Source organism: Candidatus Lariskella endosymbiont of Epinotia ramella, from assembly GCF_964019805.1.
Taxonomy (GTDB): Bacteria; Pseudomonadota; Alphaproteobacteria; order Rickettsiales; family Midichloriaceae; genus Lariskella.
The window spans coordinates 980,416-1,211,101 of the sequence record NZ_OZ026472.1 but is presented as its reverse complement, the minus strand read 5'-3'; the positions used below and the strand labels follow the sequence as shown (position 1 = coordinate 1,211,101).

At 34.5% G+C, this 230,686-nt stretch carries 178 protein-coding genes, 2 tRNA genes, 5 pseudogenes and 1 riboswitch (2 of these 186 running past the window's edge); of the genes and pseudogenes, 81 read left to right on the top strand and 104 right to left on the bottom strand.

Going from position 1 to position 230,686, the window contains the following annotated elements:
* Both AACL20_RS05200 and AACL20_RS05195 read right to left on the bottom strand, forming a co-directional pair.
* Window positions 1–194, bottom strand: the start of a protein-coding gene (locus AACL20_RS05200) for a lytic transglycosylase domain-containing protein (protein ID WP_339051913.1). 1,831 nt of this gene lie to the left of the window's left edge; the window shows 194 of its 2,025 coding nt (coding positions 1–194); its start codon is at window positions 192–194; the stop codon falls past the left edge of the window.
* A 639-nt stretch (window positions 195–833) separates the two neighbouring features.
* On the bottom strand, window positions 834–2,360 hold the full coding sequence (locus AACL20_RS05195) for a leucyl aminopeptidase (protein ID WP_339051912.1): 1,527 nt from the start codon (window positions 2,358–2,360) through the stop codon (window positions 834–836).
* A 476-nt stretch (window positions 2,361–2,836) separates the two neighbouring features.
* On the opposite strand from AACL20_RS05195, the gene AACL20_RS05190 reads away from it, so the two are divergent.
* From AACL20_RS05190 to AACL20_RS05170, 5 genes are all read left to right on the top strand, one after another.
* Window positions 2,837–3,481, top strand: a complete 645-nt coding sequence (locus AACL20_RS05190; protein WP_339051911.1) for a hypothetical protein — start codon at window positions 2,837–2,839, stop codon at window positions 3,479–3,481.
* Between the two features lie 483 nt (window positions 3,482–3,964).
* Window positions 3,965–4,471, top strand: coding sequence for a dCMP deaminase family protein (locus tag AACL20_RS05185; RefSeq protein ID WP_339041766.1), 507 nt, complete (start codon window positions 3,965–3,967; stop codon window positions 4,469–4,471).
* A 441-nt stretch (window positions 4,472–4,912) separates the two neighbouring features.
* Complete coding sequence (locus tag AACL20_RS05180) at window positions 4,913–5,800, top strand: DsbA family protein (RefSeq protein ID WP_339051910.1); 888 nt, start codon at window positions 4,913–4,915, stop codon at window positions 5,798–5,800.
* A 455-nt stretch (window positions 5,801–6,255) separates the two neighbouring features.
* Complete coding sequence (locus tag AACL20_RS05175) at window positions 6,256–6,702, top strand: transposase (protein ID WP_339051717.1); 447 nt, start codon at window positions 6,256–6,258, stop codon at window positions 6,700–6,702.
* Between the two features lie 56 nt (window positions 6,703–6,758).
* Window positions 6,759–7,559: a transposase gene (locus AACL20_RS05170; protein WP_339051821.1), complete on the top strand. Its 801-nt coding sequence runs from the start codon at window positions 6,759–6,761 to the stop codon at window positions 7,557–7,559.
* Between the two features lie 547 nt (window positions 7,560–8,106).
* On the opposite strand, the gene AACL20_RS05165 is transcribed toward AACL20_RS05170, so the two are convergent.
* The gene (locus AACL20_RS05165) at window positions 8,107–12,399 is read right to left on the bottom strand and encodes a hypothetical protein (protein WP_339051909.1); all 4,293 of its coding nucleotides are present in this window, start codon (window positions 12,397–12,399) and stop codon (window positions 8,107–8,109) included.
* On the opposite strand from AACL20_RS05165, the gene AACL20_RS05160 reads away from it, so the two are divergent.
* Window positions 12,398–13,218 (top strand): IS5 family transposase gene (locus tag AACL20_RS05160; RefSeq protein ID WP_339051669.1). Its coding sequence is split into 2 segments (ribosomal slippage): window positions 12,398–12,785 and window positions 12,785–13,218, totalling 822 coding nucleotides; the frame shifts between segments, so codons are not numbered across the junction. The two genes, AACL20_RS05165 and AACL20_RS05160, sit on opposite strands and share 2 nt — an antisense overlap.
* On the opposite strand, the gene AACL20_RS05155 is transcribed toward AACL20_RS05160, so the two are convergent.
* Both AACL20_RS05155 and AACL20_RS05150 read right to left on the bottom strand, forming a co-directional pair.
* On the bottom strand, window positions 13,181–14,005 hold the full coding sequence (locus tag AACL20_RS05155; protein ID WP_339051908.1) for a hypothetical protein: 825 nt from the start codon (window positions 14,003–14,005) through the stop codon (window positions 13,181–13,183). The genes AACL20_RS05160 and AACL20_RS05155 overlap by 38 nt on opposite strands.
* A 95-nt stretch (window positions 14,006–14,100) precedes the next feature.
* Window positions 14,101–15,168: an IS256 family transposase gene (locus AACL20_RS05150; RefSeq protein ID WP_339051907.1), complete on the bottom strand. Its 1,068-nt coding sequence runs from the start codon at window positions 15,166–15,168 to the stop codon at window positions 14,101–14,103.
* 61 nt (window positions 15,169–15,229) lie between these two features.
* Here AACL20_RS05150 and AACL20_RS05145 point away from each other — a divergent pair, with 61 nt between their 5' ends.
* The 5 genes from AACL20_RS05145 to AACL20_RS05125 all read left to right on the top strand — a co-directional run bounded on the left by AACL20_RS05145 (window position 15,230) and on the right by AACL20_RS05125 (window position 18,848).
* Window positions 15,230–15,751 (top strand): transposase, encoded by a 522-nt coding sequence (locus AACL20_RS05145; RefSeq protein ID WP_339051906.1) that lies wholly within the window; start codon window positions 15,230–15,232, stop codon window positions 15,749–15,751.
* Between the two features lie 29 nt (window positions 15,752–15,780).
* Window positions 15,781–16,601 (top strand): IS5 family transposase gene (locus AACL20_RS05140; protein WP_339051669.1). Its coding sequence is split into 2 segments (ribosomal slippage): window positions 15,781–16,168 and window positions 16,168–16,601, totalling 822 coding nucleotides; the frame shifts between segments, so codons are not numbered across the junction.
* A 61-nt stretch (window positions 16,602–16,662) separates the two neighbouring features.
* On the top strand, window positions 16,663–17,061 hold the full coding sequence (locus AACL20_RS05135) for a TrbI/VirB10 family protein (RefSeq protein ID WP_339052685.1): 399 nt from the start codon (window positions 16,663–16,665) through the stop codon (window positions 17,059–17,061).
* 909 nt (window positions 17,062–17,970) lie between these two features.
* The gene (locus AACL20_RS05130) at window positions 17,971–18,384 is read left to right on the top strand and encodes an IS630 transposase-related protein (protein ID WP_339051860.1); all 414 of its coding nucleotides are present in this window, start codon (window positions 17,971–17,973) and stop codon (window positions 18,382–18,384) included.
* 8 nt (window positions 18,385–18,392) lie between these two features.
* Complete coding sequence (locus tag AACL20_RS05125) at window positions 18,393–18,848, top strand: transposase (protein ID WP_339051861.1); 456 nt, start codon at window positions 18,393–18,395, stop codon at window positions 18,846–18,848.
* A 205-nt stretch (window positions 18,849–19,053) separates the two neighbouring features.
* On the opposite strand, the gene AACL20_RS05120 is transcribed toward AACL20_RS05125, so the two are convergent.
* The 4 genes from AACL20_RS05120 to AACL20_RS05105 form a co-directional block, all read right to left on the bottom strand.
* Window positions 19,054–20,229 (bottom strand): acetyl-CoA C-acetyltransferase, encoded by a 1,176-nt coding sequence (locus tag AACL20_RS05120; RefSeq protein WP_339042510.1) that lies wholly within the window; start codon window positions 20,227–20,229, stop codon window positions 19,054–19,056.
* A gap of 276 nt (window positions 20,230–20,505) precedes the next feature.
* Complete coding sequence (trpS, locus tag AACL20_RS05115; RefSeq protein ID WP_339051905.1) at window positions 20,506–21,537, bottom strand: tryptophan--tRNA ligase; 1,032 nt, start codon at window positions 21,535–21,537, stop codon at window positions 20,506–20,508.
* Between the two features lie 32 nt (window positions 21,538–21,569).
* Window positions 21,570–23,000: a bifunctional N-acetylglucosamine-1-phosphate uridyltransferase/glucosamine-1-phosphate acetyltransferase gene (locus tag AACL20_RS05110; RefSeq protein WP_339051904.1), complete on the bottom strand. Its 1,431-nt coding sequence runs from the start codon at window positions 22,998–23,000 to the stop codon at window positions 21,570–21,572.
* A gap of 123 nt (window positions 23,001–23,123) precedes the next feature.
* Complete coding sequence (locus AACL20_RS05105; protein WP_339052684.1) at window positions 23,124–24,047, bottom strand: TerC/Alx family metal homeostasis membrane protein; 924 nt, start codon at window positions 24,045–24,047, stop codon at window positions 23,124–23,126.
* An 817-nt stretch (window positions 24,048–24,864) separates the two neighbouring features.
* Between AACL20_RS05105 and AACL20_RS05100 the strand changes: the two genes are divergently transcribed.
* From AACL20_RS05100 to AACL20_RS05090, 3 genes are all read left to right on the top strand, one after another.
* Window positions 24,865–25,011, top strand: coding sequence for a hypothetical protein (locus AACL20_RS05100; RefSeq protein ID WP_339051903.1), 147 nt, complete (start codon window positions 24,865–24,867; stop codon window positions 25,009–25,011).
* A gap of 29 nt (window positions 25,012–25,040) precedes the next feature.
* Window positions 25,041–25,861, top strand: a protein-coding gene (locus tag AACL20_RS05095) for an IS5 family transposase (RefSeq protein WP_339051669.1) whose coding sequence is annotated in 2 segments (ribosomal slippage) — window positions 25,041–25,428 and window positions 25,428–25,861 — 822 coding nt in all. Because the reading frame shifts where the segments join, the coding sequence is not laid out codon by codon here.
* Between the two features lie 21 nt (window positions 25,862–25,882).
* On the top strand, window positions 25,883–26,110 hold the full coding sequence (locus AACL20_RS05090) for a hypothetical protein (RefSeq protein WP_339051902.1): 228 nt from the start codon (window positions 25,883–25,885) through the stop codon (window positions 26,108–26,110).
* A 40-nt stretch (window positions 26,111–26,150) separates the two neighbouring features.
* Here AACL20_RS05090 and AACL20_RS05085 read toward each other — a convergent pair whose 3' ends face one another.
* Window positions 26,151–26,933, bottom strand: coding sequence for an IS256 family transposase (locus tag AACL20_RS05085; protein WP_339051901.1), 783 nt, complete (start codon window positions 26,931–26,933; stop codon window positions 26,151–26,153).
* Between AACL20_RS05085 and AACL20_RS05080 the strand changes: the two genes are divergently transcribed.
* A protein-coding gene (locus tag AACL20_RS05080; protein WP_339051669.1) for an IS5 family transposase occupies window positions 26,932–27,752 on the top strand; the annotation gives its coding sequence in 2 pieces (ribosomal slippage) (window positions 26,932–27,319 and window positions 27,319–27,752; 822 coding nt in all). The two genes, AACL20_RS05085 and AACL20_RS05080, sit on opposite strands and share 2 nt — an antisense overlap.
* Here AACL20_RS05080 and AACL20_RS05075 read toward each other — a convergent pair.
* Together AACL20_RS05075 and AACL20_RS05070 are read right to left on the bottom strand one after the other, a co-directional pair.
* A complete protein-coding gene (locus tag AACL20_RS05075) occupies window positions 27,715–28,266 on the bottom strand; it encodes a transposase (RefSeq protein WP_339051900.1) in 552 nt (183 codons plus the stop codon). The genes AACL20_RS05080 and AACL20_RS05075 overlap by 38 nt on opposite strands.
* A gap of 83 nt (window positions 28,267–28,349) precedes the next feature.
* A complete protein-coding gene (locus AACL20_RS05070) occupies window positions 28,350–29,321 on the bottom strand; it encodes an Rpn family recombination-promoting nuclease/putative transposase (RefSeq protein ID WP_339051899.1) in 972 nt (323 codons plus the stop codon).
* 980 nt (window positions 29,322–30,301) lie between these two features.
* On the opposite strand from AACL20_RS05070, the gene AACL20_RS05065 reads away from it, so the two are divergent.
* From AACL20_RS05065 to AACL20_RS05050, 4 genes are all read left to right on the top strand, one after another.
* Window positions 30,302–33,166, top strand: a complete 2,865-nt coding sequence (locus tag AACL20_RS05065; RefSeq protein WP_339051898.1) for a hypothetical protein — start codon at window positions 30,302–30,304, stop codon at window positions 33,164–33,166.
* 43 nt (window positions 33,167–33,209) lie between these two features.
* Complete coding sequence (locus tag AACL20_RS05060) at window positions 33,210–34,424, top strand: IS256 family transposase (protein WP_339051897.1); 1,215 nt, start codon at window positions 33,210–33,212, stop codon at window positions 34,422–34,424.
* A gap of 173 nt (window positions 34,425–34,597) precedes the next feature.
* Window positions 34,598–35,059 (top strand): hypothetical protein, encoded by a 462-nt coding sequence (locus AACL20_RS05055; protein ID WP_339051896.1) that lies wholly within the window; start codon window positions 34,598–34,600, stop codon window positions 35,057–35,059.
* Window positions 35,044–35,685, top strand: a complete 642-nt coding sequence (locus AACL20_RS05050) for a hypothetical protein (protein ID WP_339051895.1) — start codon at window positions 35,044–35,046, stop codon at window positions 35,683–35,685. Before AACL20_RS05055 ends, AACL20_RS05050 begins: the two co-directional genes overlap by 16 nt.
* Window positions 35,686–35,766: 81 nt before the next feature.
* On the opposite strand, the gene AACL20_RS05045 is transcribed toward AACL20_RS05050, so the two are convergent.
* A complete protein-coding gene (locus AACL20_RS05045) occupies window positions 35,767–36,699 on the bottom strand; it encodes an Rpn family recombination-promoting nuclease/putative transposase (RefSeq protein WP_339051894.1) in 933 nt (310 codons plus the stop codon).
* Window positions 36,700–37,308: 609 nt separating this feature from the next.
* Between AACL20_RS05045 and AACL20_RS05040 the strand changes: the two genes are divergently transcribed.
* The 3 genes from AACL20_RS05040 to AACL20_RS05030 all read left to right on the top strand — a co-directional run bounded on the left by AACL20_RS05040 (window position 37,309) and on the right by AACL20_RS05030 (window position 39,430).
* Complete coding sequence (locus AACL20_RS05040) at window positions 37,309–38,271, top strand: hypothetical protein (RefSeq protein ID WP_339051893.1); 963 nt, start codon at window positions 37,309–37,311, stop codon at window positions 38,269–38,271.
* A gap of 42 nt (window positions 38,272–38,313) precedes the next feature.
* Window positions 38,314–39,134 (top strand): IS5 family transposase gene (locus AACL20_RS05035; RefSeq protein WP_339051669.1). Its coding sequence is split into 2 segments (ribosomal slippage): window positions 38,314–38,701 and window positions 38,701–39,134, totalling 822 coding nucleotides; the frame shifts between segments, so codons are not numbered across the junction.
* A 41-nt stretch (window positions 39,135–39,175) separates the two neighbouring features.
* Window positions 39,176–39,430: a hypothetical protein gene (locus AACL20_RS05030; protein ID WP_339051892.1), complete on the top strand. Its 255-nt coding sequence runs from the start codon at window positions 39,176–39,178 to the stop codon at window positions 39,428–39,430.
* Between the two features lie 25 nt (window positions 39,431–39,455).
* Here AACL20_RS05030 and AACL20_RS05025 read toward each other — a convergent pair whose 3' ends face one another.
* Window positions 39,456–40,322 (bottom strand): IS982 family transposase, encoded by an 867-nt coding sequence (locus AACL20_RS05025; protein WP_339051891.1) that lies wholly within the window; start codon window positions 40,320–40,322, stop codon window positions 39,456–39,458.
* A 101-nt stretch (window positions 40,323–40,423) separates the two neighbouring features.
* On the opposite strand from AACL20_RS05025, the gene AACL20_RS05020 reads away from it, so the two are divergent.
* Window positions 40,424–44,485 (top strand): ankyrin repeat domain-containing protein, encoded by a 4,062-nt coding sequence (locus AACL20_RS05020; protein ID WP_339051890.1) that lies wholly within the window; start codon window positions 40,424–40,426, stop codon window positions 44,483–44,485.
* 35 nt (window positions 44,486–44,520) lie between these two features.
* Here the strand turns inward: AACL20_RS05020 and AACL20_RS05015 are convergent, their stop codons facing one another.
* Together AACL20_RS05015 and AACL20_RS05010 are read right to left on the bottom strand one after the other, a co-directional pair.
* A complete protein-coding gene (locus AACL20_RS05015; RefSeq protein ID WP_339051889.1) occupies window positions 44,521–45,606 on the bottom strand; it encodes an IS481 family transposase in 1,086 nt (361 codons plus the stop codon).
* Between the two features lie 65 nt (window positions 45,607–45,671).
* Window positions 45,672–46,492 (bottom strand): IS5 family transposase gene (locus AACL20_RS05010; protein WP_339051669.1). Its coding sequence is split into 2 segments (ribosomal slippage): window positions 45,672–46,105 and window positions 46,105–46,492, totalling 822 coding nucleotides; the frame shifts between segments, so codons are not numbered across the junction.
* On the opposite strand from AACL20_RS05010, the gene AACL20_RS05005 reads away from it, so the two are divergent.
* Window positions 46,491–46,796, top strand: a complete 306-nt coding sequence (locus AACL20_RS05005) for a hypothetical protein (RefSeq protein WP_339051888.1) — start codon at window positions 46,491–46,493, stop codon at window positions 46,794–46,796. The genes AACL20_RS05010 and AACL20_RS05005 overlap by 2 nt on opposite strands.
* Here AACL20_RS05005 and AACL20_RS05000 read toward each other — a convergent pair.
* Window positions 46,759–47,579 (bottom strand): IS5 family transposase gene (locus tag AACL20_RS05000; RefSeq protein WP_339051669.1). Its coding sequence is split into 2 segments (ribosomal slippage): window positions 46,759–47,192 and window positions 47,192–47,579, totalling 822 coding nucleotides; the frame shifts between segments, so codons are not numbered across the junction. The two genes, AACL20_RS05005 and AACL20_RS05000, sit on opposite strands and share 38 nt — an antisense overlap.
* On the opposite strand from AACL20_RS05000, the gene AACL20_RS04995 reads away from it, so the two are divergent.
* The 3 genes from AACL20_RS04995 to AACL20_RS04985 all read left to right on the top strand — a co-directional run bounded on the left by AACL20_RS04995 (window position 47,578) and on the right by AACL20_RS04985 (window position 48,769).
* Window positions 47,578–48,183 (top strand): hypothetical protein, encoded by a 606-nt coding sequence (locus AACL20_RS04995; RefSeq protein ID WP_339051887.1) that lies wholly within the window; start codon window positions 47,578–47,580, stop codon window positions 48,181–48,183. The two genes, AACL20_RS05000 and AACL20_RS04995, sit on opposite strands and share 2 nt — an antisense overlap.
* A complete protein-coding gene (locus AACL20_RS04990; RefSeq protein ID WP_339051886.1) occupies window positions 48,170–48,331 on the top strand; it encodes a hypothetical protein in 162 nt (53 codons plus the stop codon). The genes AACL20_RS04995 and AACL20_RS04990 overlap by 14 nt, the downstream gene beginning before the upstream one ends.
* Before the next feature lie 288 nt (window positions 48,332–48,619).
* A complete protein-coding gene (locus tag AACL20_RS04985) occupies window positions 48,620–48,769 on the top strand; it encodes a hypothetical protein (protein ID WP_339051885.1) in 150 nt (49 codons plus the stop codon).
* A 205-nt stretch (window positions 48,770–48,974) separates the two neighbouring features.
* Here the strand turns inward: AACL20_RS04985 and AACL20_RS04980 are convergent.
* The 5 genes and pseudogenes from AACL20_RS04980 to AACL20_RS07040 form a co-directional block, all read right to left on the bottom strand.
* A pseudogene (locus tag AACL20_RS04980) lies at window positions 48,975–49,547 on the bottom strand (ATP-binding cassette domain-containing protein); the annotation flags it as partial.
* A 32-nt stretch (window positions 49,548–49,579) separates the two neighbouring features.
* Window positions 49,580–50,400, bottom strand: a protein-coding gene (locus AACL20_RS04975; RefSeq protein WP_339051669.1) for an IS5 family transposase whose coding sequence is annotated in 2 segments (ribosomal slippage) — window positions 49,580–50,013 and window positions 50,013–50,400 — 822 coding nt in all. Because the reading frame shifts where the segments join, the coding sequence is not laid out codon by codon here.
* A 42-nt stretch (window positions 50,401–50,442) separates the two neighbouring features.
* On the bottom strand, window positions 50,443–51,474 hold the full coding sequence (locus tag AACL20_RS07045; RefSeq protein WP_410519938.1) for an ABC transporter transmembrane domain-containing protein: 1,032 nt from the start codon (window positions 51,472–51,474) through the stop codon (window positions 50,443–50,445).
* A gap of 511 nt (window positions 51,475–51,985) precedes the next feature.
* Window positions 51,986–52,180 (bottom strand): hypothetical protein, encoded by a 195-nt coding sequence (locus AACL20_RS04965; RefSeq protein ID WP_339051883.1) that lies wholly within the window; start codon window positions 52,178–52,180, stop codon window positions 51,986–51,988.
* 39 nt (window positions 52,181–52,219) lie between these two features.
* Window positions 52,220–52,321 (bottom strand): annotated as a pseudogene (locus AACL20_RS07040) (ATP-binding cassette domain-containing protein); the annotation flags it as partial.
* A 57-nt stretch (window positions 52,322–52,378) separates the two neighbouring features.
* Here AACL20_RS07040 and AACL20_RS04960 point away from each other — a divergent pair.
* Window positions 52,379–53,593, top strand: a complete 1,215-nt coding sequence (locus AACL20_RS04960) for an IS256 family transposase (RefSeq protein ID WP_339051754.1) — start codon at window positions 52,379–52,381, stop codon at window positions 53,591–53,593.
* Here the strand turns inward: AACL20_RS04960 and AACL20_RS04955 are convergent.
* Complete coding sequence (locus AACL20_RS04955; protein WP_339051882.1) at window positions 53,495–55,549, bottom strand: cysteine peptidase family C39 domain-containing protein; 2,055 nt, start codon at window positions 55,547–55,549, stop codon at window positions 53,495–53,497. The genes AACL20_RS04960 and AACL20_RS04955 overlap by 99 nt on opposite strands.
* 69 nt (window positions 55,550–55,618) lie before the next feature.
* Window positions 55,619–56,896, bottom strand: a complete 1,278-nt coding sequence (locus AACL20_RS04950) for an NHLP bacteriocin system secretion protein (protein ID WP_339051881.1) — start codon at window positions 56,894–56,896, stop codon at window positions 55,619–55,621.
* Between the two features lie 139 nt (window positions 56,897–57,035).
* On the opposite strand from AACL20_RS04950, the gene AACL20_RS04945 reads away from it, so the two are divergent.
* The 4 genes from AACL20_RS04945 to AACL20_RS04930 all read left to right on the top strand — a co-directional run bounded on the left by AACL20_RS04945 (window position 57,036) and on the right by AACL20_RS04930 (window position 58,600).
* On the top strand, window positions 57,036–57,311 hold the full coding sequence (locus AACL20_RS04945) for a hypothetical protein (protein WP_339051880.1): 276 nt from the start codon (window positions 57,036–57,038) through the stop codon (window positions 57,309–57,311).
* 33 nt (window positions 57,312–57,344) lie between these two features.
* A complete protein-coding gene (locus tag AACL20_RS04940; protein WP_339051879.1) occupies window positions 57,345–57,545 on the top strand; it encodes a hypothetical protein in 201 nt (66 codons plus the stop codon).
* Between the two features lie 125 nt (window positions 57,546–57,670).
* Entirely contained in the window at window positions 57,671–57,931 is a 261-nt protein-coding gene (locus tag AACL20_RS04935) for a hypothetical protein (RefSeq protein ID WP_339051878.1), read from the top strand.
* Between the two features lie 480 nt (window positions 57,932–58,411).
* Window positions 58,412–58,600, top strand: coding sequence for a hypothetical protein (locus AACL20_RS04930; protein ID WP_339051877.1), 189 nt, complete (start codon window positions 58,412–58,414; stop codon window positions 58,598–58,600).
* 12 nt (window positions 58,601–58,612) lie between these two features.
* Here AACL20_RS04930 and AACL20_RS04925 read toward each other — a convergent pair whose 3' ends face one another.
* On the bottom strand, window positions 58,613–58,825 hold the full coding sequence (locus AACL20_RS04925) for a transposase (RefSeq protein ID WP_339051876.1): 213 nt from the start codon (window positions 58,823–58,825) through the stop codon (window positions 58,613–58,615).
* A 470-nt stretch (window positions 58,826–59,295) separates the two neighbouring features.
* On the opposite strand from AACL20_RS04925, the gene AACL20_RS04920 reads away from it, so the two are divergent.
* From AACL20_RS04920 to xth, 6 genes are all read left to right on the top strand, one after another.
* Window positions 59,296–60,096: an outer membrane protein gene (locus AACL20_RS04920; RefSeq protein WP_339051875.1), complete on the top strand. Its 801-nt coding sequence runs from the start codon at window positions 59,296–59,298 to the stop codon at window positions 60,094–60,096.
* Window positions 60,097–61,112: 1,016 nt separating this feature from the next.
* A complete protein-coding gene (locus AACL20_RS04915; protein ID WP_339051874.1) occupies window positions 61,113–62,243 on the top strand; it encodes an efflux RND transporter periplasmic adaptor subunit in 1,131 nt (376 codons plus the stop codon).
* A 789-nt stretch (window positions 62,244–63,032) separates the two neighbouring features.
* On the top strand, window positions 63,033–64,409 hold the full coding sequence (gene ftsZ / locus AACL20_RS04910) for a cell division protein FtsZ (RefSeq protein ID WP_339051873.1): 1,377 nt from the start codon (window positions 63,033–63,035) through the stop codon (window positions 64,407–64,409).
* Window positions 64,410–64,955: 546 nt separating this feature from the next.
* Window positions 64,956–67,448: a valine--tRNA ligase gene (locus AACL20_RS04905; RefSeq protein WP_339051872.1), complete on the top strand. Its 2,493-nt coding sequence runs from the start codon at window positions 64,956–64,958 to the stop codon at window positions 67,446–67,448.
* Between the two features lie 558 nt (window positions 67,449–68,006).
* Window positions 68,007–69,533: a hypothetical protein gene (locus tag AACL20_RS04900; RefSeq protein ID WP_339051871.1), complete on the top strand. Its 1,527-nt coding sequence runs from the start codon at window positions 68,007–68,009 to the stop codon at window positions 69,531–69,533.
* A 314-nt stretch (window positions 69,534–69,847) separates the two neighbouring features.
* Window positions 69,848–70,633 (top strand): exodeoxyribonuclease III, encoded by a 786-nt coding sequence (gene xth, locus AACL20_RS04895; RefSeq protein ID WP_339051870.1) that lies wholly within the window; start codon window positions 69,848–69,850, stop codon window positions 70,631–70,633.
* A 173-nt stretch (window positions 70,634–70,806) separates the two neighbouring features.
* On the opposite strand, the gene AACL20_RS04890 is transcribed toward xth, so the two are convergent.
* From AACL20_RS04890 to AACL20_RS04880, 3 genes are all read right to left on the bottom strand, one after another.
* Window positions 70,807–71,574 (bottom strand): YihY/virulence factor BrkB family protein, encoded by a 768-nt coding sequence (locus AACL20_RS04890; RefSeq protein WP_410519902.1) that lies wholly within the window; start codon window positions 71,572–71,574, stop codon window positions 70,807–70,809.
* Between the two features lie 118 nt (window positions 71,575–71,692).
* Window positions 71,693–72,580, bottom strand: a complete 888-nt coding sequence (locus tag AACL20_RS04885; protein WP_339051868.1) for a bifunctional 5,10-methylenetetrahydrofolate dehydrogenase/5,10-methenyltetrahydrofolate cyclohydrolase — start codon at window positions 72,578–72,580, stop codon at window positions 71,693–71,695.
* 118 nt (window positions 72,581–72,698) lie between these two features.
* The gene (locus AACL20_RS04880) at window positions 72,699–73,709 is read right to left on the bottom strand and encodes an NAD(P)/FAD-dependent oxidoreductase (protein WP_339052683.1); all 1,011 of its coding nucleotides are present in this window, start codon (window positions 73,707–73,709) and stop codon (window positions 72,699–72,701) included.
* Window positions 73,710–74,281: 572 nt separating this feature from the next.
* Between AACL20_RS04880 and gyrA the strand changes: the two genes are divergently transcribed.
* From gyrA to AACL20_RS04850, 6 genes are all read left to right on the top strand, one after another.
* Window positions 74,282–77,002, top strand: coding sequence for a DNA gyrase subunit A (gene gyrA / locus AACL20_RS04875; protein ID WP_339051867.1), 2,721 nt, complete (start codon window positions 74,282–74,284; stop codon window positions 77,000–77,002).
* 97 nt (window positions 77,003–77,099) lie between these two features.
* Window positions 77,100–77,438, top strand: a complete 339-nt coding sequence (gene rpsF, locus AACL20_RS04870) for a 30S ribosomal protein S6 (RefSeq protein ID WP_339041818.1) — start codon at window positions 77,100–77,102, stop codon at window positions 77,436–77,438.
* Between the two features lie 33 nt (window positions 77,439–77,471).
* Window positions 77,472–77,732, top strand: a complete 261-nt coding sequence (rpsR, locus tag AACL20_RS04865) for a 30S ribosomal protein S18 (protein WP_339041820.1) — start codon at window positions 77,472–77,474, stop codon at window positions 77,730–77,732.
* A 35-nt stretch (window positions 77,733–77,767) separates the two neighbouring features.
* Window positions 77,768–78,223: a 50S ribosomal protein L9 gene (gene rplI, locus AACL20_RS04860; RefSeq protein ID WP_339051866.1), complete on the top strand. Its 456-nt coding sequence runs from the start codon at window positions 77,768–77,770 to the stop codon at window positions 78,221–78,223.
* A gap of 996 nt (window positions 78,224–79,219) precedes the next feature.
* Window positions 79,220–80,257: a recombinase RecA gene (gene recA, locus AACL20_RS04855; RefSeq protein ID WP_339041824.1), complete on the top strand. Its 1,038-nt coding sequence runs from the start codon at window positions 79,220–79,222 to the stop codon at window positions 80,255–80,257.
* A gap of 496 nt (window positions 80,258–80,753) precedes the next feature.
* Window positions 80,754–81,356, top strand: a complete 603-nt coding sequence (locus AACL20_RS04850) for an L-threonylcarbamoyladenylate synthase (RefSeq protein ID WP_339051865.1) — start codon at window positions 80,754–80,756, stop codon at window positions 81,354–81,356.
* A gap of 298 nt (window positions 81,357–81,654) precedes the next feature.
* Here the strand turns inward: AACL20_RS04850 and ubiE are convergent, their stop codons facing one another.
* Together ubiE and rpmE are read right to left on the bottom strand one after the other, a co-directional pair.
* Window positions 81,655–82,476: a bifunctional demethylmenaquinone methyltransferase/2-methoxy-6-polyprenyl-1,4-benzoquinol methylase UbiE gene (ubiE, locus tag AACL20_RS04845; protein ID WP_339051864.1), complete on the bottom strand. Its 822-nt coding sequence runs from the start codon at window positions 82,474–82,476 to the stop codon at window positions 81,655–81,657.
* A 43-nt stretch (window positions 82,477–82,519) separates the two neighbouring features.
* A complete protein-coding gene (gene rpmE, locus AACL20_RS04840) occupies window positions 82,520–82,924 on the bottom strand; it encodes a 50S ribosomal protein L31 (protein WP_339051863.1) in 405 nt (134 codons plus the stop codon).
* A 102-nt stretch (window positions 82,925–83,026) separates the two neighbouring features.
* On the opposite strand from rpmE, the gene AACL20_RS04835 reads away from it, so the two are divergent.
* Both AACL20_RS04835 and AACL20_RS04830 read left to right on the top strand, forming a co-directional pair.
* Window positions 83,027–83,103 (top strand) — tRNA-Pro (locus tag AACL20_RS04835).
* Between the two features lie 1,065 nt (window positions 83,104–84,168).
* Window positions 84,169–86,196, top strand: coding sequence for an MFS transporter (locus AACL20_RS04830; RefSeq protein ID WP_339051862.1), 2,028 nt, complete (start codon window positions 84,169–84,171; stop codon window positions 86,194–86,196).
* Between the two features lie 327 nt (window positions 86,197–86,523).
* Here AACL20_RS04830 and AACL20_RS04825 read toward each other — a convergent pair whose 3' ends face one another.
* Window positions 86,524–86,979, bottom strand: a complete 456-nt coding sequence (locus tag AACL20_RS04825) for a transposase (protein WP_339051861.1) — start codon at window positions 86,977–86,979, stop codon at window positions 86,524–86,526.
* An 8-nt stretch (window positions 86,980–86,987) separates the two neighbouring features.
* Window positions 86,988–87,401 carry an IS630 transposase-related protein gene (locus AACL20_RS04820; RefSeq protein WP_339051860.1) on the bottom strand — a complete coding sequence of 138 codons (414 nt, stop codon included), beginning with the start codon at window positions 87,399–87,401 and terminating at the stop codon, window positions 86,988–86,990.
* Between the two features lie 403 nt (window positions 87,402–87,804).
* Between AACL20_RS04820 and dapA the strand changes: the two genes are divergently transcribed.
* From dapA to lspA, 3 genes are read left to right on the top strand one after another with little or no spacing between them, the layout of a single operon-like run.
* Entirely contained in the window at window positions 87,805–88,698 is an 894-nt protein-coding gene (gene dapA, locus AACL20_RS04815) for a 4-hydroxy-tetrahydrodipicolinate synthase (protein WP_339051859.1), read from the top strand.
* The gene (locus AACL20_RS04810; RefSeq protein ID WP_339051858.1) at window positions 88,692–89,750 is read left to right on the top strand and encodes a hypothetical protein; all 1,059 of its coding nucleotides are present in this window, start codon (window positions 88,692–88,694) and stop codon (window positions 89,748–89,750) included. Before dapA ends, AACL20_RS04810 begins: the two co-directional genes overlap by 7 nt.
* A 56-nt stretch (window positions 89,751–89,806) precedes the next feature.
* On the top strand, window positions 89,807–90,409 hold the full coding sequence (lspA, locus tag AACL20_RS04805; RefSeq protein ID WP_339051857.1) for a signal peptidase II: 603 nt from the start codon (window positions 89,807–89,809) through the stop codon (window positions 90,407–90,409).
* A gap of 295 nt (window positions 90,410–90,704) precedes the next feature.
* Here lspA and AACL20_RS04800 read toward each other — a convergent pair whose 3' ends face one another.
* The 10 genes and pseudogenes from AACL20_RS04800 to AACL20_RS04755 form a co-directional block, all read right to left on the bottom strand.
* On the bottom strand, window positions 90,705–91,553 hold the full coding sequence (locus AACL20_RS04800) for an IS630 family transposase (RefSeq protein WP_339051856.1): 849 nt from the start codon (window positions 91,551–91,553) through the stop codon (window positions 90,705–90,707).
* A 76-nt stretch (window positions 91,554–91,629) separates the two neighbouring features.
* Complete coding sequence (locus AACL20_RS04795; protein ID WP_339041840.1) at window positions 91,630–92,022, bottom strand: hypothetical protein; 393 nt, start codon at window positions 92,020–92,022, stop codon at window positions 91,630–91,632.
* Between the two features lie 623 nt (window positions 92,023–92,645).
* Window positions 92,646–93,038 (bottom strand): annotated as a pseudogene (locus tag AACL20_RS04790) (transposase); the annotation flags it as partial.
* A gap of 29 nt (window positions 93,039–93,067) precedes the next feature.
* Window positions 93,068–93,888, bottom strand: a protein-coding gene (locus AACL20_RS04785) for an IS5 family transposase (RefSeq protein WP_339051669.1) whose coding sequence is annotated in 2 segments (ribosomal slippage) — window positions 93,068–93,501 and window positions 93,501–93,888 — 822 coding nt in all. Because the reading frame shifts where the segments join, the coding sequence is not laid out codon by codon here.
* A 42-nt stretch (window positions 93,889–93,930) separates the two neighbouring features.
* Window positions 93,931–94,413 carry a transposase gene (locus AACL20_RS04780; RefSeq protein WP_339051855.1) on the bottom strand — a complete coding sequence of 161 codons (483 nt, stop codon included), beginning with the start codon at window positions 94,411–94,413 and terminating at the stop codon, window positions 93,931–93,933.
* 74 nt (window positions 94,414–94,487) lie between these two features.
* A protein-coding gene (locus tag AACL20_RS04775) for an IS5 family transposase (protein WP_339051669.1) occupies window positions 94,488–95,308 on the bottom strand; the annotation gives its coding sequence in 2 pieces (ribosomal slippage) (window positions 94,488–94,921 and window positions 94,921–95,308; 822 coding nt in all).
* Between the two features lie 154 nt (window positions 95,309–95,462).
* Window positions 95,463–96,554: an LptF/LptG family permease gene (locus AACL20_RS04770; protein WP_339051854.1), complete on the bottom strand. Its 1,092-nt coding sequence runs from the start codon at window positions 96,552–96,554 to the stop codon at window positions 95,463–95,465.
* 481 nt (window positions 96,555–97,035) lie between these two features.
* The gene (locus tag AACL20_RS04765) at window positions 97,036–97,494 is read right to left on the bottom strand and encodes an NUDIX domain-containing protein (protein ID WP_339051853.1); all 459 of its coding nucleotides are present in this window, start codon (window positions 97,492–97,494) and stop codon (window positions 97,036–97,038) included.
* Window positions 97,495–97,514: 20 nt separating this feature from the next.
* A complete protein-coding gene (gene pdxS / locus AACL20_RS04760; protein ID WP_339051852.1) occupies window positions 97,515–98,327 on the bottom strand; it encodes a pyridoxal 5'-phosphate synthase lyase subunit PdxS in 813 nt (270 codons plus the stop codon).
* Between the two features lie 789 nt (window positions 98,328–99,116).
* Window positions 99,117–99,578 (bottom strand): DNA polymerase III subunit chi, encoded by a 462-nt coding sequence (locus AACL20_RS04755; RefSeq protein WP_339051851.1) that lies wholly within the window; start codon window positions 99,576–99,578, stop codon window positions 99,117–99,119.
* A 31-nt stretch (window positions 99,579–99,609) separates the two neighbouring features.
* Between AACL20_RS04755 and AACL20_RS04750 the strand changes: the two genes are divergently transcribed.
* On the top strand, window positions 99,610–100,320 hold the full coding sequence (locus tag AACL20_RS04750) for a prepilin peptidase (RefSeq protein ID WP_339051850.1): 711 nt from the start codon (window positions 99,610–99,612) through the stop codon (window positions 100,318–100,320).
* A gap of 284 nt (window positions 100,321–100,604) precedes the next feature.
* Here the strand turns inward: AACL20_RS04750 and recF are convergent, their stop codons facing one another.
* The 3 genes from recF to dxs all read right to left on the bottom strand — a co-directional run bounded on the left by recF (window position 100,605) and on the right by dxs (window position 104,193).
* On the bottom strand, window positions 100,605–101,744 hold the full coding sequence (gene recF, locus AACL20_RS04745) for a DNA replication/repair protein RecF (RefSeq protein WP_339051849.1): 1,140 nt from the start codon (window positions 101,742–101,744) through the stop codon (window positions 100,605–100,607).
* A gap of 25 nt (window positions 101,745–101,769) precedes the next feature.
* On the bottom strand, window positions 101,770–102,144 hold the full coding sequence (locus AACL20_RS04740) for a hypothetical protein (RefSeq protein ID WP_339051848.1): 375 nt from the start codon (window positions 102,142–102,144) through the stop codon (window positions 101,770–101,772).
* Between the two features lie 141 nt (window positions 102,145–102,285).
* The gene (gene dxs / locus AACL20_RS04735; RefSeq protein ID WP_339051847.1) at window positions 102,286–104,193 is read right to left on the bottom strand and encodes a 1-deoxy-D-xylulose-5-phosphate synthase; all 1,908 of its coding nucleotides are present in this window, start codon (window positions 104,191–104,193) and stop codon (window positions 102,286–102,288) included.
* Window positions 104,194–104,978: 785 nt separating this feature from the next.
* Here dxs and AACL20_RS04730 point away from each other — a divergent pair.
* The 4 genes from AACL20_RS04730 to AACL20_RS04715 all read left to right on the top strand — a co-directional run bounded on the left by AACL20_RS04730 (window position 104,979) and on the right by AACL20_RS04715 (window position 110,336).
* A complete protein-coding gene (locus tag AACL20_RS04730) occupies window positions 104,979–106,559 on the top strand; it encodes a lysine--tRNA ligase (protein ID WP_339052682.1) in 1,581 nt (526 codons plus the stop codon).
* Between the two features lie 8 nt (window positions 106,560–106,567).
* On the top strand, window positions 106,568–108,076 hold the full coding sequence (metG, locus tag AACL20_RS04725) for a methionine--tRNA ligase (protein ID WP_339051846.1): 1,509 nt from the start codon (window positions 106,568–106,570) through the stop codon (window positions 108,074–108,076).
* A complete protein-coding gene (gene bioA, locus AACL20_RS04720; RefSeq protein WP_339051845.1) occupies window positions 108,076–109,356 on the top strand; it encodes an adenosylmethionine--8-amino-7-oxononanoate transaminase in 1,281 nt (426 codons plus the stop codon). Before metG ends, bioA begins: the two co-directional genes overlap by 1 nt.
* 401 nt (window positions 109,357–109,757) lie before the next feature.
* On the top strand, window positions 109,758–110,336 hold the full coding sequence (locus AACL20_RS04715; protein WP_339051844.1) for an SH3 domain-containing protein: 579 nt from the start codon (window positions 109,758–109,760) through the stop codon (window positions 110,334–110,336).
* Window positions 110,337–110,741: 405 nt separating this feature from the next.
* On the opposite strand, the gene AACL20_RS04710 is transcribed toward AACL20_RS04715, so the two are convergent.
* The 3 genes from AACL20_RS04710 to fliD all read right to left on the bottom strand — a co-directional run bounded on the left by AACL20_RS04710 (window position 110,742) and on the right by fliD (window position 117,884).
* Window positions 110,742–112,814 (bottom strand): hypothetical protein, encoded by a 2,073-nt coding sequence (locus tag AACL20_RS04710; RefSeq protein WP_339051843.1) that lies wholly within the window; start codon window positions 112,812–112,814, stop codon window positions 110,742–110,744.
* A 283-nt stretch (window positions 112,815–113,097) separates the two neighbouring features.
* A complete protein-coding gene (locus AACL20_RS04705; protein WP_339051842.1) occupies window positions 113,098–113,640 on the bottom strand; it encodes a hypothetical protein in 543 nt (180 codons plus the stop codon).
* Between the two features lie 299 nt (window positions 113,641–113,939).
* Window positions 113,940–117,884: a flagellar filament capping protein FliD gene (fliD, locus tag AACL20_RS04700; protein ID WP_339051841.1), complete on the bottom strand. Its 3,945-nt coding sequence runs from the start codon at window positions 117,882–117,884 to the stop codon at window positions 113,940–113,942.
* A gap of 221 nt (window positions 117,885–118,105) precedes the next feature.
* On the opposite strand from fliD, the gene AACL20_RS04695 reads away from it, so the two are divergent.
* The 4 genes from AACL20_RS04695 (at window position 118,106) to AACL20_RS04680 (ending at window position 121,488) form a co-directional block, all read left to right on the top strand.
* Window positions 118,106–119,113 (top strand): hypothetical protein, encoded by a 1,008-nt coding sequence (locus AACL20_RS04695; RefSeq protein WP_339051840.1) that lies wholly within the window; start codon window positions 118,106–118,108, stop codon window positions 119,111–119,113.
* Between the two features lie 72 nt (window positions 119,114–119,185).
* On the top strand, window positions 119,186–119,383 hold the full coding sequence (locus AACL20_RS04690) for a hypothetical protein (protein ID WP_339051839.1): 198 nt from the start codon (window positions 119,186–119,188) through the stop codon (window positions 119,381–119,383).
* Between the two features lie 21 nt (window positions 119,384–119,404).
* Window positions 119,405–120,619 (top strand): IS256 family transposase, encoded by a 1,215-nt coding sequence (locus tag AACL20_RS04685; RefSeq protein ID WP_339051785.1) that lies wholly within the window; start codon window positions 119,405–119,407, stop codon window positions 120,617–120,619.
* A 167-nt stretch (window positions 120,620–120,786) separates the two neighbouring features.
* On the top strand, window positions 120,787–121,488 hold the full coding sequence (locus AACL20_RS04680) for a hypothetical protein (RefSeq protein WP_339051838.1): 702 nt from the start codon (window positions 120,787–120,789) through the stop codon (window positions 121,486–121,488).
* Between the two features lie 242 nt (window positions 121,489–121,730).
* On the opposite strand, the gene AACL20_RS04675 is transcribed toward AACL20_RS04680, so the two are convergent.
* Both AACL20_RS04675 and AACL20_RS04670 read right to left on the bottom strand, forming a co-directional pair.
* Window positions 121,731–122,975, bottom strand: coding sequence for an MFS transporter (locus AACL20_RS04675; RefSeq protein ID WP_339051837.1), 1,245 nt, complete (start codon window positions 122,973–122,975; stop codon window positions 121,731–121,733).
* A 193-nt stretch (window positions 122,976–123,168) separates the two neighbouring features.
* Entirely contained in the window at window positions 123,169–123,759 is a 591-nt protein-coding gene (locus AACL20_RS04670; protein WP_339051836.1) for an IS256 family transposase, read from the bottom strand.
* A 61-nt stretch (window positions 123,760–123,820) separates the two neighbouring features.
* Here AACL20_RS04670 and AACL20_RS04665 point away from each other — a divergent pair, with 61 nt between their 5' ends.
* Window positions 123,821–124,261, top strand: a complete 441-nt coding sequence (locus tag AACL20_RS04665; protein WP_339051835.1) for a transposase — start codon at window positions 123,821–123,823, stop codon at window positions 124,259–124,261.
* Between the two features lie 22 nt (window positions 124,262–124,283).
* Here AACL20_RS04665 and AACL20_RS04660 read toward each other — a convergent pair whose 3' ends face one another.
* On the bottom strand, window positions 124,284–125,498 hold the full coding sequence (locus AACL20_RS04660) for an IS256 family transposase (RefSeq protein ID WP_339051785.1): 1,215 nt from the start codon (window positions 125,496–125,498) through the stop codon (window positions 124,284–124,286).
* Window positions 125,499–125,581: 83 nt separating this feature from the next.
* On the opposite strand from AACL20_RS04660, the gene AACL20_RS04655 reads away from it, so the two are divergent.
* Window positions 125,582–126,370, top strand: coding sequence for an IS256 family transposase (locus AACL20_RS04655; protein WP_339052681.1), 789 nt, complete (start codon window positions 125,582–125,584; stop codon window positions 126,368–126,370).
* A 37-nt stretch (window positions 126,371–126,407) separates the two neighbouring features.
* Here the strand turns inward: AACL20_RS04655 and AACL20_RS04650 are convergent, their stop codons facing one another.
* The gene (locus tag AACL20_RS04650) at window positions 126,408–127,304 is read right to left on the bottom strand and encodes a sodium:solute symporter family transporter (RefSeq protein ID WP_339051834.1); all 897 of its coding nucleotides are present in this window, start codon (window positions 127,302–127,304) and stop codon (window positions 126,408–126,410) included.
* A 333-nt stretch (window positions 127,305–127,637) separates the two neighbouring features.
* Here AACL20_RS04650 and AACL20_RS04645 point away from each other — a divergent pair, with 333 nt between their 5' ends.
* On the top strand, window positions 127,638–129,242 hold the full coding sequence (locus tag AACL20_RS04645) for an AMP-binding protein (RefSeq protein ID WP_339051833.1): 1,605 nt from the start codon (window positions 127,638–127,640) through the stop codon (window positions 129,240–129,242).
* Window positions 129,243–129,502: 260 nt separating this feature from the next.
* On the opposite strand, the gene pnp is transcribed toward AACL20_RS04645, so the two are convergent.
* The 23 genes and pseudogenes from pnp to AACL20_RS04530 form a co-directional block, all read right to left on the bottom strand.
* Window positions 129,503–131,752 carry a polyribonucleotide nucleotidyltransferase gene (gene pnp / locus AACL20_RS04640; RefSeq protein WP_339051832.1) on the bottom strand — a complete coding sequence of 750 codons (2,250 nt, stop codon included), beginning with the start codon at window positions 131,750–131,752 and terminating at the stop codon, window positions 129,503–129,505.
* Between the two features lie 2,578 nt (window positions 131,753–134,330).
* Window positions 134,331–134,600: a 30S ribosomal protein S15 gene (gene rpsO, locus AACL20_RS04635; protein ID WP_339051831.1), complete on the bottom strand. Its 270-nt coding sequence runs from the start codon at window positions 134,598–134,600 to the stop codon at window positions 134,331–134,333.
* Window positions 134,601–134,876: 276 nt separating this feature from the next.
* Window positions 134,877–136,085, bottom strand: coding sequence for a pyridoxal phosphate-dependent aminotransferase (locus tag AACL20_RS04630; RefSeq protein ID WP_339051830.1), 1,209 nt, complete (start codon window positions 136,083–136,085; stop codon window positions 134,877–134,879).
* A gap of 17 nt (window positions 136,086–136,102) precedes the next feature.
* On the bottom strand, window positions 136,103–137,665 hold the full coding sequence (locus tag AACL20_RS04625) for an NADH-quinone oxidoreductase subunit N (RefSeq protein WP_339051829.1): 1,563 nt from the start codon (window positions 137,663–137,665) through the stop codon (window positions 136,103–136,105).
* Between the two features lie 185 nt (window positions 137,666–137,850).
* Window positions 137,851–139,398, bottom strand: coding sequence for an NADH-quinone oxidoreductase subunit M (locus AACL20_RS04620; RefSeq protein WP_339051828.1), 1,548 nt, complete (start codon window positions 139,396–139,398; stop codon window positions 137,851–137,853).
* A 31-nt stretch (window positions 139,399–139,429) separates the two neighbouring features.
* A complete protein-coding gene (nuoL, locus tag AACL20_RS04615) occupies window positions 139,430–141,373 on the bottom strand; it encodes an NADH-quinone oxidoreductase subunit L (protein WP_339051827.1) in 1,944 nt (647 codons plus the stop codon).
* A gap of 11 nt (window positions 141,374–141,384) precedes the next feature.
* Entirely contained in the window at window positions 141,385–141,714 is a 330-nt protein-coding gene (gene nuoK, locus AACL20_RS04610) for an NADH-quinone oxidoreductase subunit NuoK (RefSeq protein ID WP_339040686.1), read from the bottom strand.
* On the bottom strand, window positions 141,711–142,313 hold the full coding sequence (locus AACL20_RS04605; RefSeq protein WP_339051826.1) for an NADH-quinone oxidoreductase subunit J: 603 nt from the start codon (window positions 142,311–142,313) through the stop codon (window positions 141,711–141,713). Before AACL20_RS04605 ends, nuoK begins: the two co-directional genes overlap by 4 nt.
* 394 nt (window positions 142,314–142,707) lie before the next feature.
* A complete protein-coding gene (locus AACL20_RS04600) occupies window positions 142,708–143,040 on the bottom strand; it encodes an accessory factor UbiK family protein (RefSeq protein WP_339051825.1) in 333 nt (110 codons plus the stop codon).
* A gap of 324 nt (window positions 143,041–143,364) precedes the next feature.
* Window positions 143,365–143,553 carry a hypothetical protein gene (locus AACL20_RS04595; protein ID WP_339051824.1) on the bottom strand — a complete coding sequence of 63 codons (189 nt, stop codon included), beginning with the start codon at window positions 143,551–143,553 and terminating at the stop codon, window positions 143,365–143,367.
* 119 nt (window positions 143,554–143,672) lie between these two features.
* On the bottom strand, window positions 143,673–144,059 hold the full coding sequence (locus tag AACL20_RS04590; protein ID WP_339051823.1) for a hypothetical protein: 387 nt from the start codon (window positions 144,057–144,059) through the stop codon (window positions 143,673–143,675).
* Between the two features lie 1,504 nt (window positions 144,060–145,563).
* Window positions 145,564–146,034 (bottom strand): thioredoxin-dependent thiol peroxidase, encoded by a 471-nt coding sequence (gene bcp / locus AACL20_RS04585; protein ID WP_339051822.1) that lies wholly within the window; start codon window positions 146,032–146,034, stop codon window positions 145,564–145,566.
* 232 nt (window positions 146,035–146,266) lie between these two features.
* A riboswitch (TPP riboswitch) is annotated at window positions 146,267–146,368 on the top strand.
* 244 nt (window positions 146,369–146,612) lie between these two features.
* Window positions 146,613–147,413: a transposase gene (locus tag AACL20_RS04580; RefSeq protein WP_339051821.1), complete on the bottom strand. Its 801-nt coding sequence runs from the start codon at window positions 147,411–147,413 to the stop codon at window positions 146,613–146,615.
* Window positions 147,414–147,469: 56 nt separating this feature from the next.
* On the bottom strand, window positions 147,470–147,916 hold the full coding sequence (locus AACL20_RS04575; protein WP_339051717.1) for a transposase: 447 nt from the start codon (window positions 147,914–147,916) through the stop codon (window positions 147,470–147,472).
* A gap of 333 nt (window positions 147,917–148,249) precedes the next feature.
* Window positions 148,250–148,426 carry a hypothetical protein gene (locus AACL20_RS04570; protein WP_339051820.1) on the bottom strand — a complete coding sequence of 59 codons (177 nt, stop codon included), beginning with the start codon at window positions 148,424–148,426 and terminating at the stop codon, window positions 148,250–148,252.
* A gap of 67 nt (window positions 148,427–148,493) precedes the next feature.
* The gene (locus AACL20_RS04565) at window positions 148,494–149,387 is read right to left on the bottom strand and encodes a hypothetical protein (RefSeq protein ID WP_339051819.1); all 894 of its coding nucleotides are present in this window, start codon (window positions 149,385–149,387) and stop codon (window positions 148,494–148,496) included.
* A 138-nt stretch (window positions 149,388–149,525) separates the two neighbouring features.
* Window positions 149,526–151,391, bottom strand: coding sequence for a hypothetical protein (locus AACL20_RS04560; RefSeq protein ID WP_339051818.1), 1,866 nt, complete (start codon window positions 151,389–151,391; stop codon window positions 149,526–149,528).
* Window positions 151,392–152,042: 651 nt separating this feature from the next.
* The gene (flgH, locus tag AACL20_RS04555) at window positions 152,043–152,762 is read right to left on the bottom strand and encodes a flagellar basal body L-ring protein FlgH (protein ID WP_339051817.1); all 720 of its coding nucleotides are present in this window, start codon (window positions 152,760–152,762) and stop codon (window positions 152,043–152,045) included.
* A gap of 67 nt (window positions 152,763–152,829) precedes the next feature.
* On the bottom strand, window positions 152,830–153,570 hold the full coding sequence (gene flgA, locus AACL20_RS04550; RefSeq protein ID WP_339051816.1) for a flagellar basal body P-ring formation chaperone FlgA: 741 nt from the start codon (window positions 153,568–153,570) through the stop codon (window positions 152,830–152,832).
* 50 nt (window positions 153,571–153,620) lie between these two features.
* Window positions 153,621–154,403 (bottom strand): flagellar hook-basal body complex protein, encoded by a 783-nt coding sequence (locus AACL20_RS04545; protein ID WP_339051815.1) that lies wholly within the window; start codon window positions 154,401–154,403, stop codon window positions 153,621–153,623.
* A gap of 5 nt (window positions 154,404–154,408) precedes the next feature.
* Window positions 154,409–155,128: a flagellar hook-basal body complex protein gene (locus AACL20_RS04540; protein WP_339051814.1), complete on the bottom strand. Its 720-nt coding sequence runs from the start codon at window positions 155,126–155,128 to the stop codon at window positions 154,409–154,411.
* A 461-nt stretch (window positions 155,129–155,589) separates the two neighbouring features.
* Window positions 155,590–155,712: pseudogene (locus AACL20_RS04535) on the bottom strand (IS481 family transposase); the annotation flags it as partial.
* 81 nt (window positions 155,713–155,793) lie between these two features.
* Window positions 155,794–156,738, bottom strand: a complete 945-nt coding sequence (locus tag AACL20_RS04530; RefSeq protein WP_339051813.1) for a hypothetical protein — start codon at window positions 156,736–156,738, stop codon at window positions 155,794–155,796.
* A gap of 93 nt (window positions 156,739–156,831) precedes the next feature.
* Between AACL20_RS04530 and AACL20_RS04525 the strand changes: the two genes are divergently transcribed.
* A protein-coding gene (locus AACL20_RS04525) for an IS5 family transposase (RefSeq protein WP_339051669.1) occupies window positions 156,832–157,652 on the top strand; the annotation gives its coding sequence in 2 pieces (ribosomal slippage) (window positions 156,832–157,219 and window positions 157,219–157,652; 822 coding nt in all).
* A 5-nt stretch (window positions 157,653–157,657) separates the two neighbouring features.
* Here AACL20_RS04525 and AACL20_RS04520 read toward each other — a convergent pair.
* Complete coding sequence (locus AACL20_RS04520) at window positions 157,658–157,963, bottom strand: hypothetical protein (protein ID WP_339051812.1); 306 nt, start codon at window positions 157,961–157,963, stop codon at window positions 157,658–157,660.
* A gap of 1,152 nt (window positions 157,964–159,115) precedes the next feature.
* On the opposite strand from AACL20_RS04520, the gene AACL20_RS04515 reads away from it, so the two are divergent.
* Together AACL20_RS04515 and AACL20_RS04510 are read left to right on the top strand one after the other, a co-directional pair.
* Entirely contained in the window at window positions 159,116–159,829 is a 714-nt protein-coding gene (locus AACL20_RS04515) for a hypothetical protein (RefSeq protein WP_339051811.1), read from the top strand.
* A 348-nt stretch (window positions 159,830–160,177) separates the two neighbouring features.
* Window positions 160,178–160,345, top strand: a complete 168-nt coding sequence (locus AACL20_RS04510) for a hypothetical protein (RefSeq protein ID WP_339051810.1) — start codon at window positions 160,178–160,180, stop codon at window positions 160,343–160,345.
* A gap of 805 nt (window positions 160,346–161,150) precedes the next feature.
* On the opposite strand, the gene AACL20_RS04505 is transcribed toward AACL20_RS04510, so the two are convergent.
* The 10 genes from AACL20_RS04505 to AACL20_RS04460 all read right to left on the bottom strand — a co-directional run bounded on the left by AACL20_RS04505 (window position 161,151) and on the right by AACL20_RS04460 (window position 173,435).
* Complete coding sequence (locus tag AACL20_RS04505) at window positions 161,151–161,333, bottom strand: hypothetical protein (RefSeq protein WP_339051809.1); 183 nt, start codon at window positions 161,331–161,333, stop codon at window positions 161,151–161,153.
* A 332-nt stretch (window positions 161,334–161,665) separates the two neighbouring features.
* Window positions 161,666–162,739 carry a tRNA preQ1(34) S-adenosylmethionine ribosyltransferase-isomerase QueA gene (queA, locus tag AACL20_RS04500; protein ID WP_339051808.1) on the bottom strand — a complete coding sequence of 358 codons (1,074 nt, stop codon included), beginning with the start codon at window positions 162,737–162,739 and terminating at the stop codon, window positions 161,666–161,668.
* An 11-nt stretch (window positions 162,740–162,750) separates the two neighbouring features.
* Entirely contained in the window at window positions 162,751–163,359 is a 609-nt protein-coding gene (locus AACL20_RS04495) for a ribonuclease D (RefSeq protein WP_339042565.1), read from the bottom strand.
* Window positions 163,360–164,177: 818 nt separating this feature from the next.
* Complete coding sequence (locus tag AACL20_RS04490; protein ID WP_339052680.1) at window positions 164,178–164,879, bottom strand: class II aldolase/adducin family protein; 702 nt, start codon at window positions 164,877–164,879, stop codon at window positions 164,178–164,180.
* An 11-nt stretch (window positions 164,880–164,890) separates the two neighbouring features.
* Window positions 164,891–166,567 (bottom strand): DNA polymerase III subunit gamma/tau, encoded by a 1,677-nt coding sequence (locus AACL20_RS04485; protein WP_339051807.1) that lies wholly within the window; start codon window positions 166,565–166,567, stop codon window positions 164,891–164,893.
* A 404-nt stretch (window positions 166,568–166,971) separates the two neighbouring features.
* Window positions 166,972–167,634: a phosphatidate cytidylyltransferase gene (locus tag AACL20_RS04480; protein ID WP_339051806.1), complete on the bottom strand. Its 663-nt coding sequence runs from the start codon at window positions 167,632–167,634 to the stop codon at window positions 166,972–166,974.
* Window positions 167,635–167,657: 23 nt separating this feature from the next.
* Window positions 167,658–168,494, bottom strand: a complete 837-nt coding sequence (locus AACL20_RS04475; RefSeq protein ID WP_339051805.1) for a uracil-DNA glycosylase — start codon at window positions 168,492–168,494, stop codon at window positions 167,658–167,660.
* Window positions 168,495–169,643 (bottom strand): 1-deoxy-D-xylulose-5-phosphate reductoisomerase, encoded by a 1,149-nt coding sequence (gene dxr / locus AACL20_RS04470; RefSeq protein WP_339051804.1) that lies wholly within the window; start codon window positions 169,641–169,643, stop codon window positions 168,495–168,497. It abuts the gene before it with no gap.
* An 87-nt stretch (window positions 169,644–169,730) separates the two neighbouring features.
* Window positions 169,731–171,407 carry a DNA repair protein RecN gene (locus tag AACL20_RS04465; protein WP_339051803.1) on the bottom strand — a complete coding sequence of 559 codons (1,677 nt, stop codon included), beginning with the start codon at window positions 171,405–171,407 and terminating at the stop codon, window positions 169,731–169,733.
* Window positions 171,408–171,962: 555 nt separating this feature from the next.
* Window positions 171,963–173,435: a hypothetical protein gene (locus AACL20_RS04460; protein WP_339051802.1), complete on the bottom strand. Its 1,473-nt coding sequence runs from the start codon at window positions 173,433–173,435 to the stop codon at window positions 171,963–171,965.
* Between the two features lie 343 nt (window positions 173,436–173,778).
* Between AACL20_RS04460 and AACL20_RS04455 the strand changes: the two genes are divergently transcribed.
* Together AACL20_RS04455 and miaB are read left to right on the top strand one after the other, a co-directional pair.
* Complete coding sequence (locus AACL20_RS04455) at window positions 173,779–173,946, top strand: twin-arginine translocase TatA/TatE family subunit (RefSeq protein WP_339042561.1); 168 nt, start codon at window positions 173,779–173,781, stop codon at window positions 173,944–173,946.
* 23 nt (window positions 173,947–173,969) lie between these two features.
* On the top strand, window positions 173,970–175,319 hold the full coding sequence (miaB, locus tag AACL20_RS04450) for a tRNA (N6-isopentenyl adenosine(37)-C2)-methylthiotransferase MiaB (protein WP_339051801.1): 1,350 nt from the start codon (window positions 173,970–173,972) through the stop codon (window positions 175,317–175,319).
* 430 nt (window positions 175,320–175,749) lie between these two features.
* Here miaB and AACL20_RS04445 read toward each other — a convergent pair whose 3' ends face one another.
* From AACL20_RS04445 to secD, 4 genes are all read right to left on the bottom strand, one after another.
* Complete coding sequence (locus AACL20_RS04445; RefSeq protein ID WP_339051800.1) at window positions 175,750–177,936, bottom strand: hypothetical protein; 2,187 nt, start codon at window positions 177,934–177,936, stop codon at window positions 175,750–175,752.
* A 227-nt stretch (window positions 177,937–178,163) separates the two neighbouring features.
* Window positions 178,164–178,984, bottom strand: a protein-coding gene (locus AACL20_RS04440; protein ID WP_339051669.1) for an IS5 family transposase whose coding sequence is annotated in 2 segments (ribosomal slippage) — window positions 178,164–178,597 and window positions 178,597–178,984 — 822 coding nt in all. Because the reading frame shifts where the segments join, the coding sequence is not laid out codon by codon here.
* Window positions 178,985–179,426: 442 nt separating this feature from the next.
* The gene (locus AACL20_RS04435; protein WP_339051799.1) at window positions 179,427–180,164 is read right to left on the bottom strand and encodes an ABC transporter substrate-binding protein; all 738 of its coding nucleotides are present in this window, start codon (window positions 180,162–180,164) and stop codon (window positions 179,427–179,429) included.
* Window positions 180,165–180,396: 232 nt separating this feature from the next.
* On the bottom strand, window positions 180,397–181,911 hold the full coding sequence (gene secD, locus AACL20_RS04430) for a protein translocase subunit SecD (RefSeq protein ID WP_339051798.1): 1,515 nt from the start codon (window positions 181,909–181,911) through the stop codon (window positions 180,397–180,399).
* 310 nt (window positions 181,912–182,221) lie between these two features.
* Here secD and dnaE point away from each other — a divergent pair, with 310 nt between their 5' ends.
* Window positions 182,222–185,734: a DNA polymerase III subunit alpha gene (gene dnaE, locus AACL20_RS04425; protein ID WP_339051797.1), complete on the top strand. Its 3,513-nt coding sequence runs from the start codon at window positions 182,222–182,224 to the stop codon at window positions 185,732–185,734.
* 16,698 nt (window positions 185,735–202,432) lie between these two features.
* Here the strand turns inward: dnaE and AACL20_RS04345 are convergent.
* The 4 genes from AACL20_RS04345 to AACL20_RS04330 all read right to left on the bottom strand — a co-directional run bounded on the left by AACL20_RS04345 (window position 202,433) and on the right by AACL20_RS04330 (window position 204,947).
* Window positions 202,433–202,795 carry a hypothetical protein gene (locus tag AACL20_RS04345; protein ID WP_339051796.1) on the bottom strand — a complete coding sequence of 121 codons (363 nt, stop codon included), beginning with the start codon at window positions 202,793–202,795 and terminating at the stop codon, window positions 202,433–202,435.
* Window positions 202,796–203,020: 225 nt separating this feature from the next.
* A complete protein-coding gene (locus AACL20_RS04340) occupies window positions 203,021–203,536 on the bottom strand; it encodes a transposase (protein ID WP_339052679.1) in 516 nt (171 codons plus the stop codon).
* Window positions 203,537–203,560: 24 nt separating this feature from the next.
* Window positions 203,561–204,381, bottom strand: a protein-coding gene (locus tag AACL20_RS04335) for an IS5 family transposase (protein ID WP_339051669.1) whose coding sequence is annotated in 2 segments (ribosomal slippage) — window positions 203,561–203,994 and window positions 203,994–204,381 — 822 coding nt in all. Because the reading frame shifts where the segments join, the coding sequence is not laid out codon by codon here.
* Between the two features lie 29 nt (window positions 204,382–204,410).
* Window positions 204,411–204,947 (bottom strand): transposase, encoded by a 537-nt coding sequence (locus AACL20_RS04330; RefSeq protein WP_339051795.1) that lies wholly within the window; start codon window positions 204,945–204,947, stop codon window positions 204,411–204,413.
* Between the two features lie 61 nt (window positions 204,948–205,008).
* Between AACL20_RS04330 and AACL20_RS04325 the strand changes: the two genes are divergently transcribed.
* From AACL20_RS04325 to AACL20_RS04310, 4 genes and pseudogenes are all read left to right on the top strand, one after another.
* Complete coding sequence (locus AACL20_RS04325; RefSeq protein ID WP_339051794.1) at window positions 205,009–205,497, top strand: transposase; 489 nt, start codon at window positions 205,009–205,011, stop codon at window positions 205,495–205,497.
* Window positions 205,498–205,547: 50 nt separating this feature from the next.
* Complete coding sequence (locus AACL20_RS04320) at window positions 205,548–205,697, top strand: hypothetical protein (protein WP_339051793.1); 150 nt, start codon at window positions 205,548–205,550, stop codon at window positions 205,695–205,697.
* Window positions 205,690–206,186: pseudogene (locus AACL20_RS04315) on the top strand (IS5 family transposase); the annotation flags it as partial. The gene AACL20_RS04320 and the pseudogene AACL20_RS04315, both read left to right, overlap by 8 nt.
* 21 nt (window positions 206,187–206,207) lie before the next feature.
* Window positions 206,208–206,795, top strand: coding sequence for a hypothetical protein (locus tag AACL20_RS04310; RefSeq protein WP_339051792.1), 588 nt, complete (start codon window positions 206,208–206,210; stop codon window positions 206,793–206,795).
* A 947-nt stretch (window positions 206,796–207,742) separates the two neighbouring features.
* On the opposite strand, the gene AACL20_RS04305 is transcribed toward AACL20_RS04310, so the two are convergent.
* From AACL20_RS04305 to AACL20_RS04295, 3 genes are read right to left on the bottom strand one after another with little or no spacing between them, the layout of a single operon-like run.
* Window positions 207,743–208,165 (bottom strand): flagellar hook-basal body complex protein FliE, encoded by a 423-nt coding sequence (locus AACL20_RS04305; protein WP_339040303.1) that lies wholly within the window; start codon window positions 208,163–208,165, stop codon window positions 207,743–207,745.
* A gap of 11 nt (window positions 208,166–208,176) precedes the next feature.
* Window positions 208,177–208,656: a flagellar basal body rod protein FlgC gene (gene flgC / locus AACL20_RS04300; RefSeq protein ID WP_339051791.1), complete on the bottom strand. Its 480-nt coding sequence runs from the start codon at window positions 208,654–208,656 to the stop codon at window positions 208,177–208,179.
* 4 nt (window positions 208,657–208,660) lie between these two features.
* Window positions 208,661–208,999, bottom strand: a complete 339-nt coding sequence (locus tag AACL20_RS04295; RefSeq protein ID WP_339051790.1) for a hypothetical protein — start codon at window positions 208,997–208,999, stop codon at window positions 208,661–208,663.
* A gap of 604 nt (window positions 209,000–209,603) precedes the next feature.
* Between AACL20_RS04295 and dnaK the strand changes: the two genes are divergently transcribed.
* The 3 genes from dnaK (at window position 209,604) to AACL20_RS04280 (ending at window position 212,466) form a co-directional block, all read left to right on the top strand.
* The gene (gene dnaK / locus AACL20_RS04290) at window positions 209,604–211,520 is read left to right on the top strand and encodes a molecular chaperone DnaK (protein ID WP_339051789.1); all 1,917 of its coding nucleotides are present in this window, start codon (window positions 209,604–209,606) and stop codon (window positions 211,518–211,520) included.
* Window positions 211,521–211,747: 227 nt separating this feature from the next.
* Window positions 211,748–212,191, top strand: a complete 444-nt coding sequence (locus AACL20_RS04285; RefSeq protein ID WP_339052233.1) for a hypothetical protein — start codon at window positions 211,748–211,750, stop codon at window positions 212,189–212,191.
* On the top strand, window positions 212,095–212,466 hold the full coding sequence (locus tag AACL20_RS04280) for an IS1 family transposase (RefSeq protein WP_339052667.1): 372 nt from the start codon (window positions 212,095–212,097) through the stop codon (window positions 212,464–212,466). The genes AACL20_RS04285 and AACL20_RS04280 overlap by 97 nt, the downstream gene beginning before the upstream one ends.
* A gap of 465 nt (window positions 212,467–212,931) precedes the next feature.
* Here the strand turns inward: AACL20_RS04280 and nhaA are convergent, their stop codons facing one another.
* Window positions 212,932–214,131 carry a Na+/H+ antiporter NhaA gene (nhaA, locus tag AACL20_RS04275; RefSeq protein ID WP_410519901.1) on the bottom strand — a complete coding sequence of 400 codons (1,200 nt, stop codon included), beginning with the start codon at window positions 214,129–214,131 and terminating at the stop codon, window positions 212,932–212,934.
* 806 nt (window positions 214,132–214,937) lie between these two features.
* On the bottom strand, window positions 214,938–216,305 hold the full coding sequence (locus tag AACL20_RS04270) for a M23 family metallopeptidase (protein WP_339051788.1): 1,368 nt from the start codon (window positions 216,303–216,305) through the stop codon (window positions 214,938–214,940).
* Window positions 216,306–216,479: 174 nt separating this feature from the next.
* Between AACL20_RS04270 and fmt the strand changes: the two genes are divergently transcribed.
* Entirely contained in the window at window positions 216,480–217,400 is a 921-nt protein-coding gene (gene fmt, locus AACL20_RS04265; protein ID WP_339052677.1) for a methionyl-tRNA formyltransferase, read from the top strand.
* A gap of 588 nt (window positions 217,401–217,988) precedes the next feature.
* Here fmt and AACL20_RS04260 read toward each other — a convergent pair.
* A complete protein-coding gene (locus tag AACL20_RS04260) occupies window positions 217,989–219,431 on the bottom strand; it encodes an amino acid permease (protein ID WP_339051787.1) in 1,443 nt (480 codons plus the stop codon).
* Window positions 219,432–220,097: 666 nt separating this feature from the next.
* Here AACL20_RS04260 and rpsP point away from each other — a divergent pair.
* The 3 genes from rpsP to AACL20_RS04245 all read left to right on the top strand — a co-directional run bounded on the left by rpsP (window position 220,098) and on the right by AACL20_RS04245 (window position 221,689).
* The gene (gene rpsP / locus AACL20_RS04255) at window positions 220,098–220,349 is read left to right on the top strand and encodes a 30S ribosomal protein S16 (protein WP_410519900.1); all 252 of its coding nucleotides are present in this window, start codon (window positions 220,098–220,100) and stop codon (window positions 220,347–220,349) included.
* Window positions 220,350–220,594: 245 nt separating this feature from the next.
* A complete protein-coding gene (rimM, locus tag AACL20_RS04250) occupies window positions 220,595–221,101 on the top strand; it encodes a ribosome maturation factor RimM (protein WP_339051786.1) in 507 nt (168 codons plus the stop codon).
* A gap of 512 nt (window positions 221,102–221,613) precedes the next feature.
* Window positions 221,614–221,689, top strand: a tRNA-Lys gene (locus AACL20_RS04245).
* Between the two features lie 873 nt (window positions 221,690–222,562).
* Here the strand turns inward: AACL20_RS04245 and AACL20_RS04240 are convergent.
* From AACL20_RS04240 to AACL20_RS04230, 3 genes are all read right to left on the bottom strand, one after another.
* Window positions 222,563–223,906, bottom strand: coding sequence for a gamma-glutamyl-gamma-aminobutyrate hydrolase family protein (locus tag AACL20_RS04240; protein WP_339052676.1), 1,344 nt, complete (start codon window positions 223,904–223,906; stop codon window positions 222,563–222,565).
* A gap of 90 nt (window positions 223,907–223,996) precedes the next feature.
* Window positions 223,997–225,211 (bottom strand): IS256 family transposase, encoded by a 1,215-nt coding sequence (locus AACL20_RS04235; protein WP_339051785.1) that lies wholly within the window; start codon window positions 225,209–225,211, stop codon window positions 223,997–223,999.
* A 21-nt stretch (window positions 225,212–225,232) separates the two neighbouring features.
* Window positions 225,233–226,864, bottom strand: a complete 1,632-nt coding sequence (locus AACL20_RS04230; protein ID WP_339051784.1) for an ankyrin repeat domain-containing protein — start codon at window positions 226,862–226,864, stop codon at window positions 225,233–225,235.
* Between the two features lie 485 nt (window positions 226,865–227,349).
* On the opposite strand from AACL20_RS04230, the gene AACL20_RS04225 reads away from it, so the two are divergent.
* Both AACL20_RS04225 and AACL20_RS04220 read left to right on the top strand, forming a co-directional pair.
* On the top strand, window positions 227,350–227,613 hold the full coding sequence (locus AACL20_RS04225) for a type II toxin-antitoxin system Phd/YefM family antitoxin (protein WP_339051783.1): 264 nt from the start codon (window positions 227,350–227,352) through the stop codon (window positions 227,611–227,613).
* A complete protein-coding gene (locus tag AACL20_RS04220; protein ID WP_339051782.1) occupies window positions 227,585–227,857 on the top strand; it encodes a Txe/YoeB family addiction module toxin in 273 nt (90 codons plus the stop codon). The genes AACL20_RS04225 and AACL20_RS04220 overlap by 29 nt, the downstream gene beginning before the upstream one ends.
* Before the next feature lie 243 nt (window positions 227,858–228,100).
* On the opposite strand, the gene typA is transcribed toward AACL20_RS04220, so the two are convergent.
* A complete protein-coding gene (gene typA / locus AACL20_RS04215; protein ID WP_339051781.1) occupies window positions 228,101–229,915 on the bottom strand; it encodes a translational GTPase TypA in 1,815 nt (604 codons plus the stop codon).
* 182 nt (window positions 229,916–230,097) lie between these two features.
* Here typA and AACL20_RS04210 point away from each other — a divergent pair, with 182 nt between their 5' ends.
* Window positions 230,098–230,686: the 5' portion of a fused MFS/spermidine synthase gene (locus AACL20_RS04210; RefSeq protein WP_339051780.1), read on the top strand. Its footprint extends 191 nt past the window's final position; 589 of the gene's 780 nt are visible here — the first part of the coding sequence; it begins with the start codon at window positions 230,098–230,100; the stop codon falls past the right edge of the window.

Genomic DNA, 230,686 nt, shown 5'->3' with positions numbered 1-230,686 from the left:
TTATCAGCGATCTCGTAAGCTTTCTGTAAATCTCCAGCTTTCGCAGCTCGAATCGCCTCCTCTTGTGTTTTTTCGTATTCTATATTTGTGTTGAGAGTAACTTGAGTGCCTAATGATTTAACACTTGCTATTGCAATACATTGCAATTGAAAAAAGCAAAGAATAAACGCGATGAAATACCGATAGCTTCCCATAATCAGTACAAATTAAATAAATATGTTTCATCACTTGATTTTGTAAAAGGCTTATAAGTCAACAAAGACTGAGCGCGCAGTACGGCACTGCTGGCAATGCCACTTGCGCAAACTCCTTTAGCCTGATTTCCCATATAATACCAACTCCCCAAATAACATAACACTTTAGCTTCGTCTTTTCTTTAAAATTTAAATACGCTTCTAGTAGATGTACCTCTAGTACAGCTAAACTCGAATCTCATCTGAAATCTTCTAAAAAATACGCAGCTAATATATGCTGTTACTTGTGGGATTTGGTATTACTTCGTTAATTTCTTAGCAAATATAAAAGTATTTGATTAGGAAATTAACTGGTACTCTAAAAATCGCGCTTAAATCCTAATACAAGTACTGTTTCGGCAGTTTTCACATACGTTTGCATTCTTCCTAGCTTTTTGAAGTATAACTTCGTTTATACTAAATAAATACAAAGCATTCATTTACCTGCGGTATATACAAGCATCAATAGTATATGTACTCGGTCCATTAACGAACTTGCCGTGACAAAAGTCCAAACCTTTAAGGTTAAACAGGACGTATATGAATGATTATATTCTTAGCTCTTGAAAAGAAAAGAAAATCTTCAAATTACTTGTGCATCTAAAACAGCTGTTCGTTCTCATAATAATCTGAAATGAATCTGTCCAGTAGTCTGACTCCAAATCCTGTTGCGCCTTTTGGTGAGTGATCTGTTCCGTGTTTATTCCAAGTAACTCCTGCAATATCAAGATGTGCCCATGGATAATTGTTCACGAATCTATGTAAAAAATGAGCAGCGGTGATACTGCCAGCGCCACGACCTGAACCTGTATTTTTAACATCTGCAATATCAGAATTAATCTGTTTATCATAGTGTTCATGCATCGGTAACTGCCATACATGTTCTCCTGTCTTATTCCCAGATTCCATAAGCTGACGGGCAATTTCTTCATTATTTGAAAAGAGACCCCCATATAAATCTCCAAGTGCAATAGTAATCGCTCCAGTTAAGGTAGCAAGATCTATTATAAGCTTTGGTTTATATTCCTTTTGTGTATACCAAAGTGCATCTGCGAGTACTAATCTTCCTTCTGCATCTGTATTATCAACTTCTACAGTTTGGCCAGACATTGTGCGTATAACGTCGCTAGGTCTTTGTGCGGTTCCAGATGGCATATTCTCTACAAGGCCTAAAACTCCGACTGCGTTAACATTTGCCTTTCTCTTTGCAAGCGCCATCATGAGGCCTGTTACAACTCCAGCACCGCCCATATCGTATTTCATTTCTGAAATGCTTGAATGAGTCTTAATATTTATACCGCCAGTATCAAATGTTACACCTTTTCCAACAAAAGCGATTGGCGGAGTTTCTGGACTACTTAAATTGCCTTTCCATTCCATAATTGCCAAATATGGCTCCTTAACGCTGCCTTGAGCGACACCCAAAAGTGCTCCCATACCAAGCGATTGCATCTCAGATGCATTCAGAATTTTAATCTGTAATCCGAATTGTGAGAGACCTTTTACTATTTCGACAAAAGATTCTGGAAACAGGTCATTAGCAGGCTTTGATATTAAATCCCTAGAAAATAGAGCGCCATCAATTACAGCTTCTGTACTTTGGAACTTGGTTTGACACTGCACAAAGTCATCTAACATAACATTTACATGTTTAATATATGTCAGGTGCTCAGACTTTTTCGCTACATAATATTCATTAAATCCATAATTTTTCAGCTTAATTCCAGAAACAATTGCAAGCGCTGCAGCATTTGCATCTATCTCAACACCTTCTTCCAATTCTATAACAAGATCAGCTTTTGATATCTTAAGGCGATTTAAACGAGTAGCTATGCTGCCGCCAATATTTATCAATTTTAACTCTGTTAACGACTTTATATTTCCTATTCCAACAAGTAGTATTAGAGCTTTTCCTGTTTCTGCAGGGCTGTGTATTGACAATATTTCAGAGCTTTTTCCAGAGAAAAACTGTGTTTCTTGATTATAGTCGATTGCTTTACTAACTACATTTGTGCTGTCAAGATCAAGTAATGTTTGTGGTAGCAACAAACTCTCGGATACTAGAAAAATTGAGACTTTTGAAGCTGCAGATTTTAAATCACCAAAAGAGAATTCCATATTATTCATAAAAACTAATTCAATCTCCAAATCAAATTATCAAAATATTGCACACAAAAAACAATTTTAAGTTATGTGCTACATTTTGGCGTTGTAAATTAAAAATGTAAGCCTATATTTAACAGGCTTTAAATTCAAAACTTAAAGAGTTATAAAGATTATTATTGGATGTGTTGTAAATTTTCTACAAACCATAATTACCCAGTGATATAATACAAGCAACTGCTGAGAAAATATAGTAAAAACTTCTAATATATGAACTGCTGGTTTTTATGTAAAATTTTGATTCTTTTAGTTATAGATTATTTATAGAAGTAATGGTTTGGCATAAATTATTAATTATAATATAACTCTTAGTGGTTTATTTTGTTATAGTGATTATTGGATCGTACTTGAGCAATGCTGCGTGTACATAGTAAATCAGGTTGACGGCAAATTTGCATTAAGCTAGCATCGTACCTGTTATTAAATAGGTTAAGTGATAAATGTTTAGGAACATATTATATTGCGTGATATTTAGCGTCGTAACACAAGCATCTTGTTTCGCAGTGGATGTAGTGTGTGATGTAACGCCGCAAATTTGGGGATTGGAACCTCCTCCTTCTGATATTGGCAAAACTAACAATCTGCGGATAGAGACTGGTGGTGTGTATTTTTCAAGCGGTAGGTTCATTAATATTTATGGTCGTCTTCTAGATGCAAGATGCGTGCCTGTTGGCGGAGCGCGTCTGATAATTTGGCATGCTCCACCACCTAAAGGAGTCCTAAAAAGAGATGGGAGTTTTCTTGGATCTGGTACTGCTATTACTGATAATCTTGGATATTTTACGTTTCTAACTGTTATGCCAGGAGCATCTGCAGGCCCAGTTCCTTACATAAATTTCCGTATAGAACATAGGGATTTCCTCCCATTTGAGACGAAGATGTTTTTTCCACAGCGTAACAATAAATTAGATAATGATTTAAAAGCACTGAAGAATAACGCTGAGCGTAACCTGCTTATTGCTAAAAAAGTAGAAAGAAAGCTTGGTACGCTTAAAGACGGATGTGAAGATGAGGAGGAAGAGGAGTGGAATTACAACTTCGTTATTACTCTGGGACAGAGCGCTCTATATAAACGATATAATTAATGTATTGATTTCAGAGTCTATGCTTTAGAATAGTATATTAGTTTAAAATAATTTGCTGGGGCTCATTTTCAAATCTATATCCTGGCTGAATATTGTTGTCTTTTTATAAATTGTTATATTGCTCTTTTACTATAAAAGCGCTGTCTATTTTCGATTTACAAGCTTTTTACTTTTTGTGAAGCAATAAAATTGTTTAGCTTAGATTTGCCTAGGCTTAGATAATAACTTCAAATATAATCTATTTTTCATGGTGTGTTTATGTTAACAGGATAATTATTAAGGATAGCTTATAGTTGTATTTTTTATTAGAGAATCTCAGATAATATATCCGATTCAATACTCATAGATCTGTAAGGTTTTGCGCTGTTCACAGCGCATCATTGAACAAATAAACGTTAGTATAAACGATACCTAAAAGTAAAAATGTTTTTAAGAGAATTAGCTGTACATCAATTTCATACTTGAAAATTCATGGAGTAAAAAATGCAAAATACATATAGTTGGGATCAGTATTTCATGAGTATAGCTTATATGGTCTCTATGAAAAGCAAAGATATAAGTACAAGGGTTGGTGCTCTGATAGTTGGGAAGAATAATGAAATAAGAGCGACAGGGTATAATGGCTTTCCTAGAGGAATTACTGATACATATGAAAGGTATGCTGATAGAGAGCGTAAGTATATGTTGATAACACATGCGGAAGAAAATGCTATATTACAATGCGCTAGAAATGGAGTCGTTGCGGAAGATTGTAAGGTTTATGTACCGTGGATCCCATGTTGCAGATGTGCAACTTCTATTATACAAGCTGGAATCAAGGAAGTAATTTTTGATAAAAATTTTCCTGGCAATGATGATAAGCAACAAAGAAGTTGGCAACATAGCATTAGCATCGCTAAAGATTTAATGAATGAAGCAGGAGTTTTGATTAGACACTATGATGGCCCATTAATAACTATTCAAAAGCTTTACAATGGTGAAAAGTGTTAAACAAAGTCGCAGGATTAATAACACAAATGTATGGCACATGCCATACCACAGATAAATGAATAGTATGTATTTGTTATGTATACTCGTCATACTTTTCAAGTTTGCGCCTTGTGAGAATGATTCTTATGTACACATATGTACCCATTCTTCCTAGCTCTTTTTGAAGTCTAACTTCATATATGCATAAATTAAATATACACCCTTCATTTACCTGCAGTATACGATATGTAGTATTACTAGCTGCTAATTATAAAATAATTGGCAGCTAGCATAGTGGTAGTGTGCTTTTGGGAAGTTCAAAAGATATAATAGCTAAGTTGTACTAAAAGTACTGTAATCTTTGAAAAATGTTGTTAGTATAAACTTTATTGTTTCTGTAAATAAATTCTAATTGAAGTCATGAATTATAGAAAGATTATCCCTTATGTTTTATTAATACTTGTGGCTGCGCTCTTTTTTTCGTTCTATACTAAGCGTGATACGAAGACTGGTAATGCACAGCAAAACGCTAGAGTGACAGTTCCAGCTTCTCCAAATGTTACTGCGATGACACAAGAGCAAAGTCAATATGTTCAGCCAAAAATTGATAGATCTGAAATTGAAAGCATTATTGCTGATTTCATAAGCAGGAATCCTAAATTGATAGTGGAGAGCGTATCGCAATATGCAGCAGCGCAGCGTCCTAACATAGAGCAAGGTGTTGATGTCTCAGGTAAAGTAGAGATGCTAAAAGATAAGTTGTTTAGCAACCAGACGCCTAGAGTTGGAAATCCTGCTGGGAGAGTGAAGGTAGTTGAGTTTTTTGATTATGCATGCAAATTTTGTAGAAGTATGTTAGATACAAAGCTTAAGATTCTATCTAATAACCCGGATGTTGAAATATTTTTCAAAGAAGTGCCAGTCGTTAGTGAAGGAGGAAGCTTTGCAAGCACAGCTGCAATTGCTACATATATCACAGACAATAACATGTACTTTCCTTTGCACCAAGCTCTGCTAGAGTTTCAGGGTGTAATTACACAAGATATTGTCTTTGGAATTGCTAAAAAGCTAGGGATGGATACTACAAAATTGAAAGAATCAATGGAAAATAGTATAGTACTGGATGCATTAAATAGTAATAAGAACATTACTCAAGAACTTGCCATAGAAGCTGCTCCTACTTATATAATAGGTGGAAAAATGTATTTTGGTACTCTCACTTATGATGTAATGCAAGACCTTATAAATAAAGCTAGAGCTGCGGCGGACTCTCAAGTTCCAGCACCTCAAATTGCAAATGATAATGCTGCGACAGCTGGTAGTGTAAGTGTGCAGTCCCCGGAAATTTAGTCAAAATCATCTGCTAATGGTAGCATTACTTCTGCTCAAACTTTAGAGTCACAAGATTCATCTCAGAGTAACAATGAAGCAAAGTTGAGTTCTACTAATTCAGCTCCAGAAAAGGTTAAAGCAGTAACACAGGATTCAATTCCATCCGTTCCAGCTGCAAAATAAGATGATAACTGGCAAGTGATCTTGAAAAAGATGGATAGTCTTTCTATTATAAGGTCATAATCTTTTAGATTTAGAAGTAGCGGGAAGACTAGACATACATTCTAAGGTCGTTGTCCATAACTCTTGAAGTGGCAGGATTTTTGGTGCGCCATAATCTGTTTGTAGCTAAGATAGTACACGCACCAAAAGTCTTGGAAGAGGCATAAAATAATGTTTAGAGTATCAAAATAGTGTTTTTAATCCGTAAGAAAATGTTATAATATCCCAAAAAACTTACGGATTTGTATTATATGCCATCAGAAGAAGTGCAAATTAATAATACTCAAAGTAGAATATTTGAGGAGAGATTATCTAATAGTTTGAATCCCAAACACAAGTTATATAAATTAAGATCGATAGTTGATTGGTGTGGTCTTGATGAGCGAATTTTTGGTAAAGTTTCTGTGAAACGATATGGTAGAAGCCGTAAAGACCGTCGTGTTATGCTTGGTTTGTTTATGTTGCAAGCCATTTCAAGTGCCTCTGATTGTTATACTGAGGAGGAGCTTCAGGAAAATTCCTATTGGCAGTATTTTTGTGGATATGACTATTTCAAAAATGACATAATTGTATCTGAAAGTTGCATAAGAAGATTTCGTCAAGCTTTAGGAGAATCTGGGTGTCGTGAGATATTAAAGGAGCTTGTCAGAATAGGCTGTAAGATTGGCACAGTTAAAAAAAAGATTTGGCAGCCGTGATTATTGATACGACAGTTCAGCCAAAGCATATAAAACATCCACATGATTGTCATCTAATGGAAAAGGCGCGTTTTCAGATAGTTGAGCTTTGCAAGGATCAAGGTATATCGCTAAATGATACATATGCAAAGTACTACAAGCGTGGAATAATGAAGGTTTGGAAATATCGTGATGATAGCAAGTCCAAAAAGCGGATTAATCAGATGAAGAAGCTGAAAAGCAGGCTTGGCCGTCTAATAAGATTTTGCCATCGTGGTATTGCAAAACTGTCATTGACTATTTCACCAGAAGCCGCAGCAATTCTAGAAAAAGCTAATATGATCTATAATCAATCTGTACTTTGCAAACGTGCCAAAGAGGATTACAAAAAAGAAAATAAGGTACTATATAGTTTCCATGAACCTGCTGTTGAGTGCATAGGCAAAGGCAAATTGCACAAACCATACGAATTCGGCAACAAGGTTGGTATAGCGGTGAGTGGCAGAGGTAATTTCATAGTTGGAATAAAGTCATTTCATGGAAATCCATACGATGGACATACACTATCTGAGGTGGTTGATGAGGTGAAAAAGGTTGCAGAAGATCCCAAAAAGATATTTGTGGACCTTGGTTACCGAGGTAATAATTTAAAGTCCAAAAGCAAAGTATATACGCCATATACCAAGAAAAGCCTTAGTTTTGCTGATAAAAAGATGATGAAGCGAAGAAGTGCAATTGAGCCTATAATCGGACATTTGAAGCATTTTGGTCGTCTTGGACGTAATTATCTGCGAGGTATAATAGGAGATATAATAAATCCATTCATATCAGCCATAGGCATGAATCTGAAGGCGATAGAGCGCACCTTATCTGGCTAATCACCTGAATTTAAACATATCAAAATCAAATGCTACAAAGTGGCAATAGAGGACGCATGCTTAAAACGCAGCATTTTGAACGCCTTACAGACATTTTTCCCGTTCTGCCATAAAAAATCACAATAAATTGACACAGGTACCATTACATGAGCAGCAAAACACACAATATAAAGTTGTAACAAGGCATTTCAAAAGCTAAAATCCATACTTTTGGCGGATGGACTAGATAAATTCTATGCTTCTTAGAGTTATGACATAAAGACTGCAGCCAATAGCTGCAAGTAGGAGAAGCATAAAAGCATTCAGCAAGTGCTAAAATTAAGATATTTCAAACATTAAAGCAGATGCCAAAGCTAAAGCGTTACCAATTTCGGAAAAGTTTGAGTGATGACGGATGGACTAGAATCCTAATAATAGTCTATACCTTATAGAATTATCCAAGAACAGATCTTATATATCTTTATGTGAAAACTCTCTAAATTTATAGTTGTCTGTAATGTCAAATCTTGACTTCTACGAAACTTTCACTCCTTTTATACCGCTGCATCTATAGAAAGCCCATTATTTCTTCGACTCGCAATATTTCTGTATCATCAAAATACAGTTTTGTATCATTATTTATATTCTCAAGAATAATATCATTAATGACTAAACTGTTATTTTGTATTCCAAATACACTTTCTAATGCAGACTGCTTAAAACATACTCCTATCATTTGGTAATCTAGATCAGATGTAAGACTACTATACCTTATTAATTGTTGACCGTTTAGTACATCACCTTTTTCAGCTACTGCACAAATCTTCTGATCACTTACTAAATAATTAATATCATTGATCCTTATTTGATTGCTATGTGTAAAGCAATGATAAAATAAGTGATTCGCAAAATCTCTAAAAACTAATACTCCTGCATCTACATGATCATGGTATATACTATTAGAAATTTTCAAAGGAGATTCAAAATGATAAACATCAGAAATATTTGCTACCAAAGAATAGTGATCCGCTAATGCAGTATTGCCTTTGAACACTTTAATTAATACTAAATCATGTGTAATCGTTGCTCTGCCATCATAATGTATAATTTCTGTATGTACAGCTTGATTTTTAGCATCAAATATCTTTAAGGTATCAATACCATCTTCTATCTGTAGCAAAGCTGCTTTGCCATCTAACTTACCTGATATTCTAAGTGTATTGCTCTGTGATAATTTATCAATCCAATGAAATTTGAATTCTGGACTCATAAATGTAATATCAAGTGAATCAGAAGACTTGATACTTAATCTTAAGAATGTTCCAACTGTTTGACCCAGATCTTCTAATGCAATTTCATAAAGTGACATCACTTTATTACTGGCATTATTAGAATACACAGCTTTTGGCAGATCACATACCCCTTCTAGCTGAAGACAAGTGCTGTGATCACAGACAGTAATGTCTCCTCTCATGCTAATATTAAAGCTTAATACAGACGTCATCAGATCAATTTTGCTATTCCAGGATAATCCTTGAGCCGCAACAATCTCTACATGTTCTGCCGATAATCTTAGGTGACTGTCAATTTTTTGTCCATTAAACACCAATTGTAGATATCTTTGGTCACCAGCCATGGATATCATGATATCTATATCGTCGTGCTGGTCATGCACTATCTTGCTGTCGCATTCCCGTTTTGCTATATAGATAGTGCTTGGAGTACTACTACCAATCATACTACACCGAGAATCTTGTTTGGAGCCAGCAGTAAAATAAAGTTTAGTTATACTAGCAAAATTTTCAATATAACACGCTGTATCATCACTAATCATATATTGTGCGATGAGTGTATCACCAGCATCATTTACAAGCAATTTGCTTCTGTTTGCAAGGAAATAAATTGATTTCGGATATTTTTTATAACCTATTTGTATAGTCACAATATAAGGTTGTATAAATTTACCAGCAGCATTAGTGCCATTAATCAAAGATCTATTCATTTGATCGAGCGCTTGTAACCCTTCCTGCGTAAGCTCAAGATCCAGATTTCCTTCTCTTGGGTCAAAGTATACATAAAGATTATTGTTATTTACTTGATCATTGTAATAAACTTCTGCAAGTCCTATATTCTTGACATATTGTGTAGGCACTTTGTGCCAATTAGCATTGTGGTTTGAACCTTGATCAAGAAAAAAGTTCTTTTTATCTCCAGGAGCTGAGTGTTGATTCTCATATGATGGCAGAGCAACGTCAACAGCAAAACTAACACTTGCTTCATTATTAGACACTGCATCACGAACCTTGTGTTGCCAAAACACGTTCAGCAATAATTGCGCTTCCCTTTTATCATTTTTATCATTCAATACAAAAAATTTCAGACTAACTATTTTTTTAAATCTTCCAATTACACTGGTAAAATTATATATAGCACCATTCTGAATCTCCATTATAGTTTTGTTTACTGCATTTACTATCTCAGTTGCAGTTCTAGTTTTAATATCCTCAGTTACCTCATTCTCATTAATGTCCTGCCATCTACTTTCGCCTAATTTAGGTATCTTCACAACTGTCAAACCAAAAGGAATTTGCGCTTGAGCATTGATTTGATTTACTAATGTTAAGCTCATTTCTGCCAATTCTCTTTCTTCAAATATATTTTGCAGTTTCTCTGCCTCAAATCCTAAGCTCATTAAAAATGCTTCCCAAAATGGTACATCTAGATGATTCCGTTCTCTAAACGATGTTGCATCATATATCAACTGTTCAATAGCAAGAGCGGCCCATAAAGGCTCGGCTTCAAATCCGAAAATCTCAGCTACTATCAAACCTAATGTTGCATATTGCTCTCCCAAGTTATGCTTAATTTCTCTACTCTGCTCTGAGTCAGGTGGCAACTGTTGTAGTGTTTGATGTAAATCAACAATAGAATGTATTGTTAAAGCTTTAAATATTGGACTAGCGAATGGTAATTTCTCCAATAATTTGCGTTGACTAGGAGGTAAAAGAGGAACAATTTCCGCTTTAAAAGTACTATATGCTTTATTAATCACTGCATCACCTGCTAGAATCTCAGCAGTCTGGGCTACAGACTGGAATTCACCGCTATTATATGCACGCATCATATCAGGTAAAAAGAATAAACTCTGCGTTGCAATACCTTTGAGTATTGCTCCTTTAGATACAACGCCATGTATCTTCTGAGTACTTGCAACTATATCCTTGGCCAAATCCTCTGAAATATCATGATGCTGTGCAAGATCTTCATACAAAGATGACCAGGATAATGATGACAAATCATCGTTGCTGAGTATATGCTCAGCTTTTATTTTATCTATCACTTTGTTATAGTATAATTCTAACAATCGCTTCTCATCTGGTAATAAATTACCAAGAGATGTTCTATCATAATTAATATGATAATTCTTAATGACCAACACAAGACTCTTGATCTGATCACTGCTTAAAGATGGAAGTATCTTATGTAATGCCTCAATTCTCAAGCTAATATTGCCACGCTTAAAAAAATCCACATGTAAAGCTCGAATATCTGGAGTTTGACCATTTAACTTAAACAATTCTACGACTACTGATGCTGGTATAGACTCAATTAAACCTGCGTGTTCTTCCAGCAGTAACACAATATCTGGTACTACCTTTTTCGGATGTAAGAATCCTGAGTTCTTGATATAGTCAGTGAGTTTGTCATGGATATTGTCAGACAAAGTAAATACTTGATACTTCCCATCAACACTGTGTAATTTGAAAAAAGCCTTAATAAAGCCTTCTAATTCTTCAAACGTTAAACCTTCTCTAGTGTGACCCTGTTGCTTGTAATTCAAATCTTGACTATATATCACATAACGGTTGTCTTGTATAAATGCTAATATACATTTCTTACCATTATCAAACAACAAGGTTTGATCTTGATGATTAGGTAAAACTTGATAAGGCTTCCATAAGGTATTTTCTGGATAGATCTCTAAAAAATGCTTTGCTTGTAAGTAGTGAGCAGCAATTATCTGCTGCTCCCGTGGACTATGATTCAATGTTTCTTCTGATATAATATCACCGATATTCTTATTATATTTCAGAATACTATCAAATGTATTATGATCAGCATTTCTAAGAGCAACTGCTATAGCAACTTGTGTATAAATTCTAGCAGCCCTTACTTGTTCTACAAAGGCTTCTTCCTCCAATGGCGCATCTGAGAAATAATCATCATCTTTATTGCAATGACTTGCATCACGTTTTGTACGATGTTGTGTGCTGCATGATGCTTCTAAGCCAATTTCTTCTGCCTGCTGCTTGAAATTTAGCAAATGTTTTATTTTGTCATATAAGTCTGTCTTTTCGCCTAATTTATTCTCAAATTCTTTATCACGATGCTCGAAACCAGTAAGAGCAAATTTAATGATTTCCAACTCTTCTGCATTAAAGTGACCTAATCTGTTAGCAGCAGCTTTGGTCCATGTATCAATACGTGCCACATGACCTGAATCTATGTTTAGTTCAGCTAGAGCACTTGCGCATATTGCTAGATCTTCTGCTTTAAATTCATTTAATCTGTTAGTAGTAACTTCGACCCATGCATCGGTAAATGCTGTATTACCGGGCTCCAGGTTTAGCTTAGCTAAAGCACTTATGCTCATTGCTAGATCTGCTGCTTTAAATTCATTTAATTTGTTAGCAGCAGCTTCGACCCATGCATCCGTAAATGCTACATTACCCGGTTCCAGGTTTAGCTTAGCTAAAGCACTTATACTTATTGTCAACTCTTCTGGCGTAAATTCATTCAATAGACCTCTTGCATAACCATATAAATTGATTAAAATCCTTGATTTTATCAAGGATAACATGAAGTTTGAAAACATCAAAGATGAATACGCAGAAGAGTTTCGCAGGCTTACTGGCATTAAACGAGGAACGTTTGAAGTTATACTAAGTATATTAAAAGAAGCTGAAGCTATTTTAAAGTCTCAAGGTGGAAAACCCAATAAATTGGCTTTAGAAGATCGATTACTCATGACGCTTGAGTACTTGCGTGAATACAGGACATATTTTCATATTTCCCGCAGTTATGGAATAAGTGAAAGTGCCTGTTATCGTAATATACGTTGGATTGAAGATACTCTAATTAAAGATAAACGATTTTCACTACCTGGACGTAAAGCATTACTAAAAAGCGATTCTGAATACGAACTTGTGTTAATTGATGCTACTGAAACACCGATAGAACGACCTAAAAAAAACAGAAGCACTTTTATTCGGGAAAAAAGAGGCGACATACTCTAAAAACTCAGCTTATTGTGGATAAAAGGAAAAAAGAAATCATTTGCACTAATTTTTCTAATGGCAAGCGTCATGATTTCAGGTTATTTAAAGAATCCGGAGTTCACATCCACCCTGAGATTAAAGTTCTTACAGATACTGGTTATCAAGGCATTGATAAGTTGCATTATAATTCAGAGTTACCAAAGAAAAAGACAAAAAAGCGACCACTAAGCAGGAAAGATAAAAAGAAAAATCGTCAATTGTCTAGTGAACGTGTTTTAAATGAAAACGTCATAGGCATGATCAAACGATTTAAAATTATCGCTGATCGTTATAGGAACAGAAGAAAACGATTCGGTTTAAGGTTTAATTTACTTGCTGGTATCTATAACTTTGAGCTTTAAATAGGTTATGCAAGAGGTCTAATCTCTTAGTAGCTTTTTCGATCCATTCATCATTCATTTGTTGAGTATTCATCAAAGTATCTAAGCCAGATTTTCTTATCAACTTTTCCATGCTAACTTGTATTTTTTTCACACTCTCTTTGATAAGTGCATCAATATGTTTTATAGTATTATTCTTTTGCAGCTTTAGTTTAGCTAAAGCACTGATGCTCATTGCTAGCTCTTCTGGCTTGAATTCATTTAATTTCCGATTAGCAGCTTCGATCCATGCATTCTCAAATTCTGTATCATCAAGCTTCAATTCTAATTTTGTTAGAGTGCTTATGCTAGCTGTCAGATCTTCTGTATTAAGCTCGCTTAACTTATTGGCAGGTGACTTGATCCATTCCTTTGCCAATTGCATATTACTATGCTTTAAGTCAGCTAGAGCACTTATGATTATCGCTAGCTCTTTTGTCGTAAATTTATTTAATTGCTGAGTCGCAGCTCTTATAAATTTATCTATCAAGTTTATATCATCCAACCTCATGTTTAGTTTAGCTAAAGCACTGATGCTCATTGCTAGATCTGCTGCTTTAAAGTCACTTAATTTGTTAGCAGCAGCTTCGATCCACGCATGCTCAAATTCTTTACTATCAGAGTGCTTTAAGTTCCCTATGGTATGTATGATTATTGCTAGATCTTCTGCATTAAAGTTATTTAATTTTTCCATGGTAGTTGCCATCAATGCTAAGGCAGTAAACGATGCATCAGTATGGTTATCTGCAAAGCCCTCCAAGATATTCACTTTGCGAGTTACGGCTTTGATCCATTTATACTCAAATTCCTCATAATAATTAAAGGAGGGTCTTTCTCATTGATTGTGTAAATTTTTTAGAGCCATTAAAATCTCCCATCAAATTTGATTATAAAATGAGCCATAGCTTCATTCCAGTTAGAGATAGGCATGGTCCATTTTTTGGTAATATAATCAATCGTTAGGTATAAAACCTTGAATACCGAATCATCATTTGGGAAAACACGCTTATTTCTTGTAACTTTTCTCAACTGACTATTCAGCGATTCTATAGCATTTGTAGTGTAAATTATCTTACGGATACTCTCTGGATATTGCAGAAATATTACAAGATTCTCCCAATTATTATACCAGGATTTTGCTATATGTGGATATCGTTTACTCCATTTCTTATCAAAAGATTCTAGGGCAAGATGCGCTTCATCTTCAGTAGCAGAGCTATAAATAAGCTTTAAATCTGATGCCAATAATTTTCTGTCTTTATATGATACATACTTCAGGCTATTTCTAATTTGATGTACTATACAAAGCTGATGCTCAGTTTTGGGATAACTTGCGCATATAGCTTCAGACATACCAGTCAGGTTATCACTACAGGCAATTAATATATCTTTTAATCCTCGATTCTTCAATTCAGTAAAATTACTAAGCCAGAATTTAGATCCTTCATTCTCACTTATCCATAATCCTAAAATATCTTTCCGGCCCTGTAAATCTATACCCAGCGCAACATATACTGATTTATTAATTATCTGTTTATCTTGCCTTACCTTAACTATTAAACAATCAAAATATACTATAGGATATAATGGTTCAAGAGGTCTACTCTGCCAAATTCTAACCTCATCAATTACATCATCTGTAACCCTACTAATTAAACTCTCACTAACTTCTGCTCCATATAATTCTTGTAATTGGATCTTGATATCAGACAAACTCATCCCCTTGGCATACAGAGATATTATCTTTTGATCTAAACCATCTATTCTTGTTTGATTCTTGGAGACAATTACAGGTGCAAATTTACCTTCTCTATCTCGCGGAATATTTAACTCGATACTGCCATTCTCAGTAATCAAATTCTTATTATAATGACCATTCCTGCAATTCTCAGTTTCAGACCTATCATATTTGTTATAACGAGTCTTTATCAAAGATTGTGTAAATTATAGTAGAGCCTATATTTGGAATTAATAAAGAATATAGGTAATTAGAATGAAGACAGAAAAGAATAAGAAAATAAATGAAGCGATAGATTTACTGATAGAAGGAGGAGCGGATTTAAAGACAGTACTGAAGCAGGATGGATTGATTAAGGAATTAACGAAGAGTATTTTGGAGAGAGCCTTGCAGGCAGAAATGTCTGAACACTTAGGTTATAACAAATATGATAGGTCTGAAACTGAGAATTGCAGGAATGGTCATTATAATAAGAATTTGATTACTGAGAATGGCAGTATCGAGTTAAATATTCCGCGAGATAGAGAAGGTAAATTTGCACCTGTAATTGTCTCCAAGAATCAAACAAGAATAGATGGTTTAGATCAAAAGATAATATCTCTGTATGCCAAGGGGATGAGTTTGTCTGATATCAAGATCCAATTACAAGAATTATATGGAGCAGAAGTTAGTGAGAGTTTAATTAGTAGGGTTACAGATGATGTAATTGATGAGGTTAGAATTTGGCAGAGTAGACCTCTTGAACCATTAGACCTCTTGCATAACCATATAAATTGATTAAAATCCTTGATTTTATCAAGGATAACATGAAGTTTGAAAACATCAAAGATGAATACGCAGAAGAGTTTCGCAGGCTTACTGGCATTAAACGAGGAACGTTTGAAGTTATACTAAGTATATTAAAAGAAGCTGAAGCTATTTTAAAGTCTCAAGGTGGAAAACCCAATAAATTGGCTTTAGAAGATCGATTACTCATGACGCTTGAGTACTTGCGTGAATACAGGACATATTTTCATATTTCCCGCAGTTATGGAATAAGTGAAAGTGCCTGTTATCGTAATATACGTTGGATTGAAGATACTCTAATTAAAGATAAACGATTTTCACTACCTGGACGTAAAGCATTACTAAAAAGCGATTCTGAATACGAACTTGTGTTAATTGATGCTACTGAAACACCGATAGAACGACCTAAAAAAAACAGAAGCACTTTTATTCGGGAAAAAAGAGGCGACATACTCTAAAAACTCAGCTTATTGTGGATAAAAGGAAAAAAGAAATCATTTGCACTAATTTTTCTAATGGCAAGCGTCATGATTTCAGGTTATTTAAAGAATCCGGAGTTCACATCCACCCTGAGATTAAAGTTCTTACAGATACTGGTTATCAAGGCATTGATAAGTTGCATTATAATTCAGAGTTACCAAAGAAAAAGACAAAAAAGCGACCACTAAGCAGGAAAGATAAAAAGAAAAATCGTCAATTGTCTAGTGAACGTGTTTTAAATGAAAACGTCATAGGCATGATCAAACGATTTAAAATTATCGCTGATCGTTATAGGAACAGAAGAAAACGATTCGGTTTAAGGTTTAATTTACTTGCTGGTATCTATAACTTTGAGCTTTAAATAGGTTATGCAAGAGGTCTATTATATCCTATAGTATGAGTCTTTATCAAAGATTGTGTAAATTATAGTAGAGCCTATATTTGGAATTAATACAAAGAGAATTATTGAGACGGATGTTACAGGTTTTGTGGCTGGCGAGGATGGTTTGGAAGGAGTTAAGGGTCAAGTGATATCTCGCGAAGGTAAGCTACTTGGAAGTAGCATTATTTCTGGCACTTTAGGAGATTTTGCTAACAATTTTGATACAAATGCACTAGCTCGTCTTGCACAATATTACATTTCAAGGACGGAAAGCCTGCAGCCTGTTATAGAAATTGGTGCTGGTAGTAAGGTTGACATAGTTTTTACAGGTGGCGCATTTTTTGGAGCAGATGATACTAAGCAGGCGATTGAAAATAGCCGCTCTAGTAGATCTGACAATCATGAGCGACAAGATAATTTTGTACAATCTTTGAACTAACGGTTGATATGCAATTGAGTTTTTCAGCCTATCGTTTTGCTGCGATATTACTTTTGGGTTGCTGTACAATATAGTAAATTGAGCTGAGGTTTGCGTATTAAAGAATTGAACTAAAACATACATATGTTATTACTTTTTTCCGAAAATCTTCGCTGCATGAGGATGCCATTTTCCTTTGGGTGTAGCACATATCTATATATATACGCAAACTACAACTTAATTTACCATATATAAAGATAAGGCGGAATGTGAAATTGGAAAACGCGTTTCTTGCCAAAGAATATCTAAAGTTAATGAGCTTGTAGATAATAATGAACTGGAAGATTTTATTAATCATCAAAATTGCAAAAGTAGGAATTGCCAGAGGATAGAATCCTTATCTATAGAAGAGTATACTGCACCATTAATTCAAACCATTTGTTTTAAATGATCCGATTTTTTAGCAAAAAATTAGCTTAAATATATAAAAGCTGGTATTCTATATTTTAAAGCTTGATGTAACCTTTTGTTGTTACCAAGGTATAAATTCTTCTATCCTTCTTTCCAAGCTGCCTACATCATCAGGTCTATAATAATAGATCACTTCTTGCTTTAAAATCCTCCAAAGTCTTTCTATATATATTATCAAAACACCTACCAACATGATCCATACTGATGCTTACATTTTTTAGTTGTAATTTTGTATAAATTCACTGCTGGTATATTGTGAACCTTGATCAGTATTAAATATCTCTGGAACTCTTGTTTGCTAATGCCCTTTCTAATAATGCCATGCAAAATCCTGCTTCCAGAGAATATGATAAATCATAGCCTATAATATATCTACTGTGTAAATCGATCATAGCTGTAAAATACATGAACTTGCCATTAATTTTTATATATAGCAAAAGCGTTATAAAAGGAGTATGAGTGAAGGATTTGCTATGCTATGCTATCAAAGGTATAACTATAGAGAAAAAAATGACCTATCCGCTCTCATTCAGAAAAAAGATATTAAAGATCAAGGCAAAAGAAGAGTTATCATTTTCTGAGGTTGCGAAGAAATTTGGAATATCCAAAGCTGCAATATTTCGTTGGAGTCAAAATATTGAACCACAAAAGTATAGGCATAAGAAATGGAGCAAAATAGACGTTGTAGCACTCAAGAAGGATATAGAAGAGTATCCAGATAGCTATTGCTATGAAAGGGCAGCACGCCTGTGTGCTAGTACAACCGGGATAAGAGATGCGCAATATCGCTTAGGTGTTAGCTATAAAAAAAACTCTAAATCATCCAAAAGCGGATCCAGAAAAAAGATCTATGTTTTGCCAAAGGATTGCTGATTTGGAAAATGAAGGGAAGCAAATTGTTTATATTGATGAAAGCGGCTTTGCTCACGATATGCCTAGAACACATGGTTATTCGATTAAGGGACGGCGTTGCTATGGCAAGCATGATTGGGGTGCCAAAGACAAGAACGAATGCTATTGGGGCTTTGATGGGAAGCACTTTAGTTGCTATTGGGTTGCTAACAGGATCGGTTGATACATCAGTGTTTACATGTTGGGTGGAAAACATTTTATTACCCAATATTCCCCCAAATTGCGTGATTGTAATGGATAATGCAACTTTTCATAAAGGTGTTGATATGCAGCAATTGATTGGAAATTCTTGCCACACATTGCTTTATTTGCCTCCATATTCTCCAGATTTAAATCCTATTGAGAAAAAATGGGCCCAAGCTAAACAAATTCGACGTAATACCAACTGTACGCTTGATGAACTCTTTACAAACTATTTGTCATAATCTTTTTATGACGCTTTAGCTATATGCAATATCACTTGCCCATTTCCTTACGGATTTAAAGCGCTATTTTGACACTCGGGGCAGCATTTCATGCTTGTTTCGAGACTTTTGGCGCGCGTACTTTTCAGTCATTTAAGATTCTAGATGCAAAACCACTCATTGATCTTTAGCTAACTAGCAATAAACTTTTCTATGTGTTTAGTACTCATCTCTCAACGCAAATAGCGATACCCATTCCACCACCTATGCATAGAGTAGCAAGCCCACGTTTTGCATTTCTTCTTTCCATTTCATGTAAAAGAGTTACAAGTATTCTTGCACCTGATGCACCTATCGGATGGCCAAGAGCTATGGCACCACCATTAACATTTACTTTTGCTTCGTCCCATCCCATTGCTCTATTCACATATATTGCTTGCACTGCAAATGCTTCATTAGATTCTATCAAATCTAGATCTTCGACTTTCCAACCAGCAAGCAACAGTGCTTTCTGAGATGCAGCAACAGGTCCTGTACCCATTATATCAGGACTAACACCTGATTGAGCAAAAGATTTTATAGTGCCCATAATCTTAAGACCACGCATCTTAGCTTCAATGTTATCCATCAAAATTACTACAGCAGCTCCATCATTCACTCCGGAAGAATTTCCAGCAGTTACAGTTCCGTTTTGCTTAAAAGCAGGAGATAGCTTAGCAAGTCCTTCTATAGTCGTGCCACTTCTTACAAACTCATCTGCTGCAAAGATCACCTCTTGTTGACGCACATTAAAACTTATTGGCACTATCTCTTTAGTAAATCTACCACTTTTCTGAGCTTCTTCTGCTTTCATCTGAGAAAAAAGTGCGAATTGATCCTGTTCCTCTCTAAAAATCTTGAATTTTTCCGCTATGTTTTCAGCAGTGATGCCCATATGTACGTTTTCAAATGCATCTGTTAAGCCATCAACTATCATAGAATCTGCTAGTGTTGCGTTCCCAAGCTTTACACCTTTGCGCATATGTACAAAATGAGGTGAGCAAGTCATACTCTCTTGGCCGCCTGCAATTACAATATCAGCAGCACCGTTTGCGATAGAGTAAGCCCCAGTCATTATTGCTTTTAAACCAGAACCACATACCTGATTTACTACAAAAGCAGGTACCTCTTGTGGAATATTAGCGTGCATAGCCGCCTGTCTTGCCGGGTTTTGACCTGTTCCTGCAAGAAGAACTTGACCCAAGATGACTTCTGATATCTCATCTCTTTTGATATGAGTTACGTTTAAAAGATGATTTATAACGTGGGAAGAAAGCTGATAAGCAGGTATATGACCAACTGTACCATTTAAATTTCCTATGGCTGTTCTAAATGCACCTACAATTGCTATTTCTTGATTCATTTTTTTACTCATTGATTTGTTGTATAACAATATCAAAAAAATCTAAAATCATCCATAATAAAATCATGTGCTATGCAATATAAACCACTCAATATTAAAATAAAATGACGTGCTAGAAATTTTTTATATATAAAATCCAATGCTAATCCATGAAATTTTACTAAAAAATAAATGTTTATAGAATGTATACATTAAACTTATTAAAAAATCATGTTAACAGCAATCAATATATAGTCATAATTGCAAAACTTGGTTTTGCTCATTCAATGACCAAAATCAATTTGAGAAAAATCTAGTTCCGATAGCATCTTGTACCTCAAGCAATGTCTCTTTTGCTGTCAATCTTGCGACAGTACTGCCATGTTTCAATGCTTCGAGCGCATCTTTTCTATCTAAAGATGTTCTTATATCTCTAATTGGATCTAGAAACTCTTGCAAAATGCTATTTAATCTTTTCTTAAGTACAATATCACCAAGACCACCACGTTTGTAATGACTTTTTAATGCACTGAGCTCATCTTTATTACAATCAAAAATGTCAAGATAAGCAAACACTACATTGCCTTCAATTTTGCCAGGATCTGAAACTTTTATGTGTTCTGGATCTGTAAACATAGAAAATACTTTTTGTTTTACTATTTCTTCAGAATCTGAAAGAAAGATCGTGTTGCCAAGAGATTTACTAGCCTTAGACTTTCCATCAATCCCAATCAGCCTTGGAGCTTTACTAAGGTGTGCCTTTGCTTCTTTTAAACAAGAGGTGTTATAAATCCTATTAAAACGTCTCACTATTTCATTTGTCTGTTCGATCATAGGAAGTTGATCTTCTCCAACTGGCACCAAATCTGCCTTAAATGCTGTAATGTCAGCGGCTTGACTAATTGGATAACATAAAAATCCTACTGGCAGCTCATTATCATAGCCTTTTTGTTTAATTTCAGATTTTACAGTTGGGTTTCTTTCTAGTCTACCAAGGTTAACAAGGTTCATATAATACATGGTCAATTCTGCCAGTTCTGGCACTTGAGATTGTATAAAGATAGTGCTTTTTTGAGGATCTATTCCAACTGCTAGATAATCTAACATTACCTCAATTACACTATCTTTGACCTTTTTTGGATTTTCGAAATTATCTGTCAATGCTTGCATATCAGCAATCATTATGAATTGCTTGCATGTGTCTTGCATTGAGATTCTGCTTGATAAAGAACCAACATAATGTCCAAGATGGAGCGGACCACTTGGTCTATCGCCTGTCAAGACAACAGACTGATCATTACTTGCATTTTTATTTAAACAATCTTGCATCTTCTAAATACCAATTACTTCAATCTATAATTTTATTTTTGAAATCGAGTTTTTGTTAAGTTTTTCTGCGTAGCTCTTCCTACTGCAAGATTATTGTCTGGTACATCAGATGTTATTACGCTTCCCGCTCCAATAGTTGTGTTTTTTCCTATATCTCTTGGAGCTACTATGCTTGTGTTTGAACCGATAAATGACTCACTTCCCACTCTGCACTTAGACTTTGTTTTGCCATTATAATTGCAAAACACTACACCAGCCCCTATATTTACATTATCCTCTATTAAAGTATCTCCAATATATGCAAGGTGCATTACTTTAGTAATACTGCCAATTTCACTATTCTTAACCTCAACAAAATTCCCTACCTTTGCGCCAGTATGTAACCTTGTAGTTGGCCTAATTCTAGAAAACGGTCCAATAAAACATTCATTATCAACCTTTGCCCCCTCGATATGTGAAAAAGAGAATATTGTGACATTGCTGCCTATAGAAACATTTTGCCCAATGTATACATTAGGATGTATTGTAACGTCGCTGCCAAATATAGTGTCATAAGATAGAAATACACTTGCAGGATCAATCATTGTCACTCCTTGCATCATCCAAAATTCTCTCAGCGTATTTTGCATCAAAGCTTCCGCATGAGCTAGCTGTATTTTATCATTAATGCCAAGCACTTCCGCTTCATCTACCAATAAACCTTTCGCATTACCTCCATTTGAAGATGTAAAGGAAACTATATTAGTCATGTAATATTCACCAATAGCAGATGGTTTATTATTTTTTATAAAATCCAGAGCGATTTCTCTAGTAAATGCGATAGTTCCACCATTACATAATTTGATCTGTTTTTGTCTCTCTGTAGCATCACAGTCTTCAACTATATTTTCAATGTCCATCTCCATCTCTGTCACTTGAGTATAGTCTGCATTTTGCAGCTCAAACATATGACTCAAAGAAAGCTCTGTATTTTGTTTAGATCTTGCAATTATTCTACCATATCCGCTTGGATCTTTTGCATTAAACGTCAATAATGAAACTGCATATCTAGAAAGATTTGATAATAATTTCAGAACAGTTTCACCCTTCAAGAATGGAGCATCTGCATACATTACGAGTATAAACTTTTTTGGAGTAGAATGCTCAATAGCAGATCTTACAGCATCCCCTGTTCCAAGTTGCTTTTCTTGTATAATAACGCAAAAGTCATATTTGCTTGATAATTGTTCGATCTCAGGCATTGCACTGATTCTACTATTTAGAACGACACGAACATCACTGATCTTTAAAGATTTAGGAACCAAAAGTGCATATTCAAGAAGACACAGGCCAGCAACTTTGTGTAGCACTTTTGGAGTTTGTGAGCGCATTCTACTCCCTGTTCCAGCTGCTAATATTATTACAGTGGTTTCATTTAAAATTTCGTAGTGAGAAACCATAGGTTGGGCTTCATTATACTTCATAGATAAAAAACTGTTCTCCAACAAAAAGAGTAAATCCTAACGGCAAGCTACACTATTTTTCCATTATGCTCAAACATAATAACTCTGATAGATGATTGTTATATTATATACTTGAGACTTTGCTTACTTAATCAAAGAATTTTTAGAGTGTTTTGTTTTAAAAATAGAAAATAAAATGGCAATAGACAGAATTCCTACTATTACACACAATGACACTGCTGTTGGAATATGAATGCCTTGCACAAGCAAAATCATTTTACATCCTATATAAAAGAGCATTATAGCGAGTGCATGCCTCAAGTATATAAATTTATCTATGATGCTAGATAGCATAAAATACATGGATCTTAGACCAAGTATAGCAAAAATATTGGACGTGAAGACTATAAACACATCATCAGTAATTGCCAGTATTGCTGGAATAGAATCAAGCGCAAAAATTAAGTCCGATTGCTCTATTAAGACTAATACAACAAACAAACTAGTCATTGACCATTTGCCACCTTCTTTGATAAAAAACTTGTCTGTATTAGAATTTGTGCTAATTCTGAAATATTTTCGCAAAAAAATCAGCAGCTTTCCTTCTTTATCATTATCCTGTTTCGGTTTTATGGCATCTATCATAAAACGAACTCCACTGTAAATAAGGAATGCCCCAAATACATAAAAAATCCACGTAAACTGGTTTACTAAGTAGATCCCAAAAGTAATCATCAAAAGTCGCATTATAATCGCGCTCAAGATGCCTATAAACAAGACTTTATGTTGATATTGTTTCTTAATCTTGCAAATTTCAAATAGCAGTATGAATACAAATACATTGTCAAAACTGAGTGCAAGTTCTATGACATACCCTGTCAGAAACATTAGTGCGTCCTGCTGTCCTCGTTGTAGGTATACACCATAGCAAAAAGCTATAGCAAGCAAAACCCAGCCCAACGTCACTTTGCTTGAAACTTTAATATCATCCATTTTTAGAAATCGGCTAATAATAACCAAATCTAGCAGTATAAAAAACAAGACCATTACTGCAAAGATAATCCACATATAAAACGAATCAACCATCTTCAATCTCTCAAAAAGAAATAGCTAATTTATAAGCACGAAACACTAAACGCTTTTATACCATATTATTATACCAAATAACACACCGAACACTGCAACTTTTCGTGTAACTCATCTGGTAATGTAATGTTATTTTAACATAACGATGGCGTATATCATAATATTATTACCATAGCATGTAGAGCCTAGCTATATATAGTTGCTCTGATAGCTTTCATGACGCGACTAACTATTTATACCACCACATAATAACAACAGGTATTTAGAATAAATTTTTATTCATTTGGAATCTACAATATAATCGCCATTTTAGGCGAAACACTGACTTAAAATTTATCAAAAGACAAGGTTTAGCATGACTTTTTTATGCTACTTTAGCGATATATGTTAAATTAAATTCGGATATAAATATGGTTTGCATTTCTCAATTGATTAGAATGCAATGTCAATTTTGTAATTTTATAGTTGATTATAAAATCCTAGCAAAGTGAATTTCATACATCTTTAGAATAGTAAAAATAAAATAGTCAAAGCTTACAATATAACATGCTGTTACTGCAAATATAACTTGCGCATAAAACGAAGCAATTACCTATAATCTCTCAGAAAGAGATGAATTCTAGCATGAACATGCAAAACACTTTTAAATTTTATTATTTATAAGCGGCTATATACCGCTCTTCTGCAGAGCGCGTACTTTTGCAGGAATTAAATTAATAATATAGCGCAAATTTTAATAATATAATATAATTTTAATATTATGGTGTAATTTTAACATACAGTATGGAAGATGACGCATATGACAGATCTAAATTGTAAATCTCATCAAAATCAAGAAGATGCTATATGTGAGATAGAAAGTGACCAAGATACATCAAGGAATTCTACAGCTGTTAATTACCAAGATAAATTACTATTAGACCTCTTGCATAACCATATAAATTGATTAAAATCCTTGATTTTATCAAGGATAACATGAAGTTTGAAAACATCAAAGATGAATACGCAGAAGAGTTTCGCAGGCTTACTGGCATTAAACGAGGAACGTTTGAAGTTATACTAAGTATATTAAAAGAAGCTGAAGCTATTTTAAAGTCTCAAGGTGGAAAACCCAATAAATTGGCTTTAGAAGATCGATTACTCATGACGCTTGAGTACTTGCGTGAATACAGGACATATTTTCATATTTCCCGCAGTTATGGAATAAGTGAAAGTGCCTGTTATCGTAATATACGTTGGATTGAAGATACTCTAATTAAAGATAAACGATTTTCACTACCTGGACGTAAAGCATTACTAAAAAGCGATTCTGAATACGAACTTGTGTTAATTGATGCTACTGAAACACCGATAGAACGACCTAAAAAAAACAGAAGCACTTTTATTCGGGAAAAAAGAGGCGACATACTCTAAAAACTCAGCTTATTGTGGATAAAAGGAAAAAAGAAATCATTTGCACTAATTTTTCTAATGGCAAGCGTCATGATTTCAGGTTATTTAAAGAATCCGGAGTTCACATCCACCCTGAGATTAAAGTTCTTACAGATACTGGTTATCAAGGCATTGATAAGTTGCATTATAATTCAGAGTTACCAAAGAAAAAGACAAAAAAGCGACCACTAAGCAGGAAAGATAAAAAGAAAAATCGTCAATTGTCTAGTGAACGTGTTTTAAATGAAAACGTCATAGGCATGATCAAACGATTTAAAATTATCGCTGATCGTTATAGGAACAGAAGAAAACGATTCGGTTTAAGGTTTAATTTACTTGCTGGTATCTATAACTTTGAGCTTTAAATAGGTTATGCAAGAGGTCTATTGATTCAAAATTTGGCAATAACCAAAGCTGTCAGAATAAACAAAGCAGCGTCTCACAAAGAGCTTGCTACAAGCATGAAAAATGCTCTTGTAAGTATAGAGACAAAAATGGAAAAACAGGATGATGCTAAATTAAAACAATTACCATCGCTATTTCAAGAAGATACAATTACAATACCCAAATCTCTACACAATTCTAAGCGACATACCAAGGATATAATGGGATAAACGGGTTTATCCCATTGATTGTGTAAATTTTTTAGAGCCATTAAAATCTCCCATCAAATTTGATTATAAAATGAGCCATAGCTTCATTCCAGTTAGAGATAGGCATGGTCCATTTTTTGGTAATATAATCAATCGTTAGGTATAAAACCTTGAATACCGAATCATCATTTGGGAAAACACGCTTATTTCTTGTAACTTTTCTCAACTGACTATTCAGCGATTCTATAGCATTTGTAGTGTAAATTATCTTACGGATACTCTCTGGATATTGCAGAAATATTACAAGATTCTCCCAATTATTATACCAGGATTTTGCTATATGTGGATATCGTTTACTCCATTTCTTATCAAAAGATTCTAGGGCAAGATGCGCTTCATCTTCAGTAGCAGAGCTATAAATAAGCTTTAAATCTGATGCCAATAATTTTCTGTCTTTATATGATACATACTTCAGGCTATTTCTAATTTGATGTACTATACAAAGCTGATGCTCAGTTTTGGGATAACTTGCGCATATAGCTTCAGACATACCAGTCAGGTTATCACTACAGGCAATTAATATATCTTTTAATCCTCGATTCTTCAATTCAGTAAAATTACTAAGCCAGAATTTAGATCCTTCATTCTCACTTATCCATAATCCTAAAATATCTTTCCGGCCCTGTAAATCTATACCCAGCGCAACATATACTGATTTATTAATTATCTGTTTATCTTGCCTTACCTTAACTATTAAACAATCAAAATATACTATAGGATATAATAGACCTCTTGCATAACCATATAAATTGATTAAAATCCTTGATTTTATCAAGGATAACATGAAGTTTGAAAACATCAAAGATGAATACGCAGAAGAGTTTCGCAGGCTTACTGGCATTAAACGAGGAACGTTTGAAGTTATACTAAGTATATTAAAAGAAGCTGAAGCTATTTTAAAGTCTCAAGGTGGAAAACCCAATAAATTGGCTTTAGAAGATCGATTACTCATGACGCTTGAGTACTTGCGTGAATACAGGACATATTTTCATATTTCCCGCAGTTATGGAATAAGTGAAAGTGCCTGTTATCGTAATATACGTTGGATTGAAGATACTCTAATTAAAGATAAACGATTTTCACTACCTGGACGTAAAGCATTACTAAAAAGCGATTCTGAATACGAACTTGTGTTAATTGATGCTACTGAAACACCGATAGAACGACCTAAAAAAAACAGAAGCACTTTTATTCGGGAAAAAAGAGGCGACATACTCTAAAAACTCAGCTTATTGTGGATAAAAGGAAAAAAGAAATCATTTGCACTAATTTTTCTAATGGCAAGCGTCATGATTTCAGGTTATTTAAAGAATCCGGAGTTCACATCCACCCTGAGATTAAAGTTCTTACAGATACTGGTTATCAAGGCATTGATAAGTTGCATTATAATTCAGAGTTACCAAAGAAAAAGACAAAAAAGCGACCACTAAGCAGGAAAGATAAAAAGAAAAATCGTCAATTGTCTAGTGAACGTGTTTTAAATGAAAACGTCATAGGCATGATCAAACGATTTAAAATTATCGCTGATCGTTATAGGAACAGAAGAAAACGATTCGGTTTAAGGTTTAATTTACTTGCTGGTATCTATAACTTTGAGCTTTAAATAGGTTATGCAAGAGGTCTAATGGTTCAAGAGGTCTACTCTGCCAAATTCTAACCTCATCAATTACATCATCTGTAACCCTACTAATTAAACTCTCACTAACTTCTGCTCCATATAATTCTTGTAATTGGATCTTGATATCAGACAAACTCATCCCCTTGGCATACAGAGATATTATCTTTTGATCTAAACCATCTATTCTTGTTTGATTCTTGGAGACAATTACAGGTGCAAATTTACCTTCTCTATCTCGCGGAATATTTAACTCGATACTGCCATTCTCAGTAATCAAATTCTTATTATAATGACCATTCCTGCAATTCTCAGTTTCAGACCTATCATATTTGTTATAACCTAAGTGTTCAGACATTTCTGCCTGCAAGGCTCTCTCCAAAATACTCTTCGTTAATTCCTTAATCAATCCATCCTGCTTCAGTACTGTCTTTAAATCCGCTCCTCCTTCTATCAGTAAATCTATCGCTTCATTTATTTTCTTATTCTTTTCTGTCTTCATTCTAATTACCTATATTCTTTATTAATTCCAAATATAGGCTCTACTATAATTTACACAATCTTTGATAAAGACTCTTGCAAATATTAATGCGTGGTCTTCACCTCTTTTTGAAGCTTTGCTAAGTCAGATTTAGAAAGCCCTGTTGCATTTTCAATAATGCTAATATCTAATCCTTGCAATAAAAGATTCTTTGCAATTTCAATGCGTCCTTTCTCCATACCTTTCTCCATACCTTTCTCCATACCTTTCTCTATACCTTTCTCTATACCTTCAAGTCTACCTTTCTCCATCAATTGATCAGCTATTGTCATAATTTCCTCTTGCTTATCTACAAATGTTTCACTTAAAAACTTAATAATCTTTTCTGGATCTTTTGACTCTCCACGCTCTAGAATATACAAAATTATGCTTCTTGTATAAACAGAATTTTCTTTATTAATTCTTGAAAGAAGAGACGATATATTTTGTAAGAGCGGTAAAATATTAGGTAACCTGATATTCTTCAGCATAAGCTGCATTATTCCGCTAAACAACTCCTCCTTTAGATCTTCATCTGATATCTTGTTTAATTCTATTACTTCAAATTTACTACTCAGTAACCTTCTTGCAAACTCAGAATCATGAAATAAATCAAAAAAACTGTACGGCGCTTTGTAAGGTTCTTGCCCAGTATAAAGAACAAGCGGCATTACATACGGTAACTTCTTAGTTCTTGGGTGCTGCCTTAAGTGATGTTCCATGATTCTAAGCACATATTTCCAAAGCCTAAATGTCATAAAGTGCTCTTGGCGAGTTTGTTGCTCAGTCAATAAATAAAGATATCCTGGCTCACCATTTTTTAGTGCAACAGAAAATAAAACATCTACGATGCCATCATCTAAATCATTATCTATAAAACTTTCTTTTTTATGTTCTATAGATCCTAGATCTACTTTTTCTAGTATATCACGTGGCAAATATGTTTTCAAAAACTCTTGGGCTGTTCTTTTATGCGATATTGCGTCTTTGAAAAACCTATCATGATAGGCATTAGACTTAATCTTTTTATCTGGCATCTTTTGATATTGTCAATTCATCACATAATATAGTGTATGTAAATAATAATTTGTCTCTAAAATTGCTGTTTCACATATCAATTTAGCATACCTAAAGTAATATTAGCTATATACTACTCAATGTACCATAAAATCTAAACTAAAGCTAGCTTTATTAGCCGAAAATAGCGCAAAAACCCCTCAACAGCCATGCTTTATTTGGTATCTAAAACCATGCCTAATTTAATCCCATCAATGATTTGCTTTTATTCAAAAGTTTAGAAACGATATCAACTTTTGAGATAGCTGAAATGTCTGGTATATTTTGTATGAATCACTAAGAAACAGTCAAACCTATATTTGACTAAGCTAATGCAACAACAAGACTATTATTTTTAAAATCCTTTTATTAAAGGTACAAAGCTTACAACAAGGAAATTAGCACAAGATACCACTTTCATCGCTGTTGTAAGCATGCGCAAAAAACGCGACAGTTGATTTTAGCATTTGTGATAAAAAAGTATATCTATCTTTAGTTAGCAATTCCACCTTATGAGGAATAACATAACTTGACTAATTAACGCTCTATATCTATACTATGTAACACAGTATGATGTTTGAGTTCGTGGTGAGGTGTGCTCTCCTATGTTCTGTCTATTCTCTCTTAGCACATTCTTATTTGCCTAAAGCACACAGTGCTAAAAATCACGTAAAAAGTATCGAATAAATCTACAGTTTTTCTCATTCCATTTTTTGTCTTGGACCAGTAAAGCCGTATTATTTTGATCAAGAGAATATTATTTGTGAAACATGCAAGGGTTATAACAAATAGGTTCAATAAATTTTTTACTTTAGAGTATTAAGTCTAAAAAATTCTTTCAAATCTTTTTAATGTGTCGTATTTCTTTTTGATCACTATTTACTGCTTCCAAAGCAGTATGATGCTCTTGCGAACGTTTCACTGCAAATTTTCATAAATCTAGATTTATTATGAGGTTCATATGAAAATGCAGAGTGGTGTAATAAATTGGGGTAATCTATATACGGATGATGCTACAGAAATTAGAGTATTGGAATTACTAGAGAGTTTGAAGGAAGAGTTACAGTTTGAGCATAGTGTAGTGGATAAAGAAGTGTTTACGAAAGCGATGCACCAGATAATGGATAGCGTGGTCAGTAAGATGAATTTGTTTGATCACACTCAATTGGTTAAGTCTATCCAAGCCGTGGCCATTATTGTAATAAATAACTCTTGGTTATACTTCGTGCCTTCCGGATTTAATAATGCATGGCTCCAGGCCGCTACTAACCACTTAGATCAATTTACGCCGACAGAGCTAGCAGTAAGCATAGATGCTATAACTTACTTAGGTCTTGATGATAGTCAGGAGAGTCAAGCATTTGGTAATGCATGGATGGCAGCTGCTACTCAGCAATTAAAGAAGTTTACCTCAGAAGATCTAGCAATGATAATATATTCTATATATGACTTAAAGAATAATGAGAGTCAAGAATTTGAGCGTGAATTGATGAAAGTTGTTACCAAGAAATTAAATGAATTTAAGCCAAAAGAGCTAATGATAAGCATACGTGCTATGGGGGGCTTAGGATATGCTGAGAGTCAAGAATTTGAGCGTGAATGGACAAAAGTTGCTACTAACAAATTAAATGCATTTAATCTAGAAGAGCTGGCAACAATAATATACTTTATAGAGTACTTAGGGTATGCTGAGAGTCAAGAATTCGCGCGTGAATGGACAAAAGTTGCTACTAACAAATTAAATGCATTTAAGCCAGAAGAGCTAGCAATTAGCATACGTGCTATAGAGTACTTAGGATATGCTGAGAGTCAAGAATTCGCGCGTGAATGGACAAAAGTTGCTACTAACAAATTAAATGTATTTAAGCCAGAAGAGCTAGCAATTAGCATACGTGCTATAGAGTACTTAGGATATGCTGAGAGTAGAGAATTTGAGCATTCATGGATCCAAACTGTCATTGGCAGATTAGATGAATTTAAGCCAGAAGAGCTAGCAATGAGCATAGAGGCTATAGCTAGCTTAGTGCATTCTGAGAGTAGAGAATTTGAGCATTCATGGATCCAAACTGTCACTGGCAGACTAGATGAATTTAAGCCGGAAGAGCTAGTAATGAGCATACGTGCTATAGGGTACTTAGGATATGCTGAGAGTCAAGAATTTGAGCGTGAATGGATAAGAGTTGCTACTCAGAAATTCAATGAATTTAAGCCAGAAGAGCTAGCAATCAGCATAGAGGCTATAGCTAGCTTAGGATATTCTGAGAGTAGAGAATTTGAGCATTCATGGATCCAAACTGTCACTGGCAGACTAGATGAATTTAAGCCAGAAGAGCTAGTAATGAGCATACGTGCCATAGGAGACTTGGGAGATGATGAGAGTCAAGAATTTGAGCGTGAATGGATAAAAGTTGCTACTAACAAATTAAATGAATTTACGCCAGAGGAGCTAGCGATGATAGTACATGCCATAGATCACTTATGGTATGATGATAATGGAGAATTTGCGCGTGAATGGACAAAAGTTGCTACTAACAAATTAAATGAATTTAGGCCAGAAGAGCTAGCAATAATAGTACGTGCTATAGATGCATTATGGTATGATAGTGACAGAGAATTTGAGCGTGCATGGATAAAAGTTGCTACTTGGAAATTAAGTACATTTGAGCCAAAAGAGCTAGCAATAACCATAAATGCTATAGCTGAGTTAAAGTACAAGTATTATAGTAAAGATAATAGAGAATTTGAGAATGCATGGGTTGAAACAGCTACTCTCAAATTAGGCGAATTTAAACCAGAAGAGCTAGCGATAAGCATAGATGCTATAGCTAGATTAGGGCATCATGAGAGTCAAGAATTTGAGCGTGAATGGATGAAAGAAGCTGCTCTCAAATTAAACGAATTTAAGCCAAAAGAGCTAGCAATAAGCATACGTGCTATAGGGGACTTAAGGTACAAGTATCATAGTGAAAATAATAAAGCATTTGAGAATTCATGGATAGCAGCAGCTGCTCTCAAATTAAATGAATTTAAGCCACAAGATCTAACAATAAGCATAGATGCCATAGCTACATTAGGGCATCATGAGAATCGAGAATTTGAGCGTAAATGGATGAAAGAAGCTACTCTCAAATTAAACGAATTTAAACCAAAAGAGCTAGCAATAAGCATAAATGCTTTAGCTAAATTAGAGCATCATAAGAGTCAAGAATTTGAGCGTGGGATATTTGAGTATAATTGGATAAGAGTTGCTACTCAGAAATTAAATGAATTTAAGCCAAAAGATCTAGCAATAACCATAAATGCTATAGCTAACTTAAAGTATCATGGTCAAGAATTTGCCAATGAGTTTACCAATATCATGACAAATCAATTAGGTATTGACTCTCGCACAGAAGAGTTTCAAAACATCAAATATGCACTTGATGTGTTATTGTATAGTGGTACTACTAACGAATTTGGAAATGGATTGATCCAGATTGTGAGGAGTGAATTAGGTAATAACGCAAAAGAATTGGCAACAATCGAAAAGGCTCTGCATGCGTTATGGTATTATGATAGTAAAGAATTTGAGCATGAATGGATAAAAGCTGCTACTAAGAAGTTGAATGGCTTTCAGCCAGAAGATCTAGCGATGAGTATGTGTGCTTTAGCTAAGTTAGGACATGCTGATTCTAAAGAATTTGAGCGTGAATGGATAAAAGCTGCTACCAAGAAATTAAATGGCTTTCAGCCAAAAGATCTTGCAATGAGCGGATATGCTCTAGCTCAATTAAATAATCCATCTGTCTCCTTTAAGAGTCTTTATCAAAGATTGTGTAAATTATAGTAGAGCCTATATTTGGAATTAATAAAGAATATAGGTAATTAGAATGAAGACAGAAAAGAATAAGAAAATAAATGAAGCGATAGATTTACTGATAGAAGGAGGAGCGGATTTAAAGACAGTACTGAAGCAGGATGGATTGATTAAGGAATTAACGAAGAGTATTTTGGAGAGAGCCTTGCAGGCAGAAATGTCTGAACACTTAGGTTATAACAAATATGATAGGTCTGAAACTGAGAATTGCAGGAATGGTCATTATAATAAGAATTTGATTACTGAGAATGGCAGTATCGAGTTAAATATTCCGCGAGATAGAGAAGGTAAATTTGCACCTGTAATTGTCTCCAAGAATCAAACAAGAATAGATGGTTTAGATCAAAAGATAATATCTCTGTATGCCAAGGGGATGAGTTTGTCTGATATCAAGATCCAATTACAAGAATTATATGGAGCAGAAGTTAGTGAGAGTTTAATTAGTAGGGTTACAGATGATGTAATTGATGAGGTTAGAATTTGGCAGAGTAGACCTCTTGAACCATTATATCCTATAGTATATTTTGATTGTTTAATAGTTAAGGTAAGGCAAGATAAACAGATAATTAATAAATCAGTATATGTTGCGCTGGGTATAGATTTACAGGGCCGGAAAGATATTTTAGGATTATGGATAAGTGAGAATGAAGGATCTAAATTCTGGCTTAGTAATTTTACTGAATTGAAGAATCGAGGATTAAAAGATATATTAATTGCCTGTAGTGATAACCTGACTGGTATGTCTGAAGCTATATGCGCAAGTTATCCCAAAACTGAGCATCAGCTTTGTATAGTACATCAAATTAGAAATAGCCTGAAGTATGTATCATATAAAGACAGAAAATTATTGGCATCAGATTTAAAGCTTATTTATAGCTCTGCTACTGAAGATGAAGCGCATCTTGCCCTAGAATCTTTTGATAAGAAATGGAGTAAACGATATCCACATATAGCAAAATCCTGGTATAATAATTGGGAGAATCTTGTAATATTTCTGCAATATCCAGAGAGTATCCGTAAGATAATTTACACTACAAATGCTATAGAATCGCTGAATAGTCAGTTGAGAAAAGTTACAAGAAATAAGCGTGTTTTCCCAAATGATGATTCGGTATTCAAGGTTTTATACCTAACGATTGATTATATTACCAAAAAATGGACCATGCCTATCTCTAACTGGAATGAAGCTATGGCTCATTTTATAATCAAATTTGATGGTAGAATTTAATGGCTCTAAAAAATTTACACAATCAATGAGAAAGACCCCCGAAATCACTTCCTGTACATGGAAATCTACATGATAAATCAAATCAACCTGCTGCAATATCAGGCATTTATGCTATAAATGAGCTTAAATATGTTGCCGGCAACACATCAGGATATGACGATTTTAAATTTGCTGTGGTTGATTCAAAAGATTCTGAAAGTAGTGAATGTAGCGCAACGATCAAGTTGACACAGGCTCCTGTAAAGCCAGCATGTAGTAATTTTGGTGTACTTGCAAACGTGGGAGCGAAATACCTGCTAAATCTTCAATCATATACCAGCCCATCTCGCAGTGGTATGAGAATAAAGTTGCACAGCTTGCCTACTTGCAGCACTATAAGCGATGCAAGTATAAATGCAGCTACACTTGGTACTGCTTATGGTATAAATGAACTTGTATACACAACATGTAGATCTGTTGTCGCAGAAAGCGTTTCATATACGGCATTTGATTCACAAAGCTCACTAGAAAGTGAAAAGTGTACTATTGGAATAACAATGAGTGCCTATTCACCTACGGATTCTTCTGGAGCTGATACAATATTACCGATCCATCTGGCTCTGCTAGTGCGCCAAGCTGCATGGATTTTAGTATAACTGTTGATCAAAATAAAAAGTATCAACTAGAATTCCAGCCTTATATTGAACCTACTAGCGGTACTAGAGTAAAGCTTTATACACTCCCTGAGTGCGGTAATATCATTGACGAACATCTTGATAGGGCAATTGTAAAAGCAGCATATAGTGCAAGTAGTCTTGTATATTCTGCATGCGGTACAAATATGAGCGAAAATATCTCCTATGCATCGATCAACGAGCATGGTATGGAGAGTGAAGAATGTACACTTGGTATTGTTTATAACAGCTCATCTTGGACTGATACTTGGTGGGGTAAAGTGATCATATATGGAGTCCCTGCAATTGCAGCTGGTGCTGGTCTATGGCTAACGCTATATAAATTGAAACAAAAAGGAGCATGCTGTTGGAAAAAAGCTGTTGTTGAAACAGCAAAAGAGGTTGTGAAGCCTGTACAAATTGCTGCGACTGTTGCTAGCGCAGATGCAGTTATTAATTCTGAAAGTATTGGATTAAGTTTTGGTGTACAAGCAAAATCTATGATATCTTCTGCTCACTTCGCGGTGGATGAGCTTTTGTCAGGACAGGATATTCTAGAAATTTGTAATGTACCTAATTCTATAGATATTTTACTCAACGGTATATAAATATTTCTGTTGTCTTGCTGCCTGCCAATCTCAGGATTTACATGCAGCAGAGACGGCAAATTTGTTTTCGAGTCAAGTGGTCTAGTCCCTGTTCTTCTCATCTTTCTGCAGCTTTAATATAGCAGTTCTAGAGAGTCCGGTTGCATGCTCAATCATATCTATATCCAGTCCTTGCAACAAGAGATTTTTAGCAATTTTCATCTTTTCTGCTAACTGACCTTCTATTTTACCTTTCTCAAGACCTTCAGCTATGCCTTCTATCTTCCCTTCAGCGAAGCTATCTGCTTGTGCTTTTTTAAGTGTGTTTGCTTCGATCATAAGCCATTTTCTATGTGCTTCGTAAGCATCACGCTCCGCTTTAGAAAAATTCATCTCCTCTAAAACATCAATTGCCTTCTCTAGGCTTGGATCATCTAATTCTTTAGGCAATTTATCCTTTGCTAGCAGATCATAACGTGATAAAAACATTACCCACTTATCTAGTGAAGTTTTAATCTTCGGCAGAAATTCCTTAAGTTCTGCGTTCGTTATATCAAACTTATTTAGCTCGATTGTATGCAGCTCTATGTCGTCAAAATAATGAAAGCCATTTTCTTTCTCACGCAGATGAAATACATTGTGATATTTTTCAACTCCTGGAATGCTGAGAAAGTTTAAAATATGTATGCCAATTGCTTTATTGAGAGATGAATAATCGGCACCTTTTTGTAGCTGCTCAGTATAGAGTTTTGCCCAGTAATATAGGGCGCGTTTATCATAGTCTGCTTCATCACTGATTTGTATTTCAATATTATAACGTCTGCCAGTGTTGCCTCTGGCTTTTATATCAAGCACAGACAGCTTATCATTACGGAAGTTTCTTGGATTGTATGGATTTAAAAGCTCGATATCTGCAACCTGATCTTCCTTTGAGACAATAGCATTAATCAGCGACATCAGAAGATCTTTATTTTCCTCAACTCCGAACAATTTTTTGAATGCAATGTCGACTCTAGGATTAACATCGTTGCTCATTTTTTAACTCTTTTTAGCTTTTATTCAAGATGTATAAATATGCAAGTATTATATCATAAAACACATGCGATATATACTATAAACAGTAAGATGCGCATCTGTAAGCTAATTTCTTCAAAATACGTGCTTGTATATCAGTTATGGTGCTTCCGCTATATTTCATCTGGCATAAATCTAATTCTTGGCAATATTAAAAACAATTAAAATAACTAGCCGTTCATTTATTCTCAATCATTCATAAAATTCTCTATGTTTTTTAAGAAATATAAAAATTATATCTGGAAAAAATTATTAATAAAATAGAGTATAAGCTGAAGTGGGTATAATATGCAAAAAGAAATATGTTATTCATGTTAACACTATATAAATAGTATTTTAATCTTTGTTTATACTATAAAAAGTTGCGGCTTGGATAAATAAAGCTTAAAGTGCGCTATAGTCATATCTATATACCAGCTGCTTAGCTATTTTATGTTACTTTATTCCAATTTAAGGCTATGAAAGTGGTATATTGATAGGGCCAGCTGCCCATTTATAAAGCAACTTTCTTATATTTGATGAGAAGGCATCTCATAACGGATTATTACTCTTGAATCTACAGGTTTTACAATGAAAAATAGAATCAATAAAAATACTTCAGTAAATACAAAGTCATATTACAATGAACAACAAATTGTCAGAGTACTAGATTCTTATGTAATAAGTAAAAGTTTAAGGTATTTGATTGATGGAAACGAGCTAGTTACATCGTTATTTCAAAGCAAATCAAATCTAATGTCCATCAGCAAGGAAGCAGGGATATTGGTTAGAGCAGATGGAGAAATATATTTAAATAAATCTTCAAGTAGTATTTCTATTTGCGGTCTTGTTGATCATATGTCACTTGCGGGGTCACTCGGGGGATATAGCGCTATAACACATGATTTAAAAATAGCGCTTGAACAAGTTCTAGAGAATAAAGAGAAAATCACAAAACACACAGTAATTTTTCCATATCACATCACTGCTATTCATTGGGTTCTTGGAGAGATACAGCTAAATTTTGACAAAAATACGCATAATCTTATTACTGCGAATTTGAATATTTATAATTCATTGAAGAGCGAAAAAAATACCATCCAATGGAATGTAAAGAAGGAAATTAGTGACTTAATAAAAAATCTGTTTGCATGTCCAGAGTTAGAGCTGATCATCGACTTGATATTTACTGGTCAGCAAGATGATGTGTTTTCATGTGGTGCTATCGGCGCTGAAAATGGCAAAGGAATTATAGATGGAGATATTCAATCGAAACTAAAGATTAATTATCATTCTGATAACGCTACATTGCTAAGAATACGGCATATTCGGGAGGTGAATTGCGAGAGATTTGATGATATGCAACTTGCTGATGAGCAGTGGCAGAATCCAGAATTTCAGGCCGATCAATCATATTTAAAAAAAATAATATCAGCATTAGAAAAAAGCAAGTTAGATATAGTCGAGATTTTGCAGAAGCATGATGCTATATCGTTTGGAAAGTTTATTAAGTCGAGTAAAGCTAAGATAGGAGATAATAGACCTCTTGCATAACCATATAAATTGATTAAAATCCTTGATTTTATCAAGGATAACATGAAGTTTGAAAACATCAAAGATGAATACGCAGAAGAGTTTCGCAGGCTTACTGGCATTAAACGAGGAACGTTTGAAGTTATACTAAGTATATTAAAAGAAGCTGAAGCTATTTTAAAGTCTCAAGGTGGAAAACCCAATAAATTGGCTTTAGAAGATCGATTACTCATGACGCTTGAGTACTTGCGTGAATACAGGACATATTTTCATATTTCCCGCAGTTATGGAATAAGTGAAAGTGCCTGTTATCGTAATATACGTTGGATTGAAGATACTCTAATTAAAGATAAACGATTTTCACTACCTGGACGTAAAGCATTACTAAAAAGCGATTCTGAATACGAACTTGTGTTAATTGATGCTACTGAAACACCGATAGAACGACCTAAAAAAAACAGAAGCACTTTTATTCGGGAAAAAAGAGGCGACATACTCTAAAAACTCAGCTTATTGTGGATAAAAGGAAAAAAGAAATCATTTGCACTAATTTTTCTAATGGCAAGCGTCATGATTTCAGGTTATTTAAAGAATCCGGAGTTCACATCCACCCTGAGATTAAAGTTCTTACAGATACTGGTTATCAAGGCATTGATAAGTTGCATTATAATTCAGAGTTACCAAAGAAAAAGACAAAAAAGCGACCACTAAGCAGGAAAGATAAAAAGAAAAATCGTCAATTGTCTAGTGAACGTGTTTTAAATGAAAACGTCATAGGCATGATCAAACGATTTAAAATTATCGCTGATCGTTATAGGAACAGAAGAAAACGATTCGGTTTAAGGTTTAATTTACTTGCTGGTATCTATAACTTTGAGCTTTAAATAGGTTATGCAAGAGGTCTAATGAGGATATTCTCTTTAGTTTGTTATTTAAGAATGAAGCTGGGGAATGGCATGATGATGCACTGAATACCTTGTGGCTCGCTTGTCAGCACTTGGCAAAAAGAAATGAAGTCAATACGGAAAAGGATGATAGCATAGGCAGAGTTGGTGATAATAGATTGAAGGTGACCTCAATCACTTCAGATCACAATATTGATGGCAACAAGATTAAAAAAGTTGAGGTCTCTCTCCAAAATGTGAAAAAGCAAGATTTTATGGGATCTGAAATCCTATAACGCCAATTCTGGATAAGGCTATATTTTACAAGGGATGAAAGTTAAAATTTAAAGATGGTTTGTTTTTCTTGAAGGCATAAGCAACAAGAGCAGCAAGAATATTAACAAATGCGTTAATAGGAGATCTGTGCCTTGTATGCTCGATATTCATTTTATTTTTTAAATAATCGAATACAGTTTCTATTATAGTTTGTTTTCGGAGTAAAATTTTATCTCTGAGGGTCATTAATTTGTTTTGCATGTTTTTTCTTATGCTATGCACCATTTTAAGACCTCTTTCATACAAATTGAGAAACAGATTTTGCTTTATATAGCCTTTATCTACGTAAACTGTACCAAGCAAATCTTTTGTTAATTTGGGAACTGGGACTCTATCATCTACATTTCCTTTTGTGATCTGCAAAGCAACAAATTCGCCTTTTTCATTGATAATTAAATGTAATTTAAATCCATAAAAATAACCCATGGTGGACTTGCTATATTTGGCGATGCCTTTAAAAACTTTATTACTAGATTGTCTTTTTGCGTGACAAACTTTAATCGGCGTAGAATCCATAAAATACACACCTGTTTTCTCGCCGAATAATAAGTGCAGGAGTATATTTAATGGCATAAAAAGTCTTGTCATCAGCGCAATAAAGCGATTATAGCTTACAGCTTTTGGGAAATCATTCTTATGAAGATATTCCACATATGTTTTATAAAAATACTTAAAATTCTTTGAATGCGATGTGTGATACATTATCACAATTGTCAGCATTTCACTAAGGCTCATTGAGCATAAACGATTCCTCTGAGCAAAAGACGGCAATAACTTGCTCTTCTCATGCGCAGAATAAATTTTGCAAAAATCATCTACAAAACAATATAATTCTGTTATATCTTTCTTCATACCTGTGCCATGCTTCTTCTATAAAAAAATTATGTAGCACAGGTATTATCTATTGTATACCTACCTTATATAACTTCCAAAAAATATAGCCTTATCCAGAATTGGCTTTATATAAAAAGGGCTCAGTAGATGCTGTATTCTTAAAACAAGAGAATCTTGTAGAAGAGACAAAACCTAAATCTCAACATAAAGAGATTGAAAAAGAGAAACAAGAAATTAATCAAGGAGAACAAGCATTTAATGCAAAATTAAAATACTCTGATACGGCTCTAAAAGGGTTGCAGTCCAAAGAAACAGTCCGTTATATGTCTTCAAAAGAGTTACAGTCCATATATACAGATTTAAATATAAGTTATAAGATAGTTCCTGACACTATGTCTAAAATAGTGCGGAATATTGATGAGTATGCAAGCACTATACTTGAGAATGAGTCGTTTAAAGCATTAACTCAAAAAGAACAAGAGCAGTATAAATCACTTTTATTTAAGAAAAATTACTATGAAAATACAGTGCTTGGCAATACAGTGCTGCACTGGGCCGCGAGGTATAATCAAGACATATTTCAACTCTTAGTAGACAAATTCAAAGGAAACGTGCTTGAGGTGAAAAATCGTGATTGCCTCACAGCGCCGCACTTTGCTGCTAAGTATAATCCAGCGTCACTTAAAATCTTGATCGATGAGTTCAAAGAAAAAGTGCTTGAGGCGCGAGATAAATATGGCTGCACAGTGTTGCATTTTGCTGCTAAGTATAATCCAGACTCACTTAAAATCTTGATCGATGAATTCAAAGAAGAAATACTAAAAGTAAAAGATGTCTATAAGGTTACAGCGCCGCACTATGCTGCGATATATAATCCAGCGTCACTTAAAATCTTGATCGATGAGTTCAAAGAAAAAGTGCTTGAGGCGCGAGATAAATATGGCTGTACAGCGTTGCACTTTGCTGCTAAGTATAATCCAGCTTCACTTAAACTCTTACTAGATGAGTTCAGAGGAAACAAACTCTTCGCAGATAAGCTCGAAGACATAGTGCTTCAAGCGACAAATATATATGGCGACACAGCGTTGCGAATTACTATTAGTAATAATCCAGCATCGCTTAAAATCTTGATCGATGAATTCAAAGAAAAAGTGCTTGAGGCGCAAAATGAAAATGGCGGTACAGCGTTTCACCTGGCCGCTCATTATAATCCAGCCTCACTTAAAATCTTGATCGATGAATTCAAAGAGAAAGTACATGAGGTAAAAAATGAACATGGTGATACGGTGCTGCACTTTGCTGCGAAGCGTAATCCAGCCTCACTAGAAGTCTTGCTAGATGAATTGAAAGAGAAGGTGCTAGAGGAGAATGGCAAAACAGCTTTATACTCTGCTGCGCAGGATAATCCAGCCTCGCTTAAAATCTTGGCAAATGCGTTCAAAACGAAATTACAAGAAGTGCGCGATAGATATGGTGGCACACCACTGCCATGTGCTGCTGCTAATAGTCCTGACGTTTTGAAAATGTTACTCGAGAGCAAAGTATTTAAAGCATTAACTAAAGAAGAGCGAAAATTACTATTCTTTGAGAAAAATAAGGATGGTGATACAGCACTGCACTATGCTGCTGCTAATAGCTCCAAAAGTTTAAAAATATTACTTGAGAGCGAAGCACTGCAAGAATTAGGTAAAGAGGGACAGAAATTATTTTTCCTTGAGAAAAATAACCATGGTGGTACAGTGCTGCACCGTATTGCTTCTAATAGCACTGAGAGTTTGAAAATATTACTTGAGAGCAAGGTATTTAAGGAGTTAGGGAAAGAAGAGCAGACATTACTATTACTTGAGAAAGATCAAAGTGGCGATACAGCACTACACTACGCTGCTACTTATAGAGTTGAAAGTTTACAAATGTTACTGGAGAGCGATGTATTTAAGGAATTAGGGAAAGAAAAGCAAAAATTACTTTTCCTTGAGAAAAATAAGGATGGCGATACAATACTGCACTATGCTGCTGCCAGTAGTCCAGAAAGTTTTCAAATATTACTTGAGAGCGAAGTATTTAAGGCGTTATGGAAAGAAGAGCAAAAATTACTTTTCCTTGAAAAAAATAATAGCGGCAATATAGTCCTGCACTATGCTGCTGCCAGTAGTCCAGAAAGTTTTCAAATATTACTTGAAAGTGAGGTATTTAAGGCGTTAGAGAAAGAAGAGCAAAAATTACTTTTCTCTGAACAAAATAACTATGGCAATATAGTACTGCACCATGCTGCTACTTGTAGAGCAGAAAGTTTTCAAATATTATTTGAGAGCGAAGTATTTAAGGCGTTAGAGAAAGAAGAGCAGAAATTACTATTACTTAAGAAAAATAATGATGGTCACACAGTACTGCATGATGCGGCTAAGAATCCGAAATGTTTAGAAATATTACTTGAGAGTGAGGTATTTAAGGCGTTAGGGAAAGAAGAGCAAAAATTACTTTTCTCTGAACAAAATAACTATGGCAATATAGTACTGCACCATGCTGCTGCTAATAACCATGAAAGTTTTCAAATATTACTTGAGAGCGAAGCGTTTAAATCTTTTAGTAGAGAAGAGCAGAAATTACTATTACTTGAAAAAAATAAAGATGGCGATACAGTGCTGTGCTATGCTGCCGTTTATAACTCCAAAAGTTTCAAAGTATTACTCGAGAGCGAGGTATTTAAGGCATTATGGAAAGAAGGGCAGCAAAGATTACTTTTCATAGAGAAAGATAATGATGACAAAACAGTATTGCATAGAGCGGCCGCTGCGAATTCGAAAAGTTTAAAAGTATTACTTGAGAGTGAGGCGTTCAAAGTTTTAAGTAAAGAAGAGCGGTATAAATTACTTTTCTTTGAGAAAGATATCTATGGCAAAACAGTACTGTATAGAGCCGCTTCTGATGACTCTGGCAGTTTCAAAGTATTATTTGAGAGCGAAGTGTTTCAGGCTTTAGGTCAGTTTGTACAACAAAATTTACTATTCTTTGAGAAAGATATCTATGGCATAACAATACTGCGCAAGGCTATTTATAGCTCAGAAAATTTTAAAGTGTTACTTAATAGTAAACATTTTAAGGCTTTAACTGAAGGAGGGCAGCGCAAATTACTCTTCTTTGAGAAAGATAAAGATGGCCAAACAATACTGCGAATGACTGCCACCTATAGCTCAGAAAATTTAAAAGTGTTACTTGAGAGTGAGCCTTTTCATGCTTTCATTACAAAAGAACAGTACAAATTGCTTTTCCTTGAGAAAAATCACTATGGTAAAACACTACTGCACTTGGCTGCTTCTAATAACTCAGAAAATTTAAAAGTGTTACTTGAACATGATCTATTTAAGGTTTTAGGTAAAGAAGAACAACACAAATTGCTTTTCCTTGAGAAAGATCAAAGCGGCAGAACAGTGTGTGACAATGCAAGTGGTTTGTCAAAAGATCTGCTTCTAAAACATAAAGCAGTACTATCTGGTAAAGGTGTTGTTGCTTCTTCTATAAATACTTCTCCAGAAGGTATACATGAGTCGTTCCTTAAATATTATGAAGAAGGAATTGATCAGTTATTACTGATGCGATTAAATGATCTTGCCATAGATTCTAAAATAGCAATATTAAAAGCAAATTATCTCTTGGAAACAGATACAGGTAGGATAGATAATTTGCTAGATGATATCATTGCTGAGTTAAATAGACAGAATGACTCAGCAAATGCAGAGTTAGAAACACAAAAAATATTAATCCCAATTAATATAGATAGAAAGCATTGGGTTGGTCTTGTTGTGAGCGCGAGTGGTGATTCTGTTGCGCTTGATTATGTTGACCCTGCAAATCACAAGATCAATAGTGCTTTTAAGTCCGCTCTAACTAGTACTTTAGAAAATACAGGATATAAAGTTACCTACAACCATGTAAGCGTTGAGGGGCAGAGATATGGTAACTGCGGCCCTGAGGTAATAGAAAACTTTATTTACTATTTAACAGGTCAAAGAGCTACTCAAGAAAATGCTGTTTATCTACACTCTTTGCTGCTTGAGAATTCCATGCTTAATCAATCTACGTCTGTAGATCAAATAGAGAGCAATAAGCGTATTATTGAATCTTTATCCAGTCAGATTGTAAGTGATAAAATAGACCTCTTGCATAACCTATTTAAAGTGTAGAAGTCAATATTTGATCTTACAGACAGTTATAAATTTTATATCTGCTTGTCAGTTAAGTTTTGACTGTCAGATATGTAACTGAGATACAAGATTTCATTATTCTTTTCCACAGCAAACTTTTTACTATCCAAAAAAGTTTGCATAGGAGTTTTTCCATAACAATATTTACCAGAATGAGGTCTTGCATTGTTGAAATGTTCTAACCAAATATCAAGATCTAATTGCAAATCATCTAATGCTGTATAAATCTTTTTACGCATAGCTGTATCAAAGAATTCTTGTTTCATAGTTTTATTAAAACGTTCACACATACCATTAGTCTGAGGTGAATATGCTTTAGTTGTAGTATGCTCTATACCTTCTATACTGAGAAATAACTCAAAAGCATGGTGCTCTATATTCCCTTTATATTCTCCTCCACGATCTGTAAGAATACGAAGCATTGGTATCCCTTGACTCTCATACCATGGTAACACTCGATCATTTAGCATATCAGCTGCAGTAATTGCAGTTCTTTCAGTATACAGTTTAGCATCAGCAAATCTACTGTAGCTATCAATAAACACCTGAGCATAAACCTTTCCTATCCCTTTGAAATTTCCTACATAATATGTATCTTGGCAACCTAGATAACCTGGATGTTGTGTCTCAATTTCTCCATGTGCTTCTTTTTCATTACTACGTTTCTCTAGTACTTGCAGCTGTGCTTCAGTCAAAATAATACCATCTTGGGCCATCTTAGCTTCTAATGCTTTCAATCTTTTATTGATATTATTTAAATCATTACGTAACCAAATTGACCTGACTCCACCAGGTGAGACAAGTATACCACTCTTCTTCAGCTCATTTGATACTCTAAGTTGTCCATATGCTGGGTACTCTATCGCCATATCAATTACTGCTTTTTCTACATTAGGATCTACTCTATTAGCCATTATTGGCTTCTTACGACTTATTTCGTATAGCGCTTCTTCTCCTCCTGTTTCATATAGTTCTTTAAATCTGTAATAGCTATCTCTACTATAACCCATTGCCTTACATGCAGATGATATACTACCAAGGCTTTTGGCCAATTCAAGTAAACCAATTTTAGGTTTGATTATTTTTTGATTTAAGTTCATTGCTTATCTCCATTTAATAACTAATTTAGTTTACCAAATGTAAGATAAAATATCGACTAATACATTTAAAGCTCAAAGTTATAGATACCAGCAAGTAAATTAAACCTTAAACCGAATCGTTTTCTTCTGTTCCTATAACGATCAGCGATAATTTTAAATCGTTTGATCATGCCTATGACGTTTTCATTTAAAACACGTTCACTAGACAATTGACGATTTTTCTTTTTATCTTTCCTGCTTAGTGGTCGCTTTTTTGTCTTTTTCTTTGGTAACTCTGAATTATAATGCAACTTATCAATGCCTTGATAACCAGTATCTGTAAGAACTTTAATCTCAGGGTGGATGTGAACTCCGGATTCTTTAAATAACCTGAAATCATGACGCTTGCCATTAGAAAAATTAGTGCAAATGATTTCTTTTTTCCTTTTATCCACAATAAGCTGAGTTTTTAGAGTATGTCGCCTCTTTTTTCCCGAATAAAAGTGCTTCTGTTTTTTTTAGGTCGTTCTATCGGTGTTTCAGTAGCATCAATTAACACAAGTTCGTATTCAGAATCGCTTTTTAGTAATGCTTTACGTCCAGGTAGTGAAAATCGTTTATCTTTAATTAGAGTATCTTCAATCCAACGTATATTACGATAACAGGCACTTTCACTTATTCCATAACTGCGGGAAATATGAAAATATGTCCTGTATTCACGCAAGTACTCAAGCGTCATGAGTAATCGATCTTCTAAAGCCAATTTATTGGGTTTTCCACCTTGAGACTTTAAAATAGCTTCAGCTTCTTTTAATATACTTAGTATAACTTCAAACGTTCCTCGTTTAATGCCAGTAAGCCTGCGAAACTCTTCTGCGTATTCATCTTTGATGTTTTCAAACTTCATGTTATCCTTGATAAAATCAAGGATTTTAATCAATTTATATGGTTATGCAAGAGGTCTAATAGAAAATATAGTAGACAGTGCTAAGGCTCAAGTTCCTTTGCCTATACTGCTGCAAACAGAACATACTGCATTAGTTGCGATTAGAGATCGTGCAGAGCCTCATGTTCTTTTGACAAGTAATTCAATTGATAAAGCTGATTCTACTTTTGTATTGGAAGGATTCTGGAATCCAGCAAAATACTTATTAGACCTCTTGCATAACCTATTTAAAGCTCAAAGTTATAGATACCAGCAAGTAAATTAAACCTTAAACCGAATCGTTTTCTTCTGTTCCTATAACGATCAGCGATAATTTTAAATCGTTTGATCATGCCTATGACGTTTTCATTTAAAACACGTTCACTAGACAATTGACGATTTTTCTTTTTATCTTTCCTGCTTAGTGGTCGCTTTTTTGTCTTTTTCTTTGGTAACTCTGAATTATAATGCAACTTATCAATGCCTTGATAACCAGTATCTGTAAGAACTTTAATCTCAGGGTGGATGTGAACTCCGGATTCTTTAAATAACCTGAAATCATGACGCTTGCCATTAGAAAAATTAGTGCAAATGATTTCTTTTTTCCTTTTATCCACAATAAGCTGAGTTTTTAGAGTATGTCGCCTCTTTTTTCCCGAATAAAAGTGCTTCTGTTTTTTTTAGGTCGTTCTATCGGTGTTTCAGTAGCATCAATTAACACAAGTTCGTATTCAGAATCGCTTTTTAGTAATGCTTTACGTCCAGGTAGTGAAAATCGTTTATCTTTAATTAGAGTATCTTCAATCCAACGTATATTACGATAACAGGCACTTTCACTTATTCCATAACTGCGGGAAATATGAAAATATGTCCTGTATTCACGCAAGTACTCAAGCGTCATGAGTAATCGATCTTCTAAAGCCAATTTATTGGGTTTTCCACCTTGAGACTTTAAAATAGCTTCAGCTTCTTTTAATATACTTAGTATAACTTCAAACGTTCCTCGTTTAATGCCAGTAAGCCTGCGAAACTCTTCTGCGTATTCATCTTTGATGTTTTCAAACTTCATGTTATCCTTGATAAAATCAAGGATTTTAATCAATTTATATGGTTATGCAAGAGGTCTATTAGATAAATTAGATATTCAGTGGCAACTTAAGAAAATAATCTATCGCGCTGATGTTGCTCGCTTCAATGAGATTTTAAATAATAATAATGTTAAGTACTCTATTGATATTTTAAAAGATCATGGCGCCTTTAGAAGAGAACTACTGGGCCCACTGCATCCAGATAAAGTAGGCAATTCTAAGGATTTTCTATTTATCAATGCTTTAAGAGAGAAGTTTAAAGCTGATATCAATGTTCAGGAAGTTGCGCAGGAATTTTTATATAAGACAACTACAGGATTTAAAATATTGAATACAGTAGTAGACTCCGCAAGATTGATGCGCACGCCTACACAAGACAATATGAAGAAGGTTTTATTGGACTCAGCGCAGCTTTATGGTCTGTATTCTAGAGTCAATTTTTACTCTACTGCTATTAATGCGATAGATGCTGCGCACTACTTGTATCTTGGTCAATATGAGAAAGCTGCAGAGCATATTATGACAACAGTAGGTTTATATGGCGCTGCCTTATATTATAGGACTGTTTGGTATGCCACACATTAGCCTAGTATATAGTGCTGTTTCAAATGCGTACTTGTTTTATCTTGAAGTAAATAGTGAGGAAAGTTCAGTTGGTTATGTGAGTGATCTATCTGCACAATCGCTTTATATACAGGATTCGCATGATTTTTGGATTGATACAGAAGCGTAGGATGTAGTTTGATTGAGAATTACATCAGACGTTCATAAGAAGAATAAATATTAATTTAAGGACAGCTATAAGAAACGCTCTAGATATATTAGATAAACATAAATAGTTGATGTGATCTTGTTATGAAATTTACCTTTCTTTGCGTTATTTTTTGGTTGAGCTTAATATTGAATGCTTTTGTTCGTTATGCTCATCTGATTTTGCTAATATAGGATGTAATTACTTATTAATTACAGAAGCTTCGCATTGATATTGTAGAATATTATTAAAACATTTCAGTATGGAGTAATGACGCAGCAAATCACAAATGCAATTTCTGATTTATTGCTACAGATTCAACAAACTGGCGATACAGGTTCAGAGGAACAATCTATTGATATACATGAACAAGTTGATGCATTTGATATAGGTGAGGAGCTAATCATTTTGCACAGCTAGGTCGTCCACCCCCCAAAAATATGCATTGTAGCTTTTGAAATGCATTGATACAACTTTATATTCATTCTCTGGCTCCGGAAGTTGTGCTCTGATGCAAAACTAGCTATGAAGGCTTGGGTACTAAAGGAATCCCATCAGAAACCGTATTTTATAGCACATCCGCCAAAAATTTATTTGCGCAGCAAATCAATTTTTGTGGAGTAGACTACATATGCACTTGACCATTTTTAATAGTCAAAATTAGGTCCGCGTTTTGTATTGTGCTCAGTCTGTGTGCTATAATAATCTGTGTAATCCCTAGTTTTCTAATATTTTTAGAGATTAAATACTGCGAATGATTATCAAGCGCTGAAGTGGCCTCATCTAATAGCAATACTGTAGGATTGCATGCTATCGCTCTTGCTATCATCAACTTTTGTCTTTGTCCGCCTGATAAAGTAGATCCTCTTTCGCAAACTATAGTATCCATGCCCATGGGCATTTTTTTAATATCTTCCTCGAGGCATGCAATACTACTTATAATCCTTGCATCCTCAAGACTAATTTTGTTTGATGTTATAATATTTGTATATATGGTGCCTGGGATCAGTGTATGATTTTGTAGCACACTTCCAATCTGCGCTCGCAAGTTATAAATATCGAGGTTACTGAGATTGATGTTATCATAATAGATCTTTCCTGAATCAGCATTTTCAAATCCTAACAACAGCCTCAGGATTGTAGATTTGCCAGAACCGCTAGCTCCGATTATAGCAACCGTCTTACCACGCTTTACCTCAAATGAGACATTAGACCTCTTGCATAACCTATTTAAAGCTCAAAGTTATAGATACCAGCAAGTAAATTAAACCTTAAACCGAATCGTTTTCTTCTGTTCCTATAACGATCAGCGATAATTTTAAATCGTTTGATCATGCCTATGACGTTTTCATTTAAAACACGTTCACTAGACAATTGACGATTTTTCTTTTTATCTTTCCTGCTTAGTGGTCGCTTTTTTGTCTTTTTCTTTGGTAACTCTGAATTATAATGCAACTTATCAATGCCTTGATAACCAGTATCTGTAAGAACTTTAATCTCAGGGTGGATGTGAACTCCGGATTCTTTAAATAACCTGAAATCATGACGCTTGCCATTAGAAAAATTAGTGCAAATGATTTCTTTTTTCCTTTTATCCACAATAAGCTGAGTTTTTAGAGTATGTCGCCTCTTTTTTCCCGAATAAAAGTGCTTCTGTTTTTTTTAGGTCGTTCTATCGGTGTTTCAGTAGCATCAATTAACACAAGTTCGTATTCAGAATCGCTTTTTAGTAATGCTTTACGTCCAGGTAGTGAAAATCGTTTATCTTTAATTAGAGTATCTTCAATCCAACGTATATTACGATAACAGGCACTTTCACTTATTCCATAACTGCGGGAAATATGAAAATATGTCCTGTATTCACGCAAGTACTCAAGCGTCATGAGTAATCGATCTTCTAAAGCCAATTTATTGGGTTTTCCACCTTGAGACTTTAAAATAGCTTCAGCTTCTTTTAATATACTTAGTATAACTTCAAACGTTCCTCGTTTAATGCCAGTAAGCCTGCGAAACTCTTCTGCGTATTCATCTTTGATGTTTTCAAACTTCATGTTATCCTTGATAAAATCAAGGATTTTAATCAATTTATATGGTTATGCAAGAGGTCTATTATCTAAAACAACTTTACTTGAGCCTTTATATGAAAATGTAACATTGTGGAATTTTATACTACCTTTTAATTTATGCTGTAATTTTATATTAGTTGCCTCACGCTTTGATTCAATGATTGGTAGCGCTCTTTCCATAACAGGGCGCAGCTGCATAATATATATGACGCTATTGCTTAAGCGAAAAAAAAGAATGCTGAATTGGCTTGATGCTACAATGAATGAAAATATTACTCCTATAGCAAGCTCAAGATTACCTGAATGTATTGCAAAATACACAAGAGTAGTGGAAGCCGTATAAAACGCTCCGCTTATGACAAATCTTATATTATCAATCATGCATATACTACGAAGCACACTTTTATGTTTTAAAAGAATGCTCTTCCAGTTTGTAATGACACTCTCTTCTTTATTACTGCTTTTAATTTTGCAAATAGAAGTAATGCACTCTATGGATGTTGCAGCGAGTTTTGCAGCATATTCCAGCAAATGCCTTTTATATTGAATATAAATTTTCGCAAACAATATATCTATTATAACAATAGCAGTGCAACACAATATTGATATGATAGCCAAAGTGTTGCTGCAATATAGCATGAATAAGAGATTCACAATCATGCCTATTAGCTGCATTGGCAGGCCTAAAGTGCGGCGAAAAATTGATATAATCAGATCTTGTATAGAAATCATTCTATTCAAAAGGTCAGCACTAGAAAACTTCAGAAAAAAATTTGGATATAATCTTAGTATGTGATCCCAAAAAATTGGAAAAAGGTAAACTTTTACTTTCATTGACAATCTTGTGATAACGATCTGCTCTAACGCGCAGAATATATTGCTGACGACTAATCCTAAGAAAAAAATTATTCCAAGCAGCATTAATGGATAAATTTGTCCTATCGGAACTATATATTCTATAACATATGATGCGAATAAAATCGGCAATAAAGAGGAGAATCCAGCTATAGCTGAGAGAATAATAATCAACAATCCATCTTTTTTAATAAAACCTAGCATGGTATGTAGCAAGCCCTTGATTGCCAGCATTTCTTCTTTCATGCAAGGATATATTATCCAAACATCCTCTTGTAGCGTTTCAAATGATATATCACTAAACTTCTTCGTAAACTTGTTCCAGTTAGGCAAGTGCAAGGAGTATACGAAGCGCAAGAGCGCAGTGTACATGAAGTGCATTAGCATCTGAGCATTTGATGCGACAAAGCAATTGTTGAGTTTACTAAGAAGTCTACTATCACTTTCAGAATGTGATATACGCTCCTTAAAAACTCTATTGCCACTACAATAAAGAATAATTGGGATATTAGAGTTTTTCTCATAAGCGAGAACTGGTATAAAAAATTTCTTTGACTCTATATCTGCTAATTTGATTTTGCGTATTCTATAATTGCTACTGTAAGAAACACGCTCTAAATCTTCTATGCAAGTAGGTATTTCTAAGGCGCGTGACCAGTCAATGATAAAGCCAGAATACTTTGCTATTAAATTAGCGGCAGCTTGTAGTTCTGAATCAGCTTGAATATGCATTTTCTTCTTGAACAAGATTATAATATTTACCTTTTAACAGCATAAGTTCTTCATGATTTCCCTGTTCCAGTATTACTCCATCACTTAGTACTATTATTTGATCAAAAGTACGTATAGCGCTGAGCCTATGTGCAATTGAAATGATTGCACACCTTCGCTTGCGTATATTTTTCATCATTTTTTGTTCGGTTTCATAATCTAGAGCGGAGGTTGCTTCATCAAGTATAAGTAATTTGGGTTGATTAATTAGCGCTCTTGCGATCTCAAGGCGCTGACGTTCTCCTCCACTTAAATTAAGGCCAGAGTCTTTATCAAAGATTGTGTAAATTATAGTAGAGCCTATATTTGGAATTAATAAAGAATATAGGTAATTAGAATGAAGACAGAAAAGAATAAGAAAATAAATGAAGCGATAGATTTACTGATAGAAGGAGGAGCGGATTTAAAGACAGTACTGAAGCAGGATGGATTGATTAAGGAATTAACGAAGAGTATTTTGGAGAGAGCCTTGCAGGCAGAAATGTCTGAACACTTAGGTTATAACAAATATGATAGGTCTGAAACTGAGAATTGCAGGAATGGTCATTATAATAAGAATTTGATTACTGAGAATGGCAGTATCGAGTTAAATATTCCGCGAGATAGAGAAGGTAAATTTGCACCTGTAATTGTCTCCAAGAATCAAACAAGAATAGATGGTTTAGATCAAAAGATAATATCTCTGTATGCCAAGGGGATGAGTTTGTCTGATATCAAGATCCAATTACAAGAATTATATGGAGCAGAAGTTAGTGAGAGTTTAATTAGTAGGGTTACAGATGATGTAATTGATGAGGTTAGAATTTGGCAGAGTAGACCTCTTGAACCATTATATCCTATAGTATATTTTGATTGTTTAATAGTTAAGGTAAGGCAAGATAAACAGATAATTAATAAATCAGTATATGTTGCGCTGGGTATAGATTTACAGGGCCGAAAAGATATTTTAGGATTATGGATAAGTGAGAATGAAGGATCTAAATTCTGGCTTAGTAATTTTACTGAATTGAAGAATCGAGGATTAAAAGATATATTAATTGCCTGTAGTGATAACCTGACTGGTATGTCTGAAGCTATATGCGCAAGTTATCCCAAAACTGAGCATCAGCTTTGTATAGTACATCAAATTAGAAATAGCCTGAAGTATGTATCATATAAAGACAGAAAATTATTGGCATCAGATTTAAAGCTTATTTATAGCTCTGCTACTGAAGATGAAGCGCGTCTTGCTCTAGAATCTTTTGATAAGAAATGGAGTAAACGATATCCACATATATCAAAATCCTGGTATAATAATTGGGAGAATCTGGTAATATTTTTGCAATATCCAGAGAGTATCCGTAAGATAATTTACACTACAAATGCTATAGAATCGCTGAATAGTCAGTTGAGAAAAGTTACAAGAAATAAGCGTGTTTTCCCAAATGATGATTCGGTATTCAAGGTTTTATACCTAACGATTGATTATATTACCAAAAAATGGACCATGCCTATCTCTAACTGGAATGAAGCTATGGCTCATTTTATAATCAAATTTGATGGGAGATTTTAATGGCTCTAAAAAATTTACACAATCAATGAGAAAGACCCTAAGGCCATTTTCCTGCAGCTGGAAAGCAAGACCTTTTTCGCTAATGACTTTTTCCAAACAAGCATCAGAAATAGCTTGAAATACCATATCGTTTGAAACTGTCTCATCCCACATAGTAAGATTCTCAAAGATACTGCCTGAAAAAAGCGTTATATCTTGATCTACATACGAGATAGCATCGTACAATTCACTTTGTGAGATACTTTGCATCTCTCGTCTTTTAAACAGAATAAGTCCTTCAGTTGGGTGGTTGAGTCCCGCAAGTAGTTTTGCAATAGTAGACTTTCCACCACCTGTTTTTCCCACGATTGCTATTAGTTCCGCCTCTTTTACTTTGAGATTGAATTTATGCGCTATTGGTGCGCTCAATTTACTATAGCCAAAGCTGATATCTCTGCACTCCATCAATAAGCTTTGATTACTATCTATAAGAAAACAATCTTCTTGCTTTGAGTTTATACGTATTTTATTTGGTGCTATTTTTCGATTTTTATTACTTTTTGTCTGAGTAATAACATTTTTGTCTACATATATACTATCAGAACATAAGCTATACCGTACATCTTCTGGATATAGCTGAATGTCATGCAGTCTCAGTAAATCTGCATATGCAGCCTGCAAATTATTAAATGAGCTAATAATCTTCAAGATATAGTTATTTAGCAAAAATGCTATTGCTTTAAATGCTAGCAACCCACCTATAGAAAGATATCCTAGGATTATTTCATATGCACCGAATACAAAAGTTGTAACAAATATCAATGAATTGCATAAGCTTCCAGTGCTACTAAGTATTAAATCAACTTGCGCTAATTTGCTTTGCGTATTTAATGCATTCATGTGATAGGCAGCAAGACGGCAAAATATAATATTTTCTGAATTAGAAGATTTAACAGTTTCTATACTTTTTATAGAATTCAGTGAAAATGCATAGAGGTGCCCTTTTTCTTGTGCTAATTTGCGGTTTAATGTCAATCTTTCCGATGATTTTTGGTAAGTGATAAAAGCATTAAGAGATATGAAACAAAGCACAAAAGCTGCCATTAGACTATTAATAGAAAATATTGCTGCAATAGAGAGTAAAATTATGAATAAATTCATAAAATTTGCACCTATATCATGAATCATATATCTTGCAAAACCATTTGTTGAATTCATCCTAGAGGCTATATCACCTGAATATCTTTGAGTGAAAAATATCAGTGGAAGGCGCATTATATGCTTGAATATATCAATTGTATATTTTGTACTAATGTTGAGTTCCAATTTAAGAAGATGTCTGCTTTTAATAAGTGATAGAATTATTTCTAAAATCTTAGCAAGGATTAGTGAAGTGATGATTGCAGGAAACCACTCATTTTGTTTTGCAATTAAATAATAATCGAAGAATATTTTGGAGATAGCAGAAAATATAATTGGAAAAAAAGAAATAAAGAATCCACAAAGCAATAAAAAAATGATCCTTAGGTAGTTTCCCTTGATCGTGCTGTGAATTATATTTGAAAGTTTTTTTCTTGTATCAACTTTCTGGAATTTGTCTGTAGGTTTTATGCATATACATACGCCAGTAAAAGACTTGGAAAACTCTTCTAAGTTCACTGTTCTTGGGCCGGTTGCTGGATCATTGATATAAAAAATTTCACGATTTATACTATCAAGTACGACGAAATGATTAAAATTCCAAAATAATATGGCGGGAAGTTGTATTTTGTGTATTTCATTCATATCGATAGCATAGCCATCTGCGGTGCAGCCATACTTTCTTGCAGCTGTCACTATATTGCTAGCTTTGCTTCCATCTCTGGTTACATCACATTCTTGGCGCATCTCCTCTAATGGCACAATGCAACCATAATATGCAAGTACAATAGCAAGTGCCGCAGCGCCACATTCCGTTGCTTCCATTTGCAAAATCACCGGCGTTTTTATTTTTTTCTTGCGCAACTTTTGAAGCTGGTGTGTAATCGAGAATAACATCTTTTCGCCTTAAAATTCACTTGTTTTCCTGATTTTTGCTAGATATTTCTCTAGCATTGGAATAAATAATGCTATTGGTGATATTTCATTTACTATTATAAAGGCATGGACCATTGTACCTTGCGTCACTTCAAACGGTGGGCCATTTTCTGTGCTCCACTTTAAACCACTTATATTTTTGTCATTTTTCAACAAATCTACTGTTACTGCGATTGATGGGCCGCTAGCTGAAAATTCTTCTGCAAGCTTTGAGTTGCCAAGTGTAGCAAGTATAGCTGCATCAGAAGTAGGGAATGCAGCAGTCTCTGCTACATTTCCTCTAATAAATCCGAATTCTTCAGCAACTACTGTGGATGGTATTATTCTAACACTGTTTCCAATCTTAACTTTTTTCCCGTTAAGTGCTTGAACATAGAGTTTTGCTTGTAATGCATTTTTATCATGATGAGTTGCTATTGCTATGAGAGGGGATGATCTTTCCAAATATTTACCTTCCGCGGCTCTAATTTCTATAACAGTTCCGGAAATCGGACTTGTTATATTTGTGCTCAGCATATACTGCAGCTCTTGTTCTTTTAGTTTGTGTTCAGTATTCAAAATCTCAGCATCATTGTTTTGTTTGCGCTGCTCTAATCCATCTATAATACGTTGTTTCTCAACTTTTAATCCTTCAAGCTCAGCTTGAGTTTTGGATATAGTTTGAAGGGCGTTATAATATTCCTGGCGCTGATTTTCTAAAGTAATTTCTGTTATGATGCCACGTTTGAACAAGTTTTTATATGAATTAAGAAGTTTATGGTGATATTTTAACCTTTTTTGGCTAATTTGCATGAGTTCTTGCATGGTATTGCCCTGCTTCTCAATAAAAAGTAAATTTGAAGCAACATGCTCTTGCGCGAATTTTTCTAAGCGGCTTTTTTCATCATTTAATTTCTCTCTCAGCAGTTGCAAGTTTTGTATTTTTTCATAAAATATCCGATCTTCTACAGATGCTATCACATCTCCTTTTGTAATAATATCTCCATTTTTGACATGTATTTTTTTAAGTGTGCCGGCACTAATCGTGTTGATTTCTAGTATGCTGCTATCTTTATATATTAATATGCCGCTTCCCTTAACTTCTTTGTAAATAACGCCAAAGATGCTCCATATCACGCTAATTATAATTAAAAATATTATTGCTAATAATAGAAGCCATGATTTTATAGATACAACTTCTAAAACCTCTTCTATTTGATCTGGAAATTGTGATTTTTTTAGCGCTTCATCGCGAAATATCTTTTTCATATAGCATTTATTGAGCAACTTCTTAAAAATATATTGCAATATTTAGTGGTGTAGCATATTATTTCTGCAATAGTCTACTTATTTTTAATAAAGGCAAATGGATTATTGATAGTAAAAAGTAGTAATAAAGGTATTGCATATGAAGAAAAGCAGTGATTTTCTATCGTTGGATGAGTTGGATGCTATTTCTGGAGGAGAAAGCTATGTTGCTTGTGGCTCGATAAGTTCTTCTGGTGAGGTGAGTGGCTCTGTAAACAGTGGAGATAGAGCAGAGAATAGTGCTTCTGGCTCAGTTGCAGGGTGCGTTTCTGCTGGTGGTGGAAGTGTTAGTGGCTCTGTAGCAGGTGGCGATAACGCAAGAGCAGAAGGTAGTGCGGATAGCAACGGCGCCTCAAGCAGTGCATCTGCAGAGTAGTTTTAAATAACTTAAAATTTAGAGAAAATATATATGTTACATGAAAAATTAGATCTTACCATTTTAGAATTTGTATCTGGTGGAGCTTGGAGCGTAAGCGCTGGCGCTTCTACATCTTCTGATTCTACGTCAGGATCTGCTAGTGCCTCTTCCGGCAGTAGCAGTGCAAGTTCGGATTCAAGCAACAGCAACGGCTCTTCAAATAGCAACGCCAGCGCTAAAGATGAGCATTAGAAAAATATATACTTCTTAGTCATACTTTGTAAAATTGGCATCTCTTCATTTTTCGGATGTATATCAAGTAAGTATTACCAAATAAGAATTTAAAATTTTACAACAATTGTTTATAGGTGCAAGCTATGGAACTAAAAATATTATCTGACGAAATTTTAAATAGCATTAGTGGTGGGGCATGGTCATTTTCTTGGGGCAGTAGTGGGCAGTCCAGTCAAGCTTCAACCGATGGAGATGCAGCTCAGTCTTCTGCAAAATGTGATGGGGTAGAGGTTATACAAACAGATAGCAACGGAGAAACTCAAGCGTCTTGTGTAACAAGCAATGGAGGTTCGGCTTCTGCTGAAACCAGTGATGGCAGTGCTTCCAGCGGTGTGTCAAATTAGTGCAGATAGTGCCAGAAAGTGTTCTGAAGTATCATGTTTTGTCATTTGTATATCAATCATTAGCATTCTTTCTGGGCGTTGCCTTCATGTTTCTCCAAGTCGCTGTTTAGTTTGCGAAGAGGGCTCACTGAGCTAGTTGTGATGCATATAATTCTCAAATAACGGCTGTAATGTTTAATTATGCAGATAAGCAATATTGGCAAGTGCACCGCCAAGTGAATGAGCTGTAATATATATTTTCCTGACAAAAGAATAAGCTTTAAGCTTTTTAAGTAGTACGCGCACCAAAAGTCTTGGAACAGGTATGAAATAATGCTTGGAGTATCAAAATGGCGCTTTAAATCTTTAAAAAAATGTTGTAAGTCAGCGCAAAAAAACCTTACGGATTTTGTGAAAGTAGTGTTTTTAGGCACAGGAGCAATTAATATATCCAAAAATTAGCGCATGGCCGAATCCTGTGCTAATTTATTTTTGTACATTATGCTGGACACAGCTCTTTATAAAGGAATGAGTATAGATCTAAAGCGAGGTATAGCTGAGGGTAAAATAGAGGGTAAGAGAGAAGGTCAGTTAGAAGAAAAGATGAAAATTGCTACAAATCTCTTGTTGCAAGGATTTGATATCAATGTAATTGAACGTGTAACTGAGCTATCTAAAGAAGATATATGATAGTTATTTGAGTTAGATTAGCACGCTTGAGAAGAAGCCATCTAATATGTGTTCTAATGATGTGAATAGCGCAATTTGATTTCTAATCCATCGTTTCATATTTGCCCAAAACTTCTCAATAGGATTTAAATCTGGAGAGTAAGGTGGCAGAAAAAGCATCTTACAACCAACAGATTCTATCAATTCTTGAGTCCTTCGAGATTTGTCAAATGTTGAGTCGTCCATGACAACAATTACTAGAAAGAACTTGATGGCATGGTAAAATCAATACATAACGAGTTGTTTTTAAAGAACGCAAATTTTTTGAAATATAGCAAATATTTGTTCGCATATGCTAATAAGCTTCGGCTGTGCAAAGCTATGCGTGGCTTATATGAAATTATATTATAGTTTATATGCTGCTACTGCAGTTGCAAAAAAGTCACACAGCTAAAGAAATTTGTAATAAAAATGCTCAAAATGAAAAATATTATTTTACAACCGTTTATCGCATGCGTTATAAACTAGCTATGTGATCCGAGTTCTTCTTTGGTGACGTATGTCTTGGTAAAGCGATAAAATTCTGTCGCTCCTCCTGTATAACAGATTTTGAGCATTTTTGTGTTCTTCCCTGTAGAGCCAAGTTGCGTATATCATCTCAATGAGTATGTCGGAACAAGATGAAACAACAAAAGCTTATCTATTTTAGAGGAAACATGAAAAAATTTCTTACGTTGTTAAGTGTGAGTGCAGCAGTTGCATCTGCTAGCATTGCAAGTGCTGGAGAAGCTGGCAAAATGTATTTCAAAGCAGATGCTGGTTATGGAATGGGCAAAGACAAATTTAGCTTAAGTAGCAGTGCTGCTTTGACAGTTGGCACCAAGTATAAAATTGCTGCTGATACAAAGGAATTATCACCTACAGACAATGTCTTTAGCAAAGGTTTTATTGGTGATGTAACTTTCGGTTATTATATTTCTGATGAAGTAAGAACAGATCTTATGCTGAGCTATGCTTCTAAAAGCGCGACACATGAGCTTGCTCTTAAAGATAATGCAGATAAAGATATTAAGCAGCAGTTCAAAAATAGCTCTAAAAACTTTGCTGTAATGGCAAATGCTTACTACGATTTCAACACAGGTTCTGCATTTACTCCTTTCGTTATGGCTGGTTTAGGCGCAGCTTATGGAAGTGCGACGCTTGATGATAGCGATTTAGTAAAAGCTCTTGCAGGTTATGGAGAAGTTGGCAAATCAGGAACCACAGGAAACATCACTGATATTAAAACATCTAATAAGTTCGGATTTGCTTACAGACTTGGTGTTGGTGTTGCGTTTGAAGTTTCTAGAGGTGCTTACATCGATTTAGCTTATGCTATGAATGGCCGTACTGGCGCAAACACGCTTGCGTTAGAAAAAGCTGGTGCAACTACTGCTGATCCTAAGTCAACATTTAAATATGAGTTGAAACCTGCGCTTACTCACAGTGTAACAGTTGGTTTTAGAATGACATTCTAATAACGTTATTAGAAGCTGTTATTTGATAGAAGAGGCGAGTGCTTGTTTTTCAAGGACTCGCTTTTTTATTTTTTATAATATGACCTTTCTAAAAAACTATTAGATACAAAACAAAGATTTTTATATCCAATGATAAATCAACTCTTTAACTCATCTCTTTAACCGACATCACACTCATAATACTTTTCAAAATTAGCGCCTTATGGGGCTGTTCATTATGTATTGATTATACAGCATTCCTCACTTAGTTCTTACTAACTCTTTTTGCTCCATCCGCCAAAAATTTATATACGCAAACAAATCAATTTTTGTATATGATTATTACTCATATGCCCCGAGCAAACACTGCTTTCACAAAATCCGTAAGGTTTTTGCGTTTATTATAATATTTTTTTGCGGATTTAAGACGCTATTTTGACACTCGTGGCACTTGTTCTGAGATTTTTGCGCGCGTACCTTTTGAAGTCTAATCTAATACCAAATTCCCTAAATAACAGAACACTAGACCTCTTTCAAAACTAGCTTCTGGCAGAGAAATGGCAGGAGATTTAGGCGCAAGGAAGGACAAGAGTGTATTTTATAACATTTGAGGATCCGAGCCGCGAAATCAACGCACCAGTTCTCAAAAAGGAAGTAGAGTTTCGAAATAGCTCTACTTTAGCTTTGTCTTTTTTTAATTTAAGCGTGCTACTGGCCGCTGTACTTTTAGTACAGCTAAACTCTCAAATCTTTCTAGAATTTTCTAAAAATATTTGCTAATATGCGCTATTATTCGTTGAATTTGCTATAACTTAGTATATGCATAATAAATACCAATTCTTCACTTATCAGAGATATATTCGCTAAAATCTGCTTTTTTTGAACATCAAGACTATACAGTAATATAGCTAAAATACGCTATATAATAAAACAGTTGGTGCTGTAATGATTTTAAAGCATCACTAGCTTTTTCTCATACACATTTATAGAATTTACATTATAATATGACTAAGGGTTTGATGTTATAACAGCAATTTATGGGCAAAATGCTAAATATGCAGCAACTATTTTCATCTTTAAAGTTGAGAATAATATCCATACACAATTGGTATTGTTCTAAGAATAAAGCATCAAGGTATGCGATACTAGCTGTAGTATTATTAGGACTCTGGATGTTATCTGGTGCGGTTTTTAGTGATCGCGGTGATAAGAAAGCAGCCGTACCACATCCTGCTTATAGCATAGAACATTCAACAGCTCAGGAAAAACATTCTGTAGTCAAAGTAAGTGGCATTGCAGGAGCAAAAGATGCCGTTTCGTTAATGGCTCAGGATAGCGGCATTGTATCTGAAATTCTTGTGCAAGATGGGCAGTTTGTAAAAGAAGGAACGTTATTAATGACAATTGATTCAAAGAACTATGCAGAACTTTTGGAAAAAGCAAATGCTGCTTATAAAGCTGCTGAGATAGATTACAGAGCATCTGAGATATTGTTTAAAAAGAAGTTATTATCCGAAGCAAACCTCGTGAAGAGTCAAGCAGACCTACATTCAGCAAAAGCAACGCTGGTAAAAGCTGAGCTAGATCTAAAGAATTCGTCAGTTGTCGCTCCATTTGATGGTTATGTTGATTATATATCTGCGCATGTTGGTGATTATATATCTGGCCCAGCTAGCATGAATACTCCTGTTGTTGGGTCTTTTTTTGCTGGCAAGTCTAATATAGTAAAAGTAGAATTTTCTGAATATGATAGAAAACAAATTAACTTAAATGATGAAGCATTAGTATATTTTGATAACATTAAGCTTAATGGCAATGTAACACTGCTTAGCAGTGTAAAAGATACATCTAATAATAGTTTTAGAGCTGAGATAACCATTGATGGCTCAATTCCGAAAAATATTAATGGTCAAGACGTAGATGTTGTTATCTTAGGTAGCACAGTTGAAGCTCATAAAATCCCGCAGTCTGCACTTTCTCTCGATATCGATGGAAAAATAGGTGTCAAAATTGTTGATTCTAATAAGATTGTACAATTTTGTGAAATTACACTACTTGACGAAGAAGATGATGGAGTATGGGTACGTGGACTTCCAAAGGAAGCTGATATTATAATGCTGGGGCATGCATACATAAAGCCGTTAACGAAACTTGATTGGAAAAACTAAAATTTCTGCGTCTTCTTAAAATGGCTCAAAAAGGACTTTTTCGCATAAACCAACATTTTTGCTTGCTCATCTGATATTTCTTGTAGTCGCCTGCGCATGATTCTTGAAATGCAGAATTTATGTTAGGCAATACCACTGCTAAGCTAATTCTTGTACATTTCACTTTCGGTCAAAATTTATTTGCATAACAAATCGATTTTTGACAGATATGCTCCATAAAGCGCATTCTTAAGTGCGCCAATTTTGAAAAATATGATGAGTATAGACCTCTTTATATTGTCAAAAAATCTGCTATACACTCGTGTTATATATCTGAGGTGTTATGCTAAGTATAATAAGATTTCTTGCATTTTCTTGGTATTATAATTATATGTATAAATGTTATAGGTTGCTCACTACGGCATACATGTGTTATTGATTATGTTAAATTTTTTACAGCATTAAGTGTTTTCTTTCTGACAAGCCTATTGCTGCTAATTACATATTTCAACTAAAAACTTACTACATAAATATTATTTTATTTTCGCTCCAAATCACTTTTAGTGCAATGACCTAATGCTTACCAAATAATTTTTAAAAGTGAGCGTATAAATTATGTGTATTATATATAAAAAATCCGTTATATAGCAATCCTTAGAAGAGCAGTAATGCTAAATTTTTAAGTGCAATTGAATTTGAATTGATGCACTTTCTAGCTTTTGAAACTGACTCTTGCTATGTATTTTTCATATTTTGTGTTAAAATTTCAAGACTTATACATTCACTATTTTATTTTTTATAAAGAATCTGATGACTTTAAAAATTAGCTTGCCAACTCATACCGAATTAAAGCCTAAACTAATAGTGTTTGGAGTAGGTGGTGCAGGCGGTAACGCAGTAAATAATATGATAGATTCACAGCTGATGGGTGTTGAATTCTGGGTTGCTAATACAGATGCTCAAGCTCTCGCAGCATCAAAAGCTGAAAATAAAATACAGCTTGGCATAAGCTCAACAAAAGGCCTTGGTGCTGGTTCTTACCCTGAAGTTGGAAAAATAGCAGCTGAAGAGTCTTTAACAGATATCGAAGCATCTCTTGAAGGTTGTCATATGCTATTTATTGCAGCTGGTATGGGTGGAGGAACTGGAACTGGCGCAGCTCCTGTAATAGCTGAAATTGCAAAAAGAATGGGGATAATAGTAGTTGGTGTAGTAACAAAACCCTTTCACTTTGAAGGAAGTAAGAGAATGAAAGTTGCAGAGCTTGGACTTGAAGAGCTTAGTCGATACGTTGATACACTTATAGTTATTCCAAATCAAAATCTCTTTCGTGTTGCAAACGAAAAAACCACATTTGGAGAAGCTTTCCAAATGGCAGATGATGTTTTAAAGTCAGGTGTACGTGGCGTAACAGATCTAATTACAATGCCAGGTCTCATCAATCTCGATTTTGCAGATATCAAAGCAGTAATGCAAGAAATGGGTAAAGCTATGATGGGGACAGGTGAAGCGGAAGGACAGGATCGTGCAATCAAGGCAGCAGAAGCAGCAATCTCTAATCCGCTTTTAGATAATTCTTCTATGAATGGAGCGCAAGGTGTATTGATAAATATAACGGGTAGCACAGATATGACGCTTTTTGAGGTTGATGAGGCTGCAAACCGTATTAAAGAAGAGGTAGATGCTTCTGCAAATATAATATTTGGTTCCGCTTTTGATGAATCTTTGAAGGGAAGAATTAGAGTATCAGTAGTTGCAACTGGTATAGATAGTAAGGGCAGCGTTAGTGCTACGTCGCCTGTTCAACTACAAAATAGAGTAGATGGACAAGATGTAAAGTACGCGAAAACGCAGCAGCCAAGCCTCCTTGATTCTGCAAATACACAAAAGCATGACTTTGAAAAAATATCACTGAACAGTGTGGCAAATACTACCATTTCTGAAAAAAGTGTCTTTATCCCTCCAAAAGCGATAGATCCAGAAGAGTTTGATAACCATGAATCTGTTTCTCAAACAAAATCTGCAGCGCCAAGTGATGTTAAAATTTCTGGGACATTCGGCAGAATATTTGGTGGAAGTGAGCAGGTCATATCTGGCAAAAATGATTCAGAACAAACGCATAATAAAGAAGAGTATAAAGAGGATTTGTTTGAAATTCCTGCGTTTTTGCGAAAAAAGAATAAATAAAAGCGCATAAAACCCCATATTGCATCATTGTTGATGTTTTTAGATTTTTTCAACAATACATTTTTTGCTGTTTTGAAGCTATATTTCTTGATTTACATGATTTGGATGTCTATACTCGTTGAGTGACCGTGATAGTTGTAAGTTATTTGCTTGATTTGATTGGTTTCTATGAGATAATAGACTGTTTTGCATTTTTTAGTGTCTAAAAGTACTATAACTTTGTTGTTTTATTTAGAGGTTGCATAGAGAAATATAAAGTTATATTTGTTTTGAAATTTTCTCACAAATACTCTGATTGCGTGGTTTCTTGTCAGATTTTTCTTGATTGCCAGACTGGGAATTCGTTCTTAAAGCATATATAAACAAAGATTTTGTCTTCGCTCACTAAAGCAATGCGCTTTACTTGCACCTTGAATTGCTTGTGCTTAGCACTACTTTGATTGATGCACTAAACTAAAATTTGATTTATGACAGAAGAACTTGCAATTATACAAAGGCCTTATAATAAGGATTGGCTCGTTTTTAATGATCGAATAAGTGTAACATATGTTAAGTGAAAACTATAAACCACAAATTAGTGAAAAGAAATGGCAAGAAAATTGGCAGAAGTCTGAGATATATAAGTGGGATAGCACGCTAGATAGAAGCGAGACGTTTGTGATAGATACACCGCCGCCCACTGTCTCTGGGATGCTACATATGGGGCATGTTTTTAGTTATACGCAGGCAGACTTCATTGCAAGATTTCAAAGAATGATCGGTAAGACTGTGTTTTATCCGATAGGTTTTGATGATAACGGGCTGCCCACTGAGCGCTTAGTTGAGAAGATAAATGGAGTTAAAGCTTCATCTCTCACTAAAGAGCAATTTAATCAGATGTGTCAGGTGGTAATTAGAGATGCTGAATTAGAATTTAGGACTCTGTTTGAAGCACTTGCACTAAGTTTTGATTGGAATGAGACATATCAAACTGTTAGTGATTCTACTGCAAAACTTTCGCAAATGTCATTTTTAGACCTATATAATAAAGGTCTTCTGATCAAGAAATATGCCCCTACATTCTGGGACCCGGTAGATAAAACTGCTATTGCACAAACGGAAATAGAAGATAAAGAAAAAAGTGCCTTATTTTCTGAGATCGTGTTCAGTAAAGAAAGTGGTGGTGAAATATTGATTGCAACGACTAGGCCAGAGCTGCTACCAGCTTGTGTTGCAGTATTTTACCATCCAGAAGATTCTAGGTTTCAAAATCTAGAAGGTGCGAATGCAATAGTTCCAATATTCGATTTTAAAGTCCCTTTCATTGCCGACAGTGAAGTTGATATGGAAAAGGGCAGTGGCCTTGTTATGTGCTGCACTTTTGGTGATATACAGGATGTAAGGTGGTATCAGCGTTATAATCTTGAGGTTAAGACTTGCATCTCTAAAACAGGTTATATGCAAAACGCTGGTATTTTAGATGAAATGACAGTTTCTGCAGCGCGTGCTAAAATTTTAGAGTTGCTAGCAGAAAGAAATTTGATTAGGTCACAAGTTGAAATAAAGCATTCAGTAAAATGTGCAGAAAGGTCCGGTGCCGCCCTTGAAATCATTCTGACGAACCAGTGGTATATCTCAATACTTGATTATAAAAAGGAGCTGCTTGATAAAACAAATCTGTGTAATTGGCATCCTTCTTATATGAGAGTGCGCCTTGAAAATTGGATTAATGGACTAAATCAAGATTGGTGCATATCAAGACAGCGGTATTTTGGGATTAATTTCCCAGTTTGGTATTCAAAGAGGAGTGGAGAAGAAGGGAAAGTATTATTTCCGGATATAGAACAACTGCCTGTAGATCCTTCTATTGATCTGCCAGTTGGTTACAGAAGGGATGAGGTGATTGCGGAAACTGACATTATGGATACGTGGGCAACCAGTGCGCTCACTCCACAAATTTCAAGCAAAGCTATCACAAAAGATTATGCTGTAGATTACAAGCGTCACAAAAAACTTTATCCAGCAGATCTTAGAATACAGGCACATGAGATCATTAGAACATGGGCATTTTGTACGATTGTAAAGTCTCATCATCATGAAAATTCCATTCCATGGAAAAATGTAATGATAAGTGGCTGGTGTCTTGCCAAAGACGGTCAGAAGATGAGTAAATCAAAGGGGAATATAGTGACTCCACAAGAATTAATAGTGGAAAAGAGCGCTGATGCGGTGCGTTACTGGGCTTCTTGTTCTAAACTTGGCGCTGATATTACTTATTCGGAAGAAGCCTTTAAAATAGGCAAAAAGTTGATCACTAAGCTTTGGAATGCATCCAAATTTTTTGCGCTGCATTTTTCATCTTTGAGTAATTTTGATAAAAAAGTTACTGCAACTACTGCATTGCAATCTGAAATCATTAATTGTGACCTTGATCTTTGGATCTTATCAAAACTTCAACGAGTTGTTCATGAGGCAACTAAGGCATTTGAGAATTTTGAATATTCTGAGGCAAGGCAAGTAGCTGAAGAGTTTTTTTGGAAAGATTTTTGTGATAACTATGTTGAACTTGTAAAAGTTCGTATCTATGATTCTGCTAATAAAGATGAGGTTGGAAAGAGGAGTGCAGTTTATACTATGTATTTTTGCATATATACCATGCTGCGGCTTTTTGCACCGTTTATTCCACACATTACAGAAGAATTAAACGCACAGCTCTTTCCGTATTCTGGCTCTGTGCACGCTCAAAAATCTTGGCCAATGCTTGATGATTACGTATTTTTTAGTGATAAATTAGATGATGGAGAAAAAGTATTGAAGTTGCTTGAGCTTGTTAGAAAGGCAAAGTCTCTTGCAAACCTTGCACTGAATCATAAAGTTTCTGTATTGAAAATTTTTGGACCAAAGATTTCAGATTCTCTATTGCAGGATCTAAAAAATGCTACGCACGCTGGAGTGGTTGAGATGTTGCAAGTTGCTCGTTCTGATATGATTATGTCAGATTGCGCTAATTTCGGTGTTAGTATTAGCACTTATACTGAGGAGGTAGCAGCTTACGCATAGCAAGTATACCGCAGGGTTAAATATACAAAGAGCATTTTAAAGGCATCAATTTTGAAAGTATTATGCAGTCTGTCCGTCAAAAATTGATTTGCGCAAGCAAATCAATTTTTGTGAAAAGTTAAATGTACAAAAATTAGCTTTTAGAACTGCCATGCGCTAATTTGCGAATATATAATTTGTCCTGTACTTAGCAATTTTTAGGCACTGCTGGCCAAGCCACTTGCGCAGACTCATTTAGCCTAATTTGCAAGTATTACTTCGTTAATTTCCGAGTTAAATATATATATTTTTTTAACTCAGAAACTAACGTTTTTGGTAATTTTGCCACTTTTTCTGCTGGACTTTCGGTGTAAATAATTGCTTATCACCAAGATAAATCCTGCCTTTTGAGAATTCAGGCGCAACAACTATGAAGTAATAAGAAGAATCTTAATGATAGCTCTTTTCTTCTTTAAACAAGTTTTAGAAACAGTACAAAGCAATCATATAAAGCATATGGAGTGACAAAAATTGACAATGAGCTTTAAATTTATATGTTATACTTTTTAATCTTTTTTAATGCATAGGAACATCTTTAGAAAATACGATATTAGAGGAGTATTTAAGAAAGACTTTGGTGAATCTGATATAACAGCAATTGCAAGAACAATTTCTCATTTTACTCTGGATGATGGAATAGCTCATAAAAATATATGCATAGGTTATGATGGCAGATTAAGTTCTCCTATCATTAGAGAAGCATTGCTTTATGGACTTATGGAATGTGGATATTCAAGGAATAGTCAAAGAGGAAATATTGTTGATATTGGAATATGCTCAACTCCTATGCTTTATTGGGCAGCATATAATATTGATAATATAGGCGTTGCCATCATGATTACAGGCTCACATAATCCAAAAGAATATAACGGGCTCAAGATTATATACAATATGTCATATGCTGCAGAAGATTTCTTAGATAGAATAAAAGATTTTTTGCTGGGCAATATTTGGAGTGAAGGGAAAGATAGTAAGATAAAATTGCACGAGCAAGAAGCTATAACCTGCAGTTTGCATGCAGATCTTTCAAGCGTACATTTGAATAAGTTAAATTTTAAATCTAGTGATTTGGCAGAGTCGTTCGGCAATTCTTCAGGGCAACTTGAGATTGGCAAAGCATATTTAAACAGTGTGTTTACAGCTAAAATTCCAGCTGTAAAACGTAAATTATCGATAGCTTGGGATCTGTCAAATGGTGCTATGTGTCGCATAGTGCCAGAATTCATTAAAAGATTGCAAGGAGAGCATTTTTTATTGAATTCCAAAATAGATGGTAATTTTCCAAATCATCTTCCAGACCCCACATGTGCAAAGAATTTAGAACAATTATCTGCATTTATACGCGAAAAAAACTGTGATTTTGGAATATGTTTTGATGGTGATGGAGATAGGATAGGGATAGTCCTAAAAAACGGACGTATATTATACGGCGATCACATCCTTTTGTTAATTGCTCATGATATGATACTAAACAGCACAGGGAACAAAGTTTTAGTTGACGTACGTATGAACCAATTTGTAATTGATCAAATAAGAAACTTGGGATGTGACGTTGTGATATGGCAACCAGGGCACTCTAAAATCAAAAATAAAATGAAGGAAGATGGTATCACAATAGCTGCAGAAATGAGTGGACATATATTTTTTAATTTAAAACGTTATATATGTGATGATGCGCTCATTGCTGCATATAAAATATATGAGCTTTTTTTACTGGGGTATGATTTCGAGCGTATATTAGAGCCAATCTCTCATATTATAAAGACAGAGGAAATTCGTATACCTATTGATGAAAAATTAAGGCTGCTTATGTTATTTAACATCAAAAGTTATTTAACAATTCTCGGAATAGAATTCGAATATTTTGATGGAATTAGAGTTGCGAATAAAAACTTAAGTTGGAATATAAGAAGCGCAGTTACTGAAGAAGTGATATCTTTTAATATCAGTGCTGTGAGCCAAGAGCATCTTGACAGCATTTTAGCATTAATCTCAAGTGCAATTCTTGCGCTTGAATCGGCTATGTTTTTAAAAGTGCTAAACTGAAGTATTTATTACATTAGAAAGATGTGTATTTTGCATCAAAAAGTAATACTAAATGTGTTAGTATGCTACATTTCTTAACTAGCTTATTATATTAGACCTCTTTCGAAACTAGCTTCTAGCAGAGAAATGGCAGGAGATTTAGGCGCAAGGAAGGACCGGAGTGTATTTGATAACATTGAGGATCCGAGCACGAAATCAACGCACCAGTTCTCACAAGGAAGTAGAGTTTCGAAAGAGGTCTATTGCGATATCGATACTTTCTAAATAACGCACAACCAATTTGAATTTTTTAACTATTGTATAATTTTAGACAGATGACCAAAATAATAGCATGGAATGTTAATTCTGTAACATCGCGCTTATCACATTTGATATTACTAATCGAAAAACATAATCCTGATATAATCTTGCTTCAAGAATTGAAATGTATAACAGAGAAGTTTCCTTATGATCAGTTAGACCACCTTGGATATAATATACAGGTCTTTGGTCAAAAGTCATATAATGGTGTTGCTATACTTAGTAAGTGTAGGATTGAAGATGTAAAGCGTGGTATGAAAAGTTATCAGAAGAATGGTGATGCTAGATATATCGAGTGTTTTGTCCCGGTGAATAACCGCGGTACTGTCATATCGTCTGTTTATGTACCGAACGGTGGTGAACTGGAGTCTGAGCAATTTGCTTATAAATTAGAATTTCTTGAAGCACTGAAGCATCATATTCAAGACATGAGAAAACAAGGTATGGAGGTTATTATGGGTGGTGATTTTAATGTCGCAGTAGAAGATATAGACGTTTATAACCCTGGTGCCTTAGATGGAAAAGTGTGTTTTCATCCTGAGGAGAGGAGAAGATTTCGTGCTATTTTGAATAATGGTATGGTGGATGCATTCAGAGCAGCTCGTCCAGATCAACAATCGTTTAGTTGGTGGGATTATAGAGCAGGATCCTGGAAACAGAATAAAGGAATGAGGATAGATTATTTGCTAGTGTCTCCTGGCATTGCAGATTTGATAAATAGTGTTGACATAGATAGCTCGTTTAGAAATCTAGAAAGACCTTCAGACCATGCACCAGTGCTGCTATCTATTTCAAGCTAGAACTTAGGTAGTCTGTCTATCAAAAATCGATTTGCTGCGCAAATCAATTTTTGCGGAAAGTTAAAAATCCATAAGGGTTTTGGCAATTTTGCCACTTTTTTTGCTGGACTTTTGTGCCTCATAATTGCTTGCAGGCCAATATAAATCCTCCATTTTAAGAATTCAGAGCAAGCTTAGCTGCGCCTGTGCTCTATATTATAGTTCAATTCAGCGCCATATATCAGTATGAGACTACAAGCATAGAAATAAAGAAGTGCTATTATAACGCCTGCTATACTTCCATATATCAAGCTAATCTGTGGAAAACTTTTTACGTAATATTTAAATATCATAGTAAAGCCTGACCAAGCAATCATAACAGCGAAAGTGCCTGGAAAAGTATATATCAATTTGTGTTTTCTGTTAGGAAGAAAGTAGTATATATAAGATATAAAAACAAAGCTTGATACTGCAACTACTACATATCTCATCTTAGGCGCTTCTATCCTAATTAACTTGATTATTTTATAATTTTCGATTTCTGGAAAATATTCTAGTAAAAAACTCGAAGTCGCGCTCCATATGGATGGCATTACTACCAAAATTATTAGTACAAATATTGTAGTGCTTATTAGCACCATGAATTCTATTATGCTGAGTAATCTTCTGAAAATATATGCGGGCGGTTGCTTGACTCTATAAGCTTTATTAAGTATAGTTCTCAGGCCCTCAAAGATAGAAGATGCAGTCCATATTGCGCTCAGTATAGCAAGTGTAATAAGACTCTGTGGAGGTGCTGACGTTATCTCTATTATTCTCGGTCTTAGTATGTCTATAAACTGCGCCCATGAGCTTTCAAGTATCATATTTAGCAGTACATCAACGATCTCATGATTAATACTTGACCCTGCATTTCCAAGCAACGCGACAAAAAAGACAAGAAATGGACAGATAGCTAACATCATTAAAAACGCTAGATACCCAGCATGTTCAATACCATCGTGTTTTATGGTATCATTAAACGATTTTGCCAAACTCTTTGTTATTAAATGTAAAAAACTGCAAATTTTTTTTACAATATTAAATATCTGCATTAGCTTCAAGAGTAATATTGTGTTGTTTACATGTAGCTTTGATTGTATTTTTCATAAGGCATGCTATTGTCATTGGTCCAACACCACCTGGCACTGGAGTCAGAAAACCTGCAACTTTTTGTACGTCTTCAAAGTTTACATCCCCATAAAGTTTATCTTTTACCTTTTGTATACCAACATCCACTACGTAAGCTCCAACCTTTACCCACTCTCTTGTTATCATGTGAGGTTTTCCAACAGCAGATATTAATATGTCAGCAACCCTACATTCCATTTTTTGGTTGTGAGAATGTGAATTCATGACTGTAACTGTGCAACCCTCCATTATTAACATAGATGACATAGGCCTTCCAACTATTTGTGATCTTCCAAGTACTACAGCTCTCTTCCCAGAAAGATCAGGTCCAAGTTTCTGTTTCAATAAGTGTAACACACCTTGTGGAGTACATGGTTCTAAACAATTTTGCCATGAATTTAAAAGTCCTACATTATTAGTACTAAATCCATCCACGTCTTTTAGATGATTGATAACATTAAAAATCTTATGTGTATCAATATGTTTTGGCAACGGAAGTTGTACAAGTATACCATGAACAAATGGGTCTTCATTAAGTTTACGCAGTAGATTCAGCACTTCCTCTTCTGAAATGCTACTATCAAACTGATGTATATAAGAAGCAATTCCTATAGCACGCGCATTTTTAACTTTGTTATTTGTATATATAACGCTAGCTGGATCATTCCCAACTAAAACGACAGCAAGACCTGAAACGATATTATATCTTTCTTTAATAAAAGCTATATTGCCTTTTAATTTTTCCAGTATGCTAGCGGCAAACGCTTTTCCATCAACTGTGCTACATGTAAATTTCATATCTCATATCCATACGCAAGTACTAACACTTTTAGTTTATCCAACTTTTTTCGTATTCCAAGCAATATTCCTGATTTTCCTACAAAAAATCTTGAAAATCAGCGTAGATATCGCGATATCATAGCTTCGGGTTCACACCTTTTGTTGTGGAATGCTCGAAATGTATATACTTTTCAGGATATATAAACCTATATACACTATGAGCAGCAATAGCCGCTTCTGCAAATCCTGTCAATATAAGCTTTAGCTTCCCTACATAATCAACGACATCGCCAATGGCAAATATGCCATCTACACTGGTTTGCATTGTTGATTGCATAACTTTAATATGTTTATTTTGCATCTCTATGTTCCAAGATAATATAGGGCCTAAATTCATAGAGAGCCCGAAAAACGCCAGCAAGAAGTCTGAGTGTATTTTTTTTGTATTGTTATCCAGATCTACTATACTGATCTCATTTAAGAAGCCATCATTTCCTATAAGTGAATCGAGTTGATATGGCACAAGCAGCTCTATATTCCCTGATTTTATTAGATGTTCTAGCTTGTTAATACTCTCTTGCATGGCTTTAAATTTATTTCTACGGTGAATCAAGTAGACCTTGCTTGCTATCTCTGCAAGTGAAATTGCCCAATCTACTGCAGAATCTCCCCCTCCTGCAATTGTCACAGTCTTGTCTTTAAAGATCTTCCTATCTCTTACCGAATAGAATACACTTTTCCCCTCAAAATCTTCTATATTAGACATAGGTGGTTTATTATGGCCAAAAGCTCCTGAGCCTGCAGCTATTATGATAGCTTTTGTTTGAATCTCATCGCCTAGATCTGTCTTAAGTACGAAAAATTCTCCAGATTTTTCATACGAAACAACCGATTGTCCTAGGATAAATCTTGGAGAGAATGGCATAGATTGTTCATAGAGCTTTTGAATTAGCTCTTCTGCTAGAATATTAGGATATCCAGGGATATCATAAATTGGTTTTTCTGGATATAGAGCAGAGCATTGCCCACCTACATGAGGAAGTGAATCCACAACCAAAGATCTCATGCCAAGCATTCCGGCTTGGAATATCGCAAAAAGACCAACAGGTCCTGCGCCTATTATCACAATATCTGAGTTATAAGTCATGCTATTCACCAATGATATTTGCTAATGCTTATATACCTAAAGCGCTATAACATAGGCAGCTAAACTTTGTCTTTTTGACAAGTTTTATCAGCTTCTCGCATGAGCCATATTACAAGCTCTGAACGAATAAACATTTTATTTTATGAAGCTTTTCTGAAATTACTACGTTACATGTGCATTAACGCTATTTTATACACTGGTTATAAATCAGTGTCACATGTGGGCTTTATAACAGCTTCATAAAAATTTTGCAATTTCTGCTTAAAAAAATATTTAACGTTAAAGACATTTGCATAATTGTTTGTTCATCCTTCAACTCGTCAAATTTTGATTGATGTACTAAAATTTGCTTGATTCCCACGTATGGAGCAGCAATTATTCAGATGTCTTCTTTACTCAAACAGAGCACTTGAAGATGTCACAGCAATTTACCCGCTTTTGTAAGCAGTGCCATATAAAAAATTTGAGTTTGTGTAAAGCAAACGTATATAAGTAAGCTAATGATTGATTTTGTTTGAACATTTGATTAGAATCCCCCTCGTCTAAGCAAAATCAAGAAATAGGAAATAAGAATGAATTATTCTGTAACGCCCGTGGCAATAGAAGAGGAGATGCAGCGCTCCTATTTGGATTATGCAATGAGCGTAATAGTGAGCCGCGCACTTCCAGATTGTAGAGATGGATTAAAGCCAGTGCACAGAAGAATATTATACGCTATGTATGACACTGGCAATACATGCGATAAGCCATATAGAAAGTCCGCAAGAATAGTTGGTGAAGTGATGAGTAAATATCACCCACATGGTGATGCGCCAATTTATTCTTCTATGGTAAGAATGGCCCAAGATTTTTCGCTTAGGGATTTGCTTATAGATGGGCAGGGAAATTTTGGTTCTATAGATGGTGATTCTCCTGCGCAGATGCGTTATACCGAGGTTAGGTTAACGAAGCTCGCTGAAATGCTTATGACAGATATTGGATGCGACACTGTAGATTTTCAAGATAACTACGATGGTGCAGAAACCGAGCCTAGAGTGCTGCCTGCTAGATTTCCTAATCTCCTTGTAAATGGCGCAAATGGTATCGCAGTTGGTATGGCAACCAATATTCCTCCACACAACATGGGAGAGGTTCTAGACGCTTGTATTGCTTATGTGCAGGATAACACTATAGACATAAATACTGTACTTTCTTATATAAAAGGGCCGGATTTCCCAACTGGTGGTGAGATTTTGGGTAGCCCAAAAATTAGACAAGCTCTAAGTACCGGAAAAGGGGGCATACTTCTCAGAGGAGAGACTAAATTTGAAGATATTTCAGGGCGAAAGGCTATTATTATAACGTCCATTCCATATCAAGTTAATAAAGCTGAGCTGATTAAAGCAATAGAGAAGCTATGTAAAGAGAAGACTATTGATGGAATTTCAGAAATTAGAGATGAAACAAACAAGCTAGGAATTCGTGTTGTAATAGAGCTAAAGCGCGAAGCAGTGCCAGATGTTATATTAAATCAGCTTTATCGAAATACACAGCTGCAGAGCAGCTTCAGTGTCAATACGCTTGCGCTTGTGCACGGCAGGCCTATGGTAATGAACGTGCTTGATATAGTGCGTGAGTTTGTTACATTCAGAGAAACTGTTGTTACAAGAAGGATTAAATTCTTGTTAAACAGAGCTAGAGATAAAGCTCATATATTGATAGGTCTTGCTATTGCAGTTGATAATATTGATGAAGTTATCGCGATGATAAAGGCGGCAAATGATCCTCAAGAAGCAAAGGTGAGTTTGATGAAAAGGTCTTGGCCTGCATCAGGTGTGATAGGTCTTTTAAAACTCGTAGATGATTTTAGAAATAGAGTTGAGGGGCAGAACTGCTATCTTACTGCTGAGCAGGCTCAAGCTATATTGGACATGAAGCTACAGAGATTAACTGGTCTTGAGAAGAATAAAATAGAAAATGACTTGAGCACTTTATCGGTAGAAATTACAGATTACTTAGAAATATTAGGTTCAAGAGAGAGATTATTACAGATAATTGAATCTGAATTCGTAGAGGTTAGAGAGAAATTTGCGACACCGCGTAGGACCACAATACTGGAGAATGAAGCTGATGTTGATGATGAAGATCTAATTCAGCTGGAAGAGATGGTTGTTACCATTACACAGAGCGGTTATATAAAACGCGTTCCACTGAATACCTATAGAGCACAAAGAAGAGGAGGGAAGGGGCGTTCTGGTGTGATGATGCAAGAAGATGATATGATCTCTGAAGTTATTGCAACGACTACTCATACGGTTCTTTTATTCTTCTCTAATTTTGGTAAAGTATATCAGCTTAAGGTGTATAAGTTGCCAATAGGCACTCCTCAATCCAAAGGGAGGGCGCTGATTAATATTCTACAGCTTGCATCAGATGAAAAGATAACAAATGTTATGCCGATGCCTGAGGATAAAGAGGTATGGAGTGATTTATACATAATATTTGCGACTAAAGGAGGAAATGCTAGGCGCAATTTGCTATCTGATTTTGCACATGTTAATGCTGGTGGAAAGATAGCGATTCGGATGGACGAAGGTGATAGCTTAGTTGGTGTTGTGTCTTGTATGAAGGATGACCATATAATAATAGCAACGAGTTTTGGTAAGGCTATTAGATTTCCAGTGACTGAGATTCGTGTATTTAAAAGTCGCACTTCCGACGGAGTTAGAGCTGTGAAACTTGCGAAACAAAATGATTATGTAATTTCCATTGCTGTGTTAAAAGGAATAGAAATCGAGCAAGCTAAGCGAGATGAATACCTGAAGATCCCACTTGATATCCGCAGAGAGTTTGCATCAGTAGAATCTACAATGCTAGTGCAACATAAACTTTCAGAATATAACGTTGAACAATTGAGTGTAGAGGAATTTAAATATTTTGCCGTTAACGAGGAGTTTTTATGTACTGTGACAGAAAATGGTTATGGAAGACGTACTTCTGCATATGAATATAGGGTAACAAGGCGCGGTGGCAGTGGAATTGCAAATGCGCCAAACAGTCTAATCAAGGGCGGGAAGGTGGTTTCTACATTTCCTGTTGGAGATACAGATGAAATGATAATAATGGCAGAGTCTGGCACATTAATAAGAATTGCAAGTAGTACCATAAGAGTAGGGGGGCGTGCAGGGCTCGGTGTAAAAATTATTTCTGTTGCAAGCAAAGAGAAAGTAATATCTGTAACAAAGGTTGTTGATAAAGATTCTCTTAAAGACGATTCTGAAGAGCAAAATGTCGGGGCTCAGCTGCAGCTTTAATAAACTTTATGGGTGCAGTGGTAATTTAGTGCTTGCCTTATCATGAAAAAGTATATAAAAGTACTTATTGTTTTTATCGAGTCAATAAGAGGAGAAGATGCCTTTTTACGAGTGTGTTTTTATAATGCGTCAGGATATTTCAGCTGCTGATGTCGCAAAAGCAGGCGATAATTTTGTTAGTATGGTCGAAAATCTTGGTGGTAAGCTGTTGAAGAGAGAGTATTGGGGCTTAAGAACTTTGGCTTATATAATTAAGAAAAATAAAAAAGCACATTATACAATGCTTAATTTTGAGGCTGATTCCTCTGCTATACAGGAGTTGGAGAGGAATTTTAAGATTAACGAAAGTGTGCTAAAATATCTTTCTATTAAGATGAAAAAGTTTGATGATCAACCCTCTATTATTTTATCGCAACAAGAAGCTGTAAGCCAATAGTTGTAATAAATGAAAGTTTAATGAGTTTGTAGTATGACAGAAGAGACTATTTCAAATGCGGTGCTCTTTAATAAGACGCATCATGGTAACAAAAGACAAAGATGCCCATTGTCTGTCAGTGGTGCTCCTGCAATCAGTTATAAGAACATAGAGCTTCTCACTAAATATATTTCTGAAAAAGGTAGGATTTTACCTAGTAGAATCAGTGGTGTTTCAGCAAAGAAACAGAGAGAGCTTAAAGTTGCTATAAAGCGTGCTCGTGCGATAGCCTTATTGCCATTTACCGCGACTTAATTTTTTAAAATATCAAGTTTATAGAAGCTATAAAAATGCAAGTTATATTACTCGAAAAGATGTATCGCCTTGGAGATATTGGTGATGTTGTAGATGTTGCAGCGGGGTATGCGAGAAACTATCTATTCCCAAGGAAGAAAGTTATACGTGCTACGCAAAAAAATAAAGATTTTTTCGAGCAACAACGTGCCATGCTTGAGCAGCAAAATAATGAACTAAGAGAGCAAGCTGAGCAAATTGCTGCTTCCATGAGTACTAATACTGCTATCAAGATAGCAAGACAAGCTGGAGAAGATGGTAGGCTTTATGGTTCTGTTAACGTGCGTGACATAGTTGATGCTGTTTTTACTGCTACGGGTTCAAAGGTGAGCTCAGAAAGCGTAATGCTAGACCAAAGAATAAAAAGCTTGGGTGTTTTTGATGTGAAAATAATGCTACATCCAGATGTTGTTGTTGTATTTTCTATGAGTGTAGTACGTAGTGAACATTAATATTTTTATGTACTAAGATATGGTTACTAACTAAGACAAGCTATTTGTACTAAGTTATGATCACTAAAGTTTACACAGCATATGTGTATTTTAATGAGTCGCCTGCTTTATAACTCTAAGAAGCATAGGGTTTTATGTTGATTTCAAGGCAATTATAGTGCACTGAAAGTCCAGCAGAAAAAATGGCAAAATTGTCAAAAACCTTATGGATTTTGTTAAGTAGTGTTTGCTAGGTATAGGACAAATTATATATCCGAAAATTAGCCTAGGGCCTCTTCCAAGCTAATTTTAGTATATTGCACTTTCCGAAAAGTTTATTTGCGTAGCAAATCGATTTTTGACAAACAGGCTACATAGCATACGTGTATTTTAATGAATTGATCTCAACCAAGATTTATTTCTCATTTTATACCATGCTGATTGAGTTATATGATGCAAATGATATGTTGCTTTGACTCTAGTGCTTTGTATGGATATCACATTCATAGTATTGCTTTTATTCATCAAATCATCATATCAATAAGTGTTTTAGATATAGAGTAATTTGTTATTTCCACTTCAAATGTTTTGATTCTATTGTTGCATTAGTTTTATATGTGACAGATAAAATTCGTTATATATAGAAAAGTATTTGCATAAGTCAGTTCATTGATCTTGGATGGATGCTATTTACAAGTCGTTGCACCATAACTTTTGAAGCGTAGGATTTATCTTGGCCTGCAAGCAATTATGATGCACCGAAAGTCCAGCAGAAAAAGTGGCAAAATTGTCAAACACTTTATGGATTTTGTTAAGTGGTGTTTGCTAGGTATAGGACAAATTATATATCCGAAAATTAGCCTAGGGCTTCTTCTAAGCTAATTTTAGTATATTTAACTTTCCGAAAATATATCTGCTACGCAAATATATTTTGGATGAGCAGACTTACAAGTCTATTAATAGCGTTCATGTTTTTAATATGCATTAATTTATAACATAAAGAGCTGAAAGAAGAAAATGACTGAAAAGCAGAAGGCGATCGAAGCTGCTCTAGCACAGATAGAGAAAGCATATGGCAAAGGTTCCATTATGAAGCTTGGGAGTAGCGAAACACTTGATATACCGTCTATCTCAACTGGTTCTCTAGGTCTAGATATAGCTCTTGGTATAGGTGGTCTACCCAAAGGAAGAATAGTGGAAATTTATGGTCCTGAAAGCTCAGGAAAAACTACCTTAGTTTTGCATGTGATAGCAGAGGCTCAAAAAAAAGGTGGCAGCTGCGCATTTATTGATGCAGAACATGCGCTTGATCCTGGATATGCAAAAAAACTCGGAGTAGTTATAGAAGATTTGCTTGTTTCGCAGCCAGATACTGGTGAGCAAGCTTTAGAGATTGCAGATACGTTGGTTAGGTCTGCAGCATTTGATGTGATTGTCATAGATAGTGTTGCTGCGCTCGTTCCAAGAGCAGAGATAGAAGGAGACATGGGTGATAATCACATGGGACTTCAGGCAAGGCTAATGAGTCAAGCATTAAGAAAGCTTACATCAAGCGTTGCAAAGTCAAATACTATCCTGATATTTATCAATCAAATTAGAATGAAAATAGGTGTGATGTTTGGCACACCAGAAACTACAACTGGAGGAAACGCTCTAAAATTCTATGCATCTGTTAGAATAGATATTAGAAGAATAGGTAGTATAAAGGAAAAAGATGAGGTTGTAGGAAATCAGACAAGAGCTAAAGTTGTGAAGAACAAAGTCGCTCCTCCATTTAAGGTTGTTGAATTTGATATAATGTATGGCGCAGGGATTTCAAAATTGGGTGAGATTCTTGATCTTGGAGCAAATGCTGGTGTTATAGAAAAGTCTGGTGCTTGGTACTCATATGGTGGACATCGTATAGGTCAAGGGCGTGAGAACGCAAAAAAATATCTAAAGGATAATCCTAATATTGCAGATGAAATAGAGCAAAAGATTAGAAGCGCAGCTGACATAGTAGGTAATGCTATGTCAGGCACAGCAGCAAATGAGGAAGATAATAACGTATTCTAGCCATTTGTATCATGTTTATTACTCTATATATACAAAATAATTAAAGTTATTTAACATTTCCACTTGTGAATGATGCAATATTTGTAACATATGCATTATAGCTAAAGCGTTATAGCAAACGAGTATTTAAAATAAATTTTCATTCGCTTGAATTTAGCAATATAACTACATTTTAGGAGAAGATATCTCTCTATAAATGAAGAGTTGTATTTAATCGCCTATGTCATAACTCTGAGAAGCTGAGGATTTATCTTGGCTTGCAAGCAATGATGATGCGCCGAAGGTCCAGCAGAAAAAGTGGCAACCTTATGGATTTTGTTAAGTAATTTTTGACGGATAGACTATTTAACTTGTGTACATACGAAGTGAGACTGTTTTGACGACAGCAATTTTGAAAAGTATGGCAAGAAGTATAAATAATATTGTATATAATGCAGTATACGGTCGCAATAGCGTTAACAAACTATAAGTTAAATGGATAAATCCAGTAGTACTTATGCAATATTCTATACAAAAAGCGGTAGATCTACTGAAATCTGGCAGTATTATAGTCATTGAGACAGATACTATTCATGCACTCACATGTGATGCTTACAATCAAAAGGCAGTTTTAAATGTATATAAACTAAAAAATAGACCTTTTAATAAAGCGTTACCAATCTTTGTAAAAGATATAGAACAAGCTACTTGCTACGCAATATTTAATGAAGCAGCTCTTAAGATGGCCAAAAGGTTTTGGCCAGGCGCTTTAACACTTATTTTACCTATAGCAAACAATACATCACTTGCTCCAGCTTTGTATCAAGGTATGACATCTATTGCGATACGTATACCTAATAACCAATTTTCATTGAAGCTGATAGAAAATATGAATCGTCCTATTGTTGGAACTAGTGCAAATTTATCTGGTGAAACAACGCAATTATATGAAGAAGATATAAGGAAAGTATTGGGAAATGAAATAGATATCTTTATATCAAATAAAGAACCGCTATATGAAAGCAAGCCATCTACTATAGTATGTTTTCAGGCTGGCAAGCCAAAAATTATCAGAGAAGGTGCCATAAGCTCAAGCAAGATTATAAATTCGTTAGAGTGATATATACTATAGTAAATTAAGTTGAAGTTTGCGCATATATATAGATGTGTGTTACACTCAAAGGAAAATGCCATCCTCATACAGCGAAGATTTTCGGAAAAAGTAATAACATATGTATGCTTTGGTTCAATTCTTTAATGCGTAAACCTCAACTTAATTTACCATAGTATACCCATCTTAATAAATTAGAAAGAGTAAAAATTTTTCTTTTATCGAAGCAATCTGGCTTGAGTGTGAGCCAGATTGCTTGCAGTCCAACCTCAATCCTTCAATTCAAGAATGATGAAACAACGACTATCTATATCTTATAACCGTAGTGAATTGCTACAACTCCAAAGCAGAGTTTTTTATAGTTGACTGACGTAAAGCCAGCGGATTCAACCATCCTAGCAAACCTATTGGCTTTTGGAAATTTTCTTATGCTTTCAACAAGGTATTTGTAATGTTCAGAGTGCCCTGTAATTACTTTGCCTATTTTAGGAATAACTTTAAACGAATAAAAGTTATAGATATCATTTAACACTTCATTTTTTATATGTGAAAACTCCAGGCATAGAAACATGCCACACGGTTTCAAGACTCTATGCACTTCTAAGAGGGCAGCATTTATATCAGTGAAATTTCTAATGCCAAAAGATATGGTGCAGCAGTCAAATGTGTTATCATTAAACGGTAAGGATTCACCAGAACCATGGGCCCAATTGATAGATTTATAGTGCAAGCCTGAGTCTATACATCTTCTTCTTCCTACTTGCAACATATCAAGGTTGCTATCGCATACAACAGCTCTTGCTCCACCTTTATCCAAGAATCTACAAGCTATATCTCCAGTGCCACCTGCAAGATCCAATAGTACTTTTCCACGTTTTGCAGGGATCAAGGAGATAAACTCATTCTTCCAGGCTCTGTGCAGCCCAAAACTCATTATGTCATTCATCAAATCATACTGAGTTGCAACATCAGAAAAAACTTTCTGCACTTTAGATGCTTTCGTGTTGCTATCTACTTGTTCAAAGCCAAAATAGACACCATCTGTGACATTGCGTTTTTGCAAATCATCATCGCAATTTTTTGAGATGTGATCATCATCTCGGCTGCTATTTTTCAAGCTATGAGCCATATGTCGCTCATTCTCGAGTTATATTGTTATAAAATTCAATGGCCTACTTTTTTGAAATAAAGCTTACGCCGCTAAACCTACTGTTAAATTTCGCTACAGCGCTAGCTCTGGTGTTTACGTAATTTGCATCCTTAGTCCAAGCTGGATGCGTTTTTACATCAACATCTAATTTCAAAAAGTCATTATGGTAAGTAGAGTATGTCTTAAAAATGACGCCATCAGTCATCTCAACGCTTATTTCTCTGTAATTAGGATGTATAGTGGATTTCTTATGAGCGCTCACCTGCTCACTGGTGATCGAAACTTTTTTTACAACCTTTTTACTTGCAACACTTTTATTTTGCGTTGCAGCGCTAGTTTGCTTTGAACTAGCCGCTTTTGATTTTTGTTTTGTTGTTGGCATGCGTGTTTGAACTATACTTTGAGTTTCCACTTTATTTTCTGGCACTGAGCATATAAAAAAAAACTAAACTATACAAGGAGTTTTTTGTATTTTACACTTGAAAAAGGTGCGCTGATGTTATAAAAGGTAATAGCTCATTTAGAAAGTCGGGGCATAGCGCAGCCTGGTAGCGCATCTGGTTTGGGACCAGAGGGTCGGGAGTTCAAATCTCTCTGCCCCGACCACGTATTCTTCTTTGGATCTAGCAGTTGTCTTTAAGTCATTAAAACAATCTCATTTCTATTCTGTTTCTGCGTTGAACAAATTGTCTATTATTTTTGTAACATGCTTTTGGTATTGCCATTTCAGTAGAGCATTTAATGAGTTTGAAGTTGTGTGACAGTGCTGGCTGCTTGTCGTTTTTCGTTAACAAGCGCGCGTGATGTGATTTTTATTTGATTCAGTAAGATACTAATTAGAGTAATGATATCCCGCAGGTAAATGAAGAGTTGATGTTTGTTATGTAATCAGAGTGTATGGCAGATTTTTCGGCAATACAAAGAAAGGTATATATACTATTTGCCACTTTAGTAGTGGCTTGCAACATGTCTACTCTGCAAACATCGTTGAATTTTATATTTTGAAAACTTTAGGCATGTTGTTTCTAACTCAATTTGTGTACGTGGTACTGCACTAAAAGTAAAGTGCATGTGCAAGGATTTGAAAGCATGATTTTTTAGGGTGCAAGTTAATTTCTGTTTCTAATATTTTTATATTATTTACAAAGAAATTAACGAAGTGATGTGGAACATTATGTCAAAAAGGCCAGCGCAGGTGACTTTGCTGGCACTGCCTAAGTAGTATTTGCGAGTATCGGAAGTCATAGTATCGGAAATCAATATACACACAAATTAGCACAGGGCCGCAGCTTTGGGCTAATTTTTGTACATTTAACTTTCTGCAAAGATTTTATTTGCCCAGCAAATCTATTTTTGACGGATAGAATAGATAACTCGTTTGATAAAAACTCTGCTGCTATAAGCAACTGCTTAATTGCTTAAGTTGTTCAATTATGTGAGATATACTATTCATGAAAATGTATCTTGATAGATGATGTCGTTGTATTCCGGATAAATCTTTCGATTTTTAACTATTTGCAATGTAAAGTTGCATTAATTGCTGTTTGATTGATTTTATTCAAATACAAAATTAGATTTGCATTTGATATAAAGGCTAAAGAGGAAAACAATTGCTTATTTTTTGTTTGCTCAATAGACTTATGCGCATTAAATGGAGTAGTGTAATTAAATATGTTAAATAATGCCACAGGACTTACTGCTCAGCAACGAGAAGCTGTAAGTGTGCTATCAATAGGGACTCTTTTAGAGTATTTTGACTTAATGTTGACTGTACACATGTCAATTTTTTTAAATGAGTTATTTTTTCCACAAAGTGATCCTATAGTTGTAAAACTATTTGCAGCTTTTACTTTCTCTGCAACATTTATTTTGAGGCCTATTGGCGGGTTTGTAATAGGATGGATTGGTGATAGAGTAGGTCGCAAGTCTACAATTATTATAACAACTAGTATCATGGCTGTCACATGCGTACTAATTGCAAATATTGGTACATATGAAGAAATTGGAATTACCGCAACTATTACAATGGTAATATGTAGGATGTTGCAAGGATTTTCTTCTTTAGGAGAGATTGTTGGAGCGCAGCTTTATTTAGCAGAAACTATAAAGCAGCCATATAGATATGTATGTAATGGTATCATTAGTATAGCTTCAAAAGCTGGAGGGTTATTTGCTTTAACTGTTGCTTCGTTTGCTATTTCCATGGATTTTAACTGGAGAATGGCTTTTTGGATAGGAGCTATAATAGCTGTTGTTGGTTTCGTTGCTAGAATGAGGCTTAGAGAGACTCCTGAGTTTGTAGACTTCAGACTCAGGATGAAGATAAAAGCAGAAATAAGCAAGCAAAATCCAAATATAGCAGAGAATTTATATGTATATAAGAAAAAAGCGGATAAAAAGATTATTTTAGCATATTGCTTTGCAGTATCAATGTCATCTGTTTGTTTTTATATGACATTTATCTACATGGGCAATTTTATGAAAGAAGTTTTGGGAATGAGCTATGAACAGGTTATTAATCAAAACTTGAGAGTTCATATAATGATAATACTTATAGTGTCATTTGCAGTATTCTTTCTTAAAAAATATCATCCTGTAAAAATGGCGAATATATTTACTTCGTTATTTTGTGTTTTATTGCCATTCCTGCCATATTGTCTTGATCATGCTTCGAGTGTTATTTCATTAACGTGTTTACAGCTTATAATGCTTCTCCCTGCTGCATTATCATTTGGAGTAGAAATTGCCTGTTTTAAGCATATACCTATTGCTAGGCGCTTTGTAATGATAGCAACAACATTTGGAGTATCTGTTGCTTTCTCAATATTAATAGTTTCGTTTAGTGTTATTCTTCTAACTGAGTACATAGGACATTATGCTGTTTTGATCATATATACTCCATCAGTGATTAGTTTCTTATGGGCAATAAAGTATATCAAAAAACTAGAAAAAAAGAGTGGTAAATATTTTAATTATCCAGATGAAAAAAATCTGAGATATCGAGATTCTGCATCATCTGATTATGAACAAAAGTATGATTTTGATGAAAAAGAAATTTATAGTGCTTATGATGCAAATTGTCAGCATTCACTGGATTTATTACGTATTGTGTCAGATCAAGCAAAATTGCAAGGTAGTAAGTTAAATCTGAAGCTAATAGAGAAGGCTATTATTTTTGCTAAGAAATGGCATGATGGTCAATTTAGAGATACAGGTGAGCCATTTTATTCTCATCCACTAGCGGTAGCAGGTATTATTGCAGAATATTACTGTAAAACTGACATTATTATAGCAGCAATACTCCATGATGTTATTGAAGATAGTGATTGCCCTGTTACATTGCTAGAAAAGGAATTTAATAAGAGAATTGCTACAATGGTTTATAAGCTCACAAAATTTAGAGTGATTGATGGCAGTATAGTAATGCTCACTCTGGAAGATATTATTAGGGAATTAAGAGAGGATCCTGAAGCTTTATTGATTAAGCAGATTGATAGATTGCATAACTTGCATACTATAAGTAGTAGACCACAAGAAAAGCAGATTAAAAATGCGGTAGAGAGCAATCGTTATTTAATGACAAGTAGTGCTTATACTGCGGATATCCTGAATATTAACAATAAATTTATGCTTGAAGATAGAATATTTAACTATTGTATGGATATTTTGATTAAATGTAGATCAAATCATAAGCTTTAATTATATAGCTGAAGTGCTATAAAATAGGCATAGCAAACGAGTATTTAGAATAAATTTTTGTTCGCTTGAAATCGGCAATGTCACTCTATTTTAAACGAAAAGCTGACTGAAAATTTATCAAAAAGACAAAGCTTGGCATGACTTTGTTATGCTGCCTTAGCTATATATCTCTGATAAATAGACTTCTTCTTCAAACGTTTGTTTCCAGGGCTCAATTGATTTGTCGCATTCTTTGGCCTTTAGTGGATGCTAATATAATGCGTATACACTTGTGCTTCCTTGTTGTGCTTCGTATGTTCCTTATATAGCTAAAGCGTCATAAAAAGATTATGACAAATAGTTTGTAAAGAGTTCATCAAGCGTACAGTTGGTATTACGTCGAATTTGTTTAGCTTGGGCCCATTTTTTCTCAATAGGATTTAAATCTGGAGAATATGGAGGCAAATAAAGCAATGTGTGGCAAGAATTTCCAATCAATTGCTGCATATCAACACCTTTATGAAAAGTTGCATTATCCATTACAATCACGCAATTTGGGGGAATATTGGGTAATAAAATGTTTTCCACCCAACATGTAAACACTGATGTATCAACCGATCCTGTTAGCAACCCAATAGCAACTAAAGTGCTTCCCATCAAAGCCCCAATAGCATTCGTTCTTGTCTTTGGCACCCCAATCATGCTTGCCATAGCAACGCCGTCCCTTAATCGAATAACCATGTGTTCTAGGCATATCGTGAGCAAAGCCGCTTTCATCAATATAAACAATTTGCTTCCCTTCATTTTCCAAATCAGCAATCCTTTGGCAAAACATAGATCTTTTTTCTGGATCCGCTTTTGGATGATTTAGAGTTTTTTTTATAGCTAACACCTAAGCGATATTGCGCATCTCTTATCCCGGTTGTACTAGCACACAGGCGTGCTGCCCTTTCATAGCAATAGCTATCTGGATACTCTTCTATATCCTTCTTGAGTGCTACAACGTCTATTTTGCTCCATTTCTTATGCCTATACTTTTGTGGTTCAATATTTTGACTCCAACGAAATATTGCAGCTTTGGATATTCCAAATTTCTTCGCAACCTCAGAAAATGATAACTCTTCTTTTGCCTTGATCTTTAATATCTTTTTTCTGAATGAGAGCGGATAGGTCATTTTTTTCTCTATAGTTATACCTTTGATAGCATAGCATAGCAAATCCTTCACTCATACTCCTTTTATAACGCTTTTGCTATAATTGCCTCACTGAAGCAGGCGTTTGAAGAAGTTTCATTGAGAAGTGGTATTGATTATAAGCATGCTCTTTGTTGAAAGTGTCATATACGAAGTTAGACTTCAAAAAGAGCTAGGAAAAATTGAGTGGTATGTGTATACAAAATAGAAGGCGCCAATTTTGAAAAGTATGACAAGCATACATATAACATGAAATAGTCTGAAGTATTAAAATATTAGGCAGTACTAGCATGTGTAGTCTGCAGTACTGATGTTACCGCTTGAATGGAATATTATAGAAGCTTGATTGTTAGTACTTAAAAGTGTTAAGGATTGAGTGTCCTGCTGCTTTCTATTATTTCTTTTTGTCTAAACATTTTCTTAGTACTCTTAACTTATGTTTAATGGACTTTGTACTGCTCTGGTTACGCCATTTTGTTCTAGTGCTGTTGATATAGATAGTCTAAAGAAGCTGCTGGATTATCAAATTTCTGCTGGTGTAGATAGTTTTTTAGTTCTTGGAACAACGGGTGAAGCGCCTACGATAAGTGACAGTGAACGAGATATTATCATTAAATATGTTGTGAAGCATGTTGCTGGAAGCGCAAAAGTGATGGTTGGTGCCAGTAGCAATTCAACTGCTCAGGTTGTTAAGTACGCAAAGCAAGCAAAAAGCTTGGGCGCAGATTGTATTTTGGTTTCAGCTCCTTATTACAATAAGCCGACACAAAGTGGCATCCTTGCACATTATCAGACTATTTGTCAGAGTACTGATATTCCTATTATAATATATAATATTCCTGGTAGAGCGGCTGTTAATATTAGTGATGAGACTATAGCCCAAATTGCGTCTTTGAAAAATGTAATTGGCATTAAGGATGCAACCGGTGATATAAGTCGTCCATTGGCTCTTGCGACTCTGTTAGAAAAGTCAGGAAATAGTAATTTTATACAACTGACTGGGAATGATGATAATGCTGTTGCGTTTAATGTACATGGAGGGCAAGGTTGTATCTCAGTGACAGCAAATATAGCGCCAAAATTATGCAAACGAGTGCAAGAGCTGACAGCATCTGGTAAATATGTGGAAGCGCTGTTATTACAGAGGAAACTTTTAGAATTACATAATGCAATGTTTTGTGAAACAAATCCAGCGCCTGTTAAGTATGCTGCATATTCGCTAGATTTAATAGAATCGTCAGAGCTTAGGCTGCCACTTGTTCAAATTTCTGAGCAGAGTCAACGTACAATACTAAATGCAATACATTCAATTGGAGATGATTTGTGTTAGATCCTATAAAAAATAATGATCTGTATGGACATGATAAAATCTCTGAGTTTTTTTTAGATTCTGTACTTTCAGATAGGTTGCCGCACGCACTTTTATTTTTAGGGCAAAGTAGTATAGGAAAAGCAACATTTGCATATCAACTAGTAAAGTTTTTATTTTTATATGATACATATGGGAAGGAGATTCTGGAACGTGACAATACGCTCTCTTTTAGACAAGCGAGCATGTTTGGAACATGTGAAAACCAAGGAGATGAGGCTAATTTTTCTATACAAGGAACTTTAAAATCATTTTCTCAAGATCCAATATTAAAGCGTATTGAGCATTATTCACATACAGATTTTATGGTGTTACGTGATGAGTTTACCAGCTCACTTGAGTCTAAGAAAAATAGAGGTATTTTAATTGATGAAGTTAGAGTTGCAATACAATTTTTACAATCTACTCCTGCTTTTGGAAACTATCGAGTTGTCATAATAGATTCAGCTGACTATATGAATAGCTATGCTGCAAATGCTTTGTTAAAGACTTTAGAGGAGCCAGGGAAAAATACTATGCTTATACTTATAGCAAGTGGCATGCGGAATATTCCTGCTACATTGCTATCAAGATGCAGAGTGATAAAATTTTCTCAAATATCATATAGTGATTTTTGCAGAATTTGTGGTGAGAAATCTAAGAATTTGCCTATTGAAATTTATAATCTTATTGGTGGGAACGTACAGTTATTACAAAGTATTTTAGATATGGAATTTAGCGGATTGGAGAAGATATCAAAAATTCATAACTTTCAAGATATTAATGATATAATAGAATGGGCTAAAACTGATTCATCTGTTGTGTTAGTATTGAAAATAGCTATTCTCCGCTTAGTTGTGCGCAAGGTGAAAATAGAGGTTGCTGGAAGGAATTTCGGGAAAAAAGAAGCAGAAGAGAGTGTAATGCTATTCGATAAATTGTATAAATTGCTGTATGACACTGATGGTTTATATATGAATCAGGAGAATGTACTAGCATCTGCCTTGTTTTTACTAAATAAAGCAAAATGGTAGTTTGAGTTATGATGAGATTTTTTCAAGCGTTCGGATTTATAATTATCATATCTACTGTGATTTTAATAGATCAATTCTCTAAGCAAAGTGTTATTGAATATTTTCATAAAAATGGTGAGTTGGAGAATGAACTCCACGAAGATCATATAGTAGTGACACTTGATTGTTTAAGTATATTTAAATCTGGTAATTTAAAGCATGAATTTGACGGTATAATTACAGAATCAAGTTCAGAGTCAGACTCGAACAATATATGTGATAATATATCTGAAATGCATTTGATATATAGGCCAATTGTCATTACAAGCTTTTTCAATTTGTCATATGTGTGGAATCATGGAATTACATTTGGGATGTTTAATACGCATGATAGAAGTCAGTTGTTTATAATATGTGTTTCTGTAGTTATAATATTGTATTTCCTTTATTTAGTTAGATATTTAATTTATGAGAATATAGGTGTGATGCTTGGATGTGGGATGATAATAGGTGGTGCAATTGCAAATATCATTGATAGGATAAAATTTGGAGCTGTATTTGATTTTCTAGATTTTCATGTTGTTGGTTATCATTATCCTTCATTTAACATTGCAGATGCAGCAATAGTAATTGGTGTAGCTTTAGTCTGCTTTATTTTATGTAAATCAAAAAAGATTTAGCGTCAGAAGCTTTGCTTTACGCATAATATACTTCTGTTATTTCTTGTTATCATATTTGATAGTCTGTCCGTCAAAAATCGATTTGCTTGCACAAATAAATTTTTGTATAAGTTAAATGTATAAAAATTAGCTTAGAAGCGGTAGTGCCTAACAAAATCCATAAGGTTTTTGGCAACTTCACCACTTTTTCTGTTGGATTTTCGGTGCATAATAATTGTTTATAACCAACATAAATTCCACGCTTTTTAGAGTTATGACGCAAGCGACTTGATATTATAGTAAATTAAGTTGAGGTTTACGTATTAAAGAATTGAACCAAAGCATTATATAATTTATCCACTGTGTTAGTTTTAAGTTTGATCCATCGTTTCATATTAGCCCAAAATTTCTCTATAGGATTCAAATCAGGAGAGTAAGGTGGCAGAAAAATTACTCTGCAACCAACAGATTCAATTAGATCCTTAGTTTTTTGTGAACGATGGAATGTAGCGTTATCCATTACTACAACTTGTCCAGGTTTTAGTTCTTTTATCAAAAACTCTTCAACCCAAGCTTCAAATAATTTTGTATTACAAGAGCCATTAAATATTCCAGGCGCTATCGGTCTATTATTGACCAATCCAGATATAATATTAGTTCTTTCGTAATATTTACCACTCTTCTTACAAACAAGCTTTTCTCCTTTCTTGCACCATCCTCTGTCTTGGCAAATATTCATATCAATGCCACTTTCATCTATATATACAAGACTTTGAGGACGCATCCTTTTTATGACTTCTTGGTAGGACTTGCGCTTTTCTTCACTTGCTTCCACATACGTGTAGTTTTTTTTATAACTGTAGCCTAGCTTACGAAGCCAATATAACGCACCTGATGCACTCATACCAAAATGTGCTCCCATTTCGGATAAAATAAAATCAGCCTTGCTATTTACGTATATTGCAACTTCTTCCGCATTTATTCTTCCTTTTTTACCACCTACCTTTCTTGACGAATAGCTTCCTTCTAAAGTATATCTTTTATACCAATTCCTTACCGTGTTTGATGCTATTTCAAATTTTATCGAGGCGCTTTCGCAGCTATTACCTCTTTCTACATATGTGATTACTTTTTTCCGAAAATCTTCGCTGTATGAGGATGGCATTTTCTTTTAAGAATAACACACATATGCGCAAACTTCAACTTGATTTACTATATATCAATTTTTAAACTTTGGTTGGCTATGATGCTGATTTACGTTGTTGTTTTATTTTAGTTATATTGTGTGTTTCGTGATTATGAATATTTAAAAATTGTCTCAAGATTTCCATATCTTCATCGGATAATTTTGAATCAATTTCATGATTGTTAGAGTTATTTTTGGAAGTTTGAAATTCTCGATCTTTAAAGGATTGATATATATCTAGTAGCTTTATTATTACAGTATTTATAGCGATAAATGCTGTAAGTACACTACTTTTGCTTTTGTTATTGCTTGAAATTATCTGATTTATGTCATTTGTTTGTTTGATATAAATAGAGATGAGATTTAGTAAGTCTTGCACTACTGCGCTAGTTTTTTTTAGTAAACGATCTCTATCTTTTTTGTGTTTTTTACTGTTTTCGTATTTCATAGTTGAAGCTTAACTTATATGATTTTGCTTAAAGCATTGAGGAGGTGAGCAAAGGTTTTAAGTTATTAATGATATGGCAAATACCATAGGTAAATGAAGAATTGGTATAACTTGAGTTACTGATTAATAATCAGAAATATATTTGTATGAAGATTTTAAGAGCATAATTTTTCATAGTATTGTTAATTTCTATGCATAACACTTTTGCATATTTGCAAAGAAATGGACAAGGTAATATGAAAAATTAGGCAAAAAAGCTTATATAGTCCGTCCACCAAAAATTGATTTGCGTGCGCAAATATAAATTTTTGTGGAGAAGTGAAATGTGCACAAATTAGTCCAGTACTTAGCACTGCGCTAATTTTTGGGTATATTATTACTTATGTGCCCCGCGCAAACACTGCTTTCGCAACATCCGTAAGTTTTTTGCGTTTATTATAACATTTTTTTACGGATTTAAAGCGCTATTTTGACACTCATGGCAGCATTTCATGCTTGTTCCGAGACTTTTTGGCGCGCGTACTATATAATCACTTTGTTAATAGTACTGACAACTATGATTATAAAAACTCAGAATTTGGCAAAGATAATATTATAACGCCAACTCTGGATAAGGCTATATTTTACAAGGGATGAAAGTTAAAATTTAAAGATGGTTTGTTTTTCTTGAAGGCATAAGCAACAAGAGCAGCAAGAATATTAACAAATGCGTTAATAGGAGATCTGTGCCTTGTATGCTCGATATTCATTTTATTTTTTAAATAATCGAATACAGTTTCTATTATAGTTTGTTTTCGGAGTAAAATTTTATCTCTGAGGGTCATTAATTTGTTTTGCATGTTTTTTCTTATGCTATGCACCATTTTAAGACCTCTTTCATACAAATTGAGAAACAGATTTTGCTTTATATAGCCTTTATCTACGTAAACTGTACCAAGCAAATCTTTTGTTAATTTGGGAACTGGGACTCTATCATCTACATTTCCTTTTGTGATCTGCAAAGCAACAAATTCGCCTTTTTCATTAGACCTCTTGCATAACCTATTTAAAGCTCAAAGTTATAGATACCAGCAAGTAAATTAAACCTTAAACCGAATCGTTTTCTTCTGTTCCTATAACGATCAGCGATAATTTTAAATCGTTTGATCATGCCTATGACGTTTTCATTTAAAACACGTTCACTAGACAATTGACGATTTTTCTTTTTATCTTTCCTGCTTAGTGGTCGCTTTTTTGTCTTTTTCTTTGGTAACTCTGAATTATAATGCAACTTATCAATGCCTTGATAACCAGTATCTGTAAGAACTTTAATCTCAGGGTGGATGTGAACTCCGGATTCTTTAAATAACCTGAAATCATGACGCTTGCCATTAGAAAAATTAGTGCAAATGATTTCTTTTTTCCTTTTATCCACAATAAGCTGAGTTTTTAGAGTATGTCGCCTCTTTTTTCCCGAATAAAAGTGCTTCTGTTTTTTTTAGGTCGTTCTATCGGTGTTTCAGTAGCATCAATTAACACAAGTTCGTATTCAGAATCGCTTTTTAGTAATGCTTTACGTCCAGGTAGTGAAAATCGTTTATCTTTAATTAGAGTATCTTCAATCCAACGTATATTACGATAACAGGCACTTTCACTTATTCCATAACTGCGGGAAATATGAAAATATGTCCTGTATTCACGCAAGTACTCAAGCGTCATGAGTAATCGATCTTCTAAAGCCAATTTATTGGGTTTTCCACCTTGAGACTTTAAAATAGCTTCAGCTTCTTTTAATATACTTAGTATAACTTCAAACGTTCCTCGTTTAATGCCAGTAAGCCTGCGAAACTCTTCTGCGTATTCATCTTTGATGTTTTCAAACTTCATGTTATCCTTGATAAAATCAAGGATTTTAATCAATTTATATGGTTATGCAAGAGGTCTATTGATAATTAAATGTAATTTAAATCCATAAAAATAACCCATGGTGGACTTGCTATATTTGGCGATGCCTTTAAAAACTTTATTACTAGATTGTCTTTTTGCGTGACAAACTTTAATCGGCGTAGAATCCATAAAATACACACCTGTTTTCTCGCCGAATAATAAGTGCAGGAGTATATTTAATGGCATAAAAAGTCTTGTCATCAGCGCAATAAAGCGATTATAGCTTACAGCTTTTGGGAAATCATTCTTATGAAGATATTCCACATATGTTTTATAAAAATACTTAAAATTCTTTGAATGCGATGTGTGATACATTATCACAATTGTCAGCATTTCACTAAGGCTCATTGAGCATAAACGATTCCTCTGAGCAAAAGACGGCAATAACTTGCTCTTCTCATGCGCAGAATAAATTTTGCAAAAATCATCTACAAAACAATATAATTCTGTTATATCTTTCTTCATACCTGTGCCATGCTTCTTCTATAAAAAAATTATGTAGCACAGGTATTATCTATTAGACCTCTTGCATAACCTATTTAAAGCTCAAAGTTATAGATACCAGCAAGTAAATTAAACCTTAAACCGAATCGTTTTCTTCTGTTCCTATAACGATCAGCGATAATTTTAAATCGTTTGATCATGCCTATGACGTTTTCATTTAAAACACGTTCACTAGACAATTGACGATTTTTCTTTTTATCTTTCCTGCTTAGTGGTCGCTTTTTTGTCTTTTTCTTTGGTAACTCTGAATTATAATGCAACTTATCAATGCCTTGATAACCAGTATCTGTAAGAACTTTAATCTCAGGGTGGATGTGAACTCCGGATTCTTTAAATAACCTGAAATCATGACGCTTGCCATTAGAAAAATTAGTGCAAATGATTTCTTTTTTCCTTTTATCCACAATAAGCTGAGTTTTTAGAGTATGTCGCCTCTTTTTTCCCGAATAAAAGTGCTTCTGTTTTTTTTAGGTCGTTCTATCGGTGTTTCAGTAGCATCAATTAACACAAGTTCGTATTCAGAATCGCTTTTTAGTAATGCTTTACGTCCAGGTAGTGAAAATCGTTTATCTTTAATTAGAGTATCTTCAATCCAACGTATATTACGATAACAGGCACTTTCACTTATTCCATAACTGCGGGAAATATGAAAATATGTCCTGTATTCACGCAAGTACTCAAGCGTCATGAGTAATCGATCTTCTAAAGCCAATTTATTGGGTTTTCCACCTTGAGACTTTAAAATAGCTTCAGCTTCTTTTAATATACTTAGTATAACTTCAAACGTTCCTCGTTTAATGCCAGTAAGCCTGCGAAACTCTTCTGCGTATTCATCTTTGATGTTTTCAAACTTCATGTTATCCTTGATAAAATCAAGGATTTTAATCAATTTATATGGTTATGCAAGAGGTCTATTGTATACCTACCTTATATAACTTCCAAAAAATATAGCCTTATCCAGAATTGGCTTTATAAGAATTTTCACACATCAAACTTGTGTTATGTTGATTTTAGCGTGAAGCATTGAAAGCTTGGAAGCTTTCTTTTATGAAAAGTAAAGCGCATATAGAGATTGGAGCTATAACATTTAAATAGACAAGCCAAAATAGACTTGGATGTGTGAGTGTGATGTTATTAAAAAGTATAGCGCATCCGACAAGTATAATAGAGTATATGATGATAAAAACTGTTCTTCTCCAATAATGTTCTCTATTGCAATGTCTATATAAAGAGATTATGCAGCTTAGTATTGGGAAAACTATGCAAAATAGTGGCCATGTAATTCTTTGGTGTGCATGAGCCTTTAGCATAGAAGAATCTACTCCTAAATCGTTAGATTTAATAATATCTTGTACAAAGAATTCTGAAGGCTCTTGCGATTTATGTAGTTTTTGCTTGCTAAGTTCAATCTCCATGGAGTATAGATCGAATGATATCATCGAAATTTTGTTGTTAGTGCTATTTTTATGCTGACTTGTTCCATCTTTGACTGACAAATTTATAACATTTCCATCTATATTAAACTCTCCATATCTTGCTGTAATGGTTGCAGCATTTTGCTTTTCTCTGGCGTCGTATATCATAATATTAGAGAATGCATTAGTTCCAATTTTATTCCCTACATATATTGTAATTCCTGGAATCTGGCTGGAAAATGAATTCTCTATTAAAAATGCTGATATATAGTTATTCTGCAGTAAAAAATAGAGATCCTTAAATTTTTTATATGATTTTGGCATAATATAAAATGAGCTACAATATGCAATTATAGTCATAAAGATGCCAAATAGCATGAAGGGTAGGGCAATTCTTATCTTCCCAATGCCAGAAGTTTGAAGTACCAACAATTCATTATTTGCATATAATCTGCTTAGTGCAATTGTTGACGCTGCTAGCGTTCCAAGTGGTAATATTGTGAAATTTAGGTAGGGTAACAAATACATGGCTAGTTTAAAGAAATCATAGATAGTAATACCTTTATTGACGATAAGTTGCATGAGTTGTGAGGTATGCACTACCCAAACTATAGCGGTAAATACTGTGCAGAGCACAAGGCAGTATTTCAGAAGCTGTTTTAGTAAATAGTTCGTGTAGATTTTCATCTTGATAAATTTTGGCGTATTTAAAATATCATTCTAGCGTTTGCTTGAGATTGAAAAAATGCATATTATACCAACTTCCACAAATAACAGAACATCTGATCTTCGTCTTTTGTAAAAATTTAAGCACGCGCATGGCCGCTGTACTTATAGTACAGCTTGCTTAAATCTCATCTTAAATTTTTTAAAAAATATGCAGCAAATATATGCTGTTATTTGTGGGAGTTGGTATTAGTTATTAGTTATCTCTCTCTAGGTTGGTGAAAATATATTTAGACGATTTGCCAATTATAAAATAATTGGTAAATCGCGTGATAGACACTGCAGGCAAAGCCAGTTGTGCGGACCTTTTTGGCTTGATTTTTAAGTATTACCTAGTTAATTTCTTCGCGAATATATACAATATATGACTCAGAAATTCAATTGTACTATAAAAAATCATGCAGTTAAAATTCACGCGCGTAGTTATGACGCAGGCGATTTTCTATATATTGTAAAATTCGCCATAACTCTCTTTACGCAAGAAGCTGTCAAATCCAAATTTCACAACAGGAATTATTGGTTCTGGTAGGTTGGTGATAGAGAACCAATCAATGGCATCTTGTTTAGTAGGTTCTCTATTTTTCGGGATTTGTCCATTTGGTAGTTCAGCCAGGAAAAACATTTCAATTGATCGAAAAATGGATCCAGGTTCGATAAAATTATTACTATCTGCTAGTGAAACCACAACTACTAATTTGGGTGGAACATCTAAGTGTATACCAATTTCTTCAATAGTTTCCCGCATTATAGCTTGTTGTGGAGTTTCACCATCTTCGATTGTTCCAGTAACGCAATGCCAGCGTCCTGGCCAAAATCTCTGAGTTTGACTGCGCCTGGATAAAAATACCTTATCACCATTTCTTAAAATTAGATGTGGAACTACAATCGTTAAATGTAACATATTTATTTCAATTTAAGCATTTACCTCATAGGAACGCCTAAGTTTGCAGAAATTTTTGCAAGTAGTTTAGGATTATTCCAGTCGTTTACAGCTTGTACTATGGCGTTTGCCCGCTTTTCTGGATTTTCACTAAGGAAAATTCCGCTTCCAACAAAAACTGCTTCTGCACCGAGAGCCATGCAAAGTGCGGCATCTGCTGGAGTTGCAATCCCACCAGCTGCGAAAAATGGCACTGGCAATTTTTTAGCATTTTTAGTAGCCATCAAAAGGTCAAGTGGTACTCTTTTGTGAGAAGCTAAATCTCTAACTTCTGCGTCTGTGATATATTGCAATGTATTGATTGCTGATGTTACTTCTTTCAAGTGTTTTACAGCCTCTGCAATATTTCCGGTGCCTGCTTGTCCTTTGCAACGAATTAATGATGCTCCTTCGTCTATTCTTCTTAGTGCATCCCAAAGGCTTGTGCATCCGCACACAAATGGCGTAATGAATTTTTTCTTATTGATGTATGCACTCTCGTCTGTCTTTGTTAATACTTCACTCTCATCTATACAATCAACATCAAGTGCCTCTAATATTTGTGCCTCAACAAAGTGTCCTATTCTACATTTCGCCATTACAGGAATTGAGACGGCACTCTGTATCTCTTGAATCATTGCAGTGTCACTTGCTCTTGCAATTCCGCCTTCTTTTATGATGAGTGCAGGAACTCTTTCAAGAGCCATTACTGCACTTGCTCCGGCTTTCTCAGCTATAACTGCTTGTTCTTTTGTCATTACATCCATAATGACACCGTTTCTCAACATTTCTATAAAATGAACATTTGTATTCATTGTATAACCTCATTTATTATTTCGCTGCGCAAGATTTTAGAAAATAGTCACTGAAATATGTATTAAAAAGGTATGAATGACCAAAACGATTATATATTAATTATGATCTAGAGTTCTAATGATCGATTTTCAGTACTACTACATAGCTTGGGCATTATAACATCAAACTTTCAAGAAATCACCCAAAATCCAAAAGCTGAATTGCGTAATAGGCTTATATTTATGATTAAATATTACAAATAGAATTCATTCAATGTTTATAGTATGGAATTATATGTATTGCGTTGTTACGAATGATTTTTAAAAGAAATTTAGGATCTTGTGCTTTGATCGCTATTTTATTGCTCTGGTATTATTTGGCAAATAAATAATATAATGTTTAATTTGTGTATCTTACAACAGATATGCTTTTTAGAGTGGAAACAGATACTAATCGAATTTAGTGTGATACTAAAGGATATTTTATTCATTAGTCGCTAAATATCATTTTGGTATACCGCAGGTAAATGAAGAGTTGGTATTGAATTTATAGGCGCATGTATAAAACAAATATATAAGGAGCGTTCTAAAAAAGGTGCTAATAGACTTCTTCTTCAAACGTTTGTTCCAGTGGCCAATTGCTTGATCATATCATTTGCCTTCAGATGTTCGTGTACTTCTGATGCATTTTATGTTCCAAGCGCGCGCTGTATTTTCCTGCACTTGCCTAAACTTGGCAGTAAGTTTTAAAAAGAAGTCTAATTTTGAAAAGTATAACGAGTATACTTCTGCCATACATAAATTGTGGAGTTAGCTGGTCTTCCACGATCCATTTTTTTCTTGTATCAACACAGTATTGATGCCACACGCCATTAATTTATTTTGTATTGCACTAGCTTTTTCTGCGAGCGTAACGCTGTTTTCATACATCCACATTATTCTTTCTCGATCTTGAATATTTTGTAGAACAGAGTCATTGATTTCCATATCAAAATCAAAAAAGAACGTAAATCTTGACATTAGTGGATTATCATTCACATCTAACGTAATATATGCAGACTGCTCTTTTATATATTTATCTTTGTATGTACTGTGCGGAATGAAAGAAAGTTGTGAATATGTCCAAATAAGCATATCATAATATTCAACTTCAGCATCATTTGTGCAAACAATTTGTACTGTTTTTTCTTTTGTAAAAAGATTTTCTAACAGCTTTGGAAACGCTGATTTAATTGGAGCTGTTTGTAATTGGTAAAAATTTGCCTGTAGCATTTGATGATTTAAATAAAATCTAGTTTAAAAAATGTTTGAATTTTTTGTTGCTCTGCTTTTTGGTTTGATGCTAGGTAATTTTGGAACAAGCTTGTTGTTTAGGATTCCTAGGCAAATTCCAGTAGATGCATTTTTATTAGATAGCAGCGAGGGTAACCCATTTTGTTCAATTTGTCACCATAAGCTGAAGTTTTATGAATATCTGCCAGTAATTGGGTGGTTTTATACAATGGGCAGGTGCAGTTATTGTAGAGAAAAGATTAACAAGGTCTATTGGATATTAGAAAGCGGGAGTGCTGTTTGGTCTTTATTTTGCTATGTTAAGTATGGATTTATCGATGAATATTTCATCATAACAACTATTGGAGCAATTCTCTTAACTCAAGGGTTGATATATTCTACATCTGGTGTCATTAGCACTCATTTAAATATCATAACTTTTATGTTGGGAGTTCTTTATGCAATGGTAGAGCAGCAAAGTGCAATAGATATTTTTATAAAAATATCTATTGCACTCATGATTTATATTTCTATCATGCGAATCCTTAATTCATTTAAGCTACTTGGTGCTTTGCAAGAATGGTTTTTTCATGCAAGGTTGAACTTTAGAGTAGATATGCCGATTGTTATATTTTCACTTGTTGTGTGGCTTGCATATTTTGATCTCTCGATCATAGCCTGCTTTTTTTTCTTTGCTGTATTCTTTATATGTTCAAGGGCGGTTAGGCGTGTTAAATTATAAAGTAGCATCTTGAGTAATAACTCTAAGAAGTATAGGATTTATATTGGTTGCAAGCAATGATGATGCACCTAAAGTCTAGCGGAAAAAGAAGCGAAATTGCCAAAAATCTTATGGATTTTGCTAGTAATGCAACAAGTTTTAAGAAGAAGTCTATTGGACAAATTATATATCTGAAAAATAGCATGTTGCCTTCCTAAGCTAATTTTTGTACGTTGAACTTCCCGCAAAAATTTATTTACGAGAGGCAAAATCGATTTTTGACGAACAGACTATAAAATGAGAGATCATCTTAGTAATATCCTATCTGTATCTACAAAATTGTTTGTATGTATTGCAAGGTCGGTTTCCGTTGTGGTGACAAATATTTGAGAATTTATACCGAGCAGCTCAAGTAGCAGTATTTCCTGCTTTTTGTTGTCAAGATGTGCTAAAACTTCATCTAATAATATTAGCGGGGAAATTTTACTGATCTTATATATTGATTTTGCGTGTGCGAGTGTCATAGCAGCAAGCATTAATTTTTGCTCCCCTGTTGAGCAATATTTAATGTTAAGGTTGTTAATATTGCTTAGTATTATAAGGTCTGTCTTATGTGGTCCAAAATTCGACCTGTTACTTTTTCTATCAATGTCTCTATAGTATTTTAATTTTTCTGATACATATACTTTCTTCTCATCATCATATGAATCAACAAGTTCTTTGTCTAAGAACTCAGTTAATTCTATTGAAGGATTTAGATGACGTATAAACCCAATATCATGCAAACTAGATCTGAAAATTTCTAGGCATTTAAGACGTGTTGAGCGAATTCTAATTGCGTAGTCTGCGATCTCTGATTCTATATTTTTGAGCCAAACATCATCAAATTTCTGCATATATAAAATCTTCATCCTAGATTTTATATAATATTCATAAGCAATGAAATTCGCAGCATGTTCGGGATATAGATTATAACATATCCTATCCCAGAATTTTCTTCGTATGTTTGGCGCATCTAAGATTATTCTTTCCATCTGTGGAGTAAGCCAAACAATTCTAATGAGTTCTAGTAGCTCTGATTGTTTGCTGACTGTTTTATCATCAATCTTGACGATACGTTTTGAATTCTTGCTGAAATTACAACCTGTGCTGATATTCAGTGTGTTTTCACGTGAATTATAGCGTCCAAAAACACACCACTCATGTATATTTTTAGCAGAGTTTGTGTTTGATATACAAGTTCCAGGTTCGTTGCGTAGTATCTCATCTGGCTTTGCATTCCTTATTCCTCTTCCTGGTGAAAATAGAGAGATTGCTTCAAGGACACTTGTTTTTCCCACTCCATTTTGTCCTTCAAGAATTAACAACCTTGCGCTGCTTGATAGTTGAAAGTTATGATGATTACGAAAATTTATCAAGTGTAGAGAATTGATAGAGCTACTCATTTTAACACCTAGAGCTTATTAATTTTCACTTTGGTTTTATGATATCAGAATCAATAAGGCATCTTAGTATTCTAGCACGTAGCATACCACCTGCTTCCTTTATTATTCTCTCTGTTAAAAATTCTTGCGATATAAGGTTTGTGTATGGTGAGTTTGCAACATCTAAACTTCCCCTATTTTTTAGCGTTCCTGCGCAAATTTTTTTATTTTCATTGATATCTGTTAGTTGATACTTCATTATCAGGAGAATTTTTGTTCTGATCGTCACATCATCACTATTTGTCACGAGAGGCATTGGTTTAATTTGTATAGTAATAGAAACATCATAATTGCCAAATGTTTTATCTTGAATATCGCTGTAGTGATCAAAAATGCTGCGTAGTTCTCTAGCAGATTTCATGCAAACAAATTTTTTATCATTTAAGCATTCAACTGTGCCAATATTTATAGCTGGAAAAGAATCGAACCTATTTAAGTTGTGAGTACAACTTGCAAATACTAATGATAACAAAAGAAATATAACTCGCATTGTTGAAGTAAATTAATGTTTTATTAAATCTCTAATTCTGTTCGATATTGATACGAAATCAAGACCAGCTTCTCTATACATTGAAGCTACATCTGCTTGTTCCAAAAATCTGTCCGGGAAGCACATACTATGAAATTTAGCAGTGTATGAGATCTTCTTCTCATATGCATGTTCCAATAAGTGATGGAATAAATATGCTCCAAATCCTCCTGAAGTGCTTTCCTCTATTGTAAGTAGGACTTCATGCGTTATCACAAGCTCTTTTAATAACTCAATGTCAAGAGGCTTTGCGAACCTTGCATCAACAACTGTGATTTGGATTCCAAATTCTTCTTTAATAATTTTTGCTGCAGCTAAAACTTCTTGTAATCTTGTTCCAAGTGAAACAACTGCAACTTTTTCGCCTTCAATAACGATTTTGCTTTTCCCAATTGCAAGTGGTTTGTAATCATTTGGTAATTTATCGCCTAAAATCTCAGCGCGTGGGTAACGTATAGCCGAAGGTCTGTCAGAAATAGATGCTGCAGTTTGAATCATACTTGCAAGTTCATCTTCATTACTTGGAGCCATAATTACAAAATTTGGCAAATTTATTAGGCATGCTATATCAAATGCTCCTGCGTGAGTTGGGCCATCAGGACCGACAAGACCGGCTCTATCTATAGCAAACCTTACTGGAAGGTTCTGTATTGCCACATCATGAACAATTTGGTCATAAGCGCGTTGCAAAAATGTTGAATATATTGCGACAAATGGTTTGAACCCAGCCGCTGCAAGTCCTGATGCAAATGTGACAGCATGTTGTTCTGCAATGCCAACATCAAACATTCTTGTTGGATATTTTGCTAAAAATTTATCCATTCCAGTGCCGGAAGGCATGGCAGCTGTGATGCCAATGATTTTTTCGTCATGCGCTGCAAGTTCTATAAGTGTATTTGCAAAAACATCAGTATATGTATATTTAGAAATTTCTGCTTTTTTCTGGGCTTTAGTTGTTATATCAAATGGTTTTACTGCATGATAGCTTTCCAAAGATGAATCTGGTGAGTTAAATCCCTTGCCCTTTTCTGTCATTACATGCACTAAAATCGGTGAGGTAATATTTTTGTTATTTTTGATATTGTTGAACACTTCAACAAGCTGAGACATATCATGTCCATCCACTGGGCCTATATAATAAAAACCCATTTCTGAGAAAAAATTTCCACCTGTTGCGAAGTCTTTCGCATATCTTTCTGCTTTTTTGGCGAATTCTTCCATTTTTGCTGGAAAGTATTGCAATACATTTTTTGCAAAATTTCTTACATTTGAATATGGCTTTGAAGATATTAGATTCGTTAGATATTTACTCATTGCTCCAACGGCTGGTGCTATAGACATCTTATTATCATTTAGAACAACTATAATACGATTTTTCATGCTAGCTGCGTTGTTCATAGCTTCATATGCCATACCTGCGCTCATAGCACCGTCACCGATTACTGCTATCACTTCATGATTTTCATTGTTGAAGTCTCTAGCAGCTGCAAAGCCAATTGCTGCAGAAATGGATGTGGAACTATGACCTGCACCAAAGACATCATAAATGCTTTCACTGCGTTTTAAAAAGCCGGAAAGTCCACCAGATTTTCTAATTGTGTTCATCAAGTGCCTGCGTCCTGTGAGTATTTTATGAGTATATGCTTGATGCCCTATATCCCATATCAAAAGATCTTCAGGAGTATTGAATACATAGTGCAGTGCAATAGTCAACTCAACAACGCCAAGGCTTGCACCAAGATGTCCGCCTATTTTTGATACAATGTTTAGTATTTCTTCTCTAACTTCATCTGCAAGTAAAGTAAGAGTTTCGTTATCAAAGTCTCTAAAGTCAGATGGCTTTGAAATCAAATCTAATAACTTTGATTTGTTGTTGGACATAGAAAATATGACAAAGGTAAGAATTTAAAGAACATTTAGTACAAATAACTTATAACATATTAGAGAAGATAACTCATGCTTGTCATCAATCAACTTTTCTACAACATCTATGCATGTTTTTGGACATTACTAAGAAAGTCTCGGTATATTTATATATAGTTAAAGCAGTATAAAATAGGAATGTTGCACTTTGTCTTTTTGATAAATTTTAAATCAGTTTATCGTCTGAAATATATTATGTTCCAGACTCTAAACAAATAAAAATTTATTTCAAACTACTCGTTTATCACGCTCATTTTTACTGCTTTAGTTATAATATTGATTCCTGCGCTATTAACTGATTTTTAAAAATGGCAATCAGTTTGCGGGTAAATTAGCTCAGATTGCTTTTTAAGTACACAATTAATAATCTAAGTGATTCAAAATGTTAAGGAGTATTTAGCTTGAGAGATGTAGAAGCTTGGATTGGTATGTGACATCAATGTATGATAGAAGCTAATATTGTATTATAATATACCCATTCTGTTTTCATGCAATGTATGAGAAGAGAAACGCTTAATTTATTTTGAGAAAGGTTTGAATTGGCAACTTATGTTGCATAAGGAGTCTTTTTTTAAAGGTACAAATTTTGAAAAGTATGATGAGTATTGCATTTTGTTGACAGTGTCATAAATAATCAAAAGAAAATAGCGCATTTACAAATTAGTGTTATCAAAGTAAAGTTGCACGAAAGATAGTTCAAACTTAATGCTTAAGAAGTGTCCCCTGATATGTTAAATGAAAATATCCGTGAGATTATTGATGTGGCTTTAAAATCAAAAGCTTGGCCTTTTGTGTGTGCAGAGGGAATTTTAAAGAGGATTGATTATAAATTACCAGAAAAGGGCTACGTATTATTTGAAACTGGTTATGGTCCATCTGGCATTCCGCATATTGGAACTTTTGGTGAGGTTGTAAGAACAACAATTGTTAGAAAGGCATTTGAACTTATCTCGGGTATGCCGACAAGGCTTTTTTGCGTTTCTGATGATATGGATGGCATGAGGAAGATTCCAGATACCATTCCAAACCCTGGAGAATATAAGAAATACATGGATTTGCCGCTTACAAGTATTCCAGATCCATTTGGTGTTGCAAGTAGCTTTGGTCATAATATGAATGCAAGACTCAGGAGTTTCTTAGACCATTTTGGTTTTGAATATGAGTTTTTTAGTGCAACAGAATGTTATAAGACTGGCGTTTTTAATAAGATGCTATTGAAGGCTTTGGAATGTTATGATGAGATTATGGATATCATGCTTCCAACTTTGGGTGCTGAAAGGCAAAGTACATATAGTCCATTTTTACCAGTTTGCCAAAAAACAGGTAAGGTACTTCAGGTGCCTATTACTAGCCGTGATGTAAAAGCTGGTACGGTGACATATAAAAATTTGGATGGTGAAACTTGTGTAAACCCTGTTACAGATGGGCATTGTAAGCTTCAATGGAAGCCAGATTTTGGAATGCGGTGGGCATCTTTCGATGTGGATTTTGAGATGTATGGTAAAGATCATCTGGTGAATGGACCTATATACAGCAAAATTTGTGCTGTGCTTGGTGGAAAACCACCTTACCAGATGTTTTATGAACTATTTTTAGATGAGCAGGGGCAAAAGATCTCTAAGTCCAAGGGTAACGGACTCACAATAGATACGTGGCTTAGATATGCGCCGCAAGAAAGTCTTGCTCTATTCATGTATATGTCACCACAAAAAGCGAAGAAGTTATATTTTAATGTCATACCAAAACATGTAGATGAATATCTAATATATCTTAATAAATATCATCAAGAACAAGATTTGAGCAAAAAAATAGAGAATCCAGTCTATCATATACATAGTGGAAATCCTCCGCTTATTGAAGTGAAAATCAGTTATTCACTAATATTGAATCTTGTTAGTGCTTGTAATACAAACAGCAAAGAGGCGATACTTGGCTATGTTGAGAAATTATATCCTGGTTGTGATATTGACAAGTTGTCTGATGAATATCTGATGATTTTGAAGATGGTTGAGGGTGCAATAAATTATTACGAAGATCATATCAAATCTAGAAAATCATTTAAAATCCCAAGTGAAAATGAGAGAGTGGCGCTGAGTGCTCTTGCTGTCGCACTATCTCAAATCGATGATAAAAGTGATGGTGATACGATTCAGAATCATATTTATCGTATAGGAAAGGAAAATGGGTTTGATATGAAGGAATGGTTCTCCGCACTTTATGGAATGTTGCTAGGTGCAAGTGACGGTCCAAGAATTGGTCCATTTATAGCGCTTTATGGCACAAAAGCTACAATAGAATTAATAAATAATGCGCTTGCGAGGTAGTGTTATACATGTCATCCAAATTCTATATAACGACTCCAATATATTATGTTAACGATGTTCCACATATAGGGCATGCTTATACGAGTCTTGCGTGCGATTTTATAGCAAGGTTTAAGCGTTTAGATGGAGATGATGCTTTTTTTCTCACTGGAACAGATGAGCATGGGCAGAAAATTGAGAAGACTGCGGTTGCAAAGGGTATAGAGCCAAAGGAATTTGTGGATAAAATGTATATTCCTTTTAAAGAGCTTTGTTCTAAAATGAATTTTTCCAATTCAGATTTTATACGTACGACAGAGGAGAGGCATGTTCGCTACGTTCAAGATATTTGGAAACAATTGGTTGCAAGCGGTGATGTTTACATGGGGAAATATAGTGGCTGGTATGCAACACGTGATGAAGCTTTTTATTCGGAAGATGAAATTCAAGATGGAAAAGCTCCAACTGGTGCTCCTGTTGAATGGGTAGAAGAAGATAGTTATTTTTTTAGACTATCAGCATGGCAAGATAAGTTATTAGATTTTTATGAGCAACATCCGGAGTTCATTGGACCTGAATCAAGGCGCAATGAGGTGATCTCATTTGTCAAAAGTGGTCTTGTTGATTTATCTGTTTCTAGAACCAGCTTTTCTTGGGGAATTCCGGTGCCAGGTGATGAGCGCCATGTAATATACGTTTGGCTAGATGCTTTATTCAACTATATCTCTGCTGTTGCAAGTGGTCAGTCTTCCTTATGGCCTTGTGATTTACATGTAGTTGGTAAAGATATACTGAGATTTCATGCAGTCTATTGGCCTGCTTTTTTAATGGCTCTCTCAATGCCACTTCCAAAGCGGATATTTGCACATGGTTGGTGGACAAATGAAGGGCAAAAAATTTCAAAGTCACTTGGTAATGTAATAGATCCGGTTGCGCTGGTTGATCAATATGGTCTTGACTATATAAGATATTTTTTGATGAGAGAGATAAATTTTGGCAGCGACGGTAATTACTCGCATCAGTTATTTGTACAAAGAGTAAATAGCGAGCTTGCGAATAATATAGGAAATTTAGTTCATCGTGTAATGACTTTTATATATAACAATCTTGATGGAGTCATTCCAGAGAAGGTAGTAATTAGTCAAGAAGATGAAGTGATAATGTCTCTTGCATACTCTGCCATTGATAAAGTGAGATTGCACGTAGATAAGCAGGAAATTAGTGCAGCGCTTGCCATTATAATCGAGCTTGGAAGCGCATGCAATATATATATGGAGAAGAATGCGCCTTGGAGATTGCGAAAAGAGGATATAGACCGTATGAACGCAGTGCTAGTCACTTTGTCTGAGTGTATAAGAGTGATAGGTATACTGCTGCAACCTGTAGTCCCAGGTTCTGCGGCGAAAATTTTAGGGATATTTAATATCACTGAAGAGCAGCAATTTGAAAAAATACATGAGATGAAGGTTAGGTTACAAGGTGTTTCTGGTATCAATATACAAAAACCCTCGGTGATTTTCAGTAGGCTGGAGGTTTGATGCAAGGCGACCTTTTATGGCATCCATTTACGCAGGAAAAAACTAAAGGCAAGCAAATACACATAGAGAGAGGAGAGGGGACAAAAATCTTTGATGCTAGTGGAAAGAGCTATCTTGATATGATATCCAGTTGGTGGGTTAATTTGCATGGACATGCGAATCTTGAGATTGCAGATGCAATCTATAAGCAAGCAAAAAAGTTAGAGCATGTTATATTCGCTGGTTTTACACATACTCCTGCAGTGGAACTTTGCACAGAGCTGAATAAATTCCTGCCAGAATCTCTCGTGAAGTTCTTCTTTTCTGACAATGGCTCAACATCAGTTGAAGTCGCTCTAAAAATGGCGTATCAGTTTTGGTTTAATGGAGGAGAGCGTAATCGCACCATATTTTTTTGTTTTGAAGGTGCATATCATGGTGACACATTTGGTGCTATGAGCGTCTCAGCAATTCCTAAATTTCATGGCGTTTTTAAAGAGTTATTTTTTAAAAGTGTTGCAATTCCATTCCCAAATACTTGGGACAATGATAATGAAGTGGAAGAAAAAGAACAAAATGCATTGAGAGTGCTAGAAGAATGTCTTGAAAGTTATGGGAACCAGGTTGCTGCCTTCATTATGGAGCCTATAATTCAAGGTGCAAGTGGCATGAGGTATGCTAGGCCATCTTTTGTTCAAAAAGTTTGTGAGCTTCTTAGAAGCTACGGTATTTTACTGATATTTGATGAGGTAATGACTGGTTTTTATAGGACTGGTAAAATGTTTGCTTTAGAGCATGTTGGTGTGGTGCCTGACATTATATGTCTTTCTAAAGGGTTAACAGGTGGTTTCTTGCCGCTTGCCCTGACTGTTACCACAAAGAGAATTTATGATGCATTTCTTGGAGATGGTTTTGATAAAGCACTTGCGCATGGGCATTCTTATACTGCAAATCCAATAGCATGTGCAGCAGCAATAGCCTCTGCCTGTCTATTATCTAGAGATGAAACGGTAAAAAGTGTTAACAAAATAGTATCAATACAAAAGGCAAGTCTTGAGAAGTTGTATTCTATTTTTTCAAGTGTTATCATGCGCCCTAGGTGTTTTGGAACAATAGCTGCTTTTGATTTAGATGATAAGTCATATAATATCAAAGATGTATCGTTAAAGCTTTTGGATATGGGGGTTTTTATACGTCCTCTTGGCAGTACGATTTATTTATTGCCGCCGTATTGTATTTCACAAGATGAGTTAGCTTATTCCTATAGAGCTATAGAAGATTGTCTTAAAATTGCGCTATAGGAAATTAGTATCAGTTCTTCATTTATAAGATGAAAGAAAGAGTTGAGGTATCAATCCACTCCTATGATTATGCTCGATTATAATTGGAAATTAGTGCTGTATATTTTATACACTAATCATTTTGCTCTATATGAAGAAATAGTATAAATTTTTACGCTGTATTATCAGAGACCTCTGCGTAATTATGGGTTGAAATAACTCAATCTTTGGGCTTGCCATGCTCTGAACAAATTCTAAAAAGACATCGCTTTAGAGTGCTATGCTCTCTCAAAAGGCTTTGCATTTGCTCCTCTATTTTGCCTTGAGCTCTTTGCTTGCATGGTATGGAAGATATAGCTTAATGTGATTTTGATTAATGCACTCAAATAAAATTTGTTAATTTAACGGATGGACTAACAATTATGCATAGGTCTTTATCGATAAAACTAATAAACCTTCAAGTACTGTTATTTTATATTTTTACATATGCACTTATTTGTCACACTCATAGCGTTGCATTCTGTGCTGTAGATCTTGGTGTAAAAACAGGTCAAGTTACAGGCCTGCCTATTCCAAGATATGTTTCGCTTAAATCAAATGAGATAAATCTTAGGGCAGGTCCTGGGATGCAATATCCAATACGTTATATCTATAGATGTACTGGATATCCAATGAAGGTCGTTGCTGAATTTGAGCATTGGAGATTGCTGAGAGATTTGAATGATGTTGAAGGTTGGGTGCACAAAAGCTTGATATCTGGTCGGTCTAATGTGGTTATAAAAGGTAATGATATCAAGAAAATATTGCCATATAGTGTTCCAAAAAATGAAGCGATTATATTTAATTTTCCGAATGAAGATTCATACCCTGTAGTACGTGTTGAATTTGGAGTGGTTGCTATGCTAAAAAAGTGTCAAGATGAATGGTGTTATATCGAAGTAGAAAGAATCTATAGAGGATGGATTAGAAAAGAGAATCTTTATGGTGCATTTTTGAATTGAAGTAGTCTATCCGTCTAAATATAAAATTTATAATTAATTCTACAATTTTTGTAACTAGTACGTGCACCAGAAAGTCTCAGAAGTGGTGTAAATGCTGGTTAGAGTTTCAAAATAGTGTTTAAATCCGTAAGAAAATGTTATAATAAGCGCAAAAACTTACGGATTTTGTGAAAGCAGTGTTTGCGGCACATCCTTACAGACATTTTTTACATTCTGCCATAAAAATCACAATAAATTGACACAGATACCATCAGCTGAGCAACAAAACACACAATATAAAGTTATACCAAGGCATTTCAAAAGCTACAGCATACTTTTGGCGGATGGACTGGCAAATAGATTTTTGACGTACATACTTGCTAAGAGACATACCTGTTGTAATCCTTAAAAAGTAGAACAAGTATTTTATAGTTTCATTGCTTCCAAAATTACCATAAGTAATGAGATTATGAAAGCTATGTAACCAATTCGCATTACTATATCTATGCCATACAAATATGCTCCAGAGTTATTTTGATGTTGCGCTTTATATGCTTCATATTTACTCTTCAACTGCTCATAATTCGATAAGGCATTGCGATATTCTCTAGCATCTTTCTTAAAATATTGTGTTCTGGTTATAATACGTAGTAAGTATTCACATATGCCATACTTGCTACTATTTTTTACGGCGTTAGATAATTTATATTGTGCTGTTGAGCCTTTAAGTAGGTTGGGTGTAATATCTTGTATATACATTGCAAATTGTTGACAAAGCATTGGCAATTTTTTTATATCATGCTTCTTTTGGGCTTTTGCACAGAGTGCAAGAAACATTACTTCACTACTTGAACTTAAAATTGGAAAGTCACTGAATTCTTCGAAAGATATCTTTTTTTTAATTCCTAGTTTTGCACTCATAAATGCTATAACATCCTCATTTACTGATGCTTTTGATATACTAATATTTGAATTTTCAAATTTATTCATTAAAGATGCTACGTTCCATATTACATCTCCACGATCTAAAAAGAATTTGCATGGCATGTAAGGACTCATTTCATATAAGCACCTAGTATGGCCAAAGCCAATCGTATCCATTAATAAATATTGTGTCCAGTTGCTTATTGAATCAAAGTCTGTAGATGTATATATGCTTCCTGGCACACTATATATCACATCAAGAACTTTAAAGAAATCTGTAAGCATTATGCAATACAATATCTTCATATATCTTTGATCACTGTTGTACGATATTGCTATAAGGTTTGGCATCTCACGCAAGTAGAATGCAAGTTCTTTAAGCCTTATTGGTCCAGTTGGATCTAATATACAAAGCACAAGCGTAAGCTTGAGATTATATGGAAAACAGCAATCTTCGTTAAGAGTTGAATGTTGTATTCTTGCATTATCAATCACTGCAAATAGGTTTGATATATCTACACCATTTGACAATAACCACTCGTTTATCTGACCACTCTTTATTAATTTAAGTGCTGCATTCCAGTTCTGATACATAGCAAATGCTAGAGATGCTCTTGAGTAATATTCTTCTTCATTAAATTTGATTGGTTTTTGGAATAATAGCCCATCATTTAGCCTTTCTATATCATACTGCTTCGAATCTATTGCCTCTTTTAGTTGTTCATATTGCCAGCGTAGCATAGGTTCGTCATGCACAAGCCCTTGTATTAGATAGCTTAGTTTGCCTGTAATTATGCAAAGTTGATTTAGGAAATTATACGTTCCGCCGTGTAGCTTGGATTGTATTATATAACTTGATTCATATGAAGAGTTTATCTCCTTTGCATATGTTGCAAAGATTGTCATGCCTAGTGCATAGTAGTCCGCTTGGAAATCGTCTAAGCTTTTTGCACTTTTATTGCATATTGCTCTACTAGGTGTCTCATAAAATGCTTCTTGATAGAAGCCACATATAGAAGATATACACTCTGAAATTGTAATGTTTTGGTTTTCATCAACAAGAATATTGTTGATATTAATGTTGCCATGCATTATCCCAAGCTTGTGTAGTTCAGATAGTGTTACTGATGTTTCCTTAGCAATCTTATTAATAATGAAATTATCACTAAAGATAGTGCCAGTTTTTAATAATTTGCTTAGTGGTGTTCCAGATGGAACTCGAAATATGACGACAAGTTTTTTTGCTTTATCTGTACTAATTTCTGTAAGCCCAATTGCTTCTGGTAATAGAAGGTTAGGAATCTTGTGTTGCTTTAATAGAAAAATTTCAGCGATACGAATTGGTACATTGAGATCTTTAAAAACTATTGCGTAATAATTTGGAGATTGATCTCCATGTTTTTGAGCAGAATATGCATCGATAAAATGATTATTGATTGCTTTCATCGGTTGATTGATGTTGATTATGAAATCAGCTATCTGGTCCACAACTTTGCTAGTTGGTATATCTTGATTTGTAAACTGCTCAGCAAAGTAAGCTTTTGCAGCAACTCGCCGTTGCTTACGCAATTTCATATATTGCTTTTGCAATAAATCTTCCATAAACTCTCCAAAGAAATAATGCTGCGTTTCATTATATACATCAAAACCTTTACTTGAGATTATCCGCTTCCGAGAGAATCTCCACTCTAAGTAGAGATTGTGAATTGAAAATGAAATTAAATCAACATAAGCTTTAATATTCTGCTTGAGTTGATGTATACGTGCAGATGCATAAGCAAGAAATATAGCAGAATTTCGTGCTATTCACTATTATTTCTATTTTATTACTTCGGTATTTTTTTTAAGATTTCGATACTTATGCCATTATATTATCGAAGTTGAGAATTTGCTCCTTGATTTTGGGTAAATTGGCGTTTTTGTGTTGAGTTAGGGCGAGCAGAGCGGCTTTTGCTATTGATTCTATTTTTTCTTTGCATTTTATATCTTTATCTATTAAAAAGACGCTTGATAGATGTCTTATTGCCCAAAACCAGCGATAGAATTGTTGTAATGCCGCACGGCTCTTCTCTGATTCTATCTTTTCAAGTTCAAGTATCAAAAGATTTAGTACCTTATTCAACTCCGTTAGGTGCGTCGTAAATTCTATTGTTTGTTCTAATCCAGAGACAACGCCACTGATGGATTTGGCTAGTGATTCTTCTGCGCGTTTTATTCTTCTGATTATATATTCGAAAGCTTGTATATAGAAATCTAATGCCTCTTCTTTACTTGCACCGAATGAAAGGTATTGGTTTGTTAAGTTGCTATTGTCATGTTTTATTTTGTTAGTCTGCTCATTATTTGTATGTCTTATATCATTTAGTAAATAAAGAGCATGATGATCATATTCATGTTGCATCTGATTTCTCCTACATGACTTTGTATTTTTATAGCGATAAGGAATGTAGTGCTTAGTTAAAATTTATTAAGTGCATAAAATTCTGCAAATTTCGTATTATATCTTGTTAACCAAGTTACTTATGCAAGTCTTTTTTGCCTGATTTTTAAGTATTACTTCGTTCATTATCTTTATAAATTATATACACAAGTATTAGGCGTGGCAATTAACTTGTACGCTGAAAAATCATGTACTCAAAGTCATCACATAAGCACTTTGTGACCAATGCCTAATACAGTGTTTTGATCCTCTATTTAGCTTTATAATTCATCTTTGGAATTTCCCCAAAGCTTTTTATTCATCTTCTTATTCATTTCATATGTTGTTTCTTGTTGTTTGATATAAACCATCACCTCTTTGCATTTTTTATCAGCTTCTTTTTCTAATTTTTGTTGTTTTGTTTCTGATTCGGAGATCTTTTTCTGAAGCTGTTGCATTTTATTTGATATTATATTGTCTTTTGCTATAAATTGCAAATTGGAATAATCTTTAATTTTTACTGCGATTTTATCTATAATTCCCTGCTGTATCTTTACATTAGCGTGATCTTTTATTTTTCTATAGGACTTTGCATCGTTAGCACTATGCAATTGCTCGGCAAAATTGATGTAAGAGACTTGGCATTGTATGTAATTTTGAGGTTGGTTAGCTGGGTTAAAAATGTCGATCGTAGCTAGTTGCTTATCTGGCCTTGACTGTAGGCGTGTTATTTTAAAAAGAGTATTTTTTTGAATTACATCTGCAGCGGTATTTACTTTTGCTGTTGCGACTCTTGTTGTGTCAAAAAAAAGCTTTGCTTTATCGTCGTTCATATTTTCTACTGGAGTGATTGCACCTTTAATCACTTCATCATTATCTTGTATCTCAAGCTTTGTATTGGGCTTGTCTTTCTGTATTTGTAGCTTGTATTGAGAAGTTTCTGGTACAATTTCGATCGTGATGCCATCGATCTTAAGGTTATTTATTTTTTCCACTATATTTTGCCATGTATCACCTTGTGAGACTTGAATATCATTGTTGTTTATTTGAAATATTCCTTCTTTCAATAGCTTTAAATTATTTTCTCCTGGCTTGTTAACTGCAACTGCATCTTTATAGAATGATATGCTTTCAAATAATGTTAACTGGTCCTTAAAACCTTGAGTGATTATACCTTTAGTAATTTTATCATGATCTTGGATCCAGAGCATTGTATTAGGATTATCTTGCTTGATTTGTAGCTTATATCTATTAGTGTTTGGTATAATTTCGGCAGTGATACCATTGAGATTAAGATTATTTATTTTTTGCGCTATATCTTGCCATGTATCACCTTGTGAGACTCGAATATCCTTGTTGTTTATTTTAAATGTTCCTTCTTTTAATAGATCAGGATAATTTTCTTTTGGCTTGTTAACTGCAATTGCATCCTTATGGAATGACTTGCTTTCATATGACGGGAACTTAGTCTTAAGATTTGTATTTGCGGCATGGATTACACCTTTAGTAACTTCATGAAAATCATGTATACGAAGCTTTGTATCAAGATTGTCAAGTTGCTGGATCTTTAGTTGATATCTATGAGCGTTTGGTACAATTTCTGCAGTTATGCCATCGATATTGAGGTCGTTTATTTTTTGTACTATATCTTTCCACGTGTCACCTGGTGAGACTTGAATTTGCTGGTCGTTTATTTTAAATGTTCCTTCTTTTAATAGGTTTAAGTTATTTTCTTCTGGCTTGTTAACTGCTGCTGCGTTTTCATCATCGAATAATATGCTTTCAAATGATGGTAACTCAGCTTTAAAAAGGTCTCCAAGTATGTTGTCATAGTCTACAATTTCAAGATCTTGGTGCTGATTTAGCTCGAGTAAAATTGCGTTATAACCATCTGATCCTATAATTTTTGCTTCAATTTCTGCTTGAGCTTCATTATTTTTACCTATTGGGTTTTTACTTTTGGGAAACACTTTGTTAATTTTCTCGGCAAGTGTAGCAAGAGAATCTCCTTCAGAGAGCTTTATATTGCGATTGTTAATTATTATGTTTCCGTCTTTTTTCACAACCGCGATATCTTTGCTTGCGACGAATTTGCTCTGTGACGATATGACTTCCAATTTGTTGAAGTCTACTTCATAGTCGATTGAATCAACTATTAATCTGCCAAAATCTACATTTTTTCTTTCGTATGACAATGGCGTATGAAAATTCTCTGAAGTTGACCTTAGTGTGAAAGCAAATAGTTCTTCTATTTTTGTGATATCATCATTTATTGCCTTTTGAAAAATTTCCTTGTATATACCAAGAACTTGACATTGTGGTTCAAATTCACCTTTGTCATTTGTTTGTTCAGGTTCTGTTACAAAAGATATCCCTATGCTATCTAGTATTGATCTTGTGTGTTGTGATATTGCAAGATTGTTTGATATTTGTTTAAGTATGTCGTCTCTTGCTAGTGCTCCAAGACCTTCTTTTGGAGAGTCATCATATCCGTATTTACAGATTTGACGCAATAAAGTGCTGTATTTTGTTACAAAATCTAGTGTAGCATCCCATATTTTCTCTTGATCTGGAATGATTTGGACGTGAATGGGAGATTCAGTGGTATTTTTTAACTTTATTTTTAATGCACCCCTGCTAAAAACATCTGTGATAGTGTTATGAGAGCGTTGAATGATCTGCCCATTTAGTTCTATAATAGCATTTGTTGGATGGTTTATGGTTGCTTCGTTTGTGATATATTTGGCGCTACTTGCTGAATCAATTGACGGAAACACGCTGTTTAACGACATATAATGATCTTTGATCTTTATGACTTTTTCTGGTGCTGTTCCGGTGTATGTGAGAGATATTCGGAACTTATTATCACCGCCTTGATTTTCAGTGATTTCAGCTGTCACGTTTGTTGATCCGCGTACGTTATTTATCTTATCTTGCACGGTAGTTAGCGTATCACCTTTTTCTAGTAAAATTTTCTCTCCATTTATTGTGATGTAACCTGCTGTGAATACATCAGGTTTTTGGTGATATTCGTATACTACAGGTGAGTCTTTTGACTCAAACCCAACACTGCTGGTGATGCTGCCATTGAATTCAAAGTTTCTAGAAAATGTATCTCCAAGACAACCACTTTCATCCAAAAGATCCACTATAGTTCCTGCGCCTGTATAGTCATTTTTCAGAAAAATTTTGTATTCATCATCGTTAACACGCATATAGCTTGCAGATACGCCAGTTACCTTGCTGTGGTAATTAATACTTTCCAATATTGTTATTACGTTGTTACCTTCTTCTAGTTTTACTAATGCATAGCTTTTGTATCCATTTACAGGATCTTCGCTTTTAAATTGGTCGTTTAGTATATTCTTTTTATCAATGATTTCGTATGCATTGAGAGGTCCTGGCTGTTTAGATTGTATTAATAATCTAAATTCTCCATTTTCTGAAATTATACTCGCTTTAACATTAGAGTGCGATTGATTTATTTTATTCTTCAATTTCTCTAGTATGTCATCTGCTTTGATAATAATCTCAATGTTATTTCCTGATTCTTTTTCATAAATATAAAACACTCCAGCTTTGATATGTTGTGCAAGTGAAGTATCTGTAATATTTGTATCTTTGCTTTTGAATGTTGCGCTTAGATGTGGAAAGTTAGGTATGCCAATTTTGAATGTACCAGGAGTGAAAATCGCTGAATCTCCTGGGTCTTTATTTTCTTTGACTAAGGGTGTTTTAGTGTTTCTGAAAGAAGATGTGCTGCTTATCTGGTGTGCAGAGGCTAGTTGATTAATTTGAAGTTTTAGATCTGGGATTGTAGCGCTATGTACAGATATATCTGCATATTTTTCTATATCTTTACCGTATATAGTTCTGGATGCAAATACATTATCCTCTTTTGAGTTTGCGGACTCTCTTAATTGCTGCGTTACTTTATAAAGACTCGCAGTACTATCGCCGAGTTTCTGTAAGTTATCAAACTGTTCTTTATATTTTGATATGTCCTCTTGGTTTTTATCTAACTCCTGATACGTGCTTTTGGTCTTTTGTAAGACGGTAGTCGTAATCTTGTTCTTGTCAAAGAATTTTGAATCAACATTTTCTGCAATTGAATCTATACAATCTTGAATTGTTGGATATTCAGCTTTTTGTTTATTTCCTAGTGGTGTTTTATACCTATTATCACCCATGCTAGCCGAAGCTAGGTTGTTGGATATTCCTTTCATTTTCACTTCTCCATTTTATTCTTACGCTTAGATATAATCAGGCTATTTCATATAGATTAAAAGTTCAACTCTTAATAGAAGGATATATATGTTGTTCATATCCCTATGATTATGCTCAATATAATCTTAATCTTTTTTTAACAATTCCTCTTTTCTTCAAAAAAATATTAACATATGATGAACATCATAGATCTTGTTTAAAATGATTACAGGTACGTTATATGAGTAAAGAACGGGATAACTACAAGGCTTTAAAGATGAAAAAAGCTGAGGAGAAAGAAATGGCTAGAAAAAAAGAAATGGAAAATAGGATCGAGAAAGGGATCGAAGCGCTTAAATATATCATAAAAAATTACGAACAACGCTTTCAAGGAATTCTGCAGTTCTATGTCGGTGCTTATAGTCATGATTCGAATTTTTTTGTATCAGCTTTGTATAAAGCAGCGCTATTTATAGAGTATATATGGATTTGCTTCAGCAATTATAAGCTTTTAGATTTGAAGAATTTGATACTAAATGGTGAGCCTGGTGTTATAGAAAGAGTGGTGGCGGAGAGAGAAGTTCAAGACTTTATAGGGTCAAACAAAGAACTTGTGGCAGGCCTTGTGAAGACTACAAATGGATTAAGTAAGCAGCAAAGAGATTCGATTGTAGATTTGACAAATGCCATGCTAAAAGCCCTCCAGAATAGAGTGGAATATAACGAATTTGCTAAAATTGTCGCTGATGGTATGGAAAGAGATGGAAATCGTCTAGTGATGGTAGAGAGGTTAATGAAGTTTGCGTTGAATAAACCTGATCTCAAATCTGCAGTTATAAAAATAGCGCAAACGGCTCAAGGGGATATACGTAAAGCATTGTGGGCAAATGGTATTCTGAAGGATGCTGTGAAGTTTATGAGGGAGCACAAAGATAATGAGGTGCAAGCTTTTATTAGTCAGGTTGAGTTCATTGTGAGGGGAGATAAAAATATTCCTAATGACCAAAAAGCAGAGATGATTGCTTATAGAGCTTTTCGTGCGATATGTAGCGATGAGGATGTGCAGCAAAGGTTTTTCGCAGCATTAGAAAAAGAGAAAGGCATTTCACTAACACGAGAAGATCTGCTGGAGATAAATAAAGCACTGAAAGAGTTTTATCCACGCAATAGTACCTTATTTTTTCAAGGACTAGCTGCACAGATATTCTATTTTGATTTTAATGAGCAGAATTTTGAAATGATTCACTGAGTCTTTATCAAAGATTGTGTAAATTATAGTAGAGCCTATATTTGGAATTAATAAAGAATATAGGTAATTAGAATGAAGACAGAAAAGAATAAGAAAATAAATGAAGCGATAGACTTACTGATAGAAGGAGGAGCGGATTTAAAGACAGTACTGAAGCAGGATGGATTGATTAAGGAATTAACGAAGAGTATTTTGGAGAGAGCCTTGCAGGCAGAGAGAGTCTTTATCAAAGATTGTGTAAATTATAGTAGAGCCTATATTTGGAATTAATAAAGAATATAGGTAATTAGAATGAAGACAGAAAAGAATAAGAAAATAAATGAAGCGATAGATTTACTGATAGAAGGAGGAGCGGATTTAAAGACAGTACTGAAGCAGGATGGATTGATTAAGGAATTAACGAAGAGTATTTTGGAGAGAGCCTTGCAGGCAGAAATGTCTGAACACTTAGGTTATAACAAATATGATAGGTCTGAAACTGAGAATTGCAGGAATGGTCATTATAATAAGAATTTGATTACTGAGAATGGCAGTATCGAGTTAAATATTCCGCGAGATAGAGAAGGTAAATTTGCACCTGTAATTGTCTCCAAGAATCAAACAAGAATAGATGGTTTAGATCAAAAGATAATATCTCTGTATGCCAAGGGGATGAGTTTGTCTGATATCAAGATCCAATTACAAGAATTATATGGAGCAGAAGTTAGTGAGAGTTTAATTAGTAGGGTTACAGATGATGTAATTGATGAGGTTAGAATTTGGCAGAGTAGACCTCTTGAACCATTATATCCTATAGTATATTTTGATTGTTTAATAGTTAAGGTAAGGCAAGATAAACAGATAATTAATAAATCAGTATATGTTGCGCTGGGTATAGATTTACAGGGCCGGAAAGATATTTTAGGATTATGGATAAGTGAGAATGAAGGATCTAAATTCTGGCTTAGTAATTTTACTGAATTGAAGAATCGAGGATTAAAAGATATATTAATTGCCTGTAGTGATAACCTGACTGGTATGTCTGAAGCTATATGCGCAAGTTATCCCAAAACTGAGCATCAGCTTTGTATAGTACATCAAATTAGAAATAGCCTGAAGTATGTATCATATAAAGACAGAAAATTATTGGCATCAGATTTAAAGCTTATTTATAGCTCTGCTACTGAAGATGAAGCGCATCTTGCCCTAGAATCTTTTGATAAGAAATGGAGTAAACGATATCCACATATAGCAAAATCCTGGTATAATAATTGGGAGAATCTTGTAATATTTCTGCAATATCCAGAGAGTATCCGTAAGATAATTTACACTACAAATGCTATAGAATCGCTGAATAGTCAGTTGAGAAAAGTTACAAGAAATAAGCGTGTTTTCCCAAATGATGATTCGGTATTCAAGGTTTTATACCTAACGATTGATTATATTACCAAAAAATGGACCATGCCTATCTCTAACTGGAATGAAGCTATGGCTCATTTTATAATCAAATTTGATGGGAGATTTTAATGGCTCTAAAAAATTTACACAATCAATGAGAAAGACCCATAATAAAAATAGCAGAGCAGCTAAATCACTTCTATAATCCATCTGAAAAAGAAGCGTATAAGGGTGCAAAGTTCAATACTATATATAGCAAGTTGCTTGAAGGCTTCATTAAAGCCAAAGCAAGAGGTATGACAGATTCTTTGGATTTAGAGAATAAACAAGGTTTGAGTGATATACATGATTATATCAGATATGCAATAATGGCACAAAATCCTAAGAAGATGCCTAATGATTTTGCTGATTATTTTAGAGGTGATAATCTAGAATTTGTTAGAAATAGCGTGTCTTATGAAGAAGGAAGGGGTGGAATAGAAGTTCTAGCAAATGTTATAAGAAAAATGTTGCTGCCTCGAGAGAAGCCTTTAGAGGAAATTTCTATGTTTGAGAATGTTATACGAGGACATCTTATAAAAATTCTTTATGACTTAAGTATAAGTAAAGATAAAAACACTCAAGAAGTTCTGAAACTTCTTGGAAAAGAAAGTTTAGTGGGGTTTTTAACAAAAGATATTAGTTTCGCGGATGAGGTTGGAAAAATATCACATATTACTCGTGATATTATAGCAATATACGAAAAATACGATATGACAAACAGATATAAAGAGCGTGAGTTTGGAGAAAAATTAGAGAATGATATAAAAGATGCTGTGCTATTGCACGTAAGATTATATAGCCAATCTAAAGAAGAAGTTAGAGAAGTGGAGGATATTCAAGAGCGGCAGAGTGCTCAAAGTCATAGTGTGACTGAAAATGTAAGAAGAAGTTCTGTACGCAATATACTGATTGGAGAGCCTGAGCCGGATGACAATAGCAACTCACGAATTCGTTGATTATAGTATTTCTCCTGTCAGTTAATAAAAGATAATGTGATATTATCTGTAAAATAAATAAGAGTATGTTATTGAGTTATATGGGCCGCTATTATTCACTTGAGCTAAGAGAAAAGGTTATTTCATATATTGAGCGAGGAGGTAGTAAGTCAGTCCCTTGCATTCTAAAACGAAGTGCAAGGGACTGACGAAGTCATAACCATGTGTTTTATACGTCATTATTTGCTGGATTCAGAGTTTTGTTACTTAGTAAATTCTAATTTATGAAAATACAATACTCCCGTTATACAAGAAATAACAATTGGTACGATCAAGAATAAGGGGCCGAGTTTTCCATACTTCTCTATGAGATATATAAAACCAAATGATGTTACTACTGTAATAACAGCCTTTGAAATAGAGTATAAAAAAGCGCTATAGGTAAAGCGTTTCAATGTTGGTATATGTTTTAGTATTATTGGTGTTGCTGTTACTAAATCTATTGGCACAAATGTAATTAATATTTGCAATGCTAAAATATGTGATGCGCTGCTAGCAGTAGAAACTATATAAGGATAGAATATTACAAGCGCAGAAAATATAAAAATTCTGAATTTTAGCATTTTGAGTGGGTGAAATTTATAACTTAGGCATGTAATGACTATGTGATTGAAAAGAAGAGTTATGCCTATTGTTAAGTTGTGATTAATAATTTGTTCTGCTGAATAGCCAAACTTACTTTTAAGGATGTTGTTACAGTATGCATACAGCAGATAAAACCCCAGCGGCCATCCGCAATCCATAGCAAAAATAGCTAAAGCAGTTTTGTTGCTAAAATTAAAGTTTGATGTAGTGGTATTGTGCACTGCTTTCGTCTTTGCTTTTGAGATAGCGTATAAAAACTCAGGTGTCTCATGTAGCGTTTTTCTTGCAAGTGCAGTTAACAGTGTGACTGTTGCTCCTGTTATAAATGCAAATCGCCAATTGAAGTTTGTTGATACTGCAAATGAAGCAAAAGCAAGTGCTGCAAATCCACCAAGTGAGGCAGCAATCGTAGTTAGACCGCTAATTGGATATTGAGCTGGTGGTTTGATTGTTTCCATAAGATATATATCTGCTCCTATAACTTCTCCCATTGCAGCAAGTCCCTGTGTAATTCTACAAAAGACGAAGAGTATAGTAGCGAAGATTCCTATCTGCGAATATGTTGGCAGAACTGCAATTAATATACAAGATGTGGAGGCAAGTAACACTGTAAAGATTACAGTAGATTTTCTTCCTATAGTATCTCCTATTCTGCCTATAATAAGAGCCCATATTGGTCTTAAAGCGAATGTTGCAGTGTACCCTATTGCGTCGGAAAATTTTAAACCTGATGATGAGAAAAATAGCTCATTTAATACGACCGCCATATGTATATATAGCATTACGTCAAAATATTCAAGAAATGTGCTAGTGGATAGTAAAAGTACAGCTTTTCTTTGAGATAATGTTAAGCTATTGAACATTTTAAGTAGCGAAGGTAGCATATAGGCTGCGTAATTTAAAATAGATTTAATGAAATATATTTATAGCTTTAAATTGTTTTGCAAATATTAAAGTCGCGGTGTTTTCGAAGTTGTTGCTATTAATCATATAAATTTTAATCAATGCACGCAGAAATGGGTCTATCCAATTGATTGTGTAAATTTTTTAGAGCCATTAAAATCTCCCATCAAATTTGATTATAAAATGAGCCATAGCTTCATTCCATTTAGAGATAGGCATGGTCCATTTTTTGGTAATATAATCAATCGTTAGGTATAAAGCCTTGAATACCGAATCATCATTTGGGAAAACACGCTTATTTCTTGTAACTTTTCTCAACTGACTATTCAGCGATTCTATAGCATTTGTAGTGTAAATTATCTTACGGATACTCTCTGGATATTGCAAAAATATTACCAGATTCTCCCAATTATTATACCAGGATTTTGCTATATGTGGATATCGTTTACTCCATTTCTTATCAAAAGATTCTAGAGCAAGACGCGCTTCATCTTCAGTAGCAGAGCTATAAATAAGCTTTAAATCTGATGCCAATAATTTTCTGTCTTTATATGATACATACTTCAGGCTATTTCTAATTTGATGTACTATACAAAGCTGATGCTCAGTTTTGGGATAACTTGCGCATATAGCTTCAGACATACCAGTCAGGTTATCACTACAGGCAATTAATATATCTTTTAATCCTCGATTCTTCAATTCAGTAAAATTACTAAGCCAGAATTTAGATCGAGTCTTTATCAAAGATTGTGTAAATTATAGTAGAGCCTATATTTGGAATTAATAAAGAATATAGGTAATTAGAATGAAGACAGAAAAGAATAAGAAAATAAATGAAGCGATAGATTTACTGATAGAAGGAGGAGCGGATTTAAAGACAGTACTGAAGCAGGATGGATTGATTAAGGAATTAACGAAGAGTATTTTGGAGAGAGCCTTGCAGGCAGAAATGTCTGAACACTTAGGTTATAACAAATATGATAGGTCTGAAACTGAGAATTGCAGGAATGGTCATTATAATAAGAATTTGATTACTGAGAATGGCAGTATCGAGTTAAATATTCCGCGAGATAGAGAAGGTAAATTTGCACCTGTAATTGTCTCCAAGAATCAAACAAGAATAGATGGTTTAGATCAAAAGATAATATCTCTGTATGCCAAGGGGATGAGTTTGTCTGATATCAAGATCCAATTACAAGAATTATATGGAGCAGAAGTTAGTGAGAGTTTGGGTTTATCCCATTGATTGTGTAAATTTTTTAGAGCCATTAAAATCTCCCATCAAATTTGATTATAAAATGAGCCATAGCTTCATTCCAGTTAGAGATAGGCATGGTCCATTTTTTGGTAATATAATCAATCGTTAGGTATAAAACCTTGAATACCGAATCATCATTTGGGAAAACACGCTTATTTCTTGTAACTTTTCTCAACTGACTATTCAGCGATTCTATAGCATTTGTAGTGTAAATTATCTTACGGATACTCTCTGGATATTGCAGAAATATTACAAGATTCTCCCAATTATTATACCAGGATTTTGCTATATGTGGATATCGTTTACTCCATTTCTTATCAAAAGATTCTAGGGCAAGATGCGCTTCATCTTCAGTAGCAGAGCTATAAATAAGCTTTAAATCTGATGCCAATAATTTTCTGTCTTTATATGATACATACTTCAGGCTATTTCTAATTTGATGTACTATACAAAGCTGATGCTCAGTTTTGGGATAACTTGCGCATATAGCTTCAGACATACCAGTCAGGTTATCACTACAGGCAATTAATATATCTTTTAATCCTCGATTCTTCAATTCAGTAAAATTACTAAGCCAGAATTTAGATCCTTCATTCTCACTTATCCATAATCCTAAAATATCTTTCCGGCCCTGTAAATCTATACCCAGCGCAACATATACTGATTTATTAATTATCTGTTTATCTTGCCTTACCTTAACTATTAAACAATCAAAATATACTATAGGATATAATGGTTCAAGAGGTCTACTCTGCCAAATTCTAACCTCATCAATTACATCATCTGTAACCCTACTAATTAAACTCTCACTAACTTCTGCTCCATATAATTCTTGTAATTGGATCTTGATATCAGACAAACTCATCCCCTTGGCATACAGAGATATTATCTTTTGATCTAAACCATCTATTCTTGTTTGATTCTTGGAGACAATTACAGGTGCAAATTTACCTTCTCTATCTCGCGGAATATTTAACTCGATACTGCCATTCTCAGTAATCAAATTCTTATTATAATGACCATTCCTGCAATTCTCAGTTTCAGACCTATCATATTTGTTATAACCTAAGTGTTCAGACATTTCTGCCTGCAAGGCTCTCTCCAAAATACTCTTCGTTAATTCCTTAATCAATCCATCCTGCTTCAGTACTGTCTTTAAATCCGCTCCTCCTTCTATCAGTAAATCTATCGCTTCATTTATTTTCTTATTCTTTTCTGTCTTCATTCTAATTACCTATATTCTTTATTAATTCCAAATATAGGCTCTACTATAATTTACACAATCTTTGATAAAGACCCGAGAGTTTAATTAGTAGGGTTACAGATGATGTAATTGATGAGGTTAGAATTTGGCAGAGTAGACCTCTTGAACCATTATATCCTATAGTATATTTTGATTGTTTAATAGTTAAGGTAAGGCAAGATAAACAGATAATTAATAAATCAGTATATGTTGCGCTGGGTATAGATTTACAGGGCCGGAAAGATATTTTAGGATTATGGATAAGTGAGAATGAAGGATCTAAATTCTGGCTTAGTAATTTTACTGAATTGAAGAATCGAGGATTAAAAGATATATTAATTGCCTGTAGTGATAACCTGACTGGTATGTCTGAAGCTATATGCGCAAGTTATCCCAAAACTGAGCATCAGCTTTGTATAGTACATCAAATTAGAAATAGCCTGAAGTATGTATCATATAAAGACAGAAAATTATTGGCATCAGATTTAAAGCTTATTTATAGCTCTGCTACTGAAGATGAAGCGCGTCTTGCTCTAGAATCTTTTGATAAGAAATGGAGTAAACGATATCCACATATATCAAAATCCTGGTATAATAATTGGGAGAATCTGGTAATATTTTTGCAATATCCAGAGAGTATCCGTAAGATAATTTACACTACAAATGCTATAGAATCGCTGAATAGTCAGTTGAGAAAAGTTACAAGAAATAAGCGTGTTTTCCCAAATGATGATTCGGTATTCAAGGCTTTATACCTAACGATTGATTATATTACCAAAAAATGGACCATGCCTATCTCTAACTGGAATGAAGCTATGGCTCATTTTATAATCAAATTTGATGGGAGATTTTAATGGCTCTAAAAAATTTACACAATCAATGAGAAAGACCCTAATATAATGCATTGTTAGGATCAATACTTGGCGCTAAACCTTTAATAATAAAACCTATCATGCAGATAATAAAAACGAACGCAAAGTGAATAACAGGAATGAATTTTATCACATGTGTTAATTGTTTAGAGGATGAAACCATTAAAAATCTCTGTATGTAAGGCCCACTATTAATTGGCAATATTGCATAGAATATTAGACTACAAAATAGAAATATGTTTTCTTTGTTTAAATCTAACACAACTAGATCTTGCGGAACAGACCTCATTATACCACTATAACCGCCTATGTCACGATATGCAAACGAACAAGCAATAGGTATAGCAATTATCAATATTACAAACTGAAAAACATCAGTAATTGCAACAGCTCTTATACCACCAAATGTAGAATAAAAAATCAGTATGGACATACCAACGCACATCCCAAGCACTTTTGGTACTTGTAAGAAATACTCTATAGCATATCCAAGCGCTAGAGCTTGCACTGATATCAGTCCTATAGATATCAATATAGAGGCAATATTAGTAACCCAACGACCTATACTGCCATATAATAGCGCCATAACATCGCCTATAGAAATACAACCAGAAAATCGATTTATATTTTTCGCAAAAACTATTAAAGTAATAAACCAAAGCAAAGGAGCTGTTAATTCAGTTATAGCAAAAAATAAACCAAGCTCATATACCTTACCTACAGCACCTACAACCTGTGGCGCCCCAATGAATGTCATGAAAATGGTAGACAATACGACAGTATCTGGAAAATAACCCGACCCTATAGTATACTCAGTGATTGTTTTAATTTTCTTTGATCTATATAACGCTAAAACTACACATAACACAAAATAGGTGAATATAATCAAAACATCTACAATATTAAGACTTCCCATATGAGACCGCTAATTCTATTATAAGTAGCAATTATCTTATAATAAAATATTAATATGTACATAGTATTTTTATATATTATCTAATTGATTACTAAGAGTGTACATTTATTGCATACAATACAAAATTAGATTTTAAAAAAGCTAGGAAGAATGCGGTAGCATGTCAATATGACGAATATACATAATGAAGACAAATCATTACTTGCGCTTACAATATATATTACAAAGGTTTCTTGGCTTTATTTATAGAAATTACCAAATTCCCTCTATTAAGTTACTAATAATTGCGCAATTGCCTTATAAACTTACAAATACTAGTCTTATAGGTATTAAATGTCAAATAATCAAAACCTAATCAATCTCTTTGAAAGACAAGCGACACTTTCACCATCTAAGATTGCTATCACATATCAAGATCAACAACTGACATACTTTGAAATTAACTCCAGGATTAACAGACTAGCACAGCATTTACAGTCATTACATATAGGGTATCATGACCGTGTTTGCATATATTTAGATAATTCACCAGAGTTGATCATTGCAATTCTCGCAGCCATTAAGATTCTTGCTACATATGTCATCATTAGCCCAGAGCTATCCAGCAAAAAGCAATGTTTCATAGTCAAAGATTCTAATTGCAAACTTATTATTTCAGAATCTCATTTAATCGAAAATTTTCACACATATGACTTGAAAGCAAAAGTTGTGCTTCTTGATGAAATACACAATGCTCTCATGCTGTATAGCAGCGAAAATCTATACTTCACTTATGATGAAAAAGAACACGATATTAATAGTCAGATACTAGCAATCTATTACACATCTGGTTCTACAGGTGATCCAAAAGGCGTGATGGTACGCCATATTAGTGTAGCAAGCAGAATTTTATGGCATTACAGAGAATACCCAAAGATAGAAGATGAAACAATACTGGCAAGGCACTTTATCAGCACAATATCACTTTTAGAAACTATCGGAGCTTTAATTTTCGGAATTAAAATTATTATAATGACACGCAATATCTGTAGGCATTTACCTACCATTAGATCAATTGTAGCAAATCAGAACAGTAATGTTAAAAGACTATGTTTTACACCTAATCTATTAGGAGTTTTATTAAGCTATGAACCGGAATTTATTGCAGGGTTCAGAAATATCAAACTATGGCGTATAGTTGGAGAAGCAATACATTATAGTTTGCTAGAAAAGTTCTTCATTCACTTTGATTCTGTTATCGTCAATCACTATGGACTGACAGAATTTGCAACACAAATAACAAAAAAATTAACAATTAACAACGAAAAAACAATCGCTTTTGCCAATACTGCATCAAACAGCGACACAAAAGTTTATGTGTTGAATAGTGACAATAACATAGCAAAAAATCATGAAGTAGGAGAAATATGTTTAAGCGGCAACGGCATCGCAGCAGGATACTTAAACTTACCAGAACTGACAAAACAAAAATTTGTTGATAACCCTTTTGCAATAGAAGGAATGACGGAATTCAATCAAATATTGAAAACCGGCGATTTAGGAAAGATACTCTCAAATGGTGATATTATATATGTTGGAAGATCCGACGATCAGATTAAGATCTGTGGGTATGCTGTCAATATAGCGGAAATAGAGAATGCATTAAAATTAAGTACAATCGTGAAAAATGCAGCTGTTGTTCTTGCAGACACAGGAGATAAGTATAACGAATTGGCAGCATATATAGTATGCTACCAAAAAATAGAACACGAAAAAGAGGAAGAAACTATAATCAAAGACATCAAATTACATTTAACAAAATATCTACCATATTATATGATTCCAAACTATTACATATTGTTAGACGAGCTTCCTGTGCTTACTAACAATAAGATTGATCGCAAGGCGCTGCCAACACTAGCCAGAACGCAGCAAGCTATCACTTCTAAACAATCATAAAATCAAGCTATATACCGCAGGCAAATGAAGAGTTGGTATTTAACTTGCGTATATACAAAGTTAGACTTCAAAAAGAGCTAGGAAGGATAGGAGACGCATGTGTACGCACTACTCGCAAAGCCACTTGCGCAGACCTTTTTTGCTTCATTTTTCATATTACTTCGTCCGTCCACCAAAAATTGATTTGCATAGCAAATAAATTTTTGACGGATAGACTATAAACAATTACTTAATACAACAGAACCTAAAGTGCACAAGCTTTAAAAAAACCTACGGCGCCTAGTTTGCGGCTGTGGCTTATTATTAGAAGGACGACTAGGAGCTTGATTCCCTTGAGAAAACTTTTCAATCACAACTGCCTCCTCATCGCCACTTTCAACACCACTATCAGGCTCTCTAGCGAGTCTTTCAGCAACTTCAGGAGCAAGATAAATTTGATTCAAATTACGCATTGTGAGCTTTATCCTTCCATTTTTTTCAAATGCTACTATGCGTACTACAACTTTATCGCCTTCCTGAAGCACATCCTCAACTTCAGCAATATAATGATTACATATCTCACTAATATGAACCATACCTTCAGAATTCCCTAAAAACCTAACAAAAAGACCAAAATTTGTAATCTTTACAACAGCGCCATCATATATTCCACCAACCTCAGGCGATGTCACTATATCTTTAATAATTTTTGTAGCAATCTCGATAGAATCTTTATTAGGCCCAAATATAGTTAACGTCCCATCAGGTGCCACATCTATCTTCGCACCACTTTTTTCGCAAATCTCTCTTATTACTTTGCCACCAGCTCCAATCACCTCTCTAATCTTTTCTTTATCTATCATTATATTAAGAATTCTTGGAGCAGAAGGACTAAGCGTAGCTCTAGTTGTCTCGAGAACTTCACTCATTTTTGAGAGTATATGATTAATGCCAACAACAGCTTGAGATATTGCTTTTTCCATAATGTCTCTATTAATGCCGCAAATTTTAATATCCATTTGTAGAGCAGTAATACCATCTTTTGTTCCAGCAACTTTAAAATCCATATCTCCTAAAAAATCTTCATCACCCATAATGTCAGAGAGAATTGCAAACTTCTCACCTTCTTTAACAAGACCCATTGCGATACCAGCTACTGGCAATTTCACTGGGATTCCAGCAGCCATCATCGCAAGAGATGATGCGCAAACCGTCGCCATTGACGAAGATCCATTAGATTCTGTAACTTCAGATACAAGCCTTATTGTATAAGCAAAATCTTCTTTTTGTGGAATTACAGATTGAAATGATTTATACGCCAGACGACCATGACCTATTTCCCTCCTACCAGGAGCTCTTAAAGCACCGACCTCTCCAACAGAATAGGCAGGGAAATTGTAGTGCAACATAAAGTTTTCGAATCTATTCCCTGTTAAATCATCAGTCATCTGCTCATCATCAGCTGTACCAAGCGTCACAACAGCTAAAGCTTGCGTCTCTCCTCTAGTAAACAAACTAGAGCCATGAGCTCTTGGCAGAATATCAATATCTATTGAGATATCGCGTATCTCACCATGTCCTCTTCCATCTATACGGGTAGCATCATCCAAGATTTTTTTACGTACTATCGCACGCTCTAACAACCCAAAAGCTGTCATATATGGCAGTGGAGCAAAATCTTCTTGCTCCGCACATTTTTCGCGAACATAAGATTTTAGTTCTTCAATTTTTTGACGACGACTCTGCTTTTCTGGAATTAAATATGCTTCAGCAAGCTTCTTACCTACAAGACCCTTCACTTGCTTAAGGATGCTAGAATAATTCTGCTCAATATGTTCAGATTTTTTTATACCTATTTCCTTAGCAAATTCCTTGATAAGATCTACAACGACTTTGAGTTCGCTATGCCCAAACTCTATTGCCCCTAACATCTTATCTTGTGGTAATTCTGCAGCTTCTGACTCAATCATGAAAATAGCTTCATCAGTTCCAGCAACAACAAGATCTAATTCCTTACGATTTTTCTGTGCCGCAGCAAATTGTATGAAATAATCACCATTCGTATATCCAACTCTTGATGCAGCTATCACGTCTTTGCAAGGTATATCTGATATCGCTATAGCAGCTGATGCACCAATCACTGATAAAATATCTGGGTTATACTCAGGGTCATATGATAGAACAGTACAAATAACCTGAACTTCATTGTGATAATTTTTTGGGAAAAGAGGACGCAGCGATCTATCGATCAGCCTTGATGTTAAAACTTCACGCTCGCTATTTTTCCCTTCCCTCTTTATAAAACCACCAGGAAATCTGCCATCTGCATAAAATTTCTCTTGATAATTTACAGTTAAAGGAAGGAAATCTATCCCTTCCTTTGGTGTTTTCTCCGCCACTACAGTTGCCAGAATCATTGTGTCACCCATTTGCACAATCACAGCACCACTAGCCTGCCTTGCTATTTTTCCAGTCTCCAACTTTAAAGTCGCATTACCCCAAATTGTCTCTTTTGTCACAATATTGAACATCTAAATCCTTACCAATACATCTAAAAAATTATAAATTAACCTTAATAACTTGACACCTATAGCATGTTTCAATATTTAATACGATACGACGCAATCGGTTAATTTTACAAGAAAACAAGGCAAAAAATATAGCCTATATCAAATAAGCCGATTTTTTATCGTTGTCAATTTATAAAATTGCTCACAGCTTAATGTGTCACATAAAAAATAAAGTTTTATTTCTATAACACTGTTGAGATAACAAAATCTCTATAATAATAAATCATTTTAGCTGTATGCACCGCATTCGAAATATGACAAGCATATGAAATTGAATACCTCAGTTTAATCTTCCACTATTACCTAGCTTATAAAATAAAAACGCAGCAAAGATCGAAGTAGCAGTAATTTTTATACTTACGCGATTTCGATTTAGAAGATTTTCGAATTCATACTCAAACGATATCAAAACATCCTAGATATGAACTATCAATAAGCATAACTAAATTTCGCACCTTTAAAATGCAATACGCAGGACACAAAATTCAAAATATTCATACAGAGCCAGCACCTTAAAAATATTAAACCTAAATCTGGGTAAAACTCTTACACACTCTATACAACAAGCAGCAAAACCCAAATTTTATAGATAAATTTTTTAAAACAAAAACAGCAATAACACAAGACATAACCAGTACACCGGATTTCACTAGCACATATTGCGCAAGCTAGATTATGTGATCTAGCACTTTTAGAAAGTTAAAAGCACAACAAATACAAGACAACCTCCACAAAACTCGTTTCATACTTCTATAACAAACTCCGATATTTTGACATACCATGTCAAAAATCTACACTTTTTTGAAGCAACTTTCAAAGTAAGAATTTATAACCACTCTGGCAAAATACCAACCTTTATTTGCAAGCAGTATACAAGTTTATTTTTAGATTGTCGAACGCGAAATTCGATTCACTTATACATATAAAACATATTAAAGCTGCTTAAATTTCCTGTTCTACATTTTTTTTTAAGATCAGTCTTAGTATATACATTAAGTAATACAATTAATTAAACTTATTAAACGCTTTGTATAAGACAAATATCTATTTACAAAATATATGAACAACTCATGAAGCCCTTAGTATAAATAAATTATATTATGCCAAAAGCTTACATTATCGCAACTCATACATCTTCAAAAAATATTCTCGAAAACTTCTACTCATATAGAGGAATATAAGCATTCTGCATATAGATCATATACTATGTGAATTTCATAATATAATTTCAAAGCAACAATACTCTAAAACTCAAGTCAAAATAATAAAGCATCTAAACAAGCTCTAAAACATATCAACTACTATATATGCCAACACGTGTTGAACACCGTTGTTATATATAATATCACTCGCCTAATCAGTGAAGAAAAAAAGGCAATATAAAAAAGCAAAATGTACAGATAAGAATATAAGCTTAAAATAGATAAAAAGATTCAATACATCTTTAATCATCAGCTTTATATCTAAGTGTAAACAATACTTTCACAGGTATCTGTTAAAAATACCTGCTTTTCAGCTAAGCATTCCTACACTTATGACGCTAAGACAGCCAACTGAAGCTAAAATAGAAAAACATTCAAACAACTCGCAAAAAATCTTATATAATAAGCACTGCACGCGAGCACAACAGTGTCATATACTAGTCATACTTTTCAAAATTAGCGTTGTTAAAATGCTACTGATGTAATCTTGTATACACATGTGTCACCATTCTTCCTAGCTCTTTTCGAAAATTAACTCCATATATAATATAATCAATATCAACTCTTCATTTACTTGAGGCATACCACAGGTTTAGTCTCACAGAAAAAAGAGATAATCAACTTGCACCTTAAAAAATTTAGTGCTCATAATGACCAGTCACACACTTATATCACTAAAAACCTTCAGGATTTACACTAAAGTGCAAAGAAAGCATCATTTATACGTTTAAGTAAAGATTTTATTATGCTTTACTTTTTATAATCCCAAAAGCTTTAAACAAGTTGTGCTCCACTCAATTTTTCACTTCTTAACAAAACTTAGTTCTTCTAAAGTCACTCAATCATTAACATATTATGCACACTACATCCCTTGAAATTTTTGCTATTCTTTCAATATATCTCAAAGGTAAAATATATTAGTGAGTGTAACAACTTGATATTATTAACTTCACCAAATTTAATTAGTCTGCCCGTCACAAATCGATTTGCTATGCAAATAAATTTTTGCGGAAAGTCGAATGTACAAAAATTAGCTTTGGAAGCGGCCATTCACTAATTTTCGGATATATCATTTCTTATACTTGCAAATACTACTTAACAAAATCCATAAGGGTTTTGACAACTTTGCCACTTTTTCTGTTGGACTTTCAGTGCATCATAATTGCTTGCAAGCCAATATCAATCCTATGCTTAGAAAGTTATGGCGCAAGCGACTAATTAAAGCTATAAGCAACTCAACTGCAGAATCATTATCACGTCTCTGAACAAAAGCACAACTACACAAGGCAGAGATACTACACTCAAACTCAAGCACCTTTTCCTCTAGATCAGTAAGCTTATTTACGCAACCCAAGTCTTGTTATAAGCGCTTTATGTCTTGCTGGATTTTTACTTTTAACATATGCAAGTAATCTCTTACGCTTATTTACAATAACAAGCAACCCTCTGCGTGCCTGAAAATCCTTAGGATTCGCATTAAAGTGCCCAGTAAGTGCCTTTATTTGTGCAGTAAAAACAGCACATTGAACCTCAGGCGACCCAGTATCTGTGGAAGAACTCCCATACTCCTTAATCAAAGAAGCTTTATCTTCTTTTTTTATCGACATCTAAATAAACCCCTACAAAACTGTTATAAATTAATGTAATCAGCAAAACACACGCTTGCTTGATAAATACTTGTCATTTATTCTACACATAAACTGCAAAAATAAGCGCAAAATAGGCGGAACTAAGATGTCGTCCAGCAACCGCTATTAAATCATGTGTATAAGGAACTGACGCAGCACGTATTATGCAACACTTCTACTATATAATCCAGTAAAAATCCTGCGACACTACAATAATTTTCATGCAAAACAATATGACTTAAAATGTAAGTAGGACTAAACAATTGAAGCGCAATAATCTAAAATCCTACTGCAAGCAACTCTTAAATTCTCGTTACTTGTTGCAAATGAGATTCTAAAGTAACTTGGCATCCCAAAAGCACTTCCAGGAACTACAGCAACAAGACCTTCTTCCAGAAGTCCAGAAGCAAAATCTATGTCATTAGCTATCTTCCTACCGCTACTTGATTTTTTCCCAATCGCAAACGTACAACTTATAAATAAATAAAATGCTCCATCTGGTATAACATAACTGAGAGCAGGAAAATCCTTTAATAATTTATTTACTAAAGTAAGGCGCTCTTCAAAAAGAGCAGCTCCTTGCTTAACGCAATCCTGAGGCCCCAAAAGTGCAGCAACCGCAGCAGCCTGACTAATAGAGCATGGATTAGAAGTGCTCTGCGATTGTATCATAGACATTGCTTTTATTAACTTCTTATTACCTGCACCGTAACCTATCCTCCAACCAGTCATAGCATAAGACTTAGAAACACCGTTAACAGTGAGAATTCTATCTTTTAAGTGAGGCACAACCTCAGCTGGAGTTGAGAATTTGAAATTGTTAAATACTACATGCTCATATATATCATCTGAAAGAACATTCATATTTTCATGTTTAGATACAACGTCCATCAAATCTCTTAACTCCGATTCAGTATATGCAGAACCAACAGGATTACTTGGAGAGTTTAATAACAACCACTTAGTTCTAGAAGTAATCGCTTTCTCCAGCTGAGATGGTAATAATTTAAAATTATTTTCAATGCCACACTGCACAACCTTAGGCACACCTTGAGCAAGCAATACCATGTCTGGATATGAAACCCAAAAAGGTGCTGGAATTATCACCTCATCACCTGGATCTAAAGTAGCAACAAAAGCATTATATATAACCTGCTTAGCACCAGTACATACTATAATTTCATTATTACTATAGCTTATATTATTCTCTTTAGAAAATTTATGCGATATAGCGCTTTTTAACTCTGCAGTGCCATCTACAGCAGTATACTTTGTCTTCCCAGCTCTAATTGCAGTAACTGCAGCCTCTTTTACATGTTCTGGAGTATCAAAATCTGGCTCTCCAGTACTCAAGCTTATAACATGCAGTCCTGAAGACTTCATGTTTGCAGCTTTTTCTGCAACAGCTAAAGTCGGAGATTCCTTTATTTTTTTCAAATGCTCTGCAATCAACATATTATTCATATAAAAACGAAAAAAAATTATTCCCAAAGCTTCAAAGCGCCTACTTCTACGAATTTTGATATAACCTCAGGAACCATTATATAAAGCATATTGAACAATACGCCAAGCAAAATCATAAATTTTAACAACAAACTCTTTAACTCCAGATTATCTGAATCACCGTCATCAAAATACATGACTTTAACAACTCTTAAGTAATAAAAACTACTAACGGCTGCACAAACAACAGCAAACACAGCAGCTGGATATAGTTCCTGCTTCACAACACTCAACAAAACAAAGAATTTTGCAAAAAAGCCTGCAAACGGTGGTACCCCAGCCATAGAAAACATAATAACAGATATAGAGAAAGCAAGCACAGGATTATTCTTGCCGAGTCCAGCAAGCTGTTTGATATTTTCCTTTTCTTCTCCGTTTTTAAAACGCAGTGCAAAAAGTATTGCAAAGATTGTCGCAGTCATTACAAGATATATAATGGTGTAAGTAACTGCGCTGTGTATACCAGCAAAATCGCTTGATGCAATCGCAAGAATAATAAATCCTATGTGTGCTATGCTGCTATATGCTATAAGCCTTTTTATGTTTTGCTGCATAATAGCACCAAATGATCCTATAGCAAGCGAAGCGATGGAAGTAAATATTGCTATTCTCTGCCACTCTTCAACCAAGTCAAACATTACTCCATACAACAATTTTATAAAAAATAACACAACGGCTGCTTTAGAAGCAGTTGCTATAAAAGTCGTAACTATTGTAGGAGAACCTTGGTAAACATCAGGTGTCCACATATGAAAAGGAGCAGCCGACATTTTAAAACAAAATGCGACTAATATTAACACCATCCCAACTATAAAACCAATTGGCACACTGCTCAAAGCACCATCCTGTGCGCTTAAACTTGCACTTGCCGCGCTAGAACTTAGATAATATTCTCCTATACTATCAAAATTGATACTTCCAGCAAAACCATATATCATGGAGCAGCCGAATAGATAGATACCAGAAGCTAGCGCACCTAATATGAAATATTTGAGCGCAGCCTCAGAAGCTGTAGGACTATCTCGTAGGTAAGCAACTATAACATAAGTAGCAAGACTCATTAGCTCAAGAGCAAGGTAAAGCACAAGTAAATCATTAGAGCTAATAACTAGCATCATTCCAACAGTAGAAAATAACATCAGTACAAAAACTTCAAATGGCATTTTCTTTATATTATCGGAAGAAACAGCTATCAACATACTACCTATCACAGATAGCAATATAATATACTTCGCACTTACAACAAAAGAATTGCTTTCTATGCTATTTTCCAATGCTGTCTTCTCAACTCCTGAGATTAAATGTAGAAAAAACAGTGTCACAAATAACATTGCTATAGAGAGATACCCTACATGCCTAGAAAATACAACATTTCTCTCGCTAAAATTGGAAAATCCGCTACAGAGTGCAGAATTCTGCGAATTAGACGTGGATATATTACTTCCTCTACAAAATATTCCGTAGAGCAGCGTCATGATAGTACCTAGTACTAGAATCGCTTCCGGGATCAATATATCTATATCACGTAAAATATAACTCATCGTTTTTAATAAATATTTGTATTTCTAAAATACTACTCCTTAAAACAAGGTAGAAAAAGCCTTATTTATAGCAATCATAACGGTCGAATCTCTGACTACTTCTTTTGTGATTTTATATCACCATTGCAAAGTAAATAATTACTTCAGATAACATATAAACCCATGTAAACAGCCAAAATCATAATTTACTTTTTATTTGATTTTATCTGCAACACAGAAATCAACTCATCGGAGATCCCTGAATTTTGCATCGAAACTGCAAATGGCTCAACGATTTTCCAGGTCGACTGTTGTATGCCACTTGTTATAATGCTTGGATATATGCCAATAGCCACAACAACAATAGCAAGAGAAGAAAGCACAAATTTTTCAAGCGATACACAATCTTTGATCGCATTCACATTTGAGTTTAAATTACCAAATACAACACGAGCAACCAGCCATAACATATATGCAGCACCAAGCACCATACCAAGAGCCATCAATGCACCATATATATGACTATAATCAAATGTAGATGCAAGAATCGCAAATTCACCTATAAAACCTGAAGTGCCAGGAAGACCACACGATGCAAAAGATAATAACACTAAAAACAATGCAAAACTCGGCATCCTCTCAGCCAAACCGCTATAAAACTTAATTTCCTTAGTATGAGCACGTTCATAAAGCACACCAACGCACACAAATAAACCTGAAGAAATTAGTCCATGGCTAATCATTTGGAAAACAGCACCACATACTCCTTCAGGCTGCAGAGTAAAGATTCCAGCAGTAACATAACCCATATGCGCAACTGAAGAATAAGCGATTAACTTCTTCATGTCAGATTGTACCAATGCAACAAAAGACGTATATATTACAGCAATGATGCTTAGAACAAAAACCAAGTCGGCAAAGTATTGTGAAGCCATCGGAAGCATAGGAACAGAAAATCTCAAGAAACCATATCCACCCATCTTAAGCAAAATCCCAGCTAGCATAACAGAACCTGCAGTTGGCGCTTGAACATGCGCATCAGGAAGCCAAGTATGAACAGGCCACATAGGAATCTTTATTGCAAACGATATGAAAAATGCTATCCAAAGCCACTTTTGAGTATCAAGAGTATACTGTGGCAATATATGCACAATCTCTTGCATATCGCTAATTTCCGTTGTGAAATATATGTAGAGCACACCGATGAGCATTAAAACAGAGCCAAAAAACGTATACAAGAAAAATTTATACGCTGCATAGACTCTATTCTCTCCTCCCCAAACTCCTATAATTAAAAACATAGGAATCAGCACTGCTTCAAAAAATAAGTAGAATAAAATAAGATCTTGAGCAACAAAAACACCTATAACCAGAGCTTCCAGCAATAAGAATAAAGCAAAGTATTTTTTTACACCTTTTTTTATAGAATTCCAACTAATCACAATGCATAGTAAAGTCAAAAATGTCGTGAGTGGAATAAAATATAGAGATACGCCATCAATACCTAGTTGATAGTATATATTATAAGACGGCATCCATTCATACTTCTCGATAAATTGCATGGAGTCCGCTGAGTAATCAAAGACAAGTAAAAGATATACAGATAACAAGAAGCTTGCAATAGCAAATACTGATGCGAAGCACTTAATTATATAAGCATTATCACTCGATTCTTTGATGAGTAGTAGCAGCAAAAAGCCACACAATGGCACAATCAATAGTAATGATAAGATTGGAAGCTGTTCTATCTGCATACCGCGTTTCTATGAATTTTAAAAAATTAAATTACCAAGGTAGATATAAGTATATAACAACGACAACACCAAGTATCATAGCAACCGCATAATGATACAAATAGCCGGTTTGTATGCTACTCACACACTTTGCAAACATACGAGATAACCTTGCAGCGCTGTTTGGAATAGCATCAATAGCCAGCACTTCAACCACAAGCGAAATAAAATTTGCTATCAAAAATGACGATTTTACGAATAACAAATTATATAATTCGTCAAAGTACCATTTATTAAGCAAGAAGTTATGTATGATTTTGGTGTGATTGTAAATAAAAGTGAGAAAACCTTTAGCCGCAATATATAATGCATAAGCAAGTAATATGCCTAAAATAGCTAATAAAATAGGATAATATAGAGCCATCCCCTCTATAGAGTGGATCTTATGCAACACGTTATTTTGTGGCAATACAAAGATAGATTTACCCCAAAAAATCATCTCAGGATTCAAAATATCGAAACAATAAACTCCAATTGCACCAGCCAGCAGCGCACCAACACTCAAAAAGATTAACGGAATAAGCATATAAGGACCTGACTCATGTACCTTAGCAAATTGGTTAGTTGAGAGCTTAGATTTTCCGTGAAATACCAATATAATCAACCGCCAAGAATAAAGAGCTGTCAATGCTGCTGCTGCAATACCCAGTAGATATGCAAAGCCGCCGAAATGATTGTCACTTATGTAAGCAGCTTCCAGTATTGCATCTTTAGAATAAAATCCAGCAAACGGTGGAATTCCAGCAAGCGCGAGAGAACCTATCCACATGAAAGCATAAGTGACAGGGATCTTTTTCCAAATGCCGCCCATTTTCTTTATGTCCTGCGCACCAGACAAGGCATGTATTACACTGCCTGCACCTAAGAACAAAAGTGCCTTAAAGAATGCATGCGTGAAAAGGTGGAAAATTCCAGCTGAATAAGCTGAAACTCCACAAGCAAAAAACATGTAACCAAGTTGACTACATGTGGAATACGCAATTATCTTCTTGATATCATCCTGAACAAGCGCAACAGTCGCCGCAAAAATACACGTTATACCGCCCACAAAAACAACTACATTCAAAGCTGTTTCTGAATATTCGAATATAGGTGAACATCTAGCAAGCAAAAATACGCCAGCTGTTACCATGGTAGCCGCATGTATAAGAGCAGAAACAGGCGTTGGCCCTTCCATTGCATCTGGCAGCCACGTATGCAACCCTAGCTGAGCAGATTTTCCCATACAGCCTATAAATAACAATATACAGATTAGTGTAATGGTATCACACTCCATGCCAAAAAAATGCGTTACATCACCAACAAGTGGCTTAACCTCTGAAAAAACAGACTGATAATCAAAAGTATAAAATTTTGAGAATATTAAGAATATACCTAAAGCAAGACCAATGTCACCAACTCTATTTATTAAGAAGGCCTTAATCGCTGCGGCATTTGCTTCACGCTTCTTAAACCAAAAACCTATCAATAAATATGAGCTAAGGCCAACACCTTCCCAGCCAAAGAACAACTGAATAAAGTTGTCTGAGACAACAAGCATAAGCATGCAAAATGTAAACAAAGAGAGATATGCCATAAACCTAGGTTGATGAGGATCATCTGACATATATCCTATTGAATAAACGTGTACTAGTACAGAAACAGTAGTCACAACAACTAGCATTACAGCCGTTAACATATCAATGTATATAGACCAATCTGCTTTAAAATCTTCAATGTCAAACCAAGTAAATAACTTTAGATGTATTACAGAACCTGAATCATACACCTTATAAAATATTATATATGAAAGTACTGCTGATAAGAATACAGACGCTGTAGTTACACTCTGCGCTATCATTGCACAGGTAGCTCGCGTAGAAAGCCCTATAAAAGCCGCAGCAAGTAGCGGCAATGCAACAATCATAATCGCGAGCAAATCAAAATTTATACTCATATAGCAAGCACTTAGCCTCGCATTTGATTCATGTTATTAACGTCAATATTCCCAAGATTTCTGAAAAATGCAACCAAAATTGCAAGACCTATAGCAGCTTCTGCAGCAGCAACAGTCAAAATAAAGATCACAAATACTTGACCAACCAAGTCTTGCAGATAAACCGAGAATGCAACAAAATTTATATTGACAGCAAGCAACATCAACTCAATCGACATGAGAATAGAGATGATACTTTTTCTATTTATCATGATTCCACATACTGCAATGACAAACAATGCAGAAGAGACAACTATATAGTGCATCAAAGAAACGTCATTAATGATTTGTATAGAATTCATATAGAAACACCTTTAGAAATCTCAGCATCAACTAGCTCAACGCTATTTTCTTTATTTCTTAACATCTGTGCATACACGCTCTGCTTTTTCGCATTCTTACTGTGACGAACTGTAATAGTTATCGCACCCACTATTGCAACAAGTAGCACAAGGCCAGCCATTTGAAACGGCAGGAAATATCTGGTATATAGCTGCCTTCCTATTGCTTCGGCATTTGTTATAGTATCAATCTCTACAACTCCTGGGAGTTTTGTAAAATAACTCCTAGATTCTACAAATGCCCATAATAACTCAATTAGAATAATGCAACTTAAGAAAAGTATCAACGGCACATAAAGCTTCACGCCATGCTTTGTCTTTTTGTTCTTGATGTCTAGCAACATTATTACAAAAAGAAATAGCACCATCACAGCACCGACATAAACGACTATCATTGTCATAGCTATATATTCAGCACCAATGAGTAAAAAAAGTGCGGAAGCGTTTAAAAAACAGAAAATAAGACTTAATGCAGAATAAACTGGATTTGAAGAACTGACAACACAGATCGCAGAAACAAGCAGCAATAAGGAAAATGTACAAAAAACCAACTCAGTCATTAGCATTACCAAGCAAACAAGTTATCATAAGCAAACTCCAATGCGCCACCTTAACTGTCAAAAGATCCAGACAAAAGAGCTCGTTTAGAACTGTATACCGCGTTCCAAGCAATTTTGCAATTTTTGCTTTATAAATCTGTTTAAATTTAAGAACTAACAGAAGTCATAACAAAAACTAGACAATATAGAAAGCTCATACTCTTAACTATTTCTCTTACCAGATAATAATATGTTATCAATATATCGAGATTATAATCAAAAACCAATATATTTTGGACACACTTGCATAAAATCTGTATTGATCTAAAGCTTAAGCTAACAATTGAATACGGATATACCATATAAGAAAAATAACTTAAGACCTCAAGTGAGAGATCCAGCAAACTATTTGAAGTTATTTCTTAATATCTTCAATGCTCTTATTTTTCTCTGTTTTCTTAGACTTTGCTTTGATTGGTTTTTTTGCACCAGATACATCCTGTTTTTTCGAGGATTTTGATTTGTTTAATAGCTCATCTATAGCAGCTTTATTCTCTATAGCAAGCTTCTTCACAACTTCAAATTCTTCGTGTTTAACGAAATTCATCCCATGTATCAATGACTCGCAATATTCTTTTATATATTTCATTAAATCATTTTTAGCGCCATTCGCCGTTTCAAGTACAGAAGCTGCAATTTTTGAAAGCTTGGAGAATGTATCGCTATTGTTATTTTTCTTGTTACTCACCATAACCAATTTATTGATTTGAACTGCTAAACTGTATTAAATTTATCAGATATATTAGTAAGACAACTAATAAATGTCACAAACAAGACATCTGAAGCGAAGTCAGCAACTTTGACTACAGCATATATGATAGTTTCTGTCGAAAAAATAGGCAATTCATTTCTACACATAAGATAGTAATCTAAAGAAGAAGCTAAGCACCGCACAGCAATGCAAAATGCATAATTCAGCAAAAAAGCATAATAAACAACAGCCATTTTCAGCAGATTGAGTATACACTCAGTATCTTTTCTATTTATCAAAAATGTATGTACATATGATTTTTTACTGGAAATAAATTTTGAATAGTGTTAAAGCTAGATATGCTATTTCTGCCTGCAAGGCTCTCTCCAAAATACTCTTCGTTAATTCCTTAATCAATCCATCCTGCTTCAGTACTGTCTTTAAATCCGCTCCTCCTTCTATCAGTAAATCTATCGCTTCATTTATTTTCTTATTCTTTTCTGTCTTCATTCTAATTACCTATATTCTTTATTAATTCCAAATATAGGCTCTACTATAATTTACACAATCTTTGATAAAGACTCACTGTACTTAGTACATCCCATTTTCGCGCAAACAGCAGTTCAACTTCAAGACCCAAAGATCTCATCAAAGATATCGCCAATAACACATAGCGGAAGTTCAGCAACGCTTAAAGCCATTTTTCCAACACCTCTAGCGACTTTTCCAACACTCTTAACTGTGCCTACCACAACTTCCTCCGCTAATTCACCAACTGCTAAGCCAACCTCTCCAACGCCCCTAGCAACATCTACTGCCAATTCACCAGCCATTTTCGCGGTTTCTAGATCTGCATCCACATGAACCTTCATCTCGGCGGCATCTATATGTTTGCCATTAGTCTCAACATGACTGTGCTGATCAACACAATGATTATTCGCCTGCGTGCATTGATCGTCATAACCTTGCAAACCATAAATATCATTATCTTGAAGCGTATATGATTCGTACAACATATTTATTACCCTTTTATAATTGAGATTATATATTTGCTCTACAACTTACTGCGTTTTTATTCCTTAATGGCAGCTATAAACGCATTAATAATTAATTATATTGTATTTTTCTTTTAGTTTATGCGATTTATCAAAATTTCATTGTAAATGCGGCTATATATATGATTTTTCCAACACTTTTTATTTCGTCGTCACTAGTAACTTGCACAAATTTCATAAATAATTAGTTATATGACTTGAGTGTTTTTAGAAATTTAATATAAACTTAAAAGCCTTATGTAGTCTATCAGTCAAAAGTAAAAATTTTTTAAATTGAGACAGAATATTGACCTGTAAAAAGATCTTTTTTTGCAGCTCAAGGCTTCAACATTAGCAAGTAAACCTTGTGAATTTTCTTCGCACCTAAGGTTTCAAGGAGCACATTTTTACAGAGGTAATTTTTAAAAATCCATAAGGGTTTTTGCAATTTTGGTATTTTTTCTGCGGAATTTCTATGTTGTATAGTTGCTTACAACCAATATAAATTACTTATTTCAAGAATTATGATGCAACGACTAAATCATTTCACACAGGTCGTTGTAAGGAAATTGCATTGATAAATACTGATATATAAATAGGCAGTTGCAACATCCTCAAGAGTGCGGGTCTATCTAAAGCAGAATAATTTTATCTATTAGCTACATAAAAAAACAGAATACCAAAGCTTTATAACCTTTATCAATTTATTGCGACAAAACCCTGTTTGCGCCCCTTTAAGTAATGCTTTTGATTGATTATAAAATATTTAGGATTATTTATCCACTGTTTTAATATAAATTGTCAAGGAGTATTAGTTTTAAGTCGCTTTACAAAATTATAAGCTATTAGATAAGCATTCAAAGCGTATTTGAAGCTGGTCATGGAATAGAATAAGCGCTGCCGGCAAAGCCATTTGCACAGACTCCTTTGGCCTGATTTTCAAGTATTACTTCGTGAATTCCTTTGTAAATATATAACATTTGATTCAGAAATTAACTGGCATTCTCAAAAATCATGCTATTAAAATCTTCATGCATGCATTGATGAAGACAGTGTCTAGAGTAATTCTATATCTTAAATGCAATGCACAAATTACTTATGTCAAACTTTGGTTAACTTAACAAATTATGAGATAATACTAACATTCCTAAGGAGTATGTGTACCACAATATAACTATTTAGTTACACAGCTTTTGATCGAGATTTATTTGCGGAAGAAGGGTTGCAACATTGTCATGATTCATGTACTGAACAAAATATCTAAGTCACTCAATTATGTTTTGTTGACTGTTTCTGCTAAATACAACGTTGTTATTATCTATAACGCCATAAATAAATATATTCTATCTTATTCATCTATTGGCAGCTTTGCCAAAACATTTGATATAGAGCTAAAAACAAAAAGAGATGGACTATTTAAGTGATTAATTGAAGCTCAAGAAAATACATCCAAAAAAATTCAATTCCTCCAGAGTTTTTCAGTACGTTATATTAACGATTTAACAGATTGTAATACTATATGGGCATGACCTAAAGGATTTACTTTATACCATGCTTTGACTATATTTTGATTTTTTCCAATTAAGAAAGTGCTTCGCTGTATTCCATAATATTTTTTGCCAAACATATTTTTTATGTGCCATACTCCGTACTTTTTACAAACTTCACCTTCTGGATCGGATAATAAAGGAAATGCTAAGCATTGTGCAGCGATGAATTTCTTGTGGCTGGCAATATTATCCCTTGAAACCCCCAGTACTACACAATCAAATTTCCGAAACTCATCAAGATGTTTATTAAAATCGTTAGCTTCTATTGTGCATCCTGGTGTTGCATCTTTTGGATAAAAATATAATACAATATTTTTACCTGTAAAATCGCTAAGCGAAACTTCTTTGTAATCAGTTGATTCCAATTTAAAATCAGGAGCAATATCATTTTCTTTTAGCGTTGTCATTATTTTTGAAAATTTGTTTTATGATTGAACTATAAGCTATATTATAATGTTTAATTTTAGCTTACCATAGAAAATTTATTTATAGAATTCACTTATGTTAAATGCAATTAAAACACTCTATGTATAAATCAAAGCTGTTAAGTCATGAATTCTACATATGACAAGATTATGATTTAAGAGTCATACGATATAATCTTGTGGACAAAACAACATAAATTATTAATGATGTGTAGCATAACACTAGGGGTGCTTACTTAGCTGAGAATGTTTTATCATAACCCTTTGAACCTGATATTTGTTAGTACAAACGGAGGAAATGTGTTTTATATAGAAAGTTTCTTTGGTATGTTAGCTCGTCCATCCGCCAAAAGTATGGATTTTAGCTTTTGAAATGCCTTGTTACAACTTTATATTGTGTGTTTTGCTGCTCATGTAATGGTACCTGTGTCAATTTATTGTGATTTTTTATGGCAGAACGGGAAAAATGTCTGTAAGGCGTTCAAAATGCTGCGTTTTAAGCATGCGTCCTCTATTGCCACTTTGTAGCATTTGATTTTGATATGTTTAAATTCAGGTGATTAGCCAGATAAGGTGCGCTCTATCGCCTTCAGATTCATGCCTATGGCTGATATGAATGGATTTATTATATCTCCTATTATACCTCGCAGATAATTACGTCCAAGACGACCAAAATGCTTCAAATGTCCGATTATAGGCTCAATTGCACTTCTTCGCTTCATCATCTTTTTATCAGCAAAACTAAGGCTTTTCTTGGTATATGGCGTATATACTTTGCTTTTGGACTTTAAATTATTACCTCGGTAACCAAGGTCCACAAATATCTTTTTGGGATCTTCTGCAACCTTTTTCACCTCATCAACCACCTCAGATAGTGTATGTCCATCGTATGGATTTCCATGAAATGACTTTATTCCAACTATGAAATTACCTCTGCCACTCACCGCTATACCAACCTTGTTGCCGAATTCGTATGGTTTGTGCAATTTGCCTTTGCCTATGCACTCAACAGCAGGTTCATGGAAACTATATAGTACCTTATTTTCTTTTTTGTAATCCTCTTTGGCACGTTTGCAAAGTACAGATTGATTATAGATCATATTAGCTTTTTCTAGAATTGCTGCGGCTTCTGGTGAAATAGTCAATGACAGTTTTGCAATACCACGATGGCAAAATCTTATTAGACGGCCAAGCCTGCTTTTCAGCTTCTTCATCTGATTAATCCGCTTTTTGGACTTGCTATCATCACGATATTTCCAAACCTTCATTATTCCACGCTTGTAGTACTTTGCATATGTATCATTTAGCGATATACCTTGATCCTTGCAAAGCTCAACTATCTGAAAACGCGCCTTTTCCATTAGATGACAATCATGTGGATGTTTTATATGCTTTGGCTGAACTGTCGTATCAATAATCACGGCTGCCAAATCTTTTTTTTAACTGTGCCAATCTTACAGCCTATTCTGACAAGCTCCTTTAATATCTCACGACACCCAGATTCTCCTAAAGCTTGACGAAATCTTCTTATGCAACTTTCAGATACAATTATGTCATTTTTGAAATAGTCATATCCACAAAAATACTGCCAATAGGAATTTTCCTGAAGCTCCTCCTCAGTATAACAATCAGAGGCACTTGAAATGGCTTGCAACATAAACAAACCAAGCATAACACGACGGTCTTTACGGCTTCTACCATATCGTTTCACAGAAACTTTACCAAAAATTCGCTCATCAAGACCACACCAATCAACTATCGATCTTAATTTATATAACTTGTGTTTGGGATTCAAACTATTAGATAATCTCTCCTCAAATATTCTACTTTGAGTATTATTAATTTGCACTTCTTCTGATGGCATATAATACAAATCCGTAAGTTTTTTGGGATATTATAACATTTTCTTACGGATTAAAAACACTATTTTGATACTCTAAACATTATTTTATGCCTCTTCCAAGACTTTTGGTGCGTGTACTATATAGTAAATTGAGCTGAGGTTTGCGTATTAAAGAATTGAACTAAAACATACATATGTTATTACTTTTTTCCGAAAATCTTCGCTGCATAAGGATGCCATTTTCCTTTGGGTGTAGCACATATCTATATATATACGCAAACTACAACTTAATTTACCATAGTGTGTGAAGCAGAGCATAAGCCAAGAAAATACTTGGCTTATGTTTTTAACTGATTAAAGTTCAACATGCAGATCATTGTCAGATTGATACAAATCATTTTGCCAATCATTCTCTGCATATGCAGCAAGTTCAACATACAGATCATCGTCAGATTGATCTAGAAGATTATGCCAAAACCAACCAAGGTCTGCGTATGCAGCGTATGACTTTAAAGACCAATCATCTTGCATGTATTCTTTGTATAGTGAATACGAGTTAGAGAGTGCATTGTATGCGCTGCAGCCTGCAGTCAAGAGGCTATACCCAAGAGCTAGTTGCGGCGCTCCATACGGCTACAGCATAAGGAAGAGCCATATATGCTGTTGTTATAACGGCATTCTGAAGCACTTTGCCATATTCGCCGATGCTGCCCAAATATATAATTTCAGCTGCGCTGATGACAGCAGAATATAAATTAAAGCCAGCAAGCATGCTATAAATGTGAGCTGAATCAACTATAACTTTTGTAGCATTATTTGCTGTTGGTTCATGTATAAATCTTGCAGAATCTACAGCAGAATCCAGCATCTTAAACCCGATAGAAGCATTATAAAGTGCTTTCTGTATTGAACTTGGAACATAAGCAGTATTTTGCTCTGCAAATTCTGCTTCAGAATTTATAGCAGAAATGTTTTGCTCTTGATGAGCATCAGATAAAGCAACTATTTTTGGCTTGAGGCCATTGCTTACTTCCATTACGCTGAGTTCTTTATTAAGAAGATATTTATTAAGTTCTGGAGCTGGAGGTGCAGCTGGTGGTTCTTTGTCTTGTTTAGTAGCAGCTTTCTCATAAAATTGCTTCCGTAGCAATGCTAGTGGCTCGTTATATATCTCGCTTTGCTCTTCATGCATTTTCAGCATTGTAACTTCTTCAGATGCGAGGTTATTTGAAGTATTTGTTATAATAACTTCTTTACGTAGCAATGCTAGTGGTTTGTTATATGTTCCAGCTTTTATTTCCTGTTCTTCAAGCGCTTTATGCAGCGGCTGTCTCAGGACTGTAAGTATCGCACTTATGGATTCTGGTTTTTTTGTTGAGAAATCTTCATAGAATGACAACACTGTTGCTTTGAGGTTTTTGCTCAGACTACTAAACGTGGTGACTTTGTTGGTGCCATCAAGCGAATTATCGTTCTTTTCTTTGATTGGCACATATTTCATCAGATCTCTTGTAACTAAGCTAAGCTTTGTCAACTCGCCACTTTTTAGCCATTTATTATCAAAATTCCCTTCTTTGGAGAACAGAGAATCACCAACTTCCTGTCTCAGAACAGAAATTTTATATGCTGATTATATAATTGCATTCTTTACAGAGTCATCTTCTATTTTCATGCTGCGTGTAACAAGCGCCTTGTTTGCAAATATATAGCTGCCATCTCCTATTGGAATGCTGCGTGAAACAAACACCTCATCGCGCACTGTAAACTGATCGCTTTCCAATATATCAGTACTGCATTTTATAAAAGATTCTTTATTCTCTGCTTTGATATATGATAATGCAAGCGCTAGCTTTTCTTTTGTGTGTGAGGAAGATAGAGGTTTATCTATTATAGTGCTAATTGCTTCCTTGCCATTTTCAAGCTCTACTATCGTCGTTTCGTTTATGTGTGAGGAAGATAGAAGTTTAGATAGATGTTTATGTATTAGAGTGCTAATTGCTTCATTTCCATTTTCAAGCTCTGCCAGCGTTTTTAGCAATAAATCTAACATTTTACTGTTAGGACTTTTGAGTATATTGTGTAAAATAATGGCACGCTGTTTGCTTTCCGGTGATGTAATGGTATTATCTTCGCTTTCCAGTAATTGTCTAACATCTATGTTGAGATTTTTTGCATGATCAAGTAAGCACTTTACTATCTCAATATTCTCAAGTACTATTGCAAGGCTGAGAGATAGATGATATATATGATTTACTGCTTGTGTTGTCTTTATTCCAAGTGCTGTTTTATTATCAAATAATTGCTTAATCACCTCTGGATTCTTATTTCTTGTTGCATATCTGAAGACTGAGGAATAGTCCTCGTGTGCATTTGTTCCGTTTGTGTTTGCTTGAGAATCATTGAGATACTCAAGTAATAACTTGATCATATTAATATTCTCATTTCGAGCTGCCTGTCGTAATATATTATTATCTTTGCTTGTCAGTATTGCTCTGATATTTATTCCTCGAATATATCCCTCTTGAAGCAATAATTTTAGTACATCAGGACTCTGATCTATCATTGCTGGGTAGAATGATAAATGCTCACTCTGTCTATTGAGAATATTTTGTATGCCTGTCTTTTTTTGATCTAAATGCTCAAGTAGTAATTTCATCATCTTAGAATCATTATTGGCCGCTACTTGTTGTAAGACTGTGTCGCTGTCCTCAAGCTCATTTTTTAAGCTTACTCCTGCATTCTTGAAATGCTTGAGTAATAACTCCAGCATATGATGATTGGAATTTTTTACTGTGCTGAGAAGGACTGAGTCATACTTTTTAAGCAGCGCTTCTCTGAGATCTATTTTCAGATTATGCGTGTCATTATACTCAAGTAATAGCCTCATCACTTCATGATTATCATTTTCTGATGCACGAGAAAAGGCAAGATAATTCAAATACTTTAGTGCATTTTTCACATTTGTTTGTGTGCAATATTTGTGCTCAAGTAATGACTGCATTACCTCGTGGTTCGTATTTGTAGCTGCTGACATGAAGGTTGCATAATTTTTCTTCGTAAATACTTTTTCTATACTTTCTATGGTATGATTTGGGTATTCGAGTAATAATTGCATTACCTTATGATTCGTATTTTTTGCTGCATGCTGAAAAATTGCGTAATGTGACTTCTCAAATACTCTTATGATGTCTACTACTTCTTCTTTTGCATATTCTAATAATAACTTTATCACCTCGTGATCGTTATTTTGCGCTGCATACTCGAATGCTTTATGACCGTCTTGACTCTCTATAATTTTTTTAATACTTACTTCATTTTTCGAAGCAGCATCAAAGAAAGTGATTAGAATTTCAGCATCTCCTAGCTTTAAAATATGGAAGAAAAATTGCTCATCATTTAATAGCTCTGGAGATATAACATAATTATTATTTTTGATTTTAGCCATGATTTCATCATAACTTTGTCTCAAATCTATGGTCTCTTCTATGCGTTTCATAAGTAAATTCCTGAAAATACATTAATATGCGATGAATGTAGTGGTCGTTGCGCGTATTAGTTTTAAATATCTCTATTTTAGCTGGCAACTCTTGATAATAAAGAGAAAGCCACATATTTTTGCCGCTTTATTGAAGTGATTGGCATTTTATATGGGATGCATATTATAAACAAATTGATCTACTCTAGTCAATTAGATATTTTAAGATTTTTATGGAGAATTTATGAATTATTTCGCTAAGTTGTGATTTATTCTTCCTTTAAAGGATGGTAAAATTGCTAAGAAAGCTTATATGCATGGAGCGGCTTTGAGAATATTCGCACGAAGTCCTTGTAAAACTCCTGGCTTTTAGGACTTGCATGTGGATATATAGTCTGTTAGTCAAAAATCGATTTACTGCGCAAATAAATTGTTGCCGAAAATGAAGCTTATTACATAAGATCGTTATATCGCGCTGCATATCATAATAGACCTCTTGCAGAACCTATTTGTGAGGAGTGAATGGTATGGGGGGCCTTTGAGACGCGCAAAGGAGGCATGTATTCTAATATACTAACGCAACCTTTAGCATTGAAGCGACGCACCGGGCGCCATCAGAAATTGAGTTATGCAACGCTTCTTTTGCAATAAAGCCAGCGCAGTGCCATAAAATTAGAAAGGAGATATTATATCAAGCACCTGTTTGCCGTATCTGTCTTGCTGATAATCCGAAATTTGGCCTCTGCCACCATAAGATAACCTTGCTTCTGCAATTTGATCTAGATTTATTGCATTATCACTACTAATATCTTCTGGGCGTACTATACCATTAATAGTCACTTCTCTTAGCTCAAGATTTACACGGATCTCTTGAGATCCTTGTATAAGTAAATTTCCACTTGGTAGTATGCGTACAACAGTTGCTGCAATTGTAGTTGTCATGTCTTCTTTCCTGTCTATCTTACCGTGACCAGAACTTGTATCTGAAGAGCTGGTACCAATTAGTTTTTTCGAATTTATACTCTTTTCAAGCCCAAAGAAGTTTGGAATTCCCATATCAGAATCCGCAGCTCTGCTCTTATCTGTTTTGTTATCGAGCTTGGCTCTATCTTGAATATTTATTTTAACCTTTACAATATCTCCAACAGCTCTTGCGCGCTGATCTCTAAAAAATGTTCTTGACCCTGGTCTCCAAAGAGAATTAACACTTCTAACATCTGAATCTACTACTAGAACTTGTGGATGAGCTATAAGTTGAGCCTTTGCAGCGTTATTGTTTTTCTCTTGATCTTTAACATTGACTTCATGAAATGTAGGTGCATTGCCAACATTCTTTAGTTTATCAATCATAGAGCTACATCCAGCAATAAGCTGTGAAGCCACAAAAATCACACTCACAAAAGCGATGCGCCTAACTTTCAATTTAACTAATTGCTTCATAACCACAACATATAAAAATCTATTCCACCAATACAACCTTACTTTTCAGCACTCTACCGTTTAATGTTTTATTTGTATCATCATTCCTTACTCTTATTACTTCATTTTTCCCACCATCCTCAAGCGCCACGCCAGTAGCTTCTATTGTAAGAGCTCCCTTGTGATATAATATATTCACATTTTCTCCGCTCTTAACTACTGGAATACTTTTCACATCACTCATCCGAATAGGCTTATTTGCTGCTAATACCTTTTTGGTCTTTCTACCAAGTAGCAAATCTTTGGATGAAGCATATTCTCCTCTGTAACGTGACACTGGAAACTTAGCAAGCGCCAGATCAGATTCTGTAATTATAGCACCGTGGTGTATAGTAGAAAGAGGCACAACCAGGTGTCTTGCGTTTTCAAATGTTGCAAATACCTTGTAGTGCATACCACCAACATCCAAAATTACTTCTGCAGTCTTTCCACTGTTCATGTCAAAAGAAACTAACTCAAAATCCGCATTTTTCGGTAACGCTCTAATATCTTTAAACTTTACTATTAATGGTCCTCTAATTCCTGACTCTTCCAGCTTAATCTCAAGAAGCGATTCTATATCAGTAATCGAACTTCCAAAACATGTAGTATATGCAAAAGAAATATAACAAAAAAACAGCAAAAACACGCGTAGTGTGATGAACTTCACAGTATATAAAACACAACTATCACCACACAACTGCTCCTCATTCTTTTGAGTATTCAAACAAAACAGATTCATACCGCAATCGTATAAAAATATTCAAACATATTCTATGCAAGAGAGAAGGATTATACCTTTATCTCTATCAATCCTTTCTCAGCTTGGTAACCCCCATTTAAGCAATTAAGCACCATACTGTGAACTTGTTGTAAATCCAACATATCAAGAAGAGCTTTTATACTATTCACATTTGATCCTTCCAAGAAATATTGTCTTATCTCCCCGTAATTATCTTGGGTTGCAGTTCCCTCTTGAGGGTCTCCTGAAGCATCAGTTGGCAGATAAAGATTATCACCAATAGCTTCCAGCCCTGCAGGATTGATAAACCTTGTTAGTAAGATGCGCCCTATAGGCTGAGGTTCTTGCTGATTAGGTAATTTGACCGATACCTCCCCATCTTGTGCAATTGTAAAGTCTTCAATTTCCAGTGGAACCTCTATCTGTGCTTCTAATTCATACTTATCGCAAGCAACAATACGGCCCAAGTTATTACGACTCAGAGCGCCATTTCTAGTATATGCTATTCTTCCATCTGGCAATATCACTGAAATAAATCCAATACCATTTATTGCTATGCTATATGGATTCTCTGATTTATTGAGTGGACCCTGAACAAAATTCTTCGTTATGCTAGAAACTGTTACACCTCTTCCAAGCTGTATCATATTTGGTACGCCATCTGTTGCTGTAATTCCAAGTCTTTGAGAACTCTGATAGGTTAAATCAGCAAATTCAAGCTCACTGCTCTTATAAGCAGTAGTGTTATAATTTGCTAAGTTATTCGTAACATTTCGCATAGCATCACTAATTGCCATTAATGCTGTTGCTGCAACTGGTGAATTTTGTGGCATAAGCTTTAACCTCCTTGTTTACTCATAGCTTTATAAACTCCTTGTGAGAGTCTATAGTTATTGTTAATCATATTATTTGCAGCCTGCATTTGATTATTCAGTTCAAGCATTCTTGCCATTTCAGTGACGGGCACTGTGTTGGACTGTTCCAATGTTCCTTGAATCACTCTAAAATTTTCTGCAGGAAAAGCAGGCATATCTGAGAAAAACATATTATTTCCACTTTTTCTGACAAAATGTAGATCTGGAAAATCTACTACAGCTATATTTCCCTTTTCTTGGTCATTTGCCATCACTCTACCGTTTTCCATTATAGAAGGCGGATTATCTGTTACATCAAAAGCTATTGTGTCACCCTCAGAAGTGAGCACAGGATGACCATCTTTATTTACGAGAGTACCCTCAGAATTTATGGTAAAACTACCATTTCTTGTATAACGCACACCCTCAGGAGTTTGCAGAGCAAAGAAACCTCTGCCAGCTATAGCCAGATCAAATGGCTGCTTTGTAGGCTTAAAAACACCTTCTTGAAATAGTACAATCGTACTTGCATCATTTGGGAAAGTTGTTTTATCGAGTACGTCGTTAGTTAAAAATTGCTTGAATAACATTTTGTCTTGCTTAAAGCCAACAGTCCCTGCATTTGCCATATTGTTGGTTGTTAACTGTATATTATTCAATATCCCTACTTGGTTTGTAAGTGTACTGTAAACCGTATTGTCCATAGGCAAAAATAGCAAATTTACAAGTTATGGCTTAGCAAAAAGCATCAATAATTAGAGACACGCATAAACAAGGTTGTTTAGTGTATAAACACATCAAACACAAATAAGATTAAATAGTAATTCTATCATATCCACACAAACACACCCTAAGATAGCAGGTTACACTAAAGGGATGCAATATCAATACAAATTTGATAGTTAGTTATGCTTTTTAATTTGTGTTCTAAACTCGATTTGCGATCATGCGCGGTTCACACTTAACCAATTCTTATCAAATAATTATGTTATATGATCCAATATTTTAAGATGGATTTTAAAAAACGGTCGTGTATTCAATGCGTTGATTAGTCTTTAAACATAATATTCTCGTTCAATAAATGTTACGATAATTCTGTCATTTTTACTTCTACTGTTGCCATAAATGATCTTTTGAAAAATCCTTACACTACACAACAATCAATATATTGAATACATGACCCTCTACTATAACCCATGGCCTTACATGCAGATGATATACTACCAAGGCTTTTGGCCAATTTAAGTAAACCTAGCTTTGGTTTGAGTATTTTTTGATTTAAGTTCATTTCCAATCTAACTAATACAGTTTATACTGCTTTAGCTATATGTCGCACTTGATTTTCCAATTTATACCACTTCTAAATGCTTTAGTGTATATCATGTCCAAGTATATAGTCATGTAGTGTTGTATAAAAATAGCTGCAGTAATGCCATATATTGCCATATACAACCTCTCTTGCTTCTCCAACATCTTTTTCCACCATTTTGATGAAATGATAAGTTGTAGTAGTTTTTATATATTCTATTGTCCACATCTCTTCTAATACTGGTTCAGGTTGATTGAAACCATTTTCACATGCAGTAGCAAGTAATTTTATGTAATTGTGATCTTTTTCTTCTCTCATGGTGATCATTTCTTCAGTTTTCTGATGTAATGCTGTGATACATGAGAATTCCTTAGTTATTGGTTCTCCCCACAGCTTATGACTTATCACTTTCATATAATAAGGAGAGGCAGGATATAAATCTTGAGCTGAAATAAGATATATTTTTGTAAGATTTGTGATGCTGATGTCATGTATTTTATTGTTCATAATATAATCAAATATGTCGATGATATTTTGTTGATTCAAATACACAATATATTGATTGTCTTTTATATAGTGATCTTCGCCAAGGATCAATATCTCAGATCCTTCTGGTAATGCGTATTTTGCATGAGATGCTGCAATTTGCCCGTGAGCAGATGCTAAAAGCACATTCATCTTCTTTCCAGCTGGGAAAAAAATCCATGGCATGGACTGTATTAAAAAGATACTCATTTCAGCACTGTATCCACTAGCTGCATAAGATAGCCCCTTTATAAAGCTTGCTGTGTTTATGTGATCTACGATATATTTACTTGGTAATCTGCCATCAAGATATTGAAATAACTTCCATATGCTATCTATAGGTTGTGTGATTTCTTCCTTATGCCCCAGTATAGAAATTGCATGCATATTGTTTATCAAAGTGCCAGGAGCTATTATAAAAAATAGCTTGATATCTTTAGTAGAATATCTATAAACCACATTGAAAACGTCAGATAGCATTATGTTTTCCTTCCTTGCATCTACCGAGATAACATTAGACCTCTTGCATAACCATATAAATTGATTAAAATCCTTGATTTTATCAAGGATAACATGAAGTTTGAAAACATCAAAGATGAATACGCAGAAGAGTTTCGCAGGCTTACTGGCATTAAACGAGGAACGTTTGAAGTTATACTAAGTATATTAAAAGAAGCTGAAGCTATTTTAAAGTCTCAAGGTGGAAAACCCAATAAATTGGCTTTAGAAGATCGATTACTCATGACGCTTGAGTACTTGCGTGAATACAGGACATATTTTCATATTTCCCGCAGTTATGGAATAAGTGAAAGTGCCTGTTATCGTAATATACGTTGGATTGAAGATACTCTAATTAAAGATAAACGATTTTCACTACCTGGACGTAAAGCATTACTAAAAAGCGATTCTGAATACGAACTTGTGTTAATTGATGCTACTGAAACACCGATAGAACGACCTAAAAAAAACAGAAGCACTTTTATTCGGGAAAAAAGAGGCGACATACTCTAAAAACTCAGCTTATTGTGGATAAAAGGAAAAAAGAAATCATTTGCACTAATTTTTCTAATGGCAAGCGTCATGATTTCAGGTTATTTAAAGAATCCGGAGTTCACATCCACCCTGAGATTAAAGTTCTTACAGATACTGGTTATCAAGGCATTGATAAGTTGCATTATAATTCAGAGTTACCAAAGAAAAAGACAAAAAAGCGACCACTAAGCAGGAAAGATAAAAAGAAAAATCGTCAATTGTCTAGTGAACGTGTTTTAAATGAAAACGTCATAGGCATGATCAAACGATTTAAAATTATCGCTGATCGTTATAGGAACAGAAGAAAACGATTCGGTTTAAGGTTTAATTTACTTGCTGGTATCTATAACTTTGAGCTTTAAATAGGTTATGCAAGAGGTCTATTAAATCCGCTCATAAAAAGTTTATGCACTGTATCGGTATCTAGAGCTCCTTTATCATCATCATCTCCTAAAAATACAAAGACTATTTCTGCTCTGTCAATGCTATGAGAGTAATAGGAGTGATCTTTCAGATGATATATTTTGTAAGTATTTGGATATAACTCCTTAAATCCTAATGTTTCTAAAGCAGATTTCTTGCTTATCTCTATAGGTTTCAGCTTCCAGTAATACAGTGCAGAAAAACCGAAAGAATCTACATTGTCTTTGTATGCAGAAGGGTTGCTTCTCATATGATTGTACATACAATCAAGAAACTTATAAGGAGTATATAAAATGTTAGTTATCAAATCGATATCTGTACCGCCTCGCTGATAGAAAGAGCTCAATATTTCAGAAAACGTATGGTATATTTCAGTATTAAAATCATCGCATTTGGAATTTTTCATTTTTATATAGTATTTTTTGTTTTATACGAATTTTGATGGATAATTAGACGTAAATATATTTATATTTTTGTAAATTTTAGCAATATAGCAGAGGCGCTATAATAAGATTATTTATATAAAATGAGAATTTATAGCTTGATATCTATCTTAGGTTGCTAAAAAATATATATTAGCCTGAGTTATGGTGGATTCTATTGCAGATTGATTGTTTATGCAACGATATTTTTCCATTTTCTTGTTTTTTAGCTTTTATATTTGTGTGTTTGTTTCATTTGTATGATATTATTAGTTAATTCTCCATATTTAATAAGGGTGTTATTGTTTTATAACAAAAATTTTAAGTTACTCTAATAAAAGAGATCATAAATGATGATCATTAGAGATTTATCAAATGAGGTTTATCTGTGATAAAATAATACATAGCGTTTTAATTATATACCGCACCTCAATGAAGAGTTGGTATTTAATTTAAGTACATACCGAAGTTAGACTTTAAGAAGAGCTAGGAAGAATGGTCTCGGTGATAACAACGTAATGAGCATTCTGACGATGCCAATTTTTGTGGAAAATTAAATATACAAAAATTAGCCCTTAGAACTGCCATGCGCTAATTTTCGGATATATAATTTGTCCCGTATCTAGCAAAACACTACTTAACAAAATCCATCAGGTTGCTATGCAGTGCCATAGCTAAAGCGCCATAAAATAAGTGGGCTTTTAATAAATTTTAAATTGTCGAAATTGTGAATTTTTGATTTAACTTTAGCTCTTGGGCTTGCAAGAACGCCTCTATTTTAGTTTCAATCTTATTATTTGCAGGAGTTGGTATAATTCATACTTGCAACATAAGTTATTACGCGTTTGTATGCCCTACACTAAAAATTGTACAACCTTTTTTCTTTAAGGTTGATCTTAAATTTTACTACTGTAATGTTGAATAGTTAGGATTAGTGCATCAAATAGATGTGTTGTTAAAATAACTGGAGGTATTATTAAATGTCGAGTAGAGATGATTTAAATTTTCATATTAAGAATATGAGTGAAGCAATTGAAAAGTATTCAATATGGTATCATAAAGGTAATATACACGCTTTCATAAATAATATGTTTTATTATGCAAGTAACTGCTTCAATTGTTGGTTTAGAGCAAATAATCCTCTTGATTTCTCAAGAGTTGATAGTATTGAACATATTATCTTAACAGCAGCAGTGAGGTTTTACCTTGGGCATTATAATATTGATACAGTTAATGCTGTTTTAGGTAATAATATTTACACTATCGGAATAAGAGGCATTACTTCAGAAGAGGTAGAAACGGCGCCAGTAGTTCATAACTCGATACAGGAATCTGACTTAATATATGGAGTTATAACTGGTGCACTTACTTTACCTGCATTACCTAGTGCTACTTACATATCGGATTATCTAAGAGATGATAATATCTCTTTTGCTAACAGGGAGCTCATAGCACGAGTTGTCTTGGAGGCAGATAATATAATTAATGACATGACTATAATGTATCCATTAGAGGGTGAGGATAGAGAAGTTACACGTCTCCAAGTAACGGATGATGACAGAGGATCAGCAGCAACATTTTTAGATAATAATAGAGTATATACAGCAAATATGATTGGTGATACTTCTGACAATATGAATGATGAGATGATTGGGAATATACTAGTATCTGAGATGTTCATGTGTTATTCATAAATAACTATTTTCTTGAGAAAGAATTTAAGATCAATCTACCAGTACCAGCAATTTAGAGAATAGCCTGCAGGCAAAATATTAATTAATTTTTGATGCAGACGCTGTTCTCTAAAAATAAATGCACATTCTAATTTGCCTTTAATTCAAGATTCATACTTCTGGAAGGCTCCATTCTCACTTATCAAATATATAGCTAGTACGCCGCGCCAAAAGTCTCGAAACAAGCATGAAATGATGTTTAAGGTGTCAAAATAGCGTTTGAGGCATTGCTACCCAAGAATAGATTTTGCTTTTAAATTCACGTAATGTATACAGCCTCGATAGTAAGTTATATTGGAAGCATTATATATGTTAAGTTGTAAGCATTGTGGCAGCATAGAAAATACAAAGAATGGCTATATTAAAGTGCGTCAGATGTATAAGTGCCGAGGGTGTCAAAAGACCTATAAATCTGGAGATATGAGAGTAAAGTATAGCCTTGATAAAAAGATGAAGGTTGCAGGCATGTATCTGTAGGGAGTTGGAATTAGATCAATAGAGAGATTAGAAAAGGTCTGGAGTCCACTTATAATAAAGTGGATTAGAAGGTTTTTGCAGATTCTCAAACAAAAACTAAATGAAGTATCTATACCGTAAGATGTCAAGTAAATCTCAATTATTGAGCTTGATGAGCTTTTTAGTTACCATCAAAAAAACTAACAAAGTCTACGTATGGCTTGCTGTTGATAGGGACGGAAATAAAGTTGTTGATTTTGAAGTGAGCATTGTCAGGGATTTTGCATCCTATCTTCCGATTGCCATGCGATTACAAAGTAGCTACGAGATAGAGATATCAATGCAAGTGACCATTACGACGTTTATGAAAAATTTAGGATTGCTAAAAAGCACTATTCTACTAAGGCAGAAACGTCTTTAGTGGAATTATTCAACTCATTAATACGGCACTATTTAGCCAGGTTTCATCGTAAAACCAAACGTTACAGTAAGGCCATAGATATGATCTACAACTCTACCCTAATGCTTTTTAATAAGAAGTTATTGATAGATATCTTTAGTTAGCAATGCATCAAATGCGACATTAAAAGGCAAATTGAAATGATTATTAAGGTAAACACTCTAAATCTCTTGAAAAAAGACTTCATTCTTATATCTTTTAAAGCTTCTCGAAGTGAGAAGCTTTAGGATTTTATATGTAATTATGCAACAAAGCCCGCAGTAGCGTCTGTAATTTGTGAACTAAAGATCTAATTTTAGATTTTAAATTTCAAGCTATATCCACTCTATAACACTTTCAACTTCATTGACTAAATACAACAAATGCTCAGAATATAGAGCTATTAACTTGTTTCATTAAATACTGTATATTTGCTTTGCCGGGCTTCAACAAACTCGCTAGATTCTTTGCTTTATTCACGCTTATAACACCACCATTTTCGTTGATCACACCATTTGATAGCCTTCTGTGACTCTTACTCACCGTCACTTTATCCTTAATCTGTGACATGATGCCCTCCATTAACAATTAGCCTAATTTTCATATCTTAAATATATACCTGTAGAAAATTACAAAATTATGAATAGCGAATTCTATAGGCCTATATATCTTAAATACAGCAGTCAGCAGGACTTGTATTATAGCTAAGACTGTCTTTAAGACTAGAATATCTGTTTCACTCTGACAAAAATTTTTATTAATTAACTGCTCGCGGATATTAATTATTGCGTATGTTTTCGTAGTAAAAACTTGAGATACACTCAAGCAACTACCGCTATAATCAAATTGATTTTAATATTAACGACTAAAAAACAAATGATCAAGAAGTATTTATTTAAATGCTATGAACAAAATCTTTCTATATAACATGCATCTCCATACGAAAAAAATCTATAACTATTTGATATTGCTTCACTGTAAAGAATGCCCATAAATTCTAAACTAGTAAACGCAGAAACCAATACAAACAATGTAGATTTAGGGAGATGAAAATTTGTAACTAATGAATCTACAACACGAAATTCATAACCAGGTTTAATAAATATATCAGTTTCACTAGAGTGAGTTGGCATTACCATACCAATAGCATCTGCTGAACTTTCCAGTGCTCTTAATGTTGTTGTCCCTATACAAATAACCTTTGAACCCCTTTTTTTTGCCATATTTATAGCACTTGCAGTATCATCACTGATAGAAAAGCTTTCAGTATGCATGCGATGTGTGTTTATGTCATCTGTTTTAATTGGCAAAAAAGTGCCAAGGCCAACATGAAGAGTCACAAATACTATTTCAACCCCAATATCTCTTATCTCTTGAAGCAACTTTGTAGTAAAATGTAACCCAGCTGTTGGAGCTGCAAAAGATCCTAGCTCTCTTGCATATTCCGTTTGATATGCCTCATTATCAGTAGCTTTGCTGCTTAATATGTTGCGTTTAATATATTGAGGCAGAGGCATCATCCCATATCGTTCAAGATTATGAAATATCTGCGCCTCACTAACCATTAAAAATTTAATATATATTTCATTGTTAGCACTTTCTTTATATACTACCTCAGCTTTAAATTCGCCACCTTCATCAAAATATAATATATCCCCAAGCGCTAATTTCTTAGCAGGCTTAGCTAAAATTTGCCATAATAAATCGCTATTCTGTATTTTTTTTACGAGATTTATAGTAATACTATTCCCTTCACAATTCTGTTTGCGCGCGTGAAGCAAAGCTGGAATAACCTTGGTATCATTTAATACCAAAACATCACCTTTTTTGAATACTTTTTTTATATCAGAGAATATACCGTGTTCAATCTTCCTATCTTTGGTGCCAAAAATTAACCTAGAAGTATCTCTAGGAAATACTGGCGCTTGAGCTATTAACTCACTTGGCAAGTCAAAGTCAAAGTCTGACAAATGCATTTGAAAAACCTTTAGTGAACAAATATATCGTCTGCCCAACCTAAAATATCTAGCCTCGCTCTATGTGGCAGGAACTCAAAACACTTCTTAGCAAGATCGACTCGCTTTTCACGCACAAGCATATCATCTAATATGACTCTTATACTATGTAAATGCAGCACATCATTCGCTGCATAATTTTGCTGTTCCTTGGTTAAAGCTTGCGCCCCCCAGTTACTACTCTGCTGCTGTTTTGAAATTCTTATCCCAAGCAACTCGTTACATAGCTCCTTTAAACTATGATGCTCAGTGTATGTTCTTGCAATTCTAGACGCAATTTTTGTACAGTATATATTTGAAAAATCAATATTTAAGTAATATTGCATTATTGCAATATCAAACCTTCCAAAATGGAATATCTTAGTACGCTCAACGTCACTTAACAATGCTTTCAGATTCTTACAATCATATTTATCTGATGGAAAATGTACTATATGCACCCTGCCATGTTCGTCTGCAATCTGCACGACACAAAGCCTATCACGCCCTATTCTAAGACCCATTGCCTCTGTATCTACAGCTATATCACCAGATATATCAAGACCATCTGGAAGATCATAAACATGATATTGTATGTTCATAAAATCTCTACTCCGCCAAAATTTTCTTTCAAGCATACCGTTTGATTTACCTTCAAAAGACATACCATTTATATATAAAACCATGACTTTTCAATAACGCATGGTTTTCATAGCTAAACTAAAACTCTTCCACACTTCTATTATTTTTAGCATTTAAAAGATAACAAGCAGAAACCATGCCCATAACAATAGCAAATATAGTAGAAATTTCTCTTTAATTAATCTCCAATCCTTCTTCCAAACTCTTTTCTAATATCACACAAATCATAAAATACACTATAAATAAGCAACAAACCTAGTCTATACGTCAAAAATCGATTTGCGTGCGCAAATAAATTTTTGTGGAAAGTTAAATGTACAAAAATTAGCCCTGAGGCATGACCATGAACTAATTTTTGAATATATAATTTGTCCTGTATCTAGCAAATACTACTTAGAAACTGCAGGCAAAGCCGCTTGCACAGACCTTTTTAGCCTAATTTTCAAGCATCACTTCGTTAATTTCTTTGCAAATATACATAATATTTGACTCAAAAATTAACTGGCACTCTAAAAAAATCCTCGCGCGTATATTTATGAAGGCAGTGTCTAGAGAATGCTTAATGAACAACTTCAGAATTATCAGCACATCATACTATTTTTTTATTGCAAACAAAATCTACATGCTAAATATAAGAACATGCTAAATATAAGATTTTTCACTGTATACTAATCATACTTTTCAAAATTTGCACCTAAATTCTTCCTAACTCTTTTTGAAGTCTAACTTCTTGTATGCATAAGTTAAATACCAACTCTTCATTTACATGAGGTATATATCACAAATTTCTGATCCATGCATCAAAATCTCTTCTACCAAGATCTTTTTCAAACGTCAGAAGATCTGATACTGAATTAACGCATAATTCATGAGAAGGCATGACCAATTCCTGCCCACTACCAAGCGCAAGACACTGTGTTTTACAAGCTTTTTCCAAATGATAAAGAAAAAACATTGCTTCATGTATGCTCTTTGTGCAAATAACGACACCGTGATTGCGTAGCATCAGTATATTTGAGTCACACAAAGCACTGGCAAGTAACGTTCCTTGGTCATTGGTTAACAAAAGCGAATCATAGTCATAATATTTAACATTTTCATAAAAATGCAAAGCCCATTGACTAATTGGTAAAATACCACATTTCATAGCAGAAACTGCTATTATACTTGGTGTATGAACGTGAAACACTGCTTTCACATCTTGACGTTGCTTGTAAATAGAACCATGCAGTATATAGCCTGTTGTATTAATATGCTCCTCTATGCCACTTGTTACTTCGCCACTAAATGTGATACCTAATAAATTCTCCTCTCTAATTTCAGAAAATCTTAGCCCAAACTTATTCATAAACATTATACCAGACTCATCTTCTGATCTTGCAGAAAGATGCGTATATGTATGATCATCAAGCTCAAGCTTAGCTATAATTTGGTATGCGTATGCTAAATCCCTTTTGATAATATTATCACTCTGCACTATACACCGTTCATTTATTTAAATTCTATATGAGAAACTTTAGAGCCTGGAAATTTTTGCAATATATGCTGCACCAATGAACTTTGTATCACATTGCTGCGCATTTTCTCATTCTGTAAATTTTCCAGTTCTGTTAGAGAACGAGCAAAATCATCACTTTCAATTTCTACTCTCCACTTTTGTTTTGTAATATCACATATTTTTTTTTCAAGTAAAGAAGCAATATTGTTATTTGCACCATTCAAAAGCGTTACTCTGATTACATGTTCTGTGATTGAGTTTACAGATATCTCATTTTGCAATGCATAACAAAGTACCATTTCATTATGATCATATAAAATACTTATTAGATCATTTGCATTTGTTGGATCAAAACTGGCGTATTTCGCTGAATTATCACTTAAAATATCAACATCCTGCGCATTATTTTTATATTCAACAACTGCGCTCTGCGTGCTGCATGCAGAATCAAAATCGCGATCATTCCGTTTCATATTCTGCTCTAACGAACGTTGCTGATTTTGCTGGCTACTGCTAGTTTTAAGTCCGTTTAATATATCCTCTGGTGTTTCCAAAGTATTTGCATAAGCAATTCTGATTATCACCATTTCAAGAGATTCAAATGGAAGCATAGAAATGCTGATCTCTTCCATACCTTTCATTAACATCTGCCAGATTCTTGAGAGAAAAATTATATCTAGTGATCTGGCAAAACTTTCCATATATCTCTTATGCGTCTCAGAGTTGCTTCTTTCACAAATCTTACCATTAGTTTTCGAAAGTGTTATATCATGCACAAGCTCAAGAAGAGCACGAATGATATGGACAGGATCAACTCCTCTTTCATATAAAGACGATGCAAAACTCAAAGCAACAACCACATCACCACGTATAACTGAGTCAAAAAGCTCATAGACTGCATCTAGTCCACCAAGACCTAACATCTCCTCAACTATTTCTTTTGTGACGTTTGTACAGCTGCTAAGTGCAATTGCTTGATCTAAAATAGAAAGACCATCACGCACAGAACCATCTGCAGCTTTTGCCACCATGTAAACAGCTTCTTTATCTATAGAAACTCCTTCTTTTAAAGCAATTTCCTCATAATGCTTTACTAAATGCTCAACAGAAATTCTTTTTAAGTAAAATTTCTGACACCTAGATAGTATAGTAAGTGGTATCTTATCCATTTCGGTTGTTGCAAAGATAAACTTTGTGTGTGCTGGTGGCTCTTCTAGTGTTTTAAGCAATGCATTGAAAGCACTGCTAGATAGCATATGCACCTCATCTATGATGTAAATTTTATCTCTAGCTGAAATTGGTTTATATGCAACATTCTCTATAATAGCACGAACATCGTTTACACTTGTATTGCTAGCTGCATCCATTTCTACAACATCTGGATGTCTTGATTCTGAAATCGCAACACAGTTGTTACACACACCGCAAGGTTCTTTACTTGGTATATTCAAATCACCAGATGGACCTATGCAATTCAGAGCGCGTGCTATTATCCTTGCTGTAGTTGTTTTACCAACACCACGAATTCCAGTAAGCAACATCGCATGTGGAATTTTGGAGTGGTTTATCGCATTTGTGATGATACGTACAAGTACATCTTGACCTATCAGGTCAGAAAATAGCTGCGGACGATACTTACGCGCTAAAGCTTTGTAGTAATGACTTTCCATAAATTTAACACTGTATTATATACTTTATACTTATTTTGTTTCGTGCCAATCATTTGCACTTTAATCTCTTGACATTGTATTTCCATTTTTCTTTACATATTTCTTAAGCAAATAGAGATGGCGGTGCAAGTAGCACCAAAGCTATATGTTCTCTCCATCATAACTCTTAAAATGGAAGATTGATATTGGTTGCAAGCAATTATGACGCATCTAAATCCAGCAAAAAAAGTGGCAAAATTGCCAAAAACCTTATGGATTTTATTATGCACTACCTTCATAAGTGCCTAAAGTAGTATTTGCGAAGTACAGGACAAATTATATATCCGAAAATTAGTGCAGGACTAGGAGTTTAAGCTAATTTTTGTAAATTGATTTACGAAGCAAATCAATTTTTGACGGATAGACTACATGACAGAAAGAACAAGACAAACAAATATCGCAGCGAGCATAAGCCCGTCCATCCTATCTAGCATACCACCATGCCCAGGAAGAATATTGCCACTATCTTTCACCTTTACAATTCTCTTTACAAACGATTCCAACAGATCTCCGCACTGCGCAACAAAGGCTGTAACACCGCTCAAAAATATATATCTTGGTGTAATAGACGGCATTATCGCTGTCATACACGCACCAACCAAGACTGCAAACGCACATCCACCTATAAGACCCGACCAAGTCTTTGTTGGACTAACAACAGGTAGAAGTTTTGGCCCACCTATTATATTACCAAAAACATATGCTCCAACATCAACTGACCATACAGTTAAAAAAAGCCAATAGGAAAGTTCCATACCAAATGGCTCTACATCACGAATGGCTATGATACAAACTGAAGCTATAACTATATAAGTTACTCCAAACGCACTAAATATTACACTCTTTATCCTTGAAAATTTTGCTCCTGCGTGAAACGATATATTCACCATCTCGATCATCATTACAGCGCATATTCCAAGAATCAAAGACTTGAAGAATATACCACCACTCCATATTGTAAATAATACAACAGGCGCAAGAACAAGTGTTGTGATTGTTCTCTTTATTAAATTCGCTGCATTTTGCATAAGCTCTTTTTAATTTTTATATGTTATATTTTTGAGATCAGCTCATTCTTTATCTTTAGCACATCAAACCACATAGCTTTCTTTTCACTTGGTTGTCTTAGCAGATATGATGGATGTAATATAAGTGCTGTTTTGATATTTTTTTCCAAATAGCAGTTTGTATAATCAAAATACTGTGATTTTAAAGATTTCATCGACTGTTTAAGGTTTAACAGCGATTCAACTGCTGTACTTCCAACTAGGATTATCAATTTTGGATTGATAAATGCTATATGCCTCTCTACGAATGGACGGCATATGGCGATTTCCTCAGGAGTTGGCCTTCTATTTCCTGGCGGCCTCCAAAATACAGTATTTGTTATATAGCAATTCTTACGCCTAGAAAGACCTATAGATTTTAATATATTATCCAGCAGCTTCCCACTCTGACCGCAGAACGGTATTCCATATAAATCCTCCTGAGCACCAGGCGCTTCACCAACGAGTAAAATATCAGAAATAGTACCATCTCCAAGAACTGTATTCTTTGCAGCTCTTTTCAAATCACAACCTTCAAATTTCTTAATAGCATCATAAAGCTCATCTATATTTGATACTTTATCTGCAATTCTTCTACTTTCTGATGTTATCCTATTTTCACTTATAGTACCCACTTCTAGCACTTTATTAACAATTTTCTGCTGTGCCTTTTCATATTCCTGCATACTGTTTGATTCCTTATTAAGCTCCTCTGCTGATTTCAACACGCTTGAGTAAGCAGCACTTGAATCTTGAATATGCTGACTTTTTGTCTGATCCTGCGGAGTCTTGTTATAAAATAGGTCAGCACCGATATCATTAAACCATTCTAATTTTCTCATCTAAAACATATCTCTTATATGTTGATCAAGCCCGATAATATCTTCTATTAAAGATACAGAATTTGGTCTCTTTGCTACTTCCAAAACCTTTCTAATAAAACCTATAATTTCTAGAAATGAAATTTTGCCACTTAAAAACATATTTACTGCTATTTCATTTGCTGCATTTAAAATAATGCATGCCGCAGGCCCTTCATTTAATGCAGAAATTGCCAAATTAAGTAGTGGAAATTTTTGAAAATCAGGCTGCAAGAAACTGAGTTTTTCTATCTCTATCAAGTTTAATGGTTTTGGATGCCATTCTAGCCTTTCTGGATATAAGAATGCAAGCGAAATTGCTGTCTTCATATCTGGCACGCTCATATGCGCAATTGTAGAGCCATCCTTATAATGTACCATACCATGCAAAATAGATTCAGGATGCACAAGTACTTCAATTTTACTTGATGGGAGATCAAATAGAAGTGCAGCTTCTATCACCTCAAGTCCTTTATTCATGAGTGTTGCAGAATCCACAGAAATTTTCGCCCCCATGCTCCAGTTTGGATGTTTAACAGCTTCTTTTGGAGTCACCTTAGCTAATTCTTCCATACTCTTATTTAAAAAAGGACCTCCCGACGCTGTGAGCGTAATTTTCTCCATCTGTTTAGATTGATTAGAAGCTCCAGAATTTAAAATCTGAAATATTGCACTATGCTCTGAATCAATTGGTATAATCTTTGTACTATGCTTCTCAGCAAGACTCAATATTATGCTGCCTGCACAAACTATACTCTCTTTGTTTGCTATTGCTATTTTTCTAGTATTTGGAATACATCTATAAATCGGTTCAAGTCCTGCAATTCCTGAAATAGCGGCTATAGTAAGATCGTGCTGATTCTTTACAACATCAAGCAAAGCATTCCTGCCTGCTAGCACTTCAATTCCAGAGCCAAAGAGCAGGTCTTTTAACTCACCGTATTTACTTTCATCATAAATTACCGAATATTTCGGTTTATGCTTCAGGCTCTGCTCTGCAAGTTTCTGTGTATTACTACCGCCTACTAATGTTTCTACTTGAAAGAGCTCTTTAAATTCCTGCATTTCTAAAAGCTCAAGTGTGCTGGAACCAACAGAACCGGTCGCACCTAATATCATTATTTTTTGCATTTATCTCTTGGTATAGTATATCTAGTCAACATATTGAATCCGAATTGCTAATAAATAACACAAGTGTATGATGCATTATATTATGCATCAAGCTGAAATGAATAATTTCTGCGCAGCAGCAATTGCTTCTTCTGTAATACTACTGCCTGAAAGCATTCTTGCGACTTCTGATACACTGTCAAGCTTGCTAAGCTTATTTACTGTTACTTTTGCTGCCTCGTTTGTTTGCTCTTTCTCCACTAAATAATGATTATTTGCATACACAACGACTTGTGGCTGGTGCGTTACCACTATAACCTGCTTTTCTTCAGAAAGTTTTAAAAGTTTCTTTCCTACGTTACTTGCAACCTTTCCCCCTATTCCTGAGTCTATCTCATCAAAAATTATTGAAGTAACACCTTTATTTCCAGAAAGTGCAACCTTATATGCAAGCATAAATCTTGATAATTCTCCACCAGATGCTATCTTACTAAGCGCACCAAATTCACTATTTGAATTAGTTTTTATTAAAAAGGTGACATTATTAATTCCGTTCTTCTTTGCCTCTTGAATATCTAGTTCATCAACCTGCACTAAAATATCTGCTTTTTCAAGATTAATATGCTGAAATTCTGCTAGAATCTTGCTTCTTAACTCAAAAGCTGCAGTTTTTCTTCTTTCAGATAAAAGCTTTGCTTCACGCAAATAATTACCTTGTGCATCTTGAAGCTCTTTGCTTAAGCGTTCAATGATTGAGCCTATGTCACATATCATTTCATATTGCTTTTTAGCATACTCCAAAAATTTATTCAGGTCATTGTCTGTGACTCTGTATTTCCTAATTAAATTTCTAAGCTCAAAAAGTCTATTCTCTATGAAATCAAGATCTTCATTAATAATGAGTTCTGATCTTTTGTGCTCAACTGTATTACTAAGCTCTTGAAGATCAATTCTGATAGCTTCAAATTTTAAATTAACATCAGAAAAATAATCAGGAAACCTAGACAAAGCCTTTTCTATAGCACATAACTGACTTATTACACCTGTTCCTGGCATATCTAATATTGAAGTTGATTCCAGAGTAGCCTCTAATATCTTTGTCTTAGATATTAAGACCTTACGTTTCTCATCGAGTAATGCTTCCTCTCCCACTATAGGCATGAAAGCTTCAATTTCATCTATGACATGCTTTAGGTAAGCTTTTTCGCTTTCTGAAGCTGCTTGTGTAGCTATAGCGTTATTTAGCTGCTTCTTGATGTTTTGCATAGTATCAAAATATGCTTCAACATCCTTTAGTATTTTTTCGTTTTTTGAGAACAAATCTAATATATTAATATACTCTCTTGGATCCAGTAATTGCTGGTTCTTATGTTGACCGCAAACTTCAACCAAATGTGCACATATTTGTCCTAGTTGCCCTATATTAATTAAACTATTATTTAGAAAAGCTCTAGTTCTTCCGTCAGGATTAATCACACGTCTGATGATTAACTCGCACGCTGTGCTAAGCGGCTTTGCTTCTATACCTAATTCTAATAAAATATCGCGCAAATTCTTGTTATCAAGTAAATCAACCTCGATTTCCACAGTGACAACAGCCGCCTTATTTTTGTCTTTCAGGAAATGTACCCCGCCTTTATCACCAAGTGCAAGACCAAGCGCATCTAATATAATTGATTTTCCCGCTCCAGTCTCTCCACTCAAAATGCAAAGTCCGAGATCAAACTCTATGGATATATTTTCTATAAGAACAAAATTCTCTACAGTTAGTAAACGTAACACCATTTATAAATACTTTAAAATATATCTCTAATAAATTAAGAGTTGGTATTTAACTTGCATACATATGAAGTTAGACTTCAAAAAGAGCTAGGAAGAGCTTCAGTGAGCATTTTTGTGTATAATCAATACATAACGAACAATCTTTAAGGCACCAATTTTGAAAAGTATGACTAGGATACAACTAATATATATTCATAAACACTACTTTAGTTGATGAGCTCAACCAAAAACCCTATCATATAAGAAAAAGAAATACACTATAAGTATACTATTCATACTTTTCAAAATTTGCGCCTTTAAAATGCGACTTATGTAACTCGAGCTGCCGATTGATAATCATAGTGTATGGCAGATTTTTTAGCAATAGCACTGTTAATAAGGCATTTGTGTAATGATTCTTTTGAGTACGATAATTCCGCACATAATACTTTTACATATTTGCAAAGAAACTAACGAAGTAATATAGGAATTAGGCTAAAAAAGCTTACACAATGACTTGATTAACAGGATAATACATAATAAATGCTAACTCTTCATTTACCTATGGTCGGTATAAATTTACCTTGAAACTCCTCTGTTTGTTGTTCTAGATGCTATTTCTGTTCTTTCCTGCCAGCTATGACCTTTGTCTTGATTTTCCTTCTCATGATCTCTTTCTTGTTTAGCATGTAGAGTTTGCAACTCACTCATGACAGTACCATGCAACATGATAAGATCTTTTCTGTGTTCCGAAGGAACATTTTTAATTACTGCTCTAACTTGTTCCTCTAACATAGCGATAGTTTCTTCTCTCAGCTGCCCTTTCATTATTTTTATTGACTCATCAGCTTTAGTATAATGCACAGCAATATCTTCAGAATGGTCTTTACCGACATCATCATGTCTGAGAAAGCAATCTCTTATCTGCTTAAGTGTGTCATATATACTAGACAAAGACTTCTCAAGCTCGATATTTGCTTTCGCGCTAATGTTTACACAACTTTCTTTAACCTTAGCAATAAATTCAATTAATACTGTTTCAACATATTTTAAAACAGAGACGTTCTCCTGTTGATTATTTTGTGATTTACTAGTATCTATTTGCTGAGCCATTTTTAATAGTTCGGAGTTTTCTTGTATAGAGTCATTACCCTGCACATGCGATAAAATAGCTTCTTTTAATGGAATTTGACTAGTCAGATCTTGAGTCCTAAGCGCCATAACATATTGACCATAAGGCTTAGCAAGTTCAATATGTTTTGCAAGTATATCTCCTGCCTCATGTGACATGACTTCACTTGGCATCTCTAGCATGTTCTTATACATAACAAATGATATACTGTACGCTATATTACGGTTTGCTATATAATCTGCTATCTCTTTTCTGTTATTATCAACATCATAATTTGCAAGCACTTCATTTACCTGCTCTATCAAGTCTTTTTCGTTACTGTTTGGCAGACCTACAAGTGCAGATCTTATGTTTGACTTAAGTACGTCATCTCTCGTAAATAGCTTTTCTAGTAAATTTTCCATCGCGTTAGATGCAACTTCATTTCCCGCTTTAAGATTTTGATTCTTAATGATCTTAGCGATATCCTCAGAGAGCATATGCCTTATATTCTCTTCAGGCATTTTTAATATTGATTCTGTGAGCCTATCACTATAATTAGAATAACAAGCCAATATAGCCGGATCTATCTTTACTGTGCCAAACTTCTCAGGACTGTCTTGCAGTTCCAAATATCTTTTTCCAATTTCTTTCATGCATGTGTTTACAAGGAGATATAATTGAGATTGCTCTCTTATAAGTACAGGCGCTTCAAATGCATCAAGCCCCTCAGAAAATGCACGATCTATATGAGCAGAAAATAAGTTTGTTGTAAATTTTGTTAATTCCTCAGTACTACACGCTGGTATCATCTCTTCTCGAAATGCTTTCAGTTTATCTCTAGGAAGTGTATTGAAGTTTATAAAATCATCATTAGTTAACTTGTTTGCTTCTACACCCTTGATAAAATCAACAATATCATACCCAACACCTTCAGACATAAACGAACCTCCAGATAATGCTATAAGCTATGTTGTTATTCTAGAACATGTTAAACATTCTAGTAAACTAAAAGTTGCAATAAGCATGTCAAAATATATCCATGATGATAAATGAAGAATTGGTATTTACACTGTTAACAGTGCTATAGAACATTTACGAAGTACTATTTTCATTCTACACGATTCTCAATTTAGATTTAATCTTTTGTTTGCTTAATATCATTAAAAATGCTAGCATACGCAATGCTTTACATGTGGATTTTAGCTATTGTATTGCTATTTTTTGAGCATGTGCCTTGCTTTTTCTATGTTGACTTTGCTTATTTTTAGGAGGTACGCAAAAATGGGCGGTCGTTTTGGAGAGTTATTGCTAATCTTCTTAATAGTACTTGTCTTATTTGGCGCAGGGAGAATACCAAAGATCATGCGCGATATAGGAGCCGGCTTAAATGCATTTAAAGATGGCATGAAGCGTGGAAAAGACGAAGATAAATCTGATAATCAGAAATAAATAAAAATCATAAATAATATAAAATGCTGTCTAACTTGCGTAAGCTATTCATAAAAACGTATGGCTGCCAGATGAATTTCTATGACTCTGAAAAGATGGTGGAACTTTTAAGGCCACACGGTTTTACTATTACAGAATCTGCATCTGATGCTGATCTATTTATATTGAATACTTGTCATGTAAGAGAGAACCCTACTGAAAAAGTTTATGCAGAACTTGGCAGGATCAGAAAAATCAAGGAGACAAGAAAGAAAAAAGGCGATGATGTTGTAATAGCTGTTGCAGGCTGCGTTGCTCAAGCTGAGGGAGAGGAAATCTTTAAGCGTGCTAAATTTGTTGATGTTGTTGTTGGGCCACAATCTTATCACCACCTCCCAGTTTTGATTGAACAAGCAAGACGTGAAAAAAAGTGGGCTATCAATCTTGATTTTTTAGAAAATGTAAAGTTTGATTCTGTAAAACAGCTAGGTGAGCAAACTACATGTAATGTCTCATCTTTTCTATCTATACAAGAGGGCTGTGATAAGTTTTGCCATTTCTGTGTAGTACCTTACACGCGAGGTCCTGAATATTCAAGACCTGTGCATGAAATATATAGAGAAGCTCTGAATTTGGTATCACGATCTACAAAAGAGATTACATTGCTTGGACAGAACGTGAGCGCTTATAAGGGCACAGCACCTGAGGATAGATTATTTAGCATAGCTGATTTAATCGAGCATATTGCAAAGATAGATGGACTAGAACGTATAAGATATACAACTTCACATCCTCGTGATATGGAAGATAATAAATTATTTGAGTTGCATGCTAGTGAGTCGAAACTGATGCCTTTCATACATCTTCCAGTACAATCTGGTTCTGATAAAATATTGCGGACAATGAACAGAAAACACGATAGAAAACTTTATGTTGATGTAATATCGCGTTTTAGGAAAGCAAACTCTAACATACAGTTTTCATCTGATTTTATTGTTGGATATCCCGGTGAAACTGAGCAAGACTTCTTGGAAACCATATCACTTGTCGAAGAAATAGGATATACGCAATATTTTGCATTCAAGTATAGTAGACGTCCTGGCACTCCAGCTTCTATATTAGAAAACCAGATTTCAGAGGAAGTAAAAAATGAAAGATTAGCAAGGTTACAGGAAGTATTAAATCGCCAGCAACTTGATTTTAACAGAAGTATGATAGGTAATAGCCTTGACATTCTTATATACAAGAATGGTAAAAAAGATGGCCAGCTTTTGGGTAAATCTCCATATATGCAATCTGTAATAATTGACGATTGTAATGCAGACCTTATGAATAAAATGGTCAAAGTCAAAATCATTTCTGCATCACAAAACAGCCTAGTTGGCATAATTTAAAATACCTCAATACGCCATAAACAAAACTTGTTGCTTCGGTTGTTTTCAGATTATTTTCATTTTGCTGAATATATATTATTACTCCACAAAAATTTATTTGCATAGCAAATCAATTTCTGGCGGATGGCGCGTACTAGCTAAAGAATGAATAAAGCTGGTGATAAATGGCAGATAAACATATAGTAAATTAAGTTGAAGTTTGCGCATACATAGATGTGTGTTACACTCAAAGGAAAATGCCATCCTCATACAGCGAAGATTTTCGGAAAAAGTAATAACATATGTATGCTTTGGTTCAATTCTTTAATACGCAAACCTCAGCTTAATTTACCATAGTTTATTCAAGTATGAAAACTATGTTCATTTATCAGTGCTTGCAAGAAGCATAGCAAGCATTTTTTATATCTGTAAGAAATTGAAGGTGTAACTTTTAGTGTTTGAACTGAACAGTTTTATTATTTGATGCTTGTTGTCCAACCCTGTCAGCAAACTTATTGCCAGACATTTGAGTACTTTGTACTGTTTCAACCTGTGCTTTTTGCTTCAAATCTCGTGCGTCATCGTTTACTTTTTGAGTACTTTCTTTTATATTCTGTGAGTTCTGTTCATTTTTTGTGTCTTGGGTATTTCGCGTTGATTGAACATTTTCTTTTTTACTTCTTGAGTCTTGCTGATTTGTTATTTCTTGAGCACTTGGTATGATTTCAACATTTCTTTTTTCATGTTTTAATTCCTGTTGATCTTTTATCTCTTGTGCATTTTGTTTTGATACAACATTCTCTTTTTCTAAGCTAAAGCTGTCTTTTTCATTTATCAAGATCTTCTTTCTTTTTATCTCTGTATCTATCAGATCTTTATAGGCAAAAAGCTGCTTTGTACACTTGCTTTCATTTATTTTTCTATAAATACCAAATACGTCAAGCATACTAATCAACCCACCAAAAGATTTCTGCTCATCTCTTTTTAAGCTTACTTTCCCACCTGTAGTAAGTATTCTTTTGAAGTATTCCGGATTTTCACGTATTATGTCTTCAACTGTTCTGCGATTTCCATGATCATCTTGATATCCTGTAAGAGTCCAAGAACCTTTCTCATTTTTATTAAAAGCAAGACTGATATCTATCGTAGTAGCATAATCCTTAAGGGATGTTTGCCTCTTCTGCATCTTTTCTATAAAATGAGTTTTTAGAGATTCTACTATACCTTCTTTATCATTAATTTTAGCGATCTCAATGGTAGCAACCTGCTTTGCAAACTCTTGCAGTGGAGCTATACCATAGTACTTACCAACTTCGTCAAAACCCTCCTTTATAGCGATGGTAAAATCGAAATCATATATATCTTTCAAACCTCTAACAAATGTAGGGTTTATCCTCATTTCTTCAGGATATTCAACAAAGTGATTTGTTGGACCAAATCCAGGCAAATGACGGAAAACCGAATGCGGATGAACCTCATCCTCAAAACCACCTTTAAATGCCCAAGCAAAATCTATTCTTACCATCTTTGCTGGAACGTCTGGCTTACTTGGATCTCTAACAACACCAACATTTCCCCAATGTATATCAAAATCTCCGATAAGTAGCGAAAGAGGCATTATATCAGAAAATCCACTATAATTCTTACTTGTTACCGTTTGATTAAACACGCTTGCATCTTGCCCAATTAACCAAGGTCTATCTTTTGGTGCTTGCTTTCCAAGAATATCATATGCATCAACATACAAATCTTTATAATGATCGAAAAATATGGAAGCAACATATATATTGCTTCCGTCACTGTCCGGAATTTTTATGCTGCTAGAATTCTTTGCTAAAAATACCTTTGCGCCAGAATTAGGTTTGGCGTGTGCAAACATCCTGCTGCCAAGAAATTCACATATATTACTAACATTATCAACATCACCACCTTTGTTTTCTTGCTTAATTAGAGCTGTTATCTCTCCTCTTCTATATATTCCGCCGTCTTGACCAGCGGAATTAGCTCCACCAGATTTCCCCGCAACAAAAACAAAGTCGCTTATGTCTAATGAATCTTCGTCGTTATAGCTGATTACTCCATCTTGAAATGATTCAATCTTCCTCGAGCCATCATAAGCCTCAGAACAAACCCACTGATTATAGTTATGTTCATCCTTATATAAACCAATGACGTCTTGTATCTCTTCTTTCTTTGAATACTTGTTTATTCTATGTACATTAAAAAACTTATGCAGTGTTGTATTTGCAAGTTTGAACTTTGTGGAGCCAGTAGGTAAATTGGTAAATTCTCCATTCTTTGCGATACCATAATCTTGCCAAAACTCCACATTCTTGCCGCAAAGTTGTAGTATCTCAGCATCTGATTGTTTTGGACTTTTAGAGTTTATTTCTCCTGCAACTTTTTCGATATTTTTAATATTTAACGTGGCATTTAGAACTGAATTATTATTAGATGCTTGAAATGATAATTTCACATTAATCTCTTGAGTATCAATAGCATTGTTCACATTAGTCTTTTTAGCATCATTGTACGCATTCACAACATGCATTAACAATGATACAAGGTCTGATGCTGATATCACACCGTCATCCACTACAACGCAGGGTTGGATATCTGCTATATTACCGTCCCTCACTTTTCCTCCTTAATGAATAAATAAATGCCAATTGTGTTAGCAAGCTAATATAGAATGTTACAATTTTACTAAGATTGCAAAACAAAAATTTATTAAATATTTGTTTGCGCGAAAATGCAATTATATATAAATAATGTTAAAGTGATATTAATTATATATTGCGCTATACATAATACTTTAAAGGTTAAAGAGCTATATTGCAACAATAGACCTCTTGCATAACCTATTTAAAGCTCAAAGTTATAGATACCAGCAAGTAAATTAAACCTTAAACCGAATCGTTTTCTTCTGTTCCTATAACGATCAGCGATAATTTTAAATCGTTTGATCATGCCTATGACGTTTTCATTTAAAACACGTTCACTAGACAATTGACGATTTTTCTTTTTATCTTTCCTGCTTAGTGGTCGCTTTTTTGTCTTTTTCTTTGGTAACTCTGAATTATAATGCAACTTATCAATGCCTTGATAACCAGTATCTGTAAGAACTTTAATCTCAGGGTGGATGTGAACTCCGGATTCTTTAAATAACCTGAAATCATGACGCTTGCCATTAGAAAAATTAGTGCAAATGATTTCTTTTTTCCTTTTATCCACAATAAGCTGAGTTTTTAGAGTATGTCGCCTCTTTTTTCCCGAATAAAAGTGCTTCTGTTTTTTTTAGGTCGTTCTATCGGTGTTTCAGTAGCATCAATTAACACAAGTTCGTATTCAGAATCGCTTTTTAGTAATGCTTTACGTCCAGGTAGTGAAAATCGTTTATCTTTAATTAGAGTATCTTCAATCCAACGTATATTACGATAACAGGCACTTTCACTTATTCCATAACTGCGGGAAATATGAAAATATGTCCTGTATTCACGCAAGTACTCAAGCGTCATGAGTAATCGATCTTCTAAAGCCAATTTATTGGGTTTTCCACCTTGAGACTTTAAAATAGCTTCAGCTTCTTTTAATATACTTAGTATAACTTCAAACGTTCCTCGTTTAATGCCAGTAAGCCTGCGAAACTCTTCTGCGTATTCATCTTTGATGTTTTCAAACTTCATGTTATCCTTGATAAAATCAAGGATTTTAATCAATTTATATGGTTATGCAAGAGGTCTAATATTACACTTATAAAATAATCTATCAACTGTACATTGTAATCAAGCTTAAAATAAGAAGAAGCTACCACTGTAAGAGGTAACAGACTTATGAAGTAATAAACACGTTAAAGATTAATTATTTATTATAACAGAATCAAATCTAGAAAGTTAAAAATATGTGGCGGAATCTCTTTTCTCACTAGTATAAATAAATCTTAAAGACATCACTGAAGGTTTCACTTTAAACAATACATAAATATACAACGCATCAATCATTAGCGCAGTTCATAAGCTCTAATAGGTGAAAAGTAATAAATAATATATAAATCACTTATATCATTTATAACTTAATATCAGATGAGTAATTAAACTAAGAAAGCGCTTGTGTTTGTGGATGCATATATTAAATTTCACCCAGCCATTTTTGAGCTAATTTTGCAATCTCTCCATTTTCATTTAATGCTCTAAGCGCAGAATTAATTTTTTCTCTGAGCTCTGAACCTTTTTTAATAGCTATTGCATAGCCAAACTCTGATTTTGCTATGCTAGTATATTCAAGCTCTATATTTTTTTGTGCAAAAGCTTGCGCTTGAAATAAATCAATTAACACGCCATCAACTCTACCTGCTTTTAGAGCTTCAACAGCTTGTGGATTATTATCAAGAAGCACAAGTTCTGTATCTTTCGCATTTTCTTTTAGCCAAATCTCCATAGTTGTCCCGAGTTGACAAGCAATTTTTTTTGTTCTTAATTGAGATTTATCAGTTATTGCTTGTTCTCCTTTGTTTGAAAGAATAGCAATCTCTTCTCTATAGTATACATCTGAGAAATCAAAGTTTTTTTCTCTCTCTTCTGTAACAGTGATTGTAGAGATGCCTGCATCAACCGCTCCACTCTGCACGGCAGCAAAGATGTTAGCGAATCTCATATCTTCAAATATAGCTTCCATATCCATTTGCTTTGCTATAAGTCCAGCTAGCTCTATATCAAATCCAATAATAGCGCCAGCTCCTTCACGATATTCAAAAGGTGGATAATCGGCTGATACAGCAAATTTTAACACTTTCTCTTCATCCTTTTTGCCGCAACCTGTAATCAGAATTGCAAGGGACAAAAAAATGCTTAGTAAATATTTCTTCATTTATCTAATCTAATAAGTTCTTATACTGGTCAAATATCTTCTTATTTTGCAAGCTATATACTCGTCATACTTTTCAAAATTGGCACATTTAAAATGCTTTTCATGTAATTTTGTATATCATATGTCGCATTCTTGCTGACTTTTTTGGAAGTATCGCTTTATATATACATAATTAAATAATAACTCTTCATTTATCATTAATAATATATACTAAAAAATATTTATAGTGAATCTAAATAAGCTTCAAACATTTTAACTTAAAAACTCTATACCAGTTGAGTAATAAAACCTTGGATAAAAGTACAGCTGTAAACATAGAGCTGGCAATTCCTATTATTAATGTCACAGCAAAACCTTTGATAGGTCCACTTCCAAAACAATATAAAGCAAGTCCTGCAATCACGGTTGTCACATTAGAATCGACTATTGTAAAGAAGGCGGCTTTATATCCACTTGAGATGGCTGGTAACATTTTCTTTCCTAAGCGCAGCTCTTCTTTGATGCGTTCACAGATAAGAACATTAGAATCAACTGCCATACCAAGCGTTAAAACTATTCCAGCCAGACCAGGTAACGTAAGTGTAGCGTCTAAAAAGCTTAACATAGCAAATATGAAAAATATATTCATTATCATTGCTATATCTGCTATTAAACCAAATACACCATAAAATGCAACCATAAATATAATCACTACAATAGCTCCAGCAATCATGGCGCGTGCGCCTGCTTCTATGGAATCACTGCCTAAATTTGGTCCTACTACTCTCTCTTCAATTATATTTAGTGGGGTAGCAAGTGCGCCAGACCTAAGCATAAGAGCAAGTTCATTTGCAGTTTCCATAGAGAAGCTTCCTGAAATTACTCCAGAGCCACCAATGATAGGTTCATTAATTACAGGTGCGCTTATAACCTCATTATCAAGAACAATTGCAAGCATTTTACCTGTATTTTTTGATGATATATCCGCAAATATCCTACTTCCAACGCTACTTAGTTTAAAACTCACTGCAGGTTTTGATGTATTTACTACAACTTGTGCATCAATCAACATGTCACCACTGAGCATAGATTCTGATTCAACAGCCAAATAACGCTGATTGCTTTCACTGTTACCAGCACTAAACAACAGAATTTTAAACCCAATTGGAGGTCTTACCCTAGATTCCAGAAATTTTTTTGTAATTTCTAGATCCACAAGATGGAATGAAAGCTTTGCAGTGCGGCCGAGCAATCTCTTAATTTGTTCAGGTGAACTTGCTCCAGGAACTTGCAGTAAAATCTGATTTTTCCCTTGTTTTTGTAGATCAATCTCCTTAGCACCTTTTTCGTCTATACGTCTTCTTATTATTTCAATGCTTTGCTCCATTATCTTGCCTTCAGCTGCTTGAAGCATATCACTATCAAGCTTTACTGATATAACATCTGTTTCAGTACGAACGCGAAAGTTTTGCCCCACAGTCTCTTTTACTTTTTTTAAGAGTTGTTCATGCAAGTCTTTTGATATTTCTTTTCTGAGCTTTAGGTTAATTCCTTGTAAATCAGGTAGTAGTTCAAATTCTACAGAATGTGTAGTATCTTTCTTGAACTGCACTTTTAGTTGAGAAAAAGCTTGTTGCAGAACCTCTTTTCTATAATTATCAAGGTCCGCTTCGAGCAATAAAGAAACTCCTCCTCTAAGATCTAAACCTAAATTCACAGTATTTTTAGGCAGGTAATTAAGCAAATTACTACTGCTGCCTATAAACATACTAGGAAGTGCAAAATATATTGCAAGTAGGCAACAACACCATATAAAGAACTCTTTCCACTTTGGAATATAAAACATGTAAGTAAATAAAAGTAAGTTTTAAAATTCTTGAGAAATATTGATCGTGTTTGCCATATTAATCACAATGGCAAATCAAATGAATAATCCAGGGCAATGTATCAAAAAGTATACAATTTGAAAAGCATCAAAAATAAAACTTCAGTATAAATCATGATGTTTCAAGTTCATGCATTATATGTTATAGAATTATGTCGTGTCGATACAATTTTGAATCACAAACAAACAATCAATGCATTCATCCAGTAATTTAGAAAACCTTTTTATACATCTTAGAGCACACTCAGATTATTCTCTTGGTAAAAGTACAAACAAAATTCAAGCACTTGTTAAAGAATCTCTAAAGTATAAGATGCCAGCACTTTGCCTTGCTGATTACGGTAATTTATTTGGCTCTTTAGAATTTTCCATGGAATGTGTAAAAAACGGCATCAAGCCGTTGATAGGCTGTATAATCAAAGTCTTATTACCTCAACAATTTGCTCTACAAAATGGTAATCAATTAAATCTACACGACTTTTTTATAATAGCTAAAAACGAAAGTGGATATAGAAATTTATTATACCTTGTAAGCCATTCATTTTTGCATACAAAAGGTGATGTTACATTTTATATTACACTAGAGCAACTATTTCAAAAATCAGATGGCATAGTGCTATTATCACCAGGCACACAGGGTATAGCAAGTGAACTATTTCATTCTGGCAAAACTGCTCAACTTGAGGAATTAGTTGTCAGTCTAAGCAAACAATTTGAAGATAATTTCTTTTTAGAGTTTATTAGGAATAGTGATAAAATAGATGCCGCGCTGGAGAATGTATGCTTAGATCTTGCATATAAATATAATATACCGATTGTTGCAAGCAACCCCATATCTTATCTCACACCAGAACTTATGGTAGCTCAAGACGCGCTGCTTTGTATAACAGAAAGTAAGTATTTGCTCGAAGATACAAGGCCAAAAGCAGGCATACATAATTATTTCAAATCACCAAGCGAGATGGTGAAACTCTTCAGCGATTTGCCAGAAGCAATCGAAAACACAGCATTGATTGCAATGAAATGCTCGGCTATGGCAGAGGAGAGAGCTCCAATGCTGCCTAAGTTCACTACACAGTCACAAGACATTTCTGGAAATACCAAAAGCATTAGTGAAGCTGAAGCTCTTCGCAATGCTGCCAAAATAGGACTTGAGAATAGAATTAGTGATATCACAGATTCAAAAGAGAGAGAGGAGTATTTCTCAAGGCTAGAATTTGAACTAGAAGTTATAAATAAGATGAACTTTCCTGGGTATTTTTTGATAGTCTCAGACTTCATCAAATGGAGTAAAAATCAAGGAATTCCTGTCGGTCCAGGAAGAGGATCGGGTGTTGGATCGATAGTAGCTTGGGCTCTTGAAATTACAGATCTTGATCCTATAAAATTTGGCCTGCTGTTTGAGAGATTTTTAAATCCTGAAAGAGTCTCAATGCCAGATTTTGATATCGACTTCTGTCAAGAGCGCAGGGATGAGGTGATAGGGTACGTACAGCAAAAATATGGCGAGGAGAGAGTAGCACAGATAATAACATTTGGAAAATTACAAGCAAGAGCAGTGCTTAGAGATGTTGGTCGCGTTATGCAACTTCCATATGGTCTTATAGATAAGATAAGCAAATCTGTTCCTCATAATCCAGCAAATCCAATTACACTCTCTGAAGCAATAAAATTAGACAAAGAATTACAAGCGCAAAGAGGAAATGATCCAGATATTGATAAATTACTTTCAATTGGCTTGCAACTTGAAGGGATAAATAGGCATGTATCAACACATGCAGCGGGAATAGTAATATCAGATCGCCCTATCATAGAGCTTGCCCCTCTTTATCAGGATGCGAATTCAACAATGCAAGCAGTGCAATATTCACTGAAATATGCTGAATCTGCCGGCCTCATAAAATTTGACTTTCTTGGACTTAAAACATTAACGGTCATTTCCAAAACCTGCTCTCTTATCAATGAGAGTATTATACAAGAAAATAAAAGTAAGGATAATCCAAAATTCTTCGATATCAATAGTATTGGCCTTGACGACCAAAAAACTTATCAAATGCTCTCCAGAGGAGAAACCATAGGGGTATTTCAGTTTGAGGGTGTTGGTATGCGCGGCTCCATTAAAAATCTGAAGCCAGATTGTATTGGAGACTTAATGGCACTTGCGTCGCTATATAGACCGGGCCCTATGGATAATATACCAAGCTATATCAAGCGAAAACATGGCCTTGAAAAGGTATCTCACATACATAAGAAGCTTGAAGAGTTACTTAGCGAAACATACGGTATCATAATATACCAAGAGCAAGTTATGGAGATTGCTAAGATCCTTGCTGGCTATAGCTTAGGACAGGCAGATTTGCTCAGAAGGGCAATGGGTAAGAAAAACAAAGCTGAGATGGAAAGATTACGTGAAGGCTTTGTGAATGGTGCTGTAAAGGGAGGAATAGAAAAACAGCAAGCACAAGAAATATTCGGCTTAGTCGAGAAGTTTGCAAGTTATGGATTTAATAAATCTCACGCTGCTGCATACTCTGTAATCTCATATCAAACTGCATATCTAAAAGCGCATTACCCACTGCAATTTTTTACAGCTTCTATTAACCTTGAGATACACGACTCAGACAAGATAAGTATGTTCTGTTCAGATGCTAGACATTTTAAAATAAAAATCTTGCCTCCTGATATCAATAGTTCCGCGGCATATTTCAAAATCGAGGGAGATGCTATAAGGTTTGGACTTGCTGGTATTAAAAATGTCGGAATTTCTGCGATGGAAATCTTAGTAAAAGAACGGCAAGAAAATGGATCATTTACCGACATTTTTGATGTACTTGAGAGATGCTCACATAACGCTATTAACAAAAGAGCTATAGAAAATCTTGCGAAAGCTGGAGCATTAAACTCTATAGCGGATAATAAAAAGCAGATTTTCTCAAATGTTGATACATTAATAAAATATTTAAATTTCTACCATAACAACTCTTCTTCACAAATAGATCTTTTTGCTCAAGACGGCAAGCAATATTGCCTCAGGCCGGAATTACAACTATGCCAAGATTGGGATCAGAAAGAAGGTTCAAAGATGGAATTTGAAGCGCTGGGGTTTTATCTATCGTCGCATCCACTGTCTGAGCACAAAGTCAAACTACAAAAAGCAAAGGTAATAACTTCAGATTTAATCGAGCGCTTAGCTGATAAGAACGCGGCCAAAATGAACATAGCGGGGATTGTTATCAATAAGAAAATACGTTCCACTCCTAGAGGTAAGTTTGCATTTCTGCAACTCTCAGATCCAAACGGAATGATAGATGTTTCTATATTTAATGAACAGATTTTATATGAAAATGCAGATCTAATTGCTGAGGGGCATGCTGTATTTTGCGAAGTTGAAACTAGAAAGGATGCTGCAGGAGTTAAAATAATTATCGAAAAAATACATGATCTTGACGATTATTTATCAAAAGTTAACTCTTTTTTCAACGTTTATGTATCGAAAATAGAAGTAATAGATAAGATAGCAAATGAGATTTGCGAATCTGGAGTACAAATCAATATCATAGCGAAACTAAAATGCTCTGAGGTTACTGATCAAATTTCAGATAAAACGTTTACAATATACTTTACACATCAGAAGCAAATATTTGTGACAAAAGAGTATTTAGAGAAAATGAAGCACATAGACGGAATAGAACTTGTTGAGGTTTAGCATTTAAAATAAGTTAAATTTTATAGTCCGTTCGTTAATAATTTATTTGCATAGCAAATAAATTTTTGGCGGATAGACAAGATATAGATTTGTTCGTCGCATTTATTAACTTATTGCGACAAAACCAATGCTAGTGATAGAGATTTCCAAGTATCACATTTCATAAATTTACAAGTAATAGCTTGGACTTTTGCAGTTTAAGCTATTTTTCTTTGTAAGAAACTGCGCGGATAATTTTTGTGAATTCATGTGCATCAAGACTTGCGTTTCCAACAAGAATTCCGTCTATACTATGAATACTGCTGAGCATGCTAATGTTTGAGGAATTAACAGAGCCACCATATAAAAATTTTATTCCTGTATAGTGATTTTTTATAACGGTTGCTACTTCATTGATATCACTTAGAGTTGGAATGTTGCCAGAACCAATAGACCATAGTGGTTCGTATGCGATTATCATATCGCTGATACTTTCTGTATCTAGCAGATGAATTGAGCCATGAAGTTGATCTAGAATGTCATGTATATAAGTTCCGCTATTTCTTTGTTGTGTGGATTCACCAACACATATTATAGGGGTCACTTTACTCTTTAGCAATGAACATACTTTTTTTGAGATCGATAAGTTAGATTCGGGTTTTGCTATCCTGCACTCTGAGTGTCCAACTATTGAATATTTACAGCCAAGATCAAAGAGCATACGCGAATTTACCTGTCCTGTATGTGGGCCGTATTCGCAATATTCAGAAACATCCTGTGCTCCAAGTGTAAACTTTAGCGATAATTCAGAAGAATGATTTGTGATGTTACAAGCAGCTTCTATGGAATCTAGATTTTCAATGGTGACCACTGAGTTATCATAAGGAAGAGGAGGATGTATGGAGGGAAAGCTGCTTTGATATGAAGATGAGTTATTGATCATGGCAGAGACAGTGCCAAGATACACATACGGTGGACAAAAAACAACTTCTACTCCACCAATACCACATGTAATGTTACCTGTGAATGCTTCCATAACAGCGGAGACAAGGCGGGAAGCGCTAGCCTTGTCACAATTCATTTTCCAGTTTGCTACTACTAAGCGCACAAAATCATGTTAATATAAAATTAAACGCTTTCTAGAGCTTTGATTTTTTTTGTGAGTTGGCTAACTTTTCTAGAGGCTGCATTTAGCTTCAAGACACCAAACTTCACGCCACGCATGATTTCAGATTCGACTGTGCTAAGCATTGCCTTTAAATCAGTGAAGTCATTTTTTGCAATAGCAGCTTCTAACTTCTTAGTAAAAGTCTTAATTCTACTGACTCTCTGTGTATTCCTTTTTGATCTTTTTAACGAAGCGCGATGAGCTTTAATTGCGGATCTGTGATTAGCCATAAAATTTCAAAGTTACAAAATAATTATAAAGTGTTGGATTGCAATATACCAGAGGCAAATTATACAACGTTTCTACTTGCGAGTCAAGATCACCTATGCTGCATAATTGACACAATTAGTAAAGATATGGTAAGCATCTGGTTAGATGAGCTTGTATATTGATAGCTATATCCTGAGAAGAATAATGTTATTAACGCGATTTGCCAATTCCTAAAGTTTTTGAAATATAAAATTCAATGATTTTTGCAAAGTAGGTATATTGCAACTCACTACTAAAGTAGCAAAATGGTATAGCACTTTGTCGGCAGTACCTAGGTTATCTTATATCAAAAAATTGCTGTGGCTTCTTGTATTATAAGAAAAAAATATCACTTTTTATAGCTTTTATGTCTAAAGATGTCCCAAAAAAAGATATATTGGAGTGGTTAAAGTTCTTAGAGGATGAAGAAATTAAGGAGAGTAAGAGTCACTTAATTAAAAAATCTTCAATAAAATTATATCAAGAAGATATAAACCACTCTTCGATTGAAGAATCTTATAAAGAGTCTAATGACATAGCATTATATGATAATAATATCTATTCTCTTAAAGCATTAGAGGAAAAACAACGTAAAGAAAAATCGTGCCTTAGAAAAGAAGTGTCTAATAAGATGAATCTAAATATCAAGAAGGTTGAGAAATTACACCTTACTCATACTTTGAAAACAGCCAGATTGTTAGAATTAGAAGAGTATAGAGACAAATTACTTATTGCGCATAATTCATGCCTTTCTCATAAAAAAATTAGAAGCATATCATCAGGAAAGTGCAACATAGATTCTTCAATTGATTTGCATGGATATACTATAGAATCTGCATTTTATATGTTTGAACAATTTGTTACTGCAGCATATTTAAACGGACAAAGACTGCTTCTTGTAATCACAGGAAAGGGTAGGGCAAAAAGATGTGATTTAATAAAAAATGATACAATTAATGGCATGATACAAGAATGGGTCAATATAAAGTCTGTGAAAGATAAAATACTGTATTTCAGCCATGCAGCCCAGCATCATGGAGGAAGTGGTGCATTTTATATTTTTTTAAAACGAAAGCGCAGGTAATAAATATTAAAAATAACTGTGTATTGACTCTATAACACTTTTGATTAGTATCGGGTCTTGTCTTCCTGGAATAGATTCAATTCCGCTTTCTACATCTAATATCTTAGCGCTTGTTTCTCGAACTATATAGTGGAAATTATACCTAGAAATGTCACCAGATAATATCCATGGTTTGTCTGTCTCTATTTTGTGAAAGATGTTCCAATCCGTAAATTCTTCAAATTGGTTTGATGGTTTGAACAGAAACATATCAACTACGTCGTCATATGGTATCGTCTTCTCAAAATCATAAAAATTTTGTACATGAAATGTCTTGATTATTTTGCAATTGAACTGTGACTTGATAATTTTGAGCATGTCAGGTGATTCAAAGCCATTAAACTGTATATAATCTGGATGAAATAATGAAATAATATTGTTAAGCAGTAAATTTGTTACTTTATTTACAACTGCTACCTTTTTTACACTTAAAAGTGGTATATCCATGAACATTCCCCTTGCTGCAATTGGGGTAATGCAATTTACGGATGCGGGATCAAAATGGCAACCTATATAGTCAGCGCCATTCTGTACGGCAGATAATATACTATCTCGATTGCTCAGCCCACATAGTTTTACGGCAATCTGTGGTGCTCTATACATACTTATAAATGTTTTAATCCTTCCTTTAGATAAACATAACCTGTAGCGAGTGTCAATATGGCTGCAATCCATATCAAAAATTGCCCGATTGCATCAGTATAAGGTATTCCTATGCACTCTTCGTTGAGCAATAACACTGTGATGGCTATCATTTGTATTACAGTCTTGATTTTTGCTATATTACTTACTGGTATGCTAACTTTTGTTTCTGCTAGATGTTCCCTAAGACCAGAAACCAATATCTCCCTACATAATATAGCAATAGCAGGGAAAACATCTACCTTATCGAAGTGTACCAGCATAAGCAGGGCAGAAGCAACAAGCATTTTGTCAGCAGTTGGATCTAAAACTGCTCCAAAGCGTGATTGTGTGCTCCAAAGTCTTGCTAAAAATCCATCAAAATAATCTGTTATGCTAGCAAATATGAATATTCCAGCTGCCATATAATGAGCAAAGTTATCTTGTAAATAAAATGACATTATAAGAATTGGTATCATGCAAATGCGCAGTAGTGTCAATATATTTGGTATATTTTTTGTCATGCTTCTACATCGTAGTTGAAATTAAACAGATTGTATTATTAATGAATCCAATAACTTCGTTAGTGAGTAACTGCATCATTTTGACTAAAATTGCAATATATAGTGTGCAAAATCAGAAATAATCGATTTATATTATTGCATATAATATGCGGTTCTATTTAAAAAGGTGCACAGTTTAATATATAAATGAATGCAGTTTAATATTGAATTAATCAATTTGTACAAGTTATTTTTATAACTCAAATTCCTCTTCTCTCGCTCCGCTTAACCATTTTTCCAGAAATATGTTGTAATGTTCCTTATTACCTGATGTTAAGAAAGATATGATTTCGGAGATAGATTTCATATATCCGTCTCGTTTCATTTTGCCAATATGGTGCGCATAGCGCAAATATAGTATATATGTATTCAATACGTCTAATTCACAGTAGTCTCTGATTTCTTGAATTTTGCCTTCATAGTACATATGCTCAACCATGCCGCCATCAATCTCCATTTTGCCTGGCAAGCCCAGCATTGCACATACTTCATTCATCTTAACTCTTGCTGAGCTTCCAAAATCTGAAAATGCTTCTAGCAAGTCACAATGCCAGTCTAGTGAATATCTACTGCTGTAGTTATTCCATTTATCGCCTGATTTATAGAACCAATCTAGTGATATGTTATAAAGCATTGCTCGATATTTCAAAACAGGCATATCAAAAGTTTTGCCGTTGAAGCTTACAAATCTTGGATGTATCTTCCTCAAATATTGAAACAATCCCGTGATAAGATCTTTTTCACTAGATTCTACATTTCCTCCTGATCTTAAATCCTTTATTTTATAGTATTCAAAATCATCTTGATATTCTATATCTGCTTCTAAAAAACTTATTGCAACTACTTTATGAAATGGCTGTCTTAAGAATGAGTTTTTTCCTTGAGTAATATCTAGGTGATACTCTTTAAGTTTTTTTGTTAAAAAATCTCTGCTGGTCTCGGAATTATCAGCATCTGCTTCATCTGATATTAAATTTGATGCAGCAACCAAATCAGGTATAGTTTCGATATCAAAAACGAATAATGTTTTGTGTTTCAATGTTTATTTTCCTATACAAAAGTTACTAAAAATGCGGTCTAACAGCTCTTCGACATTAACTTTTCCTGTTAATCTGCCAAGAGCGTCTGCAGCTAATCTTACGTCTTGAGCTGCAATTTCCAAGTGTTTTTCTAAAGAGAATAAGCTAAGATGTGAAACGCAATCATTTAATGTGTGGATATGTCTTAGCTTTGTGATAACAGGTTCCGTTGCTGATATATGGTACTTAGCTTTAATCAATAGCAATAATTTTTCTGTAATGGAATCAAATGCAGCGCTTTGATCTATTAGTGAGATTGGAATCATAGTGCATTCTGGGATCCCAAGATTCAAGATTGCGTTTTTAACTTCTTGTGCTGCTGGTTTAAGATCTGACTTATTTAAAAGGCAAATTATGGAACTTGATATATCATCTCTTGATATTGAGAAATCTCTGATTAGTTCTTCTGAGTATGATGAATTAGATTCGCAACTTGCATCAAATACAAAAATTGCTACATCTGAATTTAATAATGATTTTTTAGCTCTTTTTATTCCTTCTTGTTCCAAAGGATCTATGGTTTCCCTGACTCCCGCTGTATCTGCAAAAACAATTGGAAAGCCTCCTATGTCAACTTTACTTTCTATAATATCGCGCGTGGTTCCTGCTATATCAGATACGATAGCAGCGTCTCTTTGAGAAAAAATATTAAGTAAAGTGGATTTTCCAGCGTTAGGAGGCCCAATAATTGTCACTCTAATTCCATCATTCAATGAGGTATTATTCTCGTTTGTCTTGATATATCTAGTAATCTCTGACTTTAATCTTAAAACCTCATCATTAACATTATTCAGCAATTTATCTGGTATATCATCTTCAGGAAAGTCTATCAATGCCTCTAAAGTAACGAGTATATCAATGAGTGATGATCTCCATGAATCATATAAATTTTCAAGTTCTCCAGAGAGGTTGCGTATCGCAACAGATTTTTGTAACTCTGTTTGTGCGTCTAACAGGTCCGCTAGTGCTTCTGCTTTTGTGAGGTCGAATTTAGAGTTATAAAATGCTCTTTTAGTGAATTCCCCTGGTTCTGCAAGGCGCAAAAAATCTAATTTGTGTAATTCTTTTATCAAGTCATTGATCACAGCTATGCTGCCGTGCACATGGAGTTCTAAAACATCCTCCCCAGTGAAACTTGCGGGACTTTGAAAAAAAATTGCTATTGCATCATCTATTATATGACTTTTATCCACTGAAAACAGGCGACTCAATGTTGCTCTTCGATTAATTAGCTCATCCTTTCCTCCTAGCTTGCTATATGTTAGTTTAGCATCTGGCCCTGAGATTCTAATCACGGCGACTCCAGATTTGCCGAATATGGTAGAAAGTGCAAATATAGTAGACATACTTTGTTATAGCTATATATGGCCTAAAACGGCTTTAATACCGCAAGAAAAACTATGAAAATCATAAGTAGAGATGGTATTTCATTTGCTACTTTAAAAAATCTTGAGGTCTTCTTATTAGCACCAAGTGCAAACGCTTTTGCAAAGCGCCACATTATGTGATGAAATGCAAGTAGAATGAATACGAAAAACAGCTTAATATGGAGCCATATGCCGCTCTTAAATCCAATTATATAAATCAAGGTAATTCCAAGGAGTAGTGATAAAATCATGCTAGGGGTCATTATATACATAAAAAGGCGTCTTTCCATGGTTCTAAATATCATATCTGTTTCAGAGCCTACTCTTGTATTGGCATGATACACAAAGAGCCTTGGTAGATATAGCAAGCCAACCATCCAGCATATTACTGCAATAATATGAATAGATTTTATAACTAAATAGTATTCGGAAATCATAACTTTAAATACCAAGAGATATTATCTGACCAGTAATTGAAGGTGTTTTTATTATAAAATCTACAGTACTTGTAATCTCGTCGCATTTGACTTGCTTGCCTAGTATAGATTTTTTAATTTCATTTTCGAAATTTTCTTGATTCTGTTGTTCGCTTTTTAGTGCATATCCAACTGCTATGCCATTCACTCTGATTTTTGGTGCAAGCTGTCTAGCTGACGTTTTGGTAAAATCTGTAAGTGCTAATTTTGTTAGCCTATACGTGCAAAAATTGTTCGCTGAAGAGTATGCATTGCAATCTAACATATTTATTATGTTTAGGTTAGCATTATTATGGAAGTTTTGTCCTGCGAACAATGATGTCAGTATCATAGGAGCTGTTAAGTTCGTAGCAAGACAAGAGCTTACCTCATCAGAGTTTAAAGAATAAATAGAGTCATTTTGGAATGCAGAGGCGTTATTAATCAGAAGGCTGATTGGTTCTTTTGTTGCATGAAATAGCGCGGGAAAATTACAAGAAGCTGCTGAAAAATCAAGGCGCGCCAGTTCTATTCTGCCTTTTTCTTCTTCAGAAAGCGAAGAGTTGATAGATGATGCGTCGGAATGCGATTGATTGTAATGCACAATAACGTTCCAACCATTCTTTATAAGATAAAGCGTCAAGAATCTTCCTATTCTCCTTGCGCCGCCAGTTATTAAGGCTGTGGCCACTCAAAATCTCCTGCGAGTATTCTTGAAAATGAAAAAAGAAACTAATTTTACATAAAATGAATTGGCAGGAGCGAGAGGACTCGAACCTCCAACCGCCGGTTTTGGAGACCGGAACTCTACCAATTGAGCTACACTCCTATATGACAACGAGAATCTATCTTTGATTCTGCGTAAAGTAAAGTACTTTTTGAGTTATTATGAATATCTATAATTTATAGAAGTTTGCGCAAATCTATCATAAGTTGTGATTTTTATTCTTCTGTCTCGGAATGTTTTGTTTAAAATATATTTTATCATAACTCTGTTAACCAAGTCATTTTGTAAACATTTTTTATCTAATATACCATATTGCTTCGTTAATTTCTTTGTAGGTATGTGAAGTATTTGAGGTAGAAATTATTATACTCTAAAAAATCATGATTTCAAAATCATCACTCGAGCATTTATGTAGGCAGAGCCATATGAAAAGTGATGCAGCGCAGAGATAGTAATGCAACTCAAAGATGATTTATATTTTTATATAAAGTTATGATTTATATAAAAATATAAATCTTTTGATGTTTATTTGCATATATGAGATAATAATAAGTCATACTATATATTGGTATTGTGTTATGTTGGAAAATCATTGGATTTTTGTTTTCTTATTTTTGAGATGAGCAACAATATCTTACCTTTATATTTTATTTTGGAAGCCTTTCGGTGTAGTGCGAATACAATATATGTTAAATTAGCCAAGAGGGTTGTTCGATGAATTTTCTAAATGGATGTAGGAAGGTAACTCATGGCAGTGAATAGGGAATATTTGACACGTCAGATTAAAAAACGAGTTGGGCTGCATGTATTTCAAGCTGAGTATATAGTGGATGCTGTGATAGATTTTATCATAGAATCTCTAGCGGCAGATGATTGCACTGTACGTATTAAATCATTTGGTTCATTTTATGTGCATAAAAGAAAAGCAAGAATGGTGTATAACCCCAAAACTGGTAAAGAAGTATTGGCACCTGAAAAAAGAGTAATGAAGTTTAAAGCATCTAAGCATCTGAAGTCAGCAATTGATTCTAACATCAATATGATTGTTAGAACATATCATGTGGATGAAAAACTAGGTGTACGGCGCGCAGGATATAAAAATTCAAATTTTATCAATCTATAGCATTATACTAATTCTTGAATTTAGCTTGCTCAATATACATTTTGTATATAGTCCATCGCGCGTACTATATAATAGTGCATAGGCACTGCCGGCAAGGCCATTATTCAGGCTTTTTTGGCCTAACATTTCATATTGCGTCATTCATTTCTTTGTAAATAATATAAAAGCATTAGGTGTGGTAATGAACTTATATACTCGTCATACTTTTTGGTCGCTTGCGTCATCACTCTAAGAAGCGTAGGATTTATCTCGGCCTGCAAGCGGTTATGATATGCCAAAAGTTCAGCAGAAAATGGCAAAATTGCCAAAAATCTTATGGATTTTGTTAAGTAGTATTTGCTAGGTACATGACAAATTATATGTCCGAAAATTAGCCCAGTGCCGCGCTTAAAAGCTAATTTTTTGTACATTTAATTTTTTACAAAAATTTATTTGCGCAGGAGATCAATTTTTGACGGATAGACTTTGTGAAATTGGCGCAATAAAAAGATCGCTTGTTATGTATTGACTATACACATGCTCCCTTAGTTCTTCCTAGCTCTTTTTGAAGTCTAACTTCGTATGTGTATAATAAAATACCAACTCTTCATTTACCCTGCTATATAGTTTTAATGGCTATCATTTAAGAAAGAATTGCATCTAGCATCCATATATTTTTTTCATGTTCAGCAAGTTGTGATGTGAAAAAATCTGCCGCTACAAAATCCGATATTTTTTCAGAATCTGCTATAATTGCTCTGATTAAATCAGAGAGAATTTTATTATCCTCTAGCAGATGTTTTAGCATAGATTGCCAATTTGCAGATATCTCAATACCGGACTTTATCATACTATTCTTATCAAACTCTGTGAATGAGGCATTTATGCTTTGATTTCGCATTACTATAAGCTCAGCTATGCCGTCTATTCTAGATTGCATGGTTTCATATTGCTCTTGAAATAATTGATGTAGTGAATGGAAGTTTGGTCCTGATACATTCCAATGACAAACTTGCGTCTTTAGGTAAAGGCTGTAAGTGCTTGCGAGTATTGTATGTAAATCTTTCATCTTAACCTTCAATAGATTTATGTTTGAGTTTATTTAAAAGTGGTTTGTTAAGTAATGTAAAGCGTTATTGTGCCTGTATACTTTTCCATATGTGCTGATCAAACTATTATATAAGTCTTTTTCGCCTAGTTTTCTATATTACTTCGTTAATTTCTTTACAAATATGTAAAAGTATTAGATGCAGCAATTAACTTGTACTCTAAAAAATCATGTTCTAAAAATCCTTATATAAGCACTTTTGTTAATAGGGCCGCAATCAGTGCGTGTTGCAATAGATATGTTCTAATATATCGATATATCATAGTTTTATTGAATTTTAACATGTTGTTATTGCATGAGCGTAGTTATAGATTTTGCCTAGCTTATCACTGAGTTGGAAGATTAAAATGCTGTGAGAATTGAGATAACTTTGCACTGCGGAGATAAACAAAGATTATAGTCTCATTTCTTATATACGCATAGTTAAAACTAACTCTTTATTTATTATATATATTCGTCACGCTTTTTAAAATTTGTGTTGTCACAAGGCTCCTTATTTTATGCGAGTTGCTAATTCATTTTATGATTGGCAATTTGCGTTTTGTAGCTCTTTTTGGAGTATGACGAGTATATAACTTTGTATGTTGCACGGTTGATAAAGTCATTTCTTAAAATCTGTGCGCGTGTACTTTGTAGTCAGTGTCATGCATAATAAATATCAGCTCTTTATTTGTTAGAGATATATATGATCTTATTAGAGTTCTGCAAATCTCCAGTTTGTAACGCATAATTGCTTCCATATTGAATTTTAATGTTAAGTGCTTATAACTGCATGCTATTCAGTGTGCAAGAGAGGAATTATATGGCAATTACGTTAATATTAGCAGATTTTGTAATTTGGCCAATCAAATATTTAGCTTGTCTTAATATTAAGGTTATGCTCATATGTTGAATATGAACAAAAGATTAAGGCAAAGAGATTTGAGGAGTTAGCTGTATGAGTTATAGATATATTAGGATATTTCTAGCTATACTATTTTTTATGGCATTTATTGTTTATCTAATGGACTCTGAGAATCGTAAATCTAATAATAAGGATAAAGGTTTTTCGGTAAAGATACTACAAACTGTTGAACATCCGGCTCTTGATGCGACCAGGCGTGGCATTGAAGATTATCTGAAAGAATGTTGTAATGTAGCTGTTAATTATGAAACTGCGCAAGGAAGCCAAGAACTAGCAAAACAGATTGCTAGAGGTTTTATATCTAAAAATCCAGACGTAGTTGTTGCAATAGGAACGCAAGCTGCTCAAGCGCTATCATGGTATCACGGAAATATACCGCTTGTGTTTAGCTCTGTGACAGATCCTGTCAGTGCTGGGCTTATGAAGAATATAAGAGTGCCTAATGCAAATGTTACTGGAGTATCAAATATGGTTCCAGTTGAGGGTCAACTAGAGTTATTCAAAAAAATATTGCCGAATCTAAAGAGTCTTGGAATGTTATACAGCCCTGCTGAAGCAAATTCTCTTGAGTTAATCAGAATAATAAGACGTAGTGTGTCGAACTTTGGTATCCAAATCATTTCTGTTCCTGTTTATTCGGGTGGAGATATAATTAGCTCTGCAAAGCAGTTGACTAGAGATGTGGATGCATTGTTCGTTAGCAATGATAATATCACATTATCTTTTCTTCAAGGGATAGTAAAGATTGCAGAAGATGCAAAGAAACCAGTATTTTGCAGTGATATAGACGCTATAAATATGGGAATCGTAGCTGCTATGGGGCCTAATCAATATGAAATAGGTATAGAAACTGGGCGTATAATAGAGCGTGTATTAAATAGACCTCTTGCATAACCATATAAATTGATTAAAATCCTTGATTTTATCAAGGATAACATGAAGTTTGAAAACATCAAAGATGAATACGCAGAAGAGTTTCGCAGGCTTACTGGCATTAAACGAGGAACGTTTGAAGTTATACTAAGTATATTAAAAGAAGCTGAAGCTATTTTAAAGTCTCAAGGTGGAAAACCCAATAAATTGGCTTTAGAAGATCGATTACTCATGACGCTTGAGTACTTGCGTGAATACAGGACATATTTTCATATTTCCCGCAGTTATGGAATAAGTGAAAGTGCCTGTTATCGTAATATACGTTGGATTGAAGATACTCTAATTAAAGATAAACGATTTTCACTACCTGGACGTAAAGCATTACTAAAAAGCGATTCTGAATACGAACTTGTGTTAATTGATGCTACTGAAACACCGATAGAACGACCTAAAAAAAACAGAAGCACTTTTATTCGGGAAAAAAGAGGCGACATACTCTAAAAACTCAGCTTATTGTGGATAAAAGGAAAAAAGAAATCATTTGCACTAATTTTTCTAATGGCAAGCGTCATGATTTCAGGTTATTTAAAGAATCCGGAGTTCACATCCACCCTGAGATTAAAGTTCTTACAGATACTGGTTATCAAGGCATTGATAAGTTGCATTATAATTCAGAGTTACCAAAGAAAAAGACAAAAAAGCGACCACTAAGCAGGAAAGATAAAAAGAAAAATCGTCAATTGTCTAGTGAACGTGTTTTAAATGAAAACGTCATAGGCATGATCAAACGATTTAAAATTATCGCTGATCGTTATAGGAACAGAAGAAAACGATTCGGTTTAAGGTTTAATTTACTTGCTGGTATCTATAACTTTGAGCTTTAAATAGGTTATGCAAGAGGTCTAATGGAGAGAAGGTATCTGAAATACCAGTTGCATTTCCAAAAGAGCAGGAAATATCTATCAATTTGAGAGCTGCTGAAAGAGTAGGGCTGAGTATACCTGATTCTGTGCTTAGAAATGCTAATAATGTTATACAGTAGTTTGTATAGAATTTTGACTCTATAGTATAAACTAATTATTAATATGTAGTCGTTGCGTCATAATTCTCAAAACACGGAATTGATGTCGGCATGCAAGCAATTATAGTGCACCAAAAAATCCAGCAGAAAAAGTGGCAAAACTTGTATATATACCTATTTGTATAGCAGAAAAAATTTGTCATACACTTTTAGTTATTAATCGATAATTCATGTAGTATATGGTCAATACATGTTGCAACGGTTTTCTTTAGTGTATCAAGTGGTATATAAATAAATTTAGCTGCATAATTTTGAGAGTAGAGCATGTATTCTACTTGCTTTTTATGCCAACTACCTTATAGGTTGTAATTGTGAGCATTTACTACATGTATTAATCATAATCTGAGTAGCTTAAGTCTTTGTTCCAAATATTATGGTTATGATTGTTATTTGTTAATTATTTTGTGGATGATATTTGTATTTATATGCGGTATATATGCGCCATTAGAGATTGTAAAGATTTATTGTGTAGTGTGCTGTAATGAAAAATTGTGATTTATTAGTCATTATATGATAAATATTTCTAAAAAAAGACGGATATATAAAGTATATAAGAATATTGAGATGTTGTTTGAAGTCAGATGGTGTTATTTATGAAATTATATATATAATTGTGCAAATTATATATTGCATACTTAAAGCATTTGTATATAACACTATACTAAGCAAAATTTTTTCAATTTTAGTTGTTTATTCCTGATATGTCGCAGTTACTCGATGAAAAAACGCCAAGTTTAGTTAATATGCCCCAAGATGAAAAAATGCTCATTGAAAGCTTGCTAGAATATTATAATGTTGATCATGTTGCGGATGCTAAAGTCCGAGAGAGAGCAAAGCAATATGTTATGGCAATAAAGAAGAGCAAAGCGAGTATTGTAGAAAGTTTTATGCAAGAATATGAGCTTTCTACTGAAGAAGGTGTTGCTATGATGTGTATAGCAGAGAGTTTGCTTAGAATTCCTGATGAATACACTGCGCAGCAGTTGATAGTGGATAAAATCTTAAACAAAGATTGGTTGAAGCATTCAGGGAAAAGTGAGTCTTTATTTGTGAATGCTTCTACTTGGGGGCTTTTTATCACTGGTAAAATGCTCAAATTTAATGAATTAGATTTTGATGTTGCAAAGCTAGTAGGAAAATTTGGGAAGAATGTTGTCTCAAAAATTTTAAAAAAAGCTATCCATTCTATAGCCAATACTTTCATTATAGGGGATTCTATAAAGTCTGGTGTTGAAAATGCTAAACGATACGAAAAAAGCGGACAAAGAGTTTCATATGACATACTTGGTGAGTCATCTAGAAACATAGAGCAGGTTGAAAATTATTACTCAAGTTATCTCATGGCAATAGATGTGGTAGCAGGAGATAAAAAGCGAGAAGATTGTTATAGTGCTCCTAGTATATCTGTCAAACTTTCTGCTCTTCATCCAAGATTTGAATTGCTTCAAAGAGAGAGGGTGTTTAGCGAATTATTTTCAAGAGTTGAGAATATAGTTAAGAAGTGTGCGGAGAAGAATATAGCTGTAACGTTTGATGCAGAAGAGGCAAGTAGGTTAGATATTTACCTAGCGCTGTTAACAAAGCTTATCTCAAAAGATGAATTTGCAGCCTATAATGGCATAGGCTTTGTTGTGCAGGCGTATCAGAAACGTGCGTTTGCAGTAATAGACTATATTATAGAGCTTGCGAAGAGATATAATAAAAGAATTCCTGTGCGACTTGTTAAAGGTGCTTATTGGGATTTTGAAATTAAAAATGCTCAAGAATTGGGTTTACTAGACTACCCTGTTTTTACATGTAAAGAATTCACAGATATATCGTATCTTGCATGTGCTAAGAAGATTATTGCTAATAAGCAATGGATATATCCACAATTTGCTACGCATAATGCATATACGATCGCAGCAATCCAAGATATGTGTGATAAGGATGAATTCGAGTTTCAAAAATTGCATGGAATGGGTGACGCTTTGCATAATGTTATGTTGAAGCAAGGATATATTTCTAGAATTTATGCGCCTGTAGGTGTATATCATGATTTGTTGGCGTATCTTATGAGAAGATTGCTTGAAAATGGAGCAAATACCTCATTTCTACATATAGTGCATAGGAAGAACGATTCTTCGCAAAGTGCTGATATGGAAACGCATGTGAAGGCAGCAATTAAGAAACTAAACGTTGCTCCTAAAATTCTTAGGCCGCAAAACATATTTTCAAGCGGTAGATTGAATTCTATAGGATATGATCTGGGTTTTGCACAAGATTTGGAGATTATTAGAAAGTCTGTAGAAGGCGTTAGTATTTCAACTCTTGTTTCAGTGCTGCAAAAATCATGGCAAAGTTATTTTGTAGAAGATGAAAAGAATATTATAGAAAATAGTGATAGCAAATGTATAACTGTGATGAATCCTGCTAATTCGAAGGAAGTTTTAGCGAGATTGATAGGAGCTAGTATCAAAGATGTGGAACATGCGCTTGAATCTGCAAAGAAATATTTTGATGAGTGGTCTTCTTCTCACGTTGAAAAAAGAGCGGAAATTCTGGAAAAAGTTGCTGATTTGATGCACCATAATCGCCATACTTTATATGCTCTGCTTATAAGAGAGGCTGGAAAGAATATAAAGGATTGTATAAATGAGGTGAGGGAGGCTATAGATTTTGCAAGATATTATGCAAATAGAGCTAGAGCTCTTATGTCTGAGCCGAGTGTATTAGATGGATATACAGGTGAGTTGAACACACTTGCTTTATATCCCAAAGGTGTATTTGTCTGTATTAGTCCTTGGAACTTTCCATTAGCAATATTTTGTGGGCAGATCTTTGCAGCATTAGTGTGTGGTAATACTGTGCTTGCTAAACCTTCAGAAGTGACATCTTTGATAGCACTTTATACTGTCGATTTAATACGTGCTGCTGGAGTACCAAGTGGAGCTTTGCATCTGTTGCTTGGTGCTGGAGGGCAGATAGGTAGACAGCTGACAAGTGATAACAGGGTATCTGGAGTTTGTTTTACCGGTTCGACTAAAGTTGCTCGTGCTATAAATGTTGCGTTGGCTTCTAGAAATGCACCTATCGCATCTTTCATTGCAGAAACTGGTGGACAAAATGCCATGATAGTTGATAGTTCAGCTTTACTGGAACAGTCTGTGGATGCAATATTGTTCTCTGCGTTTGGTAGCATAGGGCAGAGATGTTCTGCATTGCGTGTTCTTTATGTGCAAGATGAGATATATGAGCCGCTACTTAAAATGCTTTCTGGTGCGTTGCAGGAGATTAAGATTGGTAATACATTGGATTTCTCAAATGATCTTGGCCCTGTCATTAGCGCTGCTGCTAAAAGTTCTCTAGAAGCTCATGTAGCGTATATGAAGAAAAATGGCTTTAAAGTTACTACGTGGAGTGGTGATCTTGAAAACATAGAATATAAAGACGGCTATTTTATAGCGCCTTGCATAATAGAGATAAAAAGCATTCATGACATAAAAGAAGAGAATTTTGGTCCGATATTGCATGTTATCTCTTATAAAGCAAAAGATATTGATAATGTGATTGCAGAAATAAATAGTACAGGATTTGGATTAACGTTTGGAATGCAATCTCGTATTGAGAGAAATTTTAAGTATGTAGCAAGTAAAATAAAAGCTGGAAATATCTATATAAACAGATCTGTCACAGGAGCGCAGGTTGAATCACACCCATTTGGTGGAGAAGGAAATTCTGGTACTGGTTTTAAAGCTGGGGGGCAAAATTATCTTCTTAAATTTATCACAGAGAGGACATTGACAATAAATACCACTGCTGTTGGTGGTAACTTCAAGCTTTTGAGTGAAAGCTTTGACAATGCTTAAAGAATTCACTGTTGCTGTTTTGAATGAATAAACTTCTTCTTCAAACGCTTGTTACGGTGGCAAATTGCTTTGTCGCTCGGCTTCCTTAAGGATGCTTATGTACTTCCTTTTACGTTGCGCTTCTTAAGTACGTGCGCCAAAAGTCTCGAAAGTACTCATAGAATGATGCCTCAAGTATCAAAATAGCGCTTTAAATCCGTAAGAAAATATTATAGTAAGCGCAAAAACTTACGGATTTTGTGAAAGTAGTGTTTGCAGGGCGCAGGAGTAATGAATATATCCAAAAATTAGCGCAGGGCAGATATCTAATAGCTAATTTTTGTACATTTAATTTCTACACAAAAATTCATTTGTGCAGCAAATCAATTTTTGACGGACAGATTTTGAAGAAAAATCACATAAAGCATAGAAAGAGACAAGCGGTGCTACATGTGACTTTAATGGATTTTCTTCAAAGTTCTGGTTCTGAAATGAAAGGAGATGTTGATTGTACGCTCGATTCCTCATTTATATCAAATTCAGCAAATTGTTCTGGTATATATTTGTAGTGAGTTTCAAAAGTTGCTTCGCTAGTGGTTTGCTGCTCTTGTAGTAATAAATCAGAAATCGCATTTGTTATTTGATGTGCGATTATGCCATACTGTAATGTTTTGATAGCATGAATTGTAAATGCGGTTATATGAACGTCAGATAGTTTATATGAGTGCGTGTAATTATAAGCAAGAGCTGTAGTTCCGCCTGCTATATAAGATATGAACTTTGTAAATATCGATTGTTCAACTGGCTTTCCATCATTTTGTTGACTAGCTTCCATTCTATTGTATAGGTTGTAACAAGTAATGCCGCTCAAGGCAGAGCTTATTAAGACTTCTGTGAAAAGTTTGAGTGGTGAAAATAAACTTAGTGCATTATATGCAGCATATGTTAATGCATTCATTCCAATTTCAAAGCCGCACTTATTAATAAAGTCACTAACTGAATCTATCTTAAAATCGCTTTGCGGGTCTTTCTCATTGATTGTGTAAATTTTTTAGAGCCATTAAAATCTCCCATCAAATTTGATTATAAAATGAGCCATAGCTTCATTCCAGTTAGAGATAGGCATGGTCCATTTTTTGGTAATATAATCAATCGTTAGGTATAAAACCTTGAATACCGAATCATCATTTGGGAAAACACGCTTATTTCTTGTAACTTTTCTCAACTGACTATTCAGCGATTCTATAGCATTTGTAGTGTAAATTATCTTACGGATACTCTCTGGATATTGCAGAAATATTACAAGATTCTCCCAATTATTATACCAGGATTTTGCTATATGTGGATATCGTTTACTCCATTTCTTATCAAAAGATTCTAGGGCAAGATGCGCTTCATCTTCAGTAGCAGAGCTATAAATAAGCTTTAAATCTGATGCCAATAATTTTCTGTCTTTATATGATACATACTTCAGGCTATTTCTAATTTGATGTACTATACAAAGCTGATGCTCAGTTTTGGGATAACTTGCGCATATAGCTTCAGACATACCAGTCAGGTTATCACTACAGGCAATTAATAGACCTCTTGCATAACCTATTTAAAGCTCAAAGTTATAGATACCAGCAAGTAAATTAAACCTTAAACCGAATCGTTTTCTTCTGTTCCTATAACGATCAGCGATAATTTTAAATCGTTTGATCATGCCTATGACGTTTTCATTTAAAACACGTTCACTAGACAATTGACGATTTTTCTTTTTATCTTTCCTGCTTAGTGGTCGCTTTTTTGTCTTTTTCTTTGGTAACTCTGAATTATAATGCAACTTATCAATGCCTTGATAACCAGTATCTGTAAGAACTTTAATCTCAGGGTGGATGTGAACTCCGGATTCTTTAAATAACCTGAAATCATGACGCTTGCCATTAGAAAAATTAGTGCAAATGATTTCTTTTTTCCTTTTATCCACAATAAGCTGAGTTTTTAGAGTATGTCGCCTCTTTTTTCCCGAATAAAAGTGCTTCTGTTTTTTTTAGGTCGTTCTATCGGTGTTTCAGTAGCATCAATTAACACAAGTTCGTATTCAGAATCGCTTTTTAGTAATGCTTTACGTCCAGGTAGTGAAAATCGTTTATCTTTAATTAGAGTATCTTCAATCCAACGTATATTACGATAACAGGCACTTTCACTTATTCCATAACTGCGGGAAATATGAAAATATGTCCTGTATTCACGCAAGTACTCAAGCGTCATGAGTAATCGATCTTCTAAAGCCAATTTATTGGGTTTTCCACCTTGAGACTTTAAAATAGCTTCAGCTTCTTTTAATATACTTAGTATAACTTCAAACGTTCCTCGTTTAATGCCAGTAAGCCTGCGAAACTCTTCTGCGTATTCATCTTTGATGTTTTCAAACTTCATGTTATCCTTGATAAAATCAAGGATTTTAATCAATTTATATGGTTATGCAAGAGGTCTAATATATCTTTTAATCCTCGATTCTTCAATTCAGTAAAATTACTAAGCCAGAATTTAGATCCTTCATTCTCACTTATCCATAATCCTAAAATATCTTTCCGGCCCTGTAAATCTATACCCAGCGCAACATATACTGATTTATTAATTATCTGTTTATCTTGCCTTACCTTAACTATTAAACAATCAAAATATACTATAGGATATAATGGTTCAAGAGGTCTACTCTGCCAAATTCTAACCTCATCAATTATATCATCTGTAACCCTACTAATTAAACTCTCACTAACTTCTGCACCATATAATTCATGTAATTGAATCTTGATATCAGACAAACTCATCCCCTTGGCATACAGAGATATTATCTTTTGATCTAAACCATCTATTCTTGTTTGATTCTTGGATACAATTACAGGTGCAAATTTACCTTCTCTATCTCGCGGAATATTTAACTCGATACTACCATTCTCAGTAATCAAATGCTTATTATAATTGCCATGAGTCTTTATCAAAGATTGTGTAAATTATAGTAGAGCCTATATTTGGAATTAATAAAGAATATAGGTAATTAGAATGAAGACAGAAAAGAATAAGAAAATAAATGAAGCGATAGATTTACTGATAGAAGGAGGAGCGGATTTAAAGACAGTACTGAAGCAGGATGGATTGATTAAGGAATTAACGAAGAGTATTTTGGAGAGAGCCTTGCAGGCAGAAATGTCTGAACACTTAGGTTATAACAAATATGATAGGTCTGAAACTGAGAATTGCAGGAATGGTCATTATAATAAGAATTTGATTACTGAGAATGGCAGTATCGAGTTAAATATTCCGCGAGATAGAGAAGGTAAATTTGCACCTGTAATTGTCTCCAAGAATCAAACAAGAATAGATGGTTTAGATCAAAAGATAATATCTCTGTATGCCAAGGGGATGAGTTTGTCTGATATCAAGATCCAATTACAAGAATTATATGGAGCAGAAGTTAGTGAGAGTTTAATTAGTAGGGTTACAGATGATGTAATTGATGAGGTTAGAGAGTCTTTATCAAAGATTGTGTAAATTATAGTAGAGCCTATATTTGGAATTAATAAAGAATATAGGTAATTAGAATGAAGACAGAAAAGAATAAGAAAATAAATGAAGCGATAGACTTACTGATAGAAGGAGGAGCGGATTTAAAGACAGTACTGAAGCAGGATGGATTGATTAAGGAATTAACGAAGAGTATTTTGGAGAGAGCCTTGCAGGCAGAGATGTGATTCTGAATACGAACTTGTGTTAATTGATGCTACTGAAACACCGATAGAACGACCTAAAAAAAACAGAAGCACTTTTATTCGGGAAAAAAGAGGCGACATACTCTAAAAACTCAGCTTATTGTGGATAAAAGGAAAAAAGAAATCATTTGCACTAATTTTTCTAATGGCAAGCGTCATGATTTCAGGTTATTTAAAGAATCCGGAGTTCACATCCACCCTGAGATTAAAGTTCTTACAGATACTGGTTATCAAGGCATTGATAAGTTGCATTATAATTCAGAGTTACCAAAGAAAAAGACAAAAAAGCGACCACTAAGCAGGAAAGATAAAAAGAAAAATCGTCAATTGTCTAGTGAACGTGTTTTAAATGAAAACGTCATAGGCATGATCAAACGATTTAAAATTATCGCTGATCGTTATAGGAACAGAAGAAAACGATTCGGTTTAAGGTTTAATTTACTTGCTGGTATCTATAACTTTGAGCTTTAAATAGGTTATGCAAGAGGTCTAATGTCTCCAGGACAAGTTGTTATGGATCTTAAAAAGATGAGTGGATACTACAACGATGCAGTTAAGTTTGTTGAAAGACACAAAATTGATATTGGCCCTGCAGACGACATGAAAAATCAGAACAAGGATGATTTAGGAGTTCGTGATTCAGAGGATGCACCTACCAGCACTTCAGGTAATGCTGAAGCTGATGGTACTTGCCCTGTAGACGACATGAAAAATCAGAACAAGGATGATCTAGGAGTTCGTGATTCAGAGGATGCACATTATAATCCATATCATGCTACATCTAATGAGTCAGGTAGTGAAGCAAAAAGATTTATGTGTTCGACATCTTCATGTGCTTCAATAGTATATGACTCAGCATATGACGATATACTAGCTATAGGCATTGCTGCAAAAAATATTTGTCATGAAGATATTAGAAAGAATGTCTCAAGCAGTGATGCTGCTTCAAATAGCACAGTAACTAATAGTACCACATCTTATATTTTTGATATTAATTTTTCTTCTAATATGAGTTATCATGAGATGATTAATATTATTTCTGACTCTCTAGGAGCTCATAATGACATGTTAGGTTATTAATTTGAAGATACGGCTAATCATCCTTTATTGCTTTGATTTTTGCATTCGATGATGCTTTGAGTTGCTGCAGGGCTTACTTGAGTTTGCTACTGCAGTCGCTCTTTTATATTAAGTTTGGTGGTAATATTGTAGCGCGATAAATAATACCTCGCCTTTGCCTTTGATATATAGCTAACTAACTAACCATAAAATACGCATGTTAAACATTTGTCTTGTTGATAAATTTAGTATCCGCTTTTCGTCTGTAATATAGCGACATTACTGCATTGCAAACAAATAAAATTTATCCAAAAAATATAGCGTTTTTCATACTCATTTTATGGTTAGTTAGCTATAGGTCTTGATCAGTATACCAAAGGCAGCAGAACTCTTTACCATACCAGTTCAATATATGAAATAACATTTTTGCTTAGCTCAAGTGAATAATAGCAGCCCATATAACTCAATAACATACTCTTATTTATTTCACAGATAATATAGTACGTCCGCCAAAAATTGATTTGCTTGCGCAAATAAATTTTTGTGGAGAAGTTAAATGTGCAAAAACTAGCCTAGGATTTGGCTCTGCGCTAATTTTTGGATATATGGCAAATTAAGTTGAGGTTTGCGTATTAAAGAATTGAACCAAAGCATACATATGTTATTGCTTTTTTCGGAAAATCTTTGCTGTATGAGGATGGCATTTTTCCTTTGAGTGTAACACACATCTATATATGCGCAAACTTCAACTTAACTTACTATATAATTTGTCTGATACTTAAAAATACTACTTTCACAAAATCCGTAAGTTTTTTGTGTTTATTATAACATTTTCTTACGGATTTAAAGCGCTATTTTTGCGCTCCAAGCGCCATTTTATGCGCACTTTCGAGATTTTTGGTGCGCGTTTGCAATCTAGACTACAATGTTAACTTATAATAACTACCTGTTTTTACTACAATACTACGTCAAAGTGGCATCTTCAGAATTTCCTGATATGCATTTATAAAACGATCCCGCAGTCCTATCATTTTTAATAGTACAATTTCAGATTCATTAACAGCACCCATAACTTCTGCTATCGAAGTGTTTTCTTCTATAGCGCTAACGGTTTTTCTTTCTGCTTTTTTTAACTTGCTAATATAATCCTTTCTTGCAAGACTGAGCAACTCAGGAAAACTTGCTGGACCTACAGATTTTGATATAGAAAGCCCTGATTTATCTATTTGCAGAGCGGCACTAGCATTTTGTATAGCAGCTACTGTATTAGAATTCAGCTTTCCTGGTTTGTTGCCAAAATTCCCAGCAGCGCTTTTAATACTTGCTCCAAGAGCCTTTTTATAGGCATTTGCAGCTTGCAGGTGTGACGTTACACTTGATATTGTACTCATAAAAACTCACATCATTTAATCAATTCAATCAGCTTATGTTGATTTGATTTAGTAATCTCAAAAGCACTAAGATTAGCTTCAAAACTTCTTTGAGCTTCTTTTGCATCAACAGTTTCAATAGCAAGGTGAACATTTGGATATTTGACATACCCACGCTCGTCTGCAGCAGGATGAGATGGCTGATATTTTAGCATGAAGTCACTACTATCATGACTTATCCTTTCTACGCTCACAATTTCAGTTTTTGCGTCTTCATTGAACTCGTTCTTAAAAAATATTATCTTCCTTCTATATGGATCTTGATCCTGTGTAATGCCAGTGACTTCCATATTTGCAAGATTCTGAGCAATAATCTTTAGCCTTTCGCTTTGCGCGTGCATACCAGATGCAGATATTCTGGAAGCAGCAGTTAAAGTATCAACCTCTCCAAACGCAATACAATGCAGCGCAATCGATACAATATAAGTATATAAGAATACAGTAACTTTCATAATGCTACTTTACTCCTCCAGTTATTGCTATTTTCATCAATGTTCGTGCCTTGCTATATAAATTTGCAGCTTCCTGCATAGCAGAAGCATTCTCATTCTTTTGCATCATTTCATGTTCAAGGTGCACAGCATTGCTATTAGGTTTAAGTTCAATAATCTTACCATCTTCCAAATCATATCTCGTCCCAGTTTCATAAGCAATATGCATAGGATCTGTAACACTTAACTCAAAACTTGAGATATCGGATCTATTGCGCGATAAATCCTTAGGCTTAAAATTTGGAGTATCAGCATTCGCTATATTTTTTGAGAGGACCATATCTCGATCACTCAAGAACTGCATATACTGCTGTATATATTCCAGATCTTCTCCATAGCACTTGCCATAAGCAAATAATAGAGAAGCAATAAAAGAGTATTTGACAAGCCTCAGAAATTTTGCACAAAAAGTACATTGGAACATAACACTTTGCTCAACTTTATGGTGTATACAACTAGTATATTGGCAACATTTGATTCTTACAATCACTTTGTGAAGTGATACATTCACAAATGCTGTATGACGTTAATTCTTTACTTTTTAAAACAAGTTACAAATTAGTTTTATAATTGCCAACTTATATTTATTTAGTATGGCACGGTTAACAGTACTATTGTTCCCTTTATTTCATATTAAACCATATTAAACGGATACATCTCAGGTAAATGAAGAGTTGGTATGAGACTTCAAAAAGAGCTAAAAAGAATGAGAACACATGCTGTATACAAAATACATAAGGAGCTTTTTTATGATGCCAATTTTGAAAAGTATGACAAGTATACTTGCAAAAACTACAAAATATAGTCTATTGCATGTTTAGAAATTCACTAGTTGGCTACTTGTATCTTCAAAAAAATACACTATATGAATTTGAAAAGTGATTTTCTCAAGAGAGGTATAAAGTATAATGGGTACAGTAATAGGTATAGATCTTGGCACAACAAATTCATGCGTTGCCATAATGGACGGGAAATCCGCCAAAGTTATAGAGAATTCAGAAGGTGCACGCACAACACCTTCAGTAGTAGCATTTACAAAAAATGGTGAAAAGTTAGTAGGACAGCCTGCAAAGAGACAAGCTGTTACTAATCCAGAGAATACTGTATTTGCTGCAAAAAGATTAATAGGCAGGCAGTTTGATGATCAAAAATCTAAGGAATTAAATTCTAAAGTTGCCTTCAAGATAGTAAAGGCAAAAAATGGAGACGCTTGGGTTGAAGCTAAAGGTGAAGCTATGTCTCCTAGTCAAATAAGCGCTATGGTTCTCCAAAAGATGAAAGAAACTGCGGAAAGTTACCTAGGACAAAAAGTTACAGATGCTGTAATCACAGTTCCTGCGTATTTTAACGACTCACAAAGACAAGCAACAAAAGACGCTGGTCAAATTGCTGGCTTGAATGTTCTCAGAATAATCAATGAGCCTACTGCTGCTGCGCTTGCATATGGCCTTGATAAGGCTGGCTCTAAAACTGTTGTAATTTATGATTTGGGTGGTGGTACATTTGACGTATCTATCCTAGAGATTGGCGATGGCGTATTTGAAGTAAAATCTACTAACGGTGATACTTTTTTAGGCGGTGAAGATTTTGACTTGCGAATACTACAATATCTTTGTGATGAATTCAAAAATGATACTGGTGTAGATTTGATGAAAGATCAGATGGCACTACAAAGGTTAAAAGAAGCAGCTGAGAAGGCTAAAATAGAACTATCTAGTGCGATGGAAACTGAGATAAATCTACCTTATATTACTGCTGACGCAAGCGGACCTAAGCACATGCATATTAAGTTGACACGTGCTAAATTTGAAAACCTTGTTGATGAGTTTATTAATAGAACTATAGCTCCTTGTAAAGCTGCATTAAAAGATGCTGGCATTAATGCAAGCGATATTGATGAAGTTGTATTAGTAGGTGGCATGACACGCATGCCAAAGGTGATAGAAAAGGTTCGAGAGTTTTTTGGAAAAGAGCCTCATAAAGGTGTAAATCCTGATGAAGTAGTAGCAATTGGTGCTGCAATTCAAGGTGCAGTCCTAAGTGGCGATGTGAAAGACGTAGTACTTCTGGATGTAACACCGCTTTCTATTGGTATTGAGACATTAGGCGGTATATTTACTCCATTAATAGAGCGTAATACTACAATTCCTACAAAAAAGAGCCAAGTATTTTCAACAGCAGAAGATAATCAACATGCTGTTACCATACGTGTATTTCAAGGTGAGAGCAAAATAGCTACAAGTAACAAACTACTTGGACAGTTCAATTTAGAAGGCATTCCTCCTGCGCAACGCGGCATGCCACAAATTGAGGTAACATTTGATGTTGATGCAAACGGTATATTACATGTGTCTGCAAAAGATAAAACAACAGGCAAAGAACAAAAAATTACGATTCAATCATCTGGTGGTCTTTCCAAAGAAGAAATTGAAAAAATGATCAAAGAAGCAGAAGCAAATGCAGGTATTGAAGAGACTAAGAAAGCCTTGATAGAAGCTAGAAACAATGCAGATAGTACAATCTATTCAACTGAGAAAACCTTAAAAGAATATGGAGATAAGATTTCTCAAGATGATAAAACATCTATAGAAAATGATATATCTGCTTTGAAAGCTGCTATAGCAACTGAAGATTTGACAGATATTCAAAACAAAACAGAAGCGTTAATACAATCATCCATGAAAATTGGTCAAGGAGTATATGGGCAGTCTGGTTCTGTTCAAGATTCTGAGAGTACAACTGATGGAGAAGAGTCAGGTAACGCTACAGATGAAAAAGTTGTAGATGCTGAGTTTGAAGAAGTAAAAAATGATAAGAAAGATTAATCAATTGATATTTACTTCTGATAAATGAAGAGTTGTATTCACAACGCTATTAACAAAATGCATGGCTTTGTTGCATAATGCGCAGGGCATATCCTTGAGTTTATCTGCTAAATAAACTAACAAAGCTGGTATTTCAATGGCAGATAAACTTCTTGAAGTGAGGAGAGTTTTCACAATTAGATAGAGATATGATATGATCACTGTTTTAAGAACTAAATGGTGGTTTTATGGTTTGTTGTAAGGGATGTGGTTCCGATAGCTTTATAAAAAACGGCATTGTGAGGGGTGTACAGCGTTATAAGTGCAGATCATGCCTTCTAAATTTTGTTGAGGGCGATCTGCGCAAAAAGCCTCAAACAGCCGTTAAGAAAGCACTATGTGTTATGCTATATAGCCTTGGCAAGGCCTCTTTTTCTATGTTAGGCAGGATATTAGGACACTCACCGTCCATAATTTATCGCTGGTTAGTAGAGGCGATGAACAAGACTCAGGAGCCAATCATCTCTTCGGATATTATGGAGATGGAATTTGACGAGATGTGGCATTTTATTGGTTCAAAAAAAACAAGCTTTGGATCATCAAGGCGGTTGATCGTAGCACAAGGAGAACTGTTGCATGGGTTACAGGCAATCGTGATACTGCAACATTCCAAAAGCTCTACGACAAAGTGAGTCATCTGAAAGAATGTCATTTTTATACGGATGATTGGAATGCTTTTTCTAAAGTTTTACCAAAAAAGCGTCATACGATTGGCAAGTCTGGCACAGTATCTATCGAGAGAGATAATAGTAACACGCGACATCATTTAGGCAGAATGACACGGCGTACTAAGATCGTTTCAAAGAAGGAGTCAATGGTCTACGGATCCATCAAGCTTTGGTGCGCTCTTACAACACCACAAATATTTACACAATATCAAGAACAAACCTTATCTATCTTTATGTGAAAACTCTCGAAGTGAGAAGCTTTAGGATTTTATATGTACTGATAATGAAATAGTCTCATTATGCAATAATGCCAAAATGCATGCGCGAGGATTTTGATGGTGTATTTTTAGAGTACTAGTTCCTCAATCCCACCTTTATTCTAAAGCGAAGTGCAGCAATCCAAGCAATGATATAAGAATCATTTTATAAATAAAAAATAAAATGATTGTTGCAAAAGCAAATGTATACCACTCTTAAGTAAGAAAGACCAGCAAACCTTCCTTTTATTAAAGCTATATTGCCTTACATGTAAGCAATATAGCTTTGCGTTTGAAGCGCTCACGCTCTATAATTTATCGTGAGCTGCGCATACTTGTAGTACAAAAACGATGACACAGTTGTAATAGAAAGATCAATTCTGTTACATTTCTTCAAGCTCTGGATTTTAAAGGCTAGCACTAACTTATATTTTAGCTTTCAATTTACTACGTGCCTAAAGTTTCAATGCTATTATTTTTTGATGTTCTTTTTTGTGCCAATAAAATTATAGCAGAGCCTAGAAATGCTGACAACGTTGACCCTATAATTACTCCGACTCGCATTGCATAGTGTGGTTGTAAATCTTCAAAAGTGAGATCGCCTATAAAAAGACTTAGTGTGAATCCAATCCCTCCTAGAATAGAAATTCCATAGAATGTACTCCAATTCACACCTTGTGGTAGTGAACAAAGTTTCATTTTGATAGCAAAATAGGAAAAACTTAATAAACCAAGCTGTTTCCCAATAAATAAACCTACAATAATACCAATTGTGATGTTAGAAGTGAGTACTTCATATGACAAGCTATCAAAACTTATTCCTGAATTAATAAAAACAAATAAAGGCAAGATAAAAAAATGAACAAATGGTCTCAAAACATTTTCTAATTTATGAAACGAATCGTTAATTTGGCCTTCTATTTGTACAGGAATAGTTAAGGCAAAAATTGCGCCACATAAGGTGCCATGTATTCCAGCTTCAACCATTGATATCCAAAGAAAAATCCCGACTACTATATAACAATAGAGATTTCTAACATTTTGCCTATTAAGCACAAAGAGTATAGCAAGTAATATAACAGAAATTACCATTGCTATAGCATTGAGCGATTTCGTATAAAAGATTGCAAGAATTAGAAGGGCAATCGCATCATCTATTAGGGAAAATCCTATGATAAACGCACGTAATTTTGCTGGGATATTCCTACTAAAGAGTGATAACACTCCTAGCATAAAAGCTGTATCAGTTGCGATAGGTATCGCCCAGCCTTTTGCAGTTGATGTACCGAAATTAAAGTATAAATAAAACAAAGCAGGGACAACGATGCCTCCTACAGCCGCTGCAGTAGGCAAAGCTAACGTTTTTGTATCTTTATATTCTCCACATACTAAATGAAATTTTAATTCCAGTCCAATTAATAGAAAAAATAGAGTCATCAGCCCATCATTTACTAAATTGATTAGTGAGCTTTGATAAGTAAATTTGCAGTAACCAAAAGATATTGGTAGGGATACAAAATTTTTATATAATTGAGCTAGCAGATCTATGTTTGCAACGCAGATTGCCATTGCAAAAGCAACAGATATTAGTATGCCGGAGAGAATCTCAGAACTAACTAGTGTAGACACATTAACCTTAGATGACACACAACCTCCCAGTATAATTACATAATTGTTAAGAACAGCAATCAGTTTATATACTATAAGACTATATATATATGTAAAGTTCTAACTGATCTTTAATAGATTTGTAATATTTTATAAAGCTAGTCTAAAATTGTATATGTATGACAATGCACTATGAGATAAAACATAATTTATACTATTTATATCATTTTTAAGGCAGGATATGTATATCTATCATCTCATTTGCTTGTAATGCTTGCATTTTTTGCTCGTTATAATTGTGTCATAATGTAACTAAAAAATTTTTATATATTAAGTAGTACACGCACCAAAAGTCTCAGAAGCGGCATAAAATGATATTTAGAGTGTCAAAATAGCGCTTTAAATCCGTAAGGAAAGTATTATAATAAACACAAAAGCCTTACGGATTTTGCAAACTTAGTATTTGCTAGGCATAGGAGAATTAATATATTCGAAAATTAGCGCATGGCAGTTCTAAAGGCTAATTTTTGTACATTTAACTTCTCCGCAAAAAAAAATTGATTTGCGTGCGCAAATCAATTTTTGGCTGATAGACTGAGTATTATAAGGAAACGTCAACTATATATTACTTCATTCATTTCTTCGCAAATATATATAATATTTAATTCAGAAATTAAAAAAGTCATGCCGTTAAAATATTCTCGCGTGCATTTACTTGAGCGCAGTGCCTAATCATACCGTCAAGTTAAAGTCAGAATATGGTGACAATTACAGCAAATTAAGTATAGATCAAAAATATGAATTAAAGCACATTTAGAAAGTAATAACTAAGTTTATGCTAAGATTTACGACAGTGAGTCTGAAGAAGTAGATTTAGAAACTGTTAGATAAGAAGGATCATTCATAATTTGAAGGATAGTACGTTGCCTTGCTAGAAATGTTAACATCTGCTTCTTATCAAGTGACACAGAATCGCGCACAACACTCACCTTAGAAGGGTTCACTTGCTTACCATCAACATGTACTTCATAATGCAAATGCGGACCAGTTGCAAGGCCAGTTGCGCCAACGTATCCTATAATATCTCCTTGTTTGACTTTGCTACCAACCTTTGCAGTATTTGAAAACTTATGCAAATGAGCATATAAAGTAGCATACTTGCTGCTATGCTTAATCTTTATATATTTACCATATGTATTATGGCTCTTGACAGATTCAATAATACCATCACCTGCGGCAAAAACAGGAGTTCCAGTCGGTGCAGCGTAGTCAAGGCCTCTATGTACTTTGGAATAGCCAAGTATAGGATGTTTCCTCATGCCGTAGCCAGAACTAATAACAGCACTCTTCACAGGCGTCTTCAATAGAGCTTTTCTTATGCTGGATCCATCTTTATAAAAGTATTCAGCTTTTCCGTCTACTAAATCGTATCTATAAATTTCGATCAATCTTCCTTTAATATTAAGAGCCGCATACTGTATTGCTCCATCTTTGACTTTATTGCCTTTATCGTTTACGTGTACATCATATAGTATTTTAAACTTTGTTCCGTTCTCAAGGTCGCGCTGAAAATCCACATCATAACTAAACATCCTGGTGAATTCAGCTGCTAATGTCCCAGAAAGACCACCTTTTCTAGCAGCTCCAAGAAATGTGCTATTCACAACGCCAGATACCAAACGTTTTTGTAGAGTTGTTGGAATAGAAAGAACTTCTGCTATATAAGACTGAAGTGCTGTATTATATTTCACTCTAATCTTTTTGTCTTGGAATGAGATAAAAATAGAATTTGGTGAGCCATTAGTAGTAACAGCTTCATCTTTCTCATTATAAGCAACTAATTCTACCTTTTCTCCAGCTTTGATAGAAGACAACTTAAACACTTTATTTATAGCACTTGTGATAAGAAAAGCACTGTTCTGGGTCACTCCTATATCCTTCAGAATCTGAGACATCGTATCACCAGGAGAGAGTGTTACAGTAGTTTTAAACCCATCAACTACAAACTTACTACTCTTTGCTGCGTCTTTCGCATCAATTTCAAGTTCTTCCATTTCTTGTTCACCGGCGCCATAACTCATCTCACTTAAGACAAGTGAAAGTAGAGAAAGATCTTCGCGAGCACTCCTTGGCAATATGTTATACAGCAAAGAAATAGCGGCTATCACTATTAAAACAAAATGGTACTTATCTATTCTAAACGCAGTTTGCATTGTTTAACTGTTTAACCAGAAACTAAATAATATCACATAATAGCAACATATAAACTTTTAACATTAAAATCAAGTATTTAATAATAATATGATATACAAATTGTTGAATTTTCTATCGTGACATTTTACTATTCGCCTGATGTTTTAAATCACTCCTTTTATGGAAAAAATCATATGAATATAGTGTTTATGGGGACTCCGCTGTTTGCTGAGCCTGCATTACTAAGCTTGATAGAGTCTAAGCATAACATTACTGCTGTATATACAAAACCACCATCTCAATCTGGTAGGAGCATGAATGAATCAAAGTCTTTGATTCACAGAGTGGCAGAGTCTTATAACATTCCAGTATTAACTCCAAAAACTTTGCGTAATGATTTAGAGATTGAAAGGTTAAGGTCTTTGTCTCCTGATATAGGTGTAGTTGCAGCATATGGCTTGATACTACCAGAAGATATATTAAGAATTCCAAAATTTGGTTTTGTCAATATACATCCATCAGATCTTCCAAGATGGCGGGGAGCGTCTCCAATTCAGCGTACTTTGCTTGCTGGAGATACTAAAACAGCAATGTGTATAATGCAGATGGACTCAGGGCTTGATACTGGAGACATAATATTAAGACATGGGATACATTTGAGTGATGATATTACTGGTAAAGAATTGCATGACAAAATGGCTCAGCTTGGTGCTGATATGTTAATTGAAGCGATAGGATTGTTTGAGAATGATAGAGCAGTTTTACAAAAACAATCAGAAGTTGGTGTTACATATGCTGAGAAAATCGACTATAAAGAGGAAAAAATTGATTGGAATCAAGATGTGAAAATGATTTGCAATAAAATTAGAGCATTAAGTCCGAAACCAGGAGCGCATTTTGTATACAATGGAGAGATAATAAAAATTATAGCAGCAGATTATACTAAAATTGAGCATGGAGAGCAATTTGGGAAAGTGTTAGATAGTAATTTAAAGATAGCATGCAATGGTGGAATTCTGATACCAAAATTACTACAGCGACAAGGACGGAAAATGATATATACAGATGCGTTTTTGAGGGGTTATAAAATAGTAGCTGGTGTAGTTTTGCAATAACAAATCTAAGCGAGAAAGGTACAAACTGTAGTTTCACGTGAAAAGTTTTATGCGCTAAAAATCTTTATTAGCCTATCCGTAAAGAGTAAAAAAATTTTTTTAATTGAGGCGGAATATTAGCATGTAGAAAGATCTTTTGTTGAAGCTAAAGGCTTCAACATGGACAAGTGTACTTTTTGCGAATTTTATTAATGAAAATTCGCATCTAAGGCCTCAAAGAGCATATTTTGCAGAGGTAAATTGTCCAACCTTATGGATTTTGTTAGGCTCTGCGCTCAAGTAAGTGCACACGCGTGAATTTTAAGGGTATGATTTTTTATAGTATGAGTTAATTTCTGAGTTGTATGTTATAATATTTGCGAAGAAATTAACTAGGTAATAAATGCTTATCTGATGGCTTATAACTTTGCAAAACTACTTAAAGCCATTAAAGGCAATACTCCTTGGCAATTTATATTAAAAAATCCTAACCATTACTTCAAGGGATAAAACAACTAGCTATATAATCTTCTTCTATTCAATATACTAATTAAAAGCTCTACAAAAGCATTGCAAAATGCGCCATTTATTGGCGCATTTTTAGGTTCTCTACGCACAGTTTTGCAATTTGCTATTAGATCTGCCATATAAAAAGTATAAAAGTAGTACAAACACCATCCAGCAAGCAGCTTCTATATAAGTTTCTATAGGTAATCCAGCAATAATCTGAATAAGAAGAATGATTCCAAGGAGTGGAATCCAAGGCATCATAGGGCACTTAAAGGCTCTTTCAATATTTGGCTGCGTATAACGAAGATATAAAGCAGCAAAACATGTAATAGCAAATGAGCAAAGCACTCCAAAGTTTGAGAGTTTTACTAATGTATCGAGTGGTACTGTTGCTCCAATTACAGAGATTACAGAGCCTGCAATCATTGTACTTATGTAAGGCGTTTTATACTTTTTATGGCATATGGTTAGTACATCTGGCAATAAACCGTCTTTTGCGATAGTAAAAAGGATTCTAGCAAGGCCATAAAGCATTACTAGTATCACCGAAGTAAGACCTGAGATTGCGCAAACTTTTACAGCAAAAGAGAACCAAGGCATATTCATTCTATCGACTGCGAGTGCTATTGGTTGAGCACCTTTAAATTCGTTATATGGAACAATGCCGGTCAAAACAGCAGACACTAGAACATATGCAATTGTGCACACTAACAGAGAGCCTAGTATCCCAATTGGGAGATCACGCTGTGGATTTTTTGTCTCCTGTGCAGCAGTTGCAACAGAATCGAATCCATTATATGCAAGAAATACAATCGAAGCACCAGCTATCACGCCTGAAAATCCGAATTTTCCAAACTCGCCTGTATTTTCAGGGATGAATGGCACCCAATTGCTTGGATCAACACTAAATGCGCCGAGTATAACGAAAGCAATTAAAACAGACATTTTGATAAAGACTATCACAGAGTTTACCCAAGCTGAAGTTTGTGCACCAAAACACAATAATGTACTTAGTGACAAGACTATAAAAAGTGCTGGTAGATCAAATAGAGCAGGAGCCTCAGTTCCATCTGCTAGAGTTACCATTTGCCCTGTAACTGCTGTGAGTCTTGCGGGTATTATAATGCCAAAATCAGCAAGGAAACTTAGTGTATAACCAGACCATCCACCAGCAACTGATGCTATTATTGGAAAGCTGCCAAGCAGCATAAGTCCTGACATAATGCATGCAGGAAGCTCTCCAAGCGTTGCGTATATATAGGTGTAAGCACTCCCTGAAACTGGTATTGTGGAGGCAAGTTCAGCATAACAGAGACCGGCGCATACACAGGCAGCACCGCTTATTGCAAAAGAAAGAATGATAGCAGGTCCAGCGTGCTGGCTAGCAGCTTCTCCGGTTAATACAAATATTCCTGCTCCGATGATTGCGCCTATTCCAAGAAGGATAAGCTGCCAACCGTTTAAAGAACGCTCAAGATCTTTCGAACTTTCAGCTTGAGATAATAAATCTTTGATAGATTTACGTTTAAAGTATTGTTTCACTTATGCAATCATATTTTTATATTGAACTAAAGCAATTTAATTACACCCGTAATATTTCATAGTCAATCATTATACTGATTTCAACTTTTCCTGTGCCTAGTTTATATGAGCAAATGATCGGCGAATGTTAAAAAAACATTGCATGATTTTTAATGATTTATTTTGCGCTTAAATATTGGTTTTTATAAATTGTAATGACAGTATTTTTTTTGCATATTTTTACGATTAATATGATAAATATTGAATTATATGGCAAGGTGTGTGATATATCATCATACTTATGATGATATGCATATTTAAAGTGATGTTTATGTTGATGTTATTTTGTTTTAGTCTTTTATTTAAGTTTGATGTGCAGTCTTAGCGTTGTGTGATTTAGCTTCGTTGTTGAGCGTTATCTTTTCTTTTGCTTATAGTTTGCTTTTCTGTATCATTTAGTTTAAGTTGTATAAAGAGTTATGGTGAATGCGTTAAAATGCATTTATAAAAGATACATGAATCTTTTGCGATGTGGCGTTTTATGAGCTTTATGTGACATACTCTTGTTTTGATTATGAAAGTTAATTTATGATTGCAGTGCCAAAGGGCTTTACAAATCATAAAAACTCATTTAATAATCGACTTGGTCCATTTTGGAATTTGTAGTGAATTTAGATTAGTTGCTATATGGCTGTAAAGATAAGATTAGCTAGAGCTGGCGCAAAGAAGAGGCCGTTCTATCATGTGGTTGTTACGGATGTTCGTTCTCCGAGAGATAGCAATTTCTTAGAGAAAGTAGGTTATTATAACCCATTGCTTCCTAGTGATCATAGTGAACGCGTTGTTCTCAAAAGTGATAGAGTAAAACATTGGCTTTCTGTTGGTGCTAAGCCGACTGAGGTTGTTCAGAAGTTTTGTAAAAAATTAGCTGTGATATAGTTGTTTTCTGGTTTTGTGCTAACCATTGTTTGCTGAAAGTGGTATTTCAATTTTTATAAATCAGTGTTTCGTTGTTGATCTGGCGTATTATAGAAGATCTGTGCTGTTTTTGTACTTGTGTTGAAAGCTCTTCTTTTTAGGCAATTTCTTAACTAGTCATGAGAAAGATGTGGAGAGCTGGAGGTTACTTCCTTGTTTTATTGCTTGGGAAGTTCTTTTTGCTTATGTGCTTTAATTGAGTTGAAATGAACAATTTTGATATTTGTATCGGCATTATTACTGCCGTCTATGGTGTAAAGGGTTACGTTAGGATATGCTCGTTTGCTGAGAATCCTGAGGATTTTATGAGCTTTAGTCGGGTGTTCGATAGAGATATGATGGAGTACAAGCTGCAAATAATTTCTTCCAGAAACAACAAGATTATTGCAGCAATAGAGGGTGTTAACTCTAGAGCTCAGGCTGAAAAGCTTTGCAATAAGCAGCTCTTTATTAAACGTTCGGAGCTTCCTGTGACTGAGCAGGATCAATTCTATCATGCAGATCTTTGTGGTATGACTGCTAAGCTCACTAGTGGTGAGTCTATTGGTATAGTGAAGAATGTGTTTAACTTTGGTGCTGGCGATCTTCTTGAGATATGTGATATCACTTCTGAGAGAACATTATATCACCCATTCACCAGAGTTTTTGTGCCAGAGGTGAATTTAGAAGGGCGGTACCTTGTGCTTGAGTCTGTGGATGAGGTAATTGAGTAAAAATGTTTTGCGCTTTTTGTATGTCTGTGATATACAGTATTTTTTGCGCGTCCAGTAAACAGGGGCTGTTGTAAGCTTTGCAGTTTTATGCTGGCGTTTGTTTTTTTATGGAGAATGGTGCTTAACTTTTCGTTGCGTCATAATTCTTGAAATGCAGAATTTATGTTGGTTGTAAGCAAATGTACCACATAGGAATCCAGTAGAGAAAACGGCAACATTGCCAAAAACCTTATGGATTTTGTTAAGTAGTATTAGTATTTGTTAGGTGCATGATAAATTATATATCTGAAAATTAGCGCAGGGTTGTGCCTAGAGCTAATTTTTGTATATTTAATTTTCTGCAAAAATTTATTTGCGCAGCAGATCAATTTTTGACGGAGGAGCCAACTTTCGTGGTGTATGCTGCAGCCTTTGTTTTTCTGCTAGCTTACCTGGAATTCTATAGTTTAAGCTAAGGGGTTCCTTATTTTGTTGTTTACTCATGGCCTTCGATAGCCAAGCTTTTTATTTGTGATCCCGTAGCTCAGCCGGTAGAGCAACTGACTTTTAATCAGTAGGTCACGCGTTCGAATCGCGTCGGGATCACCACCTTTTTTAGTATGCTGCAAATATTTCTCAATCAGGTTAGAAAATCCTTATAGTAAGTATTAATGAAATTTATCAGCAAAAGATAATAAAAGTACTAATACTATTTTCTATATTTTCTATGTATTGCTTACAATATCGTTCTCATAGTTATCAGTGCTTATGATCACAAGATGTAGGGAAGTTATTTGCTTTATACAACAAGTATTCAATACATCAGATTATATGTAGAGAGAGTATATACTAGCGTTGTGCATGCATCATCACTTCCTAAGAAGCGGAGGATTTATGTTGGCCTGCCAAAATTATGCTGTACCGAAAGTCCAGTAGAAGGAGTGGCAAAATTGCCAAAAACCTTATGGATTTTGTTAAGTAGTATTTACAAGTGTCGAACAGACTATATACTCGTCATACTTTTCAAAATTGGCATCGTCAGTCAAAAAATGCTATTTGTGTGTTATGTATACACATGCGCCTCTATTATTCCTAGTGCGTGCACCAAAAGTTTCAGAAGTGGCATGAAATGGTGCCACAAGTGTCAAAATAGCGCTTTAAATCCGTAAGAAAATGTTATAATAAATGCAAAAACCTTACGGATTTTGTGAAAGTAGTGTTTGCATATATCAATTTTTGGCGGATGGACTAGCTATATTTCAAAAATTTGCGCCTAAAGATCGCTTGTTATGTGTGATTATACATATGCTCTTTGCGTTCTTTTTGGTTCTTTTTAAAATATAGCTTCGTATCAAGATATGAAATGCCAACTCTTTATTTACCTGCGGTATACAAGGAATTGGCAAGGTTTTTTTATGTATTTATCATCCTGTATCTTGCCAAATTTATTATAAATAAATCATGATATTTAATTTTAAGCGCCTATCCTTCGAAATTAAACATTATTTTATAAAACTCATCTAAGAAATGAACCGCAGGTGTATTATTGAACTCAGGATAGAAGTCAGCTTGCGATTGTGGATGCGAAACGCATTCTTCTAATTTATGGTTTAGCATTTGGTATGCTTGTTGAAAATTGACTTGTGCTTTTTCAACAGGCAAGCCATGTTTTTGAGCATAAGACATCAATTTTGCATATTCATTGATTCGTTCAAAGAAGTTGTTTATTAGCAATGTGCTTCTATAATTGTCATTATAAAAATTCTCTGGATGAAATTGAATGCCAAGCTGCCCCGTTACAGAAGCTGTTGATTGTACAACGCCCTCCTCGGAAACGGCGCCAAGTTTAACGCCTGCTAACTGATCTTTGACTCCTGCATATCGATGCGCAGTATCAATCTTCAAGGAAATTTTAGCAAATTCGCAGTTTTTAAGCGTATTTTCTTGTTCAATTTGAGATAACGCAGAAAAATGAGAAAATGTTCCTTCTATAAAGGTTGCTTTGTGATTGCCACCTTTGTAGCCTTGAACTTCCTTTAGTTTTCCGCCTTTATTTAATATTAGATGTTGCGACCCCGAACATATTCCTAGATATGGTGCTCCAGTTTTGTTAGATACTTCTAGAGCAGTTTGGTACATCTTTTCTGTATCATTCATACTAAATTGCTCTATGCCAAACTCTATATCTCGTGGGAAGCTATCTCCAGCGCCAGGGTTAATGAGCCCGTCAAACCGTTGCAGGAAGTTAATATCACTTCTTTGTTCATTAGATATTGGTAGTACATACATTTCATCATTTAGGCTTGCTATATGAAGTGCTGCTTGTAAAATGTTTGAAGACCATTCGCCTAATATATGGGTGATTCCAACTAGAGTGCCTGGAATTGCTACGCCTTGTTGAAATAAGTCTTGCACCTGCTGTGATTTTCTAAGACTTAGAGCGCATTTCATTCTTGCGTTATCATCAAAATCTTCTGCATTATATTTGAAATTTATATTTAAAAGTGTGTTTTTTTGCTGCTCATTTCCTTCATGTAATAGACACGCAGCTGCTGCTTTGTTTTTGTTAACAAGTAATTGAAGCATTTGAGGATTTTGTAAGCCAATAGCATTTTTAATAGATGTTATTCCAATTTTAGCTCCTTTTTCAAGCAATAGCTCTACCATTTCGGTGTGGTTATTATCAATCGCTTTATTTAAAGCGCACTCACTAACTTGCCCTTCGTATTCAAGCAAAAGTTTAAGTATTGGGATGTCATTTTTTTTAGCAGCAGTACACACTGCATTTTTAGTAGCTTTTCCAAGATGTTTGAGTGATAGCTCGATTAATTTTGTGCTTTTATGAGAGATAGACTTTTCTAATACAAATTCATTTTCGGGGTCTTTCTCATTGATTGTGTAAATTTTTTAGAGCCATTAAAATCTCCCATCAAATTTGATTATAAAATGAGCCATAGCTTCATTCCAGTTAGAGATAGGCATGGTCCATTTTTTGGTAATATAATCAATCGTTAGGTATAAAACCTTGAATACCGAATCATCATTTGGGAAAACACGCTTATTTCTTGTAACTTTTCTCAACTGACTATTCAGCGATTCTATAGCATTTGTAGTGTAAATTATCTTACGGATACTCTCTGGATATTGCAGAAATATTACAAGATTCTCCCAATTATTATACCAGGATTTTGCTATATGTGGATATCGTTTACTCCATTTCTTATCAAAAGATTCTAGGGCAAGATGCGCTTCATCTTCAGTAGCAGAGCTATAAATAAGCTTTAAATCTGATGCCAATAATTTTCTGTCTTTATATGATACATACTTCAGGCTATTTCTAATTTGATGTACTATACAAAGCTGATGCTCAGTTTTGGGATAACTTGCGCATATAGCTTCAGACATACCAGTCAGGTTATCACTACAGGCAATTAATATATCTTTTAATCCTCGATTCTTCAATTCAGTAAAATTACTAAGCCAGAATTTAGATCCTTCATTCTCACTTATCCATAATCCTAAAATATCTTTCCGGCCCTGTAAATCTATACCCAGCGCAACATATACTGATTTATTAATTATCTGTTTATCTTGCCTTACCTTAACTATTAAACAATCAAAATATACTATAGGATATAATGGTTCAAGAGGTCTACTCTGCCAAATTCTAACCTCATCAATTACATCATCTGTAACCCTACTAATTAAACTCTCACTAACTTCTGCTCCATATAATTCTTGTAATTGGATCTTGATATCAGACAAACTCATCCCCTTGGCATACAGAGATATTATCTTTTGATCTAAACCATCTATTCTTGTTTGATTCTTGGAGACAATTACAGGTGCAAATTTACCTTCTCTATCTCGCGGAATATTTAACTCGATACTGCCATTCTCAGTAATCAAATTCTTATTATAATGACCATTCCTGCAATTCTCAGTTTCAGACCTATCATATTTGTTATAACCTAAGTGTTCAGACATTTCTGCCTGCAAGGCTCTCTCCAAAATACTCTTCGTTAATTCCTTAATCAATCCATCCTGCTTCAGTACTGTCTTTAAATCCGCTCCTCCTTCTATCAGTAAATCTATCGCTTCATTTATTTTCTTATTCTTTTCTGTCTTCATTCTAATTACCTATATTCTTTATTAATTCCAAATATAGGCTCTACTATAATTTACACAATCTTTGATAAAGACTCGATTTTCGAGTGCTTTCTCACTTATCTTAGCACCATATTGTATTAATAGCTCAACTATCTCTTGATTATTTATATTGATTGCATTTTCGAGTGCTTTCTCACTTATCTTAGCGCCATGTTGTATTAATAGCTCAACTATCCCCTTATTATTGTTGTAAACTGCATTTTCGAGTGCTTTCTCACTTATCTTAGCGCCGTTTTGTATTAATAGCTCAACTATCTTTATATTGCCTCTATCAGTTGCATTTTCGAGTGCTTTCTCACTTATCTTAGCGCCATATTGTATTAATAGCTCAACTATCCGCTTATTATTGTTGTCAACTGCATTTTCTAGTACACGCTCACTTATCTTGGCGTCATCATGTTGTATTAATAGCTTCACTATCTCCCTCTTTTTGTTATACACTGCATTTTCGAGTGCTTTTTTACTTATCTTCGCGCCATGTTGTATTAATAGCTCAACTATCTCTATACTATCTCTATAAACCGCATTTTCGAGTGCTTTCTCAGTTATCTTAGCGCCGTGTTTTAATAACAGCTCAGCAACTTCTTTTCTGCAGTACTGAGAAGCTACGTTTTCGAGTGCGCGCTCACTTATCTTGGTGCTATGCTCTATTAATAGCTCAACTATTGTCTTAGTGGTGTCATAAGTTGCATATTCTAGTGTCAGTTCATTTATCTTAGCGCCATGTTGTATTAATAGCTTTGCAACTTCTTTTCTGTTGTAATGAGCTGTGTATTCCAGTGCTTTCGCAGTTATCTTAGCGCCGTTTTGTATTAATAGCTCAATTGTATCTTCATGATTGTAATTACACACTGCATTTTCGAATGCTTTCGCAGTTATCTTAGCGCCGTTTTGTATTAATAGCTCAATTATCTCTTTATTATTTCTACGAGTTGCATTTTCGAGTGCTTTTTCACTTATCTTAGCGCCATGTTGTATTAATAGCTCAATTATCTCTTTTTTACTGTGCTTAGAAATTGCATTTTCGAGTGCTAGTTCAGTTATCTTAGCGCCGTTTTGTATTAATAGCTCAACTACTTCTTTACTGGTGAAAACGCTTATATATTTTAGTGCTTCTTCACTTATCTTAGCGTCATATTGCATTAATAGCTCAACTTTCTTCTTATTATTGTGATAAACTGCATCTTCCAGTGCGTCCTTCCTTATTTTTGCGCCATGTTTTATTAATAGCTTAGCGCTTTCTATATTATCGCGCGAAATGACGGTTTGTAATGCATATTCTCCTGCTTTAGCATCAAATTTTATTAATAGCTCAAGTAACTCTTCGTTCTTCATATTAGCTGCGGCTATGATGTCATACTCATCTATCTGATATTTTTTTTGCAGCAAAAGTTTAGCTATATAATTATTATTTACGCGTATAGCATGTGGTAGAGCGCTATCATAAAGCTTTCTTCCACTTTCTATATAAAATTCTACAACCTCGTTATCAAAGTCTCTAATACAGCTTGCCATTCCATCTATATTAAATCTTATATCGCCGGTTAATAGTTTGAATGCTACTCCAAATCTGCCAGAGGTTAGCGCTTCTAAAATCGCTTTAACATTTTCCATATTGATTGTTTTTATTATGTTAAATTTTATCTTATGTATGAATTATATAGAATAGCAAGATTTCATGAGAATCATGAGATATTACTATGATTTTGTTAACTCATTATTTTTAAGGATGCGTATTGTGATCTTATTTATGTTTATAGTCAAGTGATAAATATATATATTGTATGGATATCTCTTTAATACGCTTATTTTGCGGAATAGATATAGTGGTGCTCGAGATTTATGACAGACTAGCTTAATAAATCGCATATAAAGATAGATATACTCGTTATACTTGTCAAAATTCGCTCCTTAAAGATTACTTGTTATGTATTGATTGTACATTAGACTTTCAGGATATTCATGTATTTCATATATTTCATGTACAACTTATACTCTATATGCTTCTTCTCCATATATTCTGTTATTTGCAGGAGTTGGTATTATAATCACTTTGCAAATAGCGGCAAATATTGTACAATATTGAATGGATACCTTGAATGGAAAAAGTCACTTATACATATGCAAGACAGAACCTAAGTTCTATACTTGATACCATTGTGAATGATGCAGAAGTTGTATACATTAAGCGTCAGAATGGTAAAGAAATAGTTATGATCGATGCTAAAGAATATGAAAGTTTACTGGAGACTGCCTATATTTTTAGCACAAATGCGAATACGAAAGCTTTTTTAGAAGGACTAGATCAAGCTGAGAATAAGGAGGGGAAAGAAATTGAGCTACAAGATTATATGGACTCCTGAAGCTCAAAAAGATTTAGCTTATTGGAAGCAAAATAACAAATTGATATTAAAAAGGATTTTTTCTCTAGTAGAGATCGTAAAAATAAATCCAAGTTTTGGTATAGGAAAGCCAGAGCGATTAAAATATAAGGAAAAAAATATATGGTCTCGCAGAATCGATACAAAACATAGAATTGTATATTTGATCGCAGGCGATATGACAGTATTTGTCATTCAATGCAGATTTCATTGCCAGGCTTATTAAGCTGCGAGAATACCCACGCAAATAATAGAACACTCCATCCGCCAAAAACTGATTTGCTGCGCAAATCAATTTTTGATGGATAGACTAAATTTTCTAAAAAATACTTGCCCATATATGCTGTTATTTGTGGGAGCTGGTATAAAACCTTTGTATAGTTGCCGCTCAATCTGCTGAGAACAGGGATATTTTAATTTAGTACGTCAATCAAAATAGCATTTGGCTTTTGTATTTTGATTGATATCTTCAGGAAGAAGTTTTAGAAAATCTCTTTCTTTCATTCGGGTCAAGCCACCTCTTTCTCAGTCTAACACTGAGAGGTGTGACTTCTACAAGCTCATCATCATTTATATATGTAATTGTCTCCTCTAGCGTAAACTGCTTTGGTGGCGTGAGCTTAATGTTTTCATCTGACCCAGAAGCACGCATGTTAGTTAGCTGTTTTCCGCGAATTACATTCACTTCGAGGTCATTTTCTCTATTATGTTCTCCAACTATCATACCTTGATACACTTTAGTTCTTGCAGAAACAAATAAAGAACCTCTATCTTCGAGGCTAGATAAAGAATATGCAGTAGTTTCTCCAAGGGCATTTGAAATCAACGCACCGTTTCTTCTCGATACGACTTCACCTTTCCATGGCTGGTAGCTATGGAACAAACGACTCAGCACACCAGAACCGCGTGTATCATTTCTAAACTCGCTCTGATAACCCAATAGACTTCTAGAAGGTACCAAGAAAATCAGTCTCACTTTATCACCACTTGAAGGTTTCATTTCAAGCATTTCACCTTTGCGACTTAATATTTTTTCTGTCACAACACCAGTAAACTCAGAATCTATATCAAGAACTACTTCTTCTATAGGTTCTAAAAGTTGACCATTCTCATCCTTCTTGAATAGTATTTTTGGCTTTGATACAGAAAGCTCAAATCCCTCTCTTCTCATCGTTTCTATTAAAACACCAAGTTGCAATTCACCTCTTCCACCCACTTCAAAGCTTTCACCGCCCGATGTAATACTCAGTGTAATGGCAACATTGCTCTCAGCTTCTTTTTGTAGCCTCTCCAAAATCATTCGAGATGTTACTTTGCTTCCTTCAAGTCCAGCTAGAGGAGAATCATTCACAGATATTGTAATTGACATAGTAGGCGGGTCTATCGGAATCGATGGAATTGGAGAGGCTACACTTGGCATGCATATAGTATCTGCAACTGATGTTTTTTCTATGCCTGCAATTGCAACTATGTCACCAGCTTCAACTTCTTCCATCACTACTCGTTCTATACCCTTAAAGCCAAATAGTTTTGTCAGCTTACCAGTTTCGACTAGTTCTCCCTTTAGATTGAGGCTCTTAATAGGTGTGCCAATTTTTGCTGAGCCACTATACACCTTGCCTATAAGTATGCGTCCCACATAATTGTCAAACGATAGAATGCTGGCAAGCATAGAAAATGGAGCATCTTTGTCTACTTTGGGTTCAGAAACCTTATCCTTAATCATTTGAAAAAGCGGTTTCAAATCAACACCTGTGGTTTCTGGCTCTGTGGTTGCCCAACCACTTCTGCCTGATGCGTATAATACTGGAAAATCTAGCTGCTCCTCAGTTGCATCAAGGTTGACAAACAAGTCAAAAACTTCATTCAATACCTCTACAACCCTTCTGTCTGGTCTATCAACCTTATTGACAATCACAATTGGTTTAAGCCCAAGCGCTAGGGCTTTTGAGAGTACAAATTTTGTCTGTGCCATTGGTCCTTCTGAAGAATCAACAAGCAAAAGTACACCATCTACCATAGAAAGTACGCGCTCTACTTCTCCACCAAAATCAGCATGCCCAGGTGTGTCGACAATATTGTACTTTACATCTTCATAAAAAAGTGCTGTACATTTGGCTAGGATTGTAATTCCTCTTTCCTGCTCAAGTTCGTTTGAGTCCATAACTCGGTCTTGAACTACTTGATTGGCCCTGAATGTTCCGCTTTGCTTTAGCATGTTGTCTATCAAAGTGGTCTTTCCGTGATCAACGTGTGCAATCACTGCTATATTTCTAAATTGCATATTCTTCCATCTTTTAGATTGGGCCAAAAATTGAGTAAGCTACAATATCATATAATCTGTTATAATTTTCAAGTATAGATTTGAATGAAATGTTTAAATTAGATGTAACACTAAAGTTTATAGCTGCGTTTACTATAATGTTAAGCGCTGCACAATTAATTCTCTCGTTCAAAGAATTGTATATGTTTTTTAGTTCAGAAGTAAAAGTAATAGACATTATAAAAAACGAGCATGGCAAAATGTGGATTTATGATACCTCAAAAGAGAGGTGTCTATCATTTAAAGATCCGAGGCTTGGTAGATTATCTAGACAGAGCTGTATAATGCTTGCTGATGTAGACAAAATAGTATTCGATTATCAAAAATCAATTTTATCTGCTCTTTATATAAACACAGGACCAAAAAAGGTATTGATGATAGGTCTTGGCGGTGGAACACTAGCAAAAGCAATTCTTGCTTTGCTACCTGATGTCACGCTTGACATAGTTGAGATAAATCGTGACATGCCATACGTAGCGAAACAATACTTTTTCTTCAATGCTACTGAGAAAACTAACATAGTCATTATGGACGGAGCGGAATTTATCAGATACAAAGCGCAGCAGTATAACAAACAGGGTTACGATTTTATAATAATGGATGCATTTGATCAAGATTATATACCTGATCATTTTTTAAAAAAAGAGTTTGTAATGCAGCTAAAGGAAATTATGAGAGATGGTGGCATACTTGCAGTTAACACATTTACAAGTAGCAAACACTATGAAAGAG

What these genes read in the sequence shown, in the direction of transcription:
- AACL20_RS05195 (WP_339051912.1), bottom strand. Translation starts at nt 2,360, where the DNA reads ATGAATAATATGGAATTCTCTTTTGGTGATTTAAAATCTGCAGCTTCA.
- AACL20_RS05190 (WP_339051911.1), top strand. Translation starts at nt 2,837, where the DNA reads ATGTTTAGGAACATATTATATTGCGTGATATTTAGCGTCGTAACACAA.
- AACL20_RS05185 (WP_339041766.1), top strand. Translation starts at nt 3,965, where the DNA reads ATGCAAAATACATATAGTTGGGATCAGTATTTCATGAGTATAGCTTAT.
- AACL20_RS05175 (WP_339051717.1), top strand. Translation starts at nt 6,256, where the DNA reads ATGCCATCAGAAGAAGTGCAAATTAATAATACTCAAAGTAGAATATTT.
- AACL20_RS05170 (WP_339051821.1), top strand. Translation starts at nt 6,759, where the DNA reads ATGGAAAAGGCGCGTTTTCAGATAGTTGAGCTTTGCAAGGATCAAGGT.
- AACL20_RS05165 (WP_339051909.1), bottom strand. Translation starts at nt 12,399, where the DNA reads ATGTTATCCTTGATAAAATCAAGGATTTTAATCAATTTATATGGTTAT.
- AACL20_RS05145 (WP_339051906.1), top strand. Translation starts at nt 15,230, where the DNA reads ATGAAGACAGAAAAGAATAAGAAAATAAATGAAGCGATAGATTTACTG.
- AACL20_RS05125 (WP_339051861.1), top strand. Translation starts at nt 18,393, where the DNA reads ATGAAGGGAAGCAAATTGTTTATATTGATGAAAGCGGCTTTGCTCACG.
- AACL20_RS05120 (WP_339042510.1), bottom strand. Translation starts at nt 20,229, where the DNA reads ATGAATCAAGAAATAGCAATTGTAGGTGCATTTAGAACAGCCATAGGA.
- trpS (WP_339051905.1), bottom strand. Translation starts at nt 21,537, where the DNA reads ATGCAAGATTGTTTAAATAAAAATGCAAGTAATGATCAGTCTGTTGTC.
- AACL20_RS05110 (WP_339051904.1), bottom strand. Translation starts at nt 23,000, where the DNA reads ATGAAGTATAATGAAGCCCAACCTATGGTTTCTCACTACGAAATTTTA.
- AACL20_RS05105 (WP_339052684.1), bottom strand. Translation starts at nt 24,047, where the DNA reads ATGTGGATTATCTTTGCAGTAATGGTCTTGTTTTTTATACTGCTAGAT.
- AACL20_RS05100 (WP_339051903.1), top strand. Translation starts at nt 24,865, where the DNA reads ATGACAGATCTAAATTGTAAATCTCATCAAAATCAAGAAGATGCTATA.
- AACL20_RS05085 (WP_339051901.1), bottom strand. Translation starts at nt 26,933, where the DNA reads ATGTTATCCTTGATAAAATCAAGGATTTTAATCAATTTATATGGTTAT.
- AACL20_RS05075 (WP_339051900.1), bottom strand. Translation starts at nt 28,266, where the DNA reads ATGAAGACAGAAAAGAATAAGAAAATAAATGAAGCGATAGATTTACTG.
- AACL20_RS05070 (WP_339051899.1), bottom strand. Translation starts at nt 29,321, where the DNA reads ATGCCAGATAAAAAGATTAAGTCTAATGCCTATCATGATAGGTTTTTC.
- AACL20_RS05065 (WP_339051898.1), top strand. Translation starts at nt 30,302, where the DNA reads ATGAAAATGCAGAGTGGTGTAATAAATTGGGGTAATCTATATACGGAT.
- AACL20_RS05060 (WP_339051897.1), top strand. Translation starts at nt 33,210, where the DNA reads ATGAAGACAGAAAAGAATAAGAAAATAAATGAAGCGATAGATTTACTG.
- AACL20_RS05050 (WP_339051895.1), top strand. Translation starts at nt 35,044, where the DNA reads ATGGATTTTAGTATAACTGTTGATCAAAATAAAAAGTATCAACTAGAA.
- AACL20_RS05045 (WP_339051894.1), bottom strand. Translation starts at nt 36,699, where the DNA reads ATGAGCAACGATGTTAATCCTAGAGTCGACATTGCATTCAAAAAATTG.
- AACL20_RS05040 (WP_339051893.1), top strand. Translation starts at nt 37,309, where the DNA reads ATGAAAAATAGAATCAATAAAAATACTTCAGTAAATACAAAGTCATAT.
- AACL20_RS05025 (WP_339051891.1), bottom strand. Translation starts at nt 40,322, where the DNA reads ATGAAGAAAGATATAACAGAATTATATTGTTTTGTAGATGATTTTTGC.
- AACL20_RS05015 (WP_339051889.1), bottom strand. Translation starts at nt 45,606, where the DNA reads ATGAACTTAAATCAAAAAATAATCAAACCTAAAATTGGTTTACTTGAA.
- AACL20_RS05005 (WP_339051888.1), top strand. Translation starts at nt 46,491, where the DNA reads ATGTTATCCTTGATAAAATCAAGGATTTTAATCAATTTATATGGTTAT.
- AACL20_RS04995 (WP_339051887.1), top strand. Translation starts at nt 47,578, where the DNA reads ATGTTATCCTTGATAAAATCAAGGATTTTAATCAATTTATATGGTTAT.
- AACL20_RS04990 (WP_339051886.1), top strand. Translation starts at nt 48,170, where the DNA reads ATGCCACACATTAGCCTAGTATATAGTGCTGTTTCAAATGCGTACTTG.
- AACL20_RS04985 (WP_339051885.1), top strand. Translation starts at nt 48,620, where the DNA reads ATGACGCAGCAAATCACAAATGCAATTTCTGATTTATTGCTACAGATT.
- AACL20_RS07045 (WP_410519938.1), bottom strand. Translation starts at nt 51,474, where the DNA reads ATGCTAGGTTTTATTAAAAAAGATGGATTGTTGATTATTATTCTCTCA.
- AACL20_RS04965 (WP_339051883.1), bottom strand. Translation starts at nt 52,180, where the DNA reads ATGATGAAAAATATACGCAAGCGAAGGTGTGCAATCATTTCAATTGCA.
- AACL20_RS04960 (WP_339051754.1), top strand. Translation starts at nt 52,379, where the DNA reads ATGAAGACAGAAAAGAATAAGAAAATAAATGAAGCGATAGATTTACTG.
- AACL20_RS04950 (WP_339051881.1), bottom strand. Translation starts at nt 56,896, where the DNA reads ATGAAAAAGATATTTCGCGATGAAGCGCTAAAAAAATCACAATTTCCA.
- AACL20_RS04945 (WP_339051880.1), top strand. Translation starts at nt 57,036, where the DNA reads ATGAAGAAAAGCAGTGATTTTCTATCGTTGGATGAGTTGGATGCTATT.
- AACL20_RS04940 (WP_339051879.1), top strand. Translation starts at nt 57,345, where the DNA reads ATGTTACATGAAAAATTAGATCTTACCATTTTAGAATTTGTATCTGGT.
- AACL20_RS04935 (WP_339051878.1), top strand. Translation starts at nt 57,671, where the DNA reads ATGGAACTAAAAATATTATCTGACGAAATTTTAAATAGCATTAGTGGT.
- AACL20_RS04930 (WP_339051877.1), top strand. Translation starts at nt 58,412, where the DNA reads ATGCTGGACACAGCTCTTTATAAAGGAATGAGTATAGATCTAAAGCGA.
- AACL20_RS04925 (WP_339051876.1), bottom strand. Translation starts at nt 58,825, where the DNA reads ATGGACGACTCAACATTTGACAAATCTCGAAGGACTCAAGAATTGATA.
- AACL20_RS04920 (WP_339051875.1), top strand. Translation starts at nt 59,296, where the DNA reads ATGAAAAAATTTCTTACGTTGTTAAGTGTGAGTGCAGCAGTTGCATCT.
- AACL20_RS04915 (WP_339051874.1), top strand. Translation starts at nt 61,113, where the DNA reads ATGGGCAAAATGCTAAATATGCAGCAACTATTTTCATCTTTAAAGTTG.
- ftsZ (WP_339051873.1), top strand. Translation starts at nt 63,033, where the DNA reads ATGACTTTAAAAATTAGCTTGCCAACTCATACCGAATTAAAGCCTAAA.
- AACL20_RS04905 (WP_339051872.1), top strand. Translation starts at nt 64,956, where the DNA reads ATGTTAAGTGAAAACTATAAACCACAAATTAGTGAAAAGAAATGGCAA.
- AACL20_RS04900 (WP_339051871.1), top strand. Translation starts at nt 68,007, where the DNA reads ATGCATAGGAACATCTTTAGAAAATACGATATTAGAGGAGTATTTAAG.
- xth (WP_339051870.1), top strand. Translation starts at nt 69,848, where the DNA reads ATGACCAAAATAATAGCATGGAATGTTAATTCTGTAACATCGCGCTTA.
- AACL20_RS04890 (WP_410519902.1), bottom strand. Translation starts at nt 71,574, where the DNA reads ATGTTAGCTATCTGTCCATTTCTTGTCTTTTTTGTCGCGTTGCTTGGA.
- AACL20_RS04885 (WP_339051868.1), bottom strand. Translation starts at nt 72,580, where the DNA reads ATGAAATTTACATGTAGCACAGTTGATGGAAAAGCGTTTGCCGCTAGC.
- AACL20_RS04880 (WP_339052683.1), bottom strand. Translation starts at nt 73,709, where the DNA reads ATGACTTATAACTCAGATATTGTGATAATAGGCGCAGGACCTGTTGGT.
- gyrA (WP_339051867.1), top strand. Translation starts at nt 74,282, where the DNA reads ATGAATTATTCTGTAACGCCCGTGGCAATAGAAGAGGAGATGCAGCGC.
- rpsF (WP_339041818.1), top strand. Translation starts at nt 77,100, where the DNA reads ATGCCTTTTTACGAGTGTGTTTTTATAATGCGTCAGGATATTTCAGCT.
- rpsR (WP_339041820.1), top strand. Translation starts at nt 77,472, where the DNA reads ATGACAGAAGAGACTATTTCAAATGCGGTGCTCTTTAATAAGACGCAT.
- rplI (WP_339051866.1), top strand. Translation starts at nt 77,768, where the DNA reads ATGCAAGTTATATTACTCGAAAAGATGTATCGCCTTGGAGATATTGGT.
- recA (WP_339041824.1), top strand. Translation starts at nt 79,220, where the DNA reads ATGACTGAAAAGCAGAAGGCGATCGAAGCTGCTCTAGCACAGATAGAG.
- AACL20_RS04850 (WP_339051865.1), top strand. Translation starts at nt 80,754, where the DNA reads ATGCAATATTCTATACAAAAAGCGGTAGATCTACTGAAATCTGGCAGT.
- ubiE (WP_339051864.1), bottom strand. Translation starts at nt 82,476, where the DNA reads ATGGCTCATAGCTTGAAAAATAGCAGCCGAGATGATGATCACATCTCA.
- AACL20_RS04830 (WP_339051862.1), top strand. Translation starts at nt 84,169, where the DNA reads ATGTTAAATAATGCCACAGGACTTACTGCTCAGCAACGAGAAGCTGTA.
- AACL20_RS04825 (WP_339051861.1), bottom strand. Translation starts at nt 86,979, where the DNA reads ATGAAGGGAAGCAAATTGTTTATATTGATGAAAGCGGCTTTGCTCACG.
- dapA (WP_339051859.1), top strand. Translation starts at nt 87,805, where the DNA reads ATGTTTAATGGACTTTGTACTGCTCTGGTTACGCCATTTTGTTCTAGT.
- AACL20_RS04800 (WP_339051856.1), bottom strand. Translation starts at nt 91,553, where the DNA reads ATGCCATCCTCATACAGCGAAGATTTTCGGAAAAAAGTAATCACATAT.
- AACL20_RS04795 (WP_339041840.1), bottom strand. Translation starts at nt 92,022, where the DNA reads ATGAAATACGAAAACAGTAAAAAACACAAAAAAGATAGAGATCGTTTA.
- AACL20_RS04780 (WP_339051855.1), bottom strand. Translation starts at nt 94,413, where the DNA reads ATGAAGAAAGATATAACAGAATTATATTGTTTTGTAGATGATTTTTGC.
- AACL20_RS04770 (WP_339051854.1), bottom strand. Translation starts at nt 96,554, where the DNA reads ATGAAAATCTACACGAACTATTTACTAAAACAGCTTCTGAAATACTGC.
- AACL20_RS04765 (WP_339051853.1), bottom strand. Translation starts at nt 97,494, where the DNA reads ATGTTACATTTAACGATTGTAGTTCCACATCTAATTTTAAGAAATGGT.
- pdxS (WP_339051852.1), bottom strand. Translation starts at nt 98,327, where the DNA reads ATGAATACAAATGTTCATTTTATAGAAATGTTGAGAAACGGTGTCATT.
- AACL20_RS04755 (WP_339051851.1), bottom strand. Translation starts at nt 99,578, where the DNA reads ATGCTACAGGCAAATTTTTACCAATTACAAACAGCTCCAATTAAATCA.
- AACL20_RS04750 (WP_339051850.1), top strand. Translation starts at nt 99,610, where the DNA reads ATGTTTGAATTTTTTGTTGCTCTGCTTTTTGGTTTGATGCTAGGTAAT.
- recF (WP_339051849.1), bottom strand. Translation starts at nt 101,744, where the DNA reads ATGAGTAGCTCTATCAATTCTCTACACTTGATAAATTTTCGTAATCAT.
- AACL20_RS04740 (WP_339051848.1), bottom strand. Translation starts at nt 102,144, where the DNA reads ATGAAATCTGCTAGAGAACTACGCAGCATTTTTGATCACTACAGCGAT.
- dxs (WP_339051847.1), bottom strand. Translation starts at nt 104,193, where the DNA reads ATGTCCAACAACAAATCAAAGTTATTAGATTTGATTTCAAAGCCATCT.
- metG (WP_339051846.1), top strand. Translation starts at nt 106,568, where the DNA reads ATGTCATCCAAATTCTATATAACGACTCCAATATATTATGTTAACGAT.
- bioA (WP_339051845.1), top strand. Translation starts at nt 108,076, where the DNA reads ATGCAAGGCGACCTTTTATGGCATCCATTTACGCAGGAAAAAACTAAA.
- AACL20_RS04715 (WP_339051844.1), top strand. Translation starts at nt 109,758, where the DNA reads ATGCATAGGTCTTTATCGATAAAACTAATAAACCTTCAAGTACTGTTA.
- AACL20_RS04710 (WP_339051843.1), bottom strand. Translation starts at nt 112,814, where the DNA reads ATGAAATTGCGTAAGCAACGGCGAGTTGCTGCAAAAGCTTACTTTGCT.
- AACL20_RS04705 (WP_339051842.1), bottom strand. Translation starts at nt 113,640, where the DNA reads ATGCAACATGAATATGATCATCATGCTCTTTATTTACTAAATGATATA.
- fliD (WP_339051841.1), bottom strand. Translation starts at nt 117,884, where the DNA reads ATGAAAGGAATATCCAACAACCTAGCTTCGGCTAGCATGGGTGATAAT.
- AACL20_RS04695 (WP_339051840.1), top strand. Translation starts at nt 118,106, where the DNA reads ATGAGTAAAGAACGGGATAACTACAAGGCTTTAAAGATGAAAAAAGCT.
- AACL20_RS04690 (WP_339051839.1), top strand. Translation starts at nt 119,186, where the DNA reads ATGAAGACAGAAAAGAATAAGAAAATAAATGAAGCGATAGACTTACTG.
- AACL20_RS04685 (WP_339051785.1), top strand. Translation starts at nt 119,405, where the DNA reads ATGAAGACAGAAAAGAATAAGAAAATAAATGAAGCGATAGATTTACTG.
- AACL20_RS04680 (WP_339051838.1), top strand. Translation starts at nt 120,787, where the DNA reads ATGACAGATTCTTTGGATTTAGAGAATAAACAAGGTTTGAGTGATATA.
- AACL20_RS04675 (WP_339051837.1), bottom strand. Translation starts at nt 122,975, where the DNA reads ATGTTCAATAGCTTAACATTATCTCAAAGAAAAGCTGTACTTTTACTA.
- AACL20_RS04665 (WP_339051835.1), top strand. Translation starts at nt 123,821, where the DNA reads ATGAAGACAGAAAAGAATAAGAAAATAAATGAAGCGATAGATTTACTG.
- AACL20_RS04660 (WP_339051785.1), bottom strand. Translation starts at nt 125,498, where the DNA reads ATGAAGACAGAAAAGAATAAGAAAATAAATGAAGCGATAGATTTACTG.
- AACL20_RS04650 (WP_339051834.1), bottom strand. Translation starts at nt 127,304, where the DNA reads ATGGGAAGTCTTAATATTGTAGATGTTTTGATTATATTCACCTATTTT.
- AACL20_RS04645 (WP_339051833.1), top strand. Translation starts at nt 127,638, where the DNA reads ATGTCAAATAATCAAAACCTAATCAATCTCTTTGAAAGACAAGCGACA.
- pnp (WP_339051832.1), bottom strand. Translation starts at nt 131,752, where the DNA reads ATGTTCAATATTGTGACAAAAGAGACAATTTGGGGTAATGCGACTTTA.
- rpsO (WP_339051831.1), bottom strand. Translation starts at nt 134,600, where the DNA reads ATGTCGATAAAAAAAGAAGATAAAGCTTCTTTGATTAAGGAGTATGGG.
- AACL20_RS04630 (WP_339051830.1), bottom strand. Translation starts at nt 136,085, where the DNA reads ATGAATAATATGTTGATTGCAGAGCATTTGAAAAAAATAAAGGAATCT.
- AACL20_RS04625 (WP_339051829.1), bottom strand. Translation starts at nt 137,665, where the DNA reads ATGAGTTATATTTTACGTGATATAGATATATTGATCCCGGAAGCGATT.
- AACL20_RS04620 (WP_339051828.1), bottom strand. Translation starts at nt 139,398, where the DNA reads ATGCAGATAGAACAGCTTCCAATCTTATCATTACTATTGATTGTGCCA.
- nuoL (WP_339051827.1), bottom strand. Translation starts at nt 141,373, where the DNA reads ATGAGTATAAATTTTGATTTGCTCGCGATTATGATTGTTGCATTGCCG.
- nuoK (WP_339040686.1), bottom strand. Translation starts at nt 141,714, where the DNA reads ATGAATTCTATACAAATCATTAATGACGTTTCTTTGATGCACTATATA.
- AACL20_RS04605 (WP_339051826.1), bottom strand. Translation starts at nt 142,313, where the DNA reads ATGACTGAGTTGGTTTTTTGTACATTTTCCTTATTGCTGCTTGTTTCT.
- AACL20_RS04595 (WP_339051824.1), bottom strand. Translation starts at nt 143,553, where the DNA reads ATGAAGACAGAAAAGAATAAGAAAATAAATGAAGCGATAGATTTACTG.
- AACL20_RS04590 (WP_339051823.1), bottom strand. Translation starts at nt 144,059, where the DNA reads ATGTTGTACGAATCATATACGCTTCAAGATAATGATATTTATGGTTTG.
- bcp (WP_339051822.1), bottom strand. Translation starts at nt 146,034, where the DNA reads ATGACAACGCTAAAAGAAAATGATATTGCTCCTGATTTTAAATTGGAA.
- AACL20_RS04580 (WP_339051821.1), bottom strand. Translation starts at nt 147,413, where the DNA reads ATGGAAAAGGCGCGTTTTCAGATAGTTGAGCTTTGCAAGGATCAAGGT.
- AACL20_RS04575 (WP_339051717.1), bottom strand. Translation starts at nt 147,916, where the DNA reads ATGCCATCAGAAGAAGTGCAAATTAATAATACTCAAAGTAGAATATTT.
- AACL20_RS04570 (WP_339051820.1), bottom strand. Translation starts at nt 148,426, where the DNA reads ATGCAAGATGATTGGTCTTTAAAGTCATACGCTGCATACGCAGACCTT.
- AACL20_RS04560 (WP_339051818.1), bottom strand. Translation starts at nt 151,391, where the DNA reads ATGAAACGCATAGAAGAGACCATAGATTTGAGACAAAGTTATGATGAA.
- flgA (WP_339051816.1), bottom strand. Translation starts at nt 153,570, where the DNA reads ATGAATCTGTTTTGTTTGAATACTCAAAAGAATGAGGAGCAGTTGTGT.
- AACL20_RS04545 (WP_339051815.1), bottom strand. Translation starts at nt 154,403, where the DNA reads ATGCCACAAAATTCACCAGTTGCAGCAACAGCATTAATGGCAATTAGT.
- AACL20_RS04540 (WP_339051814.1), bottom strand. Translation starts at nt 155,128, where the DNA reads ATGGACAATACGGTTTACAGTACACTTACAAACCAAGTAGGGATATTG.
- AACL20_RS04530 (WP_339051813.1), bottom strand. Translation starts at nt 156,738, where the DNA reads ATGCTATCTGACGTTTTCAATGTGGTTTATAGATATTCTACTAAAGAT.
- AACL20_RS04520 (WP_339051812.1), bottom strand. Translation starts at nt 157,963, where the DNA reads ATGAGAAGCAACCCTTCTGCATACAAAGACAATGTAGATTCTTTCGGT.
- AACL20_RS04515 (WP_339051811.1), top strand. Translation starts at nt 159,116, where the DNA reads ATGTCGAGTAGAGATGATTTAAATTTTCATATTAAGAATATGAGTGAA.
- AACL20_RS04510 (WP_339051810.1), top strand. Translation starts at nt 160,178, where the DNA reads ATGTTAAGTTGTAAGCATTGTGGCAGCATAGAAAATACAAAGAATGGC.
- AACL20_RS04505 (WP_339051809.1), bottom strand. Translation starts at nt 161,333, where the DNA reads ATGTCACAGATTAAGGATAAAGTGACGGTGAGTAAGAGTCACAGAAGG.
- queA (WP_339051808.1), bottom strand. Translation starts at nt 162,739, where the DNA reads ATGCATTTGTCAGACTTTGACTTTGACTTGCCAAGTGAGTTAATAGCT.
- AACL20_RS04495 (WP_339042565.1), bottom strand. Translation starts at nt 163,359, where the DNA reads ATGAACATACAATATCATGTTTATGATCTTCCAGATGGTCTTGATATA.
- AACL20_RS04485 (WP_339051807.1), bottom strand. Translation starts at nt 166,567, where the DNA reads ATGGAAAGTCATTACTACAAAGCTTTAGCGCGTAAGTATCGTCCGCAG.
- AACL20_RS04480 (WP_339051806.1), bottom strand. Translation starts at nt 167,634, where the DNA reads ATGCAAAATGCAGCGAATTTAATAAAGAGAACAATCACAACACTTGTT.
- AACL20_RS04475 (WP_339051805.1), bottom strand. Translation starts at nt 168,494, where the DNA reads ATGAGAAAATTAGAATGGTTTAATGATATCGGTGCTGACCTATTTTAT.
- dxr (WP_339051804.1), bottom strand. Translation starts at nt 169,643, where the DNA reads ATGCAAAAAATAATGATATTAGGTGCGACCGGTTCTGTTGGTTCCAGC.
- AACL20_RS04465 (WP_339051803.1), bottom strand. Translation starts at nt 171,407, where the DNA reads ATGGTGTTACGTTTACTAACTGTAGAGAATTTTGTTCTTATAGAAAAT.
- AACL20_RS04460 (WP_339051802.1), bottom strand. Translation starts at nt 173,435, where the DNA reads ATGTCTGAAGGTGTTGGGTATGATATTGTTGATTTTATCAAGGGTGTA.
- AACL20_RS04455 (WP_339042561.1), top strand. Translation starts at nt 173,779, where the DNA reads ATGGGCGGTCGTTTTGGAGAGTTATTGCTAATCTTCTTAATAGTACTT.
- miaB (WP_339051801.1), top strand. Translation starts at nt 173,970, where the DNA reads ATGCTGTCTAACTTGCGTAAGCTATTCATAAAAACGTATGGCTGCCAG.
- AACL20_RS04435 (WP_339051799.1), bottom strand. Translation starts at nt 180,164, where the DNA reads ATGAAGAAATATTTACTAAGCATTTTTTTGTCCCTTGCAATTCTGATT.
- secD (WP_339051798.1), bottom strand. Translation starts at nt 181,911, where the DNA reads ATGTTTATAGGCAGCAGTAGTAATTTGCTTAATTACCTGCCTAAAAAT.
- dnaE (WP_339051797.1), top strand. Translation starts at nt 182,222, where the DNA reads ATGCATTCATCCAGTAATTTAGAAAACCTTTTTATACATCTTAGAGCA.
- AACL20_RS04345 (WP_339051796.1), bottom strand. Translation starts at nt 202,795, where the DNA reads ATGGAAGCTAGTCAACAAAATGATGGAAAGCCAGTTGAACAATCGATA.
- AACL20_RS04325 (WP_339051794.1), top strand. Translation starts at nt 205,009, where the DNA reads ATGAAGACAGAAAAGAATAAGAAAATAAATGAAGCGATAGATTTACTG.
- AACL20_RS04320 (WP_339051793.1), top strand. Translation starts at nt 205,548, where the DNA reads ATGAAGACAGAAAAGAATAAGAAAATAAATGAAGCGATAGACTTACTG.
- AACL20_RS04310 (WP_339051792.1), top strand. Translation starts at nt 206,208, where the DNA reads ATGTCTCCAGGACAAGTTGTTATGGATCTTAAAAAGATGAGTGGATAC.
- AACL20_RS04305 (WP_339040303.1), bottom strand. Translation starts at nt 208,165, where the DNA reads ATGAGTACAATATCAAGTGTAACGTCACACCTGCAAGCTGCAAATGCC.
- flgC (WP_339051791.1), bottom strand. Translation starts at nt 208,656, where the DNA reads ATGAAAGTTACTGTATTCTTATATACTTATATTGTATCGATTGCGCTG.
- AACL20_RS04295 (WP_339051790.1), bottom strand. Translation starts at nt 208,999, where the DNA reads ATGCAGTTCTTGAGTGATCGAGATATGGTCCTCTCAAAAAATATAGCG.
- dnaK (WP_339051789.1), top strand. Translation starts at nt 209,604, where the DNA reads ATGGGTACAGTAATAGGTATAGATCTTGGCACAACAAATTCATGCGTT.
- AACL20_RS04285 (WP_339052233.1), top strand. Translation starts at nt 211,748, where the DNA reads ATGGTTTGTTGTAAGGGATGTGGTTCCGATAGCTTTATAAAAAACGGC.
- AACL20_RS04270 (WP_339051788.1), bottom strand. Translation starts at nt 216,305, where the DNA reads ATGCAAACTGCGTTTAGAATAGATAAGTACCATTTTGTTTTAATAGTG.
- fmt (WP_339052677.1), top strand. Translation starts at nt 216,480, where the DNA reads ATGAATATAGTGTTTATGGGGACTCCGCTGTTTGCTGAGCCTGCATTA.
- rpsP (WP_410519900.1), top strand. Translation starts at nt 220,098, where the DNA reads ATGGCTGTAAAGATAAGATTAGCTAGAGCTGGCGCAAAGAAGAGGCCG.
- rimM (WP_339051786.1), top strand. Translation starts at nt 220,595, where the DNA reads ATGAACAATTTTGATATTTGTATCGGCATTATTACTGCCGTCTATGGT.
- AACL20_RS04235 (WP_339051785.1), bottom strand. Translation starts at nt 225,211, where the DNA reads ATGAAGACAGAAAAGAATAAGAAAATAAATGAAGCGATAGATTTACTG.
- AACL20_RS04230 (WP_339051784.1), bottom strand. Translation starts at nt 226,864, where the DNA reads ATGGAAAATGTTAAAGCGATTTTAGAAGCGCTAACCTCTGGCAGATTT.
- AACL20_RS04225 (WP_339051783.1), top strand. Translation starts at nt 227,350, where the DNA reads ATGGAAAAAGTCACTTATACATATGCAAGACAGAACCTAAGTTCTATA.
- typA (WP_339051781.1), bottom strand. Translation starts at nt 229,915, where the DNA reads ATGCAATTTAGAAATATAGCAGTGATTGCACACGTTGATCACGGAAAG.